At 60.4% G+C, this 223,569-nt stretch carries 222 protein-coding genes, 1 tRNA gene and 1 riboswitch (1 of these 224 cut by a window edge); of the genes, 98 read left to right on the forward strand and 125 right to left on the reverse strand.

Going from position 1 to position 223,569, the window contains the following annotated elements; translation table 11 throughout:
- Positions 1-133 precede the first annotated feature (133 nt).
- Positions 134-490 carry a hypothetical protein gene (locus tag ACXAC3_RS16605; RefSeq protein WP_475162464.1) on the forward strand — a complete coding sequence of 119 codons (357 nt, stop codon included), beginning with the start codon at positions 134-136 and terminating at the stop codon, positions 488-490.
- Here the strand turns inward: ACXAC3_RS16605 and ACXAC3_RS16610 are convergent.
- From ACXAC3_RS16610 to ACXAC3_RS16630, 5 genes are all read right to left on the reverse strand, one after another.
- Positions 484-1,122: an SDR family NAD(P)-dependent oxidoreductase gene (locus ACXAC3_RS16610; protein WP_475162465.1), complete on the reverse strand. Its 639-nt coding sequence runs from the start codon at positions 1,120-1,122 to the stop codon at positions 484-486. The two genes, ACXAC3_RS16605 and ACXAC3_RS16610, sit on opposite strands and share 7 nt — an antisense overlap.
- A gap of 3 nt (positions 1,123-1,125) precedes the next feature.
- On the reverse strand, positions 1,126-1,581 hold the full coding sequence (locus ACXAC3_RS16615) for a DUF1178 family protein (RefSeq protein ID WP_475162466.1): 456 nt from the start codon (positions 1,579-1,581) through the stop codon (positions 1,126-1,128).
- Between the two features lie 71 nt (positions 1,582-1,652).
- Positions 1,653-2,117, reverse strand: coding sequence for an NUDIX hydrolase (locus ACXAC3_RS16620; RefSeq protein WP_475162470.1), 465 nt, complete (start codon positions 2,115-2,117; stop codon positions 1,653-1,655).
- Between the two features lie 122 nt (positions 2,118-2,239).
- The gene (locus ACXAC3_RS16625; RefSeq protein WP_475162474.1) at positions 2,240-2,983 is read right to left on the reverse strand and encodes an EcsC family protein; all 744 of its coding nucleotides are present in this window, start codon (positions 2,981-2,983) and stop codon (positions 2,240-2,242) included.
- 53 nt (positions 2,984-3,036) lie between these two features.
- Positions 3,037-3,531 carry a GNAT family N-acetyltransferase gene (locus ACXAC3_RS16630; protein WP_475162478.1) on the reverse strand — a complete coding sequence of 165 codons (495 nt, stop codon included), beginning with the start codon at positions 3,529-3,531 and terminating at the stop codon, positions 3,037-3,039.
- Positions 3,532-3,602: 71 nt separating this feature from the next.
- Here ACXAC3_RS16630 and ACXAC3_RS16635 point away from each other — a divergent pair, with 71 nt between their 5' ends.
- On the forward strand, positions 3,603-4,208 hold the full coding sequence (locus ACXAC3_RS16635) for a flavin reductase family protein (RefSeq protein ID WP_475162480.1): 606 nt from the start codon (positions 3,603-3,605) through the stop codon (positions 4,206-4,208).
- 137 nt (positions 4,209-4,345) lie between these two features.
- On the opposite strand, the gene ACXAC3_RS16640 is transcribed toward ACXAC3_RS16635, so the two are convergent.
- Positions 4,346-5,980: a SulP family inorganic anion transporter gene (locus ACXAC3_RS16640; RefSeq protein ID WP_475162481.1), complete on the reverse strand. Its 1,635-nt coding sequence runs from the start codon at positions 5,978-5,980 to the stop codon at positions 4,346-4,348.
- Between the two features lie 177 nt (positions 5,981-6,157).
- On the opposite strand from ACXAC3_RS16640, the gene ACXAC3_RS16645 reads away from it, so the two are divergent.
- Positions 6,158-6,703, forward strand: coding sequence for a hypothetical protein (locus ACXAC3_RS16645; protein WP_475162483.1), 546 nt, complete (start codon positions 6,158-6,160; stop codon positions 6,701-6,703).
- A 72-nt stretch (positions 6,704-6,775) separates the two neighbouring features.
- A complete protein-coding gene (locus tag ACXAC3_RS16650; RefSeq protein WP_475162485.1) occupies positions 6,776-7,648 on the forward strand; it encodes an S-methyl-5'-thioadenosine phosphorylase in 873 nt (290 codons plus the stop codon).
- Between the two features lie 12 nt (positions 7,649-7,660).
- Here the strand turns inward: ACXAC3_RS16650 and ACXAC3_RS16655 are convergent, their stop codons facing one another.
- Positions 7,661-8,524: an alpha/beta hydrolase gene (locus ACXAC3_RS16655; protein ID WP_475162487.1), complete on the reverse strand. Its 864-nt coding sequence runs from the start codon at positions 8,522-8,524 to the stop codon at positions 7,661-7,663.
- A gap of 218 nt (positions 8,525-8,742) precedes the next feature.
- Between ACXAC3_RS16655 and ACXAC3_RS16660 the strand changes: the two genes are divergently transcribed.
- Positions 8,743-9,372, forward strand: a complete 630-nt coding sequence (locus tag ACXAC3_RS16660) for a LysE family translocator (RefSeq protein ID WP_475162488.1) — start codon at positions 8,743-8,745, stop codon at positions 9,370-9,372.
- A gap of 4 nt (positions 9,373-9,376) precedes the next feature.
- Here ACXAC3_RS16660 and ACXAC3_RS16665 read toward each other — a convergent pair whose 3' ends face one another.
- Positions 9,377-9,550 (reverse strand): hypothetical protein, encoded by a 174-nt coding sequence (locus tag ACXAC3_RS16665; RefSeq protein ID WP_475162494.1) that lies wholly within the window; start codon positions 9,548-9,550, stop codon positions 9,377-9,379.
- A gap of 321 nt (positions 9,551-9,871) precedes the next feature.
- On the opposite strand from ACXAC3_RS16665, the gene ACXAC3_RS16670 reads away from it, so the two are divergent.
- Positions 9,872-10,411, forward strand: coding sequence for an adenine phosphoribosyltransferase (locus tag ACXAC3_RS16670; RefSeq protein WP_475162496.1), 540 nt, complete (start codon positions 9,872-9,874; stop codon positions 10,409-10,411).
- A gap of 168 nt (positions 10,412-10,579) precedes the next feature.
- A complete protein-coding gene (locus ACXAC3_RS16675; protein ID WP_475162498.1) occupies positions 10,580-11,062 on the forward strand; it encodes a fasciclin domain-containing protein in 483 nt (160 codons plus the stop codon).
- 37 nt (positions 11,063-11,099) lie between these two features.
- On the opposite strand, the gene ACXAC3_RS16680 is transcribed toward ACXAC3_RS16675, so the two are convergent.
- The 11 genes from ACXAC3_RS16680 to coxB all read right to left on the reverse strand — a co-directional run bounded on the left by ACXAC3_RS16680 (position 11,100) and on the right by coxB (position 21,060).
- Positions 11,100-12,512, reverse strand: coding sequence for an FAD-binding oxidoreductase (locus tag ACXAC3_RS16680; protein ID WP_475162501.1), 1,413 nt, complete (start codon positions 12,510-12,512; stop codon positions 11,100-11,102).
- Between the two features lie 38 nt (positions 12,513-12,550).
- The gene (locus tag ACXAC3_RS16685) at positions 12,551-13,369 is read right to left on the reverse strand and encodes an MBL fold metallo-hydrolase (protein WP_475162504.1); all 819 of its coding nucleotides are present in this window, start codon (positions 13,367-13,369) and stop codon (positions 12,551-12,553) included.
- A 114-nt stretch (positions 13,370-13,483) separates the two neighbouring features.
- Positions 13,484-14,068, reverse strand: a complete 585-nt coding sequence (locus ACXAC3_RS16690; RefSeq protein WP_475162505.1) for a GNAT family N-acetyltransferase — start codon at positions 14,066-14,068, stop codon at positions 13,484-13,486.
- Positions 14,068-15,330, reverse strand: a complete 1,263-nt coding sequence (locus tag ACXAC3_RS16695) for a M16 family metallopeptidase (RefSeq protein WP_475162508.1) — start codon at positions 15,328-15,330, stop codon at positions 14,068-14,070. The genes ACXAC3_RS16690 and ACXAC3_RS16695 overlap by 1 nt, the downstream gene beginning before the upstream one ends.
- A complete protein-coding gene (gene thrC / locus ACXAC3_RS16700) occupies positions 15,327-16,715 on the reverse strand; it encodes a threonine synthase (RefSeq protein WP_475162510.1) in 1,389 nt (462 codons plus the stop codon). Before thrC ends, ACXAC3_RS16695 begins: the two co-directional genes overlap by 4 nt.
- Positions 16,712-17,389, reverse strand: a complete 678-nt coding sequence (locus ACXAC3_RS16705) for an SURF1 family protein (protein WP_475162512.1) — start codon at positions 17,387-17,389, stop codon at positions 16,712-16,714. Before ACXAC3_RS16705 ends, thrC begins: the two co-directional genes overlap by 4 nt.
- 156 nt (positions 17,390-17,545) lie before the next feature.
- Positions 17,546-18,361, reverse strand: coding sequence for a cytochrome c oxidase subunit 3 (locus ACXAC3_RS16710; RefSeq protein ID WP_475162514.1), 816 nt, complete (start codon positions 18,359-18,361; stop codon positions 17,546-17,548).
- Between the two features lie 22 nt (positions 18,362-18,383).
- Positions 18,384-18,959: a cytochrome c oxidase assembly protein gene (locus ACXAC3_RS16715; protein WP_475162515.1), complete on the reverse strand. Its 576-nt coding sequence runs from the start codon at positions 18,957-18,959 to the stop codon at positions 18,384-18,386.
- Positions 18,959-19,120 carry a hypothetical protein gene (locus ACXAC3_RS16720; RefSeq protein WP_171131458.1) on the reverse strand — a complete coding sequence of 54 codons (162 nt, stop codon included), beginning with the start codon at positions 19,118-19,120 and terminating at the stop codon, positions 18,959-18,961. The genes ACXAC3_RS16715 and ACXAC3_RS16720 overlap by 1 nt, the downstream gene beginning before the upstream one ends.
- Positions 19,117-20,073 (reverse strand): heme o synthase, encoded by a 957-nt coding sequence (gene cyoE / locus ACXAC3_RS16725; RefSeq protein ID WP_475162517.1) that lies wholly within the window; start codon positions 20,071-20,073, stop codon positions 19,117-19,119. The genes ACXAC3_RS16720 and cyoE overlap by 4 nt, the downstream gene beginning before the upstream one ends.
- Positions 20,074-20,148: 75 nt before the next feature.
- Positions 20,149-21,060, reverse strand: coding sequence for a cytochrome c oxidase subunit II (coxB, locus tag ACXAC3_RS16730; RefSeq protein WP_475162518.1), 912 nt, complete (start codon positions 21,058-21,060; stop codon positions 20,149-20,151).
- A 176-nt stretch (positions 21,061-21,236) separates the two neighbouring features.
- Here coxB and tldD point away from each other — a divergent pair, with 176 nt between their 5' ends.
- The 5 genes from tldD to ACXAC3_RS16755 all read left to right on the forward strand — a co-directional run bounded on the left by tldD (position 21,237) and on the right by ACXAC3_RS16755 (position 28,254).
- Complete coding sequence (gene tldD, locus ACXAC3_RS16735; RefSeq protein ID WP_475162522.1) at positions 21,237-22,658, forward strand: metalloprotease TldD; 1,422 nt, start codon at positions 21,237-21,239, stop codon at positions 22,656-22,658.
- 238 nt (positions 22,659-22,896) lie between these two features.
- Positions 22,897-24,033 carry a DNA-processing protein DprA gene (dprA, locus tag ACXAC3_RS16740; RefSeq protein WP_475162524.1) on the forward strand — a complete coding sequence of 379 codons (1,137 nt, stop codon included), beginning with the start codon at positions 22,897-22,899 and terminating at the stop codon, positions 24,031-24,033.
- A gap of 175 nt (positions 24,034-24,208) precedes the next feature.
- Positions 24,209-26,833, forward strand: a complete 2,625-nt coding sequence (gene topA / locus ACXAC3_RS16745) for a type I DNA topoisomerase (protein WP_475162525.1) — start codon at positions 24,209-24,211, stop codon at positions 26,831-26,833.
- 90 nt (positions 26,834-26,923) lie between these two features.
- On the forward strand, positions 26,924-27,628 hold the full coding sequence (locus ACXAC3_RS16750) for a CoA transferase subunit A (protein WP_475162526.1): 705 nt from the start codon (positions 26,924-26,926) through the stop codon (positions 27,626-27,628).
- Entirely contained in the window at positions 27,628-28,254 is a 627-nt protein-coding gene (locus ACXAC3_RS16755; RefSeq protein WP_475162528.1) for a CoA transferase subunit B, read from the forward strand. The genes ACXAC3_RS16750 and ACXAC3_RS16755 overlap by 1 nt, the downstream gene beginning before the upstream one ends.
- A gap of 41 nt (positions 28,255-28,295) precedes the next feature.
- On the opposite strand, the gene ACXAC3_RS16760 is transcribed toward ACXAC3_RS16755, so the two are convergent.
- Positions 28,296-29,162, reverse strand: coding sequence for a lytic transglycosylase domain-containing protein (locus ACXAC3_RS16760; RefSeq protein ID WP_475162531.1), 867 nt, complete (start codon positions 29,160-29,162; stop codon positions 28,296-28,298).
- Between the two features lie 354 nt (positions 29,163-29,516).
- Between ACXAC3_RS16760 and ACXAC3_RS16765 the strand changes: the two genes are divergently transcribed.
- The 15 genes from ACXAC3_RS16765 (at position 29,517) to pdeM (ending at position 44,786) form a co-directional block, all read left to right on the forward strand.
- Complete coding sequence (locus ACXAC3_RS16765; protein ID WP_475162532.1) at positions 29,517-29,732, forward strand: Flp family type IVb pilin; 216 nt, start codon at positions 29,517-29,519, stop codon at positions 29,730-29,732.
- Between the two features lie 87 nt (positions 29,733-29,819).
- Positions 29,820-30,029 carry a hypothetical protein gene (locus tag ACXAC3_RS16770; protein WP_475162535.1) on the forward strand — a complete coding sequence of 70 codons (210 nt, stop codon included), beginning with the start codon at positions 29,820-29,822 and terminating at the stop codon, positions 30,027-30,029.
- A gap of 153 nt (positions 30,030-30,182) precedes the next feature.
- Complete coding sequence (cpaB, locus tag ACXAC3_RS16775) at positions 30,183-31,058, forward strand: Flp pilus assembly protein CpaB (RefSeq protein WP_475162536.1); 876 nt, start codon at positions 30,183-30,185, stop codon at positions 31,056-31,058.
- A 191-nt stretch (positions 31,059-31,249) separates the two neighbouring features.
- On the forward strand, positions 31,250-32,656 hold the full coding sequence (locus ACXAC3_RS16780; RefSeq protein ID WP_475162537.1) for a type II and III secretion system protein family protein: 1,407 nt from the start codon (positions 31,250-31,252) through the stop codon (positions 32,654-32,656).
- Positions 32,657-32,673: 17 nt separating this feature from the next.
- The gene (locus tag ACXAC3_RS16785) at positions 32,674-33,303 is read left to right on the forward strand and encodes an OmpA family protein (protein WP_475162539.1); all 630 of its coding nucleotides are present in this window, start codon (positions 32,674-32,676) and stop codon (positions 33,301-33,303) included.
- 196 nt (positions 33,304-33,499) lie between these two features.
- On the forward strand, positions 33,500-34,732 hold the full coding sequence (locus tag ACXAC3_RS16790) for a CpaE/TadZ family protein (protein ID WP_475162540.1): 1,233 nt from the start codon (positions 33,500-33,502) through the stop codon (positions 34,730-34,732).
- 24 nt (positions 34,733-34,756) lie between these two features.
- A complete protein-coding gene (locus ACXAC3_RS16795; RefSeq protein WP_475162542.1) occupies positions 34,757-36,208 on the forward strand; it encodes a CpaF family protein in 1,452 nt (483 codons plus the stop codon).
- 11 nt (positions 36,209-36,219) lie between these two features.
- The gene (locus ACXAC3_RS16800) at positions 36,220-37,188 is read left to right on the forward strand and encodes a type II secretion system F family protein (RefSeq protein ID WP_475162544.1); all 969 of its coding nucleotides are present in this window, start codon (positions 36,220-36,222) and stop codon (positions 37,186-37,188) included.
- A gap of 10 nt (positions 37,189-37,198) precedes the next feature.
- A complete protein-coding gene (locus ACXAC3_RS16805; protein WP_475162545.1) occupies positions 37,199-38,185 on the forward strand; it encodes a type II secretion system F family protein in 987 nt (328 codons plus the stop codon).
- 61 nt (positions 38,186-38,246) lie between these two features.
- Positions 38,247-38,774 (forward strand): tetratricopeptide repeat protein, encoded by a 528-nt coding sequence (locus ACXAC3_RS16810; protein ID WP_475162547.1) that lies wholly within the window; start codon positions 38,247-38,249, stop codon positions 38,772-38,774.
- A gap of 27 nt (positions 38,775-38,801) precedes the next feature.
- The gene (locus ACXAC3_RS16815; RefSeq protein ID WP_475162550.1) at positions 38,802-39,653 is read left to right on the forward strand and encodes a tetratricopeptide repeat protein; all 852 of its coding nucleotides are present in this window, start codon (positions 38,802-38,804) and stop codon (positions 39,651-39,653) included.
- 3 nt (positions 39,654-39,656) lie between these two features.
- Positions 39,657-40,202 carry a prepilin peptidase gene (locus ACXAC3_RS16820; RefSeq protein ID WP_475162551.1) on the forward strand — a complete coding sequence of 182 codons (546 nt, stop codon included), beginning with the start codon at positions 39,657-39,659 and terminating at the stop codon, positions 40,200-40,202.
- A gap of 117 nt (positions 40,203-40,319) precedes the next feature.
- Positions 40,320-41,627, forward strand: coding sequence for an ATPase (locus tag ACXAC3_RS16825; RefSeq protein WP_475162553.1), 1,308 nt, complete (start codon positions 40,320-40,322; stop codon positions 41,625-41,627).
- A 40-nt stretch (positions 41,628-41,667) separates the two neighbouring features.
- Positions 41,668-44,079, forward strand: coding sequence for a ligase-associated DNA damage response DEXH box helicase (locus tag ACXAC3_RS16830; RefSeq protein ID WP_475162554.1), 2,412 nt, complete (start codon positions 41,668-41,670; stop codon positions 44,077-44,079).
- 41 nt (positions 44,080-44,120) lie between these two features.
- Complete coding sequence (pdeM, locus tag ACXAC3_RS16835; RefSeq protein WP_475162556.1) at positions 44,121-44,786, forward strand: ligase-associated DNA damage response endonuclease PdeM; 666 nt, start codon at positions 44,121-44,123, stop codon at positions 44,784-44,786.
- 3 nt (positions 44,787-44,789) lie between these two features.
- Here pdeM and ACXAC3_RS16840 read toward each other — a convergent pair whose 3' ends face one another.
- From ACXAC3_RS16840 to ybgC, 14 genes are all read right to left on the reverse strand, one after another.
- Positions 44,790-45,536, reverse strand: coding sequence for a LytTR family DNA-binding domain-containing protein (locus ACXAC3_RS16840; protein ID WP_475162559.1), 747 nt, complete (start codon positions 45,534-45,536; stop codon positions 44,790-44,792).
- Between the two features lie 210 nt (positions 45,537-45,746).
- Positions 45,747-46,637, reverse strand: a complete 891-nt coding sequence (gene folD / locus ACXAC3_RS16845; protein ID WP_475162562.1) for a bifunctional methylenetetrahydrofolate dehydrogenase/methenyltetrahydrofolate cyclohydrolase FolD — start codon at positions 46,635-46,637, stop codon at positions 45,747-45,749.
- Positions 46,638-46,689: 52 nt separating this feature from the next.
- Positions 46,690-46,995 carry a chorismate mutase gene (locus ACXAC3_RS16850; protein ID WP_475162563.1) on the reverse strand — a complete coding sequence of 102 codons (306 nt, stop codon included), beginning with the start codon at positions 46,993-46,995 and terminating at the stop codon, positions 46,690-46,692.
- A gap of 57 nt (positions 46,996-47,052) precedes the next feature.
- Positions 47,053-48,729, reverse strand: a complete 1,677-nt coding sequence (locus tag ACXAC3_RS16855; RefSeq protein ID WP_475162564.1) for a formate--tetrahydrofolate ligase — start codon at positions 48,727-48,729, stop codon at positions 47,053-47,055.
- A gap of 165 nt (positions 48,730-48,894) precedes the next feature.
- Entirely contained in the window at positions 48,895-49,470 is a 576-nt protein-coding gene (locus ACXAC3_RS16860) for an MOSC domain-containing protein (protein ID WP_475162566.1), read from the reverse strand.
- Positions 49,471-49,571: 101 nt separating this feature from the next.
- Entirely contained in the window at positions 49,572-51,488 is a 1,917-nt protein-coding gene (gene ftsH / locus ACXAC3_RS16865; protein ID WP_475162567.1) for an ATP-dependent zinc metalloprotease FtsH, read from the reverse strand.
- A 76-nt stretch (positions 51,489-51,564) separates the two neighbouring features.
- Positions 51,565-52,818 carry a tRNA lysidine(34) synthetase TilS gene (tilS, locus tag ACXAC3_RS16870; protein WP_475162570.1) on the reverse strand — a complete coding sequence of 418 codons (1,254 nt, stop codon included), beginning with the start codon at positions 52,816-52,818 and terminating at the stop codon, positions 51,565-51,567.
- Positions 52,815-53,639 carry a tol-pal system protein YbgF gene (gene ybgF / locus ACXAC3_RS16875; RefSeq protein ID WP_475162571.1) on the reverse strand — a complete coding sequence of 275 codons (825 nt, stop codon included), beginning with the start codon at positions 53,637-53,639 and terminating at the stop codon, positions 52,815-52,817. The genes tilS and ybgF overlap by 4 nt, the downstream gene beginning before the upstream one ends.
- Positions 53,640-53,643: 4 nt before the next feature.
- The gene (pal, locus tag ACXAC3_RS16880) at positions 53,644-54,153 is read right to left on the reverse strand and encodes a peptidoglycan-associated lipoprotein Pal (RefSeq protein ID WP_475162574.1); all 510 of its coding nucleotides are present in this window, start codon (positions 54,151-54,153) and stop codon (positions 53,644-53,646) included.
- An 88-nt stretch (positions 54,154-54,241) separates the two neighbouring features.
- Positions 54,242-55,561 carry a Tol-Pal system beta propeller repeat protein TolB gene (gene tolB / locus ACXAC3_RS16885; protein ID WP_475162576.1) on the reverse strand — a complete coding sequence of 440 codons (1,320 nt, stop codon included), beginning with the start codon at positions 55,559-55,561 and terminating at the stop codon, positions 54,242-54,244.
- Positions 55,558-56,658: an energy transducer TonB gene (locus ACXAC3_RS16890; RefSeq protein ID WP_475162577.1), complete on the reverse strand. Its 1,101-nt coding sequence runs from the start codon at positions 56,656-56,658 to the stop codon at positions 55,558-55,560. The genes tolB and ACXAC3_RS16890 overlap by 4 nt, the downstream gene beginning before the upstream one ends.
- A gap of 15 nt (positions 56,659-56,673) precedes the next feature.
- Entirely contained in the window at positions 56,674-57,144 is a 471-nt protein-coding gene (gene tolR, locus ACXAC3_RS16895) for a protein TolR (RefSeq protein ID WP_475162578.1), read from the reverse strand.
- Position 57,145: 1 nt separating this feature from the next.
- A complete protein-coding gene (gene tolQ / locus ACXAC3_RS16900) occupies positions 57,146-57,841 on the reverse strand; it encodes a protein TolQ (protein WP_475162581.1) in 696 nt (231 codons plus the stop codon).
- 109 nt (positions 57,842-57,950) lie between these two features.
- Entirely contained in the window at positions 57,951-58,376 is a 426-nt protein-coding gene (ybgC, locus tag ACXAC3_RS16905; protein WP_475162584.1) for a tol-pal system-associated acyl-CoA thioesterase, read from the reverse strand.
- Between the two features lie 170 nt (positions 58,377-58,546).
- Between ybgC and ACXAC3_RS16910 the strand changes: the two genes are divergently transcribed.
- On the forward strand, positions 58,547-60,256 hold the full coding sequence (locus tag ACXAC3_RS16910; protein WP_475162585.1) for a SulP family inorganic anion transporter: 1,710 nt from the start codon (positions 58,547-58,549) through the stop codon (positions 60,254-60,256).
- Positions 60,257-60,282: 26 nt separating this feature from the next.
- Here the strand turns inward: ACXAC3_RS16910 and ACXAC3_RS16915 are convergent, their stop codons facing one another.
- The 4 genes from ACXAC3_RS16915 to ruvC all read right to left on the reverse strand — a co-directional run bounded on the left by ACXAC3_RS16915 (position 60,283) and on the right by ruvC (position 63,165).
- Positions 60,283-60,906, reverse strand: a complete 624-nt coding sequence (locus tag ACXAC3_RS16915) for a hypothetical protein (RefSeq protein WP_475162587.1) — start codon at positions 60,904-60,906, stop codon at positions 60,283-60,285.
- A 63-nt stretch (positions 60,907-60,969) separates the two neighbouring features.
- On the reverse strand, positions 60,970-61,989 hold the full coding sequence (gene ruvB, locus ACXAC3_RS16920; protein WP_475162589.1) for a Holliday junction branch migration DNA helicase RuvB: 1,020 nt from the start codon (positions 61,987-61,989) through the stop codon (positions 60,970-60,972).
- A 4-nt stretch (positions 61,990-61,993) separates the two neighbouring features.
- Positions 61,994-62,671, reverse strand: a complete 678-nt coding sequence (gene ruvA, locus ACXAC3_RS16925) for a Holliday junction branch migration protein RuvA (RefSeq protein ID WP_475162590.1) — start codon at positions 62,669-62,671, stop codon at positions 61,994-61,996.
- The gene (ruvC, locus tag ACXAC3_RS16930; RefSeq protein WP_475162592.1) at positions 62,668-63,165 is read right to left on the reverse strand and encodes a crossover junction endodeoxyribonuclease RuvC; all 498 of its coding nucleotides are present in this window, start codon (positions 63,163-63,165) and stop codon (positions 62,668-62,670) included. Before ruvC ends, ruvA begins: the two co-directional genes overlap by 4 nt.
- 334 nt (positions 63,166-63,499) lie before the next feature.
- Between ruvC and ACXAC3_RS16935 the strand changes: the two genes are divergently transcribed.
- Positions 63,500-63,712: a DUF1127 domain-containing protein gene (locus ACXAC3_RS16935; protein WP_475162594.1), complete on the forward strand. Its 213-nt coding sequence runs from the start codon at positions 63,500-63,502 to the stop codon at positions 63,710-63,712.
- A 104-nt stretch (positions 63,713-63,816) separates the two neighbouring features.
- On the opposite strand, the gene ACXAC3_RS16940 is transcribed toward ACXAC3_RS16935, so the two are convergent.
- The 4 genes from ACXAC3_RS16940 to ACXAC3_RS16955 form a co-directional block, all read right to left on the reverse strand.
- Positions 63,817-64,161 (reverse strand): hypothetical protein, encoded by a 345-nt coding sequence (locus ACXAC3_RS16940; protein ID WP_475162596.1) that lies wholly within the window; start codon positions 64,159-64,161, stop codon positions 63,817-63,819.
- A gap of 99 nt (positions 64,162-64,260) precedes the next feature.
- Positions 64,261-65,139 carry a 50S ribosomal protein L11 methyltransferase gene (locus ACXAC3_RS16945; RefSeq protein WP_475162597.1) on the reverse strand — a complete coding sequence of 293 codons (879 nt, stop codon included), beginning with the start codon at positions 65,137-65,139 and terminating at the stop codon, positions 64,261-64,263.
- Positions 65,140-65,205: 66 nt separating this feature from the next.
- Complete coding sequence (locus tag ACXAC3_RS16950) at positions 65,206-66,438, reverse strand: MFS transporter (RefSeq protein ID WP_475162600.1); 1,233 nt, start codon at positions 66,436-66,438, stop codon at positions 65,206-65,208.
- A gap of 80 nt (positions 66,439-66,518) precedes the next feature.
- Positions 66,519-68,714: a primosomal protein N' gene (locus tag ACXAC3_RS16955; protein ID WP_475162602.1), complete on the reverse strand. Its 2,196-nt coding sequence runs from the start codon at positions 68,712-68,714 to the stop codon at positions 66,519-66,521.
- Between the two features lie 91 nt (positions 68,715-68,805).
- Here ACXAC3_RS16955 and fsa point away from each other — a divergent pair, with 91 nt between their 5' ends.
- From fsa to ACXAC3_RS16975, 4 genes are all read left to right on the forward strand, one after another.
- Positions 68,806-69,459 carry a fructose-6-phosphate aldolase gene (fsa, locus tag ACXAC3_RS16960; protein WP_475162604.1) on the forward strand — a complete coding sequence of 218 codons (654 nt, stop codon included), beginning with the start codon at positions 68,806-68,808 and terminating at the stop codon, positions 69,457-69,459.
- Between the two features lie 198 nt (positions 69,460-69,657).
- On the forward strand, positions 69,658-70,365 hold the full coding sequence (locus ACXAC3_RS16965; protein WP_475162607.1) for a DUF484 family protein: 708 nt from the start codon (positions 69,658-69,660) through the stop codon (positions 70,363-70,365).
- Positions 70,362-71,282, forward strand: coding sequence for a tyrosine recombinase XerC (locus ACXAC3_RS16970; protein ID WP_475162610.1), 921 nt, complete (start codon positions 70,362-70,364; stop codon positions 71,280-71,282). The genes ACXAC3_RS16965 and ACXAC3_RS16970 overlap by 4 nt, the downstream gene beginning before the upstream one ends.
- Before the next feature lie 86 nt (positions 71,283-71,368).
- Positions 71,369-72,082, forward strand: a complete 714-nt coding sequence (locus ACXAC3_RS16975; RefSeq protein WP_475162611.1) for a CDP-alcohol phosphatidyltransferase family protein — start codon at positions 71,369-71,371, stop codon at positions 72,080-72,082.
- On the opposite strand, the gene ACXAC3_RS16980 is transcribed toward ACXAC3_RS16975, so the two are convergent.
- The 10 genes from ACXAC3_RS16980 to ACXAC3_RS17025 form a co-directional block, all read right to left on the reverse strand.
- On the reverse strand, positions 72,067-72,534 hold the full coding sequence (locus ACXAC3_RS16980) for a hypothetical protein (RefSeq protein WP_475162612.1): 468 nt from the start codon (positions 72,532-72,534) through the stop codon (positions 72,067-72,069). The genes ACXAC3_RS16975 and ACXAC3_RS16980 overlap by 16 nt on opposite strands.
- 76 nt (positions 72,535-72,610) lie before the next feature.
- Positions 72,611-73,066 carry a methylated-DNA--[protein]-cysteine S-methyltransferase gene (locus ACXAC3_RS16985; RefSeq protein WP_475162616.1) on the reverse strand — a complete coding sequence of 152 codons (456 nt, stop codon included), beginning with the start codon at positions 73,064-73,066 and terminating at the stop codon, positions 72,611-72,613.
- Between the two features lie 81 nt (positions 73,067-73,147).
- A complete protein-coding gene (ileS, locus tag ACXAC3_RS16990; RefSeq protein ID WP_475162618.1) occupies positions 73,148-76,060 on the reverse strand; it encodes an isoleucine--tRNA ligase in 2,913 nt (970 codons plus the stop codon).
- A 164-nt stretch (positions 76,061-76,224) separates the two neighbouring features.
- On the reverse strand, positions 76,225-78,951 hold the full coding sequence (locus tag ACXAC3_RS16995) for a DUF2339 domain-containing protein (protein WP_475162621.1): 2,727 nt from the start codon (positions 78,949-78,951) through the stop codon (positions 76,225-76,227).
- 97 nt (positions 78,952-79,048) lie between these two features.
- Positions 79,049-79,531: a DUF2269 family protein gene (locus ACXAC3_RS17000; RefSeq protein WP_475162624.1), complete on the reverse strand. Its 483-nt coding sequence runs from the start codon at positions 79,529-79,531 to the stop codon at positions 79,049-79,051.
- Positions 79,528-80,835: an SDR family oxidoreductase gene (locus ACXAC3_RS17005; protein ID WP_475162626.1), complete on the reverse strand. Its 1,308-nt coding sequence runs from the start codon at positions 80,833-80,835 to the stop codon at positions 79,528-79,530. Before ACXAC3_RS17005 ends, ACXAC3_RS17000 begins: the two co-directional genes overlap by 4 nt.
- Positions 80,836-80,927: 92 nt before the next feature.
- Positions 80,928-81,638, reverse strand: coding sequence for a VIT1/CCC1 transporter family protein (locus tag ACXAC3_RS17010; protein WP_475162628.1), 711 nt, complete (start codon positions 81,636-81,638; stop codon positions 80,928-80,930).
- A 54-nt stretch (positions 81,639-81,692) separates the two neighbouring features.
- Complete coding sequence (locus tag ACXAC3_RS17015) at positions 81,693-82,682, reverse strand: YcjF family protein (RefSeq protein ID WP_475162632.1); 990 nt, start codon at positions 82,680-82,682, stop codon at positions 81,693-81,695.
- Positions 82,675-83,130, reverse strand: a complete 456-nt coding sequence (locus ACXAC3_RS17020; RefSeq protein ID WP_475162635.1) for an N-acetyltransferase family protein — start codon at positions 83,128-83,130, stop codon at positions 82,675-82,677. Before ACXAC3_RS17020 ends, ACXAC3_RS17015 begins: the two co-directional genes overlap by 8 nt.
- A complete protein-coding gene (locus ACXAC3_RS17025) occupies positions 83,127-84,539 on the reverse strand; it encodes a YcjX family GTP-binding protein (protein ID WP_475162638.1) in 1,413 nt (470 codons plus the stop codon). The genes ACXAC3_RS17020 and ACXAC3_RS17025 overlap by 4 nt, the downstream gene beginning before the upstream one ends.
- Before the next feature lie 107 nt (positions 84,540-84,646).
- On the opposite strand from ACXAC3_RS17025, the gene truA reads away from it, so the two are divergent.
- On the forward strand, positions 84,647-85,414 hold the full coding sequence (truA, locus tag ACXAC3_RS17030; protein WP_475162641.1) for a tRNA pseudouridine(38-40) synthase TruA: 768 nt from the start codon (positions 84,647-84,649) through the stop codon (positions 85,412-85,414).
- On the opposite strand, the gene ACXAC3_RS17035 is transcribed toward truA, so the two are convergent.
- From ACXAC3_RS17035 to ACXAC3_RS17050, 4 genes are all read right to left on the reverse strand, one after another.
- Positions 85,411-86,322 carry a nickel/cobalt transporter gene (locus tag ACXAC3_RS17035; protein WP_475162644.1) on the reverse strand — a complete coding sequence of 304 codons (912 nt, stop codon included), beginning with the start codon at positions 86,320-86,322 and terminating at the stop codon, positions 85,411-85,413. The two genes, truA and ACXAC3_RS17035, sit on opposite strands and share 4 nt — an antisense overlap.
- A complete protein-coding gene (locus ACXAC3_RS17040) occupies positions 86,307-86,942 on the reverse strand; it encodes a DUF1007 family protein (RefSeq protein ID WP_475162646.1) in 636 nt (211 codons plus the stop codon). The genes ACXAC3_RS17035 and ACXAC3_RS17040 overlap by 16 nt, the downstream gene beginning before the upstream one ends.
- Positions 86,943-87,026: 84 nt before the next feature.
- Positions 87,027-87,827 carry a thioesterase family protein gene (locus ACXAC3_RS17045; RefSeq protein WP_475162647.1) on the reverse strand — a complete coding sequence of 267 codons (801 nt, stop codon included), beginning with the start codon at positions 87,825-87,827 and terminating at the stop codon, positions 87,027-87,029.
- 7 nt (positions 87,828-87,834) lie between these two features.
- Positions 87,835-89,070 carry an acyl-CoA dehydrogenase family protein gene (locus ACXAC3_RS17050; protein ID WP_475162649.1) on the reverse strand — a complete coding sequence of 412 codons (1,236 nt, stop codon included), beginning with the start codon at positions 89,068-89,070 and terminating at the stop codon, positions 87,835-87,837.
- 131 nt (positions 89,071-89,201) lie between these two features.
- Here ACXAC3_RS17050 and ACXAC3_RS17055 point away from each other — a divergent pair, with 131 nt between their 5' ends.
- Complete coding sequence (locus ACXAC3_RS17055) at positions 89,202-90,137, forward strand: 2-hydroxyacid dehydrogenase (protein ID WP_475162653.1); 936 nt, start codon at positions 89,202-89,204, stop codon at positions 90,135-90,137.
- Positions 90,138-90,144: 7 nt separating this feature from the next.
- Here the strand turns inward: ACXAC3_RS17055 and ACXAC3_RS17060 are convergent, their stop codons facing one another.
- The gene (locus ACXAC3_RS17060) at positions 90,145-90,501 is read right to left on the reverse strand and encodes a hypothetical protein (RefSeq protein WP_475162656.1); all 357 of its coding nucleotides are present in this window, start codon (positions 90,499-90,501) and stop codon (positions 90,145-90,147) included.
- 175 nt (positions 90,502-90,676) lie between these two features.
- On the opposite strand from ACXAC3_RS17060, the gene ACXAC3_RS17065 reads away from it, so the two are divergent.
- From ACXAC3_RS17065 to ACXAC3_RS17075, 3 genes are all read left to right on the forward strand, one after another.
- Positions 90,677-91,510, forward strand: a complete 834-nt coding sequence (locus ACXAC3_RS17065) for a bifunctional allantoicase/(S)-ureidoglycine aminohydrolase (protein ID WP_475162658.1) — start codon at positions 90,677-90,679, stop codon at positions 91,508-91,510.
- Positions 91,511-91,599: 89 nt separating this feature from the next.
- A complete protein-coding gene (locus tag ACXAC3_RS17070; protein ID WP_475162660.1) occupies positions 91,600-91,923 on the forward strand; it encodes a hypothetical protein in 324 nt (107 codons plus the stop codon).
- Between the two features lie 54 nt (positions 91,924-91,977).
- Positions 91,978-92,964: a type I glyceraldehyde-3-phosphate dehydrogenase gene (locus ACXAC3_RS17075; RefSeq protein ID WP_475162664.1), complete on the forward strand. Its 987-nt coding sequence runs from the start codon at positions 91,978-91,980 to the stop codon at positions 92,962-92,964.
- A gap of 37 nt (positions 92,965-93,001) precedes the next feature.
- Here ACXAC3_RS17075 and ACXAC3_RS17080 read toward each other — a convergent pair whose 3' ends face one another.
- From ACXAC3_RS17080 to puuE, 3 genes are all read right to left on the reverse strand, one after another.
- Positions 93,002-94,429, reverse strand: a complete 1,428-nt coding sequence (locus ACXAC3_RS17080; RefSeq protein ID WP_475162665.1) for a nucleobase:cation symporter-2 family protein — start codon at positions 94,427-94,429, stop codon at positions 93,002-93,004.
- Positions 94,430-94,491: 62 nt separating this feature from the next.
- Positions 94,492-94,977 carry an ureidoglycolate lyase gene (locus ACXAC3_RS17085; RefSeq protein WP_475162670.1) on the reverse strand — a complete coding sequence of 162 codons (486 nt, stop codon included), beginning with the start codon at positions 94,975-94,977 and terminating at the stop codon, positions 94,492-94,494.
- Positions 94,974-96,392, reverse strand: a complete 1,419-nt coding sequence (gene puuE / locus ACXAC3_RS17090) for an allantoinase PuuE (RefSeq protein ID WP_475162672.1) — start codon at positions 96,390-96,392, stop codon at positions 94,974-94,976. Before puuE ends, ACXAC3_RS17085 begins: the two co-directional genes overlap by 4 nt.
- A 166-nt stretch (positions 96,393-96,558) precedes the next feature.
- Between puuE and uraH the strand changes: the two genes are divergently transcribed.
- The gene (gene uraH, locus ACXAC3_RS17095) at positions 96,559-96,915 is read left to right on the forward strand and encodes a hydroxyisourate hydrolase (RefSeq protein ID WP_475162675.1); all 357 of its coding nucleotides are present in this window, start codon (positions 96,559-96,561) and stop codon (positions 96,913-96,915) included.
- Here uraH and ACXAC3_RS17100 read toward each other — a convergent pair.
- A complete protein-coding gene (locus tag ACXAC3_RS17100; RefSeq protein WP_475162677.1) occupies positions 96,912-97,832 on the reverse strand; it encodes a LysR family transcriptional regulator in 921 nt (306 codons plus the stop codon). The two genes, uraH and ACXAC3_RS17100, sit on opposite strands and share 4 nt — an antisense overlap.
- Before the next feature lie 96 nt (positions 97,833-97,928).
- Here ACXAC3_RS17100 and ACXAC3_RS17105 point away from each other — a divergent pair, with 96 nt between their 5' ends.
- The 3 genes from ACXAC3_RS17105 (at position 97,929) to ACXAC3_RS17115 (ending at position 105,187) form a co-directional block, all read left to right on the forward strand.
- A complete protein-coding gene (locus ACXAC3_RS17105) occupies positions 97,929-99,152 on the forward strand; it encodes a urate hydroxylase PuuD (RefSeq protein ID WP_475162679.1) in 1,224 nt (407 codons plus the stop codon).
- Positions 99,153-99,305: 153 nt separating this feature from the next.
- Entirely contained in the window at positions 99,306-101,111 is a 1,806-nt protein-coding gene (locus tag ACXAC3_RS17110; protein WP_475162681.1) for an autotransporter assembly complex protein TamA, read from the forward strand.
- Positions 101,108-105,187 carry a translocation/assembly module TamB domain-containing protein gene (locus ACXAC3_RS17115; protein ID WP_475162682.1) on the forward strand — a complete coding sequence of 1,360 codons (4,080 nt, stop codon included), beginning with the start codon at positions 101,108-101,110 and terminating at the stop codon, positions 105,185-105,187. The genes ACXAC3_RS17110 and ACXAC3_RS17115 overlap by 4 nt, the downstream gene beginning before the upstream one ends.
- A gap of 8 nt (positions 105,188-105,195) precedes the next feature.
- Here ACXAC3_RS17115 and ACXAC3_RS17120 read toward each other — a convergent pair whose 3' ends face one another.
- From ACXAC3_RS17120 to ACXAC3_RS17140, 5 genes are all read right to left on the reverse strand, one after another.
- On the reverse strand, positions 105,196-105,708 hold the full coding sequence (locus ACXAC3_RS17120) for a thioesterase family protein (protein WP_475162685.1): 513 nt from the start codon (positions 105,706-105,708) through the stop codon (positions 105,196-105,198).
- Positions 105,701-106,498, reverse strand: a complete 798-nt coding sequence (locus ACXAC3_RS17125) for a cyclase family protein (RefSeq protein WP_475162690.1) — start codon at positions 106,496-106,498, stop codon at positions 105,701-105,703. The genes ACXAC3_RS17120 and ACXAC3_RS17125 overlap by 8 nt, the downstream gene beginning before the upstream one ends.
- A 111-nt stretch (positions 106,499-106,609) precedes the next feature.
- Positions 106,610-109,393, reverse strand: a complete 2,784-nt coding sequence (gene fdhF, locus ACXAC3_RS17130) for a formate dehydrogenase subunit alpha (protein WP_475162691.1) — start codon at positions 109,391-109,393, stop codon at positions 106,610-106,612.
- A gap of 13 nt (positions 109,394-109,406) precedes the next feature.
- A complete protein-coding gene (locus tag ACXAC3_RS17135; RefSeq protein WP_475162692.1) occupies positions 109,407-111,110 on the reverse strand; it encodes an NAD(P)H-dependent oxidoreductase subunit E in 1,704 nt (567 codons plus the stop codon).
- Positions 111,111-111,195: 85 nt separating this feature from the next.
- Positions 111,196-112,077 (reverse strand): LysR family transcriptional regulator, encoded by an 882-nt coding sequence (locus tag ACXAC3_RS17140; protein WP_475162694.1) that lies wholly within the window; start codon positions 112,075-112,077, stop codon positions 111,196-111,198.
- A gap of 155 nt (positions 112,078-112,232) precedes the next feature.
- Between ACXAC3_RS17140 and ACXAC3_RS17145 the strand changes: the two genes are divergently transcribed.
- A complete protein-coding gene (locus ACXAC3_RS17145; RefSeq protein WP_475162697.1) occupies positions 112,233-112,670 on the forward strand; it encodes a GNAT family N-acetyltransferase in 438 nt (145 codons plus the stop codon).
- 58 nt (positions 112,671-112,728) lie between these two features.
- Here ACXAC3_RS17145 and ychF read toward each other — a convergent pair whose 3' ends face one another.
- On the reverse strand, positions 112,729-113,826 hold the full coding sequence (gene ychF / locus ACXAC3_RS17150; protein ID WP_475162698.1) for a redox-regulated ATPase YchF: 1,098 nt from the start codon (positions 113,824-113,826) through the stop codon (positions 112,729-112,731).
- 195 nt (positions 113,827-114,021) lie between these two features.
- Between ychF and ACXAC3_RS17155 the strand changes: the two genes are divergently transcribed.
- The 7 genes from ACXAC3_RS17155 to ACXAC3_RS17185 all read left to right on the forward strand — a co-directional run bounded on the left by ACXAC3_RS17155 (position 114,022) and on the right by ACXAC3_RS17185 (position 119,918).
- Entirely contained in the window at positions 114,022-114,507 is a 486-nt protein-coding gene (locus ACXAC3_RS17155; RefSeq protein WP_475162700.1) for an acyloxyacyl hydrolase, read from the forward strand.
- A 78-nt stretch (positions 114,508-114,585) separates the two neighbouring features.
- Positions 114,586-115,377 carry a tryptophan synthase subunit alpha gene (gene trpA / locus ACXAC3_RS17160; RefSeq protein WP_475162702.1) on the forward strand — a complete coding sequence of 264 codons (792 nt, stop codon included), beginning with the start codon at positions 114,586-114,588 and terminating at the stop codon, positions 115,375-115,377.
- 140 nt (positions 115,378-115,517) lie between these two features.
- Positions 115,518-116,684 (forward strand): alpha-hydroxy acid oxidase, encoded by a 1,167-nt coding sequence (locus tag ACXAC3_RS17165; protein ID WP_475162706.1) that lies wholly within the window; start codon positions 115,518-115,520, stop codon positions 116,682-116,684.
- A 123-nt stretch (positions 116,685-116,807) separates the two neighbouring features.
- Positions 116,808-117,467: a 50S ribosomal protein L25/general stress protein Ctc gene (locus ACXAC3_RS17170; protein WP_475162710.1), complete on the forward strand. Its 660-nt coding sequence runs from the start codon at positions 116,808-116,810 to the stop codon at positions 117,465-117,467.
- A gap of 140 nt (positions 117,468-117,607) precedes the next feature.
- Positions 117,608-118,288 carry an aminoacyl-tRNA hydrolase gene (pth, locus tag ACXAC3_RS17175; RefSeq protein ID WP_475162712.1) on the forward strand — a complete coding sequence of 227 codons (681 nt, stop codon included), beginning with the start codon at positions 117,608-117,610 and terminating at the stop codon, positions 118,286-118,288.
- An 82-nt stretch (positions 118,289-118,370) separates the two neighbouring features.
- Positions 118,371-119,534 carry a serine hydrolase domain-containing protein gene (locus ACXAC3_RS17180; RefSeq protein WP_475162715.1) on the forward strand — a complete coding sequence of 388 codons (1,164 nt, stop codon included), beginning with the start codon at positions 118,371-118,373 and terminating at the stop codon, positions 119,532-119,534.
- Between the two features lie 9 nt (positions 119,535-119,543).
- The gene (locus ACXAC3_RS17185; protein ID WP_475162717.1) at positions 119,544-119,918 is read left to right on the forward strand and encodes a DUF2237 family protein; all 375 of its coding nucleotides are present in this window, start codon (positions 119,544-119,546) and stop codon (positions 119,916-119,918) included.
- A 42-nt stretch (positions 119,919-119,960) separates the two neighbouring features.
- Here ACXAC3_RS17185 and ACXAC3_RS17190 read toward each other — a convergent pair whose 3' ends face one another.
- The 7 genes from ACXAC3_RS17190 to rpsA form a co-directional block, all read right to left on the reverse strand.
- Positions 119,961-121,106 (reverse strand): slipin family protein, encoded by a 1,146-nt coding sequence (locus ACXAC3_RS17190; protein ID WP_475162718.1) that lies wholly within the window; start codon positions 121,104-121,106, stop codon positions 119,961-119,963.
- A 400-nt stretch (positions 121,107-121,506) separates the two neighbouring features.
- Positions 121,507-121,581 (reverse strand) — tRNA-Arg (locus ACXAC3_RS17195).
- A gap of 363 nt (positions 121,582-121,944) precedes the next feature.
- Positions 121,945-123,192 carry a tryptophan synthase subunit beta gene (gene trpB / locus ACXAC3_RS17200; RefSeq protein WP_475162721.1) on the reverse strand — a complete coding sequence of 416 codons (1,248 nt, stop codon included), beginning with the start codon at positions 123,190-123,192 and terminating at the stop codon, positions 121,945-121,947.
- Positions 123,193-123,271: 79 nt separating this feature from the next.
- On the reverse strand, positions 123,272-123,916 hold the full coding sequence (locus ACXAC3_RS17205) for a phosphoribosylanthranilate isomerase (RefSeq protein ID WP_475162724.1): 645 nt from the start codon (positions 123,914-123,916) through the stop codon (positions 123,272-123,274).
- A gap of 9 nt (positions 123,917-123,925) precedes the next feature.
- Complete coding sequence (locus ACXAC3_RS17210) at positions 123,926-124,276, reverse strand: lipopolysaccharide assembly protein LapA domain-containing protein (RefSeq protein ID WP_475163479.1); 351 nt, start codon at positions 124,274-124,276, stop codon at positions 123,926-123,928.
- A gap of 6 nt (positions 124,277-124,282) precedes the next feature.
- Complete coding sequence (gene ihfB, locus ACXAC3_RS17215; RefSeq protein WP_037310872.1) at positions 124,283-124,567, reverse strand: integration host factor subunit beta; 285 nt, start codon at positions 124,565-124,567, stop codon at positions 124,283-124,285.
- Between the two features lie 272 nt (positions 124,568-124,839).
- Positions 124,840-126,516 (reverse strand): 30S ribosomal protein S1, encoded by a 1,677-nt coding sequence (gene rpsA / locus ACXAC3_RS17220; RefSeq protein ID WP_475162729.1) that lies wholly within the window; start codon positions 126,514-126,516, stop codon positions 124,840-124,842.
- Positions 126,517-126,868: 352 nt separating this feature from the next.
- On the opposite strand from rpsA, the gene ACXAC3_RS17225 reads away from it, so the two are divergent.
- Positions 126,869-127,276, forward strand: a complete 408-nt coding sequence (locus ACXAC3_RS17225; protein WP_475162732.1) for a hypothetical protein — start codon at positions 126,869-126,871, stop codon at positions 127,274-127,276.
- 15 nt (positions 127,277-127,291) lie between these two features.
- Here ACXAC3_RS17225 and ACXAC3_RS17230 read toward each other — a convergent pair whose 3' ends face one another.
- Positions 127,292-127,807: a hypothetical protein gene (locus ACXAC3_RS17230; protein ID WP_475162733.1), complete on the reverse strand. Its 516-nt coding sequence runs from the start codon at positions 127,805-127,807 to the stop codon at positions 127,292-127,294.
- A gap of 218 nt (positions 127,808-128,025) precedes the next feature.
- Between ACXAC3_RS17230 and ACXAC3_RS17235 the strand changes: the two genes are divergently transcribed.
- Positions 128,026-128,505, forward strand: a complete 480-nt coding sequence (locus ACXAC3_RS17235) for a YHS domain-containing (seleno)protein (protein ID WP_475162734.1) — start codon at positions 128,026-128,028, stop codon at positions 128,503-128,505.
- 17 nt (positions 128,506-128,522) lie between these two features.
- Here ACXAC3_RS17235 and ACXAC3_RS17240 read toward each other — a convergent pair whose 3' ends face one another.
- Positions 128,523-129,140: a (d)CMP kinase gene (locus ACXAC3_RS17240; RefSeq protein WP_475162737.1), complete on the reverse strand. Its 618-nt coding sequence runs from the start codon at positions 129,138-129,140 to the stop codon at positions 128,523-128,525.
- Positions 129,137-130,483, reverse strand: a complete 1,347-nt coding sequence (aroA, locus tag ACXAC3_RS17245; RefSeq protein WP_475162739.1) for a 3-phosphoshikimate 1-carboxyvinyltransferase — start codon at positions 130,481-130,483, stop codon at positions 129,137-129,139. The genes ACXAC3_RS17240 and aroA overlap by 4 nt, the downstream gene beginning before the upstream one ends.
- A gap of 195 nt (positions 130,484-130,678) precedes the next feature.
- On the opposite strand from aroA, the gene ACXAC3_RS17250 reads away from it, so the two are divergent.
- Positions 130,679-131,485, forward strand: a complete 807-nt coding sequence (locus ACXAC3_RS17250) for a hypothetical protein (protein WP_475162740.1) — start codon at positions 130,679-130,681, stop codon at positions 131,483-131,485.
- Here ACXAC3_RS17250 and trmB read toward each other — a convergent pair.
- The 8 genes from trmB to miaB all read right to left on the reverse strand — a co-directional run bounded on the left by trmB (position 131,482) and on the right by miaB (position 139,965).
- Positions 131,482-132,192 carry a tRNA (guanine(46)-N(7))-methyltransferase TrmB gene (trmB, locus tag ACXAC3_RS17255; RefSeq protein WP_475162743.1) on the reverse strand — a complete coding sequence of 237 codons (711 nt, stop codon included), beginning with the start codon at positions 132,190-132,192 and terminating at the stop codon, positions 131,482-131,484. The two genes, ACXAC3_RS17250 and trmB, sit on opposite strands and share 4 nt — an antisense overlap.
- A gap of 94 nt (positions 132,193-132,286) precedes the next feature.
- Positions 132,287-133,468, reverse strand: a complete 1,182-nt coding sequence (metK, locus tag ACXAC3_RS17260; RefSeq protein ID WP_475162744.1) for a methionine adenosyltransferase — start codon at positions 133,466-133,468, stop codon at positions 132,287-132,289.
- A 5-nt stretch (positions 133,469-133,473) separates the two neighbouring features.
- Positions 133,474-133,522, reverse strand: a riboswitch (SAM-SAH riboswitch).
- Positions 133,523-133,564: 42 nt separating this feature from the next.
- Positions 133,565-135,061 (reverse strand): apolipoprotein N-acyltransferase, encoded by a 1,497-nt coding sequence (lnt, locus tag ACXAC3_RS17265; protein WP_475162746.1) that lies wholly within the window; start codon positions 135,059-135,061, stop codon positions 133,565-133,567.
- Entirely contained in the window at positions 135,058-135,945 is an 888-nt protein-coding gene (locus ACXAC3_RS17270; RefSeq protein WP_475162748.1) for a hemolysin family protein, read from the reverse strand. The genes lnt and ACXAC3_RS17270 overlap by 4 nt, the downstream gene beginning before the upstream one ends.
- A 36-nt stretch (positions 135,946-135,981) precedes the next feature.
- Positions 135,982-136,476: an rRNA maturation RNase YbeY gene (gene ybeY / locus ACXAC3_RS17275; RefSeq protein WP_475162753.1), complete on the reverse strand. Its 495-nt coding sequence runs from the start codon at positions 136,474-136,476 to the stop codon at positions 135,982-135,984.
- A gap of 38 nt (positions 136,477-136,514) precedes the next feature.
- The gene (locus ACXAC3_RS17280) at positions 136,515-137,537 is read right to left on the reverse strand and encodes a PhoH family protein (RefSeq protein ID WP_475162756.1); all 1,023 of its coding nucleotides are present in this window, start codon (positions 137,535-137,537) and stop codon (positions 136,515-136,517) included.
- A 164-nt stretch (positions 137,538-137,701) separates the two neighbouring features.
- Complete coding sequence (locus tag ACXAC3_RS17285; protein WP_475162758.1) at positions 137,702-138,466, reverse strand: outer membrane protein; 765 nt, start codon at positions 138,464-138,466, stop codon at positions 137,702-137,704.
- Positions 138,467-138,645: 179 nt separating this feature from the next.
- Entirely contained in the window at positions 138,646-139,965 is a 1,320-nt protein-coding gene (miaB, locus tag ACXAC3_RS17290) for a tRNA (N6-isopentenyl adenosine(37)-C2)-methylthiotransferase MiaB (protein ID WP_475162761.1), read from the reverse strand.
- Positions 139,966-140,085: 120 nt separating this feature from the next.
- Between miaB and ACXAC3_RS17295 the strand changes: the two genes are divergently transcribed.
- Positions 140,086-140,949 carry a hypothetical protein gene (locus ACXAC3_RS17295; protein ID WP_475162763.1) on the forward strand — a complete coding sequence of 288 codons (864 nt, stop codon included), beginning with the start codon at positions 140,086-140,088 and terminating at the stop codon, positions 140,947-140,949.
- Positions 140,950-140,960: 11 nt separating this feature from the next.
- Here the strand turns inward: ACXAC3_RS17295 and ACXAC3_RS17300 are convergent, their stop codons facing one another.
- Positions 140,961-141,758, reverse strand: a complete 798-nt coding sequence (locus ACXAC3_RS17300; protein WP_475162767.1) for a phytanoyl-CoA dioxygenase family protein — start codon at positions 141,756-141,758, stop codon at positions 140,961-140,963.
- An 86-nt stretch (positions 141,759-141,844) separates the two neighbouring features.
- Between ACXAC3_RS17300 and ACXAC3_RS17305 the strand changes: the two genes are divergently transcribed.
- Positions 141,845-142,735 carry a LysR family transcriptional regulator gene (locus ACXAC3_RS17305; RefSeq protein ID WP_475162768.1) on the forward strand — a complete coding sequence of 297 codons (891 nt, stop codon included), beginning with the start codon at positions 141,845-141,847 and terminating at the stop codon, positions 142,733-142,735.
- A gap of 2 nt (positions 142,736-142,737) precedes the next feature.
- On the opposite strand, the gene irrA is transcribed toward ACXAC3_RS17305, so the two are convergent.
- Positions 142,738-143,154 carry an iron response transcriptional regulator IrrA gene (gene irrA, locus ACXAC3_RS17310; RefSeq protein ID WP_475162770.1) on the reverse strand — a complete coding sequence of 139 codons (417 nt, stop codon included), beginning with the start codon at positions 143,152-143,154 and terminating at the stop codon, positions 142,738-142,740.
- 188 nt (positions 143,155-143,342) lie between these two features.
- On the opposite strand from irrA, the gene fabA reads away from it, so the two are divergent.
- From fabA to ACXAC3_RS17330, 4 genes are read left to right on the forward strand one after another with little or no spacing between them, the layout of a single operon-like run.
- Positions 143,343-143,852 (forward strand): bifunctional 3-hydroxydecanoyl-ACP dehydratase/trans-2-decenoyl-ACP isomerase, encoded by a 510-nt coding sequence (fabA, locus tag ACXAC3_RS17315; RefSeq protein WP_475162773.1) that lies wholly within the window; start codon positions 143,343-143,345, stop codon positions 143,850-143,852.
- Between the two features lie 31 nt (positions 143,853-143,883).
- A complete protein-coding gene (fabB, locus tag ACXAC3_RS17320; protein WP_475162775.1) occupies positions 143,884-145,113 on the forward strand; it encodes a beta-ketoacyl-ACP synthase I in 1,230 nt (409 codons plus the stop codon).
- A gap of 5 nt (positions 145,114-145,118) precedes the next feature.
- Entirely contained in the window at positions 145,119-145,910 is a 792-nt protein-coding gene (locus ACXAC3_RS17325) for an enoyl-ACP reductase FabI (protein WP_475162778.1), read from the forward strand.
- A gap of 59 nt (positions 145,911-145,969) precedes the next feature.
- Positions 145,970-146,161, forward strand: coding sequence for a hypothetical protein (locus tag ACXAC3_RS17330; protein ID WP_475162779.1), 192 nt, complete (start codon positions 145,970-145,972; stop codon positions 146,159-146,161).
- A gap of 24 nt (positions 146,162-146,185) precedes the next feature.
- Here ACXAC3_RS17330 and ACXAC3_RS17335 read toward each other — a convergent pair whose 3' ends face one another.
- Positions 146,186-146,614: an FKBP-type peptidyl-prolyl cis-trans isomerase gene (locus ACXAC3_RS17335; protein ID WP_475162780.1), complete on the reverse strand. Its 429-nt coding sequence runs from the start codon at positions 146,612-146,614 to the stop codon at positions 146,186-146,188.
- Between the two features lie 127 nt (positions 146,615-146,741).
- Between ACXAC3_RS17335 and ACXAC3_RS17340 the strand changes: the two genes are divergently transcribed.
- The 8 genes from ACXAC3_RS17340 to ACXAC3_RS17375 all read left to right on the forward strand — a co-directional run bounded on the left by ACXAC3_RS17340 (position 146,742) and on the right by ACXAC3_RS17375 (position 154,512).
- Positions 146,742-147,428, forward strand: coding sequence for a haloacid dehalogenase type II (locus ACXAC3_RS17340; RefSeq protein ID WP_475162782.1), 687 nt, complete (start codon positions 146,742-146,744; stop codon positions 147,426-147,428).
- Positions 147,428-148,255 (forward strand): alpha/beta fold hydrolase, encoded by an 828-nt coding sequence (locus ACXAC3_RS17345; protein WP_475162785.1) that lies wholly within the window; start codon positions 147,428-147,430, stop codon positions 148,253-148,255. The genes ACXAC3_RS17340 and ACXAC3_RS17345 overlap by 1 nt, the downstream gene beginning before the upstream one ends.
- Positions 148,252-149,226 carry a threonine ammonia-lyase gene (locus tag ACXAC3_RS17350; RefSeq protein ID WP_475162789.1) on the forward strand — a complete coding sequence of 325 codons (975 nt, stop codon included), beginning with the start codon at positions 148,252-148,254 and terminating at the stop codon, positions 149,224-149,226. The genes ACXAC3_RS17345 and ACXAC3_RS17350 overlap by 4 nt, the downstream gene beginning before the upstream one ends.
- Before the next feature lie 59 nt (positions 149,227-149,285).
- Positions 149,286-150,074, forward strand: a complete 789-nt coding sequence (gene pcaD, locus ACXAC3_RS17355) for a 3-oxoadipate enol-lactonase (protein WP_475162792.1) — start codon at positions 149,286-149,288, stop codon at positions 150,072-150,074.
- Between the two features lie 12 nt (positions 150,075-150,086).
- A complete protein-coding gene (locus tag ACXAC3_RS17360) occupies positions 150,087-150,809 on the forward strand; it encodes an alpha/beta fold hydrolase (protein WP_475162795.1) in 723 nt (240 codons plus the stop codon).
- A gap of 70 nt (positions 150,810-150,879) precedes the next feature.
- Positions 150,880-152,079 (forward strand): TCR/Tet family MFS transporter, encoded by a 1,200-nt coding sequence (locus ACXAC3_RS17365; RefSeq protein ID WP_475162797.1) that lies wholly within the window; start codon positions 150,880-150,882, stop codon positions 152,077-152,079.
- A gap of 81 nt (positions 152,080-152,160) precedes the next feature.
- The gene (locus tag ACXAC3_RS17370; RefSeq protein WP_475162798.1) at positions 152,161-153,255 is read left to right on the forward strand and encodes an alcohol dehydrogenase catalytic domain-containing protein; all 1,095 of its coding nucleotides are present in this window, start codon (positions 152,161-152,163) and stop codon (positions 153,253-153,255) included.
- Between the two features lie 24 nt (positions 153,256-153,279).
- Positions 153,280-154,512 carry a mandelate racemase/muconate lactonizing enzyme family protein gene (locus tag ACXAC3_RS17375; RefSeq protein ID WP_475162801.1) on the forward strand — a complete coding sequence of 411 codons (1,233 nt, stop codon included), beginning with the start codon at positions 153,280-153,282 and terminating at the stop codon, positions 154,510-154,512.
- A 192-nt stretch (positions 154,513-154,704) separates the two neighbouring features.
- Here the strand turns inward: ACXAC3_RS17375 and ACXAC3_RS17380 are convergent, their stop codons facing one another.
- Positions 154,705-157,701 carry an ABC transporter transmembrane domain-containing protein gene (locus ACXAC3_RS17380; protein WP_475163482.1) on the reverse strand — a complete coding sequence of 999 codons (2,997 nt, stop codon included), beginning with the start codon at positions 157,699-157,701 and terminating at the stop codon, positions 154,705-154,707.
- A gap of 244 nt (positions 157,702-157,945) precedes the next feature.
- On the opposite strand from ACXAC3_RS17380, the gene ACXAC3_RS17385 reads away from it, so the two are divergent.
- Complete coding sequence (locus ACXAC3_RS17385; RefSeq protein ID WP_475162804.1) at positions 157,946-158,305, forward strand: DUF3307 domain-containing protein; 360 nt, start codon at positions 157,946-157,948, stop codon at positions 158,303-158,305.
- A gap of 13 nt (positions 158,306-158,318) precedes the next feature.
- Here the strand turns inward: ACXAC3_RS17385 and ACXAC3_RS17390 are convergent, their stop codons facing one another.
- The 7 genes from ACXAC3_RS17390 to ACXAC3_RS17420 all read right to left on the reverse strand — a co-directional run bounded on the left by ACXAC3_RS17390 (position 158,319) and on the right by ACXAC3_RS17420 (position 166,299).
- On the reverse strand, positions 158,319-159,050 hold the full coding sequence (locus tag ACXAC3_RS17390; RefSeq protein ID WP_475162808.1) for a hypothetical protein: 732 nt from the start codon (positions 159,048-159,050) through the stop codon (positions 158,319-158,321).
- Positions 159,051-159,106: 56 nt separating this feature from the next.
- The gene (locus ACXAC3_RS17395) at positions 159,107-160,411 is read right to left on the reverse strand and encodes an NAD(P)/FAD-dependent oxidoreductase (protein WP_475162810.1); all 1,305 of its coding nucleotides are present in this window, start codon (positions 160,409-160,411) and stop codon (positions 159,107-159,109) included.
- A complete protein-coding gene (locus ACXAC3_RS17400; RefSeq protein WP_475162813.1) occupies positions 160,408-161,082 on the reverse strand; it encodes a TetR/AcrR family transcriptional regulator in 675 nt (224 codons plus the stop codon). Before ACXAC3_RS17400 ends, ACXAC3_RS17395 begins: the two co-directional genes overlap by 4 nt.
- A complete protein-coding gene (locus tag ACXAC3_RS17405; protein ID WP_475162815.1) occupies positions 161,083-162,633 on the reverse strand; it encodes a trimethylamine methyltransferase family protein in 1,551 nt (516 codons plus the stop codon).
- A 2-nt stretch (positions 162,634-162,635) separates the two neighbouring features.
- Positions 162,636-165,038 (reverse strand): GcvT family protein, encoded by a 2,403-nt coding sequence (locus tag ACXAC3_RS17410; protein WP_475162817.1) that lies wholly within the window; start codon positions 165,036-165,038, stop codon positions 162,636-162,638.
- Positions 165,039-165,149: 111 nt separating this feature from the next.
- Positions 165,150-165,779: a glutathione S-transferase family protein gene (locus ACXAC3_RS17415; RefSeq protein WP_475162820.1), complete on the reverse strand. Its 630-nt coding sequence runs from the start codon at positions 165,777-165,779 to the stop codon at positions 165,150-165,152.
- Between the two features lie 22 nt (positions 165,780-165,801).
- Entirely contained in the window at positions 165,802-166,299 is a 498-nt protein-coding gene (locus ACXAC3_RS17420; RefSeq protein ID WP_475162823.1) for a class I SAM-dependent methyltransferase, read from the reverse strand.
- Positions 166,300-166,532: 233 nt separating this feature from the next.
- Between ACXAC3_RS17420 and ACXAC3_RS17425 the strand changes: the two genes are divergently transcribed.
- From ACXAC3_RS17425 to ACXAC3_RS17445, 5 genes are read left to right on the forward strand one after another with little or no spacing between them, the layout of a single operon-like run.
- The gene (locus tag ACXAC3_RS17425; RefSeq protein ID WP_475162825.1) at positions 166,533-168,305 is read left to right on the forward strand and encodes an ABC transporter ATP-binding protein; all 1,773 of its coding nucleotides are present in this window, start codon (positions 166,533-166,535) and stop codon (positions 168,303-168,305) included.
- The gene (locus tag ACXAC3_RS17430; protein WP_475162828.1) at positions 168,298-170,208 is read left to right on the forward strand and encodes an ABC transporter substrate-binding protein; all 1,911 of its coding nucleotides are present in this window, start codon (positions 168,298-168,300) and stop codon (positions 170,206-170,208) included. The genes ACXAC3_RS17425 and ACXAC3_RS17430 overlap by 8 nt, the downstream gene beginning before the upstream one ends.
- A gap of 13 nt (positions 170,209-170,221) precedes the next feature.
- Positions 170,222-171,250, forward strand: coding sequence for an ABC transporter permease (locus ACXAC3_RS17435; RefSeq protein WP_475162830.1), 1,029 nt, complete (start codon positions 170,222-170,224; stop codon positions 171,248-171,250).
- Entirely contained in the window at positions 171,247-172,401 is a 1,155-nt protein-coding gene (locus tag ACXAC3_RS17440) for an ABC transporter permease (RefSeq protein WP_475162833.1), read from the forward strand. The genes ACXAC3_RS17435 and ACXAC3_RS17440 overlap by 4 nt, the downstream gene beginning before the upstream one ends.
- A complete protein-coding gene (locus ACXAC3_RS17445) occupies positions 172,398-173,753 on the forward strand; it encodes a CoA transferase (RefSeq protein WP_475162834.1) in 1,356 nt (451 codons plus the stop codon). The genes ACXAC3_RS17440 and ACXAC3_RS17445 overlap by 4 nt, the downstream gene beginning before the upstream one ends.
- An 88-nt stretch (positions 173,754-173,841) precedes the next feature.
- On the opposite strand, the gene ACXAC3_RS17450 is transcribed toward ACXAC3_RS17445, so the two are convergent.
- Entirely contained in the window at positions 173,842-176,226 is a 2,385-nt protein-coding gene (locus tag ACXAC3_RS17450; RefSeq protein WP_475162837.1) for a mechanosensitive ion channel domain-containing protein, read from the reverse strand.
- A gap of 369 nt (positions 176,227-176,595) precedes the next feature.
- Between ACXAC3_RS17450 and ACXAC3_RS17455 the strand changes: the two genes are divergently transcribed.
- From ACXAC3_RS17455 to ACXAC3_RS17485, 7 genes are read left to right on the forward strand one after another with little or no spacing between them, the layout of a single operon-like run.
- A complete protein-coding gene (locus ACXAC3_RS17455) occupies positions 176,596-177,810 on the forward strand; it encodes a glycosyltransferase family protein (RefSeq protein ID WP_475162840.1) in 1,215 nt (404 codons plus the stop codon).
- Positions 177,807-179,054, forward strand: a complete 1,248-nt coding sequence (locus tag ACXAC3_RS17460) for a glycosyltransferase family 4 protein (RefSeq protein WP_475162841.1) — start codon at positions 177,807-177,809, stop codon at positions 179,052-179,054. Before ACXAC3_RS17455 ends, ACXAC3_RS17460 begins: the two co-directional genes overlap by 4 nt.
- Positions 179,054-180,130 (forward strand): glycosyltransferase family 4 protein, encoded by a 1,077-nt coding sequence (locus ACXAC3_RS17465; RefSeq protein ID WP_475162842.1) that lies wholly within the window; start codon positions 179,054-179,056, stop codon positions 180,128-180,130. Before ACXAC3_RS17460 ends, ACXAC3_RS17465 begins: the two co-directional genes overlap by 1 nt.
- Positions 180,127-180,711 carry a histidine phosphatase family protein gene (locus tag ACXAC3_RS17470; protein ID WP_475162844.1) on the forward strand — a complete coding sequence of 195 codons (585 nt, stop codon included), beginning with the start codon at positions 180,127-180,129 and terminating at the stop codon, positions 180,709-180,711. The genes ACXAC3_RS17465 and ACXAC3_RS17470 overlap by 4 nt, the downstream gene beginning before the upstream one ends.
- Entirely contained in the window at positions 180,708-181,847 is a 1,140-nt protein-coding gene (locus ACXAC3_RS17475; protein WP_475162845.1) for a glycosyltransferase family protein, read from the forward strand. Before ACXAC3_RS17470 ends, ACXAC3_RS17475 begins: the two co-directional genes overlap by 4 nt.
- Complete coding sequence (locus ACXAC3_RS17480) at positions 181,844-182,617, forward strand: polysaccharide deacetylase family protein (RefSeq protein WP_475162848.1); 774 nt, start codon at positions 181,844-181,846, stop codon at positions 182,615-182,617. Before ACXAC3_RS17475 ends, ACXAC3_RS17480 begins: the two co-directional genes overlap by 4 nt.
- Positions 182,614-183,090 carry a class I SAM-dependent methyltransferase gene (locus tag ACXAC3_RS17485; protein ID WP_475162851.1) on the forward strand — a complete coding sequence of 159 codons (477 nt, stop codon included), beginning with the start codon at positions 182,614-182,616 and terminating at the stop codon, positions 183,088-183,090. Before ACXAC3_RS17480 ends, ACXAC3_RS17485 begins: the two co-directional genes overlap by 4 nt.
- Here the strand turns inward: ACXAC3_RS17485 and ACXAC3_RS17490 are convergent, their stop codons facing one another.
- A complete protein-coding gene (locus ACXAC3_RS17490) occupies positions 183,091-184,233 on the reverse strand; it encodes an alpha-D-ribose 1-methylphosphonate 5-triphosphate diphosphatase (RefSeq protein WP_475162853.1) in 1,143 nt (380 codons plus the stop codon).
- A gap of 52 nt (positions 184,234-184,285) precedes the next feature.
- On the opposite strand from ACXAC3_RS17490, the gene ACXAC3_RS17495 reads away from it, so the two are divergent.
- Positions 184,286-184,969: a DUF1045 domain-containing protein gene (locus ACXAC3_RS17495; RefSeq protein WP_475162856.1), complete on the forward strand. Its 684-nt coding sequence runs from the start codon at positions 184,286-184,288 to the stop codon at positions 184,967-184,969.
- Here ACXAC3_RS17495 and phnN read toward each other — a convergent pair.
- The 8 genes from phnN to phnG are packed head-to-tail and all read right to left on the reverse strand — an operon-like array spanning position 184,951 to position 190,197.
- Positions 184,951-185,499, reverse strand: a complete 549-nt coding sequence (gene phnN / locus ACXAC3_RS17500; RefSeq protein WP_475162858.1) for a phosphonate metabolism protein/1,5-bisphosphokinase (PRPP-forming) PhnN — start codon at positions 185,497-185,499, stop codon at positions 184,951-184,953. The two genes, ACXAC3_RS17495 and phnN, sit on opposite strands and share 19 nt — an antisense overlap.
- Entirely contained in the window at positions 185,496-186,179 is a 684-nt protein-coding gene (phnL, locus tag ACXAC3_RS17505) for a phosphonate C-P lyase system protein PhnL (RefSeq protein ID WP_475162860.1), read from the reverse strand. The genes phnN and phnL overlap by 4 nt, the downstream gene beginning before the upstream one ends.
- Positions 186,180-186,190: 11 nt before the next feature.
- Positions 186,191-186,961, reverse strand: a complete 771-nt coding sequence (gene phnK, locus ACXAC3_RS17510) for a phosphonate C-P lyase system protein PhnK (RefSeq protein ID WP_475162861.1) — start codon at positions 186,959-186,961, stop codon at positions 186,191-186,193.
- Positions 186,958-187,818: an alpha-D-ribose 1-methylphosphonate 5-phosphate C-P-lyase PhnJ gene (locus ACXAC3_RS17515; RefSeq protein ID WP_475162864.1), complete on the reverse strand. Its 861-nt coding sequence runs from the start codon at positions 187,816-187,818 to the stop codon at positions 186,958-186,960. Before ACXAC3_RS17515 ends, phnK begins: the two co-directional genes overlap by 4 nt.
- Entirely contained in the window at positions 187,811-188,071 is a 261-nt protein-coding gene (locus ACXAC3_RS17520) for a hypothetical protein (protein ID WP_475162867.1), read from the reverse strand. The genes ACXAC3_RS17515 and ACXAC3_RS17520 overlap by 8 nt, the downstream gene beginning before the upstream one ends.
- On the reverse strand, positions 188,068-189,159 hold the full coding sequence (locus ACXAC3_RS17525) for a carbon-phosphorus lyase complex subunit (protein ID WP_475162871.1): 1,092 nt from the start codon (positions 189,157-189,159) through the stop codon (positions 188,068-188,070). Before ACXAC3_RS17525 ends, ACXAC3_RS17520 begins: the two co-directional genes overlap by 4 nt.
- 4 nt (positions 189,160-189,163) lie before the next feature.
- Positions 189,164-189,739 (reverse strand): phosphonate C-P lyase system protein PhnH, encoded by a 576-nt coding sequence (phnH, locus tag ACXAC3_RS17530; protein ID WP_475162872.1) that lies wholly within the window; start codon positions 189,737-189,739, stop codon positions 189,164-189,166.
- The gene (phnG, locus tag ACXAC3_RS17535) at positions 189,739-190,197 is read right to left on the reverse strand and encodes a phosphonate C-P lyase system protein PhnG (RefSeq protein ID WP_475162876.1); all 459 of its coding nucleotides are present in this window, start codon (positions 190,195-190,197) and stop codon (positions 189,739-189,741) included. The genes phnH and phnG overlap by 1 nt, the downstream gene beginning before the upstream one ends.
- A gap of 103 nt (positions 190,198-190,300) precedes the next feature.
- Here phnG and phnF point away from each other — a divergent pair, with 103 nt between their 5' ends.
- A complete protein-coding gene (phnF, locus tag ACXAC3_RS17540; protein WP_475162877.1) occupies positions 190,301-191,011 on the forward strand; it encodes a phosphonate metabolism transcriptional regulator PhnF in 711 nt (236 codons plus the stop codon).
- Positions 191,012-191,035: 24 nt separating this feature from the next.
- Here phnF and ACXAC3_RS17545 read toward each other — a convergent pair whose 3' ends face one another.
- The 5 genes from ACXAC3_RS17545 to phnC all read right to left on the reverse strand — a co-directional run bounded on the left by ACXAC3_RS17545 (position 191,036) and on the right by phnC (position 195,766).
- Positions 191,036-191,650 carry an LbetaH domain-containing protein gene (locus ACXAC3_RS17545; protein WP_475162879.1) on the reverse strand — a complete coding sequence of 205 codons (615 nt, stop codon included), beginning with the start codon at positions 191,648-191,650 and terminating at the stop codon, positions 191,036-191,038.
- A gap of 26 nt (positions 191,651-191,676) precedes the next feature.
- Complete coding sequence (gene phnE / locus ACXAC3_RS17550; RefSeq protein ID WP_475162881.1) at positions 191,677-193,032, reverse strand: phosphonate ABC transporter, permease protein PhnE; 1,356 nt, start codon at positions 193,030-193,032, stop codon at positions 191,677-191,679.
- Positions 193,029-193,910: a phosphonate ABC transporter, permease protein PhnE gene (phnE, locus tag ACXAC3_RS17555; protein ID WP_475162883.1), complete on the reverse strand. Its 882-nt coding sequence runs from the start codon at positions 193,908-193,910 to the stop codon at positions 193,029-193,031. Before phnE (ACXAC3_RS17555) ends, phnE (ACXAC3_RS17550) begins: the two co-directional genes overlap by 4 nt.
- A 67-nt stretch (positions 193,911-193,977) precedes the next feature.
- On the reverse strand, positions 193,978-194,880 hold the full coding sequence (gene phnD / locus ACXAC3_RS17560) for a phosphonate ABC transporter substrate-binding protein (protein ID WP_475162886.1): 903 nt from the start codon (positions 194,878-194,880) through the stop codon (positions 193,978-193,980).
- Between the two features lie 64 nt (positions 194,881-194,944).
- Positions 194,945-195,766, reverse strand: coding sequence for a phosphonate ABC transporter ATP-binding protein (phnC, locus tag ACXAC3_RS17565; RefSeq protein ID WP_475162890.1), 822 nt, complete (start codon positions 195,764-195,766; stop codon positions 194,945-194,947).
- 167 nt (positions 195,767-195,933) lie between these two features.
- On the opposite strand from phnC, the gene rpe reads away from it, so the two are divergent.
- Entirely contained in the window at positions 195,934-196,623 is a 690-nt protein-coding gene (rpe, locus tag ACXAC3_RS17570) for a ribulose-phosphate 3-epimerase (protein ID WP_475162894.1), read from the forward strand.
- A gap of 41 nt (positions 196,624-196,664) precedes the next feature.
- On the opposite strand, the gene ACXAC3_RS17575 is transcribed toward rpe, so the two are convergent.
- A complete protein-coding gene (locus tag ACXAC3_RS17575; RefSeq protein WP_475162897.1) occupies positions 196,665-198,026 on the reverse strand; it encodes a tetratricopeptide repeat protein in 1,362 nt (453 codons plus the stop codon).
- On the opposite strand from ACXAC3_RS17575, the gene ACXAC3_RS17580 reads away from it, so the two are divergent.
- Positions 198,025-198,276, forward strand: a complete 252-nt coding sequence (locus ACXAC3_RS17580; protein WP_475162899.1) for a hypothetical protein — start codon at positions 198,025-198,027, stop codon at positions 198,274-198,276. The two genes, ACXAC3_RS17575 and ACXAC3_RS17580, sit on opposite strands and share 2 nt — an antisense overlap.
- A gap of 17 nt (positions 198,277-198,293) precedes the next feature.
- Here the strand turns inward: ACXAC3_RS17580 and tuf are convergent, their stop codons facing one another.
- From tuf to ACXAC3_RS17595, 3 genes are all read right to left on the reverse strand, one after another.
- A complete protein-coding gene (gene tuf / locus ACXAC3_RS17585; RefSeq protein ID WP_170337277.1) occupies positions 198,294-199,469 on the reverse strand; it encodes an elongation factor Tu in 1,176 nt (391 codons plus the stop codon).
- A gap of 113 nt (positions 199,470-199,582) precedes the next feature.
- Positions 199,583-200,137: a hypothetical protein gene (locus ACXAC3_RS17590; RefSeq protein WP_475163483.1), complete on the reverse strand. Its 555-nt coding sequence runs from the start codon at positions 200,135-200,137 to the stop codon at positions 199,583-199,585.
- Between the two features lie 135 nt (positions 200,138-200,272).
- Complete coding sequence (locus tag ACXAC3_RS17595) at positions 200,273-202,621, reverse strand: DNA topoisomerase IV subunit A (RefSeq protein ID WP_475162902.1); 2,349 nt, start codon at positions 202,619-202,621, stop codon at positions 200,273-200,275.
- Positions 202,622-202,822: 201 nt separating this feature from the next.
- Here ACXAC3_RS17595 and ACXAC3_RS17600 point away from each other — a divergent pair, with 201 nt between their 5' ends.
- The 6 genes from ACXAC3_RS17600 to ACXAC3_RS17625 all read left to right on the forward strand — a co-directional run bounded on the left by ACXAC3_RS17600 (position 202,823) and on the right by ACXAC3_RS17625 (position 207,062).
- Positions 202,823-203,434 carry an SH3 domain-containing protein gene (locus ACXAC3_RS17600; RefSeq protein WP_475162905.1) on the forward strand — a complete coding sequence of 204 codons (612 nt, stop codon included), beginning with the start codon at positions 202,823-202,825 and terminating at the stop codon, positions 203,432-203,434.
- A gap of 70 nt (positions 203,435-203,504) precedes the next feature.
- The gene (locus ACXAC3_RS17605; protein ID WP_475162908.1) at positions 203,505-204,332 is read left to right on the forward strand and encodes an SDR family NAD(P)-dependent oxidoreductase; all 828 of its coding nucleotides are present in this window, start codon (positions 203,505-203,507) and stop codon (positions 204,330-204,332) included.
- Positions 204,333-204,412: 80 nt separating this feature from the next.
- The gene (locus ACXAC3_RS17610; RefSeq protein ID WP_475162910.1) at positions 204,413-204,616 is read left to right on the forward strand and encodes a twin transmembrane helix small protein; all 204 of its coding nucleotides are present in this window, start codon (positions 204,413-204,415) and stop codon (positions 204,614-204,616) included.
- Positions 204,617-205,189, forward strand: a complete 573-nt coding sequence (locus ACXAC3_RS17615) for a cob(I)yrinic acid a,c-diamide adenosyltransferase (RefSeq protein ID WP_475162912.1) — start codon at positions 204,617-204,619, stop codon at positions 205,187-205,189.
- A 185-nt stretch (positions 205,190-205,374) separates the two neighbouring features.
- A complete protein-coding gene (locus ACXAC3_RS17620; protein WP_475162916.1) occupies positions 205,375-206,133 on the forward strand; it encodes an electron transfer flavoprotein subunit beta/FixA family protein in 759 nt (252 codons plus the stop codon).
- The gene (locus tag ACXAC3_RS17625; RefSeq protein WP_475162917.1) at positions 206,133-207,062 is read left to right on the forward strand and encodes an electron transfer flavoprotein subunit alpha/FixB family protein; all 930 of its coding nucleotides are present in this window, start codon (positions 206,133-206,135) and stop codon (positions 207,060-207,062) included. The genes ACXAC3_RS17620 and ACXAC3_RS17625 overlap by 1 nt, the downstream gene beginning before the upstream one ends.
- A 59-nt stretch (positions 207,063-207,121) precedes the next feature.
- Here ACXAC3_RS17625 and ACXAC3_RS17630 read toward each other — a convergent pair whose 3' ends face one another.
- Positions 207,122-207,943 carry a DUF6473 family protein gene (locus ACXAC3_RS17630; protein ID WP_475162921.1) on the reverse strand — a complete coding sequence of 274 codons (822 nt, stop codon included), beginning with the start codon at positions 207,941-207,943 and terminating at the stop codon, positions 207,122-207,124.
- A 162-nt stretch (positions 207,944-208,105) separates the two neighbouring features.
- Here ACXAC3_RS17630 and ACXAC3_RS17635 point away from each other — a divergent pair, with 162 nt between their 5' ends.
- Positions 208,106-208,981, forward strand: coding sequence for a 3-hydroxybutyryl-CoA dehydrogenase (locus ACXAC3_RS17635; RefSeq protein ID WP_475162922.1), 876 nt, complete (start codon positions 208,106-208,108; stop codon positions 208,979-208,981).
- A 79-nt stretch (positions 208,982-209,060) separates the two neighbouring features.
- On the opposite strand, the gene ACXAC3_RS17640 is transcribed toward ACXAC3_RS17635, so the two are convergent.
- Genes ACXAC3_RS17640 through ACXAC3_RS17670 form a run of 7 tightly spaced genes read right to left on the reverse strand, consistent with a single transcriptional unit; the run spans position 209,061 to position 214,483 of the window.
- Complete coding sequence (locus tag ACXAC3_RS17640; RefSeq protein WP_475162925.1) at positions 209,061-209,960, reverse strand: lysophospholipid acyltransferase family protein; 900 nt, start codon at positions 209,958-209,960, stop codon at positions 209,061-209,063.
- A 38-nt stretch (positions 209,961-209,998) separates the two neighbouring features.
- A complete protein-coding gene (locus ACXAC3_RS17645) occupies positions 209,999-210,268 on the reverse strand; it encodes an HPr family phosphocarrier protein (protein WP_170485943.1) in 270 nt (89 codons plus the stop codon).
- 2 nt (positions 210,269-210,270) lie between these two features.
- Positions 210,271-210,678, reverse strand: a complete 408-nt coding sequence (locus ACXAC3_RS17650) for a PTS sugar transporter subunit IIA (RefSeq protein ID WP_475162928.1) — start codon at positions 210,676-210,678, stop codon at positions 210,271-210,273.
- Positions 210,675-211,556 (reverse strand): RNase adapter RapZ, encoded by an 882-nt coding sequence (rapZ, locus tag ACXAC3_RS17655; RefSeq protein ID WP_475162934.1) that lies wholly within the window; start codon positions 211,554-211,556, stop codon positions 210,675-210,677. Before rapZ ends, ACXAC3_RS17650 begins: the two co-directional genes overlap by 4 nt.
- Entirely contained in the window at positions 211,553-212,023 is a 471-nt protein-coding gene (locus tag ACXAC3_RS17660) for an HPr kinase/phosphorylase (protein ID WP_475162937.1), read from the reverse strand. The genes rapZ and ACXAC3_RS17660 overlap by 4 nt, the downstream gene beginning before the upstream one ends.
- A 4-nt stretch (positions 212,024-212,027) precedes the next feature.
- A complete protein-coding gene (locus tag ACXAC3_RS17665) occupies positions 212,028-213,746 on the reverse strand; it encodes an ATP-binding protein (protein ID WP_475162939.1) in 1,719 nt (572 codons plus the stop codon).
- A gap of 32 nt (positions 213,747-213,778) precedes the next feature.
- Complete coding sequence (locus ACXAC3_RS17670; RefSeq protein WP_475162941.1) at positions 213,779-214,483, reverse strand: response regulator transcription factor; 705 nt, start codon at positions 214,481-214,483, stop codon at positions 213,779-213,781.
- A gap of 347 nt (positions 214,484-214,830) precedes the next feature.
- On the opposite strand from ACXAC3_RS17670, the gene ACXAC3_RS17675 reads away from it, so the two are divergent.
- From ACXAC3_RS17675 to ACXAC3_RS17685, 3 genes are all read left to right on the forward strand, one after another.
- A complete protein-coding gene (locus tag ACXAC3_RS17675) occupies positions 214,831-216,429 on the forward strand; it encodes a phosphoenolpyruvate carboxykinase (protein WP_475162943.1) in 1,599 nt (532 codons plus the stop codon).
- A 361-nt stretch (positions 216,430-216,790) separates the two neighbouring features.
- Entirely contained in the window at positions 216,791-217,081 is a 291-nt protein-coding gene (locus ACXAC3_RS17680; RefSeq protein WP_475162946.1) for a hypothetical protein, read from the forward strand.
- Positions 217,082-217,192: 111 nt separating this feature from the next.
- Entirely contained in the window at positions 217,193-217,657 is a 465-nt protein-coding gene (locus ACXAC3_RS17685; RefSeq protein WP_475162948.1) for a hypothetical protein, read from the forward strand.
- On the opposite strand, the gene ACXAC3_RS17690 is transcribed toward ACXAC3_RS17685, so the two are convergent.
- On the reverse strand, positions 217,654-218,418 hold the full coding sequence (locus ACXAC3_RS17690) for a sulfite exporter TauE/SafE family protein (protein ID WP_475162950.1): 765 nt from the start codon (positions 218,416-218,418) through the stop codon (positions 217,654-217,656). The two genes, ACXAC3_RS17685 and ACXAC3_RS17690, sit on opposite strands and share 4 nt — an antisense overlap.
- 144 nt (positions 218,419-218,562) lie before the next feature.
- Here ACXAC3_RS17690 and ACXAC3_RS17695 point away from each other — a divergent pair, with 144 nt between their 5' ends.
- The 3 genes from ACXAC3_RS17695 (at position 218,563) to ACXAC3_RS17705 (ending at position 221,479) form a co-directional block, all read left to right on the forward strand.
- A complete protein-coding gene (locus ACXAC3_RS17695; RefSeq protein ID WP_475162953.1) occupies positions 218,563-220,254 on the forward strand; it encodes an acyl-CoA dehydrogenase family protein in 1,692 nt (563 codons plus the stop codon).
- 227 nt (positions 220,255-220,481) lie between these two features.
- Positions 220,482-221,036, forward strand: coding sequence for a hypothetical protein (locus tag ACXAC3_RS17700; protein WP_475162954.1), 555 nt, complete (start codon positions 220,482-220,484; stop codon positions 221,034-221,036).
- A 50-nt stretch (positions 221,037-221,086) separates the two neighbouring features.
- Positions 221,087-221,479: an META domain-containing protein gene (locus tag ACXAC3_RS17705; protein WP_475162956.1), complete on the forward strand. Its 393-nt coding sequence runs from the start codon at positions 221,087-221,089 to the stop codon at positions 221,477-221,479.
- Here the strand turns inward: ACXAC3_RS17705 and recO are convergent.
- On the reverse strand, positions 221,463-222,188 hold the full coding sequence (gene recO, locus ACXAC3_RS17710) for a DNA repair protein RecO (protein WP_475162959.1): 726 nt from the start codon (positions 222,186-222,188) through the stop codon (positions 221,463-221,465). The genes ACXAC3_RS17705 and recO overlap by 17 nt on opposite strands.
- A 194-nt stretch (positions 222,189-222,382) precedes the next feature.
- On the opposite strand from recO, the gene ACXAC3_RS17715 reads away from it, so the two are divergent.
- Positions 222,383-223,569 carry the 5' portion of a tetratricopeptide repeat protein gene (locus tag ACXAC3_RS17715; RefSeq protein ID WP_475162962.1) on the forward strand. The gene runs 313 nt beyond the window's last position, so 1,187 of the gene's 1,500 nt are visible here — the first part of the coding sequence; its start codon is at positions 222,383-222,385; its stop codon lies beyond the right edge, outside the window.

A 223,569-nucleotide genomic window follows, 5' to 3' on the forward strand; every position in this document is an offset into this window, starting at 1 on the left:
GGTCCCGTGCGTCTTATGCGAGGGGGGGCGTCAGGGCAAGGGTTCAATACCGCCCCGATCACTGTGTCGGGTCGCTTTACATCAGATCGCAGCAGTGTCAGCTTGCAGGCGGCCAATATTCCACGAGGTTTTCATGTTCCGCCCAGCCATCGCATTTACCCTGCTGTCCACATCCGCGTTCGCACAGACGTCCACTTTGGCCGGAACCGACGGCAAGAATTCCCTTGGCACCGTTCCCTGCGCCTCGATAGCCGGTGAGCCACTGCGCAACTGCCACGCGGAATTGCGCCACCATGACGACGGCACCACGACCCTCGCAGTTGGGATCGGGAACGGAGAGGTTCGCAGCATCTATTTCCGCGATGGCGTGCCGAATTCCAGCAGCTCGCCGTCGGCGCTCAGCTATGAAACGCGCGGCGATACTATGGTGATCTTTATCGACCCGGGCGAGGTGTATGAAATCCCGCAGGCGGCGCTGACCGCTCAGTAGGCGTGCGGCCGGCCGTCCCAGGTTTCGAAACAGCCCGAAGATTCCAGCGAAAGCGCCTCAAAGCGGTCGATCAGGCCGTCTGCGGCCTGCTCGGCAGTGATCTCTGCCCGCGCACCGCCCATATCTGTCTGCACCCAGCCGGGGTGATAGATACCTACGGCAATCCCGTCGCCGCGCAAGTCAACAGCCAGATTCCGGCCCAGATTCAAAACCGCAGCCTTGGAGGCGCGATAGATGTAACTGCCCCCCGGCGCCCGTGTGTGAGAGGCCATTTGCGACGAGATGATCGCAATCCTGCCCCTGGCCGCGCGCAAGTTCGGTAAAAGCGACTGAACGGTCAGAAACACGCCCGTTACATTTGCGGCAAAGCTCCGGGCCCACATTTCGGCCGGATAGCCGCTGATGTCCTGCCCTTTGTCCAGATACACTCCGGCATTGCAGATCAACAGATCGACCGGTTTGTCACGCAACTGCGCGGCCATACCGGCCTGCTGGACCGGGTCGGTCACATCCAGAACCACCTGCGCGCTGTCATCCCGCGCCGTGCCGGTCAGGGTGTCGCCCCGTGCGCGATAGCGATCCGCCAGGGTCTTTCCAATCCCGCGATTGGCCCCGGTGATCACCACATGCATGGATCAGTTCGTCTTTCGACTGGGAACAAAAGGCAGGGGCGCAACCGGCACGCCGTCATCAATCAGCGCCTGCGCGTCCTCGGGCTTGGCTTCGCCGTAAATCGAGCGAACCGGCGCGTCGCCCAGATGAATCTTGCGCGCCTCGCTGGCAAAATCCTTGCCCACATAGTCAGAGCTTTCTTCGACCTTGCGGCGCAGTTCAGCCAACACCTTCTCAACATCTGGCGGCGGGGTTGCGACACTGATCTGATCGGGCGCTGCGGCCTGCGGTTCGGCGCGTGTTTCGCTGCCGCGGGCGGGGCGGACGCGTGGCGTCATGATCGCCTTTTCAACCTGCGAACAGCCGCAAACGGCGCATGTCACCATGCCCGCCGATGCCAGTTTGTCGTAAGCGGCAGCCGATTGAAACCAACTGTCAAATGTATGGCCGTCGCTGCATTTCAACGCGTATTGAATCATGTTCCGTCCAAATGTCGGTTGCCAAATAGATACCGAGGGACAAGGCAATATCAAGCCCTGTAAGCGGCCATTTAATGTGGGAAAGGCCCAACCTTGCGTAACAATAAGGCAAGTTCCGGTGAATTGACCCGGGCGGCCGCCTTTTTGGGCGGCAGCCACTTTCTTTGCCGCTGATCGCACTCGGGAAATTTCGAAGCCGTTGAACGTGTTAGAATCGGATAGACATCCACGGCACACAGAACCGAGCCCCGTTTGGGGCGATGTTTGAAATAGGAAAAACACCCTATGGCCTGCCCGGTGCACTCGCCCCGAACACCGGCCTCTTCCCAGGCTTCCTGTCGTGCCGTCTGGGACGGCGTCAGCCCGTCGATCAGCCACCCTTTGGGTATGATCCATCTTCGGGACTTGCGCGTTGTAATCAGCAAAACCTCGGGCCGGCCGCGATCAAGGCGGTAACACAGGGCCGCCGCCTGCCGCAACACCGGCAGGTGTCCGGGGTTTGCCAACGTAAGCTGCGAAAGCCCTGCGTCAATCACGCCGTATCGCCTTTCAGTCGGAATTCGTGCCTGCTGCCGACCCTTTCATTTTCGTCTATTTAGCGGGCTGGCAATTCATGAATACCATATGAGGCGTTCATCTCCAAGCCTTGGAACAGGCGTCACATGCGCGTTGTAAGTTTGCGCACAAGTTCGTCATGGGGAATATCGGCGTCGATCGCCAGACGTCGGAGGCCAAAATGGACGCGGGCAATCTGCTGATAGTACCGGGTGTAGACATAATTCGTGCCACCGCCGGCAAGGGCACCCAGCACGGGAACGGACTGAGCGGCCAGCTTTTGCCCCAGCACAACCGACAATCGTGGCGCCACCGCCGCAATCAGGCGCTGCATGGCCGGGCCGGTCAGTGTCAGGCGCACTGAAAAGAACCCAAGATCAGCGCCGTCATCATTCGATAGCGGCCCCGCAGCCGACAAAACCTGAACGCAATCAAATTTCACGCCTTCTTCGGACGGATCGAACCCTTCACGGGCCGCCGCACCCTGGATGGCGCGCAACAACATGGCCGTGGTTGCGGGCAATTCCATCAAAGCAGTGGTCAGGCCGCCCATCCCCCCTGCTGCGCCCATGGCAGTGGTCAGCGCAGTGTTGACCCAGGGCTGCTGGTCGGGAACGGCGCGCCGGGACCCTTCGGCCGCGTGCATTGCAAACCACAGGGCATGTTCCGTTGCGCCGGTCAGGCCCAGCCGCACAGGTTCTGGCAACTGTTCCAACAGCGATTCAGCCGATCCGCCCAGGCTGTTCAACAACCTGACACCCGGCCCGCCAGCGGACCGGTAGTGCTCTGCCAGCCGGTCCAGTTCGGCCTCGGCATCCAGTTTTTCGACAAGAACCACGTCCTGCATGCACACCCTCCTGCCCGTAAAACATTGGGATTTCAGGCGGCCAATTCAATAGGTCAGCGCGACCAGCGCGTCACCGCCCCGCGGACACCGGCCCAAACTCCGGGGGTCAGTTCCAACCCCAGCACGCGGTCCGGGTTCGTTGGGGGCGGCATTTCCACCCCGCTCAGACGGGCAAATCCAAATCTGGAATAATAGGGCGCATCGCCGACCAGCATGACCCTGTCCCAGCCTTTTTCACGGCCCGCCCCGATCCCTTCGTGGATCAGATAACCGCCCAGCCCCTCGCCCTGATGGGTCGGGTGCACGGCCACCGGCCCCAGCAACAGCGCGTCGTGATCACTGATATGGACCGGCCAGAACCGGATCGCGCCCGCCAGAATGCCCTGACCATCACGCGCCACCAGCGACAGGCCGGAAACCGGGGGGATATCGTCGCGCAGGCGGTATGATGACAGCGCCTCGCGCCCGGGCGCAAAGCACAGGTCATAGAGGGCCTCGACCTCCCACCAATCGTCCGGCTCTTCCGGTCTGATCCCGAACTGCTGCACCCTGCCCTCATTTCCTTGCTGGAATTCGCCCTAGCACTTCGCTAGGCCTTGGGCAAACGCTTGGAGTCCATATGTTCTATCGCCCCGAAGATGGCCACGGCCTGCCGCATAACCCGTTCAACGCCATCATCACACCGCGCCCGATCGGCTGGATTTCGACCCGGGACGCAGACGGGCACAACAATCTGGCCCCCTATTCCTTTTTCAACGGGGTCGCGTACACGCCGCCACAGGTCATGTTCGCATCGACCGGATCTAAACACGATCAGGACGGCGGCAAGGACAGCATCGCCAATATTGAGGCGACAGGCGCGTTCTGCGTCAATGTCGTGGCGCATGCGCATCGGGACGCGATGAATGCCAGTTCTGCGGGTCTGGCGAAACATGTCGACGAATTCGCCCATGCCGGACTTAGACCTGTTGAGTGCGAGACAATCAACTGCGCCCGTGTTCTGGACGCCCCGGCCGCCCTGGAATGCAAACTCACGCAGATCGTCACCCTGCCGGGCGATGCCAATCGCGTCGTATTCGGCGAAGTGACCGGCGTGCACCTTCAGGATGACCACATTCGCGACGGCAAGTTTGACGTTACTTCGTTCAAACCATTGGCAAGGCTGGGATATCGGGATTATTCGGTGGTCACCGAGCTTTTTTCACTCAACCGTCCAGACGATTGACCCCGGGGTGACATGGGGGCCAGCCCCCGCCGCCCTACGGGCGACTCCCCCGAGGTATTTTTGGCCAGATGAAGCAGCGGGTCCTGAGTTCATCCGGCCGGAAATGTTCGGGAGCGCGAGGCCGAGCCTCGCAACCCTCAGTGGCCACCCAGAATGCCGGTGCGAACCGAATAGTCCACTGCCAGTTCGTAATCCGGGTCGTCATCGCTGTCGACCATCAGGTGGCCTGCCTTGTTCAGCAGCTTGTGGCAATCCCGGCTGAGGTGGCGCAGCATAACGCGTTTGCCCGCAACTTCGTATTTGGCGGCCACATTTTCGATGGCTTGCAGAGCAGACTGGTCCACGACACGGCTTTCGGCAAAGTCGACGATGACGGTATCCGGGTCATTCGGTACGTCGAACAGTTCGACAAAGCCTTCAGACGAGCCAAAGAACAACGGGCCCTGGATTTCGTAAACCTTCGCGCCTTTTTCGGTCACAAAATCACGGGTAATTGCATGAATGCGCTTGGCATTGTTCCAGGCATAGGCCAGCGCCGAGACGATGACGCCGACAACCACGGCGACCGCCAGGTCCTCCATCACGGTCACCACAGTCACCAGCACGATCACGAAGGCATCCATCAGCGGCACCTTGCGCATGATCTTGAACGAGTTCCAGGCAAAGGTGCCGATCACCACCATAAACATCACACCTACCAGAGCGGCCAGCGGGATCCGTTCGATCAGGGGTGAGGCAAACAGGATGAAGATCAGCAGGAACAGCGCCGCCGCGATACCGGCGATGCGGGTGCGACCGCCGGATTTCACGTTGATCATCGACTGGCCGATCATCGCACAACCGCCCATGCCACCAAAGAACCCTGTGGCCACGTTGGCAACGCCCTGCGCAATGCATTCCTGCGAGGCACCGCCGCGTTTGCCGGTGATTTCGCCAACAAGGTTCAGGGTCAGCAAGGATTCGATCAGGCCGATGGCGGCCAGAATGACGGCGTAAGGCAAAATGATCTCGAAGGTTTCCCAATTCAGCGGTACCATCGGTATGTGGAACGGCGGCAACCCGCCTTCGATCGAAGCCAGATCGCCGACGCGCGGCACATCCAGGCCAAAGCCGATGACAAGGGCAGCTACGACGACGATCCCGGCCAGCGGCGCCGGGATGATGCGCGTGATCCGCGGCATGATCCAGATCACCGCCATGGTCAGCGCCACCAGACCCAGCATGGTATAGAGCTGCATCCCCGAGAGCCATTCACCTCCACCCACGCCATGGCCGGTGTTTTCCATGGTGCCGGGCACCTTGAACTGGCCCAGCTGCGCCAGAAAAATCACAATCGCCAGACCGTTCACAAAGCCCAGCATCACCGGATGCGGCACCAGCCGGATAAAGCGCCCCCAGTGCATCGCGCCCGCGATCACCTGAAGGATGCCCATCAGCACCACGGTGGCGAACAGGTATTCCACCCCATGTTGGGCCACCAGTGCGACCATGACCACCGCCAGCGCACCGGTTGCGCCCGAGATCATGCCCGGACGACCGCCGATCAGCGCCGTGATCAGCCCCACCATGAAAGCGGCGTACAAACCCACCAGCGGATGAACCCCGGCGACGAAGGCAAACGCCACCGCCTCGGGGACAAGAGCCAGCGCAACGGTCAGACCGGACAACAGTTCGATCCGCAAGCGCGAGGCGGTCAGCCCCTCATCCGGCACCCAGCGGAGATCGGGTTTGACGATACGATTGGCAAAGCTTGCCAGCATGGCTCGGGGCATGGGGCGTCCTGTGGATTGGTGTGTTCGCGCGAAAGGGGTCTTCTACCTGTCATCCCGAGTCGGAGCCACCGCAGTAGGCGGGAGGCTGATATGCAATTACCGCATGGCTGCGGCCTCGCAAATTCGTGAATTGAAGACCCGGGCCGCGATAAGCACCTTTGCGCCATGCGATGGTTCTTGTTCCTTCTTCTCGTCCCCTTCCCGGCACTTGCGCAGGATTTGCAGGGAAATGACACCGCCGGGAACTGGCGCGTGACCCATTACGAGGCGTTCGACATCTGGAACTCAATCTGCGACGAGCGCGAGGAGAACGGATCGCTGCGTCAAAGGTGCTATATCCGCCGGGCCGAGGTATTTTCGTACCGGCCGAAATTTGGCGCGCAATATATCTTCATCACGCCGGCGCCCAACGGCTATCAGATCGAATTTGGTATCGAACCGGGCACCCTGTTTTGGCCGTCAGGGTTCCGCATTGATGGCAGCGACGGCGTTTTGTGGCGCACCCGGCACCCGGGTTGCCTGACCGGGGTAAGCTGCACTTTTGATGGGCCGGGCGCACAGGAAATTCTTACGGCGATGCATGCCGGTGAAGCCTATCGTTTCGTCTTTCGGGACCGCCACGGCCAATCGCAGGACCTGACCTGGTCTCTGCAGCAGTTCGATGCCGCGCTTGACGACTTTCAGGAACAATCAAGGGCACGGGGTCTGCTGCCGCCGCAATAGGTATTGCCTCTTGTCAAATCTCGCAGCGCGCCGCAGAAAACAGGGACCGGACAACATAATTGGAGAGACCCAGTGACCCAGACCAGGATTGCCGTCATCGGCGGATCAGGCATTTATGACATTGACGGGCTGGAAAATGCGGAATGGGTCACGGTTGAAACACCTTGGGGCGACGCCTCGGATCAGATATTGACCGGGTCACTGAACGGTGTGGCCATGGCGTTCCTGCCGCGACATGGGCGCGGTCACGTCCATTCGCCGACCGAAGTGCCCTATCGGGCCAACATCGACGCGCTCAAGCGGCTGGGGGTGACGGATGTCATTTCGGTTTCCGCCTGCGGGTCGTTCCGCGAGCATATGGCACCGGGGGATTTCGTGATCGTCGATCAGTTCATCGACCGGACATTTGCGCGGGAAAAGAGCTTTTTCGGCGCCGGTTGCGTCGCCCATGTCAGCGTGGCGCATCCGACCTGCCCGCGCCTGTCCGATGCCTGTGAGACCGCCGGCAAGGCCGCCGGGATCACCATGCATCGCGGCGGCACCTATCTGGCGATGGAGGGGCCGCAATTCTCGTCGCTGGCGGAATCGAAGATGTATCGCGAACACTGGGGGTGCGACGTGATCGGCATGACCAACATGCCCGAGGCGAAACTCGCCCGCGAGGCCGAGCTTTGCTACGCCTCGATCGCCATGGTCACCGATTACGACAGCTGGCACCCTGATCACGGAGAGGTCGACGTGACCTCTATCATCGCGACCCTGACCGGCAACGCAGAAAAGGGGCGCGCACTGGTGAAAGGACTGCCGGCGCTGCTGGGTGCCGACCGCGCGCCCTGCCCGCATGGCTGCGACCGGGCGTTGGAATACGCGATCCTGACCGCGCCTGAGAAACGCGACCCGGCCTTGCTGGCGAAACTGGACGCGGTCGCCGGACGCATTCTCTGACCATATTCTGCGCTAGTGCGACCAGGTTGCGCGCACCTCATCCCAAAGCCCATGGGCCCAGAGATCGTTATGAGTGCCGCCCGGGATGACGTAGATCCGGGCCGTTTCGCCTGCTAACTCTGCCAGTGCCTCACCATGACGCAGCGGAACAGTCTCATCCTCTGTGCCGTGAAAGATCAGGGTGGGAACCGTGATCCGGTCCATCAGGTCGCGGGTTGCAAACTGGTCTTTCATAAGGGCGGATACCGGAAGCCACGGATAGCGTTCGGCAGCCACATCCACGGTCGCCGTAAAGGGCGCTTCGAGAACCAGCAACTGCGCTTGTGGGCGCTGTTCCGCGACGGCGGCGGCCACGCCTGTGCCAAGACTTTGTCCATGCAGCACGACATCAGCCCCGTCGCCTTGCAGCAGGTCGAACATGTAAACGCCGTCTGATATCAGCGCCGGTTCCGACGGTTCACCTTCGCTGCCCGGAAAGCCCCGATAGCTGGGCGCAAGCAGGCCAAACCCGCTGTTGAGGATTTCACGCAGCCGGTCCGAGCGATCACCCAGATTTCCGCTTTGACCGTGGAAGAACAGAACTGTCGGTGCCCCTTCCGCTGCTGCAGGCGCCGACCACGCCGTCAGCACGGTTCCGTCCGGCATAGTCAGCGACACCACATCGACATCAGCAAGGCCAACCGCCTTGGGGTCAGGCAATTCACCGTCGGGCTTGTAAAGCAGGGATTTCTGATTGACATACATGTACCCCACAGCCGACGCATAAAGCGCGCCGCAGATCAGGACCAACAGGAACATGACGCGCTTGAGACGTCCGGTCCCGGCGCGGTCAGTTTCCGCAAATGCGCTGCTGTCTGGGCTCTGTGTCCGGGCCATCGCTGCCTCCTCCCCCTGTGGTCTCTGCTCTTGAGTTTGGATACGTCGAAAGCCGATTCAAGGCGCGGAGGTCAAGCTTAATGAACTCTTTACGAAGTCTCTGCAGTCGTGACGGGCTTGGGAGGTGACTCGCGCCCGCCCCATTTCCGGGCCACGAAAGGCTTGACCTTCCTGCTGCGCGAAGGCTTGGTGTGGAAAACATCACGACAGGAGTTCCCATGGCCTTTGATCTATGGCTGGCCTTTGTCGCCGCATCGACCGCGTTATTGCTGATCCCCGGCCCAACCGTGCTGCTGGTTCTCAGCTATGCTTTGTCCAAGGGCCGGAGCGTTGCGGTCGCCTCGGCCACCGGAGTCGCCTTGGGGGATCTGGTGGCGATGACGGCGTCTCTGTTGGGTCTGGGGGCATTGGTTCTGGCCTCTGCCACGCTGTTTTCAGTGCTGAAATGGGTGGGTGCGGCTTACCTTGTGTGGCTGGGTATAAAATTGCTGCGCAGCGCACCGTCTGGCGGGTTGGAGACGGTAGAGACGGGGCGGAACGTGACAGCCAATAGTGTGTTTGGCCATACGGCCGCCGTAACCGCGCTGAACCCCAAATCCATCGCTTTTTTCATCGCCTTTGTGCCGCAGTTCCTGCGCCCTGCCGATCCATTGGGAACGCAATTTGCCATCCTGATCGCTACCTTTGTCGGGCTGGCCTGGCTGAACGCGCTGGCTTACGCGGTTCTTGCAGATCGCCTGCGCCGGATGATCGGCCGCTCAGGCGTCATCGCCGCGCTGACACGGTTCGGCGGGTTGACCCTGATCGGTATGGGTGTGGCGACTGCCGTGCTGCGCCGCCCGGCCTGAGACCTCAATCCTCGGCATTTTCCTTCATGAAGCCACGGATAAACCGACGGATTTCGCGCGCGGCCGAAGTATCCAGTTCCTTGCATAATTCCACAAACGCATCGCGTTCGTCCTTGTCCAGACGCAAGACCAACTGACTGTTTTTCTTGGTAGAACCTTTACCGTCTTTCTTTCCCACGCGCCCCGATCCCGTCAAACACTTGATTCTGTAAGCGATGCATTGTATATACATAGCATAGAAATTGTAGTTATCGAGCAACTAACAATAAAAAAGGAATATGGCAATGAACCTTCATGCTGCGCAGGCATTTCTTTTGCGAGATCAGCGCAATTGGCGCAAACCCCATCTGTCGTGGCTACCTGCTCCGCTGTATCGCTATTACGGACTGCCGAACGCAATTCCGGGGCGCCGCAAATAAGCCGCGCCAATCTTTCCTTGCATGACTGCCCCTGATGGGCCAAACACGCCCGCGTGTTTTGACGCCAAAAGGGGTTGGCCATGTCCAGAAACAAAACCGTCAAGGATTACATTCGCACGATCGTTGATTTCCCGCATGAGGGGATCATGTTCCGGGACGTCACCACCCTGTTCGCCGACCCGCGCGGTTTCCGCATTGCGATCGACCAGATGCTGCACCCCTATGCCGGTGAACGCATCGACAAGGTCGTCGGCCTTGAGGCGCGCGGCTTTATTCTGGGCGGTGCCATTGCCCATCAGTTGAGCGTTGGCTTTGTCCCGATCCGTAAAAAAGGCAAGCTGCCCGGCACCACGATCAGCCAGGATTACAAACTGGAATACGGTGAGGCGATCGTCGAAATTCATGATGACGCCATCCTTCCGGGCGAGAAAATCCTGGTGGTCGATGACCTGTTGGCCACCGGCGGTACCGCTGCCGCAGGGATCAAGCTGATCGAGCGGCTGGGCGGTGAAATCGTGTCATGTTCGTTCATCATCGACCTGCCCGAACTGGGCGGGCGCAAGGTGCTGGAAGACATGGGCATGGACGTTCATGTCCTGTGCGAATTCGAAGGCCTCTGAAGCCCCCGGTTTCACAAAAACGTGAGTGGACGTTCCGGACCACGCGGGCTTAGCGCGGGACAAAGTCGGGTCAAGCGGCACATATCGACATGTCCAGTGATCTTGCCGCCCTGACCGCGCGTACCCCTGTTGATGCCACCAAGGCATTCCAGCAAGGGAATTATCGCCATGTTTCGCAAACTCGCATTCGCAGGGTCCGCAACCCTATTGCTCAGCACGACCGCATTCGCAGATGGCCACGCCAAGGACATCGTGGACACTGCGGTCGGCGCCGGTAGCTTCAACACGCTTGTCGCCGCCGTTCAGGCCGCCGAACTGGTGGACACGCTGAAGGGAGAAGGTCCTTTTACCGTTTTCGCCCCTACGGACGAGGCTTTCGCAGCGCTGCCCGAAGGCACGGTCGACACGCTTCTTAAACCGGAAAACAAGGATCAACTGGTGGCGATCCTGACCTACCACGTCGTTCCGGGCAAAGTGATGTCAGGTGACCTGTCGGACGACATGACCGCGGCAACCGTGCAGGGCGGCGATGTCACGATTGATCTGGATAACGGTGTGATGGTCAATGACGCCAACGTCGTTCAGGCCGATATCGAGACCACAAACGGCGTCATCCACGTCATTGACAAGGTGATCATGCCCGGCTCATAGCCGGAACAGGGCATCCCGTGGTTTCACGGGGTGCCTGCTACTTGAGAACAGCACCGGGGTTCATGATCCCTTTCGGATCAAGCGCGGCCTTGATCGCCCGCATCGCCTGCAACTTGGCCGGATCGCCATAGCGTTCCAGATCATCAGTTTTCAGACGGCCTACCCCGTGTTCCGCGCTGACCGAACCATCGAACTCGGCCACCAGATCATGAACCGCTCGTTTAACCGTTTGCCTTTGCCCATCAAAATCGGACCGGTTTTGACCTTGCGGCGGGAACACGTTGTAATGCAGGTTTCCGTCGCCCAGATGCCCAAAGCAATTGATGCGGAACGGCCCCAAACTTGCCACCACCTCAGCCCCGCGCCGAATGAACTCGGGAATGCGCGAGATTGGTACGGAAATATCATGGCTCGAAACCGATCCGATCAGGCGGTTGGCCTCGGGGATACGCTCACGCACCGCCCATAGCTCGGCTCGCTGTGCTTCGCTTTGAGCAATGACGGCATCGCCAACCAGTTGGCGCGCGGTGGCCAGAACGTAAATCTCTTCCAGCACATCTGACGGCGACTGCCCGGCTGACAGCCCAAGTTCAATCAGAACGCACCAGCCTGGTTGCGCATCAAAGGGTTGCCGGACATCCGGCTGAACCTCGGACAGGAATTGCAGACCCTGACGGTGGATCAGTTCAAAGGTGCTGACGCCCTCGCCCACCCGATCCCGTGCCAGGGCCAGCAGATCAATCGCCGCCTCGGGTGAGGTAACCTGAATCATCGCGGTTCCGACGGAAGCAGGGCGTGGAAACAGCTTGAGCGAAGCCGCGGTGATAATGCCCAACGTCCCTTCGGCCCCGACCAGCAGATTGCGCAAGTCGTAGCCGGTATTATCTTTCCGCAATCGGCTGAGCCCGTGCCAGATTTCACCGTTTGGCAACACCGCCTCAAGACCCAGGCACAGATCCCGGGCGTTTCCATAGCGCAGCACGTTGACCCCGCCCGCATTGGTCGCAAGGTTCCCGCCGATCCGGCAGGACCCCTGCGCGGCAAGAGACAGAGGAAACAACCGGTTAGCCCCTTCGGCGGCGGCCCGAACATCGGCCAATATGGCGCCAGCCTCGGCGATCAGGGTGTTTTCGGCGGGATAAACCGCCCGAATGGCCGTCATCCGCTCCAGCGAAATCAGCAAGGGTTCAGGACCGTCGGTCATAACCTGCCCGCCTACCAGACCGGTACCGCCGCCATACGGCACTATGGGAACCAGAGCCTCTGCGGCCAAACGCACAAGGGTCGACACATCCTCGACGCTGCGCGGCACTGCCAAGAGCCCGACATGGCCCGCGAACCTGCAGCGCGGCTCTTCCAGATAGCGTTCGGCGACCGGGCGCAGAATGTCGTCGCCAAGTTCTGCGCGGATGGATGCGGCAAGGGTTTTGTCGGCAGGGTTCAGTTTCATACCCATTCCTTGCCCAAGGCGGGGCGCTGCGACAAGCCCTATTCCAGTTCTATCAGATAGCGGGGCTCCAGCACGACAACGGTGGGCCGGTCAGGCAGTGTGCGCAGCGACACGGTGATTTCCGAAACGCCGTCGCGTTCTACCGGAAAATCGTCCCGGATATCGACCAGAAACCGATCCAGCGAAAAGCCTGAAAACCAGTGCATCGGGATGATGACTGAACTTTTCAGCCGCTTTAGCACCGAAATCATGTCAGGCAGGGGCATGGTCGTTCCCCCATCCACCGCTGCCATGACCACATCCAGCCGACCCAGCGCTGCAAACTGCTCATCCGACGGCACGTGGTGCAGATGTCCCAGATGACCGATACACAGCCCCTCGATCTCGAAAACAAAGATCGAATTGCCGCGTTCTTCGACCCCGCCATAGACCGAGCGGATGTCGGTCGAGACATTGCGCACCAGCATCTCGCCCAGATCCAGATGATGCTCGATCCCCTGCCCGAAGTCGCCCCACCCCGGCAGCACATGCGGAATTGCCGGATCAGGATGCGCGGTCCAATGGGTGCTGTGCGCGTGGTTCATGGTGACAACATCGGGGATCAGATCCGCACCGCCGATAAAGCCGGTGAAATCCGTCACGGCGTTCAATCCGCCCCGCGTCTGGATCAGAAAGGAAGCATGGGCGATATAGCTGATGCGCACCGAAAACTCGGGGACGGGGTCCGTCCAGGCCGCTTTGTGCAGGAATTCGATCCCCGGTGCCGCGTCTGCAATGGCAATACAGTGGCTTGGCCGCCGCTCCTGCGCCGCCGCCCCGCCCGAAATCACCATCAATGCCGCCAAAATCCAGCGCATGCGTAGAGTGTAGCGCAACAGGCTGACAAGTCATGCCCCTTGTTCAACCGGCAAACGACTTCGCAATGACAGCCACAGGTTCAGAAGACCAAAGACGTCGGTCGAGCCTGCTGCCTACCCGGCGTCCGTCTTTCCGCGCCGGTCCGACCGAAGGCTGGCATACAGCACATGCGTCCGCCAGCGCCCGTTGATCTGCAGATACGATTGCGCCACGCCTTCGTATTTGAAGCCAGAGCTTTCCAGCAATCCGCGCGAGGCGGTGTTTTCCGGCAGGCACGCGGCCTCTATCCGGCTCAGGTCCAGGCGGGTAAAGGCGTGATGGACAACGGCGCCGATAGCTTCGCGCATGTATCCGTTTCGCGCAAAGGCCTGCCCGGTCCAATATCCCAGTGTTCCGGCCTGTGCCGGGCCACGACGGACATTGTCCAGCGTGATCGCGCCGACCAGCACGTCATCCGAGCGGCGAAACAGAAACAGCGGAATAGCGGTCCCACCGGCCACGGACCGCTGCGCCCAGTAAACCCGATTGGTAAAGGATTTCCGGCTGAGGTGATCCTTGGCCCAGACCGGCTCCCACGGGGTCAGGTATTCCCGCGAGGCCCGCCGCAGCGCCGCCCAGTCGTTGAAATCGGAATGGACGGGCGGGCGCAGGCTCAGCCGCTCGGTTTCGAGTTTCAGCTTGCGTCTGCCCAACAGCATCACGCCGCGCGCCTCTCCTGCATTTCGGCCAGCGTGGGCGCGTCCGAGACCGGACCATACAAGGCCAGCGCTGCCGGGGCCTGCACCGCCATCTTCTCGGCGAAGGCGCGGACATCCGCCGTGCTGACCGCATCGATCCGGGCGACCGTATCTTCAAGCGAGGGCACCTTGCCCCAGATCTGCACCAGCCGCGCAAGACGTTCGGCCCGGTTCGACGGGCTTTCCAGCCCCATCAGCATTCCGGCCTTCATCTGGGCGCGGGCGCGGGCGACCTCTTCGGGGCTCATGTCTTCGGCGGCACGCTTCATCTCATCCACGGTGATCGTCGCCAACTCGCCGACCTGATCGGCCGAGGTTCCGGCATAGATCGTGGTCGTACCGGTATCCGCATAGGCACCGGTCTGGGCAAATATCGTATAGCAGAGCCCGCGCGTTTCGCGCACTTCCTGAAACAGGCGTGATGACATGCCGCCGCCCAGAGCGGTCGAATAGATCTGTGCAGTGTAGATCGCATCGTCGCGATAACCGGGACTTTCCAGCGCCAGCGCGAAGTGTGCCTGCTCCAGTTCCTTGATCTGCCGGGCCTCACCGCCGGTAAAGCGGGCGGGATCGGCAATCAGACCTTTGCGCGGTTGCAAGTGGCCAAACATCTCTTCGGCCATTTTCATCAGCGCATCATGATCCACAGCCCCAGCGGCAGACAGGATCATCTGCTCGGGGCCGTAGTGTTCAGCCACAAAGCCTGACAAATCCTCACGCGAAAACGCACTGACCCGCTCGGTCGGGCCCAATATGGTGCGGCCCAGAGGCTGATCGTGATAGCTCTGCTCCTGCAGCCAGTCAAAGATTACGTCGTCGGGCGTGTCATAGGCCTGACCGATCTCCTGCAGGATGACGCCGCGTTCAACCTCGATCTCGCGCGGATCAAAAACCGGGTTCAGAACGATGTCGCCGATCACATCCATCGCCAGCGCCACATCGTCTTTCAGCACACGCGCGTAATAGGCCGTCACCTCGCGCGAGGTATAAGCGTTGATATAGCCGCCCACATCCTCAATGGCCTCGGCGATTTGCAACGCTGAACGCCGCTCGGTTCCCTTGAAAGCCATATGCTCAAGGAAATGGGCGATGCCGTTCTGCTCGATCCGTTCATGCCGCCCGCCGGCGGTTACCCAGATGCCGATGGCCGCTGATTGCAGCCCCGGCATATGTTCACTGACGATACGAAAGCCGTTCTTCAGTTGGTCCTGTCTGACAGTCACTCAGCGATATGCCTTCTGATATGATCCTCGAGGGCGCCCAGATCGTTGGCGATGCGGGTCACCCGTTCCGGACGTTCATACAGATCAGACATGCGGGATGGAAGAGGCGGATGCACGTCGCTCGCCTGCTCGACCGCTGCCGGGAACTTCGCCGGATGCGCGGTGGCCAGTGTGATCATCGGCACATCGGCGGCACGGTGTTCTTCGGCGACCTTGATGCCGACGGCGGTGTGCGGGCAGACCAGTTCCGCGCTGTGGGCCAGCGTGGATTTGATCGTGGCAAGCGTTTCCTCTTCTGAGACCCTCCCTGAATCAAAGTTCTCGTGCAGCGCTTCCATCGCACCCTGGCTGACGTTGAAGCCGCCGGTTTTCAGTTCATCCATCAACTGCGCCACGGCGCCGCCATCCTCGCCATAGGCATAATACAACGCCCGTTCAAAGTTCGAGCTGACCTGAATATCCATCGACGGGCTGATCGAGGGGATGGTGTCACCCTTGAAATACCCCTCGCCGGACAGACAGCGGTGCAGGATGTCGTTCTGGTTGGTCGCGACCACCAGCCGGTCGATGGGCAGTCCCATGCGCTTGGCGAGGTAACCTGCAAAGATATCTCCGAAATTGCCGGTCGGAACAGTAAAGCTGACTTTACGGTGCGGAGCCCCGAGGCTTACGGCGGCGGAGAAATAATAAACGATCTGCGCCAGAACGCGGGCGAAGTTGATCGAGTTCACACCGGCCAGTTTCACGCCATCACGGAAGTCGAAATCGTTGAACATGTCCTTCAGTGCGGCCTGACAATCGTCAAAGTCGCCATCGACGGCCAACGCGTGCACGTTGCTGTCGGCGGGTGTCGTCATCTGACGACGCTGTACTTCGGACACACGTCCATGCGGGAACAGGATGAACACGTCGACCGCGTCCAGCCCCCGGAACGCCTCAATGGCTGCCGATCCGGTGTCGCCGCTGGTCGCGCCCACGATGGTCACGCGATCCCCACGCCGTTTCAGCGCCACCTGAAACAACTGGCCGATCAGCTGCATGGCAAAGTCCTTGAAGGCCAGCGTCGGCCCGTGGAACAGCTCCAGCAGGAAGTGGTTTTCGTTCAACTGCTTCAATGGCGCGCGGGCATCGTGGCCGAACCCTTCGTAAGCGCGCGCAATGATCGCCTTGAACTCGTCTTCGGCAAAGGAGCCACTGACATACGGCCACATTACCCGAAAGGCGATTTCTTCATAGGGCAGACCAGCCAGAGCCGCGATCTCTTTCTGCGACATCACCGGGATCTCGGCAGGCAGGTACAGGCCGCCGTCCCGGGCCAGACCGGTCAGCATCGCCTCTTCAAAGGTCAGTTCGGGCGCTTGGCCACGGGTCGAGATGTATTTCATTGCTCATCACTCTCAGAAGGGGCGCGGTTGCGCCACAGGAAATAACCGGTCATCGCGGCCCAGACCAGAGCCAGACCAAACCATGTGACTGCGTATTGCAGGTGATCGTTGGGGATACCCGCCGTATCCACGGGCAAAGGTGTCACGCCCGGATCGGTTTGCGAGCGGGCGATTAGCAGAACCGGTTCCGTCCCCAGCGCCGCAGCCAGGTTGGGCACGTCGCGGGCGAACCAGATGTTGGCGTCGATATCCGGCTCGGGCGTAAAGCCGTCGATCTCATCCGGCCAGTGCAGATTGCCGGTCACCTCCATCGGCCCGGTCTGCCGCACGTCCAGTTTCGCGGTTGTCGGCACAAAGCCCCGGTCCACCAGAAGGGTCCGGTCATCGGTGCTGAACGACTGAATAATACGATACCCTGCCCCAACTTGCTTGATCGAGACCAGAACGTGGATCTCACCCGGCTCCATCTCGCCCGACACAGTGACCGGCAGGTATTTGTCGGCCTCGACCGAGAGGCTCTTGGGCAGGTCAATCGGGTCGGCCTGGATACGGGCGTCGATATCCGCCAGAATACCCTCTTTCCATGCCAGCCGCTGCATCTGCCAGACGCCCAGCGACACCAGCACGCCCAGACCAGCGAGGCCGAAAATCAGCAGGAAGAGAATGCGGCGCATGGTGGTGAAAACCCTCGTTGCAGGAACCGGCGTCTTGTTAAGGGGCGGGTGCCTGAAATTGCAACCACGCAATTGTATCGGGCGCAATCTTGCGCCCCGGATAGTGAAAAAGCCGCCCAAAAGGGCGGCTTTTGCAATTGGATCATCTGACGGGCATTACATCAGCGGGGACTGACCCCAGATGTAAACTGCGAAGAACAGGAACAGCCAGACAACGTCGACGAAGTGCCAGTACCAGGCGGCAGCCTCAAAACCGACGTGTTTTTCCGGAGTGAAATCCCCGCGTAGCGCCCGGATCAGGCAGACCGACAGGAAGATCGTCCCGATGATCACATGCGCGCCGTGGAAACCGGTCGCCATGAAGAAGTTCGAATAGAACTGGTCGCCGCCGAATACCCAGCCTTCATGGGCCAGCAGCTCATAGTATTCAAAGCCCTGCAGGGCGGTAAATGCGATGCCCAGCGCGATACCGATGGCCAGACCCTGCACCAGCGCTTTGCGGTCATTGCCATGCACCAGCGCGTGGTGCGCCCAGGTGATCGCGCAGCCCGACAGCAGCAGGACCAGTGTGTTGATCAGCGGCAGGTGGAACGGATCAACCGCATGAATATCGGGCTGAATGTATTCGGTGCCGGCATAGTCGTACATCGGGTACATGCGATGTTTGAAGAACGACCAGAACCAGGCAAAGAAGAACATCACTTCGGACATCACGAACAGGATGAAACCATAGCGCAGACCGATGCGCACAACCGGCGTATGATCGCCGGCGCGGCTTTCGGCCACAACTTCGGACCACCAGGCGAACATGGTGTACAGAACGGCCACCAGACCGGCCCAGAACATGTACGGCGTGATGCCGTGCATCCAAAGGACGGCTCCGAACAGCATCACGAAGCCGCCGATCGCGCCGATCAGCGGCCAGATCGAGGGGTTCAGAATGTGGTAGTCGTGGTTTTTAGCGTGTGCCATCAGAGTCCCTCACCTAAAGGCGTTAGTTCGTGTTTGTATCAGCCTGCGTCTCAAGGGCGGCATACCCCTCGGGCAGGTCAATTTCGTAGAATGTATACGACAGAGTGATCGTATGCACATACCTGGCTTCCAGATCTTCGACCATTTCCGGGTCGACGAAGAAAGTTACCGGCATCTGAACCCGCTCACCGGGCTCCAGCACCTGTTCTTCAAAGCAGAAACAGGCGATTTTCTGGAAATACCCACCGGCCGAATAGGGTGCGACGTTGTAGGACGCCTGCCCTGCAATGGGGCGGTCGGTGGGGTTGTATGCCTCGTAAAAGGCCAGACCGGTTTCACCGATGCGCACTTCCATCTCGCGTTCGACCGGCTTGAATTCCCACGCCATATCCTTGGCTTTGGACGCGTCAAAGCGGACGGTCACGGTGCGCTCAAGAACATCTTCGGGTGCCTGTGCGGCCACGCCCGTGGTGCCGCCAAATCCGGTGACCCGGCAAAACCAGTCGTAAAACGGCACGGCCGCCCAGGCGAGGCTGCCCATCAGGACAACCACGCCCACCGTTTGCACAACGGTCTTCTGAGGCCCCGACAGCGCCATCAGTTCTGCACCTCTTGCGTCGCCATCCCGAAATCCGTGCCCGAAACCTTCACAACCGTCAGGCCGAAGATGATCACGATGAAGGCCGCCAGCGTCAGGCCGACACCCAGATTGCGGCTGAACCGGCGCTGATGCAGTTCGTGGCTTTTTCGCAGGCTCATGACCAGCCTCCCAATCCGTAGGGCTTCAACAGCGCTTCAACCAGAATCGCGCCGAAGTGCAGGAAAAGATAGAGCAACGACAATTTGAAGAAAGAGCGCTCGACCTTGAAGTTATCCGCCTCCGAATCCTCTTCGGTCCGGCGCGAAATCCGCCAGGCGCCCCGCAGGAACAGGGCGTTCATCACCACAGCAACGGTCAGGTAGACTGGCCCGCCGATACCCGAAAACGCGGTGCCAATGGCCAGCAGGGCCAGCAGGCCGGTATAGACCAGAATGTGCCAGCGCGTCGCGCGGCGACCATGGGTGACGGTCAGCATCGGAACGCCCGCATCGTCGTAATCCGAGCGCATGAACAGCGCCAGCGCCCAGAAATGCGGCGGCGTCCACATGAAGGTCAGGGCAAACATCAGCCACGGCTCGATTGACATCGTCCCCGTGGCGGCGACCCAGCCGATGACCGGCGGAAACGCCCCTGCCGCGCCGCCGATCACGATGTTTTGCGGCGTCGAACGTTTCAGCCACATCGTGTAGACGACGACATAGAAAAAGATCGTGAAGGCCAAGAAGGCTCCGGCGAACCAGTTGGTCGCAAGGCCCAGCATGATCACCGACAAGCCCGACAGCGTCAGACCAATCGCAAGGGCTTCGCCCTCTTCAACCTTGCCGGACGGGATCGGACGGCCCTTGGTGCGTTTCATCACCTTGTCGATATCCGCGTCCCACCACATGTTCAGCGCGCCCGACGCACCGCCACCGATGGCGATGAACAGGATGGCGCAGAAGCCGACAAAGGGGTGCACAGATACCGGTGCCGCCAGCAGACCGACCAGAGCGGTGAAAACGACCAGCGACATCACCCGCGGCTTCAGCAGGGCGAAATAATCGCCAAAGCTGGCCTCGTCCGCGCGGGTCTGCGCGGAAACGGTGCTGGCATTGATGCTTGCGTCGCTCATGTCGGGTCCTTCTGGGGCGAAAGCTGCGCGAATCCCGCGCAGCCTGCATCGTTTTCTGACAGGCCGAAGCCCGGATTAGTTCGCGGCAACCTGATAGGTCGCGGGCTGACCGGCATACTCTTCCAGAGCCCCTTGCAGCCATTCTTCATACGCCTCTTCGCTGACCACTTTGACGGTGATCGGCATATAGGCGTGGTCCTTGCCGCACAGTTCCGAGCACTGACCGAAATAGATGCCTTCCTTGTCAGCTTCGAACCACAGCTCGGCCAGACGACCCGGTACGCCGTCCTGCTTCACCCCAAAGGACGGGATGGTCCAGGAATGGATCACGTCAGAGGCGGTGACCTGCATGACAATGACCTTCCCGACCGGCACAACAACGGCGGTATCGGTGGCCAGCAGCCATTCATCGTCGCTATAACCGGCATCGGCCAGCTTGGCGCGCATTGCGTCGTCCAGAACGAACGGGGTTACGTCCGCATCTGCAGGGCGGGCACCTTCGTCCAGCGTGGCGGGATGGCCCAGCAGATAGCTGTCGAACGCAAAATCGTGGTCCACATATTCATAGGTCCAGTACCACTGGTTGCCGACCACTTTGATGACCACGTCGCCTTCGGGAATTTCCTGCTGTTTGAACAGAACGGGCAGCGAGAAAGCCCCGATGAAAACCAGAATCAGGATGGGACCCAGCGTCCATGCGATTTCAACCGGAGTGTAATGCGAGAATCGCGCCGGTGTCGGATTAACGCGTTTGTTGTAACGCACGATGCAATAGATCAGCAGGCCCGCCACGAACAGGCAGATCGCGGTGATGATCACCAGAATCATACCGTCCAGCCGGTGAATCCCGTCGGCAAGGCTGGTGGCGGAAGGCTGGAAACCCAAACCGCCGGCAACCGGCTTGCCAATAATTTCAAGCTCCTGAGCCATGGCGGGAAGGCTGGAGAGGGCTGTCATAAGCCCCGAAAGCATCAAAGCATTCTTCATGTTCTGTCCTGATCGTTTGATCTTTGCGTCCCTGGCGAAAAGGCGTGAATCGGTCACACCTCACCCGTTGTCTTTGGCCGCGTTAAAAACCATATTCCTGCGGGTAGATAAAGCAAAATGCTTGCGTCAAACAGACGCTATTTTTGATCTGGATCAAACCCGAAAGGTCCCATCCGATGCCGAATGACCCGTTTCGCCCCTTCGAAAGCGCCCTTCCGCAGGACGAAGCACTTGCGGTTCTGCAATCCGCCACCGCCGGGGCCGAAGACGGTGAGCTGTTTGTCGAGCGCCGGAAATCCGAGTCACTGGTCTTTGACGACGGCCGTCTGCGCACCGCGTCCTACGATGCGTCCGAAGGGTTCGGCCTGCGTGCGGTTCAGGGTGAAGTGGCCGGGTACGCGCATTCCACCAATGTTTCGATTCCCGCGCTGAAGCGGGCAGCCGAAACGGCGCGTCTGGCCGTTGGTGATGGTGGCGGCACACTGGCGCAACCACCCCGCGCAACGAATAAACGCCTTTACACAGACGAAGATCCGATCGAATCCGCCAGCTTTCCCGTCAAGATCGAAACCCTGCGTGAGATGGACGCCTTTGCCCGTGATCTGGACCCGCGCGTGGTGCAGGTCAGCGCCTCGATCGCGGCGTCGGTGCAAGAGGTCGAAATCCTGCGCCCCGACGGTGTCCAGGTGCGCGACGTGCGTCCGATGACCCGTCTGAACATCTCGGTCATCGTGGAACAGAACGGACGCCGCGAAAGCGGCTCGTCCGGTGGCGGTGGTCGCGTCGGGCTGGACGGTCTGATCGATCCGGCCGACTGGCAGGACAAAGCGCGCGAAGCGCTGCGGATCGCATTGGTCAATCTGGACGCCGTCCCTGCCCCGGCCGGCGTGATGGAAGTTGCCCTGGGCCCCGGCTGGCCGGGTATCCTGCTGCACGAGGCCATCGGCCACGGGTTGGAGGGGGATTTCAATCGCAAGGGCAGTTCGGCCTTTGCCGGTTTGATGGGCCAGCGGATCGCTTCCAAAGGTGTCACCGTCGTGGATGACGGCACCATCGCCGACCGGCGCGGATCGATCACTGTGGATGACGAAGGCACGCCCAGTTCCCGGACGGTTCTGATCGAAGACGGTATTCTGACCGGCTATATGCAGGACCGACAGAACGCGCGGTTGATGGGTGTTTCACCCACCGGCAACGGGCGAAGGCAGAGCTATGCGCATAAGCCGATGCCACGCATGACCAATACAGTGATGCTGGGCGGAGATTCTGATCCGGCTGAACTAGTGGCTGAGATCAAAGATGGAATATGGGCAGTCGGTTTCGGCGGCGGTCAAGTCGACATCACCAACGGTAAATTCGTGTTTTCCTGTACCGAGGCCTACCGCGTCGAAAATGGTAAGATCGGCGCGCCTGTCAAAGGCGCGACGCTGATCGGTGATGGTCCGTCGGCACTAAAACGCATTCGCGGGTTGGGCAACGACATGGCGCTGGACCCGGGCATGGGCACTTGCGGCAAGGACGGCCAGTGGGTGCCGGTGGGCGTCGGACAGCCAACGGTTCTGATGGATGGGCTGACCGTCGGTGGCTCGGCGGCCTGAGTCGGATAGGGCAGGATTTTGGGGGCACATGGTTAACACAGTGCCCTTCAGCCGTCTTTTTATGGCGCACTAAACACGGTACGCCGAATAAATGCGCGTCGATTTTCCTATTCTTTTTCAAATACATAACCCTCCACCTCAGTGCGCATTCCAAATAAATCGCATATAATTTTCCGCGATTCACAAGCTGTTAACCCCGGCAGCCGTAAACCAGTTCTGCAATCAGGCGGAGCAACGGATGACCGAAGAGCAGCATTCTTCCTATCACCCCACACTCCCACCCACCGCGGAAGAGGATCGGTTTTCCTGGCTTCGTCTGTTGCGCTCGCGCAAAGTTGGTCCGGCGACCTTTCGTCGGCTGCTGCGGGAACATGGCTCGGCGCAGAACGCGCTGGCCGCGCTGCCCGAAGTGGCGCGCGCTGCCGGAATTGAAGGGTATGAAATTTGCCCGCCCGGCGTGATTGAGGCGGAACTCAGGGCCGCAAAAGCCGCCAATGCGCAGCTTTTGTGCCTTGGGTCCGCCGATTTTCCTGATACTTTGAACGATCTGTCGGACGCCCCGCCGATGCTATGGGCGATTGGTGATGTGTCATTGCTGCGCAAACCCTGCATAGCAATGGTCGGGGCGCGCAACTGTTCCTCGCTGGGTGCGCGAATGGCGCGCGGGCTGACCACCGATCTGGGAAAGCAGGGATATGTCGTCGTGTCTGGTTTGGCGCGAGGAATTGACACTTCTGCGCATATGGCCGCGCTGGACACGGGCACCGTGGCAGTCATGGCGGGCGGTGTTGACGTGATTTACCCAGCCGAGAACACGGATCTGGCCGGAAAGATCGCACAATCGGGACTGCGGCTGTCCGAGCAACCGATGGGCGTGACACCGCAGGCGCGGCATTTTCCGCGGCGCAACCGGATCATCTCGGGCCTCGCGCAAGCCGTTGTTGTGGTCGAGGCCGCAGCCAAATCGGGCAGCCTGATCACCGCGCGGGACGCGCTGGATCAGGGGCGCGAGGTTCTGGCCGTGCCCGGCCATCCCTTCGACGCCCGCGCCGCCGGGTGCAACTTGCTGATCCGCGATGGCGCGACCCTGGTGCGGTCCGCCGACGACGTGATCGAAGCGCTGCCTGCGCAACAGACGCAGCTGTTCCAGGACACCACACCACCGCTCGCTGAAGCGCGACCAAAATCCGGCCCGAGCGGCCCGGCGCTGCACGGCGAAATTCTGGCCCGGCTGGGACCGTCCCCGATTGCAGAAGACCAGTTGATCCGCGACATCGCGGCATCGGCCGGAGAGATCGGCCCGGCCCTAGTCGATCTGGAGCTTGACGGACGCATCCAGCGTCAGCCCGGCGGGTTGCTGTCGCTGACTTCCTGACCGAAGGCGATACAAATTCGCGGCGCGGACCGGGGGTGGCGCCAAAGACCGTATCGGCCTGAAATCACCGCGAAATTCCCCTGTTCAAAGGAACGCATTGACAATTCGCTCTTGCCCTCCACATTTTGCACGATCATAGAAGGCGCCCATTCCGTCGAGCGAGGTTTCCCCCTAAATGCCTGTAGTTGTTGTAGAATCCCCGGCCAAAGCCAAAACGATCAACAAATATCTTGGCCCTGACTACACGGTTCTGGCGTCCTACGGCCATGTGCGCGACCTGCCCCCCAAGGACGGATCGGTTGATCCCGAGCATGAATTTTCGATGAAATGGGAGGTCGGCAATGACAGCCGCAAGCATGTCAAAGCCATCGCCGACGCGCTGAAAGAAGACAACGCCCTGATCCTCGCCACCGACCCCGACCGCGAGGGTGAGGCGATCAGCTGGCACCTGCAGGAGGCGCTGACCAAGCGCCGCTCGATCAAGAAAGACACGCCTGTCAGCCGTGTGACGTTCAACGCCATCACCAAAGATGCGGTGACCGAGGCGATGCAGAACCCGCGCGAAGTCGACATGCCTTTGGTCGAGGCCTATCTGGCGCGCCGCGCGCTGGATTATCTGGTCGGCTTTAACCTGTCGCCGGTGCTGTGGCGCAAGCTGCCCGGCGCGAAATCCGCAGGCCGGGTGCAATCCGTCTGCCTGCGCCTGATCGTCGAGCGCGAGATGGAGATCGAGGCGTTCAAGCCGGTGGAATACTGGTCGGTCCGCGCCCTGTTTGAAACGCCGCGTGGTCAGACCTATGAGGCACGCCTGGTCACCCTGGCCGGCAAGAAGCTGGACAAACACGATCTGGCGAATTCCACCCAGGCGGAACTGGCGGTACAGGCCATCACCAGCCGCGCGCTGAGTGTTACCTCGGTCGAGGCCAAGCCCGCGGCCCGCAATCCCAGCGCGCCTTTCATGACCTCGACCTTGCAGCAGGAGGCCAGCCGCAAGTTCGGCATGGGTGCGCGTCATGCGATGCAGGTGGCTCAGCGGCTTTATGAGGCCGGATACATTACATATATGCGGACTGACGGCATTGACATGGCACCCGAGGCCGTCGCCTCGACCCGCGAAGTGATTGCTGACCGATACGGCGCGGAATACGTGCCGGACAGCCCGCGCATGTACAAGAACAAGGCCAAGAACGCGCAGGAAGCGCACGAATGTATCCGCCCCACGGATATGTCGCGCGATGCCAAGGCGCTCAAGGTCACCGATGAGGATCAGCGCAAGCTCTATGACCTGATCTGGAAACGCACCATCGCCTGTCAGATGGCCGCCGCGCGGCTGGAGCGTACCACGGTGGAAATCGGCAGCGAGGATGGACAGGTCGGCCTGCGCGCCACTGGTCAGGTGGTGATGTTCGACGGTTTCATGCGCGTTTACGAAGAAGGTCGCGATGACGTCGCTGACGAGGATGAAAAGCGCCTGCCGCAGATCACGCAGGGCGATCCGGCCCGCTTCGCCAAATCTTCGCTGCGGGACCAGTACAGCAAGGCAACCGGCGACGACAAAGCAGCGATCCTGTCGGACAACGAGTCCGTTCTGGCCCTGCAACACCACACCCAGCCGCCTCCGCGTTATACCGAGGCCACCCTGGTCAAACGGATGGAAGAGCTGGGGATCGGGCGTCCGTCGACCTATGCCTCGATCGTGACCACGATTCAGGACCGGGAATATGTCCGAAAGGACAAGAACCGACTGATCCCCGAGGAGAAGGGTCGGATCGTCACCATCTTCCTGCTTAACTTTTTCCGCCAATATGTGGGCTATGAGTTCACGGCCAATCTGGAAGAACAGCTGGACGATGTCAGCGCCGGTGATCGCGACTACAAGGACCTTCTGGGCAAATTCTGGCGCGATTTCTCGGCTGCGATTGGCGAGACGTCCGAGCTGCGGATATCCGAAGTTCTCTCGAAACTGGACGAGGCGCTGGCCCCCCAGCTTTATCCACGGCGTGAGGATGGTTCCGACCCGCGTATCTGCCCCAAATGTGGCTTGGGGCAACTGCACCTGAAAACCTCGCGCACAGGCGGGTTTGTCGGCTGCGGGAACTACCCCGAATGCACTTATACCCGTCCCATCGCGGGCGAAGGGGCCGAGGGGGATGAACGCCTTCTGGGTGAGGACGCTGGCGATGAGATCTGGCTGAAATCCGGTCGTTTTGGGCCTTACGTTCAGCGCGGCGAGCCAACACCCGAGAACAAGAAGCCCCCACGCGCGTCGCTGCCACGTGGTTGGAGCAAGGACGACATGGATCTGGACAAGGCGCTGACCCTGCTGTCCCTGCCCCGCCAGATCGGTGACCACCCCGATGGCGGCATGATCAGTGCGAATTTCGGCCGGTTCGGGCCTTACCTGATGCACCAATTGCCGGATGAGGCCAAGCCGGTCTACGCCAATCTCAAGGACCCCAACGACGTGTTTGAGATCGGTATGAACCGCGCCGTTGAACTGCTGGCCGAGAAACGCGCCAACCCCGGACGGCGGGGTCAGGCGGCGGCAAAGCCGCTGAAGGAACTGGGCGAACACCCGGATGGCGGCGCAATTCAGGTGCTGGACGGGCGCTATGGTCCCTATGTGAAATGGGAAAAGGTCAACGCGACCTTGCCCAAGGACATCAAGCCCGAGGATGTGACGCTGGAGATGGCGGTCGAGTTGGCCAACGAAAAGGCAGCCAAAAAGGGAACCCGCAAGAAAGCGGCGCCCAAGAAAAAAGCCACGACCAAGAAAGCAACCAGGAACGCCGCGAGCTAGGTAGAAATACCACCACCCTCTTGGTTTCATTGACTTCCCCGTAACGTGGCGGCACAACCTGCCCATCACCATGTCATTGGGGGAGTTTCCATGAAGAAAATCTATTCCAATGCCACCGAAGCGCTCGACGGGGTGCTGACGGATGGCATGCTGATTGCCGCGGGCGGGTTCGGCCTGTGCGGCATTCCCGAACTTTTGCTTGAGGCGATCCGCGTGTCGGGCGCACAGGACCTGACCTTTGCATCGAACAACGCGGGCGTCGACGATTTCGGCATCGGCATCCTGCTACAGACCAAGCAGGTCAAAAAGATGATCAGCTCATATGTCGGTGAAAACGCGGAATTCATGCGCCAGTATCTGGCCGGGGAACTGGAGCTGGAATTCAACCCGCAGGGCACACTGGCCGAGCGTATGCGCGCAGGCGGGGCCGGTATCCCCGGTTTCTACACCAAGACCGGCGTGGGCACAGTTATCGCCGAGGGCAAAGAGCACAAGGACTTCAATGGCGAAACCTACATCATGGAAGAAGGCATCTTCGCCGATCTCTCCATCGTCAAGGCGTGGAAGGCCGACGACACCGGCAACCTGATCTTTCGCAAAACCGCCCGCAATTTCAACGTACCCGCCGCGACATGTGGCAAGATCTGCATTGCCGAGGTCGAGGAAATCGTCCCGCGCGGCTCGTTGGACCCGGACGCCATCCACCTGCCCGGCATCTATGTGCACCGCATCATTCAGGGTGATCACGAAAAGCGCATCGAACAGCGCACCACCCGCCAGAAGGAGGACGCATAATGCCCTGGGACCGCAATCAGATGGCCGCCCGCGCGGCGCAAGAGCTGGAAGACGGCATGTATGTGAACCTCGGCATCGGCATCCCGACGCTGGTGGCGAACTATGTCGGTGACAAGGACATCACCCTGCAATCGGAAAACGGCATGTTGGGCATGGGCCCCTTCCCCTTTGAGGGCGAAGAGGACCCCGACCTGATCAACGCCGGCAAGCAGACGATCACCGAATTGTCCCGCACGGCCTATTTCGACAGCGCGACCTCATTCGCCATGATCCGGGGCGGCAAGATTGCCGCAGCGGTTCTGGGCGCGATGGAGGTTGATGAAGAGGGTGATCTGGCCAACTGGATGATCCCCGGCGTGCTGGTCAAAGGCATGGGCGGCGCGATGGATCTGGTCGCGGGCGTGGGCCGTGTGATCGTGGTGATGGATCACACCAACAAACACGGAAAGTCCAAGCTGCTGAAGAAATGCACTCTGCCACTGACCGGCAAGAAAGTGGTGAACCGCATCATCACCAATCTGGGTGTGATGGATGTCGTCGAGGGTGGCCTGAAGATCATTGAACTGGCAGAAGGCGTGACCGAGGACGAAATCCGCGGAGCCACCGAAGCCAACATCGTCAACTGATTCTTTGAAAAGAAGCGGCCCACCAGATGTGGTGGGCCTTTTCAGTTCAGCGCCTGAAACACGCAGCCGTCCGAAATAAGCTGAGGTGGTGTGGAACACAAAGCGCGGGCAATCTGAAACGCCGCCAGCACTTTTGGCACATAGTCTCGTGTTTCGGCATATGGCGGCACGCCACCATGTTTGCGCACCGCGCCTTCGCCTGCATTATACCCCGCCAGCACCAGAATGGGGTCATTGCCAAATTCTTCCATCAACCAATTCAGGTACTTCACCCCGCCCGAGATGTTCTGAGCCGGTTGCATGCTGTCCTGAACGCCGAATCGTTTGGCGGTGGCTGGCATCAATTGCATCAGGCCCTGCGCACCGGCGGAACTGACCGCGTCCACGCGCCCGGCCGACTTAACCGAGATTACAGCCAGAACCAGCGCGGGCGAAACATTCGTGCCGACTGTGGAACGGAGAATCTCGATCCCTTGCTGCTGGGCGATATTCTGTAGCGTCTGAAGGCGCGGCGAGGCCACGTTGGTCGCGGCCAGGGCATTCATCGCGTCATGCAGCCGCCCCGATCCGGCCTTTGCCAGTTCCGGCGAGATCTTCTCCCAGAAGGCTTTGTATGATCCGGTCGGCTTTTTGCTAGCCCCGGCGCCCGGAATCCCCGGCGGCACGACCCTTGTCCGCGCGACAATTTCGGGGACAGCAATTTCCGCACCGGTGCTTGGGGCAAACGGAGCCGCCGCGTGTTCTTCCGGTGAGATTTGAACGGTCACACGGGGACGGGTTCCGGGCTTTGGTGCCTTTACTCTTTTATATACGCCTCTGGGCTCAACCTCATTTGCAGCAATCGGCAGCGGGCTCGTTGCCATCAGCGCCACAGCGCAGGCGCAAGTTATTGCGTCCCGGAGATTCATATGCCTGCCTCATGCTTTCTTCTTTTGGTTGATTTCAACCTCGAATCCCGTCCTAAGACCAGAAAAACAGAGCGAATTGGGGCAATTTCGCCTCATTTGGCGCAATTTTGCATCGGCAATACTGAGCGACAACTTCGGCGCAAAAGTTTTTTTCTTTTTCTTTCAATATGTTATCGAAAAAACTACCAAAAAGTTAAGCTCCGAGGGAAAAAATCGGCGTTTGGCCCAATTCCTGCCATGCCTACCCGTCAAACATAATGCCATACCGAGACGGTCGGGAGCGGACTGAGAGACGAAGCTCTGTAAGACGCCGAGGTTTAATTGACTTTTTTGATCCTTTAGGAGGGACGTAACATGATCAAGTTCATCAAGAACTTCCGCAAAGACGAAGACGGCGCCGTAACTGTTGACTGGGTCGTTCTGACCGCAGCCATCGTAGGCCTGGCCGCTGTTGCATACACTCAGGTTGGCGACGGCACCAACCAGCTGGCAGACACCGTTCAGGGCGCGCTGTCCGGCACTTCGGTCGCAACTCCGACCACTGCAATTTCGCCGGCAGGCGGCAGCTAATATTAACCGCCGCAAGTTTCCGAGGGGGCCGCACTCTAGGAGTGGTGGCCCCTTCTTTTTACCCGGTAACAAGTCTGTATTCGCATCATGATGTCCAGTTTCAAGAAATTCACCAAGATCGAAGAAGGCGCAGTCACTGTTGACTGGGTGCTGTTGACCGCCGGCCTTGTCGGCTTTGGCGCCATCGTCTTCCTGAACTTCTCTGGCCCCATTCAACATGTGGACACGGAAACCGGAAACGCGCTTTCCAACATGGAAGTTCAGGACGTCGTATTTGACTACGGCACTTATAACTAAGGCGTGCAACGCCACAGCCCGCTGGAAAAACACGGGCAGGAAAAAAAATGGGATTGTCCCCCTTTTCGACACAATTCACATTTAGATAGGGGCCAAACGACGTCGTATTCCCAACGACGACCGAACAGAAAACTTGAGTACGAGGGAACGCGAATGCGTGCAGTATTTGGACTTGTCCTGATTGTCGGGGTGGCATTGGCCGGGGGCGCAGTTTATCTGGCGCGTGACTATATCGCACAGCACCAGGCCCAGCTTGCGCTGGAACGTCAGGCCACGCAGGATGCTCTGGCAAATGTAAAAACCGTTGCAACTGTGGGCGTCGTCGTGGCCAATCGCTCGCTGAAGTACGGGGAACGCCTGGCCAACGAAGACGTCCGAATCGTAAACTGGCCCGAGGAAGCCGTGCCGGAAGGCAGCTTCGTGGATATGGCTGTTGTGTTCCCGGAAAATGCCAAGGGCGACCGGTTCGTCCTGCGCGCCATGGAAAAAGACGAAGCGCTGCTGCAGGTCAAGGTCACCAATCCTGGTGAGGCCGCCGGCCTGACGTCACGCATTGAAAAGGGAAAGCGCGCCTTCGCCATCAGCGTGGACGTGGCGTCCGGCGTTTCGGGCTTTCTACGCCCGGGCGACAACGTGGACGTCTATTGGACCGGCTCGCTGAACAGTGCAATCGACGGTGGCAATGGCGAAATTACCCGCCTGATCCAAACCAATATCGAACTGATCGCGGTGGACCAGACCGCAGGTTCCGATTTGACCGGCGCAACAATCGCGCGCACTGTGACTGTAGCTGCGACGCCCGAGCAGATCGCGGCTTTGGCACAGGCGCAAAATACCGGCCGCCTGTCTTTGGCGCTGGTTGGTGTGCAGGACGACACGGTGGCCAGCGCGGTCGAAGTGGACCAGCGAAAGCTGTTGGGAATCAAAGAAGCCGCCCCTGCGCCGGTGAAAGTCGAGGAAAAAGTCTGCACGGTTAATACCCGACGCGGCGCAGAGATTGTGAAAACGCAAATCCCCTGCACAAACTGACGCTAAATCAGAGCTTTACCTGCCCAAGCCGCGCCTGTTGCGCGGCTTGTTTCATTTTGGATGTTGCGCATTGTCCACATAAGGAAAATTCCAGAAACCATTGATTATTGCAATAAATTCTCAATTCGCGCAGTGTTACTGCACATAAGGCACTAGACCTAAAACGAAGCGTGATCGGAGAGGCAGGTCACATGAAAATACGTTCCTGGATTGGCGCGACCCTTATGGGGTTGGCGCTTGTAGTTAGTCCGGTCGGAAACACGGCCTGGGCTGAAACACTGCGTGTCGTAAAGAATGGTACAGCGGAAACGCTGGACGTTCCGATGAACCGCGCAATTGTGGTTGAAAGCGAACAGCCCTTTGCTGAACTCAGCATCGCAAACGCGGGCATCGCCGATATCTCGTCGCTTTCGGACCGCACGATTTACGTGCTGGGCAAAGCGCCCGGCCTGACCACGCTGACCTTGTTTGACGGTGCCGGCAACCTGCTGGCCAATGTTCGGGTCCGCGTATCTCCGGATGTTTCCGAATTCAAGGAAAGGCTGCGGCAGATTCTGCCGGCCGAACCGATCGAAGTGCGCACAGCCAATGACGGCATCGTGCTTTCCGGTACGGTTTCCAGCGGGGCCAAACTGGCCCGGGCGCTGGAACTGGCCGAACGCTACGCGCCCGAGCGTGTATCGAATCTGATGTCTGTCGGTGGCGTTCAGCAGGTGATGCTGAAAGTTCGATTCGCCGAAATGAACCGTTCGGTGGCGAAAAGCCTGACCGCCTCGCTGGGCTTTTCCGGCAGTGACTCGTCAGGTGGTTTCAACACTCTGAACAACCTCGGCGCGCTGAACAACGCCCTGAACAACAACATCCCCGCGTTGCAGACAAATACAGGTGCGATCCTGTTCGGCTTCGGTGCCGGTTCGACGCAGGTTCGTCTGTTGCTCGAAGCGCTTGAAGCGAAAGGTCTGGCGCGCAGCCTTGCGGAGCCCAACCTGTCCGCCCTGTCGGGTCAGGAAGCGACGTTCCTCGCCGGTGGCGAAGTGCCCATTCCGGTCCCGCAGGAGGATGGCGTAATTGCCATTGAATACAAGGCGTTCGGTGTCGAAATCGACTTCATCCCGCGGGTTGTGGATGGTGATCTGATCAACCTGGAACTGGCCGCGGCCGTTTCCAGCATCGATGGCAGCTCGGATTTCACGATCCAGGGTGACACGGTGCCCAGCTTCATCACGCGTCAAACCAGTACGACCGTTGAGCTGCGCGATGGTGAAAGCTTTGCGATTGCGGGTCTGATTCAGGATGACTTCACGGACCTGAACAGCCAGATCCCATGGATCGGAGATGTACCGGTGCTTGGCGCCCTGTTCCGCAGCGCGGAATTCCAGCGCCAGCAGAGCGAACTGGTCATCATCATCACCGCGCATCTGGTGTCGCCGACACGCGGCGAAGCGCTGGCGTTGCCGACCGATCGCGTCAAGCCGCCCAGTGAATTCGACCTGTTCGTGAACGGCAAGACAGCGCGTACGACACGAGTGGGTGCCGGTGCTGCGTCTGAAGTCGCCAAACAGGATTTCGGTAGCTCCTACGGCTACGTCCTGGATTGATTAGGAGGATAGGACCAATGCAGAAGTGGATCATCACACTGGGTCTTTCGGTCGCTGTCGCCGCTTGCACGCGTGAGGCCGGATACGAGGCCGACCAGGGCGCATTCGGGAATGCCACCCTGAACAATGTGCAGGTCATGAACGGTGAACTGACTTATGCGCAGATCCTGGGCCAGCGGTTTGCGGCCGAGGTTCCGACGCAGATCAACTTTGCCTTCGACAGTGCCCAGCTGGACGAAACGGCGCAGCGGATTCTGTTGCGCCAGGCAGCGTGGATCAAACAGTTCCCCGAGGCACGCTTCCGGGTCTACGGCCATACCGACGCGGTTGGCTCGACTGGCTACAACAAAAGCCTCGGCCAGCGACGCGCCAACGCTGCGGTTGCGTTCCTGACGCAGCAGGGCATCTCGCGCTCGCGACTGGAGGCTGTGGTGTCTTTCGGCAAATCCCGCCCGCTGATCGACACGCCAAACCGTGACCGCCGCAACCGCCGGACGGTGACCGAGGTTTCGGGCTTTGTGGATCGCAATCCGCTGGTGCTGGACGGCAAGTACGCAGAGATTGTCTATCGCGAATATGTGGAAAGCGCCACATATGTAAGCAGGCTGCGCCGTCAGACCGCGCTGGGCGACACATCAGAACAATAAACAGCGATTGGGCGGCATCGTCGCCCAATTCCCTACAATTGGTTCTTTTGCGCCCAAATCTTGCCTAAGTTCCAAGACACATTTTCAACAATTAGGTGACCTGCGGCCAAAATTGGCCGCATCGGGGCAAAAGCGAACCAGGCCGAACCAGTGCGGTTCACTGTGTTTGACAGCCCTGACGACGAGGATTGTGTTAATGACGAGCGCCACGCCAAACGACGACAAAACAGCCATCCTGGCCTGCACGATCAGCCGTGACGTCCAGAATTTCGACCTGCTGATTGAAGACATGGAAGCCGCATTGGGCGAACGTTGGGGGGATCTCGGTTTTGCCGAGGCTCTGGCGTTTTTCAGCCAACCCGATGCCGATTCGCTGCAATTTGTCGCCCTGGCAATCGACGGCGAGGACGAAGACAACCTCACCATGATGGGTGAGATTATCGCCCGGGCGAAAGAAAAGAAGATCAAGATCGTGCTGATTGCCGAGGATGTCACGCCGGCATCGCTGCATCAGTTGCTGCGCAAGGGCGCGGATGAATTCGTCCCCTACCCTCTTCCGGAAGGAGAGTTGCAGGAGGCGATTGACCGGATGAACAAACCCGAACCGGTTGCCGTTACCCCGACAGCGGCGCCGCTGACGCAGGGCGAATTGAAGGAAGGCGCGCTGTTTGTCGTCCACGGGCTGGCCGGCGGTGTCGGATCCACCACTATGGCGGTCAATCTGGCCTGGGAGCTTGCAACCGTATCCAACAAAGAGGCTCCTTCGGTCTGCCTGATTGATCTGGACCTGCAATTCGGCACGGTCTCGACCTATCTGGACCTGCCGCGCCGGGAAACTGTGTTCGAGATGCTGTCGGACACGGCTTCGATGGATGACGAAGTATTTTCCCAGGCTCTCCAGACCTACGAGGAAAAACTGCAGGTCCTGACCGCGCCTTCGGACATGGTTCCGCTGGACCTGATCACCCCGGAAGACATTGAACGCGTGATCGACACCGCACGTAAGCATTTCGACTATGTGATCGTGGACATGCCGTCGACACTGGTTCACTGGTCCGAGACCATTCTTCAGGCCGCACATGTGTATTTCGCCATGATTGAACTGGACATGCGCTCGGCCCAGAACGCGCTGCGCCTCAAACGCGCCTTGCAGGCCGAGGAACTGCCCTTCAACAAGCTGCGCTTTGCGTTGAACCGCGCTCCGAAATTTACCGATCTGAACGGCAAAGGCCGGGTCAAACGCATGGGCGAAAGCCTGGGCATTTCCATCGACCTGCAACTGCCCGACGGCGGCAAGCCGGTCATGCAAGCCGGTGACCACGGGCTGCCGCTGGCGAATTCGGCGGCGAAGAACCCGCTGCGCCGGGAAATCGCGAAACTCGCAAAATCGCTGCACAGCCTTGGCAGCAGCAACGCCGAAGCCGCGTAACACAGCCCCAAAGGGAGAGCCGCCTTGTTTTCAAGATACAAAAAACAACCCGCAGGGCAGCCTGTTCAGACGCCGGCCGCAGCGCCGGCTGCGGCACCTGCGCCTGCGGCTTCTGCCGATCAGGCAGCAACGGCAAACGCGGTAGCGCGCCGTCCGGTTCAGAAAAAGGCGGCCGAACCCGTCGGCAACGACCGTGAACGCAAACGCAAAGAGCGTTTGGGCGAGATCAAAGTCGAACTGCACCGCGAACTGCTGGAAAACCTGAACCTCGCCGCGCTTGAAAACGCGGGCGAGGCCGAGCTGCGGGCTGAAATCAGCGCTATCGCCAGCGAAGTTCTGGAAACCCGGAATATTGTTCTGAACCGCGAAGACCGTTCGCAGTTGAACAAGGAACTGTATGACGAAGTCACCGGTCTGGGGCCCCTAGAAGCGCTGCTTCAGGACGATACGGTCAACGATATTCTGGTCAACGGGCCACAACAGATCTTTGTGGAACGCCACGGCAAGCTGGAAGTCAGCGACATCACATTCAAAGACGAAAAGCACCTGATGCGGATCATCGACAAGATCGTATCCGCCGTGGGTCGCCGCGTTGATGAATCCAACCCCTATGTTGACGCCCGTCTGGCAGACGGCTCGCGTTTCAACGCCATGGTGCCACCGATTGCGGTCGACGGTTCTCTGGTATCCATTCGTAAGTTCAAAAAGGACAAGCTGGGCATTGATGATCTGGTCAACTTCGGCGCTTTCACCGAAGAAATGGCCGCCTATCTGCAGGCCGCGGTGTCCACGCGTTTGAACATCATCGTTTCGGGCGGTACGGGTTCCGGTAAAACGACGACATTGAACGCCCTGTCCAGCTTTATCGACGACGCCGAACGTATCCTGACGATTGAGGATACGGCGGAACTTCAGCTGCAACAGACCCATGTGGGCCGGATGGAAAGCCGCCCGCCCAACGTCGAAGGCAAGGGCGAGGTCAGCCCGCGCGATTGTCTGAAAAACGCCCTGCGTATGCGCCCCGACCGCATCATCGTCGGCGAGACGCGTGGCGCCGAGGTGATCGACATGCTGCAGGCCATGAACACCGGCCACGACGGATCGATGACCACGATCCACGCCAACTCGGCCCGTGACGGGATTTCGCGTCTGGAAAACATGATTGCGATGGCCGGGATTGAGATGCCGATCAAGGCCGTGCGCAGCCAGATTTCTTCGGCTGTGAACCTGATCGTACAGGCCAGCCGTCTGCAGGATGGTTCGCGCCGCATGACCTCGATCACCGAGATCACGGGTATGGAAGGTGATGTGATTTCGATGCAGGAAATCTTTCGTTTCCAACGGGTTGGCCTGACACCCGACAACAAGATCATTGGCCATTTCACGGCGACGGGCGTGCGCAGCCACTATTCCGAGCGCTTCCGCCTGTGGGGCTTTGACTTGCCCGCATCCATCTACGAACCAACGACTGTGTAGGAGATCCTGATATGCAACTGCCTGTTGAGGCAATCATATATGTCGTGATCTTCGTCGCGGTGTTGTTTCTGGTCGAAGGCATCTATCTGGTGGCCTTCGGCAAGTCCATCAGCCTGAACAGCCGGGTCAATCGCCGGCTTGAGATGCTGGATAAGGGTGTCGGCCGCGAACAGGTGCTGGAACAGCTGCGCAAGGAAATGCAGCAGCACATGAAGACGCAGACCATCCCGCTGTATTCGCTGCTGGCGGACAAGGCGCAAAAGGCGGCTATCGCCTTTTCGCCCCGACAACTGATTCTGATCATGATTCTGGTGTCGGGATTTGCCTTTGTCGGGCTGAGCATCGGCACAGCAACCGAAACAATTCTGCGAGTAGCAATCTCGATCGCTATCGGCGTGGGCGGCGTCTATGCTTGGGTCAATCACAAGGCCAAAAAACGGATGGGCATGCTGGAAGAGCAATTGCCCGAGGCGGTGGAACTGATGGTTCGGTCGCTGCGCGTCGGCAACCCCTTTGTCTCGTCCATCCAGATCGTCGCCAACGAAGTACAGGACCCTCTGGCAACCGAGTTCGGTGTGATCGCCGATGAATGCGCCTATGGTCGGGACGTCGGCGAATTGCTCAAGGACCTGGCGGAGCGGCTGGACATGCAGGACCTTCGCTTCTTGTCCGTTGCCGTCGGCATTCAGCAACAATCGGGGGGCAACCTGGCCGAGATTCTGGCCGGTCTGGCACAGGTGATCCGCGCTCGTTTTCGCCTGTTCCGGCGGGTGAAAGCCATCACGGCCGAAGCGCAATGGTCAGGCAAGTTCCTGTCAGGCTTCCCGGTTTTCTGTCTGGTATTCATCCTGGTGAAGGACCCCGGGTATTATGACGAGGTGATTGATCACCCCTATTTTATTCCGGCCTGTTTCTTTGTCGGTATCATGCTGACGCTGAACCTGATCGTCATGCGCATCCTTACCAACATCAAGGTCTGAGGGCACCGATATGGAATTTCTGACCCAAATCAACGACCTTCTGAAACAGCATCTGGGCGAGTTCGGGCCACTAATCGTGGTCGGTGTTCTGGGCCTGTTCATGATCCTTGTCACCATTCCTCTGATGCTGAACCAGCCTGAGGACCCGTTGAAAAAGCTTCAGCGTTCGAACGCTGCGCCGAAGAACGACAAAAAGGCCAAGAAGGACAAGCTTCGCAATTCAAGCCGCAACGAGCAGCTTGAGAAATTCGCCACCTTCCTTGAGCCGCAGAACGAAGAAGAATTGTCGGCCATGCAGCTCAAGCTGCGCCAGGCGGGGTATCACTCGAAAGATTCGGTGCGGTTCTTTCACTTTGCGCAATTTGCGTTGGGTATTGTCGGTATCCTGGTCGGTGTGTTGCTGGTGACGGTCCTGTCCGGCGGACAGGAATTCACCGGCCCGCAGGTTCTGACCCGCGTCCTTATCCCGGCCGCAGCCGGTTATTTCCTGCCGCGCTACTGGATCACACGACGCGTCGCGGAACGGCATGAGGCAATCACGGCAGGCTTTCCCGACACGCTTGACCTGATGCTGGTCTGTGTTGAGGCCGGCCAGTCGCTGGATCAGGCCATTGTCCGGGTCGCAAGCGAGATGAAGGCGTCCTACCCGGACATCGCGCAGGAATTCGAAGTTGTGGCTTACGAGCTTAAGGCCGGCAAGGACAAAGATACGGTTCTGCGTGATTTCGGCACCCGCTGCGGCGTGCAGGATGTAAGCTCTTTCGTCACTGTGATGATCCAGTCGGCAACATTCGGCACTTCGATCGCCGAAGCCCTGCGGGTTTATGCCAGCGAAATGCGTGACAAGCGGGTGATGCGCGCCGAAGAGGCGGCGAACAAGTTGCCAACCAAAATGACCCTTGCCACAATGATGCTGACGGTGCCGCCCCTTCTGGTCATTCTGGTCGGGCCTTCGGCAAAGGGCATCGCAGAGTTTGCAAATCCTGGCGGGGGCTAAAGACCCAATGACAAAACTCAGGTGCATCCCATCCAGGATACGCCGCGCTTTAGGGGCCGCCATGGTTATCGCCACGGTGGCCTCTTGCACGGATACCGGCCTGTCAAACGATCTGGATGCGCCGGGTCTTGATCCCAGCGGACAGGGCGTTGACGAAATTACCGTCGGCAACCGGTTGATGGCCGCTGGTGAATACGAACTGGCGCTGGATTCTTTTGCCCGCGCCGCGCTGCAGCAGGGGATGACGCCTCAGATTCTGACTTCGATGGGCACGGCCAATCTGGGCCTCAAGCGTCTTGGGCAGGCTGAAACCTTGCTGCGCCGCGCGGTCAAGGACGAGCCCGACTGGCCCGCCCCATGGAACAATCTGGGGGTTCTGCTGGTCGAGCTTGGGGAATATCCCGAGGCGGCGCAGGTCTTTCAGCGGGCCTATGCGCTGGACAATGGCGAAAGTGACGCAATCCGCGACAATCTTCGCTTAGCGCTCGCAAAAATGGAAAATCCTGTTAATACTACACCCGAAGAACAAGAATACACGCTGGAGCAGCAAGGCGACGGGCAATTCACGCTGCGCAAGCTCCCGGACTAAAGGCAAGAGCAGTAAGGGACGCAAAAAATGCGCCAACACTTCTTGATTCCGTCATTGTTGCTGTGCGGGCTGATCGTATCCGCCTGCGAGAAAGAAACCGAGGAAGAAAAAGTCGAACGCACCTTTCAGGAGGTGAACGTCATTGACGAGACCAACCTGAACGACGTTTTGCTGACCGCCGCGGACCCGAACGAAGCCGTCACCTATTTCCAGGGCGCCGCAGCGAAAAACCCCGGCCGGATCGACCTGCAGCGGGGGCTTGCGATTTCGCTGTCGCGCGCCAAACGCACGACCGAAGCGGCCGCGGCGTGGAAGAAGGTGACGACCATGAAAGGGGCGGCGAATATCGACAGGGTCGAATATGCCGACTCGCTGGTGCGCGCGGGCAACTGGAGCCAGGCCAGAACAGTGCTGGATTCCATTCCTCCCACCTATGAAACCTTCAAACGTTACAGGCTTGAAGCGGTGGTGGCAGACTCGCGCAAGGAGTGGAAGCGCGCTGACCAGTTCTACGAAACTGCGATTGGGCTGACTACGCGTCCCGGCGGCGTCATGAACAACTGGGGCTACTCCAAGCTGACACGCGGTCAATACGCCGAGGCGGAGCGTCTGTTCACCGAGGCAATCCGCCAGGACAATTCCCTGTTCACCGCCAAGAACAATCTGGTGCTGGCCCGGGCCGCGCAGGGGAATTACAGCATGCCTGTTGTCCCGATGTCGCAGGTGGAACGCGCCATGTTGCTGAACACAATGGGAATTTCCGCGGTCAAGCAAGGTGATGTGACGACTGCGAAGAACCTGTTCCGCGAAGCTATCGCCACCCACCCGCAGCATTATGACGAGGCGGTCCGGTCGCTGCGTGCGCTTGAGGAAGCCTGATCCATGAACGTTCCTGCGGAAGCGGCGGCATGGTTTCTGCCGTTCGTTCTGCCAATCTGTTTCTACGTCGCATTCACCGATATGCGGGACATGCTGATCAAAAACCACGCTGTGGCCGCGCTGGCCGTGGTTTTTGTTGTTCTGGGGCTGTTTCTGCTTCCGCCCTGGTCCACGGAATGGACCGCAGGCCGGATCGGTCCGCTGACAGTTTCTCTGCCGCCCTATTTCTGGCAGTTGCTGCATATCGTGGTCGTTCTGATCCTGGGCATCATTCTCAATGCGGCCGGTGTCATGGGCGCCGGAGATGCCAAGTTTCTGGCCGCGGCCTCGCCCTATATCTGGGCGGGAGATTACATGTTGATGATGATCATATTGATGTCGACCACGCTGGCCGCCTTTGCAACCCACAGGCTGGCCCGGAATACGGCGTTGCGAAGCATTGCGCCGGATTGGGAAAGCTGGACCAGAACCAAGCAGTTTCCTATGGGTTTTTCGCTGGGCGGCAGCCTGGCCATCTACCTGATCTTAGGTACTGTTTACGGCTCGTAAACTATCATTAACCCGCCTTTTCCCTGCCTTGGTGCTGACACAAAGCGGGGCCAGATTTCCCCAAAGTGGCCCTTAAAGGGGCATTTGGCGTGAATACTGGACGGACGGGTAACGCTTATGAATATGCAGACGACCTCGGTTATGGCCCCCCCTGCCCCCAAGGGTCTGGGCGAAATGAAGCTACCCATCGTCATGATGCGGGATATTCTGCTGAAAACGGTGTTTCGAAAGAATGTGGACACCGTGACCGAGATCGCCGAGGCGATTTGCCTGCCCGGCTCCGTCACCCAGGAACTGGTCGATATCTCGCGCGAACAAAAGCTGCTTGAGGCAACCGGTACGCTGAACGCAAACAGCGGCAACGAGATGGGTTATCAGCTGACCGATGCCGGCAAGGCCCGTGCGCTGGACGCGCTGAGCCAGTCGGAGTATTTCGGCGCCATGCCCGTGCCGCTGGACGTCTATCGCGAACAGGTCAAACGCCAGTCGATCCGCAACATCCAGGTCACTCGCGACCAGTTGACCGGCGCAATGGGCCATCTGGTTCTGCCCGACAGCCTTCTGGACCACCTTGGCCCTGCGGTCAGTGCCGGGCGTTCGATCCTGATGTATGGCCCGCCGGGCAACGGAAAATCGTCGATCTCGAACGGCATTCGCGACGCGCTGGGTGACAATGTCTATGTTCCGCGCGCCATCGAATACGCGGGACAGGTGATCACGGTTTACGACCCGATCGTTCACACCGCCATCGAGCAGGAAGCCGACGACCCCAACAGCCTGCGCCGCCGCAAGCGGTTCGACTCGCGCTATGTGCAGTGCGAACGCCCGACAGTTGTGACGGGTGGTGAATTGTCGCTCAGCATGCTGGACCTTGTCTACAACCCTACGGCGCGCACTTATCAGGCGCCTTTGCAGCTGAAATCGACCGGCGGCATCTTCATCGTCGATGACCTTGGCCGTCAGCAGGAACCGCCGCAGGCGCTGATCAACCGCTGGATCGTTCCGCTTGAGGAAAGCAAGGACATCTTGGGCCTGCAATCGGGTGAAAAATTCGAAGTGCCCTTCGATACGCTGGTGATCTTCTCGACCAACTTCCACCCGAACGAAATCTTCGACCAGGCCGCTCTGCGCCGGATCTTCTTCAAGATCAAGATCGGCGGCCCGAACCAGGAAGACTTCCTGAAAATCTTTGCCATGGTGGCCCGCAAACGCGGCATGCCGCTGGACGAGGCCGCGCTGGTGCATCTGTTGAAGGTCAAATACCCGACCATCAACAACATCTACGCCAACTATCAGCCGATCTTCCTGATCGACCAGATGATCTCGATCTGCGAGTTCGAGGGCATCCCCTATCAGATGAGCCCCGATCTGATCGACCGGGCCTGGGCCAACATGTTCGTCAAAGACGAGACGATCGTCAAATAACGCCGTGCCAATTCCGAACGGGGCCGGGTAATCTGCGTGCATGACGCAGATTCCCGCCCGGATCACTGACTGGTTTGCCGCCAGAGGCTGGTCCATCCACCCGCATCAGCAGGATATGTTCAACCGGGCCGCAGACCCGGCGACCTTGCTGATCGCACCAACCGGTGGCGGCAAGACCATGGCGGGTTTTCTGCCGTCGCTGGCTGAACTGGCCGAGCAAACTCATCCCGGCCTTCATACGATCTATGTTTCACCGCTCAAGGCGCTGGCGGCCGACATCCGCCGCAACCTGCGCGGCCCCGCGGACGAGATCGGCCTGCCGATCCGGATCGAAGATCGAACGGGCGACACTTCGGCCACGCTGAAAAAGCGACAACGCGTGGACCCGCCGCATATCCTGCTGACGACCCCCGAAAGCCTGGCCCTGCTGACCTCGTATGAAGACGCGCCACGGATGTTTGAAGGTGTACAACGAGTGATCGTGGACGAAATCCACGCTCTGGGGGAAAGCAAGCGCGGCGATCAGTTGATGCTGGCGCTGGCAAGGTTGCAATCGCTGTGCCCGGACCTGCGCCGCGTGGGGCTGTCCGCAACGGTCGAAGACCCCAACGCCATCGCGCGCTTTCTGGCGCGCCACCCCGATCCCTGCCAGATCGTTCAGGCCGATCCCGGCCCCGACCCGGATATTCGGATGCTGGAAACAAGCGAAATGCCGCCCTGGTCCGGGGGCGGCGCGGCCTATTCGATCCCCGCCGTGCTGGATCAGGTCAGGAAGCACAAAACGACCCTGATCTTTCACAACACGCGGGCGCAGGCCGAAATCTACTTTCACAATCTCTGGCTGGCCAATGACGATGGATTGCCCATCGGCATCCATCACGGCAGCCTGGACCGGCAGCAACGCGAACGGGTCGAGGCTGCGATGGTGCGCGGCGACCTGCGCGCCATTGTCTGTACCGGCAGTCTGGATCTGGGGATCGACTGGGGGGATGTCGATCTGGTGATCCAGATCGGTGCGCCCAAGAACGTCAAGCGGCTGGTGCAACGGATCGGCCGCGCCAACCATCGCTACAATGCGCCCTCCAAGGCCCTGTTGGTCCCGGCGAACCGGTTCGAAGTTGTTGAATGCGTGGCCGCGCTTGAGGCCGCCAAGGCACATGATCTGGATGGCGAGCCGCGCGGGACCGGTCCGCGTGACGTGTTGTGCCAGCACATCCTGATCGCGGCTTCGGCTGGTCCATTCGACGCCGAGGACCTGTTCCGGGAGATGACGGCTGCCGGACCGTATGCAGGCCTCAGCCGCCGCGAATTTGACGACTGTCTGGAGTTCTGCGCGACCGGCGGATATGCCCTGCGCGCCTATGACCGATGGCAACGGTTGCTGAAACGCCCGGACGGGTTGTGGCAATTGCGCGATCCGCGCGCGGCGCGGCGGATACGGATGAACTTGGGCACCATTCAGGATACCGGCACGCTGAAAGTACGCCTGAAGCGCAGTCGCGGCGGCAAGCCGCTGGGCGAGGTGGAGGAGGCGTTCGCGGCGTCCCTGACCCCCGGTGACACCTTTCTGATTGGCGGCCAGATCGTCCGCTATGAGGGGCTGCGCGAGATGGTGGTCGAGGTTAGCCGCCGCGCCGACCGGAAGCCTAAGATCGCCACCTTCTCGGGCACCAAATTCGCAACGTCAACGCAGCTGAGCGAGCGCATCCTGCGGATGTTTGCCCAACCCGATTGGCCGCAGTTGCCGGCGCATACTGCGGAATGGCTGGCCTTGCAGCGCAGCATGTCGCAGCTGCCGCAGCGGGACAGATTGCTGATCGAGAGCTTTCCCAATGACGGGCGCGAACATCTGTGCGTTTACGGCTTCGCCGGGCGAAACGCGCAGCAAACGCTGGGCCTGCTGCTGACAAAGCGGATGGAGGAAACAGGGCTGGCGCCGCTTGGCTTCGTTGCAACCGATTATGCCACGCTGATCTGGGGGCTGGATGCGGTGACCGATCCGCGCCCCTTGTTCGAACTGACAGCATTGCGCGACGGGCTTGAAACCTGGCTGGCCGGGAACGCCGTGATGAAGCGCACGTTTCGCGCATCAGCAACCATTGCGGGCCTGATCGAACGGAACACCGGCGCGCAGCGGAAAAGCGGGCGGCAGGCCACGTTTTCGTCGGACATCCTGTACGACACGCTACTGAAATACGACCCCGACCATCTGCTGATGCAGATCACGCGCGAGGAGGCCATGCGCGGACTGGTGGATTTCGGACGGATCGAGGCGATGATCGCCCGGATCGGCGACCGGATTGACCTGCTGCGGCTGGACCGTGTCTCGCCTCTGGCGGCACCTTTGTTCCTTGAAGTCGGAAAAGTGCCGGTCAAGGGCGCCGCGGAAGAACGGCTTTTGGCCGAGGAAAGCGCCCGCCTGTTGCAGGCCGCAGGGTTAACACCCGACTGATACCGCTTGCGTCACACGGCGAAACACGCAAAGAACGTATCATGAACGGAGTTGCGTTTTCCTTTGCCGGTCAAATCCTGCGCGCACTGGGATCAGGGGCATTGTGGTGGCCGGATCACCACCTGCTGTGCGTGTCCGACCTGCATCTGGGAAAGTCCGAGCGCATGGCGCGGCGCGGCGGTCCGGCGTTGCCGCCCTATGACAGCCGCGACACGCTGACCCGGCTTGCCGCAGATATCGACAGAACCGGAGCAGAGACCATCATCTGTCTGGGCGACAGTTTCGACGATCTGAACGCGCAAGCAGCCTTGGGTACCAATGAAAAGCTGAGCATCACCGCCTTGCAGGCCGGGCGCCGCTGGATCTGGATTGAAGGTAACCACGACCCCGGCCCCATTGACCTCGGGGGGACCCATTTGTCGGATTGCCGGATCGGCGCATTGACCTTCCGCCATATTGCGCAGGTCGGCAACCACGCCGAGGTGTCCGGGCATTATCACCCCAAGGCGCGCCTCAGGCTGCGGGGCCAGATGATTTCGCGCCCGGCCTTTCTGGTGGATAAGGCGCGGCTGATCTTGCCCGCCTTTGGCACCTATACCGGCGGATTGCGCAGTTCGGATCAGGTTCTGGACACGTTGATGGGCGACGATGCTCTGGCCATTCTGACCGGTCCCCAGCCTCAGATCATACCCATGCCAAGGACATGAGGTTCAGATCACGCCGTCTTGTTCCAACAACGGTTTGTATTTCCGGCTGACCGGGACAAGCTCGTCGTTTCTGAGGCGCAGGAATGTTTTACCACCCTTTTTTTCCACGCTCGCAATGGCACCGTCAGCCACCCAATGGGATCGGTGCGTGCAATGGCCGGGCACCGGCTCCATCTCGGCAATCGCGTCGGTCAATCTTGAACGGATGGTAAAAACCCCTTCCGAAGTGACGACATCCACAAAATGGTCGCGCACGGTCAGACGGTAAATCTGGCCATTGAATGTGCGGGGCAAACGTTTGGTCAGCCGCGGCCTCTCTGGCGTGGCGTCGATTGCGGGTGGCTCACTTTCCTTGCGCCCGCGCACCAGCATAAGCCCCGTGGCAAACAGCACCCCGTAGGGCGCCACAGCCATCACACCCGGCACCTGCTGACCACCGAGCGAGAACAATAGACAGGACATCAGCCACAGGGACGGCACAAACAGCATGAGAACCACAAGGACCAATGCAAATTCGCGGGACGACAGACGGGTATCAGCAAAGAACCGTCGCGTCAGCTTTCGGGCAGCCCATGTGGCAAGCAAAGCCAGAACTGTCACACCAACCCAGAATACGAGCCGCTGAGGGAAGGACAGGTCGACATCCGGAAACGGCTGAAACACGTAAGCAAGCAAGGGTAGGAAAACGAGGCCCGCGACCGCACGGCGCAATGTGAACTCGGACAGGATCGGGCTAAGGCTTCTTGTCATAACGGCTCAACAGAGTTGGTCAATTAGGTCCAGCCCTTACCCTTTTGACCTGAACTATCACATCGTAACCGGCTGGAAAAACAGGTTTATCACCGATCCGGGATCATTCAAACCCTGACATTTGAAAATTAATGCATTTGTAACGTAACAATCGGGCCAAGGGGTGCGCCCACCCTTTGGCCCGTCACTTGAGTCATGCTGCGTCGCGGGTCAGGCGGTCAGACCTTCGGGTTCCGGCAGGCCGTTGGCACGGCAACAGGCCGTCAGCGTGTTCGCCAGCAGACAGGCGATGGTCATCGGCCCGACACCCCCGGGAACCGGCGTGATCGCGCCCGCGCGTTCAGCAGCGCTTTCGTAATCCACATCGCCGACCAGCTTGTTCTTGCCGTCCCGTTCGATCCGGTTGATGCCCACGTCGACGACGGTTGCGCCTTCCTTGATCCAGTCACCCGGCACCATTTCCGGGCGGCCTACCGCGGCAACGACGATGTCCGCACGACGAACCACATCCGGCAGGTCCTTGGTGCGGCTATGCGCGATGGTTACGGTGCAGCTGTCGCCCAGCAGCAGCTGCGCCATCGGTTTGCCCACGATGTTCGACCGGCCGATTACAACCGCGTCCATGCCCGACAGCGAGCCATGGTGGTCGCGCAGCATCATCAGGCAACCCAGCGGGGTGCAGGGCACCATCGATTTCTGACCGGTGCCCAGCAGGCCCACGTTCGAGATGTGGAACCCGTCGACATCCTTGGCCGGATCGATCGAGTTGATCACCAGATCCTCGTTCAGGTGCTTCGGCAGCGGCAATTGCACCAGAATGCCATGCACCGCCGGGTCATTGTTCAGCTTGTCGATCAGCGCCAGCAGGTCTTCTTCGGACGTGTCGGCATCCAGCTTGTGCTCGTACGAGTTCATGCCGACCTCGACAGTCATCTTGCCTTTCGAGCGTACATAGACCTGGCTTGCCGGATCCTCTCCGACCAGAACCACGGCCAGCCCCGGTGTGACGCCGTTTTCCTCTATCAGCTTCGCAACCTGATCGGCCACTTGCCCGCGGACCTTGGCCGCAAAGGCCTTGCCGTCAATGACTTGAGCTACCATCCTTTGATCCCTTCCTTCAAAAAACGGATCGGGCGCTTGGGCGCCCGGTCATTCAGTCGGGGCCGAGCACGCGTTCTTCGCGGGCAATCGACCAGTCAATCAATATGCGCCAGAGTTCTTCAGCAAGATCGGGGTCCATTCCCAGTTCGCCGGAACTTGCGCGCACACGCTGCACCACCTCTTCAACACGATCCGGGATGCGGGCAGGCAAGCCCTCGCCCGGTTTCAGCTCGGACGCGCGGTCAATATAGGTCGCGCGCGTCACCAACATTCCGATCAGTTGGCGGTCCAGCTTGTCGATCTGAGCCCGCAACTCCTGCATGGATCGGCAGTCTTGCGGCGGTGTCAGAGTGGGCATGTTCGTCTCCTCATGGCCCGGGGATTCCCCGGACCACGAGATGTCTTATTCAGCGGCTTAGAACAAGCCCTCGATCTCACCTGCGTCATTGAGGCAGATGGTCTCGGCAGCCGGTTTACGCGGCAGACCGGGCATGGTCATGATCTCACCGCAGACCACCACGATGAAGCCGGCACCGGCCGACAGGCGCACTTCACGCACCGGAACCGAGTGACCGGTAGGCGCGCCGCGCAGGGTCGGATCGGTCGAGAACGAGTACTGGGTTTTCGCCATGCAGACCGGCAGGTTGCCATAGCCGGCGGCTTCCCATTCCTTCAACTGGTTGCGGATCTTGTTGTCAGCCAGAACCTCATCGGCGCGGTAAATGCGCTTGGCGATGGTTTCGATCTTCTCGAACAGCGGCATCTCGTCGGGATAGATCGGCGAGAAGTTCGCGGCGCCACCTTCAACGATTTCGACAACTTTCTCGGCCAGCGGCGCGGAGCCATCCGAACCCAGCTCCCAGTGACGCGACAGGATCGCTTCAACGCCATGCTCACCACAGTAGTCCTTGACCGCCTGCACTTCGTCATCGGTGTCGGTGACAAAGTGGTTGATCGCGACGACAACCGGAACACCGAAGGATTTGACGTTCTCGATGTGACGGCCCAGGTTGGCGCAGCCCGATTTCACCGCGTCGACGTTTTCCGCACCCAGATCAGCCTTGGCCACGCCGCCATTCATCTTCATCGCGCGAACCGTGGCGACCAGCACCACAGCCGACGGTGCGATACCCGCCTTGCGGCACTTGATGTTCATGAACTTCTCGGCACCCAGGTCGGCACCGAAGCCGGCTTCGGTCACGACATAGTCAGCCACTTTCAGCGCGGTCTTGGTGGCGATGACCGAGTTGCAGCCATGCGCGATGTTCGCGAAGGGACCGCCATGGACAAAGGCCGGGTTGTTTTCCAGCGTCTGCACCAGGTTCGGCTGCATCGCGTCTTTCAGCAGAACGGTCATTGCACCTTCGGCTTTGATGTCGCGGCAATAGACCGGGGTTTTATCACGGCGGTAAGCGACGATGATATCACCCAGACGCTTTTCCAGATCCTTCAGGTCGTTGGCCAGACACAGGATCGCCATAACTTCGGACGCCACGGTGATGTCAAAGCCAGCTTCCCGCGGGAAACCGTTCGACACGCCACCCAGGCTGGCGGTGATCTGACGCAGAGCGCGGTCGTTCATGTCGACCACACGACGCCACGCAACGCGGCGGGTGTCAATTTCCTGCTCATTACCCCAGTAGATGTGGTTGTCGATCATCGCCGACAGCAGCGAGTGGGCCGATGTGATGGCGTGGAAGTCACCGGTGAAGTGCAGGTTCATTTCCTCCATCGGAACAACCTGCGCGTAACCGCCACCCGCGGCGCCGCCCTTCATGCCGAAGTTCGGGCCCAGCGATGCCTCGCGGATACAGATCATCGCGTTCTTGCCGATGCGGTTCAGGCCATCGCCCAGACCAACGGTCGTGGTGGTTTTGCCCTCACCCGCCGGGGTCGGGTTGATCGCGGTCACCAGGATCAGCTTGCCATCTTCACGGTCCTGCACCGAGTTGATGAAGTCCTGGCTGACCTTCGCCTTATCGTGGCCATAGGGCAGCAGATCGTCGCTGGAGATCCCCAGCTTGGCGCCGATTTCCTGAATCGGCTTCTTGTTCGCTTCGCGGGCGATTTCGATGTCGGATTTATAGCTCATTGGGCAGGGTCCCTGATTGAATGCCGTGCAAAACCGACGCGGTGCGCCGGCGCTGTGCAACCCATACCGTTGTGTACCAATCGGATGGCTATGGATTCCGACATAATTGTGCCGTGAAACGGCGTAGCGTCGCTTCGGCGGTTTCTAATCGGAAACCGCTGGCCCTTATGGTGCCCACGCCCGCTGATCAGGCACGAACAGAGTCAGATGTTCACCAATCTTCAATTCACCGGGCCGTTCGACCCAGGCTGTGACACCGCGCCGCCCATGTGCGGCAGGTTTGAACGCGGCCCCGTGCCCGGGCAGATCGGCCTCAACCTCGCGCCCCGGCAGCACGCAGGGACGGTTTTCCATGTCCACCGTAAGTGTCACACCACCTGTGACCTGCAACCGCGAAGAGGGTGGGATGTGCGTAAAATCCGGAATTCCGCGCAGGACAATGCTGGCCCCCAGATAGGAAGGGTCCAGATGGTCAAGACCCATTTCCTTTGCCGTGGCCTCCATCTCTTCGGCGGACAGCACGGAAAGCTGGCGAACATTCCGAATTTCGGTGCCCTGCGGATACAGGTTCCTTACGCGCACGCACGAGTTTCGGGTCTCGCCCTCGTGCCGGGCACCACGATCCCCGGCGAACCCGAGGTCGAGCTGATCGACGGCTGTTGCCCGGATCGACCCGCCTGACGGGACGTGACCCAGCCAGACCACCTCAGCATTGTATTCGGTTTCGCGCAGTACCGGCATTGTTGCACATTGGAAAGCAGTTGAATTGGCAGCAATAAAAGGCAGCAAGCCCCGAATGAAAAGGCAAAAAAAACCCGGGTCAATGCCCGGGTCTGGAATGTCTAGGCCGAGGGTTCCGGCTCCATCCCGCCTTCAGGCGGGGTTTTCTTGACCTTGGTCTTCGGGATCGCGGTCACGCTGGGCGCGCTGCCCTCATCCGGGCTGTCGCCTTCGTCGTCGCCATCACCGGGCGACTCGCCGTTCATGACGCGTTTGATCTCGTCACCCGTCAGGGTTTCGTATTCCAGAAGACCCTGTGCCAGACGCTCCCATTCCTCGGTTTTTTCGGTCAGGATCTTGTGCGCACGCTCGTATCCCTGCTGGATCAGGCGCTTTACCTCTTCCTCGATCAGCTCTTTGGTATGGGCCGAGACCGAGAAACCGGCGGTATTACCCTGATAGCCTTCATGCGCCTCGGCATAGTCGATATTGCCGACCTTGTCCGACATGCCCCAGCGCATCACCATGGCACGGGCCAACTGGCTGGCCTGCATGATGTCACCGGCGGGGCCGTTAGAGACATGGTCTTCACCGTATTTGATCACCTCGGCGGCCTTGCCCGCCATGGTCATGGCCAGCTTCTGCTCACATTCATCGCGGTGATAGTTCAGACGGTCCATTTCGGGCAGCGAGACAACCATACCCAGCGCACCACCGCGCGGGATGATCGTGGCTTTGTAGACCGGATCGCACAGCGGCAGTTCCAGACCGACAACGGCATGACCGGCCTCGTGATAGGCGGTCTTTTCCTTCTGGTCCTGGGTCAGCACCATCGAGCGGCGCTCGGCCCCCATCATTACCTTGTCCTTGGCATTCTCAAAATCTTCCATGGTGACAAAGCGACGGCCGACCCGAGCCGCCATCAGCGCGGCCTCGTTCACGAGGTTGGCCAGATCGGCACCCGAGAAGCCCGGCGTACCGCGCGCGATGATGCGCAGATCGACATCGGGGCCCAGTGGGGTCTTACGCGCGTGAACGCCCAGAATTTTCTCGCGGCCTTTGATATCGGGATTACCGACGGTAACGTTGCGGTCAAACCGGCCCGGACGCAGCAGCGCGGGGTCCAGAACGTCCTTGCGGTTGGTCGCCGCCAGAATGATCACGCCTTCATTGGCCTCGAACCCGTCCATCTCGACCAGCAACTGGTTGAGGGTCTGTTCGCGTTCGTCGTTACCACCGCCGTAACCGGCACCACGGTGGCGGCCCACGGCGTCGATTTCGTCGATGAATACGATGCACGGCGCGTTCTTTTTCGCCTGTTCGAACATGTCACGGACACGGCTCGCACCGACACCAACGAACATCTCAACGAAGTCAGAGCCTGAGATGGTAAAGAAAGGAACACCCGCTTCACCCGCAATCGCACGAGCCAGCAGCGTCTTACCAGTACCCGGAGGGCCGACCAGAAGAGCACCTTTGGGAATCTTGCCGCCAAGGCGCGAGAATTTCTGCGGGTTGCGCAGGAATTCAACGATCTCTTCCAGCTCTTCCTTGGCCTCGTCGATGCCCGCGACATCATCAAAGGTCACGCGGCCATGTTTCTCGGTCAGCATCTTGGCCTTGGACTTGCCAAAACCCATCGCACCGCCTTTGCCGCCGCCCTGCATCCGGTTCATGAAATAGACCCAGACACCGATCAGCAGAAGGAAGGGCAGCAATGTGATCAGGAAGGACTGGAACCCCGATTGCTGCTGTTTTTCCGCGCGAACGGGGATGTTTTCCTCGATCAGCAGCTTGGTGACCTCGGCATCGCCGGGCTTGATGGTGACGTAGTTCGCGCCGCTTTGCGTGGTATAGCGAATCTGTTCGCCATCCAGCGTCACGTTCTTGACTTCGCCGCCTTCAACAGCGGTGACAAAATCGGAATAGGTTCTTTCATTGCTCTGAAGCGATCCGCCTGGTCCGCTGAACAAATTGAACAGTGCAAGGATCAGCAGAAACAGAACGACCCAGAAGGCGATATTGCGAGCGTTGCCCAAGGAAAATCTCCCAAAAGATTTCGGCAGATGGGGGTCTGCCGGGTTGTTCTATAAAATAGAGATGATTCAAGCAGGTTCAATGCGATAAAAGCGAAGAGTAGAACTCGGGCCTTTCCGGCACCAATTCAACGCTCCACCCATTGGAAAACCCGGCCAGCGGCGCCGCAAGCAGGCGCTGGCCGTCCCAAACCGAAGGTGAGGCCAACATCGCTGCGCGTGGTTTGCCCAGCGCGCGCCAATCCGGCACTTGCGGCAAGCCGTCGTCACCCAGGGCGCGCACCTGCCTTGCCGCCCTTGATGGACCAGTCAGAATCCAACGGTTGTCCCACACCTCATGCGGCGTCACCGTTTCACCGGCGACTGCGTTTAGCTCCCTGCAAAACCACATTTTATCGTCTTGCGGAACCAACAGGCAGCCCGCCAATGTCAGCTGTTGGCCGTCCTGCACAGCGGCCAGAGCCTGATCAACGGCAGACTGACGCGGTGGGTATCCCGGCCCCGAAATCCACGCAATGATACCGACCACCAGCCGTCTTTGGATTTCCCTCGGAAGGGCCTCGAACCCGCTTCGACCAACGCGGATATCGCCGCCGTCAACCACAGTGACTTTGCGGGCGGATTCCTGCGTATAGTGCGCCAGCGCCTCACGCGCTTGTGCGAGGTTCTCGGCCACCCGCGCCAGCGAATTGACGGAAATTCCCAGCGTGTCGAGCTTTGCCAGTGCGTCGCGCGCCTTGATCCGGTCGAACCGCTGATCATGATTCGATGGGTCCTCAATCCAGCTTGCACTGGTCTGAACCAGATAATCCCGCAGATGCTGCCTGCCGATTCCCAGCATGGGGCGCAGGAACGTCACCCCTCCTTGTTCGCGCGCGGCGGGCATTCCCGACAGGCCGGTCACGCCCGCCGCGCGCCCCAGCCGCATTAGTACGGTTTCGGCCTGATCATCCGCAGTGTGGCCCAATGCGATGGCCCCAACCCCATTGCAACGGGCCCAGTCAGCCAGCAAACCATACCGCGCCTGCCGGGCCTGATCCTGCAGGTTTCCTGCACCGTCCCACCCTTGCCACACCAGCGTTTCATGCGGAATGCCGAGACGCGCCGCCTGTGCCGCCACATGGGCGGCTTCGTCCGCGGCCTCGGGGCGCAGGCCGTGATTCACTGTGGCGGCAAGCAGTTCAACTCCGCCACGTTGTGTAATTTCATGCAGCAGAAGCATCAGGGCAACCGAATTGCCGCCCCCGGACACGGCAACACCCAGACGCGGCGGCAACCGATCAGGCAGCCGCGCGCGAAGTTCGGATTGAAGAATTGCGGCGTCAGAGGTCAAGAACAGCCCAGAGACGCCATTTCCTGCGTGGCATCGGCCACCGTGGCCGAGGCAGGAAAGCGCACGCCGACTTCTGACAGGGTGATACAGGCCTGATCGGTTTGCCCCAAACGACCCAGAGCGGCACCGAGTTCGAACAACGCTTCGGGCGCGAACGTGCCTTCGGAATCACCCGTGAAGCTGGCCAGAAAAGCCCTTGCGGCCTCTCGCGTGTCGCCCAACCCCTCCAGAGCCTGCCCGCGTTTCAAATGCGCCTCAGGTGCCAGGGGGCTGCCGGGATAGGAGGTGTCGAATTGAGCAAACTGGTCGGCGGCGACCTGAAAATTCCCATCTGCCAAGGCCTGCGCGGCGGCGTCAAAATCCGCACGTTCACCAACAGCCAGTTCACCTTGTTCAGTTGAATCGGGGGGTGTTGGTGCCGCAGGCGCCGCCGTGGTGATCTCAGTTTCACCACCCAGCGTCGAGGTTTCGCCCAGCGTGCTGAGGTCACCGCCTTCCAGCTCAACCAGCCGGAACTCAAGATCCCCGATCCGGTTGGTGCCATCGGTCACGACGTTCTGCACACGCTGGTTCAGCTGTTCGGTCTGGCGCGTCAGGCGCTGCAATTCGGCTTCGATCGCATCGACGCGTTCGAGGATGGAACTGCCGGACAGGTTCGGGGCCGGAGAGCCAGTGGTCGAAAACTCGCGCTTGAGGCGCTGAATTTCGACGTGCAGCACCGTAAGTTCCTGCCGGATATCCGCCAGGGTTTGCTGATCCTGCGCTTTTGCCACACCGGCGGTCACAACGACCGCGGCCAAAACCCATCCTGCAAGTCTCATCGTCTTACCCCAAGGTTGAACCGGTGAGCACCGTCACCGCGCGGCGGTTCTTGGAATAGCATTCCTCGGTGCTGCAAATCTCGATCGGGCGTTCCTTGCCATAGCTGACGGTCGTCAGACGATTGCCCGCCACCCCGCGCGAGATCAGAAACTCGCGTGCCGCATTAGCCCGGCGCGCGCCCAGAGCAAGGTTGTATTCGCGCGTGCCCTGCTCGTCCGCGTGGCCTTCGATTGTGGCTACAAAGTCTGGATTGGCCATCAGCCAGTCCGCCTGACCCTGCAGGACGGACTGCGCCTGCGGTGTCAGCGTCGACTGGTCCACGGCGAACAACACACGGTCGCCAACGGTTTGCTGAAAATAGGCCGGGGATCGCGGATCGCTTGGTGAACCCGGTGCGATGGCGCCATTTGCGCCGTTGCCGAAACCGCCGCCCAGAGCCGACGGATCATTGTTGGAACATGCGGCCAGTACGCTTAACGTGCCCAAGGCCAGGATTTTGCCCAATACGTTCATTTCAAGTGCCTCGTTGTTTTATCGGTTTATTGCCGTCTCTGTAGCACAGTGCAGTTTTTTTGTGAACTTTTCCAACCGCCTGTCCCGATCAATTCTGCAAGGGCCCCCAGGACGGGTCGCTGCCGCCGTCGGGCGTGCGCACCGGCCGCAGGTTCCGGCCCGAGATATCCACCGAATACAGCGTTGCCCGACCGCTTGCGCCCTGTGATTCACGGGTGAACATGATCACGCGGCCGTTGGGCGACCATGTCGGCCCTTCATCCAGGAAGGATGAGGTCAGCAGCCGTTCTTCGCTGCCGTCCGTGCGCATCACGCCGATATGGAACCGGCCCTTGTTTTGCTTTGTGAACGCGATCAGATCACCGCGCGGCGACCACACCGGAGTGCCGTACCGGCCCTGGCCAAAGCTGATCCGTGTAGCCTCGCCGCCGTTTGCGGGCATGATGTAAAGCTGCGGCGTTCCCGAGCGGTCACTTTCAAACACAATTTGCGTCCCGTCCGGTGAATAGCTGGGCGCGGTTTCGATGGCCGGCGTGTTGGTCAGGCGCACGCTCTGGCCCGAGGCCAGATCCATCTTCCACAGATCGGTATTGCCGCCCTGAATCAGCGAATAGACGATCGACCTGCCATCGGGCGAAAAGCGGGGCGAAAAGCTCATCGTGCCGTCCTGGGTTTTCAGTTCGGTCCGTTTTACGCGGTCAACATCCAGAACATAAATGCGCGGCTGGCCGCTTTCATAGCTGGTATACAGCAGCCGGTCGCCCGAGGGCGAAAAGCGCGGCGCCAGAACAATGGCGGCACTGTCGGTCAGGTACTGCACATTGGCACCATCGTAATCCATGATAGCCAGCCGTTTCAGCCGCTGATCCTTGGGTCCGCTTTCCGACACGAAGGCCACGCGGCTGTCGAAATAGGCACCTTCTCCGGTGATCCGGCTATAGACCTGATCGGCCACCTTATGCGCCATGCGCCGCCAGCCCTCGGTCGTGCCCGCGAATTGCAGGCCATCGCCAAGCTCCCTGTCCGAAAACACGTCCCAGACCCGGAACCGGACCGTCAGCCGATTGCCCGAGACATTCACGGCCCCGGTCACCAGTGCCTCGGCGTTGATGGCTTTCCAATCCGCGAATTGCACCGGGGCCTCGAAACTGCTGACCCGGCTAATGAACGCGTCCGGCGAGATTTCGCGGAACAGCCCGGTTCCGATCAGATCGGCCGCAACGACCCGCGAGATGTCGTTGGCATATTGTGTCGCCGCAGGCCCGTCGGGCACAAAGTTCGGCACCGCAAAAGGCAAGGGTTCGATGATCCCCTGATCCAGTTCCAGACGCAGCGGTCCGTTCTGGGCGTATACTGGCGCTGCCAAAATCGTCAGGCCAAGCAACAGGCTGGTCAGAATTTTCATCATTTGATCCGCATCCTCTCGGGATTGAATGTAATCTCAATATCTTTCCACTGAGCGTATTTGTCAGCAGGCAGATCATATCCTTTCGCCCCACAGCGCAAAATCGCCCGTCTGGCGGCCTCGAACGCCTGATTTTCGGCCCCGGCAGACCCACCGGTGCTGTCCAGCAGGCGCAGGCTGCCGCCGACGACCTTGCCTTCGGGGGTCAGAGAAAAGCCGACGACCACGACCACCTGCAAGGCGTCGGTGGACAGGGAACCGACATTCCAGCACTGCGACACCGCCAGACGCATGGCGTCCTTTTCACCGCTGGTCAGCGGCGGGCCGGATGGCTCGTCGCCCTGCGCCAGCGCTTCGGCCAATGCATCATTGATCGCGGTATCATCGCTGGGTTCGGTGTCGGGTTGGGATGGCTCCTCGGTCTCGGCCACTTCGGGCTGCGCCGGGGGCGCGGGCCGGTTGGGCCGTACCCGCGGTCGCGGAGAGGTGCGCGGCGCGTATTCCTTGGCTTCTTCAGCCTCGGTCACGATCTCATCCGTGGCCTCTTCCGGGGCGGTCTGATCCTGCTGTTCCTGCTGAACTTCTGCCCCCTCATCCAGTGAAACCGCAGGTGTTTCGACATCGTCCGGCTTCGCTTCGGGCGGTGGCGGCGCGACCGGTTCGGGCGCGACCTTGTCAGCCGGGCGCGGTTGCGCCTCGGGGCCCGGAGGCGCCGGCAAGGCCGCAATTTCAGTATCCGGCTGTTCCAGTGTCGGAGGTTCCTCGACCACCTCCGGCTCGGGCGGGGCTTCGACCGGGACGGGCAGCGGGTCCGGATCCGGTTCCGGTGGCGTGGCGATTTCCGCGCGGTTCTGCTCTTCTTCCACCGGCTCCGGCGTGTTGGTCTCTTCTGTCGGGGCTTCGGGCTGCTGCAATGCCGTTGGCGTCGGCACAACGGGGGCTTGTCGCTGTGCGGTCATCGCCTCGAATTGTTCAGCAGAAATCACCGACACGTCCTGTACCGCCATGGGCAAAGGTTCGGACCGGAAAGTGCCGCCCAACAAGGCCCACCCGATCAGGCCCATATGGGCAATCGCCGAGATCTTGGTGCCGGTGTCCACCGCGCGGCCTCACTCTCAACCGTCGTCCAGAGTCGGCCCACCGGTATCGGTCACCAGGCCCACATTGGAAAACCCGCCCGCGTTCAGCGCCCCCATGACCTGCATCACCTGTGCATAGGGAATGGCACCATCGGCGCGCAGGAACACCCGGTCGCTGCTGCGTTCCGCCGCGATGGCGCGCAGTTTGCCGATCAGGTCCTCGCGCAGAACATCCGTGGTCTGGATCTGCACCCGGCCATCGGCGGTCAGCGTCACGGTCAGCGGTTCTTCGTTGTCGCCGGGCAAGGCGCTGGCGGCGGTCTTTGGCAGATCAACCGGTACGCCTACGGTCAGCAGAGGTGCGGCCACCATGAAGATGATCAGCAACACCAGCATGACATCCACAAATGGCGTCACGTTGATCTCGGACATCGGTTGTGCGCGCCCGCGACGGCGACCGCGTCTGCGCCCGTTTCCACCCGAATTTTGCTGAACCGCCGCGCCCATGTCAGCCGTCCAGCTGGCGCGATAGGATGGTCGCGAACTCGTCGGCAAAAGCCTCGTAGCCGCCGACGATCCGGTCACTATCGGCGCTGAGCTTGTTGTAGAAGATCACCGCCGGGATCGCAGCCAAAAGACCCAGCCCAGTGGCCAGCAAAGCCTCGGCAATCCCCGGAGCCACAACGGCCAGGTTGGTATTCTGCTGCTCGGCGATTTCGATAAAGGCGTTCATGATCCCCCAGACGGTGCCGAACAGGCCGATAAACGGGGCGGTCGAGCCGACGGTTGCCAGAATGGGCAGACCCTTCTGCAACGTCTCGGCCTCTTTGGCGATGGCCACATCCATCGACCGGTCAATCCGCGCCGTGGCACCGGCAATCAGACCGCCATCGGTGCGGTGCGACCTGCGCCATTCGATCATTCCGGCGGCGAAAATCTTTTCCGAACTGCCATCCGGCTGCGTTCCGATCTGTTCGAAAAGCTCGTCCAGCGGGTTACCCGACCAGAAGGATTTATCGAAAACCTGCGCTTCGCGCCGGGCAAACCGGTAGTTGATCAGTTTCTGAATGATGATCGCCCATGACCAGATCGATGCGCCCACAAGCATCAGCATCACCAGTTTGACGACAAATGTCGCGCGGGCGTACAGCCCCCACATGGAGAAGTCGATCTCCTGCGCCAGCGCCAGCGTTTCAGCTTCCATGTACCTGCTCTTTGTTTTGCCTGACGGCCGTTTGTTTGGCCTTGTTTTGCCAGACGCTAACGCAGTTGGTCATGAAATGCCAACAGAACCACCCCGGCCCTGCATTTTGTTACAACAATGCGCGAATCTCTGCCGGAAGCCGGACAGGTTTGCCCTGCGCATTCATGCAGACCGCGGTGACCGTCGCCCGGAACAGCTCGGCCTCACCCTTTTTGACGACCTGACCCATCGTCAGCCGTACACCCGACAGGGAAATGACATGCGTTTCCACGGTCAGCTGATCTTCGAACTTTGCCGTCGCAAGATAATCGGCTTCGATCCGGCGCACGACCCAGACGATCCCGGCCTCTCGCATCGCGTTCTGGTCGTTCCCAAGCTGACGCACATAGTCGGACCGCGCCCGTTCGATGAATTTCAGGTAATTCGCATGATAGACGACGCCACCCATATCGGTGTCTTCGTAATAGACCCTGATCGGATAGACATGCTTTTGCTGCGCTGACGTGTTTTCGGCCATGGTTGCGGATCCGGTCATTCAATTGTCTACAGGTCTTTCTGCAGGCGGCAACACCCTGCCCCACACAGATGCATGTCCCCCGGCGATCCCGCAATCCCCTATGACCCATAAATTTTTTGTGACGCTGACGCCGCTATCGAATTTCGGCGGCTTGCCCTCTAGTGTTCCAGATTACGAGGTGATGCTGAATGGGTGACCGAATGGACAAGACCGGACCGAAGAGGGATTGGCCGTCCCTTCCCATCCTTCAGGGCGTCTTGCCATTCGACAAATCCGCGCTGCCGACAGAGGTCCTGGCCGGGCTCACCTTTGCCTGCCTGGCGATCCCCGAGGTCATGGGCTACACCAAAATCGCCGGGACCCCGGTTATTACCGGTCTCTATACCATTCTGATCCCGATGGCCTTGTTCGCCCTGTTCGGATCGTCCCGGCATCTAGTGGTCGGGGCGGATTCGGCCACGGCGGCGATCACCGCCTCGGCACTCGCCGGAATGGCGGTTTCAGGAACCTCCGAATATGTGGCGCTGGCATCGCTGCTGGCTTTGATGGCTGCGGTATTGCTGATTGCCGCGCGCCTTATCGGGCTGGGGTTTCTGGCCGACTTCCTGTCGCGCACCGTGCTTGTCGGCTTTTTGACCGGCGTCGGCATTCAGGTCGCGACAGGTGAGATACCCGGAATGCTGGGGATTGAAGCAACGGGGCACGGCACCGTTGAAAAGCTGCGCGACGTGGTGATGCATGTCCATCGGATGAGCGGTCCGACGCTGGCCGTGTCCCTGACGGTTCTGGCCGTTGTTTTCGGCTGCCGGCGATTATCCGGCAAACTGCCGGGGCCTCTGTTCGCCATTCTGGGTGTTGTCCTTTGCAGCTGGGCGTTCCAGTTCAGCGCGTTCGGTATTGCGGTTCTGGGACCGGTTCCGGGCGGATTGCCATCGCTTTCTGTCCCGGACGTGAACTGGAGCTGGCCCCTGTTAAAACAGTTGTTGCCCACCGCGCTGTCCATCCTTGTGGTCATTCTGGCCCAAAGCGCTGCGACATCGCGCGCCTACGCGGCGCGGTATGACGAGAAATTCAGCGAAAATACCGACCTCACCGGGCTGGGTTTTGCCAATCTCGGCGCGGCACTGACGGGGACCTTCGTTGTCAATGGCAGTCCGACCAAGACGGAAATGGTGGCCAGCGCCGGTGGCCGCAGTCAGGTTGCCCAACTGACGACAGTTGCGATTGTGCTGATCGTTATTCTTTTCCTGACCGGGCCGCTGGCCTATCTGCCGAATGCAGCGCTGTCTGCCGTGGTCTTCCTGATCGGTCTTAAACTGATCGACATGCGCGGACTGGCTGCGATTTACCATCAGGCCCGTTCAGAGTTCTGGATCGCCGTAGCCACGGCTGCTGTCGTCGTTTTCATCGGGGTCGAACAGGGGATCATATTTGCGATGGTGCTTTCGCTGATCGATCACACGCGCCGAGGCTACCGGCCCAAGAATTCTGTTATCGTAAGAAACGCCGATGGCGGCTGGCACGCAAAGACGATCACCGCTCCGAACCAGTTTATGCCCGGCCTGGTGATCTATCGTTTCTCGCACAGCCTGTATTACGCGAATACTCAGCGCCTGGCTGATGAGGTTGCCGCGATTGTGGCAGAATCCGAGACCGGCACAGACTGGTTCTGTATCGAAGCCTCGGCCGTGGACGATGTCGATTTCACTGCGGGCTATATGCTGCGCGCCTTGATCCGGATGCTGCGATCCAAAAACATCAGGCTCGTCTTTTTGCAGGTCGACCCCGACGTACGGTCAGAGTTGGACCGCTACGGTGTCAGCGACATGGTGGGGCCTGACGGCTTTTTTGACACAGGCAATGATCTGGTCACGGCGTACCAAAACCGAAAACCCTAGCGCTGGTGGGCGCGGTCCACCTTTTCCTACTGCGGCGGCTGCAACCGGGCGAAAAGCCGCAACGCATGCGAGGCATCCTGCGCAGCGCCCGGCAAGACAGGGTCATAGGCGGCGCGGATCAATGCGGCGATATCCGGCCGCAGAATGGTTGCGCCGCCAGCCACGGCCAGCGGAGACTGCGTGCGAAATGCCGTATCGGACCACAACAATATGGTCTGCACCACCTGACTGAGCGCCAGCGTCTCGGCCGGAATTTCGGAAAGTTCCTTATCCATTTTCAGGAACACGAACGCCGCGCGGATCGCCCCATCAGGCTCGAACCGGAAAATGCGATATTGGTTGGCATCCGCCGCGACCAGACGCGCGACCAGAGGTGCCAGATCCGGGATCATCCGGTCCAGATCGGGCACATCCAACAGTTCTTGCCACTCTCTGAAAAAGAAAACCATGCAATTTGCGCCAAGTTCGGGATCGGTCTCGGCCATTTTGTGTTCGGCGAGGGTGACGACCGCCTCGAACGCGCCCTTAACGGTAGCCAGCGTTTCGTCTTCGACGCCAAAGACGATGGGGACGATGGGCCGTCCCCAACGTGCGAACAGGAACTCTCCGCTGTCGCGGGTGAACAGAGACTCGATTTCGTCCGGTGTCACGCGCAATCCTTCATCTTTACATCAGTGATCCGGTCGCCGGCATAAATCCTCTGGCGGTTAGCTTCAACCGAACAGATCGCTTTGCCTTTTTGGTGCGGCCATCCCCAGATGAGTCCACGCCTTTTGCGCCAGCATCCGTCCGCGCGGTGTCCGTTGGATCAGGCCCTGCTGCAGCAGAAAGGGCTCGATCACTTCTTCCAGCGAATCCCGGCTTTCCGACAGCGCCGCCGACAGGGTTTCGATCCCGACGGGACCACCGGCATAGTTCTCGGCGATCAGTTTCAGATACCGCCTGTCCGCGCCGTCCAGCCCAAGGTGGTCGACACCCAGCCGTGTCAGCGCGCCGTCGGCCAATTCACGGGTTATCCGCCCGTCGCCTTCGACGATGGCAAAATCCACCACGCGCCGCAACAACCGCCCGGCGATCCGCGGCGTCCCGCGCGAACGGCGCGCAATTTCACGCGCCCCGTCATCATCGGCCGGGGCACCCAGCTTGCGGGCGTTTCGGGTGACAATCTCGTGCAACTCGTCAACGGTGTAGAATTGCAGCCGCGTCGGAATGCCGAACCGGTCGCGCAGCGGCGTGGTGAGCAGTCCCATCCGTGTCGTGGCGCCCACCAGCGTAAAGGGCTGCAACTCGATCCGGACCGTCCGTGCCGCAGGGCCTTCGCCGATTACCAGATCCAGTTCGAAATCCTCCATCGCGGGATAGAGCACCTCTTCCACCGCCGGGTTCAGACGATGGATTTCGTCGATGAACAACACATCGCGGGATTCAAGATTGGTCAGGATCGCGGCCAGATCACCGGCCTTGGCCAGAACGGGGCCCGAGGTCATGCGAAAATTCACCCCCAGCTCGCGCGCCATGATCTGCGCCAGCGTGGTTTTACCCAACCCCGGAGGACCGTGGAACAGCGTGTGATCCATCGCCTCGCCGCGCTGACGAGCGGATTGGATGAAAATCCGCAGGTTCGCCCGCGCCTCGGCCTGACCAATGAATTCATCCAGCCCCTGAGGGCGCAGTGCGCGGTCGTGGTCTTCGGGCAGAGGGTTCGGGCGCAGGGTGGGGTCAGCATCTACCATTCATTCACCCTTTCGGTGCCAGCAGCCTGAGTGCTGCGCGGATCAGATCGGCCTCATCCGCATCCGGCTGGCCCGCCGCCGCTTCGGCCACGGCCGATGCGGCATCAGACGGCCCATACCCCAGATTGGACAGCGCCGACAATGCCCCCGCCGATGCCGCTGCTGCGCCGGATGCCGGTTGCGCCACCCGTCTGGGGGCAGGTGCAGGCTCGGTCAGTTCGACGACCTCCAGTTCCGGGCCGTCCATGGCTTCGGTTACGGTTCCGCCCATGGCCATCACGCCCGGTGCCTTGTCCTTGAGGTCCAGCACAATCCGCTGCGCGGTCTTCAGCCCAACGCCCTTTGCGGCCTTGACCGCGCCCCAGTCCCCCAAAGCGATTGCACGGCTGACGCCATCGGGCCCCAGAGCGCTGAGGATCGCCAGCGAGACCTTGGCCCCGACGCCCTGTACCGAACACAGCAGCCGGTGCCATTCCTTTTCGATCAGCGACAGAAACCCGTAAAGCTGCATCAGGTCCTCGCGCACGACCATATCCGTGTAGATTGAAACCGCTTCACCCACACCCGGCAGCGCCGCCATGGTCCGATCCGAGCAGTAAACGATGTAACCCACACCGCGCACGTCGATCAGCACGTAATCGGCCGCGCGATAATCCAGCCGCCCTGTCAGCTTTCCGATCATGCACGCACCTCTTTCATCCGCGCCTGCGGCACCGCGCCATAATAGGAATGACAGATGGCAATCGCCAGCGCATCCGCCGCGTCCGCCCCTTTGGGCTGACAGCCCGGCAGTTGCAGTTTGACCATGTGAAGAACCTGCTCTTTTTCCGCGTGCCCGACGCCAACAACCGTCTTTTTGACCCTGTTAGGCGCATATTCCCCGACCGGCAGACCGGCCTGCGCCAGCGTCAGCAGCGCCACACCCCGCGCCTGGCCCAGTTTCAGCGTACCCGCCCCGTCCTTGTTGACGAAGGTCTGTTCAATGGCCGCCTGATCGGGCCGGTGTTCGGCGATGACCTCAACAATCTGGTTGTGCAGCGACAACAAACGCTCGCCCAGATCGTCCCCGTCCGATTTGCACAATCCGTTGGCAACATGGCTCAGACGGCTGCCATACAATTCGATGACGCCCCATCCCAGGGTCCTGAGCCCCGGATCAATGCCCAGAATTCGCATGTTGTGCCTCGGCCTGCTCGGGTTTTTCTGATCTTTAACCCGGGTTAGCACGAAACAAGAACATTTTCCAAGCGAATTGACCCGAAGTCTGAAAACGACGCCTTTGTTCCACCACCGACGGGACGGTCGGATTGCGACCGCCAATGGCCGGAATTCGACATGGTTTCCAAAGGCGAAATGGTCAGTATATTAAGGGGTTTTAAGGTTCCGTGAGCTTTGCAGAAATTGCATAGGACACATGCAAATTCCGCACTTGCACCGGCTATTTGACATCACTAGATGCCGCTCAGATCAGATGATCTGGACATGAACTTTAACCAGAAGGAAACAGGATATGGCTGCACTGGATACCACCCGCGCCACCACTGGCTCGTTCGGCCTCGTTGGCCGTATCGGCGCAATTTTCGCATCGGCTGTAAACGCCTTTGTCGAATGGAACGACGCCCGCGTGACACGCAACGCGCTGAGCGGTCTGACAGACCGCGAACTGGAAGATATCGGTCTGTGCCGTGGCGATATTGACGCCGTGGCGGAAGGTCGTCGGTAAGAATTAACTACCACCACTCACACGCCCCTCTCCTCCCTCGGGGGCAAAGCGGAACGCCGCGCGTCGAAAGATGCGCGGCGTTTCTCGTCTGAGAGACGTAAAATTCAGTGAATGAACTGGCTGATCTGGGCCGCCATGAATTCCGACACCGGGTCAATCTGCATAATCCAAGCACCCGCCTTTTCGACAGACGTGCCCTGCGCCAGGCTGTCGACCCGATATTCATAGGCTGACGCCCCGAGGCTGGTCAGCAAGAATGTCTTGAACGCGAACAATCCGCACAGGCACATCAACAGCACCTTGGCCGGAACCGCAGATTTGACCCTTTGCGGCTTCATCACCACAAGGCCATCCTTGCGCATCGTCGCGCGATAACCGCGGCTCAGCTTGGCGTGTTTCTTATTCAGGCGATGAACGCGCTGATCGAACTCCAGTTGTTTTCCCGTCATGGCAGCCTCCAAAAAACCGCCCCCCGTATCCACGTTCTGACGGTAATTAGAGATTGCGACAAAAAAGAGGCGAAACTCCAGAAAACTCCTGCAAATGGCCTAATTTAAGCCCTGATTGCTTAAGACTAGCGTCGTCCATTCACCAATTTCGTCCTTTCGGACCAGATTGAACCCGTTTTGAGAATAAACCGAAACCACATCTTCGGCCTGTTCATTCAGGATTCCCGACAGGATCGCATAGCCGCCAACCCGCAAATTCGCGGCAATTTCAGGGGACAGCGCCACCAGTGGTCCCTTGAGAATATTCGCAAAAATCAGATCATAGGGCGTGCGCGCCTGCAGGTCGGGATGGTCAAAACCGGCGGCCTCGACACAGCGGACCTGACCGGACATTCCGTTTGCCTTCAGATTGGCCTCGGCAACATCTACCGCCACCTGGTCGATATCGCTGGCGATAATATCTCCGTCCCAGACCCGCGCGGCGGCCATGGCCAGAACGGCTGTGCCGCAACCGATGTCCGCCACCCTGTTGGCCGTAAACCTCTCGTTCAGAAGGTGGTCCAGCGCCTTGAGGCAGCCGAGAGTCGTACCATGGTGACCGGTTCCAAAGGCCATTGCGGCCTCGATCAGCAACGGGATGCGGCCGTCGGGCAGTTTGTCGGCATCGTGGCTGCCGTAGACAAAGAACCGACCGGCCTCGACAGGGGCCAGTTCGCGGCGCACATGAGCGACCCAGTCGGTCTCGGGCAGTTCTGACACGACAAAGGGTTTCGCCTCGAATGCGGCGGCCAGAACCGCCAGCGCGGTTTCATCCGGGGTTTCTGTGAAATACCCGCCCACTTCCCAAAGGCCCGAGCCGTCCTCGACCTCGAACACGCCGACACCGGTGGGTTCAGGAACCAGACGTTCCATCGCTTCGCCCAGACCATCGGCGGCCTTCTTGCCGGTCAGAGTTGTAAGCGCGGTGAATGTGGGCATGGGGGCCTCCTGTGTCGATTGACACAGCGCCTAGGGCGCGGGCCCGCCAAGGTCAAGCGCTAGCGCCTACTCTGCCGGTGCGGGCGCGTATTTCGCCAGATTGGTTTCGTTGCCGGGTTCGGGATGGCGCGGGATCAGCAGGGACAGGAAAAGCGAAATCATGGCCATAGCAGCAGCCAGCGCGAAGACGGCACCAGGAGAGACCACCCACAGCAAGCCCAACAGCGCGGGCAGGAACACGGCCGCGATGTGGTTGATGGTGAATGCAACAGCCGCCGTTGGCGCGATATCTGCGGGATCGGCAATTTTCTGGAAATAGGTTTTCAGCGCCAGCGCCAGCGCAAACAGCACATGGTCGATCACATACAGGATCGCTGCCAGAACCACGCCCCAGCCGAACCAGTAGATGCCGCCATAGGCTGCAAAGACAATTGCCAGCCCGGCATATTCGAAGATCAGCGTGCGCCGCTCGCCGAACCGGGCCACTGCCTTGCCCAGCATAGGGGCGGCCAGCATGTTGATCATCAGATTGATCAGATAGAGGCTGGTCAGTTCGTGTACTTCGAACCCGAATTTCTCGACCATCATAAAGCCCGCGAAGACCACGAATATCTGTCGTCGCGCACCCGCCATGAACTGTAGCGCATAATACAGCCAGTACCGCTTGCGCAGGATCAGTTTCTTGGTCTGCGGCGTGGGGGCGTCGAATTGCGGATAGGCAAACAGACAGAACAGCGCGAGCAAGGCTGTCGCCCCGCCAGCGGCCATGAATACGAAATTGTAAGACAGGTCGAACCGATCCCAGGTCAGCACGATCAGGCCATAGACCACCGCCGTGGCCGCTGACCCCATCGCCACCAGCCATCCAAGCACCTGCGGTGCCTTGTCCTTGGGCAACCATTGCAGTTGCAGGGACTGGTTCACCGTCTCGTAATAGTGAAAGCCAATCGAGCTGAAGAGGGTGACGAACAACAACCCGCCGAGGCTGGGAAACCAAGCCGTCACCGCTGTCGCAACGCCCAGCATCATCAACGAGATCATGGCCAGAACCTGTTCGCGGACGAACAGGATCACGGCGATCACGCCAACGGCCAGAAAGCCGGGAATTTCGCGCACGGTATGCAGCAATCCGATATCCGCACCGTCGAAATTCGCCACTTCGATGACGAAATTGTTCAACAGCGCGCTCCATGCGTTGAACGCGATGGGCATGGTCAGCGCCATCACGAACAGAAGCGTCACAGGACGGCGCCAGAACGGCAGGCTCTGCGCCTCGGATAGCGGCATGGGTTTCAGCATGGGACTCCCTCTACGCCCATTTCAGCGGTTTGGCGAGAGGGAAGCGGACCGCGCACAGCCGGTCTGCGTGAATGCAGAGGTCAGTAAAAGCTTTGCGGATCAATATCCACAGTCAGGCGGATATCGCCCTTCAGCCGCAGGGGCGCGATCCAGCGTGCGACGGCATCCTGTATCGGTGCGCCTTTTGGGGCCTTGACCAGCAGCCTTACCCGATGCCGTCCACGGATGCGCGCAATCGGCGCGGGGGCCGGGCCGAAGACCTGCGCCCCGATTTGGCGCAGAGGGGCGTCGTTGCGCGCCATCGCATTGCCGATATCGAATACCGGACCGACCTCCGGGCCGGACAGAACAATGCCCGCCATACGCCCGTAAGGCGGCACCCCGGCGGCCTGTCGCCCCGCCGCCTCGGCTTTCCAGAAACCTTCTTCATCCCCCGACAGAATGGCGCGGATCACCGGATGTTCGGGCTGGAATGTCTGCAACAGCGCCTGCCCCGGCTTGTCGGCACGGCCCGCGCGGCCCGCGACCTGCCGCATCAGTTGAAATGTCCGTTCCGCCGCGCGCAAATCCGCCCCGTGCAGGCTGAGGTCGGCGTCAATCACCCCGACAAGCGTCAGCTTGGGGAAATTGTGCCCCTTGGCCACCAGTTGCGTTCCGATCACGATATCGGCGTCGCCTTCGGCGATCTCTTCGATCTTGGCCTTGAGCGCCCGCGCCGAGCCGAACAAATCGGAACTGAGCATCGCGATATTGGCCTCGGGGAAGGTTGCCTCGGCCTCTTCGGCCAGCCGCTCAATCCCCGGCCCCACCGGCGCCAGCTTGCCTTCGACCCCGCAGGACGGACAGGTCTCGGGCATCGGTTTGGTCTCACCGCATTGGTGGCACATAAGACGCTTTAGGAACCGGTGTTCGACCATCCGCGCATCGCAGTGGTCGCAGGCGATCTGTTCCCCACAGGCCCGGCACAGCGTCACCGGCGCATAACCGCGGCGGTTGATGAACAACAGCGACTGTTCGCCCCGCTCGATCCGTTGCCGCACCGCCTGCCGCAGCGACGGAGATATCCACGTCCCCGGTTGCATCTGCTCAGCCCGCATGTCGATGGGCTTCATCTCGGGCAGCACCGCCGCGCCAAAGCGCGCGGTGAGGTCAAGTCGCTGGTATTTGCCCGCCTCGGCATTGGCCCAGCTTTCCAGCGACGGCGTCGCGCTGGCCAGAACCACCCGCGCCCCGCAAATGGCGGCGCGCAGCACCGCCATATCCCGGGCGCTGTAATGCACGCCGTCCTCTTGTTTATAGGATGTATCGTGTTCCTCATCGACCACGACCAGCCCCAAATTGCGAAACGGAAGGAACAGCGCCGAACGCGCACCGACCACCAGCTGCGCATCGCCCTGCCCCACCATCCGCCAGACCCGGCGACGTTCGGTCATTGTCGCACCCGAGTGCCACTCGGCCGGACGCGCACCAAACCGCGCCTCGACCCGGGTCAGAAACTCGGCTGTCAGAGCAATCTCGGGCAGCAAAACCAATGCCTGCCGCCCCTGCCGCAGCGCTTCGGCCACGGCCTCCAGGTACACCTCGGTCTTGCCCGAGCCCGTCACGCCTTTCAGCAGCGTCGTGCCATAGTCCCCCGTCCGCTGCCCGTCCTGCAAGCGCACCACTGCCGCGGCCTGATCCTCGGTCAGGTCTTTGCCGGGCAGATCGGGATCTAAGTGCGGATAAGGCAGATCCCTTGGGCTGTCCTCTTCGCGCACAGCGCCCTGCTTGACCAAACCCTTGACGACCGACGAGGTCACGCCCGCCTGCTCGGCCAGTTCCTTCAGCGTGAAAGCCAGACCGCCATAATCCCGCAGCACCTCAAGTACCCGGGTCCGCGCGTCGGTCATCCGGTCCGGCTCCCCCGATCCCAGCCGGTAAATCTTGCGCATCGAAGGCGGGTCGCTCAACCCCGGCGCACGCGTTGCAAGCCGCAGCATCGCAGGCATCGGCGTCAGCGTGTAATCGGCCACCCGCCCCAGAAACAGGCGCATCTCTTCGCGCATCAGCGCGACCTCAAGCACCCGGATCACGGACCGGGCCTTGGACAGGTCAAAACCACCCTGCCCCGGCCCCCAGACCACGCCCAGCACCTTACGCGGCCCCAACGGCACCTCGACAAAGGCGCCCAGAAAACACCCGCCCTCTGGCGCCTTGTAATCCAGCGTCCGGTCCAGCGGCTGCGTCGTCAGAACCGCCACCAGCTCGCCTTGATCAAAGTATTCCTGAGCGCTCAAAGCACGTGTTTCCTCAGCAGGGGTTTCAGCACGGGTCTCTTTGAGGTAAAGCCATCCGCGACCAAGGCCAACCCATCAAAGGACTGCCCTCATGAAATTCTTCGTAGACACAGCCGAGATCGACGCCATCGCCGAACTGAACGATCTGGGCATGGTTGACGGCGTAACCACAAACCCGTCGCTGATCCTGAAGTCGGGCCGCGATATTCTGGAAGTGACCAAGGAAATCTGCGATCTGGTCGACGGTCCGGTCTCGGCCGAAGTGGTCGCCACCGAGGCCGACGACATGATCGCCGAAGGCCGCAAGCTGGCAAAGATCGCCCCCAATATTGCCGTCAAAGTGCCGCTGACATGGGCGGGGCTGAAAGCCTGCAAGACGCTGACCGACGAAGGCCAGATGGTCAACGTGACCCTGTGCTTCTCGACCAATCAGGCGCTTCTGGCCGCCAAGGCGGGCGCGACCTTCATTTCGCCTTTCATCGGCCGTCTCGATGATATCAACCTCGACGGCATGGACCTGATCGCGGATATCCGTCAGGTCTATGACAATTTCGGGTTCGAGACCGAGATCCTGGCCGCGTCGATCCGTTCGGTGAACCATGTGACCGACAGCGCGCGCATCGGCGCTGACGTCATCACCGCGCCGCCCGCCGTGATCAAGAAACTGGCCGACCACCCGCTGACCGACAAGGGGCTGGATGCCTTCCTGTCCGATTGGGCCAAAACCGGTCAGAAAATCCTCTGACATCCCTTGCGACCGCGCGGCGCCGGAACGGCGCCGCGCCCGGCCCAACGGCAAAACCTGATCTATTGATCAGGGTGTTGCAGGCGGGAGCCTATCCGACACAATCCCGCTTTAAATCCACTTTTACGTGCATTTTTCCCAAGGCAAATCCGGCGAGCCATGTTATAAGCCGCTCAACAAAAAAAGACCGGACGGGACATGAGCAGCAACATCAAACTCAAGGATAATCTCCGCGCGGCGATTCTGGCCGAACCAGATGCCGTTCTGGACGACAAGGACCTGATGCAGGCGCTGGTCGCAGCCAATGAGCAGGCGCGTGGCAACAACGTGATCGACCTGCGCGGCATCGCGATGCAGCGGCTCGAAGCCCGGCTGGACCGGCTTGAGGACACCCATCGCTCGGTCATTGCAGCGGCCTATGAAAACCTGGCCGGTACCAATCAGGTGCACCGCGCCATCCTGAGGCTGCTGGAACCGGTCGAATTCGAAGATTTCCTGCGCACGCTTGGCAATGACGTGGCCGAGATCCTGCGCGTCGACCACATTACGCTGGTTCTGGAAACCACCGCGATGCAGGACGACCCGGCCATCGACAAGCTCGGCGGCGTTCTGACCGTCGTCGCCCCCGGCACGATTGATGCCTATCTCAGTCAGGACCGCGGCGGCCCGGCCCGCAACGTGGTCCTGCGCAAGATCGGTCACCCGACGCCCGGAATTTTCGGGGCGAATGCCGGCCAGTTGCGGTCCGAGGCCTGCCTCAGGCTGAACCTGGGTGAAGGCCGTTTGCCCGGAATGATTGTCATGGGCGCCAGGGATCCCAACCACTTTACGCCACAACTGGGCACCGATCTTCTGACCTTCTTCGCAGGCGTGTTCGAGCGGTCGATGCGGCACTGGTTGTCGTGAGCCTGATTTCCCCAGCCTGCCGCGATGCTTTGCAGCATTGGCTGGACAGTCTGGGGGCGCTTGCCGGGCGGTCCGAGAATACGCAGAAAGCCTATCGCGGCGACGTCACCGAATTCCTGTCCTTCATGACCCTGCATCACGGGGACCGGCAGGGCTTGGCGGCACTGGCACGGATCACTGTGCCGGACATGCGCGCCTGGATGGCTGATCAGCGCGCATCGGGCGTGGGCGCACGGTCGCTGGCCCGCAAGCTGTCTGCGGTCAAAAGCTTCTACCGCTGGCTGGCCGAGCGTGAGGGCTTTGAACCCACTGCCGTGCTGTCCACCCGCGCCCCGAAATTCACCCGAAAGCTGCCGCGCCCGCTGGCCGAGGACGCCGCACGCGCCATGATCGAAACGGTTGAGGTTCAATCGACCAGGGACTGGGTGTCCGCCCGCGACGTGGCCGTTGTCACGCTGCTTTACGGCTGCGGGCTGCGGATATCCGAATCCCTGTCGCTGACAGGCGCGGACGCACCGTTGCCCGACACGCTGCGCATTGTCGGCAAAGGCGACAAGGAAAGGATCGTCCCGGTCCTGCCCGCTGCCCGGGCCGCCGTCGCGCGCTATCTTCAGCTTTGCCCGCACCCGCAATCCGGTGACCAGGCCCTGTTTCGCGGCGTGCGCGGCGGTCCGCTGAACCCGCGGGCTGTACAGGGCGTGATGGCGCAGGCGCGCATGCAGCTTGGCCTGCCGGCAACAGCCACGCCGCATGCCATGCGCCACAGCTTTGCGACACATCTGTTGTCGGCCGGCGGCGACCTGCGCGCGATTCAGGAATTGTTGGGGCATGCTTCGCTGTCGACCACGCAGGCATATACCGCCGTCGACTCGGCGCGGTTGATGGAGGTCTATAACCGGGCCCACCCGAAAGCCTGACGCCCAAAACCATCCTGACGGAAAGCATTTCAAGGAAGACGGGCTTTTGGTTTGCATCTGGCGCAAGCATCGTCCAAGACACACGGATGACACTTAGATTCAAAGCGCTATTCGTCCATTTGTTTACTGCCACCGGTGCCGTTTTCGCGATGCTCGCCATGCTGGCCGCTGTCGAGGAAAAATGGAGCCTGATGTATCTGTGGCTGGTCGTCTCTTTCATCGTGGACGGCGTCGACGGCCCTCTGGCCCGTCATTACCACGTCAAGAAAAATGCGCCCGAATTTGACGGCGTGCTTCTGGATCTGATCATCGACTATCTGACTTACGTGTTCATTCCGGCCTTTGCCCTGTTCAAATCCGGGTTGATGGACGGCTGGACCGGCTGGTTTGCAATCATCGTCATCACCTTCGCCAGCGCGATGTATTTTGCCGACACGCGGATGAAGACCAAGGACAATTCCTTTTCCGGCTTCCCCGGATGCTGGAACATGTTCGTGATCGTCATATTCGCGCTGGAGCCCAATTTCTGGGTCATTCTGCTGCTGGTGTCGCTGCTGTCAGTTGCGATGTTCCTGCCGCTGAAATTCGTGCATCCGGTGCGCACCGAACGCTGGCGGAGCCTGACCCTGCCGATGGCGTTTGCCTGGACCTTTTTTGCCGGCTGGGCCGCCTGGGTCGATTTCCACCCAGAAAGCTGGGCCCATTGGGGGTTGGTGATAACAAGCCTGTATCTGGTTTCGGCAGGGATTGCGCAGCAGGTAATCCCGCCGCGCAAAAGCCAGGCTCAGAGGACTTCCTGAACCTCGAACTCGGTGCCGTTATGAGTGAAAACGTCGCCTTCCTGCAGACCGACCATAGCCAGATAGATCGGGCTCTGGGTTGAGATGCCCATATAGGTTTTTCCGTCCACCTCGAACCGGGTGGTCGAAACACAGACAACAAAACGGCGATTGTTGAATTTGACCACGGCCCCGGGCTGTACGGTGTCGGTCAGGCTGAAATCGGTGTTTTCGATCACGTCGATCTTGGCGTGGTGGGCATGCACGGGCGCATCGAAGGCCGCCGCCAGATCCGCGTTTTCGCGCGAAGCGGCAATATCGTCCTTGTCATGCCCCTCCCGGTCATCCAACTGAGAGTCCTTCAGAAACGCATCATAATGGGCTTGCGCGGTCGCCAGTTCCTGCGCTTCCAGCGACATCAATCGGTCGATAATTGCCCGCTTCCGGGCAGCCGGGTCAGTTTGGGCAGTCATTCAATGCGGTCCTTTACATTCAGCATCGGATATAAGTTGGGCCTCAACCAACGGGATTGCAACAGTTTTCGGATGATCAGATCAGCAAACCGGCGGCGCGTTCGTGGCGCAACAGGGCAACTTTGGTTTCGATCCCGCCCGCACCCGAAAAACCGCCCAACCCGCTGGCGGCCAGCACCCGGTGGCAGGGAATGATCACGGGAATAGGATTGGCACCACAGGCCTGACCCACCGGTTGCGCGGGCTGACCCAGCTCTTTGGCGATATCCCCATAGGTCCGGGTTTCGCCCAGCGGAATGGCAAACATCAGATTACAAACCTGCCGCTGAAATTCTGAACCCGCAATGTGATAGGGCAAATCGAACCGGTCCAGTCGTCCCTGATCATAAGCGGTCAGCTGTGCGGCGGCCTCTTGCAGCAGCGGCGTGTCCGGCCCGTCATCCTGACCGTTCCAGACAAGGCGTGTTACGGCCCCGTCGGTTTCTTCGACACCAAGGCGACCAAACTGGGTTTCAACGGCGATCATCGGCATGGCCACAGCGTTTCAGATCGCTGGAGGCGGTGCAAGCGGTGAAAGAAAAAACCCCCGACTGATTAGCCGGGGGTTAAATGTTCAGCTCAGCGCCTCGTCGCAGCGCCCACAGACGCCACCATGGGCGTGGCGGCCCACGTCAGGCAGGATTTTCCAGCAACGCTGACACTTGTTGCCATCCGCCTTTTCGAACAGCACCATGACACCTTCGATTTCCGGAACGCGGAACGCTTCGGCCGGGGCCGGGTCGCCGGTGACAGTCAGCCCCGAGGTGATGCACATGTCGTCCACGTCGAAGGTGGCCAGCAGGTCACGGGTTTCGGCATCTTCGACATGCACGATCGGCGCGGCCTCAAGGCTGGAACCGATCACCTTGTCCTGACGCTGTACCTCAAGCGCGGCGGTCACCGCGCGACGGACACGGCGGACCTTGGCCATGTTGGTTTCCAATTCCACGTCGCGCCAGTTGGACGGCGTTTCTGGGAAATCCATCAGATGGACCGAGCTGTCGTCAGACGGGAAGCGTTCCAGCCAGACCTCCTCCATGGTGAAAACCAGAACCGGGGCCAGCCAGGTCGTCAGGCGATGGAACAGGATGTCCAGAACCGTGCGGGCGGAACGACGGCGCAGGGTGTCGCCATCGCAATACAGCGCATCCTTGCGAACGTCGAAATAGAAGGACGACAGGTCGACGGTCGCAAAGGTGAAGACCGCGCTGAACACGCCCTGAAAGTCAAAAGACGCATAGCCCTTGCGAACCTGCTCATCCAGATCGGCCAGACGGCTGAGGACCCAGCGTTCCAGGCGCGGCATGTCTTCGGGCGCGACCCGGTCAGCCTCGGTGAAGTCCGCAAGCGAGCCCAGCATGAACCGCATCGTGTTGCGCAGGCGGCGATAGCTGTCGGCGGTACCTTTCAGGATTTCCGGCCCGATCCGCTGGTCGGCGGTATAGTCGGTCTGTGCCACCCACAGGCGCAGGATGTCCGCACCGTATTGCTTGATCACTTCTTCCGGCACGATGGTATTGCCGATGGATTTCGACATTTTCAGACCTTTTTCATCCAAGGTCATGCCATGTGTGATCACGTTACGGTAGGGCGCGCGGCCCTTGGTGCCACAGGCCTGCAGCATCGAGGAATGGAACCACCCACGGTGCTGGTCGGTGCCCTCCATGTAGACATCAGCAATGCCGTCTTCGGTCCCGTCGTCACGATCACGCAAAACGAAGGCATGGGTCGAGCCGGAATCGAACCACACGTCCAGCACATCGAACACCTGTTCGTAGTCATCCGGGTTGGCGATACCGTCCAGCATCTTTTCTTTGAAGCCGTCGGTGTACCAGATGTCCGCGCCATTTTCCTCGAACGCGGCCTTGATGCGCGCGTTGAGCTCTTCGTCGCGCAGCAGATAGTCGGCGTCGGTGGGCAAAGCGCCCTTCCTGGTAAAGCAGGTCAGCGGCACGCCCCAGGCGCGCTGGCGCGACAGAACCCAGTCCGGGCGCGTTTCGATCATCGAATACAGACGGTTGCGGCCGGTCCGCGGTGTCCATTTCACCAGCTCGTCGATGGACCGCAGGGCACGCTCGCGGATGGTGTCGCCCATCTCGCCCATGCCGTCATCCAGCTTGCGGTCCACGGATGCAAACCATTGCGGCGTGTTGCGATAGATGATCGGTGCTTTCGAGCGCCAGGAATGCGGATAGCTGTGCTTGATCTTGCCACGCGCCAACAGCCCGCCGGCCTCGACCAGCTTGTCGATCACCGCCTTGTTCGCGTCACCCTCCCCGCCCTTGCGGGACAGGATAAATTTGCCACCGAAGAACGGCAGATCGGCGCGGAAGCTGCCGTCGTCCATCACGTTATAAGTGATGACCTGCTCCAGCATGCCCAGATCGCGGTAAAGTTCGAATTCTTCCATTCCGTGCGACGGCGCACAGTGGACGAACCCGGTACCTTCGGTATCGGTCACAAACTCAGCGGCGCGGAAGTCGCGGATGTCGTCCCACTCGCCGTTGCCACCTTCGGCCCCGGCCAGCGGGTGTGTCAGTTGAACACCTTCCAACTCAGCCGTGGTCACGTCGCGCACGCGGGCCCACTGGTCGTCATTCAGACGGGCACGGCCCAGTACGTCAGCGGCCAGATTGTCGGCCAGCAGGAACTTGTCACCTACCGAAGCCCAGCATTCGTCCGGTGTGCCGGTGACTTCGTACAGGCCGTAGGAGATATCCTTGCCATACACGACTGCCTTGTTCGACGGTATCGTCCACGGGGTCGTGGTCCAGATCACAACAAAAGCGTCATCCAGATCACCCGCATTCACAACCTTGAACTTCACCCAGATCGTGAAGCTTTCCTTGTCATGGTACTCGACCTCGGCCTCGGCCAGCGCGGTTTTCTCGATCGGCGACCACATCACGGGCTTGGACCCCTGATAGAGCGTGCCGTTCATCAGGAACTTCATGAACTCATCCGCGATCACGGCTTCGGCGTGGTAGTCCATGGTGATATAGGGATCGACCCAGTTGCCGGTAATGCCAAGGCGCTTGAACTCTTCGCGCTGGATGTCGATCCAGCCTTCGGCGAACTTGCGGCATTCCTGACGGAAATCAACGACGTTCACCTCGTCCTTGTTCTTGCCCTTCTTGCGGTATTGTTCCTCGATCTTCCATTCGATGGGCAGACCGTGGCAGTCCCAGCCCGGCACGTAACGCGAGTCGAACCCCATCATCTGGTGGCTGCGCACGATCATGTCCTTGATGGTCTTGTTCAGCGCGTGACCGATATGCAGATGGCCGTTCGCATACGGAGGGCCATCGTGCAGGGTAAAGGGCGTGCGCCCCTCTTTCTCGCGCAGGCGGTCATAGACGCCGATTTTCTCCCAACGTTCCAGCCAGGCAGGCTCGCGCTTGGGCAAGCCAGCGCGCATCGGGAAGTCGGTTTTGGGCAGGTTCAGCGTGTCTTTGTAATCAGGTGTTTGGGTCGTGTCGGCGCACATTGGGGGCGTCCCTTGGATGATCTGGTCGTCTTATGGATCGAAGCGGTCAGTGCGATATCTCAAGCACCTTTGCCCGGCGTCTCAGGAGGTTAGAGCGCCGGGGATATAATTCGAATAATGATGGCCGAACGGTCATGCATGGCGGGCTTATAGGACGCCCGCGCCTAATGGTCCAGTGGTTCTGACCCCTGTGGCGAATGGCGCAGTTTCGCCCAGCGGTTCAGCCAGGCCAGACCGGCCAGCCCCAGCCCCAGCGCCAGCAGAGAGAACACCCGGATCAGACCGCCCAGACCCGAGATATCGATCAGAAACACCTTGGCGACCGCCAGACCGATCACCGCCAACCCGGCCTTGCGCATAAGATCTGACTGGCGCGCCAGCGACTGATAGAACAATGCAGCGCCGATCCCCAGCAGGACCATGGTATAGGTGTAAAGCTCGGGCTGCGTCACACCGTTCTCTGCGTACATGCCTGCTGCCCCCTGCCAGACATGGCGGATCATCAGGCCCAGCCAAAACACGGCCAGAGCGCAGGCTGCTGCATAACTGCCCCGTCTCAGCCAGGTTGGCGTCGCGCGTATGCGCCAGACCGAGAACGCGATTGCGACCGCAGGCAGCAAATAGGCCACCGCCAGCGTGTTGATCACAGGTGCACCCAGTACCGGTGGTGACAGGGGGTTGAACAGCGGGTTCGCTTCAAACAGCGCCTGCGCCAGTCGCCAGAGCCCGTGGCCGGCAAAGAACGCCGCCAGCAGGTACCGGGCGTAGTTCAGCTTTCCTCCCAATTCGAACCGCTGAACCTGCGCGAAGGCCAGCAGCAACCAGATGATTGCCAGCAGACCCAAGCCCCAATGGCTGTTGGTTGCGTTGCCGTCGCCGAAACTCTGCAGCCAGCGTTCCAGCAGCAATGACAGCAAAATGCCTCCGGTCGCCCAGGCTGCGCTTTCCAGCAACAACGTCGCAACCGGCCGGTAAAGCGGCCTGAGTAACAGCCATCCCGTCAGGAACCCAAGGGTTGCCGCGCCATAAACCAACGTCATCTCGGTCACTGGGGCCAGGCTGGCCCAGACCAGACCCGGATTCAGGACCAGCCGCGCGGTGACGGTGAATACGCCGGTCCAGATAAACCAACTCATCGGAGGCAAGGTGAATTTGCGATCCAGCGCTGCGGCTACAACGACCATCACGACCAAAGCGATGGTCAGCGCCGAGGAACTGAGCACGATGACGCAGGCAAAACTCAGACAGGACAGCGCCGACAGCGTGGCCAGCGCAGGGCGCATCCGGTTGTCGCCATCGACGCGCGCAAACCGCTCGGCAAAGACGACCATCAGAACGCCCAGGGCAACAGCGTGCAGCGCCCAGGGATACGCTCCGATCACCGTGGCGGGGCGCCAGCCAAGCTCCAGCCCGATGGCGAGGGCGGGTGCGAAGATCGCCGCGCCAGCGGCCCAAACCGCCGCGTACCGGGACGCATGCATCGACCGCCACGCCGCCAGTACCGAAACCACGGCCCCAAGCGCCGTCAAGGCGGTGACGGTCCAGGGGTAATCGGCCTCTGGTGTCTCAGCATAGGTTTCTGCGAACTGGCGCAGGACCGCACCGCCATCCAGTCCTTGGATCAGGACGAACCAGATGAGACCAAGGGCCGGTAAAACGGTTGCGTCCTGCAAAGCCACAGCATCCTTGGCCCACAAGATCAAAGCGAGCGTCAGCCCCGACAGCAAAGTAACGCCCAGCCAGAACTCACCTGCGGAATCCGGCCAGTGCAGGGACAGGATCGCCGAACTGACGGCCACCGAACCGAAGGCCAGCCGTGTCGGAAACTCAGGCCAAGGGTCACCTTTCTTTCGTCCAGTGATTTCAGCGATCATTGGTCCCGCGTGATCGGGCCAGATTCTCCGGTCCGGAATGGCGATGGCAATCGCGGCCAGCGCGGTGACACAGGTCAGGTATCCCGGTTCGGTCAGTGGCGACGAAAGCACCAGCAGCAGGCACGCGGTATAGGCCCCGAACAGTGTCAGGACCGATATCCACGCCCAGCGCTGCACCGTGTCGATCCCCAGACCAAGCACGGCGATGACAAAGAAATACGCATAGAGCCAGCTTGGGTTATCCGAAGCTCCGCCAACGGCAAAAGGCGCCGCAAAGGCTCCGATCAGGCCGACCGCGGCCAGCAGGGGACCGTGAAACCACCCCAGGACCAAAGCCAAAAGCGCCACCGCAACCATTGCGGCCAACGCGACCTCTGGCCCGATCAGATCGTAAAGCTGCCGGGCTGCCAGAATTCCGCCGAACAGCGTGACCAGACCGGCCCCGGAAAATACCGACGGCAGGTACGCCGTGGCCGAGCTTTCGTCGTCACCAAATCTGCGCCGGATGATCTCCCCTGCGCAAATCAGCGCCGCGCCAAAAATCAAGGCCGCGGTCACGCGCGCGGACGGGGGCAATAACCCGTTTTCAACGCCATACTGAACAAGGAATATCCCTGCCAGCGCCAGCGACAGGGCCGAGACCGCATAAAACCAGTTTTCGCGCAGCCAGGTGGTCAGGGCGGCAAGGCGATCCTCGCGGAAGACAACCGCAGCGGGTGGGGATTGCGGCGATTCTGACACCGATTGCGTGTCGTCGGGTGTTACATCCGATTGCAGCTCTTTGGCGGTTGACCATGGTGCGGGGGCGGTTTTTTTGGCGGGCAAAACGGTGGGTTTTGGCGGCCCGGACCGCGTTGGTGCCTTTTGCGCCGCCGGAATGTCACCCCCAGCGGACCGGATGTGCTGCTCTAGCTGTTCAACCCTGCGCCGCAGACGGAGATGGCCGACGAGCAGAACTATCACAGCTACTGGAATCGCCAGCACAATCAATCCGACAAGAACAAGCAGAGATTCCAATGTGGCCTCCGGGGCGGTTTTCTCGTCAGGCTACCCGAGGCTTGCAGGTGGTAACAGTCCGGAATCTTGGCAATTTCAGGGCTTTGCCGGGTTGTTGCTAGATCACATCAAACACCGGCCGGGCGATCATCAGCCAGATTATGACCAAAACCGATGCAAAGGCCGGAAATCCACAGGCAAACCAATTACGAAACAATCGGTAGTATGCTGCCGGCAAAGCAGCTTCGCGATCCGCAGCCGCCCGCGCCAGATCCCGTAATCTGATTTGTATCCATACGACCGGCAGCCAGAAAATTCCGGCCAGGGCAAAAAGCGCCAGTGATACCAGTATCCACCCCTCGCCCAGCGACCACCCCAGCCGCCATGCAAGCAACGCCCCGGTAACCGGCTGCAAGATTACTGCCGTCGCCGTGAACACCAGATCGGCCAGAACTACTGTCGCGGCAGTTTGCGCAATAAAGCGCGGATCGCCGGAGCGATGCGCGATCAGCATAAAAAACGCGATCCCCGCGCCAGTGCCGAGCAGAACGCAGGCCCCGATCACATGCAACCAACGCAGGATTAGGTCAGGATCGGTCATCGGCTTTGCAACGTTGGCCAGGCCACAAGCGACAGGGTCAATGCCGGCAGGATTTTGGTGAGTGGACCCAGCGGATCCAGCCAAAGATCCGGCACAGCGACACTTGCGGCGATCAGATAAAACAGAGCAACACCAACCTGTGCCAGACAAGCGCGTGCAGCCCAGGGTCGCCGCAGAATGCAAAGACCCAGCGCAATATCGACGGTCGACCAGAACAGGACGCTTGCGCTGGCAACTCCGGCAGCCCATCCGGCGCTGGTCAGAACCGCTGCGGCCTGTTCAAACCCTGTCAGGCCAAAAAGGCCCGAGAGAACCCAGAAAACGCTCAGCACCGCAACAACCAAAGGCATCAAAAGGGAAATCCGGGCCGTCAGCCTATGCTCTCGCGAGCAGGTCAGGCCGGCATATACCTGTGGCAAGGGTGTGAGCGAGTGACCAGTGGCAGATCGATAGGGTTCGGGGTCTCCGACCACGCCGGATGCCATGACCGTCATCGCAGTGCTGCGCAGGGGCGACCGCCATCCTAGTTGGCCCAACCCATCGGCACACCGGGCGACAGCACCCGTCACCACCGCCGGAACGGTCAGAGTGAACCGCGCAGCCGGGAAACCCATCCATTGGCGCGTCTGCGCCAGAACGCTGGCCAAAGAGGCCGGTTCGTCTTCGACCAGATCATAGGAACCTTGCGGTAGCTCTCCGGCAACTGCCGCGGCAACAGCGCGGCACAGGTCCTGCATTCCGACACATTGGACCGGAGATTGCGGAAATGCGACAGGCTGGACCAGCGGAATTGCTGACAGCATGCGCAACAGCGCGGTCCCGCCATAATCGGATTGCCCGATAACCAATCCGGGCCTGAATATCCAAAGCGGGATTCCACAAGCCTGCAACGCGGCGTCTCCTGCAGCCTTGGTGCGCATGAAATCCGTCGCGGCATTTCCGGTCGCGCCGATCGCCGATATCTGTATGACAGCGACTTGTTTTTGCGCACAGGCGCGGCCCAACGCTGCAATTGCGATGTGGTGAACGGCCTCAAGGTCATCGGACGGACCATCCTGCAACGCACCCGCGCAGTTGACGACAAAGTCGACCCCGGACAAGGTGCCCAGCCAATCTTCGGCTGTCTGGCAGGACCTAAGATCACCCTGCACCGGAATCGCGCCCGGCAGGACCCGCGCCGCCGTGCCGGCATTTCGTACAAAAGCGGAGACATGCGCGCCCTCGGCCTGAAGCGCGCGCGTGACTGCCGCACCGATAAAGCCATAAGCTCCTAGTACCAGTATGTTTTTCCCCGACAGCCTCAATGGTTTTACATTCACCTGTTTCGTTTGCCTCAGCCTAGCCGCTGATACGGCAAGAGCCAGCTTAACGACATGCCCTGCGACAATCTTAGTCGCTAGGGGTGAAACAGAGACCCAACAAGGTACGCAATCAGAGCTGCCGCGCCGCCGATAAGCAGCGTTTCAAGCCCGGATCGCCACCAGGGCGACAACGACCACCTGCTTTTCAGCGCGCCGATGGCAAAGAACACGCCCATGGTCATCCAGGCCGAAACGGCAAAGGCCCGGTCAACCGAGAACAGGAACGGTAACAGCGGGACCAGACCGGCCACGAGAAAGGCAAAAAACGTCGCGGCCGCGGCCCTGATCGGATGGGGATCGACGCTGCCCAGCCCATATTCGCCCTCGATCATCAGGTTGATCCAGTTGTCGTGGTTGGCGGTAATCGCATCGGTGGCTTCTTCCAGAACGCTGCCCGACAGGCCCTTCTGCGTCAGAATTTCGCGAACCTCGCGGCGTTCACCGTCGGGGTAAAGGGATATGTGACGCTCTTCGATGGCGCGAATGCGGCGGATGTTGTCCAGTTCGGCCTTGGTGCCCGAGTAATTTCCCGCCGCCATCGAAAACCCGTCAGCCAGCACATTCGCCAAACCCAGCGCGACAATGACAAACGGAGACAGACCAGCCCCCGCCACGCCGGCAACGATGGCAAAGGTCGTGACCGAGCCGTCGATGCCACCGTAAACCACATCCCGCAGCACGCCCCGACCCGGGGGCGCGTTGATCCGTGCGGCGATTTCCTGCTGGCTGTGTCCGTGATCTGTCATGGCTGGCTCCGACCCCTATATGCCCATCACAGGACCGCAGCGCCTTGCGTCAGGTCAAGACTTCGAAAACAATCCGCCCAGCGCCCGTTTGATCACCCCGCGCGTCGACGGCCTGTGACGTTCGGAAAATGGTATTGGGCGGCATACTTCCATCGCGGCCACACCTACCCGCGCGCTCAGCGCGCCGTTGACCAACCCCTCGCCAAAGCGGCGGGACAGTTTGCTGAGGACCGAGCCGCCCAGTACCGGCTCCAGCAAGTCGTCGCCCACCGCCACGGCACCGGTTGCCACCAGATGGACAAAGACCGCCCGCGTCAGCCGCCAGCCGCCAAGGAAGCCCGCGCGTCCGCCATAGATTTCGGCGATCTTCCGGATCATCCGCAGCGAAGCCGCCAGCGCCGTGGCCACATCCGCCAAGGCCAGCGGCACCAGCGCGGTCACGGTCGCCACCTGGCGCGCGGCCGCTTCGACTTCGCGGCTGGCCGCGGCATCAAGCGGGGCGAGCAGCTCATCCTCGGCCAGAGTCAAAAGACCCGAGGCGTCGAACTGCTCCCCCATCCGTTCAGCCAGCCGATCGCGACCCCAACGGGTTTCCTCGCGCCCTTTGTAGAAGGCGATCAAACGGGTGGTGACCGCGCGCGCCTGCGCCAGATCAGCCTCGGCCAGCGCGGCATCCGCGGCGCGGCGCATCCCGTCCACGCGGGACAGGCGACCGATAGCAGCGAGTTCGCGCAGGGCAATGATCAGCGCGACCAGAACCAGCGCGCCAAGCAATCCGGTCACAATCCAGCCCAGTATCGGCGCCCGCAGCAGCAGCGAAGTGACAAAGTCCCACGCCGCCACAGAAACAACCGCGCCGATAACCGCCAGGGCCAGCCCCCAGAACCAGCGCGCCAGAGCCGAAGGTCTGCGCGCGGCCAAACGGGCCGCGCCCTGCATCGCCTGCCCTTGCGGCTGCGCGATGTCCGGAACAGGCGGCGCCTGCGCCACGTCCGCAGCAGGTTCTTCGGCGTCGAGATCGATCAGTACCGGACCTTTAGCCATCAGCCACCCCTTTCCGGTTCCAGACATATTTTATGTCGGGAAGGTTTTCATCATTGTCCGCACCGTCGCTGCGGGCCACTTCGGAGAAACCGTTGCGTTCGTAGAACCGGCACGCACCCGGGTTGGACTGAAACGCAAACAGTGACAGCTGTTCCCGGCGGGTTTTGGCGGTGTCCAGCAGGCGCTGTCCGATCCCCTGACCGCAGGCCGCCGGCGTCAGGTACAAGGAATGGATTTCGGACCCGTTGAGCGCCAGAAAACCCACAACGCCGCCCTCGGTCTCAGCCACAGTGACCCAGCCCTGATCAATCATCCAGCCGCAGAAAGCGATGGTTTCGGCCCGTGAATGCAATTCGGGCATCCAGTCGTTTTCGCGGGAAAACCCGTGCAGGATTTCTCCGGTCGTGCCGGCGTCGGTGCTGCGGGCGGGGCGAAGCGTCACTGTCACAGGCGGTCTCCGATCAGGAACTGAGTGGCGCGGTCCAGTCGAATATGCGGCGGGCCATCACCCGGGCGCAAGGTCAGATGGGCGGGGGCGAAGGCCATGAACCCGAAGTCCTTGTCCAGCCAGCTTTCCGCCCCGTTGCGCGCAGGCCCCAACAGATGCGCGGGGTCTTCGGGCAGGTCACCGGGATAGAAGGCCGCCTGTTTGCCGTCCAGCAAAGTGCCGCGCACGCAGGGCAGTTCGACACCGTCATGAGTGCGGGTTTCTTCAGTCGTAGCCCGCAAGGCCGCCAGCGACAATGCTGCCGTTTCCGCCCCTGCAAAACTGGCGCGATCGCGGGCGTCGCGGGTCAGGGCCTCCATTATGTGGGTCAGGCGTGGATGTTGCGTGTGGTGCAGGTGATCGGCCTTGGTGGCGGCAAACAGGATACGCTCGACCCGCTTGCCCAGCAGCAACTGGCTGAGCCAGGCGTTGCGCCCGGGGCGGAAGGCCGACAGGATATCGGCCATCGCGCGGCGCATATCCTCGACAGCCTGCGGTCCTTTGTGGATCGCGCCCAGCGCGTCAACCAGAACCACCTGCCGGTCGATCCGGGCAAAGTGATCGCGAAAGAACGGTTTTACAACCTGCGATTTATACGCCTCGTACCGCCGTGCCATCTCGCGGTGCAGGCTGCGCCGGGGCGCGGGGCCATCAACCGGCAAGGGCGCAAAGGTCAGAACTGGCGAACCTGCCAGATCGCCGGGCAGCAAAAATCGCCCCGGTGTGCAGTCGTAGAACCCGGCATCGCGGGCCGTGTTCAGGTACAGGGCAAACGCTTTGGCAAGGTTTTGCGCGGTCGGCTCATCATGTGTGCTGTCTGGTGCGACGGTTTTGACCTGCGCAAGAAATTCTGACGCTTCGCCGCGCCCGCCGATACGCTCCAGCGTTTCGCGGGACCAGACCTCATAGGATTTGTCCAGCAAGGCCAGATCCAGCAGCCACTCGCCCGGATAGTCCACGATATCCAGATGGATGGTCCGCGGTCCCTGCAGACCAGACAGCAGACCCGCAGGACGAACCTTGAAGGACAGGCGCAGTTCCGACACCGCGCGGGTGCTGTCCGGCCAATGGGGGTGTGGTCCGGTCAGCGCCGCCAGATGGTTTTCATAGTCGAAACGCGGCACCGTATCGTCGGGCTGCGGTTGCAGGTAGACGGCGTTGATCCGCCCTTCCTGCTGCGCGACAAGTCCCGGCATCCGCCCGCGATCCAACAGGTTCGCGACCAAAGACGTGATAAACACCGTCTTGCCGGACCGCGCCAATCCGGTGACACCCAGCCGTATGACCGGCTCGAACAGCGCCTCGGACACGCGATCACCGACGGATTCGACACCACGAATAAGACTGTCTGCCAGAGTTGAGATGACCAAACCGCCGCCCCGCTTTTTTCGTTTCGCTCAAGATAGGTAGAGGTCGCCGGACATACCAGCGCTTTCCAACCCTTGCCCACCTTCGCGCGGCGCGCTACCAGCAGCCCATGCCCAGATACGCGCTGAAAGTCGAATACCAAGGGGAGCCGTTTGCCGGTTGGCAGCGGCAAAAGGACCTGCCATCCGTTCAGGGGGCCATCGAACAGGCCCTGTCACGCATTCAACCCGGAGAGCACACGATCGCCGCCGCCGGCCGGACCGATGCCGGCGTTCATGCGCTGGGACAGGTTGCGCATTGCGACATGGATCGGGAATGGGACCCGTTTCGCCTGTCCGAAGCGCTGAATTACCACCTCAAGCCGCAACCGGTGGCCATCGTCAAGGCAGCGCGCGTTGACGACGACTGGCACGCGCGGTTTTCGGCGCTGGAACGGCAATACCTTTTCCGCATCCTGATGCGCCGCGCACCGGCAACCCATGACGCGGGTCAGGTCTGGCGGATCAACCACCGGCTCGACCTAGATGCGATGCAGGCAGGCGCTGATATGCTGGTCGGGCGGCACGACTTCACCACCTTCCGGTCATCCATCTGTCAGGCCGCCAGTCCGGTGAAAACGCTGGACGAGTTGCGGGTTGAGCAGGTCGAGGGTTTTTCCGGCCCCGAAGTGCATTTCCATGTCCGCGCGCGGTCGTTCCTGCACAATCAGGTGCGCAGCTTCGTCGGAACACTGGAACGGGTCGGCGCAGGCGCCTGGACGCCCGATGATGTACGCGTTGCGCTTGAGGCTGCTGACAGGTCGGCCTGCGGGCCGGTTTGTCCGCCGCAGGGGCTGTATCTGGCGCGCGTCGCCTATCCTGATCCGGTCTTCGACTAGAGCGCGCGCAGCAGCAGACCACTGGCGATTACGGCGATCAGCAGACCCGCAACCAGTTCGATCGTCGGCGCAAGAACCGAGGCAAACCGCGTGGCCGAGGCTGAGGCCAGCAGCCCGCCGCGCAACCCGAAAGATGTCCAGCCGACCAGTGTCGTGACGGTCGCCGTACCCAGCGCCATGGCAAACGCGCCGGCGATGCCGACCATCGCAATGCCCATTTGCCATGTCAGGATCAGGACAAACAGCGCTCCGGTGCAGGGACGCGCAGCGATACCAGCGATCAGCAGCGCAGCCTCGCGCAAACTGCCGACCTGCGCCACCTCATCTGCGGTCGGGCCGTGGCGATGACCACATTCAGCGCAGGACTCGTGACCGTGATGATGATCATGATGGTGATGCGCGGCCTGACTGCGATGACGTTTCGCGAAGCTGCGAATGGACCGGAACACCAGCCACAAACCAATCGCGGCAATGGCCCCATAGCTGACGGGGGCCATGACCTGCTCGGTCGTACCCACAAGTCTTTCGCGGGACATCTGGAACACCAGAACACCGGCATAGACCAGCACGACGGCGGTGACCGCCTGCCCCAGACTGGACAGGACGCTGATGGCGGACAGGCGCAGAAACGCGACCTTTCGGCCCAGCCCGTAACCGCCGATCAGAACCTTGCCGTGGCCGGGGCCTATGGCATGGAAAAAGCCATAGGCAAAACAGACCGTTAGCAAAGTTGCGACTGCCTCGGGCTGTTGCGCGCGGGCGGCGCGCAGGGACCGGGCGATCTGGTTCTGAAACTCCCGCTGCTCGCCCGCGGCCCACGCGGCAAGGTGATCAAACCCGCCGCTGCCCCAGAACCACAGCAACAGACCAATGGCGATGGCGACCGGAACAATCAGGTATCTGGACATGAGACTCGGATCTCGGTCGCAAAGTTTTCACCGACCATCGGAATGTCGTTTTCCTCAAGGTCGTAATCGGCATCCAGCGTCAGCAGAAAGGCCTGCATCTGCGCCAGCTGGCCATCGATGTCGGGCTCGATCCGGTTGATCTGACACGTCGAAGACCCCGAGACGGTGACCGGCCGCGTGACTTCGTAAGCGGTGTAATAGCTTTCGTCATAGGCTTTTGCGGTCAGCGCCGAGGCGGGAACCGCCCCGCCTTCGACCGCGCGCAGGTGGCTGGTCACGATCCGCCCGTCCTCGGTGGTCGCCACAGCTTCGGTCGGGCCTGACAGGGGTACAGGCGTGCCATCCGAAAAGACAACCAGATCGCCGTTATAGCCTTCGACCCATTGTGCATCGAAACCGGCCAGAAACTGCTGTTCGCTTTCCGTCAGGATACCGTCAGCGTCCTGATCCAGCTTCATGTCCTCAAGAACCAGAAGCGAGTAAAACTCATCATAGGCCCAGGTCACGCGTACATGGGTCAACCGGCCCGCGTCATCGACAACAAAGTCCAGCCCGGTGTCGATGAAGACATGCGGGTGCGCCACAGCCGGGATCGGCAGGCAACAGGTCAAAAGGGTCAAAAGCCAACGCATGGGCGAAAGATAGGATGCCGGCCTGCCCCCGGCAATGCGTTTCGAGGGGCGCGTGCAGATTCCGGCCAACAATCAGCCCGGCGGAAACAGAACCAATGTCTGCAAGGCTGTTGCGACCGGGCCTTCGGTATCGAATAGTACCGATTGCGACATCCCGATCCCCGAAGGTTGCCAGTGACAGACCGAATCCGAGGCCAGCCACAAAGAAACCGGTTCCCGATGGACCTGCACAGTCAGATCGGTATTCATGAACCCCATCTCGGTGGTCGGGGCGTTCCATGAAATTCCGTTGCCGCAATCGGCCAGCGGGCAAAGCGCCTGAATCGGCGACTGCGCCTCACCCTCAAGCAGCGTCGGTGTTCGCATCCACACCGTTTTGGGACCAGGACCCTGATTGCCGCCTTTCGGGTAAAGCACCTCGGAATGATCCGCGAAGCCCGGCAGGTTGTGACGTGTCTCACCAATCGGGAACGGGCCGGTCACGGTATCCTCGAACCGCGGCGAACGGAGCGAGACGGTTGGAACAGCGCCAAGATCCCGGCGCGCCAGATGCATTGTTGTGGCGACGGCGCACAGCGTGTCGTCCAGATCATGTACAGTGACCCGTGTGGTGGCCAGCGTTTTGGTATGGCGCGTGGTCTCGGCCGCAACGCGCAGGCCGGCCAACGGCAGCGGGCGCAACAGGTCAACCGTCAGCCGGGTCAGCATCTTGTCCGGCCCAACCTCGGTTTCCGCAGCCCGAACGATCAGCCCGCTGACCGGTCCCGCGTGGCAATGGTCGACCGACCATGGCCCCCGCGCAGGGTCGTTGCCGACAAACGCGCCATCCGGGCGCAAGTGGAAATAGGCCATCTGGCCAAGATCGTCGGTCATATTTGGATCAGACCTGTTCCTGCGTGTGTTTCTTCAGCTCTGCCCGTGCGACCTGACGGCGGTGAACCGCGTCCGGGCCATCTGCCAGCCTAAGGGTGCGAACATGCGTCCATGCCGCAGCCAGCGGTGTATCCTGACTGATCCCCTGCCCGCCATACATCTGAACGGCCTCGTCGATCACCTTCAGCGCCACCCGGGGCGCGATAACCTTGATCTGGCTGATCCACGGGGCTGCCGCCCGCGCATCGCCCTGATCCATGTACCAGGCAGCCTTGAGGCACAGCAGGCGGGCCATCTCGATCTCCATCCGGCATTCGGCGATGATGTCGTAGTTGGCCCCAAGCTGCGCCAGCTTCTTGCCGAAGGCTTCGCGCTGCATCGCGCGCTTGCACATCCGCTCCAGCGCGACCTCGGCCTGCCCGATGGCGCGCATGCAGTGATGGATACGGCCCGGCCCAAGACGGCCCTGCGCGATCTCGAATCCGCGCCCTTCGCCCAGAAGGATGTTTTCGGCCGGCACCCGCACATCTGTAAACCGGATATGCATATGCCCGTGCGGCGCGTCGTCGTGGCCATAAACCTCCATCGGGCGCAAAATCTCGATCCCCGGCGTTTCCGCAGGCACAACGATCATCGACTGACGCTTGTGCTTGGGCTGCTCTTCGCCAGCGGTTTTCACCATCACGATATAGACCTTGCAGCGCGGGTCACCGGCGCCGGACGCCCACCATTTCTCGCCGTTCAGAACATAGCTGTCGCCGTCGCGGATGCAGGAGAGCGAAACATTCGTGGCATCCGACGACGCGACATCCGGTTCGGTCATCAGATAGGCCGAGCGGATTTCGCCGTTCAACAGGGGCTTCAGCCACTCTTCCTGCATCTTCGGGGTGCCGTAACGCTCGAACACTTCCATGTTGCCGGTATCCGGAGCAGAGCAGTTGAACACCTCGGCCCCAAGCGGCGTCTTTCCCATTTCCTCTGCGAAATAGGCGTATTCGACAGTGGTCAGGCCCAGACCCCGCTCGCTGTCGGTCAGCCAGAAATTCCACAGACCTGCGGCCTTGGCCCTGGCCTTCAGCCCTTCCAGGATTTCCGCCTGCCGCGCGGTGTATTGCCAGCGGTCGCCCTTTTGCACCTCGGCCTGGTATTCGTCTTCCAGCGGCATGATTTCGTCGCGGATCATATCGACCACACGTTTCAGCGTTTCGCGGTTTTCATCGCGCAGGCCGAATGACATGTTCATGGATTTTCCTCCTCAGACCCGGCGGTCGGGCTTTACCTTTGGCATGAGAATGACTTAGCTGCCATCACGATGTCCAGTTGGGTGACGGGACGTCAATACAATCAAAATGAAATAGCGGGGAGCGCGTGAATATGGCGTTGTTGATTGAAACCGGGCTGTCCGACTGGATCAGTGACGACGACATTGCCCGCGACGTTCGGCGGCTTTACCCCGGCGCAGATGTCCGGACCCCGGAAACGATGGGCGATCCGGCCGAAATCACGATGGTCGCTGTGGTCGGTCTGCGCGACGATCACCCAAAGCGCCTGCCGAACCTGCAACTGGTGCAAAAGCTGGGTGCCGGGGTTGAAACGATTGTCAGCAACCCCAACCTGCCCGCGCATGTGCGCGTGACGCGGCTGAAACCGGACGCCCCGGCGCAGGGAATCGCCGAATGGTTTGTGGCCTATATCCTGCGCCATCAGAGGCATATGGCCTTTCACGAGGCCGCCCAGAGGCGTGCGGAATGGCGGCCCAAAGCGCCGGGGTTTTCGCCGGCTACCGTTGTCGGCGTGCTGGGTCTGGGCCATATCGGTGCACGCAGCGCCGGGATGCTGCGCGCGGTCGGGTTTCAGGTGATGGGCTGGAGCCGGTCGCCCAAACAGATCGAAGGCGTCACCTGTCTGCACGGCGATGCGGCGTTGCCGGAAATGCTGGGCCAGTGCGACCATGTCTGCGCGATCCTGCCATCGACCCCTCAGACAACCGGGTTGTTCGATGCAGGGATGCTGTCGGCGATGAAACCCGGCAGTCAGTTGCTGAACGCCGGTCGCGGTGACCTGATTGACGAGGGCGCCTTGATCAATGCGCTGAACAGCGGCGCGCCGGGGCACGCGGTTCTGGATGTCACATCAAGGGAACCGCTGCCGTCAGACAGCCCCCTCTGGACCCATCCGGGTGTCACGATCACACCGCATGTGTCCGGGTGGCATCTGGGCGAGGCTCTGGCAGATGTGGGCGAGAATTTCCGGCGGCTGAATGCCGGATCGCCCCTACTGCATGAGGTGGACCGCGTTCGCGGCTATTGACCCCCGATCAGGGTGTCAGGATCCAGTTGCCGCTGGCATCACGGCATCTGCGCGTTCTGACCTCACGCGTCTGATCAGATCCTTCGGGCTGAATGAAGTGTTGCAGATGCACGCAATTGTCACGCACATCGCGCACCCGGATCGTACCCTTTGATCCGCTTTCTTCGTTTTCCCACGCCCGTTCCTGTCCCGCCTGCGGCGCACCGCCGGCCAGCATCGCATCGGCGGTCGCATTCACCACTTTGAAATCGTCCGGGCTCAGCCCCATCTCTGCGATGATTCGGGAAATCGGCTTGGCCGGAACGGCTGTCGCTGTGCCCAAAATGGCCACAGCCGTAATTGCGGAAGAAATCCAGGCTTTCATGGTCGCCTCGCCTTGCTGAAATAGATTTGCATTCAAGACTATACTGGCCGCGAACGGTGGCCAAGCCCTGTCAGGCGACCTTCAAATTATCCCGAACAAACCTATTGCGACTCGGGCGCTAGGACCGGTGGATCAATCCCCGCATAGTGCCCAAAAGATCAATCAGAGGCTTTATATGGCACACCCGACCTATTACGCGCCCACCGGCGGACATCCCGGTCAGGACCACCTTTTGACCGACCGTGCGATGTTCACCGATGCCTATGCGGTGATTCCCAAAGGGACGATGCGCGACATCGTCACCAGCTATCTGCCGTTCTGGGAGGGCACCCGCCTTTGGGTGTTGTCCCGGCCGCTCAGCGGATTTGCCGAGACGTTTTCCCAGTACATCATGGAAGTTCAGCCCGGCGGCGGCAGCGACCGCCCCGAAACCGACGCGCAGGCGCAGGGCGTGCTGTTTGTGGTCGAAGGCGCGGTAACGCTGACGCTGGACGGAAACGCCCACGTCCTGGACACCGGCGGATACGCCTATATCCCGCCCGGATCCGACTGGACGCTGCACAACCGCGGTGACACGACAGCCCGGTTCCATTGGGTCCGCAAGGCGTATGAGGCTGTTCCCGGCCTGCCCGCCCCCGATCCGATCATCACCAACGAAACCGACGTTGAACCCATCGAGATGCCGGGAACCCAGGGCCGCTGGTCCACGACCCGCTTCGCCGACCCGCAGGACCTGCGTCACGACATGCATGTCAACATCGTCAATTTCGAACCTGGTGGCGTTATCCCGTTTGCCGAAACTCATGTGATGGAACACGGGCTTTACGTGTTGGAGGGCAAGGCAGTCTACCGGCTCAATCAGGATTGGGTCGAAGTTGAGGCCGGCGATTACATGTGGCTGCGCGCGTTCTGCCCGCAAGCCTGCTATGCTGGCGGGCCGGGGCGGTTCCGCTATCTGCTTTATAAGGATGTGAACAGGCACATGCCCCTGACGTTGGCTAAACGCTGACGAGGATTCAGCTTTTTCCGGTGCAGGGGTTCACAGAAGCGCCTGAATCTGGTGAAATAACACCTGTTTTTAGCACTGGAGATTGTTCAATGGTACGGCGCGGATCACTACTGGCACTGGCAGCGATAATTGGCCTGACGGCGTTTGAGGCAACACCTGTTGGCGCCAGGGAAGAAACCAAATCGGTGTTCGTCATGAGCCGCACATGGGCTGTCACGCAGGTTTCGGACGCCCCGGTCGTGTATCGCGCCACCCGTGACAACAACAACCTGAACCCCTTTGGCCCGCCGCCCCGGCTGCGCACCATTCAGGCCATCGCGGCCATTCAGGCAGCAACCGGGTGCAGGCCCATCGTCGCCAGCATGTATCAGAACATCTCGGGTCAGTTCTTCTCGCAGGTCAGCTGCAACTGACGCGGGGTCGAAACGGGCATTGAGGTCGGCGCATCCCGCTGCCATAGCTAACGCATGAAACTTGCGATCAACGGATTCGGCCGTATCGGCCGCACGATCCTGCGGCAAATTCTGGCCTTGCCGCAGGGTTCGGATATCGAGCTGGTGCTGATCAACGACATCGCACCGCTTGAAACCTGCGCCTATCTTTTCAAATACGACAGCACATTCGGCCCCTATCCCGGAACGGTCGATGCGGGCGAAAACACGATCGTAATCAACGGCCATCCGATTCCCATGACGCACAGCGCAGACCTGACGCGGGTGGATCTGTCTGGCGTCGATGTTCTGATGGATTGCACTGGGGTTGCGCGTACATCGGACGTGGCCAGTCAGGGCCTGACCGCCGGGGCGGGCAAAGTGCTGATCTCGGGCCCCTCGCCGGCAACCGAAGTCACCATCGTGCTGGGTGCCAACGAAGATCAGCTCGGCAACGCGCGGATCGTGTCGAACGCCTCCTGCACGACCAACGGGCTTGCGCCTCTGGTCAAGGTGTTGGACCGGATAGGCGGCATCGCTTCGGCCCATATGACAACCATTCATTGCTACACCAACAGCCAGCCCATGATTGACGCGCCGCGCGGTGATCTGGCCCGGTCGCGGGCCGGGGCGCTGTCCATGGTGCCAACCACCACCAGCGCCACGCATCTGATCGACGAGGTTATGCCCCACCTGGCGGGCCGGATCTCGGGCGCGGCTGTCCGTGTGCCAACGGCCAGTGTCTCGGCCGTGGATCTGGTTGTATCGCTGGAGCGTGGCATGCCCGCTGACAAGTTTGACACGGAACTGCGTTCTGCCGTCCAACAATCCGGCGTACTGGGGTGGACGGATCACCCATTAGTCTCGTCGGACTTGCGCACACGCCCGGAATCTCTGGTGATTGCAGGCCCCGAGACACGCATGGTTGGCGAACATCAGGTCCGCGTCTTTGGCTGGTACGACAATGAATGGGGCTTTTCCGCGCGCATGCTGGATGTTGCCCGCCTGATGGCCAACGGCTGAGCGGACCGCAGCAAACTGCGATCCGCATCCTTGGTCTTTATTCGCCCGGCAGGCTGCCGGACCCGTGCCCGGACATGCCGCCCGAAACTTCCTCGGTCGCTTCACCCGCCAGTTCATGGGGCAGGATCAGGTTCAGCACGATGGCGATCAGGGCCGCAGGCAGCAGGCCGCTTTTCATCAGTATGCCCAGCGTATCCGGCAGGTGCTGTACCGCATCAGGTTCCAGTTGCAGGCCAAATCCGATCGACAGCGAGATTGCAAACACCACCATGTTGCGCCGGTTCCAGTCGACATCGGACAGCATCGACACACCCGCCGCGACCACCATGCCGAACATGACGATCACACCGCCGCCCAGAACCTCGATCGGGACGGTGCGGATGATCGCTCCGACCTTGGGCACCAGCCCACACAGGATCAGGAACAATGCGCCGATGGTTACGACGTTGCGGCTCATGACGCCGGTCATCGCGATCAGGCCGACATTCTGGCTGAACGACGTGTTCGGAAGCCCGCCGAAAATCCCGGCCAGCGCCGAGCCAAAGCCGTCCGCATAGGTCGCGCCGGAAATCTCTTTGTCAGTGGCTTCGCGCCCGGCGCCGCCCTTGGTGACACCAGAGACATCGCCGACGGTTTCAACGGCCGACACAAACGCCATGAGGCAGAAGCCGATGATCGCCGCGAACGAGAACTCGAACCCGTATTTGAAGGGAACCGGAAGCGCGAATGCCGAAGCCCGGCTCCAGCTTGTGCCGATGGCCTCGAATGTGATCATGCCGACCATCAGTGCATAGACATAGCCGACGGCCAGACCGATCAGCACCGCAGAGACCGAGAGCATTCCGCGGGTAAAGAATTTCAGGCCAAGCGTGACGACGATGACCACCAGTGCGGCCGACCAGTTCAGCGCGGACCCGTATTCCGGTGTGCCGATTGCCGGTACTCCGCCGGCGGCGTACTGAATGCCCACCTTGACCAGCGCCAGACCGATCATCGTGACCACAAGGCCCGTGACCAGCGGTGGCAAGGCAAACCGGATTTTGCCGATTACGGTGCCCAGCAGCGCGTGAAACACCCCGCCGAGGATCACGCCGCCGAACAGCGCCGCCAGACCGTCGACGCCTTTGCCCGCAACAAGCGGGATCATGATCGGCAGAAACGCAAAGCTGGTCCCCTGCACAATCGGCAGCGCCGCGCCAACCGGGCCGACCGTCACGGTCTGCAACAGGGTCGCCACGCCCGCGAACAGCATCGACATCTGGATCAGATACAGCAATTCCGGAAAATCGGGCGAGTTCGATCCGAACCCAAAACCCGCCGCGCCAGCAACAATGATCGCCGGCGTCACGTTCGAGACAAACATCGCCAGGACGTGTTGAATGCCCAGCGGAACCGCCTTGTGCAGGGGCGGAGTAAAATTCGGGTCCCGAAGCTGTTCTGGGGTCCCTATGGAAGTGTCAGCCATGAGTTACTGTCCTCTCTGTCAAATTCACGGGGGTCTTGCCGCTTATCCCGCGGCTTCTACGGTCACGACACCACCTGATAGGGCGTGTCGAACCAATATTCTTCAAGATTGGCGCCGTCTCCGATCCGGTCGACGACGGCAAACAGGCCCGGACCGTGCAGAGGTGTCAGAACCCCATGCCAGGTTCCGCGGTGATAATTCACCGCCTGGCCGGGCGCGGTAACAAATGCCACCGGATCGCCCGGCTGCCCGCTGATATCAGGGGCGACGATGACCAGAAAAGGCTGGTGCGTCATCGGAATGAAGGCCTGGCTGCCCGCGGGGTGGCGCTCGACCATCTCCAGTTCGTAGGGCAATGCGCGCGGGTTCGCGTTGAACAGGCTGATCCCGGCGCGTCCGTCCGAGAAATCCAGCTGCGCACGGTCGTGAAAGCGACCGCACTGGCCCTGATTGATGATCCTGTCCGGATCGCCGACACCCTCAATCACGTCGCCAAACGGTGCAAACGCCTGCGCGGTCAGGGGGGAAGTCACGATCCGGCGGGTCATGACGGCAACAGATCCCGCAGGCGGAATTCGGCAATGCGTTCGACCTGACGACAGGCTTCGGCAAATTCCGTCTCGCGGTCCTGCTCTATCCGCCGCTGAAAAGCCTGCAGAATCGAGGCCTTGTCGTGGTCGCGCACGGCGATGATGAACGGAAACCCGAATTTCTCGGTATAGCGCTGGTTCAGCTCGGTGAAGGCCGCTCGCTCGTCATCCGTCAGCGCGTCCAACCCGGCCGAGGCCTGCTCGGACGTGCTTTCCTGCGTCAACCGCCTGGCCTGCGCCAGCTTTCCCGCCAAGTCCGGGTGCGCCGTCAGCACGCCCAGCCGTTCCGCTTGCGAGGCCGAGCGGAACATGCGCGTCAGTGCGTTGTGCAGACCGCCCGCCGTGTCATGTGCCGGACCCAGCTCCAGATCGTAAGCCCGTTCTGCAATCCATGCGGAATGCTCAAAGATGCTGCCATAGGCCGAGACGAAGGCGTCACGCTCCATTCGGGAAGGCTGCGGATGCCGGGCCGGCGGATGCTGGTCCGCCCAGTGTTGCGCAATTTGCAGCCGGGTAGCGAACCACACATCCGAGAAACCGCGTGCGTAATCCAGAAACCGCTTCAGCGCCATCACGCGACCGGGACGCCCGATCAGGCGGCAATGAAGACCGATCGACAACATTTTGGGCACACCTGCCTCGCCTTCTGCATAAAGCGCATCGAAACTGTCTTTGAGGTAGGAATAGAACTGATCGCCGGAGTTGAACCCCTGCGGCGTGGCAAATCGCATGTCGTTGCAATCCAGCGTATAGGGCACGATCAGTTGATCCCGGCCTGCGGTGTTCGTCCAATAAGGCAAATCATCCGCATAGGTGTCGGCCACGTAAGCGAAACCGCCCTCCTCCGCGACCAGCCGCACGGTGTTCTCGGAACAGCGCCCGGTATACCACCCGCGCGGGCGTTCGCCCACGACCTCGCTGTGCAGGCGGATGGCCTCGGCGATCTGCGCGCGCTCTTCGTCTTCGGGCATATCCTTGTGTTCGACCCATTTCAGCCCGTGGCTTGCGATCTCCCAGCCTGCGTCCTTCATCGCCGCAACCTGATCGGGGGACCGGGCCAGCGCGGTTGCCACACCGTAGACGGTAATCGGCAGGTCCTGCATCAACCGATGCAATCGCCAGAACCCGGCGCGCGATCCGTATTCATAAATTGACTCCATGTTCCAATGGCGCTGGCCGGGCCACTGCGCCGCGCCGACGATCTCGGACAGGAACGCCTCGGACGCGGCATCGCCATGCAGCACGCAATTCTCGCCGCCCTCTTCGTAGTTCAGCACGATTTGAACGGCCAGTTTCGCGCCACCGGGCCATTTGGCATCCGGCGGATTGGCTCCGTATCCGATCATGTCGCGGGGGTATCGAGGGGGCTGCATGCTGTCTTCCGTCTTGATCTGGTGCGTATACCTATGCTTTAGCGCAGAAACGGGGGCAGGATTATCAAACTAATCCGAACGCTGTTTCCGGTTCTTTCGGCATTTCCACCGTTCTGAACTTTGCGCCAGACTGGGGCAAACCAAAAACAAATCAAAGGAGAAACCCGTGGCCGGCTATCTGACGACCCATGTATTGGACACAGCCCGCGGCTGCCCGGCCGAAGGGCTGAAGATCGTTTTGTACCGGATCAGCGGGGAAAATCGCCACCAGCTGGCCGAGACGCAGACCAATTCTGACGGCCGCACCAACAGCCCGATTTTGCCGCAGGATGCCTTTGAAACTGGCACATATGAGCTGATTTTCTTTGCCGGAGATTACCTGCGCGCAACCGGCCAGTCCGACAAAGAACCGCTGTTTCTGGATCAGGTGCCGATCCGTTTCGGCATGTCGGATGCCGCGGCGCATTACCACGTGCCGCTTTTGTTGTCGCCATTCGGGTATTCAACCTATCGCGGCAGCTAGGTCTGGTTCTGGGATGTGCGCACCACATCCCCGATCCTTGCAATCATGAAATCCATGAACAGGCGCGCCTTGGGGTCCTGATGACGGCGGTGCGTGTAAAGGCAGGCCATCTGAACCGAAACCGGAGGCGTGTCGACTGCGACAGCCACAAGTCGCCCGGCCTTGAGGTGCTCTGCAACTTCGAACGCGGGCTTCATCGCAATCCCCTGCCCGGACAGGGCCCAATCCGTCAGGACATCGCCATCGTCACATTCGAAGCGCCCCGAAACGGCATATCGTTTGGGACCTTCAGGCGTTTCCAATAGCCACTGAAACTCGGTGGCCCCCGGAAAGCGCAGGTTCAGGCATTCATGCTTGTCGGCGATTAGGTCAGCGCCATTCTGCGGCATGCCCCGGCGTTTTATGTATTCCGGTGCCGCACACAGCACACGCTGGCAATCGGCGATCTTGCGGATGCGCAGCGTGCTGTCCTCGGGCTGACCAATGAAAAACGCCAGATCCAGCCCCTCGGTCGTCAGGTCGACCGACCTGTCTGTCAGGCGCAGGCGCACATCAATCTCGGGGTATTCCGCCAGAAAATCAGGTACATGCGGAGCCAGCAACCGGCGACCGACGCCCAGAGGCGCGGCCACGAACAGCGACCCGCGGGGGGCTTCGGTCAGATGGACGACCTGCGCCTCGGCCTCGTCCACCGCGTCCAGAACCGCAACCGCGCCGGGGTAGAAAGCCCGCCCCTGCTCGGTCGGGCTGAGGTTGCGGGTGGTACGCTGAAACAGGCGGACGCCCAAATGATCCTCAAGCTGAGAAATACGCGCCGAGGTCACCGCAGGCGAAATCCGCAAATCACGCCCGGCGGCGGACATGCTGCCCAGATCGTAAACCCTGACAAAGGTGCGGATATTGTCGAGATAGGACATCTTATCGTTTTTTTTGATACAGTTTGACAATATACGGGAATACCGAAGAAAAGCGCGTTTGCCTAGTGTGGCCGCAACCAATCGGAGAGACCTTTCATGTACGACTTCGCCGTGTTCTGGGACTGGATGGCTTTTGCCGTGCGCTGGCTGCACGTGATCACCGCCATTGCCTGGATCGGATCATCGTTTTATTTCATCGCACTGGACCTTGGCCTGAACCGCGACATCCCCGGCCCTGCGGATGGCGAGGAATGGCAGGTGCATGGCGGCGGCTTTTACCACATTCAGAAATATCTGGTGGCGCCCGAGCGGATGCCGGACCATCTGACCTGGTTCAAGTGGGAAAGTTACGCGACCTGGCTCAGCGGGGCCGCGCTGTTGATGATCGTCTACTGGGTGGGTGGCGAGCTGTACTTGATTGACGCGCAGAAGGCCGATCTGGCGCTGTGGCAAGGGATTCTGATCTCGGCTGCGTCGCTGACGGTGGGCTGGCTGATCTATGACTTCCTGTGCAAATCCGGACTGGGTGAACGTCCCACCCTGCTGATGGTGCTGCTGTTTGTTCTGCTTGTGGTGATGGGCTGGGGGTACAACCAGATCTTCACCGGCCGTGCGATGATGCTGCATCTGGGTGCGTTTACCGCCACCATCATGACGGCGAACGTATTCTTCATCATCATGCCGAACCAGCGCATCGTGGTGGATGACCTGAAAAACGGCCGCACCCCCGACCCGAAATACGGCAAGATCGCCAAGCTGCGTTCGACCCATAACAACTACCTGACGCTGCCGGTGGTCTTCCTGATGTTGTCGAACCACTACCCGCTGGCCTTTGCGACCGAATACAACTGGATTATCGCCGCACTGGTATTCCTGATGGGCGTCACGATCCGCCATTATTTCAACACCCGTCACGCCCGCGCTGGTGACCCGACCTGGACCTGGCTTGTCACGGCGCTGCTGTTCATCGCGATCATGTGGCTGTCCACCGCGCCCATGTACAAACCGCTGGAAGAGGCCGAAGCCCAGCCCCTTACGCCCTACGAGCAGAAATTCGCGTCCGCTGACGGATTTGAAGAGGCGCATGACATCGTGCTTGGGCGTTGTTCGATGTGTCATGCCCGCGAACCAGTGTGGGAAGGTATCCTTTGGGCCCCAAAAGGCGTTCTGCTGGAAACCGAAGGCGACATAGCCCGCAATGCCTCGCAAATCTACCTTCAGGCCGGCGTCAGCCACGCGATGCCCCCGGCCAATGTCACCTATATGGAACCGGAAGACCGCGACGCCATCATCCGGTGGTTCCGCAACGCCGGATCCTGACCCCGATTCCGGGTCCATTCGGGCGGCGAGATCATCGAACCCATCAAAAAATCTTTCCCTGCGCCGGAACTGATGCTCTAGTGAGTGTAATCAGCCGTTGTCACACAAAAGGCGGCGAAATTGATTTCGACTTGAGGCAGTTGGAGCCATTCGATGCAGAGGAACTGGCCGCGCGCTATTGTGAGATACTGCCTGATCGGCGTGATCGCATCCGCTCTGCCAAACCCTCTGGCCGCGCTGGAAACCACCCTGACCGCACCGGGCGCGCCGAAAGCGCTTATAAAACGGCTGGAAGAAACTTCATCGGTGGCAACCGCCGAGTCCCGCGGGCTGGACACGCCGCTGGAGATTCTGTCAGCCGCTTTGTCGGATTACCGCACGATCGTTCAGATCCTCTATGACGAAGGGTATTTCAGCCCCGTTGTCAGCATCAAATTGGACGGCCGCGAGGCGGCGGACCTGAATTCGCTCAATATTCCGGCGCAGATCAACCGGGCTGTCATCACCGTCAACACCGGACCGACCTTCACGTTCGGTACAGCCATCGTTCAACCGGTGGCGCCCGACACCGTTTTGCCGGAAGAATTCGCGCCCGGAAAGCTGGCGACCACCGGGGCCATTCAACAGGCCGCCTCGGCCGGGGTTCAGGGTTGGCGCGACACAGGTCATGCCAAGGCTGAAGTCGAGGATCAGGAAGTCATCGCCCGTCATGCGCAGAAACAGCTGGACGCGCGGATCGACTTGGCCCCCGGCCCCCGGCTGACCTTTGGCAAAATGATCATTTCCGGCGACACTGACGTACGTCACAGGTCGATTGAAAAGATCGCAGGCTTCCCTTCGGGCGAAGTCTATTCGCCGGAAAAAATACAGAAGGTCGGAACCAGACTGCGGCGCACCGGAACGTTCAACGTCGTCTCGATCGAAGAGCGCGATACCCCCAACCCGGACGGGACGCTGGATTTCGACGCTTATTTCGAGGACCTGCCCAAGCGCCGACTGACCTTCGGGTTCGAGGTCGCCTCGCGCGCCGGTATCGACCTGACCGCCACCTGGACCCACCGCAACGTCTTTCGCCGTGCCGAGCGGCTGCGGTTCGAGGCCGCGTTGCGGAATATCGGCGGGTCCGAGGATCTGGACGGGCGGATCGGGCTGCGTCTGGATCAGCCCGACAGGCTGGGTCCAGATGACAACACATTCTGGAGCGCCCTGCTGGAACGTCGCAATACAGACAACTACAACGTCGCGGTTGCATCGTTGGCGTATGGCGCGCGCCGCACCTTCTCGGACCGGCTGTACGCCGAAGCCTCGGCCGGGTTCCAGTGGTCGGACGCGGATGACGCTTATGGCAGCAGGCGCAAGTTCCGGTATTTCATTGTTCCGTTCCGGTCGGAATGGGACGAACGCGACAGCAAGGTCAGTGCCACGCGCGGGTATTACCTGGATTCTCAGGTTATGCCCTTTTTCGGCCTGTCCGAAACAGATACCGGCATTCGGCTGTTTTTCGACGGGCGCGCCTATACCAGTCTGAACACTGGGGGCCGGCTGGTGCTGGCGGGCCGGGTGCAGCTGGGATCGGTTATCGGTCCGCCCCCGGACGACGTGACCCCAGACTTTCTGTTTTTCTCGGGCGGGGCCGGAACTGTCCGCGGGCAGCCCTTCGAAAGCCTCGGCATACCGGTCAATGGCGGCGTGGCCGGGGGCAAGTCATTTCTTGGCCTGTCCGGGGAAATCCGCGGGAAGGTCACGGACACGATATCGCTGGTAGGGTTTTACGACTATGGTGTTGTGGACACCTCGTCCTTCATCGGCAGCGGCGCCGAATACCACTCTGGCGCGGGCCTCGGGGTCAGGTATGATCTGGGCGGCTTTGGTCCCCTTCGCCTTGATCTGGCGGTGCCGGTGCAAGGCGACACCGGCAACGGGCTTCAGTTCTATATCGGGATCGGACAGGCATTTTGATACGGCGCTACGCATATCCTGCCCTGACAGCGACACTGATCCTGACCGCGCCACCTTTGGCCGCGCAGGAGGACAGCGGCGGCAGTATGCTTGAACGGTTTCTGCAGGACACGCTGTCAGGCGACAACCAGAACGTGACGGTCAAGGGGCTGCAAGGGGCGCTGAGTGCGCGTGCGACAATCGAGGAAGTCACCGTTTCCGACGATGAAGGCGTCTGGCTGACCATCAAGGATGCCGAGCTGGACTGGAACCGGCTGGCGCTGATCCGTGGGCGGTTCTCGGTCAACGCACTAACAGCACGCGAGATCGACATCGCCCGCGCGCCCGGGACCACCACAAAAGACACGCCAACGCCATCTGCCGAAACCCAGCCGTTTCAGTTGCCAGAGTTGCCGGTATCCATAGAAATCGGTGAAATCAGAGTGGATGAGCTGTCGCTGGCCAGGCCCTTGATCGGCGTCGCGGCCGATCTGTCCGTCACCGGGAATCTGTCGCTGGCCGACGGGACGCTGGACACCAATCTGGACATAACCCGGCTGGATCGCGCCGGTGATGAAATCACGCTTGCCGCCGGGTTTCAGAATTCCAGCCGCCAGATCAATCTGGACTTGCGGGTGAACGAGGCGTCCGGCGGGCTGATCTCAACTGCGCTGAAAATCCCCGACAGCCCCCCGATCGGCCTGTCAGCCGAGGGTACAGGGCCGTTGACCGACTTCACGGCCGATATTGTCCTGAGCAGCGACAAGCAGCCACGGGTGACAGGGCAGGTCGAACTGCGCGCGGCCGAGACCGGCGCCGCAGACGGGATTGCCTTTACCGCTGACCTTGGCGGCGACCTGACACCATTTCTGGCCGACGACCTTGACCCGTTTTTCGGAGCCAAGACGCGCCTCTTTGTGGATGGTCAAACCCAACCGCAGGGCGCGCTTGACGTTTCGGATCTGGAACTGTCCACGCAGGCGCTGGACCTCAAGGGTGAGCTTCGCCTGGCTACCGGCGGAACCCTGCAACTGGCAGCCCTGCAAGGCAGAATAACCCCGCCTGACGGAAACAGCGTCGTGCTGCCGGTCGCGGGCGGCGATACCTCCATCGAAGCCGCGCAGATATCGGCGCTGTTTGACAGGCAAAACGGCAACCTTTGGGATCTGAGCCTGACGGCGGACGCCTTCCAGTCGCCCCGGGCGCGGCTGGACAGCGCCCGGATTACGGCGCAGGGCACATTGGAACAAGGTGACACCGTCAATGTTCAGGGTGATCTTCAGGCCGCTGTCGACGGGCTGGATCTGAGCGACCCGGCACTGAACCGGGCGGTGGGCGCGCGCATCACGCTGGACGGCCTCTTTGACTACGGCAGTGACCAGTCGCTGAACCTGTCGGGGTTCGAGGTGGTCGGGACGGACTACACGCTCGCTCTGGACGCGCTGATCGACGGGCTGAACAGCGGCTTGTCCGTTGACGGATCGGCCACGCTTAAAGCGTCTGACCTGGCGCGCTTTTCCGATCTTGCGGGGTTGGATCTGGGTGGGCAGGCCACTGCCCGCGTCGATGGCACAGGATCGCCGCTGGAAGGCAGTTTTGACGGCAAGCTGATCGTTGAGGGCAGCGACCTGTCGACCGGGCGTGACGATATCGACCCGGTGGTCAAAGGTGAAACCACGATCACCCTGGACGCCGCCCGCGGCGCAGACGGTATCACCATCCGAGAATTTGACCTGAACAGCCAAGCGGCACAGATACAGGCCAGCGGCGCGGTTACAACGCCCGATGGCAACCTGACCATTGACGGTCAGGCCAACGTGAACGCGCCGGACCTGACCGTGTTTTCCGGTCTGGCCAGGCGGGATCTTGGCGGATCGCTGCAGGCGGAGATGAACGGCACCGGTACGGTTCAGACGCTGGAATTCGACGGCACGGCCAGTGCGACCGGGCAGGATATCAGGACAGGAATGTCTGAAATCGACCCGTTACTGAAAGGCCGCACGACGATCAAATGGGACGGTGCCAGAACGGCTGACCGGATCGAGATACGAAACGCTACCGTGACTGGCAGCGCCCTGACTGCGCAGGTCGCGGCGACAATAGACGATCCGACCGGCGCGTTGTCCGCAGATGGGCAGGCCCGCCTGAATGCGCCCGATCTGTCCCTGTTTTCGGCGCTGGCCGGGCGCGACCTTGCCGGGTCGGTCGAGGCGGATGTGCAGGGCAACGGAAATCTCGCCAGCCGGTTCTTCGACATTCAGGGCGATCTGAACGCCAGTGACATTCAAACCGGCATCGACCTTGTCGATAAGCTGGTTCAGGGCAAAACCACGCTTGTGGTGGATGCCGAGAACGGCGATCAGGGTCTGAATGTGCGGACTTTCCGCCTGAACGGCACCGCGCTGAGTGCCAATGCGTCCGGCAAGGTCGATGGTGAAAACGGGCGGTTGAATTACTCGGTCGATCTTGACGATCTGTCCCGGATCGCCAGCACCCTTTCGGGACCGTTGACACTGGATGGCAGCGTGGCCCCGACGGCGTCCGGGCTGGAGGGCACCGCAAACCTGCGCGGGCCGGACAGTTCCTATGCCAGCCTGACCGGAGAGGTGGACCGCGACGGCGCCGCGGATTTCGACTTCGACGCGAAGCTGAACAGAATTGAACGTTTCGCCCCCGATTTCCCCGGAACAATCGCGGCGACAGGAACCGCGAAACGCGACAACGGCGTCTGGACCATCGACAGCGCGGCCCAGGGACCGGCCCAGATCAGCAGCGATATCTCCGGCACGTTTGACGAAACCAGCGCCGAGGCTGACCTGCGGGCGCAGGGCGGGGTCAATATCGGCATCGCCAATATCTTTATCTCGCCCAATCAGATCAACGGAACCGCGCGATACGATCTCCGTCTGAAGGGCAAGCCTGCCCTGAGTTCGCTCAGCGGTTCGATCACGACCTCAGGAACGTCGCTGGCCATCCCCGAGGCGGGTCAGACCATCACCGGTATCAACGGGACGGTCGATCTGGCGCAAAGCCGGGCCACGATCTCTCTGAACGGGGGCACACGTGCCGGCGGCAACTTTACCGTTGCCGGGCCGGTGGACCTGACCCCGCCGTTCAACGCCCAGATCGTCACCACGCTCAACAGCCTGGTGCTGACGGATCAGCTTTTGTACGAGACGATCCTGAGCGGCCAGATCACCATGGCCGGGGCGCTCGCCGGCAACAGTTCGGTTTCCGGGCAGATCACATTTGAAGAGACCAATATCAACCTGGCAGCCGCTGCAGGCGCCGTGGGTGCCGCTCCGATCCCGGATATCGTGCATATCGGCGAAAGCTCGGCAGTGTATGTCACACGGCAGCGCGCCCGACTAGTGGCCGAAGACGATGCATCCAAAAGCGAATCCCGGATCGCGCTGGACGTCAGCCTGCTGGCCCCGAAGGCAGTCTTTGTGCGCGGCCGGGGCGTGAATGCGGAACTTGGGGGGCGATTGACCATCGGCGGCACGACAACATCGGTTGTGCCCTCGGGTCAGATAGAATTGATCCGGGGAACCTTTGACATTCTGGGGCGCAGGCTGGCCCTGACCAAGGGGCTTGTGACATTGCAGGGCGATTTGACGCCGTATATCGAGTTTGAATCCTCGACCAGCACATCGGACGGGTCCGCGACCATTGAAATCGCCGGCCCGCTGGATGCGCCCGAGGTCGATGTATTCTCGGACCCCGAGCGCCCCGCCGAAGAGGCGTTGGCCATGCTGCTGTTCGGCAACCGTTTTTCGGAACTGTCACCGTTTGTGATCGCACAGATGGCGGCCTCGCTGGCGCAACTCAGCGGTGCGGGCGGTGATACGACCAAGGGGCTACGGGATACCACCGGCGTTGATTCGGTCGATATCGGCGCCTCGGAAGGCGGCGGCGGACGTCTGGGGGCCGGCGCCTATCTGAGCGATAATCTGTACACCGATTTCACCGTGAATACAGAAGGCGATACCGAGGTGAACCTTAACCTCGACGTCACCGACAACTTCACGGTGCGCGGTACTGTCGACGGGCGCGGCGAAACCGGTGTCGGTGTATTTTTCGAGCGCGACTACTGAAAGCGCGCTCAGGCCCGCCGTATGCCGATCGGTTGCCCCACCTGAGGTGCCGGTTCCAGCGCTGCGTGGTCCCGGGCCATCTGCTGCAGGCGTGCGGCCGCCCAATCCGGATAGGGCACCGACCGGCCCGTTTCATGGCTGACATTCATGAACAGCGCCTCTTGCGTGGCGCAGAGGGCATTACCGTCTTCGGCCAACATCTGTGCAAAATAGTGGCCGCGCTTCTGATCGGCATCCAGCATGCGAAATCGGAAATAGAACCGCGCGTCCTGCTGTACTTCGTGTAGGAAATTCATGTGCGATTGCAGGATGTACGGCCCCTGCCCCAGGGCACTGACCTGGACTTCGCCCAGGCCAAGATGGTCAACCATCAGCTTTTCCAGCGCCATGTCAAACGCAACGCCGTAAAACCCCACATTCATGTGGCCGTTATAGTCGATCCATTCGGGCAATACCGAAAACCCGCGAATTTCGACCGGAGCGTCATAAGGGCCGTCATGTCCGCTCAAAGGTCTACTCATCCGCTTCGCCCCCTTCGGTGTCAAAGATCGCGACGGCCCGGACAAAACCCGCCGAGGCCCCTTTGATCTTGAACGGAAAGCAAGAGATTTCGAACCCCGTCGGCGGCAGGTCTTCGAGGTTGGTCAGTTTTTCCATATGGCAATATCCGATGTCGATCGAGGCGCGGTGGCCTTCCCATATGATCGAAGGGTCCTGCGTTTCGGCGTATTCCTGCGCTGTCAGCGCAAAGGGCGCGTCCCAGCTCCAGGCATCCGTTCCGGTCACGCGCACGCCGCGTTCCGTCAGGAACAACGTGGCCTCGCGCCCCATGCCGCAGCCTTTCATCAGGTAGTCAGGCTGCCCGTACTGCGTGCCGGCAGAGGTATTCACGACAACGATGTCCAGCGGTTGCAGGTCGTGACCAATGCGTTTCAGTTCCGCCTCAACGTCGGCGGCGGTTGCGACATACCCATCGTCGAAGTGACGGAAATCCAGTTTCACGCCGGGGTTCATGCACCATTCCAGCGGCACTTCGTCGATGGTAATCGCCAGCTCGCCGTTGTTCATCGTTGAATGGTGGTGGTAGGGCGCGTCCAGGTGGGTGCCGTTATGAGTGGCGATCTGCAGGCGTTCGACGGCCCAGCCCTCGCCGCCCGGAAGGTCGTCTTTCTTCAGTCCCGGAAAGAACGATATGATCTGTTCCGCGGTCTGGTCATGGGTCAGATATTCGATCTGCGGCAACATGATCGGCGGGTCGGAAACGATCCCGGTTTCCAGGGGAACGGATAAATCGACGAACCGGCGGGCCATGTGCACCTCCTCGATCAATGGCGGTGACAGGGTTGGCCGCGAGTAACCCGCTGTCAAGGCAAGAAAAAGGCGACCCGATGGGCCGCCTTTCCAGGTTGATGATGCGTTTTTCTATTCCGCCGCGATGGCGTCTTCGATCTTTTCGACGCGAATGGCCGAGAATTTGAACTCGGGGATCTTGCCATAGGGGTCGATGGCCGAGTTGGTCAGGATGTTGGCCGCCGCCTCGACATAGGCAAACGGGATGAACACCATATCCTCGGCAATGGCCCGATCAGCGCGTACCATGATCTCGATCGAGCCGCGACGGGTGGTCAGGCGGATCATCTCGCCCGGCTCGATGCCCATCAGTTTGAGCGTGCGCGGATTCATCGAACAATTCGCCTCGGGCTCAACCGCATCCAGCACCTTGGCGCGACGGGTCATCGACCCGGTGTGCCAATGCTCCAGCTGGCGGCCGGTGGTGGCGATCATCGGATATTCCTCATCCGGGGCCTCATCCGGCGGGATGACGCTGGCCGGGGTGAATTTCGCCTTGCCGCCCGCACGCGGGAAGCCATCACCGAACACAATCGACTGCCCCGGATCGGTCTCGGACAGCGACGGGTAGGTGATCGTCTCGGTCTCAAGACGCTCCCATGTGATGTTGTCGAGCGACTCCATGGTCAGTTTCATCTCATTGAAGACCTGGCTTACGTCGGTGTAGTCCCAGTTCAACCCGATGCGCTGCGCCAGTTCGACGGTGATCTTCCAATCCTCGCGCGCTTCACCCGGAGGCGATACTGCGGGACGCACCCGCTGTACCTGACGGTTGGTGTTCGACACCGTGCCGTCCTTTTCATACAGCGCCGAGGCCGGCAGGATGATGTCGGCATAATTCGCCGTTTCGGTCAGAAAGATGTCCTGAACGATCATCAGATCCAGCTTGGCCAGCGCGTCCCGCGCGTGGTTTACGTCCGGGTCGGACATGGCCGGGTTTTCGCCCAGAATGTACATGCCCCTGATATTGCGGGCATAGATCTGGTCGATGATCTCGGTCACGGTCAGGCCCTTCTCGTTCGAGAAATCGTCCGAGCGCCAAACCTCGGTAAACTGGGCCCGGATGTTGTCATCGGTGACCGTCTTGTAGTCGGGAAGGAACATCGGGATCAGACCCGCATCCGACGCACCCTGCACATTGTTCTGGCCCCGCAGCGGGTGCAGACCCGCGCCGGGTTTACCGACGTTTCCGGTCATCAAGGCCAACGAGATCAGGCAGCGCGAATTATCGGTGCCGTGGATATGCTGGCTGACGCCCATACCCCAGAAGATCAGACCGGCCTTGGCCTGCGCAAAGGTCCGTGCCACGCGGCGCAGTTGGTCCGGTTCGATGCCGCAGATGGGGGCCATCGCTTCGGGCGTGAACTGGCGCAGATGCTCTTTCTCGGCCTCCCAGTTCTCGGTCCAGCGGTGGATGTACTGGCTGTCATACAGTTCCTCTTCGACGATCACATTCATGATCGCGTTGAGCATCGAGACATCGGCCCCCGGACGGAATTGCAGCATTTCGTCGGCGAATTTGCGCATTCCGACGCCACGCGGGTCCATCACGATCAGCTTGCCGCCACGCTTGGTGAACTGCTTGAAATAAGTCGCAGCCACGGGGTGGTTTTCAATCGGGTTCGCCCCGATGATGATCGCCACATCCGCATTCTCGATCTCATTGAAGGTCGCGGTCACCGCGCCCGAGCCCACGTTCTCGATCAGCGCCGCAACAGACGACGCATGGCACAGACGGGTGCAGTGGTCGACATTGTTGTGCTTGAACCCCTGACGGATGAACTTTTGGAACAGATAGGCTTCTTCGTTGGTGCATTTGGCCGAGCCAAAGCCCGCGACGCTGCGCGGATCTTCGTCGCGCAAGGTCATCAGCCTGGTGGCCGCCAAGTCCATCGCTTCTTCCCAGGTCGCTTCGCGGAAATGGGTCGAGAGGTTGCCCGGATCAACGTTCAGGCCCTTCTCGGGCGCATCCTCACGACGGATCAGCGGCTTGGTCAGGCGGTGCGGGTGGTGGATGTAGTCGAACCCAAAGCGGCCTTTGACGCACAAGCGGCCTTCGTTGGCGGGGCCGTTGATGCCCTCGACATATTTGACCTTGCCGTCCTTGACCTTCAGCGAGACTTTACAGCCCACGCCGCAGAACGGGCAGACGCTTTCGGTCTCGGAATCATAGTCCTTGCTGTCACCCTGTTGCTTGTCGTCCAAAACGGTTGCAGGCATCAGCGCCCCGGTTGGGCAGGCCTGAACGCATTCACCGCAGGCAACACAGGTCGACGCCCCCATCGGGTCGTTCTGGTCGAACACCACCTGCGCGGTGTGGCCACGACCGGCCATGCCGATCACATCGTTGACCTGCACGTCGCGGCAGGCGCGAACGCAGAGGTTGCAGTTGATGCAGGCGTCCAGATTGACGCGCATCGCAACGTGACTGTCATCCAGCAGCGGGATTTTCTGGGCCTCTTTCGCCGGGAAACGGCTGTCGCTGACATCGTTCAGCTTGGCCATGTCCCAGAAGTGGCTGGACACGTCATGCGGCCGCTCGGGCTGGTCGGCCACCAGCAATTCCATCACCATCGCGCGCGACTTCTCGGCGCGGTCGGTGTCGGTCTTGACCACCATCCCATCCGCCGCCGGGCGGATGCACGAGGCTACCAGCGTGCGCTCCCCTTCCACCTCGACCATACAGGCCCGGCAGTTGCCGTCGGGTGTATAGCCGGGCGCGGGCTTGTGGCACAGATGCGGGATTACCAGTCCACGGCCGTTGGCCGCTTCCCAGATCGTAGTGCCCTCAGGCACGGTGACGTCATCGCCGTTCAGGCTGAAGGTGACGGTCTTGTTTGGGCTTGCGTCAAGCATGGCTCTGTCTCCCTCAGATTTCGTCAGCGAAGTGTTTCATGACCAGACGGATCGGGTTCGGGGCCGCCTGCCCCAGACCGCAGATCGAAGCGTCGCCCATGACCTGGCACAGGTCTTCCAGCAGGTCCTGATCCCACTTGTCGGCCTGCATCAGCTTCACGGCCTTTTCGCAGCCCGCCCGGCAGGGGGTGCACTGGCCGCAGCTTTCATCCTCGAAGAACCGCAGCATGTTCAGCGCCGCATCGCGGGCCGCGTCCTGATCGGACAAGACGACTACGGCGGCAGATCCAATGAAGGTGCCCAGCGGTTGCAATGTGTCAAAGTCGAGCGGGACGTCGTCAATGCTGGAGGGGAGAAGACCCGACGACGGCCCGCCCGGTTGATACGCCTTGAACACATGGCCCTCGGCCATGCCGCCGGCGGCATCAATCACGTCAAGAATGGTCGACCCCGCAAGCAGCAGGTAAACGCCCGGCTTCGCAACCCGCCCCGAGACCGAATAGCTGCGCAGGCCCTTGCGGCCATTCTTTTCGGTGCTGTTGAGGCACTCCGGCCCCTCACGACACACTTTTGTGACCCAATACAGCGTCTCAACATTGTGCACCAAGGTCGGGCGGTTAAAGACCCCAACCTGCGCCACGAACGGAGGACGGTGACGCGGAAGGCCCTTTTTGCCCTCAATCGACTCGATCATCGCGGATTCTTCGCCGCAGATATAGGCACCGGCACCCCGGCGCAGGTCGATATAGCCCGGCTCGACAATGCCCGCGGCTTCCAGCGCGGCGATCTCGCGGCGCAGAATTTCCAGCACCGCCGGGTATTCGTCGCGCATGTAGATAAAGCAGGTCTCGGCCTCGACCGCCCATGCGGCGATCAGCATGCCCTCCAGGAAGACATGTGGCGTGCGTTCCAGATAGTAACGGTCCTTGAAGGTGCCGGGTTCGCCTTCGTCGCCATTTACGGCCAAATAACGCGGGCCTTCGTTCATGCGTACGAAACCCCATTTCTTGCCGGATGGGAAGCCCGCGCCACCCAGGCCGCGCAGGCCGGAGGCCAGAATGTCCTCCTGCACCTTTTCCCAATCGCCGCCGTCGCGCAGTTCTTTCAGCTTGGCGTAGCCGCCGTTGGCCTCATAAGTGGCAAAGGTTTCGTAATCGGGCAGATGGGCGTGGGTGTCACCGGCCGCAATCGCCGCCTGCACCTTTTCGGCGGTCGCGTGGTCGATATGGTTGTGGCCGATCTCTAGCACCGGGGCGGTGTCGCAGCGGCCCATACACGGCGCGCGGACTACGCGGACCTCGGACGGGTCCAACCCATCCTCCAGCGCCTTTTGCAGACGTTGGGAACCGGCCATTTCGCAGGACAGGGAATCGCATACACGGATCGTCAGAGCGGGCGGTGGGGTCTCATCCTCTTTCACCACATCGAAATGAGCGTAGAAGGTCGCGGTCTCGTAGATCTCGGCCTGCCCGACCCGCATCTCAACCGCCAGAGCGGCGATGTGGTCAGCGCTGATATGACCGTGAGCGTCCTGAATCAAATGCAGAAATTCGATCAGCAGATCGCGGCGGCGCGGACGGTCGCCCAGCAGACGCGCAATTTCAGCCTGCGCCTCATCCGTGAACTGACGGCCCTTGGGCGTGTGCCGCCCCTTGCCTTTACCTGACTTCCAGACGCCCTTGGGTGCGCCTGATGGCTTGGTGTCTAATGGTGCCATGATGCCCTCCGATTGAGGCTCCGTGTCTCATCAGAATAGCATATCGTCAAATCACATATCGCTATCGCACGATAACGACACCTTATCACCGCAATGAGGTCACCACGCTCCGCAATGCCTCGACCGTTGGCAATTCCGGCGCGCGCGTCAGGGTCGCCAGGCAAATCGGTTTGCTGACCACGGGATCGACCAGCGGCAACACCTTTGTCCCTTTCAGATCGCCCAGCGCCCGCACCAGCACGCGTGGCACGACAGTGGCCGCCAACCCTTCGCGTGCCATGACCATCGAGGCGGTGAAGCCGCTGGTTTCCGCAACCACCTGCGGGTGCAGACCCTGCTCGGCAAAAATCCGGTCAAGGATGCGTCGGTTCTGCATCTGCGGTTCCAGCAGGCTGAGCGGAAATTCGGCAACTTTCGCCCAGGGGATCGGTCCGGCCTGATCCGTCATATGAGACGGGATCAGCAGCACATAGGTTTCTTCGTACAGGGGCTGAACCTGCCGCAGGTCCGTGCCAATGCTGTCGCCATAAGTGATACCTGCATCCAGGCTGCCTTCATCCAGACGATGTTGAATGGCGGTCGCCGACATGGTTTCGATCCGCGTAACGATCCGCGGATGCGCCTGCCGCAAACGCTTGGTCAACCTCCCGGTAAAAGCTATCGCCGTTGGGATTACGCCCAGGATCAGGGTTCCGGTTATCTCGCCCCGCGCGGCCAGAACCTGCTGTTCCAGCGCCTTGGTGTCGTCGAGAATACGCCGCGCGCGCTGGACGATCATCTCGCCCTCCTCGGTCAGGCCCTGAAACCGGTTGGCGCGGCGCACGATTGAGACGCCCAGCCGATCTTCCAGGTTGCGGATACGCATGGAAAAGGCCGGCTGCGAAATCCCGCATTCCTCGGCCGCCTTGGCAAAGTGGCGATGCCGCGCAAGGGCGCTGAGAAGTTGCAGGTCACGGATTTCGATCATTAGGAATTATCTCAAACGAACAGATAACGGCCAAATTAAGGGGGTTTGCACGGAATAGGAAACCAGTTTTGAGCCTGCGCAACAGAGTCGGTCTTGCCGAAACTTTTTTCGCCCTCTTTGTTCAGGTGATCAAAAAACCGAGTTGGCAGAACGTCATGGCACACATCGTCATTTCTATTGAACCCCATTCCCAGCACGCAACCCTGTCGCGGGAAATTGAGGAAAACCTGCTCAGGGCGCTAGCCGAAGAGAGCGCCCAATCGACCAACAGCAGAATCGTATTGTCCGCAAGGAATCCCGAGGGGAAATTGATCGGCGGCGTAACAGGCGCGACGTCCTATGGCTGGCTTTTGGTGAAAACACTGTGGGTTGACGAAGCGCTCAAGCGAACCGGGATCGGAACGCGTCTGATGCTGGCGGCTGAAGAACAGGCCAGAGCGTTAGGGTGCCACCATTCCTGGCTGGACACGTCCAGCCCAAGCGCCAGGGCATTTTACGCAAGGCTTGGATACTCCGAATTCGGAGTGCTCAGCAACGCGGCCGGAAACGAACCTATCGGACATTCAAGATGGTTCATGAAGAAACCTCTGTGATCCGGCGCAGAAGCGTTTGTCTAGAACCGGGTTGTGGAAAACTGGTTCGGTGTACGCCCTAGGTATTGAACAGGAAGTGCATAACATCGCCATCCTTGACGATGTAGCCCTTGCCCTCAGCCCGCATCTTGCCTGCTTCTTTCGCGCCCTGCTCGCCATTGGCGGCGATATAGTCGTCATAGGCGATGGTTTCGGCGCGGATGAAACCCTTTTCGAAATCGCCGTGGATCACGCCTGCGGCCTGCGGCGCGGCGGTGCCGGTGCGGATGGTCCAGGCGCGGGCCTCTTTCGGGCCGACGGTGAAATAGGTTTCCAGTTTCAACAGGTCGTAACCGGCGCGGATCAGACGGTCGAGGCCGGGTTCTTCCAGACCCATCTCTTCCAGGAACATCTGCGCTTCGTCCGCGGCCAGCAGGCTGATCTCTTCTTCGATCTTGGCGCTGATGATGACGTGGGCGTTGCCCTGCGCGGCGGCCATCTCGGCCACACGGGTGGAGTATTCGTTGCCCTCGGCGGCTTCTTCCTCGGAGACGTTGCAGACGTAGAGAACCGGTTTGGTGGTCAGGAGTTGCAGCATCTTCCAGGCCTTGAAGTCCTCGTCCGACACCTCGACCAGACGCGCGGGCTTGCCGCTTTCCAGCATCCGCTGCGCGGCGGCCAGCAGGCGGTCCTGCTGCTGCGCCTCTTTGTCATTGCCTTTCAGCTTGCGCACAAGGTTGGCGCGGCGCTTTTCGATGCTTTCCAGATCGGCCAGCATCAGCTCGGTCTCAATGGTGTCGGCATCGGCCACCGGGTCGACCCGGCCATCCACATGGGTCACGTCGCCATCTTCGAAACACCGCAGCACATGGGCGATGGCGTCGGTTTCGCGGATGTTGGCCAGAAACTGGTTGCCCAGCCCTTCGCCTTTTGAGGCACCTTTGACCAGACCGGCGATATCCACGAAGGTCATGCGCGTCGGGATGATCTGTTTCGATGACGCAATCGCGGCCAGCTTGTCCAGCCGGTCGTCAGGCACAGCGACATCGCCCACATTGGGTTCGATCGTACAGAACGGGAAATTCGCCGCCTGAGCGGCCGCGGTCTTGGTCAACGCATTGAACAGGGTCGACTTGCCAACATTCGGCAAACCCACAATTCCCATTTTAAAGCCCATGATGGCCTCCTGAAGATACGACGGCGTCTTCTATTCAGGTCGGGGGAAATGCGCAACCCGGATGCCGGAAATCGGCCGAGTCCGAATTGCAACATCACATATCTGTTAAGTTCTTTTGTTTTCACAACTCTTGATTTTGGTGGCACAGCATCACCAACTGAACCTGATCGTATCATGAACCGACGAAGTATGCGTATGAAATCACTAGTTGTTTCCGCCGTTCTGCTGATAGCCGCAACTGCAGTTCAGGCACAGTCCGTCATCTTTGGCGCAGGGTATGCGGATTACTCGGACAGTTCAGCGGACGACGAGGCGCTGGTCTCACTGGAATACCAGCACCGACCGTTTCACGAGGCGACACGGTTCAGCGCAACCTGGGGTGCGGCCCTGTCCGTGGATGCGGCCGGGAATTCGCATATCGGTGCCGGCCTGATCGGGATCTATTCCTTCTCTGACCGCTGGTTCGCCGAGTTCAGCGTCATGCCGGGCTATTTCAATGCCTCGGATGACGATAACGACCTGGGTGGCGACTTTCAGATCAGAAGCCTGCTGGGCGTCGGCTATTCCCTGAACAGCGGCAACAAGGTTTCACTGGCCCTGACGCATAAATCGAACGCCAGCACGGACAGTCCCAACCCCGGCGTCAATGCGCTTTTGCTGCGGTATCATTACGGGTTTTGACGCAATCTGACCCGGCGGGATTGATTTCCGCGGAAAGTTTCTGCACATCAGGTTCAACTCTGAATGCAAGGACTGCAGATGACCCGTATTGATGCCAAGTTCGCCGCCTTGAACGCCCAAGGGAAAAAGGCCTTTGTTGCCTATATCATGGCAGGCGACCCTGATTTCGACACATCGCTGGAGGTCGTGAAAGGTTTGCCTGGTGCGGGGGTCGATGTCATCGAACTGGGCCTGCCATTCACCGATCCGATGGCGGATGGTCCGACCATCCAGGCCGCAGGTCAACGGGCACTGGACGGCGGCATGACGCTGCAGCGAACGCTGGATCTGGCCCGTGCATTCCGCGAAACCGACGAAACGACCCCGATTGTCCTCATGGGGTATTACAATCCGATCTACAACCGCGGCGTCGATGCCTTTCTTGCAGATGCAAAGGACGCAGGCATCGACGGTCTGATCGTCGTGGACCTGCCACCGGAAGAGGACGAAGAACTTTGTCTGCCGGCGCAGGCGGCGGGCCTGAACTTTATCCGTCTGGCGACACCGACAACAGACGACAAGCGCCTGCCTCGCGTGCTGCAAAACACTTCGGGCTTCGTCTATTATGTTTCGATTACCGGCATTACCGGCGCGGCCGAAGCACAGGCCACAAATGTCGGCCCCGAGGTCGCCCGGATCAAGTCGGCAACAGACCTGCCCGTGATCGTTGGCTTTGGCATCAATACCCCGGAAAAATCCCGGGCAATTGCAAGTGTCGCCGATGGCGCGGTCGTGGGGTCCGCCATTGTCAGCCAGATTGCTGCCGGCAAACCTGTGGCCGAAGTTCTGGACTTTGTGAAGACTCTGGCCGACGGGGCGCACTCGGTCTGAACGACGAACGAGTTAGGATTGATGTCTGTCAACCGCAGCAGGTCGCGCGCCTGCTGCGGTTTTTGCTGTCTGGACCTGATGGCGCGACGTGATAGTAAATTGGCTTGAAAACCCAACCAGATCGACGAAAGCGCCGGAATATGCCCGTAATCACAACCATCGAAGACCTGCGCCGCATTTACGAACGTCGCGTGCCGCGCATGTTTTACGATTATGCCGAAAGCGGCAGCTGGACCGAGCAGACCTTTCGCGACAACAGTTCGGATTTTGAAGATATCCGGCTGCGCCAGCGGGTTGCCGTTGATATGGCCGGGCGCTCAACAGCGTCACAGATGATCGGGCAGGATGTCACCATGCCGGTTGCGCTGGCGCCGGTCGGTCTGACCGGGATGCAGCATGCCGACGGCGAGATGAAAGCCGCCAAAGCGGCCGAAGAGTTCGGCGTTCCTTTCACCCTGTCCACCATGTCGATCAATTCGATCGAGGACGTGGCCGAACACACCTCGAAACCTTTCTGGTTTCAGCTTTATACGATGAAGGATCAGGACTATGTCAGCCGTCTGATCCAGCGGGCGAAAGACGCGAAATGCGCAGCGCTGGTGATAACTCTGGACCTGCAAATTCTCGGACAGCGACACAAGGATTTGAAAAACGGCCTGTCTGCCCCGCCGAAACTGACAGCGAAGACCATCGCAAATCTGATAACCAAATGGTCCTGGGGGATTGAGATGATGCGCGCCAAGCGGCGCGAGTTCGGAAATATCGTCGGCCATGTCGAAGGCATTTCAGACGCCTCTTCGCTGGGCGCGTGGACGGCCGAGCAGTTCGACCCCAGCCTCGACTGGAAGAAGGTCGGAAAGCTGATGGAGCAATGGGGCGGCAAAGTGATCCTGAAGGGTATTCTGGATGCCGAGGATGCCAAAATGGCGGCAAAGCTTGGCGCGGATGCCATCGTCGTGTCCAACCACGGCGGACGGCAACTGGACGGGGCGCTCAGTTCCATCCGCATGCTGCCGGAAATCATGGATGCGGTCGGGGACGATGTCGAGGTTCATCTGGACAGCGGCATCCGGTCGGGTCAGGACGTTCTCAAGGCGCTGGCCCTGGGGGCCAAGGGAACCTATATCGGGCGCGCTTTCGTGTATGGGCTGGGCGCAATGGGACAAAAGGGCGTGACAACGGCTCTGGATGTCATTCACAAGGAACTGGACACCACGATGGCCCTGTGCGGCGAACGGAATGTGGGCGATCTGGGCCGACATAACCTGCTGATCCCCGAAGACTTTGGCGGCCGCTGGCAGGGCTGATCCACGTTTGTCCAGACGGGTGATAAAAATCCCTTTCCAATTCCGGTGAATCAAGCTAAGGACGCGGCTTCACGCGGGCATACAGCCTTGGAGGATGCCCGCCCTAACATTGGAGAATATATCATGGCTGGTGAGATTCCTGATCTCGTAGCTCTGGAACGGACGGGGACAGGCAAGGGCGCCGCTCGTCAGGCACGCCGCGACGGCATGGTTCCGGGCATTGTTTTTGGTGGCGACAAAGAACCGCTGCCGATTCAGATTCCGTTCAACGTCCTGTTCAAGCGCCTGAAAGCAGGCCGGTTCAAGTCGACCCTGTGGAACCTGAAGGTTGAAGGCCACGACGACGTCCGCGTAATCTGCCGCGACGTTCAGCGTGACGTTGTCAAAGACCTGCCGACCCACCTGGACCTGATGCGCCTGCGCCGGACCACCAAGATCGCGCTGTACATCCCGGTTGAGTTCATCAACGAAGAAGAGGCACCCGGCATCAAGAAGGGCGGCGTTCTGACCGTTGTCCGCCCTGAGGTCGAACTGATGTGCACCGCCGGTGACATCCCCGAGAAGATCACCGTTGATCTGACCGGGATGGAGATCAACGACGTTGTGACCATTTCGTCGGTTGAACTGCCTGCAGGCACCAAGCCGACCATTGACCGTGACTTCGTGATCGCGAACGTCTCGGCACCGACCGGCCTGTCGTCCGGCGACGACGAAGAAGGCGAAGAGGTCGAAGTGGCCGCAGACGAGGTTGAAGTCGTCGGTCAGGAAGAAGCAGAAGAATAAATCCGGACCAGACTGTTCGGAAGATGGAACGGGGCCCTTTTCGGGGCCCCGTTTTTCTTTGCGCGTGCGGGCTGGAAAACGGATGGCATTCCGTGCAATCAACCATTTGTGCGTTTCGCGCCATACACAAGGACGAGGCTATGAAACTGTTTGTCGGATTGGGGAATCCGGGGGCCAAATACGCCCGCAACCGGCACAATATCGGCTTTATGGCCGTGGATCGGATTGCAGAGGACCATGGCTTCGGTCCGTGGAAATCCAAGTTTCAGGCGGACATTGCCGAGGGTCGGCTGGGATCGGAAAAGGTTTTGCTGATCAAACCACAAACCTTCATGAATCGCTCTGGCCAGTCGGTCGGTGAGGCGATGCGGTTCTACAAGCTCGATTCGACCGATGTGATCGTTTTTCATGACGAACTGGATCTTGCCCCCGGCAAGGTCCGCGTCAAGGCAGGCGGCGGGCATGCCGGTCACAACGGGCTGCGTTCGGTTCACGAACATATCAGCCCGACCTACGACAGGGTGCGCCTGGGGATCGGGCATCCCGGGCGGAAAGAATTGGTGTCGCCTTACGTGCTGGGAGATTTCGCCAAAGCCGATGCCGACTGGCTGGATGACGTATTGCGCGGGGTGTCGGATGGCGCCGCGTATCTTGCCCAGGACGAGGGCGGCAAATTCATGAATGCCGTCGCCTTGCGTACCGCGCCGCCCCGGTCATCGAAAACGCCCGCCAAAGCCCCCGCACCCGCGGCAAACCCCGCGCCTGAGCCCGAGCCGGACAACCGCTCTGCCATGCAGAAGTTGCTGGACAAGTTCAAATAGGGTCGCTGACGTTGCCGCCACGTCCCAATTGCGGAACGCAACCGGGCAGGTTCCAATACGACACGCAAATGGGAGGCGTCATATGAGAACCGTGTTGAAGTGGGTGCTGCGCATCGTGCTGATGCTGGTGCTGGCCGCAGCAGTCGTGGGGTTCTGGAAACGCGAAGAGATTCAGCGCCTGATGGCCGTGAACTCTTTGTTTTCCGAAGAAAAGATCGTTCACAACTTCTCGAACATGGATCAGGCATTCCTGTCTGTCGACCTGCCGCGTGGCGACGGCCCGACCTGGGACCTGCCCTACGGGGCCGGGTTCGACCTGCCGGAAGGCACCGACACCTGGATCGAAGACCGGGCGGTCACGTCCCTTTTGGTGATGCAGGACGGTCAGATCCGATTCGAAGAATACTATCTGGGCACCACACCAGACGACCGGCGAATTTCGTGGTCGGTGGCTAAAAGCTATCTGTCCGCCCTGTTTGGCATTCTTCTGGACGAAGGGGCTATCACATCGCTGGACGATCCGGTTGTGAAATACGCGCCGAAACTGACCGGGACGGCCTATGACGGCGCGACCATTCGAAATGTCCTGAATATGGCCAGCGGCGTGACCTTTGACGAGGATTACCTGGACTATAACTCGGACATCAACCGCATGGGTCGCGTCGTTGCCCTGGGCGGCGAGTTGGACGATTTTACCGCTTCATTGCAGGACAGTTTCGCCACGCCGGGCGACACCTGGCAATATGTTTCAATCGACACGCATGTCATCGGCATGGTCATCCGTGGCGCAACCGGACGGAGCGTTGCGGATCTGTTGACCGAACGGATCGTACAGCCTTTGGGTCTGGAACAGGACGGCTATTACATCACCGACGGTGTCGGGGTGGCCTTTGTTCTGGGCGGGCTGAACTTTACCACTCGGGATTTTGCCCGATTTGGTCAGATGATCCTGCAGAGCGGGTCCCACAATGGTCAGCAGCTTGTGCCCGCCAACTGGCTTGCCGAATCCGTTCTGCCCAACGCGCCCACGGGCCCCGGAAAGATCGGTTATGGATATCAATGGTGGATCCCCGTGGGCGCGCATGAGGGTGAGTTTCTGGCGCGTGGCATCTATGGGCAGTACATCTATTTCGATCAGCCGCGCGGTGTGCTGATCGTCACGACCGGGGCGGATCGCAGGTTTCGCGATCCGGGCGTCCACGAGGCAAACATAGAAATGTTCCGCAGCATCGCCCAAAGCCTGTAAGGTGGGATCATGCAAAAGCAGGACAGCATAAACGTGTTGGGCGGCGTCCTTGCCCCATGCTCGCGCGACCCGTTGACCGGGTTTTTTCGGGACGGGGCCTGCAACACCTGCCCCGAGGATCAGGGCAGCCACACAGTCTGTGCCGTGATGACGGCCGAGTTTCTGGCCTTTTCCAAATATGTCGGCAATGACCTGAGCACCCCGCGCCTCGAGTTCAACTTTCCGGGTCTGAAACCCGGTGACAGCTGGTGCCTGTGCGCTGCGCGTTTTCTTCAGGCCCATGACGAAGGCTGCGCACCCAGGGTGCATCTGGAGGCAACCCATCAAAGGGCGCTGGATGTGGTTCCGCTGCGCCTTTTGAAAGATAACGCCACTCACGGCTAAGCAGACCGGCCCGGGATCACCCGGACCGGTCCTTATTCGGGATCACTCCCGCAGTTTGACAAGGTCGGACATCAGACCTTCGGTCCCGTTGTGGACCGTCAGCCGCTCGACCTTGCCGGCGATGGTTTCCAGAGCTTCAAGCTCTTTCAGCCGCAGCATCACCGGGTTTTCCGCCATCACCTTCGCGGTGTTCAGCAGGGACCGCGTGGCGTTGGTTTCTTCCCGCCGCCGGATGACGTTGGCCTCGGCCTGTTTCTCGGCGGCGACCACAGCAGTCAGGATCTCCCGCATCTCGCCGGGCAGGATAACGTCTTTCAACGCGATCTCGCGCACTTCGATGCCGATCCCGGCCATCTGTGTCCGCACCCGATCGGCGGCCTCGGTGTCGACGGTCACTTTCTCGGCCAGCAGCCGGTCAAGCGTCATCGCGCCCAGGGTCTTCCGGAACGCCAGTTGCAGCGCCCGGTGCAGGGCCTGATCGAAGTCCCTGACCGTCCCCACCGCCTTGACCGGATCAACGACCCGGTAGTCGGCGCTGAGGTTGACCCGGATAGTCACCCGGTCCCTGGTCAGGATCTCCTGCCCGGTCACCTCATGGGTCCGTTGCCGCAGGTCGATCTGCTTGACCTCGACGTTCCGGCCCGCCTTCCAGAAGGCATGCGCGCCCGGGTTCAGCTGATCCGCCAGCACACCGTCAACCGTCAGCAGCCCGGTATGGCCCTCGGCGATCTCAACCTGTGTCAGGTTGATCCGCAGCCCGGCCCGAACCAGCCGTTGCGCCACCGGTTTGGGGGCGATCATGGTCCCGGTCAGGCTGTGCGGCTCTGCTTCCCACGGGCCTGCATCTTTCCAGACCAGCGCCCGTGCTTCGGGGTTCAGGACCCGAACAGGGACCCCATCCCGCAGCAGAACCAGAACTTCGTCAGGCCCGGCTCGGAACTCGGTCAGATGCTTGGCGGCTAGTTCAGGCCGGTTCTGCATCAGCGCCCGTTCGTAGGGCGACACGAAAAAGAGAGATTCCAGATCGTGCAGTTCGGTCAGCACATCCTTGCGCGGCAGCCGGTGTTTACCGGGGCCGAGGATTGCATCGAACACCCCGTTGCGCAGGACCAGCATCCGCTGGGTCTCAGTCAGGGTCAGCCGCCGGTGGCCGGTCAGCCGGTCAATCAGATCTTGGAAAAGTGTCATGTCATCTCTCCTTTTCGTCTCGCTCTATCGTCGTCGCAAATGCGAACTCCTTTTCATGTTTTCAGTGGGTTGCACCCCGAACGGGTGACAGGTGTGAAGCCTTCGGACGAAGGCGGGAAAGATCCGGACATCCCCCGCGCCATGCCCCTGCGCGGAAGGGTCAGAGAGAGGGGCGCGGGACCCATGCGCCGCCTTGCCCAAGGGGCTAAGCGGGGCACCGATCCGGCGGCACCGTCATCTACCCTCCGGCCCAAGGCCAGAGCAGCGAAGACCCCTGCCCCGCCGGGCCAAAGCCTGACGTTGCGCGGTGCCGCCCCTGCTGGGAAACACCCGGACCCAAATGTTTTGGACCGTTTTCACGGGCCGGCGTTGAAGGCCGGTGCTGACCTAACAGCGTTTGTTCAAATGACGGGATTCGAACCCGCTACCCATCGATTCGCAGTCGATTGCTCTAACCAGAATGAGCTACATTTGGTGCTTTGGAAGGAGTCGAACCTTCGCCTACAGAGTTGGATCTGCCGCTCTATCCACCCGAGCTTCAAAGCTTACCAATCCCCGGTTTCGGCCCTGGCATACGGTTTCGGCAGCGCCGTCCGCACCGGGAGAGTGATCACCTCTGCCCGCTAGGGTCCGGCCCGTTGTGACCGGTAGCGGCGGGTTTAGGTGAAGGCACTGGATTCGCTCAATGTTTTTTTGTGCCCCTAAAGGCACCTGTGACGATCACGCAACAAAATTACCCGGCCGCGCAATATTTGAAAAGGTTTTGCCACAAAACCATAGCGGCGCGCCGTTCATAGGCGCGCCGCTCTTTTCGAAAATTTCAAATTTTACCACATGGTCAATCGGCGGTTCGGCCCTCGGTATCCGACATGTCGAAGCCAAGGTATTTGGCCACGGTCTGCACATCCTTGTCGCCACGTCCGCACATGTTCATGCAGATCAGGTGATCTTCAGGCAATTCCGGTGCGATCTTCATCACATGGGCCAGCGCGTGGCAGGGTTCCAGCGCGGGGATGATGCCTTCGGTCGCGCAACACAGCTGGAACGCCTCAAGCGCCTCTTTGTCGGTGATCGAGACATATTGCGCGCGACCGACGTCGTTCAGCCAGGAATGTTCCGGGCCGATACCGGGGTAATCGAGACCCGCGGAGATCGAATACCCTTCGAGGATTTGTCCGTCGTCATCCTGCAACAAATAGGTCCGGTTGCCGTGCAGCACGCCCGGGCGACCACCGGTCAGCGAGGCGCAATGCTCCATCTTCTCGTTCACACCTTTCCCGCCGGCTTCGACGCCGATGATGTTCACGGATTTATCGTCGAGGAACGGGTAGAACAGGCCCATTGCGTTCGATCCACCACCGATGGCGGCGATGATCGTGTCGGGCAGACGGCCCTCGGCCTTATGCATCTGCTCCTTGGCTTCCTTGCCGATGATCGACTGAAAATCACGGACCATCGCAGGGTACGGGTGCGGACCCGCCACGGTTCCGATGCAGTAGAACGTGTCGCGCACATTGGTCACCCAATCGCGCAGCGCGTCGTTCATCGCGTCTTTCAGCGTGCCTCTGCCGCTGGTCACCGGGATCACCTCGGCCCCCAGCAGGCGCATACGGAACACGTTCGGGGCCTGACGCTGTACGTCATGCGCGCCCATGTAGACCACGCATTTCAGGCCGAACTTGGCACAGACGGTGGCAGTGGCCACACCATGCTGCCCTGCCCCGGTTTCAGCGATGATCCGGGTTTTGCCCATCCGCCGCGCCAGAATGATCTGACCCAGCACGTTGTTGATCTTGTGCGCGCCGGTATGGTTCAGCTCATCGCGCTTCAGATAAATTTTCGCACCGCCCAGATGTTCGGTCAGGCGCTCCGCGTAGTAGAGCGGAGAGGGGCGGCCCACATAGTTCGCCCAGAGATCATCCATCTCGGCCCAGAAGGTCGGATCGTCCTTGGCCTTCTCATATTCCTCTTCCAGCGACAGGATCAGGGGCATCAGCGTTTCGCTGACGAACCGTCCGCCGAAAATGCCGAAACGGCCCTGTTCGTCGGGGCCGGACATGAAGGAATTGAAAAGATCGTTGGCCATGGGTGTCTCCCTCGTCGTACCTGATGTTCATAGGAGGTAGGCGCAGAATTTGCCATGGCAAAACGTGTTCGCCCGACGATCAATTGGACGCTTCAATAAACGCCCTGATCAGCCCCGCATCCTTGATGCCGGGCGCGCTTTCCACACCTGATGAGACATCGACCTGCCGCGCGCCTGTCATGCGCACCGCCTCGGCCACATTGTCCGGTGTCAGCCCGCCCGCCAGCATCCATGGCCGCCGCCAGTATTTGCGCCCGGCCAGCAGCCGCCAATCAAACGCCAGCCCGTTTCCACCCGGAAGTTCCGAACTGCGCGGCGGCTTGGCGTCGATCAGCAACTGGTCAGCCACCTCGGAATATCGGTCAATCCCGGAAAGGTCTTCGGGTTCCGCAATGCCGATTGCCTTCATGACCGGCAGCCCAAACCGGCTGCGGATTTCGGTCACACGGTCCGGGGTCTCTTTTCCGTGCAACTGTAACATGTCCAGAGGAACGGCTGAAACGATCCGGTCCAGCTCTTCATCTGTGGCATTCACCGTCAGGGCGACCTTGGCAATTCCGACCGGCACCAGATGGGCCAGTTCGGTCGCGGCCGGAACCTCAAGATGTCTGGGCGATTTGGGAAAAAAGACAAAGCCTACATAGCGCGCGCCTGCATCGGCAGCCGCGCGCACGTGATCAGGTGCGGTAAGCCCGCAGATCTTTACGTTTACATCTTGGGGCATTGTCGCGCCTCAGCTGGCCTCATCCAGAAGAGCCAGAACCTCGTCCTGCCCTTCGTTCTGCTTTTTCTTGAGCTTCTTGACCTCGCGCTCAAGCTTGCGCACTTCGCTTTTCTTGGCGGTCGCGTCGCGGCGGTGTTTGTGCTCGCGCAGCCATTCCCAGAGAAAACCGATGATCAGCCCCGCAACCACGCCGCCCAGCACAACAAGGAACAGCGGCAATGTCGTGTTGAAGTTAAAGCCCAGCAGCTCGGCAATCGCGTCTGGCATAAGCTTCAGCTCTACCAACTCGCGGTTGGCAAGCGAGATGGAGATGAGGGCGATTCCGAGGATCGCCAGAAAAGCATATCGAAGGTAGCGCATCATGGCTTAGGCTTTACCGTTCAAACGATCCCTTAGCAACTTGCCAGTCTTGAAAAACGGAACGCATTTTTCTTCGACCTGAACGGTCTCGCCGGTTCTGGGATTGCGGCCGACGCGGGCGTCGCGCTGTTTTACCGAAAAGGCGCCAAATCCGCGCAGCTCAACCCGGTCTCCCCGGGCCATCGCATCCGTTACTTCTTCGAACACGGTATTCACGATCCGTTCGACGTCACGCTGATAAAGATGCGGGTTCTCGTCGGCAATTTTCTGAATCAGTTCTGAACGGATCATGTGCGTTACCCTCCCAGGCGACCGGTTAACCATGTCTATTATTCTGAACAGTATAGAAAAAAACTCGGTTCGGGGGAACGTAAACTCTGTGTGCGAAGCCTTCATTTTCCTGCAAAGTCGCGCGATTTTTTGCTTGTTGGCGTAATTTCCGCGCCTAATGCGCAGGCCTGTGCCGCAATAACCCCAAAAATCGGAACATATTGATTCGCAACAAAAACGGCCCCGCGCTGATGCGCGGGGCCGTAATTCCGGCTTGAACTGAAGCCCGGGACTTAGTCGCCCGATTTCAGCGCAGCACCCAGGATATCGCCCAGCGATGCGCCCGAGTCGGACGAGCCGTACTGCTCGACGGCTTCTTTCTCTTCGGCGATCTCGCGTGCCTTGATCGACAGGCCCAGACGGCGGGTCTTGCTGTCGACGTTGGTGACGCGGACGTCGACCTTGTCACCGACCGAGAAACGCTCGGGGCGCTGTTCGGCACGGTCACGGCTCAGGTCCGAACGGCGGATGAAGGACTTCATGCCTTCATACTCGACCTCGATGCCGCCATCCTCGATCGCAGTCACTTCGACGGTGATGACCGAGCCACGCTTCACGCCGCCTACGGCTTCGGCGAACTTGTCGCCGCCCAGGGCTTTGATCGACAGCGAGATACGCTCTTTTTCCACGTCAACTTCCGAAACGACGGCCGAAACCATATCGCCTTTGCGGTAGTTCTGGATGGCATCCTCGCCACGCTCGTCCCATGACAGGTCCGACAGGTGAACCATGCCGTCGATGTCGCCGTCGAGGCCAATGAACAGACCGAATTCGGTGATGTTCTTGACTTCGCCTTCGACCTGCGTGCCCTCGGGGTGCGTTTCTGCAAACACTTCCCACGGGTTGCGCTGAGTCTGCTTCAGGCCCAGAGACACGCGACGCTTGGCGCCGTCGATTTCCAGAACCATGACGTCGACTTCCTGGCTGGTCGAAACGATCTTGCCGGGGTGGACGTTTTTCTTGGTCCAGGACATCTCGGACACGTGCACCAGACCTTCGACACCCGCTTCCAGCTCGACGAACGCGCCGTAGTCGGTGATGTTGGTGACGCGACCCTGATGGACCGAGCCCAGCGGGTATTTCGCAGCAACCAGATCCCACGGATCTTCCTGCAACTGCTTCATGCCCAGGCTGATGCGGTGGGTCTCCTTGTTGATCTTGATGACCTGAACCTTGATGGTTTCGCCAATCGTCAGGATCTCGGACGGGTGGTTCACACGGCGCCATGCCATGTCGGTGACGTGCAGCAGGCCGTCAACGCCGCCCAGGTCAACAAATGCACCGTATTCAGTGATGTTCTTGACAACACCCTCGACGGTCTGACCTTCGGACAGGTTGCCGATGACTTCGGCACGCTGCTCGGCGCGCGATTCTTCCAGGATTGCGCGACGCGACACAACGATGTTGCCACGGCGGCGGTCCATTTTCAGAATCTGGAACGGCTGTTTCAGACCCATCAGCGGGCCAGCGTCGCGCACGGGGCGAACGTCAACCTGCGAACCGGGCAGGAACGCAACTGCGCCACCCAGATCGACGGTGAAGCCACCTTTGACGCGGCCAAAGATTGCACCTTCGACGCGCTGGTCGTCGGCATATGCTTTTTCCAGACGGTCCCATGCCTCTTCACGGCGGGCCATCTCGCGCGAGATGACGGCTTCGCCACGGGCGTTTTCTGCGGCGCGCAGGTAAACTTCGACCTCGTCGCCTACAGCGATTTCAGGGGCTTCGCCGGGATTTGCGAATTCTTTCAGATCAACGCGGCCTTCCATTTTGTAGCCTACGTCGATGATGGCTTGGCCGGCTTCGATCGCCAGAACTTTGCCTTTGACAACAGAACCCTCTTCGGGCGTGTCCATTTCGAAGCTTTCATTCAGGAGGGCTTCGAATTCCTCCATGGATGTGTTAGCCATGTGGCGTTGTTTTCCTTTACATACGTTTTTGCTGGCCGAGCGGTTGTCTCCGCCGGTCTTGTTTCATGATGTCTGACTGCGTGACCCGGGGCGCATCCGATTACACAAACACAAAGGGCCGAGGTGACCCGGCCCTGCTCAGATACGTCATCCGGACGTTAACCGCCCTTGTTCAGACGCGTGCTCTATAACGGGTTGGTCGTTGCCCCGCAAGTCGAAAGCAGTTTTTACATCCAATGCCGCCGATCCTGCCCGCTTCACGTTGGCTTGATCCTGCGCCGGACATGTTGCGCCCGTACAGGTGACACGGCACATCTGTTACAATCCAATAGCGAACCGGAGCGATTTGGCCATGGAAGATTTCAATCTCATAGTCGCGCAGCAGCCTCAATGGCTTCAGATCTGGTTGAATATCCTTGGGTTCGGCGCGTTCCTGTTGCCGATCGCATTGCTGATCTGGCGGCAAACCCGCCTGGTCGCCGTTGCGACCGTTGCAAGCAGTGTTTTGGCGGGGGCAGGTGTGATGCTGATCTTCAGCCAACTCGGCTATGTGCGCCTCATGGGCCTTGGGCATATCGTTTTCTGGACCCCGCTGGCCTTCTATCTTTGGAAACAACAGGCGCGCTCTGAGATATTGACGGCACCCAGTTGGATTATCCGGGTTATCCTTTTGGTCATCGCGATCTCGCTGGCGTTCGACTATGTGGACGTCGTCCGGTACTTGCTGGGTGATCGAAGGCCGGTCGCTGTCCCGTCCTGACAGTCGCGCTGCCCGCTAGATTTCCTCGCCCTTTTTCAACAGTTCCTCGATCAGCTCGCGCTGAAGGTTGCCACTGTCACCACCGTCGAATTGCTGACCGCCGCTGGAGTAGAGCGAGCCATAGGTCTTGGCAATGTTAACCGTTTGAGCCAGCCCCGAGATCAGCTGATCCTTTTTCAACGGCGAAAGCGGATGAATGAACGCAGCCCATACCGTCCCGTTGGCAATCGCATAGCGCGCATCCAATGTGGTGTCGAAATTGGCCTGCATCATCCGTTGCATGTCTTCGTCGGTCAGGCCCTCGGCGCTGCGGATCGGGACCATGGCGCGCATCCGGTCGGCGCTGGAGTCCGTAATGATCAGGACCCGAACATCCGAAACTGTCAGTTGAAAACCCGGGCCGCTTGGCTGCGCGTCGGGATCAAGGGCAAAGAGGATCTTGCCCAGACGTTCATAGTTCATCGGCGGCTCGGATTCCTGGGCGGCCAGCCCTCCGGCCAGAAATATCAGTATCAGGGCTAGTCGGATCATGGCATCACTCCTGCACGGTACGGGTTCACAATAGGAACCCTTCTGTCCCCTGACCAAACAAAGCTTGGTGAGGACTACCTCCTGCACCTCCGCATCTTTGTACGATCTGCAAGGTTTACCGGCCTTCCTGCGATAGCTCGTTCAGACATTGGCCCCTAACTTTGTGTCAGCGGTTGGCAGTGCGGCCAACCCGAACCTGAACATGGAAGGAATTAACAATGAAATCCCTGGTCCTGACCACCCTGATCGCGACCCTGCCCCTGATCGCGGCCCCGGCATTTGCCGCGGACGAGATCAATGTCTCGAACGGCATTTCAGCGGCGGGTGCTCCGCTGGCGGCGCATGGCGTCGATCTGGTTGCGCTGGTCAATGACGGCAACCCGGTCGAAGGGTTTGCCACGCATTCCGCCACTTATGACGGCGCGTCCTACTACTTCACCAGTGCTACAAACCGCGAGGCGTTCGAGGCCAATCCCGCAGCTTATCTGCCGCAACATGGCGGGTTCTGCTCGTTCGGGGTGTCGGTGGGCAAAAAGTTTGACGGCGACCCGGATCAGTATCTGGTTTCCGACGGCAAACTGTATCTGTTCCTGAACGCCGAAACCCGCGCTGCGTTTTTGAAGGACGTGGCGGCCACGTCGCAAACGGCCGACGATCAGTGGGCAAAAATCAAGACCATCGCCGTTGGCGAGCTGTAATCTCTGGTCCCGCGGCGCTATGGCGTCGCGGGTGCCTTCCCTTCGATAACCTCAATGGCCTGCGCTAGGGCTGCTGCGATGCTCAACTCCGACGTATCCAGCAACACCGCATCAACCGCAGGTATCATGGGCGCAGTACTGCGCGCGGCATCCCGTTCGTCACGCTCACGCACATCGGCCAGAACCTGTTCGCGCGTCACGTCAGCACCTTTGCCCGTCAGTTCAAGAAACCGACGCTCGGCCCGTACCTCGGCGCTGGCCGTGACAAACAGTTTCACCTCTGCGTCCGGGCAAATCACCGTACCGATATCGCGCCCGTCCAGCACGGCACCTGCCGCACGGCGGGCAAAGGCGCGCTGGAAATCCACCAGCGCCGCGCGAACCTCGGGGATCACCGCGACCTTGGACGCCACCTGCGCAATCTCAGCCGTTCGCAGATCGCCCTGCTCCAACTCCTCGGCCGTCAGTGCCTGTGCCGCCTGCACAGGCTGCATCCCGTCCAATGTGCGCCGGCCAACGGCACGATACAAAAGCCCAGTGTCCAGATGCGCAAATCCGAAATGCGCCGCGACCGCTTTCGAGATCGTGCCCTTGCCCGCGGCCGCAGGACCGTCGATGGCAACCGTAAAACTCATGTACGTTCGACACGGGCACCCAGCCCGGCCATCAGCGGTTCAAAGATCGGGAAGGATGTCGCGATCGGACCGCCGTCATCCACCGCGACAGGAGATTTCGCGCCCATGCCCATCACCATGAACGACATCGCAATGCGGTGATCCAGAAAGCTTTCGCAGGTGCCGCCACCGGGGACATTGCCGATGCCCAGCCCTTCGACCGACCACCATTCTTCGCCATCTTCGACCGCCACGCCGTTGGCGCGCAGCCCGCGCGCCATGGCATCGATCCGGTCGCTTTCTTTGACGCGCAACTCCTTCACGCCGCCCATCATCGTGGTGCCGGTGGCGTTTGCCGCGACCACAGACAAAACCGGGTATTCGTCGATCATCGAGGCGGCGCGCTCGGGCGGGACATTGATCCCCTTCATGTTGGGCGAGTATTTCGCGCGCAAGTCGGCAACCGGCTCTCCACCCTCTTCGCGTTCGTTTTCATACGTCAGATCCGCGCCCATCTCGCGCAGCGTGGTGAACAGCCCCGCACGCGTCGGGTTCAGGCCGATACCCGGCACCAGCACATCCGAACCGGGCGTGATCAACGCGGCACAGACCGGGAAAGCCGCGCTGGATGGATCGCGCGGTACGGCGATGACCTGCGGTTTCAGTTCGGGGCGACCTGTCAGGGTGATCACCCGGCCCTCATCCGTATCCTCGACCGTGATCTCCGCACCGAACCCGGCCAGCATCCGTTCCGAGTGGTCGCGCGTTGCTTCCTTCTCGATCACCACGGTCTTGCCGGGGGCATTGAGACCGGCCAGCAGCACAGCGGATTTCACCTGTGCCGAAGGAACCGGCACCTCGTAACGCACCGACACTGGTTCAGCAGCGCCAACGATGGTCATCGGCAAGCGCCCGCCCGAACGGCCGACCGATTGCGTGCCGAACAGTGCCAGCGGATCCGTGACCCGCGCCATCGGGCGTTTGTTCAGGCTGGCGTCACCTGTAAACGTCGCCGAAATCGGAGAAGTCGCCATCGCGCCCATGATCAGCCGCACGCCGGTGCCGGAGTTTCCGCAGTCAATCACCTGATCCGGCTCGGCAAACCCGCCGACGCCAACGCCATGCACGGTCCATTCGCCGTTGCCGTGATCGGTGACCTCGGCCCCAAAGGCGCGCATGGCCTTGGCGGTATCCAGAACGTCTTCGCCCTCCAGCAGGCCCGAGATCCTTGTCTCACCCACTGCCATCGCGCCGAGGATCAGCGACCGGTGCGAGATCGACTTGTCACCAGGCACCTCGGCCGTGCCGGTCAGCGGGCCGCAGGGATGCGAGGTCATCGGGATGGGCGTGCCGTGTCCGGACATGGGGGCTCCTTTTGCGCTATCAGTGCTCAAGCCGATTAGCGAATTGGCGCCGGTTGGTCCAGCGGCAAAGGGTTGGCAACATGCCGCTTTGGAAAAACTATCGGGTTATTCTGTGCGCAACTTCGATGCTGCGGTATGATGGTACCAATTGTTTTGAATGTTTCAGTCCAAGAACAAAATTCGAAGGAACACGTCATGACGGATGTCTGGTCCCTGATGGCCCAAGGGCCCCGAGAGCTTTTTCACCCCAAGGACCCGTTTCGCCCCGAAAGCAAGATCGAACAAAGACTGGCATTTCTTGTGGGGCTGGTCGCCTTCGGTCTGCCGGTCATACTGGCCGCCGGCGCGGTGTTCGGCGGAAGCTGCTTTCGCGACAGCATCAGCCATTTCTACTATGCGCAGTTCCTGGGGGCGGTCTTTGTTGGCCTGCTGTGTTTCGTGGGCGGGTTTCTGATTGCCTATACCGGTGAGACCTTTTTCGAAGACACGCTCAGCAGCGTCGCCGGTGTCGGGGCCTTCACCGTGGCTTCCGTCCCAACATTGGGTACCGGATGTGAAAACCCCGCCACGTTTCTGTCCCGCGTCTTTGTCCAAGTGACCAATGGCGACCCGATCACCGTGGCCGAGGCCCCGCATCAGGGGTTCTTCAACCTGTTCAGCACCGCCAGCAACTGGCACATGGTGGCCGCGGGCATTCTGTTCATCTACCTCGGCCTCTACTGCCTGATTGTCCTGCGGCGGGTGGTTCCGGAACGGCATGAGAAAAACGGCGTGCTGATTGAAAGCAAACGCCAGCGCAATCAGCTATACAGCATCTGCGGGCTGGTCATTCTGGCCTGCGTTGCGTTGCTGTTTCTCAAAAGCAGGATCGGCGGACCGGGTTTCCTTGACTGGTGGAACAGCCTGAACCTGACATTCTTTTTCGAAGCTGTCGCGCTGTGGGCCTTTGGAATTGCCTGGTTTGCCAAGGGGCGCATGTTCCCCTCGCTCAACGACGGTTAACCAAGGCGCCGGAACGTCAGATAATGCGGGGTCCGCCCTTCGCGCAGGGCTTTTTGTTCATAACGAGTTGAAATCCAGTCATCCCACGGCTCGCGCCAGTCTGCCGGGCGCTCGGCCAACCATTCGAATCCGGCGCGGGGCACTTCTTCAAGAGTCTGACGGACATAATCGGGGATGTCGGTCGCAACGCGGAAGATCGCCCCCGGTTTCAGAATACGGGCCAGCGGTTCCAGATGCTCGGGCGTCACGAACCGGCGGCGGTGGTGCCGCGTCTTCGGCCAGGGGTCAGGATACAGCAGAAATGCGCGCGAGATGCTGGCCCTAGGCAACACATCAAACAGGTCGCGTGCGTCCCCGGGATGCACGGCCAGGTTTTCCACCGCGGCCTTGCGGATCTTGCCCAGCAGCATGGCCACACCATTGATATAGGGTTCGGCCCCGATGATGCCGATATCGGGGTTGCTGGCGGCCTGATGCACAAGATGTTCACCGCCGCCAAAACCGACCTCAAGCCAGACGTCCTTGCCGCCGAACAGCGTCTGCAGGTCCAGCGGGTGACGTTCGGGATTGGTGTCCCAGTCCACCGCTCCGGGTGACAGCGCGTCGAGGTCTTCGTTCAGATACGTCTTTTGACTCTGCTTCAGGGCTTTGCCCTTAAAGCGGCCATAGAAGTTTCTGCGGGGGCGTTGTGGTGTCTGGGTGCTCATGGCGGAGCCCATACTGCGCAGGGTGCAACGTTGCAACCCCGGCGCAGGATCGAAAAAAGCGCGCCGGTTTCGGCGCGCCCGGTTTTCGTTCAGATCAGACCGCCGCTTTCAGCGCGTCGGCCAGATCGGTGCGTTCCCAGCTGAACCCGCCATCGGCCTCTGGCTGGCGGCCGAAATGGCCATATGCTGCCGTGCGCTGATAGATTGGCTTGTTCAGTTCCAGATGCTGACGAATACCGCGCGGTGTCAGATCCATCACCTGGCCAACGGCTTTTTCAATCGCCGCGTCCGCAACCTGACCGGTGCCATAGGTATCGGCATAGATCGACAGCGGTTTGGAAACGCCAATCGCATAGCTCAGCTGAATGGTGCAGCGTTCGGCCATGCCCGAGGCAACCACGTTCTTTGCCAGATAGCGCGCCGCATAAGCCGCCGAACGGTCAACTTTGGTCGGGTCTTTGCCCGAGAAGGCACCGCCGCCATGAGGTGCCGCGCCGCCATAGGTGTCCACGATGATCTTTCGCCCGGTCAGGCCCGCATCTCCGTCCGGGCCGCCGATGACGAATTTACCGGTGGGGTTCACATGCCATTCGGTGTTGGCGGACAGCCAACCGTCAGGCAGCGTTTCACGAATATAAGGCTCGACGATGTCGCGGATGTCGTCCGAGGTCAGCGCCTCGTCCAGATGCTGGGTCGACAGCACGATCGAGCTGACACCGACGGGCTTGCCGTCCTGATAGATCACCGAGAGCTGAGATTTCGCATCCGGGCCAAGCGCGGGCTCGGATCCGTCTTTGCGCACTTCGGCCAGACGGCGCAGGATCGCATGTGAATACTGGATCGGTGCCGGCATCAGAGTGGGCGTTTCGGTGGTCGCGTAGCCGAACATGATGCCCTGATCCCCGGCTCCTTCGTCCTTGTTGTCCGCGGCATCAACGCCCTGCGCGATATGGGCGGATTGCTCGTGCAGCAGGTTCGTCACCTCGACCGTTTCGTGGTGGAACTTGTCCTGCTCGTACCCGATATCCTTGATACAGGCGCGCGCGATCTCGTCGATACGGCCCATGTAATCATGCAGTTTGTCCTGATCCGACAGACCCACCTCACCACCAATCACAACACGGTTGGTTGTTGCAAAGGTTTCGCAGGCCACGCGTGCTTCGGGTTCTTCGTTCAGAAAGGCGTCAAGGACGGCATCGGAAATCCGGTCGCAAACCTTATCCGGGTGCCCTTCGGAAACGGACTCCGAAGTGAAAATGTAGTTCTGTCGGGACATGAATGTGCTCCATTAAGATTTTCCCATCACGCCAGGAAGCCGTTGTGACAGGCATCCGAGGGGATACGCGCGCAGTTAGACGGGGTCAATCGGTAATTAAACACGTCGTTGCCGGGCGTTGCGCCAAAGCAGCGCAAACAGGGTCAGAAGCACGGCAAAGACCGGCAAATCACCAATCCGCGCGTAGAAGGTTGGGGCCAGTGGGGCCGGCAGTTTCGCGTCGATGAACCCGGTCTGCCCCAAGGCCAGTTTCTTTGTGACGCGCCCCAACGGGTCGATCATGGCCGACACCCCGGTATTGGCCGAACGCATCATCGGCAGCCCCTGCTCGATCGCGCGCATCCGGGCCTGCGCCAGATGCTGATACGGGCCCGACCGGGTGCCGAACCACGCGTCATTGGTGATTTGCAGCAGGAAATCCGCCCGCTCCGGGGCCGACAGCACGTCCTGTGTAAAGACGGCCTCATAACAGATCAGCGGCAGCGCCTTGCCCAACTTGCCCGCATCCATCAGGGCTGCGCCCGGTCCCGCGCTGAACCCGTTGCCCGTGGTCGCTGCCATCCCGTAGATGCCAAACCGTGCCATCACCTCACCAAAGGGGACATATTCGCCGAAAGGCGCCAGGTGGTGCTTGTCGTATAGCCCCTGTTGCCGGCCCTCTTCGTTCAGATAGATCATCGAGTTGTAGATGCGCGGCCCGTCGCCACGTTGAATGCCAAGGATAACAGGCGTTCCCTGTGCAGCTTCCGCCACCACGTCCAGATACGGCTGCGCACTGCCCAGCCACGCAGGAACCGAGGTTTCGGGCCACACGATCAGGTCGGGACTGGGTAGAGCGGCGGTATACTCAATCTGGCGGGCAAAGAACAACGGGGCATAGTCCGGGTCCCATTTCTGGTGCTGCGGCGCGTTGGGCTGGATCAGGCGAACAACGTGGTCCGTCTCGGAAACGGCCGGACGCGTGGCCGCATAGCCCAGCGCCAGACCGACGAACCCCGCAGTCATCCCAACGGGCAGAGCCCACCCGCAGCGCTGCGCCAGTGCGGCCCCCAAGGGCAGGATTGCCAAAAGCGTCAGCGCTGCCAGACCATACGGTCCGAATAGGGACAGCAGCTGCACAACCGGGCTGTCCACCCAAACCTGTGCCAGTCCGGCCCAGGGAAATCCCGTCAGAACATAGCCCCGCGCAAATTCCGCCAGCGCAATCGCCATCGACAGAAACACAGCCTGCGGCACCGCGCGACCGGCCGGTCGCCGGGCGACCCAGAACGCCAGCGCCCAGAACAGCGCCAGCCCGCCTGCCATAAAGATCAACGCAAACGGCGCCATCCAGGCGTGCCGTTCCGCATCGACCAGAAACGGCTCGATAATCCAGCTCAGAGCGTGAGCGAAATACCCGGTTGCAAAAGCCCACCCCAACCAGGCCGCCTGACCCCGTGTTTCAGTCGACAGAAACAGCGGCGACAGCAGCACCAAAGCCACCAGCGAGGCGGCCCAAATGCCGTAGGGTGCCAGACCAAACGCCGCCAGTGCACCCAGCAGCACCGCCAGTGCCAACTTCAGCCACAAGGGCCAACCCTGAGCAGGGTTCATGCAACGAGATCCGGTAGCATCACACGCAGCCGTTTGATCCGGCGCGGATCGGCATCCATCACCTCAAATTCCGGGCCTTCAGGATGCAATACAACCTCGCCCCGCGCGGGAACGCGGCCGGATAACATGAAAACCAGTCCGCCCAGCGTGTCGATCTCTTCTTCGTCGACATCCTCGTGGCTGGTCAGCGAGCGCCCGATCTCTGCCTCGAACTCTTCCAGCGGGATGCGCGCCTGAACGACGTAGCAGCCGGGCTTTTCCTGAACCCAAAGCTGGCTTTCATCGGCGTCATGCTCATCCGCGATTTCCCCGACAACCTGTTCGATCAGGTCCTCGATCGTCAGCAAGCCATCAACGCCGCCATATTCGTCGATCACCAGCGCCATATGGCGACGCTCGGTCTGCATCTTGGTCAGCAGAACGCCGATCGGCATCGACGGCGGCACGAACAGCAGCGTGCGTAGCATCGATACCAGATCAAACTCTGATGACTTTCCGTTGAACCCATGGGTCAGCGCAAAATCCTTGAGGTGCACGAACCCCAAAGGCGTATCAAGCGTCCCCTCATAGACCGGTATTCGGGAAAGGCCGCTGTCCCGAAACACCTGCGCCAGCTCATCCTTTGTGATGGTCGAGGGCACGGAAACGATCTCGGCCGTGGGAATGGCCACGTCCTCGACCCGCATCCGTCTGAGATTGATCATGCCCCGTGGTTGCGCCATATCGACTTCATGCCCGTTTGCCGCGCCGACCTCCTCGTCGTCATGCGACGAGAATGCGTCCATGAGCCGAGAAAAAAAGCCGGCCTTCTCTTTACCGTGTTCACCGCTGTCCTTTGGTTGCGCGCCATGCGCCGCCATAGAACTGCCGTCTGATTCGCCCATAATCCTGTTCCAAATAACTGGCCTCAAAGGCCCGTGTTAACCATTATATGGGTCATCAATACCCAATTTGCCAAGTATATCGACTTCGACGCTCTCCATCAAAGTGGCGTCGGGGTCACGAATGTGATCATATCCCAGCAAATGCAACAGTCCGTGAACGATCAGATGCGTCACATGATCGTCCATGGGTTTGCCTGCCTCAGCCGCTTCCCGTGCGCATGTCTGGTACGAGATCGCGATGTCACCCAATGCGATTTCGCCGGTAAAGTCCGGCTCGGGCAATGCCGGGGGCTGGCCCGCAACCTCAGTCGCCAGGTCTTCGGCAGGCCAGCTGAGAACATTTGTGGGCGCAGGCTTTTCGCGAAACTCGGCATTCAGTTCAGCGATCCGGGCATCATCACAGGCCAGCAGGCTGATCTCGCACAGATCGAGGTCCAGACCGCAATGCGCCAGCACAGCGCGGACCGCACGCTCGGCCAAAGGCTCCAGCCCCTGCCAGCGCGGCTCTTCGATCGTTATTTCAAGGTTCATGCCAACATGTCCAAAGTTCCGGTACCGGAACCCTAATGCTATCCCGTCTCACGGCCCGAGTCGGCCTCATACGCTTCGATGATGGCGGCGACAAGCGGGTGACGCACGACATCCTTCGACGTGAAATAGTTGAAACTGATATTCGGGATCGTTTTCAACAGCCGTTCCGCGTCTGCAAGGCCCGACTGCACGCCGCGCGGCAGATCGACCTGCGAGCGGTCGCCGGTGATGACCATGCGGCTGCCCTCGCCCAGACGGGTCAGGAACATCTTCATCTGCATGGTGGTGGCGTTCTGTGCCTCATCCAGCACGACAAAGGCATTCGCCAGCGTGCGCCCCCGCATAAAAGCCAGCGGCGCAATTTCGATTCGTTTCTCTTCGATCAGCTTGGCCAGTTGTTTGCCGGGCAGAAAATCGTTCAGCGCGTCATATAGCGGCTGCATATAGGGATCGACCTTGTCCTTCATGTCGCCCGGCAGATAACCCAGTTTTTCACCCGCTTCTACGGCGGGGCGGCTGAGAATGATCCTGTCCACATGCCCACCGATGAACATCGACACCCCAACGGCCACGGCCAGATAGGTTTTACCGGTGCCCGCCGGCCCGATCCCGAAGGCCAATTCATTGTTGAACAGCGATTGAACATACGCCTTCTGCGCATCAGTGCGCGGTTCAACCAACTTTTTGCGGGTCTTGATTTCGACCGTGCCGCCCTTGAACATCTCAAGCTGGTCGCCGTCGCGGCTGCCGGTTCCTTTCTCGGAACCACCCATGCGCAGCTCACGATCCACATCCGCAGCTTCAACGTCGCGGCCACCTTCCAGACGGGTATAAAGCGCCTGAAGCACCTCGATCGCCTGTTTCTGGGCGTCTTCATCCCCCATCACCACCAGCTGGTTGCCGCGGCGCACGATCTGAACGGACAGCTTGTGTTCGATATCGGTCAGGTTGCGGTCATATTCACCGCAAAGATCAATCAACAACCGGTTGTCAGGGAATTCTACAAACGCCTCGCGCTGGGGCATTTCATCTTGCGGTGGGGTCAGGGCACCGATGGCCAATCCGTTCTCCTGTCTTGGCGTTTCATCCCGAGCGTAGACAACAATTCTTGGTGGGCGCAAGCCACAGTTTCAAAATTTCCGCGACGGATGGCAAAACCGCCAGCCCCCGAAAGCGGACCGGTGAAAAATCCCGTTCCGGCACGGAACCTTGCCTGTGTTTCTTGTCAGAATTTGTAGTTCAGGCCAAATCGCAGGCCGCGATAGCGTGGCGTCGACTTGGTCGAAAACCCGTTGTCGAACACAACGTCCTTCGAGTCGAATTGCGCGTATTCATATTCACCCGTGATCGACCAATTCTCACTCAGGCTGTGTTCCGCCCCGATACTTGCCGAAAAGCCCGCCCGTTGATCACTGTCTTCAAACGGCTGAACCGTCGACCCGCTGGACAGGCTGCTTGTCGTCGTGATGTCGCCACGTACATATCCAACCGAAACGAAATATAGAACCGTGCCGCTTTTGTTCGTCAGCCCGTTGCGGAATCGCAGCGACAGCACGTCCGAGATTTCCGATCCGCCATTGACGGTGACACTGCCAATCTGTGTCGAAACATCATCGTCAAGCGATCCGAAATCATACCCGAGTTCGAACCCGTAGACATAGCTGCGCCCGCCCATGGCCGGAAGAACACCGCGCCAGCCACCCCGGATGCCGCCGTAGGAACCGTTCAGATCCAGTTCGCCGATTTCAAAGAGGCCAGTAGAGGTTCTGAGGCCAAACCTGTCGGTACCGCCAGTTGCGTATCCGCCGGACAATCCAAGGTAAAACGCGCTTACATCGCTGCCAAAGCGTTTCGGGCTGGCGACGGGTGGGTCTGAAACGCCCTGATCCAGATTGCCGGCCGCCGTAGCAGTTGAAAGAACCGACGTTGCCGTCACAACGGACAAGGCAAATTTCAAGGTTGATCCAAAGTACCGTTTAAGGATTTTCACTCGCACCCTCCATCGTCCCGACCCGACAGCCGGATCAGCACAGATCTGGATTTCGGGAATGAAAACCTGTCCCCGAAAAAATCTGGTCTTTCTCGGAACATAGTTCCAAGTAATAAATCAAGGGTTAATTTTGGAAACAAACACCAACTATGGTATCCAAACAGCACATGAATGCAGGATCAGACCATCGCACCCGCGAGTGAATTCGCGCCCGATCCGGTGATCAGAACATCCTTCAGCTCGCCAATTGCGACATCGGCATCGGATACGTGAACCGAGTGCAGATACTCAGATTTTCCAACCATTTGACCGGGCAGACGGCCGGTTTTTTCAAACAGAACGCGCACCTTGCGGCCAACCATGGCGTCCTGAATTTCGCGCTGATGTCGGGTGATCAGCGCTTGCAGGCGCTGTAGGCGGTCATCCGCCGCCTCGGGATCAACCTGAGACCTCTCGGCTGCAGGTGTTCCGGGCCTGGTCGAATATTTGAACGAATAGGCATAGCCGTATCTGACCTCTTCCACCAGATCCAGCGTGGCCTGGAAATCGGCTTCGGTTTCTTCGGGGAAGCCAACAATGAAGTCTCCGGACATCATGATATCCGGACGCGCCGCCCGGATCCGTTCGATCAGTCGCAGGTAGCTTTCCGCCGTGTGGCTGCGGTTCATGCGCTTGAGAATTCTGTCGGAACCGGACTGCACCGGCAGATGCAGGTAAGGCATCAGCTTGTCGCAGGTTCCGTGCGCCTCGATCAGGTCCTCGCCCATGTCATTCGGGTGCGACGTGGTAAAGCGGATGCGCTCCAGCCCGTCGACCTTGTTGAGCTCCCAGATCAGTCCGGCCAGCGTCATGTCACCGTTCGGGCCGGCCCCGTGATAGGCATTCACGTTCTGACCCAGCAGAGTGATCTCGCGTACGCCACGCTCGACCAGATCACGCGCCTCGCGCAGAATGCGATCGGCAGGACGGCTGACTTCGGCCCCGCGGGTATAGGGCACCACGCAGAACGCGCAGAATTTGTCACAGCCTTCCTGTACGGTCAGAAATGCCTTCGGGCCGCGCTTGGCCTTGGGGCGGTTCTTGAGCTTCTCGAACTTATCCTCTTCGGGGAAATCCGTATCCAGCGCCTTGGCGCCTTCGCGCGTCTTTGCCTCCATCTCGGGCAGGCGGTGATAGCTTTGCGGCCCCACGACCAGATCGACCAATGGCTGGCGACGCATGATTTCCTCGCCTTCGGCCTGCGCAACACACCCGGCGACACCGATCTTGAGATCAGGCTTTTCAACCTTCAGACCCTTGAACCGGCCAAGTTCGGAATACACCTTTTCGGCCGCTTTTTCTCGAATGTGGCAGGTGTTCAGCAGAATCATATCTGCATCGTCGGCACTTTGGGTTTCGACATAGCCCTGACCACCCAGCGTTTCGGCCATCCGCTCGCTGTCATAGACATTCATCTGACAACCATAGGTTTTGATGTACAGCTTTTTGGGTTCCGACATGGATGGTGCCTTTGCGTTCGCGGGATCGGCGTCCTCTATACCCAACGAACGCCGCTTGCAATGGCGAGGCGATTACCCGATTTTGACCGAAGATTCCAGCAAAGTGGAACCAGACAGGCCATGCAATACGACTCTCTCGATGAATTCCTCTCTTCTGGCGTTCCTACTCTTGCCAGAGGTCCGGTGGCCCTGGTCTTCGCCGAAGATGACGTCGAGGTCGACAGCACCATCCGCCATCATCTGAACCTTGGCTTTGCCGCTCTGGTCGCCTTCATGCCGCAGGATTTCGAACTGGATTCCGATCTGACGGACAGAATTCATCGGGTCACACTGACCTGCGCACCCCGCACGGTCGTGTTCGACGCAATCAACAAGGTTATACAGGCCGCACCCGGCTTGTGGATGTATTATTGCTACAATGCCGAGTTTTTGTTCTTCCCGTTCTGCGAAACCCGGACCATCGGTGAACTGCTGGCCTTTCACACAGAGGAGCGTCGGGACGCAATGCTCAGCCATGTTGTCGACCTTTATGCCGACGATCTGGACGTCTTTCCCAACGGCGTTGCTCCGGATCGCGCGATGCTGGACAGCACAGGCTATTACGCCCACACCCGCCACGACGCCGAAGGTCACCCGCTGGAGCGGCAGCTGGATATGTCCGGCGGTCTGCGCTGGCGGTTTGAGGATCATATCCCGTACGAGCGTCGCCGGATCGACCGGATCGCTTTGTTCAGATCCCGCAAGGGTCTGCAATTACTGCCGGATCACACGTTCAATGAACCGGAATACAACACGTATTCCTGCCCATGGCATCACAACGTGACCGCAGGCATCTGTTCGTTCCGCGCCGCCAAGGCCCTGAAAAGCAACGCCGGGTCGACGTTCGACATCCCAACCTTTCTCTGGCGCAATTCGGTTCCGTTCGAATGGACGTCGCGGCAGCTGCTTGACCTCGGGCTGATCGAATTGGGCCAGTGGTTCTGACGCGCGCCGGTTCAGCGTCGCAGCAGCACCGGAAACCAATCCTCGCGCAGTCGCTGGCCGGGTGTCATGTCATGCCCCGGAAACGGCGGTGAGGTCCGGCCCGGCCGGTTTACATAGCGCGCATCATCCCCGACCAGACGCAGCGAAAACGCCCGGCGGCGGCTGTCGGAATGGTTGCCGCGCGCACCATGCAGGGTTCGGTAATTGAAGGCCACCGCATCGCCCGGCTCCATTTCGAACTCCACGATTGTCATGCCCTCGGCGTCCGGGTCCGGCACAGGGATGTACTGACCCTCATCGGGGAAGAACCCCTCCTCCGAGACCCAGCGCGTCGGCAGGACCTCTTTGTCCCAGCGATGCGATCCGGCCACGCAACGCAGCGTTGCCTGTTTCACCGGGTCGAGAGGTGACCAGAAGCTGATCGTCTGCTGCCCTTCGACAAAATAATACGGCCCGTCCTGATGCCATGGGGTCGCCATCGAGGTTCCCGGTTCCTTGACCAGAACGTGATCATGAAACATCTGCACGGTCTGCGACTGCATCAGATCTGCCGCGACCTCAGCCACCGGAGAGGTCTCGATCACCTGACGGAACTGATCGATACGCGACCAGTTGCAGTAATCGTCAAAGAATAACCCGGTCTCGCCCTGCTTTTTGTTTTCCGAGGCATAAGGACCCGGCTCCGCCATGTTCGCGGCGACGCCTTCGCGCAGGGTCTCGACATGGTCGGCGAACAGCCTTCTGATCAGGACAACGCCATCTTCCTGATAGGTGTCGATCATCTCTTGCGTGACCAGCGAGTGCGTCATTTCCGTCTCCGTTCCTGCGATTGGATCATCTGCACATGGAAAGGACGTCTGTTCAAATCATATCTTTCAAATATAGACTTAACTTCATGTTATATATTTCCCTGCGCCAATACGAATATGTCTGCGCCATCGGGCGCCATGGCAGCCTGTCCGCCGCGGCACAGCATCTGAACGTCTCGCAACCGGCGCTGTCAAACGCGCTGACGCGGGTGGAAGAGAAATTGGGCCATCCCCTGTTTGCCCGCAAACGCGGCGCGGCCTTGTCGCTGACACCGCAGGGCCGCAGGTTCATCGAAGATGCCGAGGCATTACTGGCCAGTGCCGCACGGCTTGAGAATGCTTCCGCGCCCAGCGCAGGCACTGCGCGGCTGCGGCTCGGGTGTTTTGAGGATCTGGCGCCGTTCCTGCTTGCGCGGGCCTTGCGGGAACTGCAGGGGGCCCTGCCGGATGTCGCCTTGTCTTACAGGGTGGCCGGGTTTCAGGGCCTGATCACCGACCTGATTGAAGGGCGCATCGATCTTGCGCTAACCTATGCCTTGAGCATGGATGCGACCTTTACCCGTCACAGGCTGTTCACGAATACGCCCAAGGCACTAATGGCACCATCCCACCCTCTGGCCACGCGAGAAGGTGTATCGCTGCGCGATCTGGCCGCCCATCCGCTGATCCTTTCGACCGAGGGGCTTTCGGCGCAGCATATTCTGGGGCTGTTTCGGCAGATCGGCGAAGAACCGACCGTCGCACATCGCGCGGCATCGCTGGAAATTCAGCGCAGCCTGGCCGCAAATCACGAAGGCGTCGCAATAAGTTACGCCGGCACGCCTGCCGATTTCAGCTATGACGGAATGCCACTGATCAGCCTACCCGTCTCTGATCCGTTCGCGGCCGAACCGGTGATCCTGGCGCGACACGGCACAGGCCCCGCCGATACGCAAACGGTGGCGGCAGAACGTGTTTTGATCCGATTGATGACGTAGGACTATTTCTTCCGCAGGCGGATCACCACGTCAACCGACGCGATTTCGACGCCTTCGGGCGCTTTGGGCAGGCGTTGTATCACCAGCTCGTCAGAGGGCGCATCGCTAAGCCGGCCCTCATCTTCCCAGAAGAAATGGGGATGGTCGTGGGTGTTGGTGTCGAAATAGCTTTTCGACCCGTCCACAGTGATTTCCTGCAGGACACCGGCATCGCAGAAGGCGCGCAGCGTGTTGTAGACCGTCGCCAGCGACACAGCATCACCATTCTTTTTTGCGGCCTCGAACAGGCTTTCGGCCGTTACGTGGCGATGACGGCCATCGCCAACCAACAACTCGGCAAGCGCCACCCGCTGGCGCGTCGGACGCAATCCGGCGTCCACCAACCAATTCGTGGCAATGTTCTGGCTCTGAGGCGTCATGAATCCGAAACCTGTTTGTTGCTGAGCTATATATAAGTGCGCTGGTCAGGTAATTTCAAATGAAATTCATTCGCAAAGAATGGTCTGAACACAACATGATGTGGGCCAGTGCTCTTGCAGGACCTTGCATACGGGTGCTAGGTGAGGCCAGATATAACGAACGGACCCCTGGCAGGAGAGGCGGCAGAATGGCCCAATTCCCGAGCAGCTTTGACAAGGACGATCTGCTGAAATGCGCCCGTGGCGAATTATTCGGCCCCGGAAACGCGCAGTTGCCCGCCCCGCCGATGCTGATGATGGACCGGATCACCGACATTTCGGCTGATGGCGGCGCGCACGGCAAGGGTCATGTGCTGGCGGAATTCGATATTGTTCCGGACCTGTGGTTCTTTGACTGCCACTTCCCCGGCAACCCGATCATGCCGGGCTGTCTGGGGCTGGACGGGCTGTGGCAACTGACCGGGTTCAACCTGGGCTGGCGCGGCTGGCAGGGGCGCGGCATGGCTGTGGGCGTTGGCGAGGTCAAGCTGACCGGAATGGTGCGCCCGGACCGCAAGATGCTGACTTACAAAATCGACTTTAAGAAGGCGATCCAGACCCGCCGACTGACCATGGGTGTGGCGGATGGTATCGTCGAAGCCGACGGTGAATTGATTTACGACGTTAAGGACATGAAAGTCGTTCTGTCCGAAGCCTGAGCCTGACCGGCCCGAAATAAGGAGCACGCACATGCGTCGAGTAGTTGTCACCGGTTTGGGGGTCGTCTCCTCCATCGGGAACAATGCCGAAGAGGTTCTGGCCTCTCTCAAAGCCGGCAAGTCCGGAATCGAGGCCAATGACCAGATGGTCGAACATGGCTTTCGCAGCCAGATTGCGGGGTCGCTCAAGATCGACGTGGCCGAGCATGTGGACAAGCGCACCCTGCGCTTTATGGGTCCCGGCGCAGCTTACGCGCACATCGCCATGAACCAGGCTATTGCCGATGCCGGTCTGACCGAAGATCAGGTCGTGAATCCGCGCACCGGACTGGTCGCAGGCTCTGGCGGGCCATCCACCAGCGCGATGCTGACCGCGCATCAGACTGTCCTGAAGAACGGTGCAACCAAGCGGATCGGGCCTTTCGCGGTGCCGAAATGCATGTGTTCGACGATTTCCGCCAATCTTGCGACCGCTTTCAAGATCAAAGGCATCAACTACTCGATCACATCGGCCTGCTCGACCTCGCTGCACTGCATCGGTAACGCGGCGGAACAGATCATGATGGGCAAGCAGGATGTCATGTTCGCGGGTGGCGGTGAAGAACTCGACTGGACCCTGTCCTGCCTGTTCGACGCGATGGGTGCGATGTCCTCTAAATACAATGACACGCCGGAAAAAGCCTCGCGCGCATTCGATCAGGACCGCGACGGGTTCGTGATTTCGGGCGGCGGCGGCATCGTCGTGCTTGAAGACCTGGACCACGCCCTGGCCCGTGGTGCCAAGATTTACGCGGAGGTCACCGGCTTTGCGGCCACTTCGGACGGTCACGACATGGTGGCCCCGTCCGGTGAAGGCGGCGAGCGTGCGATGCGCCTGGCTCTGGCGACGCTGCCCGAGGGGCGCAAGGTGGATTACATCAACGCCCACGGCACTTCGACCCCGGTCGGAGATGTCGGCGAGGTCGAAGCGGTGCGCCGCATATTCGGTGAAGGCAGCGTGCCCCCGATCTCGTCAACAAAATCGATGACGGGTCACGCGCAAGGCGCGGCTGGTGCGCTTGAGGCGATTTTCTGCCTGCTGATGTTGCACCATGATTTCATTACGCCGTCGATCAATGTCGACACACTTGCCGAAGGCATCCTGCCCGGTGAAATTGCTACTCAAGTAGTTGAAAATGCAGGCTTGGACAGTGTCATGACCAACAGCTTCGGCTTTGGTGGCACGAACGGGTCCATGGTTCTGTCAAAGTATAACGGGTGAACATGATGTCGGATCTTCTAAAGGGCAAACGCGGCCTGATTATGGGCGTGGCCAATGACCGCTCGATTGCGTGGGGTATTGCCAAGGCCATGCATGAGGCCGGTGCCGAGCTGGCATTCACCTATCAGGGCGAGGCGTTTGGCAAGCGGCTGGAACCGCTGGCCCAAAGCCTTGGCAGCGATTTCATGGTCGATGCGGATGTCACCGACGACGTCTCGCTGGACCGCGCGTTCGAGGAGCTGGGCGCCCGCTGGCCAACGATCGATTTCGTGGTTCACGCGATTGCCTATTCGGACAAATCGGAACTGACCGGTCGGTTCCTGAACACCACACGCGCGAACTTCAAACACTCGATGGACGTATCCGCCTATTCCTTTATCGAGGTCGCCCGCCGCGCCTACCCTCTGATGAAAGACAATGGCGGCAGTCTGCTGACGCTGACCTATCAGGGTTCAAACCGGGTTGTGCCGAACTACAACGTGATGGGCGTAGCAAAGGCCGCGCTGGAATCGGCAACGCGTTACCTGGCCAATGATCTTGGCCCCGAAGGTATCCGCGTGAACGCCATCTCACCCGGCCCGATGAAAACGCTGGCCGGTGCGGCCATCGGTGGCGCGCGCAAGACCTATAAGTTCTGCGACCAGAACGCCCCAATGCGTTCCAATGCGACGCTGGAAGCGGTCGGCGGGACCGCGGTTTACCTGACATCGGATGCCGGGGCCTGCACCTCGGGCGAGATCATCCGAGTGGACGGCGGGTTCCATGTTCTCGGAATGCCACAGCCCGATTTCATGTGACCCGATCTTTCCCTGCCCGCGCCCAGATTTGACCATCTTTCGCTGGCAGGGATAGCGGCATGAGCAAAGCAGACCAAATTCTCGCTACCGCCGCGCGCGGTTCCCGATCCCGGCGCAAGCCCGGATTTCTGGGCCAGCACGGCCGAATCGCGTTGCTGACCCTGACCACCTTGCTGATTCTGTTTGTGTTTTTCACACAGCCCGAGGTCCGCACGGCCTTCAAATCCTGGGCCAGCCTGATAACGGGCTGACCCGACACCCTGATCTCAGGGCTGTCAGTTGACCGAGACGACCTCAATCTCGAAAATCAGATCCTGCCCCGCCAATGGGTGGTTTGCGTCCAGTGTCACTGTCGCGTCATTCGCCTCGACAACGATCACCGGCAAAGCCTGCCCGTCCGGGGTTTGCATTTGCAACTGAGTGCCGGGTTCCAAAGGGATGTCATCCGGAATGCCTTCGCGGGGAATATCCTGACGCATTGCGGGGTTGATCGGGCCATAGGCGTCAACACAGGCAATCTCGACACGCTTTTTCTCACCAACGGTAAGGCCGGGAATGGCCGAATCCAGCCCGGGAATGATTTGGCCCGACCCGACCACGAATTCCAGCGGATCGCGTCCCTCGGAGCTGTCGAACACTTTTCCGTCCAGCAGCGTTCCGGTGTAATGGATGCGAACTGTGTCGCCTTGTTTTATTGCGGTCATGCGTGGCCTCCGGCCTCAAAGGGGTTGAGCGGCCAAGCCTAGGGTGTGACACGGTATTGTAAACCCTTGCCTCTTTTGCCCTCTCAACTCTTGTGCCAACCTGCGCGCAACCGAGGGAGGGGAATGGATGCCAATCAAAACCTGCGTTTTTGACGCCTATGGAACATTGTTCGATGTCGCCGCCGCCGCGCGCCAGGCCGCGGCTGAGCCCGGCTTTGAGCATTTGCAGGAAAAGTGGCCTGAACTGGCCAATCACTGGCGCCTGAAGCAACTCCAATATACCTGGCTGCGCGCGGTTGCGGATGCCCATGCCGACTTTTGGGATGTGACACAGGACGGGCTGGACTGGGCGCTTGAGGCGACAGGTCTGGACGGCGACCCGATCCTGCGCCAGCGCCTGCTTGACCTGTACTGGCAATTGCAGGCTTATCCGGAAGTTCCCGCGATGCTGGCCGCGCTGAAAAAGGGTGGCCTGCAAACGGCGATCCTGTCCAACGGATCGCCGCCGATGCTGGACGGGGCGGTGCAATCGGCAGGCATTGGCGCAGTGTTGGATGACGTTCTGTCCGTGGAAAGCGTCGGCGTCTTCAAGCCCCACGCGCGGGTCTACGATCTGGTGCAGCAGAGGTTTGGCGGCACCCGGGACGAAGTTCTGTTCGTCAGTTCAAACGGTTGGGATGCAGCGGGGGCCAGCGGGTACGGGTTCGTCACCGCCTGGGTCAATCGTGCAGGCGAGCCTATGGACCGCTTGCCTTGGAACCCCGCCCATGTTCTGTCCGACCTGACGACCATTCCCAAGTTGGCAGGACTTTGATGCCTTTCTTCACAACGTCTGACGGCCGGCGCATTTTCTTTGAGGACAAGGGCTCTGGCCTGCCTCTGCTATGCCTGGCCGGGTTGACCCGCAACAGCCGCGATTTCTCGTTCCTGGCGCCGCATGTGGCCGATCTTCGGATGATCGCAATGGACTATCGCGGGCGCGGCAACTCCGATTACGACCCGGATTACGCGAATTACAATGTTGTCCGTGAAGCCGATGATGTGATCGAGTTGCTGGACCATCTGGAACTGGACCGGGCGGTTCTTCTGGGCACCTCCCGGGGTGGGCTGATTGCCATGGTTCTTGCAACCAGCCACCCGGATCGATTGGCCGGCGTGATCCTGAATGACGTCGGTCCGGTGCTGGAACCAGCGGGGATCGCGAAGATCATGGACTATGTCGGCAAACCACCGGTTTCGAAAACCTATGATGAGGCCGCAAATGCCCTGCAGCACACGATGGAACCGCATTTTCACGGTGTTACGCCCGACCATTGGCGGCGGCAGGTGGAAAACCAGTACGAACAGACCCAAGACGGACTTGCTCTGCGCTACGATCCGGCGCTGAGATCGGCGCTGCTGGAACAGGCCGCTGCCGGTGCCGCCCCCGACTTGTGGCCAATATTCGACGCCTTGCGCAATATCCCGACCGGGGTCCTTCGTGGTGCAAATTCGGATGTCCTCGGCAAGGAAACGCTGATCGAAATGCAAAAACGTCATCCCGGTCTTATGTCTGCGGAAGTGCCGGATCGGGGACATGTTCCCTTTTTGAACGAGCCGCAGTCGCTGGACCTCATTCGCAAGGTATTGGACACCGTATGAGCACTTTGGAACTGATAGAAGCCGCCGCCGGGCGGTTGAAGGGCCACGTGCGGGAAACCCCGCTGCTGAACTCGCCGTTTCTGGATGAAATGGCGGGACGGCGGGTATTGGTAAAACCCGAATGCCTGCAGCATACCGGCAGTTTCAAATTCCGCGGTGCATGGTCGGCGATCTCTGCGCTCAGCGATGCGGATCGACAGCGCGGGGTCATCGCGTATTCATCCGGCAACCACGCGCAGGGCGTCGCCTATGCCGCGGCGAAACACGGGGTTTCGTCGGTCATCGTCATGCCATCGGATGCCCCGGTGCTGAAGATCAACAACACACGCGCATTGGGCGGAGAGGTCGTTCTGTACGACCGCGCCAATGAAAGCCGGGAAGACATCGGCGAGGCTTTGGCCGCAGAACGCGGCCTGACCCTGATCCGCCCCTATGACGAACCGCAGGTAATCGCAGGTCAGGGCACAACCGGTCTGGAAATCGCCCGGCAAGCGGCCGCTGCGGGGGTCGATCAGGCAGATGTGCTTGTATGTTGCGGCGGCGGAGGGCTGACATCGGGCATCGCCTTGGCACTTGAAGCCCACGCGCCCGGTCTGCGCCCGCGCCCTTGCGAACCGGAAGGGTTTGACGACGTCAAACGGTCTCTGGCGACCGGACAGATACAGAACAACAATGCGTCTTCGGGCAATATTTGCGACGCGATCCTGACGCCCCAGCCGGGGCAGATCACCTTTCCAATCCTGCGCCGCCTTTGTGGGCCTGGTCTTTCGGTCACCGAAGACGAGGCGCTGCGGGCCATGGCCCAAGCCTTTCTGCGATTGAAAATCGTGCTGGAACCGGGCGGGGCCGTATCGCTTGCCTCGGCACTGTTCCGCCGCGACGAAATTGAGGGCGATACAGTGATCGTTGTGGCATCGGGGGGAAACACCGACCCCGAAGTCTTTGGAAAAGCGCTGGAATTCCTGACCTGACAATGGTTTACCTTTGGGTCAGTTTGCAATGGTTGGGTGTGACGACAGGGGATTAAGTCATGCAGATCGCGGACCTTGGGGACGTGCAGCTTCACTATAGGATCGATGGTGATCCGAATGGCGCACCGGTTGTCTTTGCCAATTCGTTGGGCACCGATCTGCGCCTTTGGGATGCGGTGTTGCCCCATCTTCCGGCCGGGTTGCGGTTGATCCGATACGACAAAAGGGGGCATGGGCTGTCCTCGCTGCCCCCTGCGCCCTATTCGATGGGCGCACTGGTCCGCGATGCCGAGGCATTGCTGGACCATCTTGAAGTGCAGGACTGCGTTTTTGTCGGCCTCTCCATCGGCGGGCTGATCGCGCAGGGGCTGGCCGTAAAGCGCATGGATCAGGTGCGGGCGCTGGTTCTGTCCAATACGGCGGCCAAGATCGGCACCCCGTCGATGTGGCAGGACCGGATGCAGGCCGTTCGCAAGGGCGGAATCGAAGCCCTGGCGGACGCGACGATGGAGCGCTGGTTTTCCAAACGCTTTCGCGCAACACCGGGCTATCTGCCCTGGCGCAACATGATGGTCCGGCAACCCGTTGACGGGTTTCTGGGGTGCTGTGCCGCGATATCCGGAACGGATTTCTACACACCAACCAGCGGTCTGCGGCTGCCAACGCTGGGCATCGCCGGCAGCGAGGACGGCTCGACCCCGCCGGATCTGGTGCGTGAAACCATCGACCTGATCCCGGGTGCGCGGTTCGAGTTGATGCGCCGGGCCGGACACTTGCCCTGTGTCGAGCAGCCGACGGAATACGCGGCGCTGCTGCGGCGTTTTCTGACCGATGTCGGACATGTGTGAAGGAGTGCGAATTTGGCGGATTTTCTGATGGTCCACGGGTCCTGTCACGGCGCCTGGTGCTGGCGTGACCTGATCCCCGCGCTTGAAGCTTATGGCCACACGGTACGCGCCATTGACATGCCCAGCCACGGCTCGGACCCGACGCCTGTCGCTGATGTCACGCTGGACAGCTGTCGCGATGCGGTCCTGTCCGCCACGACGCCCGGTTCCATAATCGTGGGTCATTCCTGGGGCGGCTATCCCATCAGCGCCGCCGCCGAGGCGAACCCGGACGCCATGCGGGCGCTGGTTTTCCTGTGCGCCTATGTCCCGCAGGAAGGGTTGTCGATGGTCGACATGCGCAAGAGGTCGCCGCGCCAGACAATCCGTGACGCTGTTGAAAAATCCACGGATGGCCTGTCCTACACGGTCCGGCCCGACAAGGTGCATGACCTGTTCTACCACGACTGCCCACCGGAAACCGTGCCATATGCGCTGGCCCGCCTGAGCCCGCAACCCATTGCGCCGCAGGAAACGCCGCTGCCGCTGACCGATCACTTTGGGCGCGTGCCCAAGGCCTATATCCGCGCGACGGATGACAGGACGATCCCCACCGAATACGAAGAACAAATGAGCCATATCGCCCCTGAAAATCTGAGATACACGATCGACAGCTCTCATTCCCCGTTCTTTTCGCAACCCCGGCATCTGGCTGAGATTCTGAACGATCTGGAACAAAAGCTGCCGCGTGCGTAAATACCCTACAGGGTTCTTCACAGTTCCGACGACCGTGATAATGTCCCGGCGAATTACTTGAATGGATGCCATGCGTCTGCCTTTTCTATTTGTGCTCGGCACGGTCATGATCGACGCAATGGGCATCGGTCTTGTGTTGCCCATCATGCCCCAACTGATCGTCGAGGTTCAGGGCGGAACGCTGGCCAACGCGGCGATCTGGGGCGGCGTGCTGAGCACGGCCTTTGCCGCCATGCAGTTCATCTTTGGGCCCATTCTGGGAAACCTGTCCGACGCGTATGGGCGGCGCACGGTTCTGCTGGTGTCGTTATTCGTCATGTCTCTGGATTATGTGGTGATGGCGGTCGCCGGAAGCATCTGGCTGCTGCTGGCCGGGCGCATCGTGGGCGGCGTCACGGCCGCGACCCACGCAACCGCGGCGGCGTTTATGGCGGATGTCTCGAAACCCCATGAGAAAGCTGCCAATTTCGGGCTGCTCGGAGCTGCCTTTGGGGTCGGATTCGTGCTTGGACCCGTCATCGGAGGTTTGCTGAGCGAATACGGCACGCGCGCGCCCTTCTGGGCGGCGGCGGCATTGTCCGCACTTACGTTCCTGGCCGGGCTGTTGGTGATGCCCGAAACGGTGACCGACAAAACACGCAGAGCCTTCAACCTGCGACGCGCCAACCCCGTGAATTCACTGCGCGCAATCGCGGCCCTGCCCGGCATTCGGCCGATGCTTTGGGTGTATTTCCTCTACTCGGTGTCAATCTACGTCTATCCCGCGATCTGGGCGTATTTCACAACCGAACGGTTTGGCTGGTCACCACAGATGATCGGCCTGTCGCTGGGTGTCTACGGCATTGGCATGGCCGCCGTGCAAGGCGGTTTGATCCGTCCCGCCACCCGGTATCTGGGCGAGCGGGTCACGATCATCTACGGCATGACATTCGAGATTGTCAGTTTTCTGCTGCTGGCTTTTCTGACCAATGGTTTCATCGCCCTGATGCTGATCCCTATCACCGCACTGGGCGCTGTCGTCACCCCCGCGCTTCAGGCCCTGATGTCACGTGTGACGCCCAACTCGCAACAGGGCGAGCTACAGGGTGTCCTGACCTCGCTGCACGCCCTTTCGATGATAATCTCGCCGCTGGTGATGACCGGTGTCTTTGCGCAGTTCGCAAGACCCGAAGCGCCGATCTATCTTCCTGGGGCACCATTCCTGCTGGCCATGCTGCTGATGTTCCTCGGATTTGGTCTGTTTTTGCGTTCACGCCCCGCCGTGGCGTAACAACGACGCAATCATGACGGTTTCCGTCTTGCAGCGCGCATCTTCCCGCGTCACCGTGACAAAAACGGAATGAGGGAAACCATGCAATCCATCAAAGCGGCTGTTTGCCGGGCATTCGCCGAACCTCTGGTCATCGAAGACGTTCTGCTTGCCCCACCGGGGATGGGTGAGGTCGAAGTCACTCTGGACGCCGTTGCGATCTGCCATTCGGATATCTCTTACGCCAGCGGCGCGTGGGGTGGTTTTTTGCCCGCCGTTTACGGGCATGAAGCCGCAGGGGTAATCACCGCAACCGGTGAGGCCGCCGGCGGGTTTCAGGTGGGCGACCCGGTTGTGGTGACGCTGATCCGCGCCTGCGGGTCATGCCCCACCTGCGCCGGTGGCCAGCCCACGCAATGCGAAACGCCGTTCGACACAACCAAGGGCCCTTTGCAGACCGCCGACGGCGCGCCGCTGGATCAAGCCATGGCTTGCGGCGCATTTGCGGAAAAAGTGGTGGTCAGCCACAGACAGGTCGTGAAAATCCCCGAAACCATGCCAAAAGATGTCGCCAGCTTGCTGTCCTGCGGTGTGATCACCGGCGTTGGGGCCGCCGTGAACGCGGCAGGTCTGCGGGCCGGGCAGGACGTTGTCGTCATCGGCGCAGGGGGTGTTGGTCTGAACGCTATTCAGGGCGCGCGAATTGCCGGGGCACGCCGGATTGTGGCCGTCGACATGACCGAAGAAAAGCTTGAAGTCGCCCGGGAATTTGGTGCCACAGACGGCATTCTGGGCAGCCTGAAAGAGCCGTGGAAGGCCGCGTTCCGTGCGTTGGGTGGCCGAGGGGCCGATGCGGTTCTGGTCACCGTCGGGGCGATCCCGGCCTACGACCAGGCACCGCGCTATCTGGGCAGGGGCGGCAAGGCCATCATGATCGGGATGCCACATTCAGGCGATATGGCCAGCTATGAACCGGTTGTACTGGCGGCGCTGGGTCAGGGGCTTGTAGGCTCCAAGATGGGGGACGTTGTCATTCAGCGCGATATTCCCTGGATGATCGATCTTTACGAACAGGGGCGGCTCAAGCTGGATGAACTGATCTCGGGCCGGTGGGCATTGTCGCAGATCAACGAAGCAATTGCCGACACCAAGACAGGTTCGGCAAAGCGCAACGTTATCGTGTTCAATCAGGGCTGAGAACGCTCGGCGGGAGAAAACCGGATGAAACTGCAGGACCTCGATATCATCGTCACCGCGCCGCCTGCTCCGGGCTGGGGTGGTCGCTACTGGATCTTGGTGAAAGTCACCACCGATACCGGGATCACCGGCTGGGGCGAATGCTATGCCTCCTCCGTCGGCCCCGAGGCCATGCGCCACGTCATCCGGGACGTGTTCGAACGGCACATGCAGAGCGAAAACCCCGAGAATATCGAACTGATGTTCCGCCGCGCCTATTCCAGCGGCTTCACTCAGCGCCCGGACCTGACGGTCATGGGCGCGTTTTCCGGCCTGGAAATCGCCTGCTGGGATATTCTGGGCAAGGACCGCGACCGCCCGGTATATGCTCTGCTGGGCGGCCTGATGAACGAACGCATCCGCGCTTATACCTACCTTTACCCCCTGCCCCAGCATAACCTGACCGATTTCTGGACCTCGCCCGAACAAGCCGGAGAATGCGCGGCGGAAATGGTCCGGCGGGGCTTCACGGCAGTGAAATTCGACCCCGCAGGCCCCTACACCATTCGTGGCGGGCATATGCCCGCAATGTCCGACATCTCGATGTCGGTGGCCTTCTGCAAGGCCATCCGCGAGGCGGTGGGCGACCAAGCCGATCTGTTGTTCGGAACCCACGGGCAGTTCAATACCGCAGGCGCGATCCGTCTGGGGCAGGCGCTGGAACCTTACGCTCCGCTGTGGTTCGAGGAACCCACACCTCCGGATATGATCGAGGATATGGCCCGCGTCGCCCGCAATGTCCGCATCCCCGTCGCAACAGGTGAGCGGATGACCACCAAGGCCGAATTCGGTGCCGTGCTGCGCGCGGGTGCGGCTGAAATCCTGCAACCGGCCCTGGGGCGCGCGGGTGGTATCTGGGAAATGAAGAAAGTCGCCGCGATGGCCGAGATATTCAACGCCCAGATGGCCCCACATCTTTACGCCGGGCCGGTCGAATGGGCAGCCAATGTCCATCTGGCCGCGTCGATCCCCAACCTGTTGCTGCTGGAAACCATCGAAACACCGTTTCACGATCAGCTGATCAAAGGCAAGTTGCGCGTTGAAAACGGGTTCGTGACCGCCCCGACCGCGCCTGGTCTCGGGATCGAAATAGACGAAGACCTGGCGCGCGCGCACCCTTACACCGGCGATGGGTTGCATCTGCAAATGCAGGAAGAGCCGTGTGACTATGTAAACGGCAATGCGTTTCAGGGCGGCGCGCCGGCGACCGAGGGGTAACAACCCGATCTGGATCAGGGCCTGTGCCGCCACACTCTAGTTACAGCACAAGGCGAAGCGTTGCGGACGGCACGGCGCGCCCATACTAAGGTCATCCGCTATGGTCCAAAGGGACGATATGCATCACGCGCCGGTCTCAGAACGCGTCGCAGTTCATGGGTTACATTTTGAACCGTTTGGCAATCCCAAGCTCTAGTTCGAGACGTATCCCGCAATTACCTGCAGCAGTTTGAACGCCGTCGCCGCGTCGTTTTCGACCACGGCCAAGAATTCCTCCTCACCGATCCGCAGACAGGACAGGTCCGTCTCGGCAATCATGCTGAGTGCACGCGGCTCCTTGCGGATCAGCCCAAGTTCACCGACCAGTGCCCCCGGCCCCACCTTGGCGATCAACTGATCCGGCCCCGTCAGTTGCGGAAGGTAAAGCCCGGCTTCGCCTTCCAGCACGACATAGGCACCATCGGTGGGCTGATCGTCTTTCAGAAAGACGATTTCGCCAGGCTTGGCATCGAACCAGCGCGCGCCGAACGCCAGCAGGCGCAGCTGTCTGCGGTCGAGACCGGAAAACAGCGGCGTCTGTTCCAGCGCACGCAGTTTGCGCGCAAGATCCGCCGATGCTGCGCTGTCTTCTTCCACTTCGGTTGGCCCTTCATCCGACACCACCCGACCCTGCCGGATTTCGACGTACATGTCGAATACTTCCGGATTCTCGAACTGATCGTTCAGATAGATGACCGTTGTGTCCGGCAACAGTGAACGCAGGTTTTTGTAAACCGCCACTTGCGTCGCCATGTCATAGCTTGCCAGCGCGTTTTCCAGGATCAGGATATCCGGCTTCTTGATCGTTGCGCGGGTAAAGGCCAGCGGTTCTGCAAACAGCGCCGGCAGGTTCTGACCGCCGATCGCCACCGGAACGTCATAGATCAGTTCGACCACCAGCGGCCGCGCGCTGTTTTCATCCAGCACGTCGACAATCAGCTTGCGCACCTCGTCCGAGCGCGCGCCGCCGATCTGGCTGACCTTGCCGAAAAGCGCATTTTCCATGACGGTCAGGCCCGGCGCGAATTCGTCCTTGTGCAGCGGTACAAAAACGTCGTGCAGACGCTCCAGCAATTTCTCGGAATGGCTGTGACGCAGTTCGAGAATCCTGTTCTTCAACTCGTCGGTGAACGCGGGGCCGATCTGTTCGGCCGAGATCACGAAGGGAACCGCCAGCAGGCTGGCAAGCTGGTCGTCGTTCAGCCCGGACACGCCCTCGTTGCGGGTCCGTTCAATCAGCTCTACCGCGGCTTCGTAGGTCTGCGCTTCCAGCCCAAGCTTGCGGAACAACGGGTGATCGGTGCCGTCCAGGCCAAAGATCTGACGCAGCATTTCGATCACGTCTCGGGTCAGGCTGACCAGTGTTTCATCCAGCCCCAGTTCGCGCAACTGGCCCAGAAAGACGGTCTGGCCCGCCAATAGCTCTTGCGTGACCGGCACGCGAGGCGTGGCGAACAACAGGTTTTCAACAACCGGCAGGGCCGCGTTGTAACAGGACCGATCAAAGATCAGCGCGTGTTGACCCAATCCGGCCTTCTGCACGGCCTGCTGTACCAGCGGGCGCAGCTCGATCAGCTTTTGCGCAAGCTCCGGATAGTCCTGTGCGTCAAATACCTGTTCGGCACCGCGTTGGAACAGGGCGGCGCCCGATCCCATCCCGTCGATTAGGTGCAGCCACCAGTCCCGCAACGCGTCCGGGCTGTTCAACCCGGCCAGGGTCGGATCCAGCCAGTCCACCCGGAACGGATCAGCGCTGTTGCCCGCCCGCTGGGTTTCGGCAAAGTCCGGGTCGTCCGATCCCGTCGACAACGGCCGAAACCGCATCGGCATCATGACGTTGTCACCCAGCGTCCCCTGAAACATGACCGGACGGGAAGAAGCGTATCCGATGCGCGCGGCCACGACACTTTGATGCAGGTCCGACATGTTTTTGCCTGCAACCTCAACCCGACCCGAACTTGGCAGAATCTCTCGGGTCAGCAGTTCCGCGACCGCGCGCCTGTCTTCTTCGCTGGGTGCGGCAATACCGATTGTCTTGCCGCCCGGGAAGGTCAGGTTCAGGTCGTCCAGCACCTGATTGCCATCCATATCCCGGACCGAAACCTGATCCAGAACAATGTCGCCGTCCAGACGGGGTTGCGTTTCGGGCTCGCCCTCAAACAGTTTTTCGTCCTGCATGCCCGGAGGGGCAAACCGCTCGATCACGACGTCCCAGCGCAACCCCATGTCCTGCGTCTGGTTGTAATAAGTCAGCAGTTCCTTCCATGGAGAACTGAGGTCCTTATAGGCGGCCAGCGCCGCAACCAGAGCGCCCAGAGACACCGATCCCTGCAGCACCAGAAGACCACCGATCAGATAGAACATGAAGGGCGTCAGCTGCGAAATGAAGTTGTTGATGAACTTCATAAAGAACTTCTTCTGGTAAATCTCGAACCGGATACCGAACAGCCGCCCCAGCTGGTCCGAGATCATTGCCCGACGGTACCGCCAGCCGCCATTGGCCCGCAGGGTCGAGGCTCCGGCGGCGTTCTCGCCGATCTGCGCGGCCAGAACGCGCACTTCCTGAATGCGTTTCTTGTTCAACAGGTTGATCTGGCGCTGCAATTTGGGGATCAGCCAGGCCTGCAGCGGGATCAGTGCGACCGCGGCCAGACCAAACCAGACGCTTTGCAGAAACAGGAAGGACAGGATCGTGATCATCTGCCCGGCCTGCAGAACCGGCTGACTGATCGCATCGCCCATCAGACCGCCCATCGGTTCGCTTTCGGCGGTGATCATCGACACCATCTCGCCCTGACTGACCCGCTCAAAATAGGGCTGGGGAAAGCGCAGCGCGCGGCTGATCAACTGATACCGGAACCGGCGCAGCATCCGCTCGCTCAACACGCCTTTCATGGTGTTGATCCGCATCTTCATCAGACCATGGGCAAGAACGGCCATCAGGAAGGCGAAACAGAGAACGACAAGGAACGTCGTCTGCGGCAGGCTGAAGCCCCAGACATCCACGACGGGACTGGCAGCACCGATTGCGTCGTTGATGATGCGTTTGGGCAGTTCCAGCGTCAGGTACAGCAGCGGAAACAGCGTCGATGTCACGGCCAGCAGGATCAGCTGGTCGCGTTTCGAGTACTTCCAGATAAAGCGGAAAATCGTACGTTCTATGGAACCTGCCCCTGTTACGGATCGCCTGTCCGATCTTGACGAAAGTGTCGCAAATCCAACAGCCTGAATTTACCGCAATCGCGGCCAGAGACGCAAATAGTTTCCAATTTGATCAGATAATCGCCGAGTGTGAACAAGTTCATTTGCGCAACCACAAATTAGCCCCTAGAGTTCGCAACAGGACGTTATCGGGAGGAGCAATTTGACTGCCAGTTTAGGCGCAGTGTTACTGATGCTCTGCTTATTGCAGATCAAACATATGTTTGCGGATTATTACCTCCAGACACCTAAAATGCTGTCGGGCCGTGGTGAGTATTTTCACTGGGGCCGGGCGCAGCATGCGGGCGTGCACGTTGTCGGCTCAGTTATCGTGTTTCTAATATTCGGCGCGCCGTGGTCCTTCATTCTGATTATTGCCGCGCTGGAATGGATCGTTCATTTCAACATCGACTTCGCCAAGGCCAGCTATTCGGACAAGAAGCAACTGATGCCAACACAGGCCGCGTTCTGGCGCGCTGCCGGGTTGGACCAATGCTTGCACAACCTGACCTATATTGCGATGGTCTGGGCCTGGGTCGAGTTCGCCACCTAGGATTTAAGGTTTCTCAAGCCACTTTGCCCAGTAATTGAGAGCGGTAAGCGGACAGCCATCGCCGGTCCAAAGCGTCGATTTTGGCCGCATCAAACGTGTGTTCGACTTCCCAATAGCGACCGGACGGAACCACATAGCCCAGCTCCTCTTCAGCTTTCAAAATGTGCGCCATCTCTTTGGTCGAAGGTAAGCTGCCATCTGACAGACTGTCCGGGTTCGCTGAGGGGAACAGCAACCGGCTTTCGCCACTTGAAAGCCGGACGACCCTGCACCCTTGCGCCGCGCCGAACAATGCAAGTCGCGCCGACTTGGCCTCAAGCGACCGAAGGCTCACATCTGCGCGCAAAGGATCCGCTGCGCCGTTGCCATAGAAATGCGTCTTGCCGGACCCGGGGTAAATCATGTCACAGCCGAAATACGCCAAAACACAGGGCCTCAGCACCGCGAGCGCCCAGTAACCGGCAGTGAAAGCCATTGTGCCGCCGGCATAGACAAACCCGCCGAACTTGTTTTGAACCGGCACATATTCGTCTGCGGTGACAATCCTCTGGTGGCTTCCGACGTTGCTGGGCCGGTTCCACGCCGGAAAGTCCTCGGGATGAATCAGCACATCCCAATCCGGTCGTATCCGCCACGCGTTGTTGATGGCGACGATGTGAGTGAACGGCGCACGCGCCCATGCCTGTGCCGCAAGCGCGCTTGGGGCGCTTCCAAGTATCAGAACGCGATTGTGCGGCTCGGTCATCCTGGGCCCCGCCTGATTGCAACTCCCAGGAAGGTTAGAGCGTTTTGGACGGTCGGCTAGCCCAGAACCGAAAAACTGCTTTCTTCATTGATCTGGCGTTTACGCGAATAGAATCCGACGTCGATCCTGCGCCCGATATAAGGCAGCTCGAACTGCAGCGGTTGGGCGTCGTGATCCGCCCCACCCTCGCAATAGCCGATCAGGGCCGTCATCATCTTGCCTGCGATCGGCGCGTTCTTGTACTGGTTCCCGCTGGTGCCACAGGCCATATAGAACCCGGGCAGGCTGGACTTGTCATAGATCGGGATCCAGTCGGTCGAGGCGTCGTACAGGTCAACCACACCGCGGGTTTTGGACGGGATGCCAAGGCTGGGCACGCGCTGGGCATAACGCATTGCCTGCGTGGTCCATTGGTCGGTGAAGTCATGATTGTAATGCACGTCGTCCTCACACCATTGATGCGGATCACATTCGGGATCTTCCGAGCCGACCAGAATGTGGTTGCCGTGTTCGGGCCGGCAATAGCAGGCGATGTCGCTGTCCGACACAATCGTGCCCTGGTTTTCAAAGTCGAAGCCCTCGGGCGCCGGGACATGGACCACCTCTTGCCGCAAGGGGCGGGTTTCGATGGTCATGTCATCCAGCACACCAGCCATTCCATTGATGATCGCCGAGCCCGGACCCGCGACGTTCACCACAACCTTCGCGTGGATTTCCTCACCAGAGGCCAGCTTCACACCCGAAACGCGCCCTTCGCTGGTCAGGATTTCCACAACCTCGGCAGCGGTGCGCACCGCTGCCCCGTTTTGCTTGGCGGCATCCATCAGGTTCTGCGCCGACAAGGCCGGATCAGTGACATAGCCGGCCTTCGGCCAGAAAACGCCGCCCTGCATCCTGCGCCCGTTCGGATGCCCGAATTCCGGGTCGTCCATACGCCGCGCCGGGGCAAAACTGTCCAAAGAATAGACCGGCAGGCGCTCGGTAATCTTTTCGGGCGACCATTCTTCGAACGGGCAATCCAGTTCGGCGCTGTTGTGCATATGCTTTTCCAGCATTCCGTTGGCATCGGTTTTCATAACCAGACAGCCGGTTTCGCGGAATTGCGCAAGATTGGCATCTTCGGGCAGGCCCAGATAATCCGCCCAGTCGCGCCAATAATGATAGCCTTCCCAGGCAAAGGCCGTTCCGTCAAAGGTCGAATAATGCATCCGGATGATCGCGCAGGACCCAGCGGTAGACCCGTGGCCGACCTGACTGTTGCGGTCCAGCGAGAGCGTTTTCCAGCCCGCCTTGGCCATCTCAAACGCGATGGCCGCGCCGATCACGCCGGTTCCGATAATGATTGCGTCAGGGTGGCTCATGATGGGTCTCCTTTCCAACAGCGCCTTGAGTAAGTGCTGAATTCCTCGACTTCCTCCGGTTTCGGTTCGACCCCGGTGAAGACATACAGGTAATGCGGAACCATGGATATCCGCGTGGATATGGGTTCGTTGAGTTGCGCCAGATCATAGCCGATCTGCATGTAATACAGCACCCGCGCGCGCGTTTCGGCCTCGATCTCGGAATAGCCGTAGCGAGCGAACATGGCGTGCAGGGCCTGAAGGCGGCGGGCATCCGATTGATCCAGCGCGCGCCGGACCTTGCCCGATTTGCGGGCCCAGTCGCGGACCGCAAAGTCCAGTGCGGTATCGAACAGATCAGTGTTCACCACGCATCTATGCACATTGCAGACCGCACCGGTGATGGTCTCTGCCGGAGCTTCGGCCTGCGCAACCAGCGCCGCGGTATTGGTGGCCTGCCATCGGGCCAGCAGCGCATCCAGCAATTCCTGACGCGACTTAAAATACCAATAGAACGAGGATCGCGACACTGCCATCCTCTCGGCCAGGTTCAGCACCTTGATCTGGTCTACCCCGTCCGAGATCAGGACATCCATCGCCACGTTCAGCCAGTCGTCCCGTGTGACCTTGACGTTGCCGACCAGCGGTTCGGCCTCGGGGTCGTCACGATGAAGGATAGGTTTGGTCGTCATTCAGCTCTCCGGCGGCGCGCCGCCCTCCTCGGTACGTCGGGCGATGAAGTCCTTCAGCGCACCCAGCCGGTCAACGTCCTGCGCTGGGGGATGGAAATTGGCCAGGATGTCCTTCCAGACGCCCGTCGCCCGGTGACTGGCATCCACCGAGCCGCGCTCCTTCCAGGTGCCGAAATTGGCATAGTCATGCACATGCGGTTCATAAAACGCCGTGTTATAGCGTTCCATGGTCTGACTGGTGGCGAAGAAATGACCGCTGGGTTCAACCTCGGCCAGCGCGGTATCGAACCCGATCTCGGCACGGCCCGCCTGAGCCCCGGCGCAAAGCTCGGCCACCATATTCAGCACCTCGGCGTCACAGATCAGCTTTTCGAAGGAAACGGTAAGGCCGCCCTCAAGCCAGCCCGCCGAATGGATGATCACCGTCGCCCCGGCCATCAGACAGCCCCACAGGCCGAACTGATTTTCATTAGCGGCCTGCACATCGTTGATGTTCGATGCGGACCCGGCCGCGGAACGCCATGGCAGTCCCAGATGCCGCGCCAGCTGTCCCGCCGCCAGCGACGCTTGAAAATGCGCGGGCGTGCCGAACGCAGGCGCGCCTGATTTCATGTCGACATTGCTGGTGAAGGTGCCATAGCAGGCCGGCGCGCCGGGTCTGGTCAGTTGAGTCAGCGTCAGCGCAGCCAGCACTTCGGCATGAGACAACGTGATTGCCCCCGCCACGGTGATCGGCGCCATCGCCCCCATCAGGGTGAACGGGGTGATGATTGACATCTGACCATGCCGGGCAAAGTCGATCAGACCCTGCGCCATCGGAATATCCAGTGTACGCGGGCTGTTGGTGTTTATGATCGTATAGCAATGAGCGTTGGCCCGAAAATGGTCATCGGACAACCCGCGGGCCGTGGACAGCATCTCAAAGCAATCCATCACCTGCGGCGTCCCGCGCGAAAAGAAGAACGGGAACTTGTCCGTCAGTTCCATCTGCGCCTGCGTCGTGAAGTAGTGCCGCAGGTGTGTCGGCACATCCTGCGGTTCGACCTGAGGCGAGATCATCTGGAACACGTCGAAATGATGGGTGAGCTTCAGGAACTCCAGATAATCCTGACCGGTCGCCGGGCGGCGCCCACGCTCCAGATCGGTCGCGTTGGGGGCCCCGGCGCCGGGCTGAAACACGAGACTGCCCAGTTCGAGCGTAAAGTCCCGATGACGAGACCCCGCGCGGCATGCAACCGATTTCGGGGCTGACGCCACCGCAGCCTCGACCATGTCACGTCCGACAAAGACCATCTCACTGGCTTCGTCGACGCGTGCCCCGCCTTCGGCAAAAATCCGGCGCGCCTCGGGCAGCAGAACTTTCACCCCAAGGTCTTCCAGCGTGCGCAGGGCGGTTTCATGCATATCGGCGATCTGGTCCGGCGGGAACACCTCCATCACAGGGAACGGGTTCCTGAGCTGACGGTAATTCACGTCGCGACCGGCAGCCGGGGCGGCTTCTGCGCCCCGGCCGCGGCGTCTTCGCCCGCGTTCCCTGCTCTGGGTGATCATCGTCAGGCCCTCATCACCTTGCCCTGCGGGTCGTAGGGCGAAGGCGCTATCACGCGGGCAGGCCGTTCGACGCCCACGACATGAACCGACAATTCGGTCCCCGGCGCGGCCATGTCCGGATTCACCAAGGCCATCGCCAGAGATTTGCCCGTATAATGGCCATAGCCTCCGGACGTGACAAATCCCACGCGTTGCGAACCCGACCAAACCGGTTCATAGCCGCTGGCATCCGCATCCAAAGCGTCCACTTCCAAAGTGACTTGAACCTGTGACGGGCCATTTCCGTCACGCTCGGCGATTGCGGCCGTCTTCCCGACAAATTCCTTGTCCCAGTCGATCCAGCGGTCCATGCCGGTCATGCCCGGCGTGTAAAGCTGCGTGAACTCCGCTGACCAGATGCCAAAGCTCTTTTCCAGACGCGCCGACAGCATGGCGTTGAAGCCGCATTCGCGGATGCCCTCATCTGCTCCGGCCTCAAGCAGCATCCGGCGCAGTTTGACGTGATCGCCATAGCGGCAGTTGATCTCGTATCCCTTTTCGCCTGTCACCGACATGCGGGCAACGCGCGCGCGGACAAGGCCGATATCGAAATCGCCGCAGCCCATGAATTTCAGGCCTGAGATATCCTGTTCGGCCAGCTTCTCGACCACCGCCTGCGATTTCGGGCCCACGACGGCAAAGCCGCAATATTCTTCGCCCAGATCGCGAATATCGACACCGTCCATCATGTGGTCGTCGAACCAGCGCATGTGCCAGGCGCGCAGGTAATAGCTGCCCATGATCCACCATGTGCCGTCGCCCCAGTTCAGCACGGTCAGGTCACCCTTGAGTCGGCCGTTCTCTCCCAACATCGGCGCGAGCTTTGCGCGGCCCGGCGCGGGCAGTTTTGAGGCCATGACCTTGTCCAGCCAATTCTCCGCGTTCGGTCCACTGACCTCAAACCTTGAAAAGCCTGAGATATCCAGCAGACCTACACCTTCGCGGATGGCCTTGCACTCCTCGGCCACGATGTCATGTGCGTTCGAACGCTTGAGTGTCGGCGTTTCCTCAAACCCTTTCGGCGCAAAGTAAAGCGGAACCTCCAGATCCCAGCTTACACCCCATTTGCACCCGGCCTCGGTCATCGCGTCATGCGCCGGAGCCATTTTCAGCGGGCGGCCTGCGGGCAATTGCTCGTTCGGATAGGTCATCACGAACCGGCGGGAATAGAACTGCCCTGTGGTTTCCCGGATATAACGCTTGTTCTGCGCAAAATCGCCATACCGGGCCACGTCCATCGGCCATGCGTCGGCCTCGGGTTCGCCATGGATCATCCATTCGGCCAATGTCTTGCCGACGCCGCCGCCCTGCAGGAAGCCCGCCATCACCGCACAGGCCGACCAGTAGCCGCGCTTGCCCGGCACTGGCCCGACCAGAGGGTTGCCGTCGGGTGAGAAGGTAAAGGCACCGTTCACCCATGTCTTGATGCCCACGTTCTGGATCGAGGGATAGCGTTCAAAGCCCAGCGTCAGTTCGTTTTCGATCCGGTCGAGCTGTTCCTGAAACAGCTCTTCGCCGTAATTCCATGGTGCGCCATCCATGGCCCAGTGCTCGTGATCGACCTCGTAGATGCCAACCAGAACACCCTTCTGGTCCTGCCGCATATAGGTAAAGCCTTCCAAGTCTACCGTCATCGGCATCTCAAAATCGGCCTCGGCCACCTCGGGCACGGTATCGGTGATCAGGTAATGGTGTTTCAAAGGTGACACCGGCAATTCGATGCCTGCCATGCGACCCACCTGTTTGGCCCAGAGACCCGCCGCATTCACCACATGCTCACAAGTGATCGTGCCCTTGTCGGTCACAACCTGCCATCCGTCGGCGGTCTGGATCAGTTCTTCGACTTTTGTCTCTTCATAGTATTCCGCGCCACGCTTCTTGGCAGCCGTCGCGTAAGCCTGCACCGTACCGGTCGTGTCGATATAGCCTTCGCGATCCGCCCACATCGCGCCCAGCACACCGTCGGTGGACATGATCGGGCAGCGGCGTTGCGCCTCTTCCGGCGACAGCAATTCGCAATCGTCAATGCCAATGGACTGGAAGATGCGATAGTTCGCCTGCAACCATTCCCAGCGTTCCGGCGTGCCTGCCAGCGTCAGACCGCCGGTCATATGCAGGCCGATATTCTGACCGGATTCCTTTTCGATCTCGCTCAGCAGATCGATGGTGTAAGCCTGCAGCGACGCCATGTTCGGATCGGCATTCAGCGCATGGATGCCACCGGCCGCGTGCCAGGACGAGCCAGAGGCGAGCCGCCGCCGCTCCAGCATGACGACATCCGACCAGCCGAACTTGGCCAGATGATACAGAACCGAGGCGCCCACAACGCCGCCCCCGATGACCACAACGCGATACTGAGATTTCATCCTGCGCTCTCCTGCATGACTCGCACAGGACGCTAGACCTACTGTTCACTTCTGTCTAGACATTTCTGTACAGTCCCAGTCGCTGCGGAACGGCGGGCGTGTGTAGCGGGCTCAGGACCGGGCGCTGGGGCGTGTGCCGATATTACCGAACCAGGCCAATGTCGCTGCATTTTCCTGTGGAATCCGCATCTTGATCACGCGCGCGAAGTCTACAAAAACAAAGGCCGAAATATCCGCCAGAGTGAACTCCGGACCGGCAAGAAAGGAACTTTTGGCCAGGCGTTCTTCCAAGACGTCAAAAAACCGGGTGACCCGTTCCGACCCGCGCTTTGCAAGTTCCGGAATCTGGGCATGGTTCGCCGGCCCCGGAATTGCCCGGTCTGCAAAGGCCGGGTGCGTGTTGCGCAGGGTCTCGGCGATGGGGGCACCGCCCTGTTGTTCGACAATACTGTTCCACATCAGGACCAGCCCCTTTTCGTCCGGGCTGCGCCCCATCAGCGGCGGTTCCGGGAACCGGGCCTCAAGATAAGCGGCGATACCGAGATTTTCGGTCAGCGCAGCGCCCTCATCAGTGACCAGCACCGGAACCGTCGCATTCGGGTTGACCGCCTTGAACGCGTCGCTCAGTTGTTCGCCCTTGGCAATCGAAACTTCGCGGGTTTCGATGTCCAGACCCTTTTCGGCAATGAACATGCGGGCCCGACGCGGGCTGGGCGCAGTAGAGCAGTCGTAAAACAGCATGTGTTATTCTCTCCTGCCAACTTCAGCGGCGATAGATAAAGCAGCGCCCTTCAACAGCACCCGGCGGCAAGGGAAGTTCGGTCAGCGCATCGAAATACATCCGGTCGCTTGAAACCATCAGCCCACCTTCGGCCAACAGCGGTTCGATCAGCGGCGACACGAACCTGGCGAACGCATCATTCTTTTCCCGGTTATGCCCCCCGAGATCCGCGTGGATCAGGCTGGCCGTGGCCCCAAACCGAACCAGCGAGGCCGGCAGGGTTTCCCGAACATCGCCCAAGATCACCAGATCATCCGGTGGTGTTGAATCCGGATGGGACGCCACCGCGCGCTCAAACACGTAAACCGTTCGGCCCTTTATGTAGCGCGCCATGTGGTGGTAAGTGCGCCCGTTGCCCAAACCCAGTTCAAAGACCGGACCCGGCATGTCGCTGGTCTGCGCAATGGCGAAATCCAGGCAGGCGCGCTGAGACACCATGCGGTCAATGAACAGGTCCAGTCGGCTTTGGTCGTCTGACACGGGGAAATCTCTCCTTGATATTTGCCGACGAACGGGATGCGGCCGACTTGGCATTTGATGACAAATCCTCAAGGCTTTGTGTAGGCAAATTGGCGTCAGTTTCACATTTTCGCGACATTTCAGCCCAAGAACGGGTTTGACTAGTCAGGCCCAACCGCGCGAAACTGCATCAAAAAACACGGGGAGTTGATCAAGCCGATGCCGAACCACGGCCTTACGGGTGGAAGACCCGCATGACTGCGTTGTTGTCCGTCAGAGACCTCAGCATCGGTTTTGGTGCGGGCAAATCCGTGGTCAAGGGTGTCAGTTTCGACGTGGAGGCCGGTCAGACACTTGCCCTGGTCGGCGAGTCCGGTTCAGGCAAAACCATCTCGTGCCGGGCAGCGCTGCGCATTTTGCCACGCACGGCTCAGATTCGCAGTGGCACAATTACCCTGAATGATTCCAAGGGCATGGAGGACCTGACGCGGATCAGCGAACGCCAGATGCGCGATATTCGCGGCAACCGCGTTTCGATGATTTTTCAGGAGCCGATGCGGTCACTTTCGCCGCTGCATAAGATCGGCAATCAGGTCAGCGAGGTTCTGTGGCTGCATCGCGGCGCGTCCGAGTCTCAGGCCCGCAAAGAGGTGCTGAACCAGTTCGAACGCGTCGGCTTTCCCGACCCGCAGCGCGCCTATGATTCTTACCCGTTTGAGTTGTCCGGCGGCATGCGTCAGCGCGCCATGATCGCGATGGCGATGGTGTCCAAGCCGGAATTGCTGATTGCAGACGAACCAACCACCGCGCTGGACGTAACGACACAAGCGCAGGTTCTGGGTCTGATCAAGGAACTCCAGCGCGAAACCGGGATGGCGCTGATCCTGGTGACGCATGATCTGGGCGTTGTGGCCAACATGGCTGAACAGGTCGTCGTCATGCACAAGGGCCGCGTGATGGAGGCCGGTTCCGCGGCGCCGATCCTGACCGCCCCGGCGCATCCCTATACGCAGCAGCTATTCAACGCCGCCCCCGCGATCCCGGACGAGGAATCCGTCGGGCTGCCGATGCCGCACGAGGATCTGATCCTTCAGATGAAGGACGTCTCAAAGACCTATATGATGCGATCCAGCAGGGGCTGGCAGGGGGACAGGCTGATTCACGCCTGCCGCGGCATCGAATTGAACCTTGCACGCGGCAAAACGCTGGCGGTCGTCGGCGAAAGTGGCTCGGGCAAGACAACGGCCGCCCGCATCGCGCTTGGTGCCGAACCACCCGATCCCGGTGGTCAGGTGCTGTTCCGGACGTCCCCGGACGAAGATCCGATTACCGTGCACCACATGACCCGCGCCCAGCGCACCGCCTTTCAGCGCAAGGCGCAGATGGTGTTTCAGGATCCCTACAGTTCGCTCAGCCCGCGCATGCGCATTCAGGACGCAATGACCGAGCCGCTGGAGATACACGCCATCGGATCGGTTGCGGAACAAAGGGACAAGGCCGCCGAGATGTTACAGCGTGTCGGGCTGAACGCCGATATGCTGAAACGTTACCCGCACGCGTTTTCCGGCGGGCAAAGGCAGCGCCTGTCCATCGCGCGGGCCATGATGCTGGACCCGCAGCTTATTGTCTGTGACGAGCCGACCTCGGCGCTGGACGTATCCGTGCAGGAACAGATCCTGACATTGCTTGAACATCTGCAGGACAGTCTGAACCTGTCCTATTTCTTTATCTCTCACGATCTGGCCGTTGTGGCGCGCATTGCTGACGAGGTGGCCGTCATGCGCCGGGGCCTGGTCGTCGAACAAGCCCCGCCCGAAACCCTTTTCTACAACCCCCGCCACCCCTACACCAAGGCGCTGATTGCCGCTCAGCCGGAACCCGATATCAACCGGCCCATCGACCTGAAACTGGTTGCTTTGGGTGCTGGTTCGCCAGACAGTTGGGAAGACGCCTTCCGATTTACCGACTCCGTGATACCTTCACTGGTAGAGATGGAGCCCGGCCATAAGGTACGATGCCATGTTTAAAATCACTCGCCCTCTGATGCTGGCCACCGCGCTGGCCGCCACCTGGACCTTGCCCGCCAGGGCCGAAACGCCCACCCCGCAGGAAAGCGCATTCTGGGCGACCGAAGTGAATGCCGGCAACCTTCCCCCCGTGCAGGAACGCTTGCCGACCGAGCCGCTGGTCGTGGATCTGGCCGCAAAAGGACGGGAATTCGGAACGCCCGGCGGCACGTTGCGCACCATGGTTACGCGGTCCAAGGATATCCGCCAGATGGTAGTCTACGGCTACGCGCGGCTGGTGGGGTTCAACGAGAGTTACGAAATCGTACCCGACCTGCTGGAATCCTTTGAGAACGAAGACAATCGCAAATTCACCCTGCACCTGCGCGAAGGGCATAAATGGTCAGACGGTTCGCCGTTTACATCCGAAGATTTCCGATATTGGTGGGAGGACGTGGCCAATAACGAGCTTCTCAGCCCGTCCGGTCCACCTGATTTTCTGATCGTCGAAGGCAAAACGCCCACCGTGTCCTTCCCCGACGAAACAACCATCGTATTCGAATGGGAGAGCCCGAACCCCGATTTCCTGCAATCGCTGGCGCAGGCGCGACCGCCGTTCATCTACAGGCCATCCGAATTTCTCAAGCAATATCACGAACAATATGCGGACGCGGATGAACTGGCCTTTCAGGTCGAGGATGCCCGCGTCAAAAGCTGGGCGGCGCTGCATAACAAGCTGGACAACCTCTATAAGTTCGACAATCACGAATTGCCGACCCTGCAGCCGTGGCTGAATGCCAGTTCGGGCAAGAAAATCCGGCATAACTTCGTTCGCAACCCATATTACCACCGCATCGACAGCAAGGGTGTGCAACTACCCTATATCGACGTTGTCGAGATGGAGATCGTCGCCCCCGGTCTGGTGGCCGCGAAGACCAATGCCGGGGAAAGCGACCTGCAAGGGCGCGGTCTGGCGTTTCGTGACGCATCGATCCTGAAAAAAGGCGAGGCCGGCGGGAATTACAAGACGTTGCTCTGGAAAACTGGTGTGGCGTCACAGATCGCGATCTACCCCAACCTCAATTTTGCCGATGACGCCTGGCGCGACGTTTTGCGCGACGTCCGCGTGCGCCGCGCGCTGTCACTGGCCATTGACCGCCAGACAATCAATCAGGCGCTGTATTTCAAACTGGCGAAACCCGGCGCAATGTCGGTTCTGCCCGCCTCGCCCTTCTACAGCGAAGAAAACGCTCAAGCCTGGGCAGGGTACGACATCAACATGGCCAACAGCCTGCTGGATGAGGCCGGTCTGACCGAACGTGACAAGAACGGCATTCGCATGCTGCCCGACGGCCGGCCGATGGAGCTGGTGATTGAAACCGCCGGAGAACGGCAGGAGGTCGAGAATGCGTTGCAGATCGTGACCGACACCTGGCGCGAGATCGGTGTCGATCTCGTCATGCGGCCGCTGGATCGGGATATCCTGCGTAACCGCGTGTTTGCGGGCAATACCATGGCGTCGGTCTGGTTCGGCTGGGATGACGGCATCCCGCAGGCCCATACGTCTCCGGCTTATCTTGCGCCCACCGACCAGGTGTTCCTGGCCTGGCCGAAATGGGGACAATTCTATCAGACCGGAGGCGAAGTCGGGGAAGCGCCGGACATGCCCGAGGCCGAGCGGCTGATGCAACTGGCCCATGACTGGGAAGTCGCGACGACAGACGAGGAACGCGAGGTGGTCTGGACCGAAATGCTGAAAATCCACGCCGACCAGCTTTATGCCATCGGGATCCTGAACGGCGCGCCGCAGCCGGTTGTGGTTTCCAACCGCCTGCGCAATGTACCCGAACAAGCCATGTGGGCGTGGGAGCCCGGCGCGCATTTCGGCATCCACCGCCCGGACGAATTCTTCTTCGCCGACTGACAGGAGCAGCCACATGGTCATGCTGCGCTATGCAGTGTATCGCTTTTTCACGATGCTGCTGACGCTGTTGGTGGTGTCGGTCCTGATTTTCGTGATCATCAACCTTCCGCCCGGAGATTACCTGAGCAACCAGATCGCCGAACTTCAGGCTTCGGGTCAGTCTGCCGGCGTCGCCAAGGCCGAGTTTCTGCGAACGGAATATGCGCTGGATCGCCCCATGTGGGAGCAATATCTGATCTGGATGGGCTTCTGGCCCGGCCCGCACGGGTTCGAAGGTCTGCTGCAGGGCAACTACGGCTGGTCCTTCGAGTTTGATCGCCCCGTCGCTGAAATCGTCGGCGACACCCTGTGGCTGACCGTAGTGGTCAATCTTGCGGCCATCCTGTTTGTCTATGCCGTTGCGCTGCCTCTGGGTGTCATCGCCGCTGCCCGGTCGCGGACGTGGATCGACTATACGTCGGCCTTTGTCGGGTATCTCGGTCTGGCCACACCGAACTTTCTGCTGGCGCTGATCCTGTTCTATTACGGCCATCGCTATTTCAACCTGCCCATTGGCGGCCTGATGGACCCGTCCTTCGAAGGCTTGCCCATGAGCTGGGAAAAAATGAAATCCATACTGATCCACCTGATCGTTCCGACATTTGTGATCGGCACATCCGGGGCTTCGGCTATGATGCAGCGGCTGCGCGCCAATATGCTGGACGAACTGGGTAAGCCTTATGTCGAAACGGCAATTGCCAAGGGTATGGCCCCGTCGCGCATGCTGACCAAGTATCCGTTGCGCGTGGCCTTCAACCCCTTTGTGGCGGATATCGGCAATCTGCTGCCCTCGATGGTGTCGGGATCGGTTCTGGTGTCGGTCGTGCTGGGCCTGCAAACCATCGGTCCGACCTTGTTGACGGCGCTGAAAACGCAGGATCAGTTCCTGTCGGCCTTTATTCTGATGTTCGTGGCGCTGCTAACCCTGATCGGTACCATGATTTCCGACATTCTGCTGGTCATGCTCGACCCGCGCATCCGGTATGAGGGGCGCGAGGCATGACCAAACACCCCGACGGCCGTTATGTCGACGATGCCCCATTTGACCCCGAAGCCGCGCTGCAACAGCTTGAACGCGCGGATCTGGACGCACCCAACTGGGTTCTGGTCTGGCGCAAGTTCAAAACCCACAAACTGGGGCTGATTTCGGGCATTTTCCTACTGCTGTGCTACCTGATGCTGCCCTTTGCAGGCTTCATCGCACCCTACGGGCCAAACGAACGCAACGGCGAGCACCTGTACGCTCCGCCGCAAAGCATAAACTGGTTCTTCGAGGGCGAATTTATCGGACCGCATGTGTTTCCCATTGTAGCCGAAGCCGACCTTGAGACCTTCCAGTGGAAATTTGTGCCCGACACCGATGATCCGCGCCCTGTCCGCTTTTTCTGCGAGGGTTCTGAATACAAGCTGGCGGGTTTCATCAGGTCCGACACCCATCTGTTCTGCGCGCCCGAGGGGGCAACCCTGTTCCTGTGGGGCTCCGACCGTCTGGGACGCGACGTGTTCAGCCGCATTCTCTATGGCGCACAACTGTCGCTAACGGTGGGTCTGATTGGCATTTCGGTGTCTTTCTTCCTGGGCATCCTGTTCGGGTCCATAGCGGGATATTTCGGCGGCAGGATCGACTGGGTCATCAACCGCGTGATCGAAATTCTGCGCTCATTGCCCGAACTTCCGCTCTGGCTGGCGCTGTCGGCCGCGGTGCCCTCGAACTGGAGCCCGGTAGCGGTGTTCTTCATCATCTCGATCATTCTCGGGATACTCGACTGGCCCGGTCTGGCCCGATCTGTGCGCGCCAAGTTCCTATCGCTGCGCGAAGAAGAATACGTGCGCGCGGCCGAGATGATGGGCGCAAGTTCTGGCCGCGTGATCCGTAAGCACCTGCTGCCCAACTTCATGTCGCACCTGATCGCTTCGGCCACTTTGTCGATCCCGGCGATGATCCTTGGGGAAACGGCGCTCAGCTTCCTTGGCCTCGGCCTGCGTGCGCCTGCGGTCAGCTGGGGCGTGATGCTGAATGACGCGCAGAATCTGGCTTCGATCGAAATCTACCCGTGGACCGCCATTCCGATGTTGCCGATCATCGTCGTCGTGCTGGCCTTCAATTTTCTGGGCGACGGGTTGCGCGACAGCCTCGACCCGTATCAGCAATGAGCCTGATCTCAGCCCTTCCCGCCACGGGCAGTTACAAAACAACCGGATCGGGTGCGCGTCCCAGCGCATTTGCGGTGTCCGAACTTGCCACCGCCAGCTTTGCCGCCGTAGGTCAGGAGCTGGCCCGGCTGATGTCGGCACTGAATCTGGCGTCGAAACCGCCCGAAGTTCAGGTCGATCACCGTTTAGCCTCATTGTGGTTTGGATATTCATTCAAACCGGACGAATGGACCATGCCCAATCTCTGGGACGCCGTGGCCGGCGATTATCAGGCGTCGGACGGGTGGATCAGACTGCATACCAACCTGCCCCATCACAGGGCCGCCGCGCTGAGTGTGCTTGACGTACCCGGTGACCGGACAGCCGTTGCGCAAGCGCTCAGGGATTGGTCCATTGCGGATCTGGAAACCGCAATTGTGGCGGCGGGTGGGGTTGCGGCGGCAATGCGCAGCCGGGCGGACTGGCTTGATCATCCACAGGGGCGGGCGGTGTCGCGCGATCCGCTGATCGGCTGGCACAGCCCGCGTAAGATCGCGTTGCGGGGCCGCCCCGCGGCGACACCGGAACGCCCGCTTGCCGGTCTGCGTGTGCTGGACCTGACCCGTGTGTTGGCGGGCCCGGTTTCGACCCGTACTCTGGCCGGGTTCGGGGCCGACGTTCTGCGCATCGACCCGCCCGGCTGGGATGAGCCCGGGGTCATTCCGGACATCTCACTGGGCAAACATTGTGCCTATCTCGATCTGAAATCGTCCGCGGGGCTGGCGCAGCTGAAGGAGTTGCTGTCAGAGGCCGATGTTTTCGTGCATGGCTACCGCCCCGGCGCGCTGGATGCGCTGGGTCTGAACAAACTCGTGCGGGATGAAATCGCGCCCAACCGGATCGAAGTGACGCTGAACGCCTATGGGTGGCAGGGGCCGTGGTCCTCCCGACGCGGCTTTGACAGTCTGGTTCAGATGAGTGCGGGCATCGCGGAGGCTGGCCGCGCATGGGCAAAAGCCGACAAACCCACCCCGCTGCCGGTTCAGGCGCTGGATCACGCCACAGGATATCTGATGGCGGCCGCGGTGCTATCGGCAATGGCCGAAGCCGCATCCGGAAACTCGATCATGCATGCGCAGCTGTCTCTGGCCCGCACGGCCGAATTGCTGGCGGCGCTAGGGAAGACGGAAACAAGCGGAAATATTACGGATACCAAACAGGCCGATTTCGACCAGAACCTCGAAATCTCCGGTTGGGGTCAGGGCCACCGGCTCAGGCCCGCGCTCACCGTGGGGTCCGCCCGGATGTCCTGGCCCTTGCCTGCGTCAAAGCTGGGTACTTCGCCCCCCAAGTGGCCGACACTGTCCCTCTGAGCCAACCGCCGCGCGGACCGCGCGGCGGGGCCCAACGCTTTGGGTTGCGTCTCGTCAGAGACGCTGCCGAAAGTGGCGGGAGCACACCCTAGCGGTCATCGCCTCCGGGGCCGATATCGTCCAGATAATCCTCGTCAATCGCTGCCTGAACCGCACCGGTTACCGCCTCGCGCTGTTTCGGCGTCAGGTCCTCGGGGCTTTTGTCATCGGCCAGCCGTACGGTAACTTCGCGGTGGGCAAAGCGGATGCCCTCTCGTGCGAACAATTCGCGGATTTCCTGATAGACCTTTTTGCGCACCAACCACTGGTCGCCGGGCTTGGTCATGAACTTGACCCGGATGATCATCGCCGAATCCTGCATCTCGATCACGCCCTGAGATTTCAGCGGCTGGATGAAATTCTCACCGATCACTGGATCGTCCAGCAACTGAACGCCCAGTTTCTTGATCAGCTTGCGCACCTTTTCGACGTCGGTGTCATAGGTCACCCGCAACGGCAGTTTCATGATCACCCAGTCGCGGGAATAGTTCGTCAGCACCTTGATCTCGCCAAACGGAATGGTGTTCAGCGCGCCCAGATGGTGGCGCAGCTGGAACGACCGGACCGAGATTTTTTCAACGGTCCCTTTCACATCCCCAATGTCGATATATTCGCCCTTTCGAAACGCGTCATCCATCAGGAAGAACGCGCCCGAGAAGATATCCCGCACCAGTGTCTGCGACCCAAAGCCCACGGCCAGTCCGACAACGCCCGCACCGGCAAACAACGGGCTGACATTGATGCCCAACTCCATCAGGACGATCAGGACGATGGTAACGACGACAACGGCAAGTATAGCGCCACGGAACAGTGGCAGCAGCGTGGCCAGACGGCTTTGGCCGCCTTCGCCGCCTTCATCGCCCAGTTCGGCCTCGGCGCCGCCTTCGTCGGCCTCTTCGGCGATTTTCGAGTCGATCCAGATGCGGAAGAAGTGGAACAGAATATACCCGATGAACAGGATGACCATCACATCCAGCGCCCGTTCGATCGGCAGGTCTTCGCTCCAGCTTGCATCCGGGTTCCAGATGACGACAAGCGCATAGAGGCCAACGACAAAGGCCAGTATACCCGCCACCCGCCGCGCCAGGTCTTCGTAGGTCAGGATGGAGTGTTTCCGCTTTTCCGCCTCGGGCGTTTCGATCGGAGCTTCGGTCTCGCCTTCATCGTCATCTTCGGTCTCGGCATTCAGTTCTTCGATCTGCCGGTTGCGGTCAAAATAGCGTTCCAGCAGATAGTTCATCGCGCCATAGGCAATCACAACCGACATGAAGATCGCATAGCTGCTGGCGACGATCGGAACCGAGTTTTCATTTTCAAGCACCAGATCGACAGCCAGCTTGAACCAGCTGAACACGATATAGACAACCAGCACCGGCGCCCATGCAAGCGAGATCGCGCGCAATATCCACGATACCTGGTCCGCTGCCCGCCCCCCACGGATCGCGTTCGAAATGGGGCGCGCATTGAACAGGATCATCAACACGTTGCCCAGTGCGCCGAACATGGTCAAACCGCCGTAAACCAACGCGTAGACGTTGTAGTTCAGTCCGAAATCCGCGACCCATGTGGCGAACAGCACGACCGAGATGTCGTAGGTCGCAAGCGCCGAAGCCCAGATATACAACCGCTTGGCGTCGCGGTCGGAAAAGGGCGGCAGGCGGTATTGGCTCAGATATGGCGACAAAACCATCCGCCACAGATCGGATACGGTTCTGGACAGGAAGAAGGCCGTGAAAATCGCCGTCACAGTGAACTGGATCGAAATGTCCTCGGCCTCGCCGAAAATCACATACCCGACAATCAGCGCCATCAGCATGGCAAAGATCGTGGCTCCGATCCCCATGAGAAAACGGAACACCAGAAACGGCATCTTTTCGCGATAGCCCTGCGGGTTTTCCTTGGATCGCGCCACCACAATCCGGCGGGCAATGCGTTTGCCATAGATTTCTATCGACAGCCAACGCCCCAACAGAAGGAACAGGATGTTCCAGACCAGAACTTCGACATAGGTCTGTATCCGGCCATCCGGGCTGGTCTGGCGCAAGACATACTGCACTTCGAAGATCGAATACGGCAGGGCCTCAAGGCGGGACTGCATCGACTCGCGAAATTTTGAGAACCGCTCCTGCGCCTTCATGAGCTGCGAGCCGTCACCCATCGGGTCATGCGGTCCGGCGGCGGCATTGGCTGTGTCCTGCTGTTCACCCGAAGCAACGATCTGCCCGGCGCTGTCGATGACAATAACGCTTGCCCCGGCTTCGGTCGCAGAGCGGATCGCAGCGGCCAGATCGCCTTCTTCGCTGCTGTCGGTGGCGGTGTCGGAACCCGAACCATAACCGGGGATAAGAGACGTCTGCGCGGACGCTTCGCTGACGAAGGCCGCCGCAAACACCCACATTATCAGGGCAATTCCAGCTAACTGTCTGAGTTTCATCGGGTCTTCTATCCAATTCGCAGTTTGCAAGGCAGGTTACAGAAGCACATGGCCGGGCACAAACGTTCAACTTTCGGCGTCGCGACATCTTGTCAGGCCGTGTTCCTGTTGCAATGCCCCTGACAAGAGTGTTTGCAAGCCGAAGAAAACTGAATATGACCCGCCCAACGGATGACCGATCATGCAGATGTGACCGGTGGATACGGGCCGCCGGGTATACCAGAAGGCCAACGAGGACAGGATGTTGCCAATTCGCAATGCTTTTGAAATTGCAAAATACCAGCCACCCCTTTGGCAAGCGGCGACAAAGAATATACGGTAACTGGTGGGAACGCGCGGAATTGCATCGAGTCAACAGCAGGCGAAGGCATGAGCCTAGGAATTCATAACGACATAAACGGCCGTGCGCCACGCATCCTGTTCTACAGCCACGACACGTTCGGACTGGGCCATTTGCGCAGGTCCCGGGCGCTTGCCGGGGCAATCACCGAGGCCGATCCGCAGGCTTCGGCCCTGATCCTGACCGGTTCTCCTGTGGCGGGGCGATTTACCTTTCCGCGCCGGGTCGACCATGTGCGCCTGCCGGGCGTGACCAAACGCGCCGATGGCTCTTACGCCGCGCGCACGATTGGCATGGGGATCGAAGAGGTGACCGAGCTGCGCTCTGGCCTCATTCAGACCGCTGTGCAGCAATTCGACCCGGACGTGCTGATCGTGGACAAGGAACCCACGGGGTTTCGCGGCGAATTGCGGCCGACATTGGAATACCTGTCTCGATCACAACGCACCAAGCTGGTTCTGGGGTTGCGCGACGTGCTGGACCAACCGGAAGTTCTGGCCGCCGAGTGGGACCGCAAAGAAGCCGTTACGGCGACCGAGACCTATTACGACGAAATCTGGGTCTATGGGTTGCGCTCGATCTATGACCCGACGCAAGGCCTGCCGCTCAGCACCGCCACGCAGGCGCGTATTCACTGGACGGGGTATCTGCGCCGCGATCTCGGCCCGGTCGGCGAACCGCCCGAACAGCCCTACATCCTGATTACACCCGGTGGCGGGGGCGACGGCAAGGCGATGGTGAACCTTGTCCTGTCAGCCTATGAAAAAGACCCTGACCTGTCGCCGCGCGCGGTACTGGTTTACGGGCCCTTCCTGTCCGGCGAACTGCGCGAGGAGTTTGAGACCCGCGTAGCCGCGCTGAACGGACGGGTGACGGCTGTTGGCTTTGAATCCCAGATCGAGACCCTGTTTGCAGGCGCCGCCGGTGTGGTTTGCATGGGCGGCTACAATACCTTCTGCGAGGTTCTGTCTTTCGACAAACGCGCGGTCATCGTGCCGCGCACGACACCGAGGCTGGAACAATGGATACGCGCGTCGCGTGCCGAAGGTCTGGGCCTTGTCCGGATGCTGGACGAACGTCGCGACGGGCTGACCTCGGATGCCATGATCGAGGCGATCCGCAACCTGCCACGCCAGCCGCTGCCGTCTGAGGCGATACAGGATGGAGTTCTGGACGGGCTGGATTACGTGACCGACCGTATCGATGCGCTGCTGAGCCGGGAACAGGAACGAGCCACCGGATGACAGCATCACAGCCGAAACTGGCGGTGCTGGTCAAAGGATGGCCGCGCCTGTCCGAGACGTTCATCGCGCAGGAACTGGTCGCCTTGCAGGAGGCCGGCCATCGCTTTGACATCTGGTCGCTGCGGCACCCGACGGACAAGAAACGCCACCCGCTGCATGATCGGTTCAGGGGTCAGGTGCATTACCTGCCCGAATACCTGCATCAGGAGCCTCAGCGTGTGTGGGCCGCGCGTGACATTGCACAAACCCTTCCCGGCTATGCGGAGGCCTATAATGTCTGGCGCGCCGATCTGCGCCGCGACCCGACCCATAACCGGATTCGCCGGTTTGGTCAGGCCTGTGTGCTGGCAGCCGAGTTGCCCGGCGCAGCGCGGGCGCTATATGCGCATTTCCTGCACACCCCCTCGTCCGTGGCGCGCTATGCGGCAATCATGCGCGGATTACCGTGGAGCTTTTCCGCCCATGCCAAGGATATCTGGACCTCGCCCGACTGGGAGAAGGCCGAAAAGCTGCAGGCCAACACCTATGGCGCGGCATTTGGCGCAACCTGTACCGCCATCGGGGCGGACCATCTGCGCAGCCTGGCGGACGATCCGGCGCGGATCGAACTGATCTATCACGGGCTTGACCTGACCCGCTTTCCCGACCCGCCCAACCGAGCAGTACGCGCGCCCGACGCGCCGTTTCACATGCTGTCCGTTGGCCGCCTGGTCGAGAAGAAGGGCTTTGACCGCCTGATCGATGCCTTTACCGGGCTGCCGGACTCCCTGGATTGGCACTGGACCCATATCGGCGGCGGCACCCTGGGTGGTGAATTGCGCGACCGGGCGGCAGCCGCCGGCCTGTCGCAGCGGATCACGTGGCAAGGGGCCTGCGACCAGCCCGAAGTGATTGCTGCAATGCGAACCGCCGACCTGTTCGTGTTGCCCAGCCGGATCGCGGCGGATGGCGACCGCGACGGGTTGCCCAATGTGCTGATGGAAGCCGCGTCCCAGCTTTTGCCGATCCTGTCGACACCCGTATCTGCGATACCGGAATTCATAGAGACCGGAAAACACGGCATGCTGACAGAGGACGACCCGGCCTCGCTGGCGACAGCCATTGCCCGTCTGGCCTCCGAACCGGTCAAAACAGCAGCCATGGCAGCCGCCGCATATGACCGGCTGATTGCCGAGTTTCGAATGGATCCCGGCATTGCCCTTCTGTCCCGACGGTTAAGCGCGTTGGGCGCGGAAAAAGACTGATGGCCCGGATTGCCTTTTACTCTCCGATGAAGTCACCGGACAGCCCGGTGCCGTCGGGTGACCGTGAAATGGCCCGCAACCTGATGCAGGCCGTTGCCGCCCAGGGGGATACCGTCGAACTTGCATCGTGCCTGCGCATCTATGACAAGGCGGGCGATGTCCGGGTGCAGGACACGTTGCGCGCGCAGGCCGAGGCCGAGGCGGAACGCCTGATCGCCGATCTGCCCGCCGACACCGCGCTCTGGGTGACATACCACAACTATTACAAAGCTCCGGATCTGCTGGGGCCGCATATTTGTGCGGCCCGAAACATCCCTTACCTGCAACTGGAAAGCACCCGCGCGACCAGCCGGTTGCAGGGGCCCTGGGCGGGGTTTGCCAAATCGGCGCATGACGCCAGTGATGCAGCGCAGGTGATCTTTTACCACACCGCCAATGATCTGATCACACTTGAACGTGAAAGGTTCAGGGATCAGGATCTGGTCGAATTGCCACCCTTTCTGCCCGTCTCGCAACTGCCGCAGGCGTCGGGCTGCGATGGTCCGATGCTGACTGTCGGTATGATGCGGCACGGCGACAAACTGGCCTCGTACGAGATCCTCGCGCAGACGCTGAAACATCTCGGCGGCGACTGGTCACTGAACATCGCTGGGGACGGCCCCGCGCGGTCCGCAGTTGAGGCACTGATGGCGCCCTTTGGCGCCAAAGTCCACTTTCTGGGCCAGCTTGACCGCAACGGGTTGCAGCAGGAATATGCGCGAGCGTCGCTTCTGGTCTGGCCCGGCGTCAACGAGGCCTATGGCATGATCTACCTGGAGGCACAGGCCCATGGCGTACCGGTTGTCGCGCAGGACAGACCGGGGGTGAGGGACGTTCTGGCACCATCCAACTACCCGCCTGTCGAAACCGGAGCCGAGGGCCTGACGGCGCGGCTTAAGGATTTGCTGAACGATCTGCCTCTGCGTCGCTCACTGGGGCAGCAGGCGCGCACCTACGTCTCTGATCGCCACCTGATGCCTGCTGCAACAGACAGGTTCTGGCAAGCGGCACGACCCCTGTTGGAGGCCCGGTCATGAACCGTCTGGCCTTGCTTCGCCACGGGCATACGCATTGGAATCGTGCGGGCCGCATCCAGGGGCGCAGCGACATTCCGCTGGATGACGCCGCGCGGGACGACCTTTCGGCTTTGCAACTGCCTGCGCCCTGGGACTCAGCAACCTTATGGTCCAGCCCTTTGATCCGGGCCAGTGAAACGGCGCGGCTGGTCTCGGGCCGGAACCCGCTGGTCGCGGACGCGCTGACGGAAATGCACTGGGGCGACTGGGAGGGTCAGCGCGGCGCGGACCTGATCGCCGACCCGGACAGCGGGTATCGCCATATCGAGGACTGGGGTTGGGATTTCCGGCCACCAAACGGCGAAAGCCCGGCAGAGGTCTGGGACCGCCTGCAACCGTGGCTGCGTGATCTTGAGGGCGACACGGTTGCGGTCTGCCACATCGGCATCATGCGGGTCATTCTGGCCCGGGCCTGGGGGTGGCAATTCAACGGACCCGCCCCCTTTAAAATCAAACGCAACCGCCTGTATATCATTGACATGACGACACTGAACGCCCTGCCGGACCCTGTCCGCCTGATCAGGCCGGAGACACCGCAATGAAGGTGATGATCGTCGTCACACATTTGCTTGGAACCGGACATCTGAGCCGTGCGCTGACACTGGGTCGGGCGTTTGCGCAGAAGGGGCATGAAACCTTTGTCCTGTCCGGCGGAATGCCTGCGCCGCAACTGGACAGCACCGGCATGACCCTGATGGGCCTGCCGCCGTTGCGATCGGACGGCACGGATTTCACGCGACTTCTGACCCAATCCGGCGAAATTGCCGACGCATCCTATCTGAACGCGCGTGAAACCGCTGTGACTGCAGCCATTCGCAGTTTTCAGCCCGATGTATTGATCACCGAGCTTTATCCCTTTGGCCGCCGCTCTCTGACCGCCGAGTTCAATGCGCTTCTGGGTGCGGCGCGCGCTCTGCCGCGCGCGTCTGTGATCCTGAGTTCTGTCCGGGATATTCTCGCGCCGCCATCCAAGCCGTCAAAGGCCGAGCGTACGGATGCGATCATCCATGACTTCTACGATGGCGTCCTTGTCCATTCCGACCAGAGCGTGATCCCACTGGACATCAGCTGGCCGGTATCAGAGCGGCTGGGAAAACGCTTGTTCTATACCGGGTTTGTCGCCCCGGCTGCGCCAAAGGCGCATGCGGATGACGAGGGCAAGGGAGAGGTGCTTGTAAGTGCAGGCGGCGGATCGGTGGGCCAGCCGATCTTTCGCGCGGCCATCGAGGCCGCCCGCAAGATGCCCAACAGGCGCTGGCGCCTGTTGGTGGGCGGTCAGGACGCAGCTGCGCGCATCAGCCAATTGGCCCGCTCCGTTGGCGACGCGCCGGTGGTTTTGGAACCGGTGCGGCCGGATTTCAGACAGATGCTGCCCCTCGCGGCGGCGTCCGTCAGCATGTGCGGCTACAACACCGCGCTGGATATCCTTCAGTCCGGAACGCCGGCGGTTTTCGTCCCGTTCGACGACGGAAAGGAAGTTGAACAGGGGCTGCGCGCACAGAGCCTTGCAGCGCAACCGGCCATCGAAGTGCTGCGCAGCCGGGACCTGAATTGCGACACTCTGGCGCAGGCCGTGGCGGATGCCATTTCCGACGGTCCGCGCAAGGTATCTACCCATGGCTTTGACGGGGCCGCGAAATCGGTCGCGATTGTCGAAAAGCTGGTGGAGCGCGCATGACTGCGGACTGGCGCCCATTGGAAGCAGAGCTTGCGACATGGCAGGCCATGGGGCTGGCCCTGCCCCTGTGGTGGCGTGATGACGACGCTGTTTCGTCGACGCCACAACTGGAAAGGTTGACGGACCTGTCCCGCGCCCTTGGCTTTCCTGTCCATCTGGCGGTCATTCCATGCAACGCCGACGCGCAGTTGGCGGATTTTGTTGGGCGGCACCCGGAACTGGTTCCGGTGGTGCATGGCTGGGCGCACCTGAATCACGCCCCGGCAGGCGAAAAAAAATCCGAATTCCGGCTGCACCGCCCCGTTGAGGATATCCGCGCGGACGCACACTCTGGGCTAGTGCGCCTGCGGGCGATGTTTGGCGACAAGCTGTGTCCGATGTTTGTACCGCCCTGGAACCGCATTGCGCCCGAGATTGTTCGTGAGCTTCCCGGCATCGGGTATCAGTTTGTCTCGACAGCCACGCCGCGCGGGGCAGCCATGCCCGCGCCCGGGCTGGTCCAGATCAACACCCATCTCGATCCGATCGACTGGCGCGGAACCCGGGGGCTGATGACACCGGACAACCTGATCAGCAAGGCCACAGAGCTGTTGCGCGACCGCCGCGAAGGGCGCGCCGACAACGCGGAACCCTTTGGCGTGCTGACCCACCATCTGGTTCATGATGAGGATATCTGGACCTTTACCGAAGATTTGCTGCGCAGGCTGCTGGCCGGACCGGGCTTTGCCTGGGCCGCGCCTGTGACTGAACCAACCGGGAGATCCGAATGAGCCGACTGGATTCCATGCTACGCCGCCTCACCGCCCAGCGCGATGGGCTGAACTGGGCTGTGGACCAGATCTCTGATCTGGCCGGGGACGTTCTGGACATGGGCCTTGGCAATGGCCGCACCTATGACCACCTGCGCGAAATCATGCCGGACCGGCGTATCTGGGTCATGGACCGGGTGTTGCAATGCCACCCCTCCAGCACCCCACCGGCCGAAGATTTCCTGCAGGGTGAGGCGGAGCCGATGCTGAAAAAACTGGCCGCTGGCGGACCAAAGATCGCCATGGCCCATTACGATTTCGGACGTGGCATCAAGGACGAAGACGTGGCCGAAGCGGCGCGTCTCAGCCCGCTGATCGCGCGGGTCATGCTGCCAGGAGGGTTTCTGATCTCGGGCCAGCCCTTGCAGGGATTCAAGCAGATCAGCGGCCCCGACACGATCGCGCCGGACAGGTATCTGTTCTACAGGGCGTAATCAGGCGACGCGCCGCCCGCGGGACCACACCCCGTTCAGTGCCGGCGCGCCCCCGCGCATCCGAAAGCGGATGACGTCGGCGCGCTTGCCGACGCGCAACTGGCCCCGGTCACTCAGCCCGACCGCCTGCGCCGGCGACAATGTCACGGTCCTCAGACCCCGCGCCATGTCGCCCCATAACTCACCCAGCCGCGCCGCGGACAGCAACAGCGCCGAGGGAACATAGTCCGAGGAAAGAATATCGAGATGCCCCAGATCAGCCAGTTCCCGCGCCGCGACATTGCCGGAATGCGACCCGCCCCGGATCACGTTCGGGGCCCCCATCATCACCTTGATGCCATGTTGGTGGCAGGCGCGCGCAGCCTCGACCGTTGTGGGAAATTCGGCCAGTCGTATGCCGTGGCCGGCTGACACGCGCACCTGTTCGTCCGTTGAATTGTCATGACTGGCCAGCATCGCGCCAAACCGTTGGGCTGCCTTCACCGTTTCTGCTTCGTGCCGGTCGCCGTTCCGGTCACGCAGCGCCCTGAGTTGCGCGACATGCTGCATGAACATGTCGTCGTCAAACCCGTGTTTGCCTTTCAGATAGGCCTCAAGTTTTGAGATATCGCGGAACTGCCGCTGCCCGGGCGTGTGATCCATCAGCGAGACCAGACCGACGCGATCTTCGGGTCCGAATTCGTCCAGCTCATCAACAAGCGTTTCGGAACAGACTTCGGCCCGTAAATGCAGAAAGTGGCTGATCTTCAGGGCGTCCTGTTCCCGCAACTCCCATAGTTCGCGGGACAAACCGCGCGCGTATTTCAGGTATCGCGCCTGTCCGGTCGGAATCGACCCCACGCGCATGGCATCGAAGACGGTGGTGATCCCGGTGCTGGCCAGTTCGGCGTCATGGGCCAGAATGGCCGCCGCATGGGGCCAGTCGACCCTGGGTCTTGGCTGAATGTGACGTTCCAGATTGTCGGTGTGCAGTTCGACCAGACCCGGGCAGACGTAATCCCCCTGACAGTCCACTGCGCCCGCCGGAACCGCCGCGCCGGTCGAAACGTCTGCGATGACGTCGCCGACAACCCGGATGTTGCCCGTGACCGTCTCATCCGGAAGGACAAGAGTGGCATTGGCAAGGATCATTTCTTCTGTCATCTGAATTTCACACGGTTTGAGCTATTGGGAAGGCCACGCATAGGAGGCCATTGTGACATTCACGCGATACGCGATCTACTATGCACCGCCCGCGCATGCCGGGTGGACAAAGTTTGCCACCAGCTGGCTGGGCTGGGACATGGAAGCCGGTCAGGAAACCACGCATCCGGTGATTGACGGGGTGGATGTCGCCGCAATCACTGATGTTCCGCGAAAATATGGGCTGCACGCGACGATGAAGCCGCCCTTTCGAATGCAGCAGGGCCAATCGCTGACGGCCCTGAAAGATGCCTGCGCCCGGCTTGCGGAATCCCGCACTCCCGTCACGCTTGACGGGCTGGAAATCACCCGGTTGGGCCGCTTTCTGGCCCTGCGCCCGGTAGGTAGCGAAATGGCGCTGAACGCACTGGCTGCCGCCTGCGTGTGCGATCTGGACAGCTTTCGCGCCCCGGCGTCCGAGGCTGAACTGAACCGGCGAAGGGCTGCTGGCCTGACCGGGATGCAGGAGGCCAATCTTGAACAATGGGGTTACCCTTATGTGCTGGACTCCTTCCGCTTTCACATCACCCTCAGCGGCAAGCTGGACAAGGCCACTCTGGCGACGGTTCAATCCGTCTTGCAGGAACGCCTTGCCCCCATGATGCCGAACCCGTTTCGGATCGGTGATCTGGCCCTGATGGGCGAGGTCGCGGATGGGCGGTTTCACCTGATCCATCGCTATGCCCTTTCCGGCTGAAGCCGTGCGAGGATGGCGGCGATTGTCATCTCCAGCGGGCCTGAATTGTCGACCTCGAACACCCGGTCCAGCCCCTGGGGCAAAGGCACGTTGGCGCGGGCCAGCCGGCGCGCCTGTTCACTTGCACCTTCGCGCGCACGCACGGTCAGGCGCTGTTCCAGAACCTCGGGATCGGCCGTCAGGGATATCACGATCAGGTCGCCGAACGCCTCTTGAGCCTGCATCAATACGGATCGCGACAGATTCACCAAAACCGCATCGGACGTCTTTCTGAGGTCTTCGATACCGCCCGGTACACCATAAAGCAGGCCATGCGCAGACCAGTGCAGAGCAAATGCGCCATCCTCTGCCATCTGCCGGAAGTTTTCGACAGTCACGCGGTCGAAATCTTCCCCCTCTTCACCTTCGGGGCGTGTGATCACGCGACGCATCTGCTGAATTCCGGGCACACGCGCTGCCAGCGCCTCCATCACGCTGTCCTTGCCGACGCCCGATGGCCCAACCACTGCAATGACCGGCGCAAGGCTCATGCCGCGACCCCCGGGGTGAAATCCGACACGTTGACCTCTCGGTCGCAAACCCGAGCACGCGCGCCGACATCGTGGAAAATGCCGACAATCGCGGCACCGCGCGCCTTGGCCTCTTCGATCAGCGTCAGAACCGTTTCCCGGTTCTGTGCATCCAAAGAGGCGGTAGGTTCGTCCAGCAACATCGCCGGATAGTCATGCGCAAATCCGCGTGCGATGTTCACCCTCTGCTGTTCACCGCCTGAAAACGTGGTCGGGCTGAGGCGCCACAGACGTTCCGGGATGTTCAGCCGGGCCAGCAGGGCCGCGGCCTTTTCCAATGCTGCGGACCGGTCGCATCCAATGTTCAGCAGCGGCTCGGCAACCACTTCCAGCGTCGGGACGCGCGGAACGACGCGCAGGAACTGGCTGACATAGCCCAGGGTTTCGCGCCGCAGCGCCAGAATCTCGCGCGGTTCTGCTTTTGCCACGTCCAGCCCACGGACCAGAACCTGCCCCGACGCAGCCAGATAATTCCCATAGATCACCCGCATAAGGGTCGACTTCCCGGCCCCCGACGCTCCTGTCAGCGCGACGCATTCACCGGCTGAAACCTTCAGCGTTGCGCCTTCCATCACCGGGATCACCGCGCCGCCCTGATTGTGCAGGGTAAAACTTTTGCTGACGTCCCTGAGTTCTATCATCGTCTTCACCTTCAAACCTGCAATACGCTGGAGACCAGCAGTTGCGTATACGCGTGCTGCGGGTCGTCCAGCACCTGATCGGTCAGCCCGGACTCGACCACATGGCCGTCCTTCTTCACCATCAACCGATCCGCCAACAGACGCACCACCGCCAGATCATGGGTGACGATGATGGCGCTCAGCCCCATTTCGCGCACCAGTCCCCGCAGCAGGTCCAAAAGACGCGCCTGAACCGAGACATCCAGCCCGCCGGTCGGTTCATCCATGAAGACAAGTCTAGGACCCGTCACCAGATTGCGCGCGATCTGCAGACGCTGCTGCATTCCACCGGAAAAGGCCGTTGGCCGGTCATCCACGCGGCTTGCGTCGATCTCGACCCGGCCCAGCCAGTCGATGGCCCGGTCACGGATTGCGCCATAATGCCGGTCACCGACGGCCATCAGGCGTTCACCGATATTGCCCCCGGCACTGACGGACATGCGCAATCCGTCCCGCGCATGCTGGTGCACAAAGGCCCAGTCGGTGCGGCCCAGCATCCGGCGTGCGGGTTCGGACATCGTCACCGTATCCACCGGACCGTCCGTGCGCGTGTCAAAGATCACCCGTCCCGCATCCGGCGTCAGATGCCCGGCCAGACAGTTCAGCAGCGTCGACTTGCCCGAGCCGCTTTCGCCGACAATCCCCATCACCTCGCCGGGATAGAGGTCAAAGCTGACATCGGCACAGCCAATCCGCGCGCCATAATGCTTTTCGATACCTTCGACTTGTAACAGCGGGGTCATGCCGCATCCTCCCCGGCCAGACGCCCCCGGTGGCCTTCGGCGCGGCGCGACCGACAGTAATCCGTGTCGGAACAGACAAACATCCGGGTGCCGGCATCATCCATGATCACTTCGTCCAGATAGCTGTCCTCGGCCCCGCACAGATCACAGGGATGATCGGCCTTGGTGGCTTCGAACGGATAGTCCTCGAAATCGAGGCTCTCGACCCTGGTATGCGGTGGCACCGCGTAAATCCGCTGCTCGCGCCCGGCTCCGAACAATTGAATGGCATCCATTTCCAGCTTGGGGTTGTCAAATTTCGGGATCGGCGACGGATCCATCACATAGCGCCCCGATACCTTCACCGGATAGGCATATGCGGTCGAGATCGCGCCATGCTGGCTGATGTCCTCGTACAGCTTCACATGCATCAGCCCGTATTCCTCAAGGCTGTGCATCTTGCGGGTTTCGGTCTCGCGCGGTTCCAGAAAACGCAGCGGTTCGGGGATCGGCACCTGATAGACGATGATCTGATCCTGCCGCAGCTTCGCCTCGGGGATGCGATGGCGGGTCTGGATGACCGTGGCCTTTTCGGTTTCCTCGGTCGTTTCCACGCCCGCCGTGTTCTCAAAGAACTTGCGGATCGAGACCGCGTTTGTGGTGTCGTCCGCACCCTGATCAATCACCTTGAACGTGTCCTCCGGTGTCAGTGTCGCGGCCGAGACCTGCACCCCGCCCGTGCCCCAGCCATAGGGCATCGGCATCTCGCGGCTGGCAAACGGCACCTGATAGCCGGGCACAGCAAGCCCCTTCAGGATGGCGCGACGGATCATCCGCTTGGTCTGCTCGTCCAGGTATGCAAAGTTGTATTCAGACATAGAGATACCCGTTATTGACGGAAGATTTGGACAGGGCTTCAAAGTGAGCACAGAGAACTGGATCGGCGCGGCCGCAATGCTCGTCCTTCTGGTGCTTGCGGCTACTCTGGTCAGAACGCTTATCAAATTGCGTCTCGGTGATTACGACGTTCCCCGACCGCGTGCCCGAGGCGTTGGCGGAATTGCCTCGCCAATAGACGAGGCGCGCTCGGGGGACAGCGCGGATTTTGGGGACGGCGGCGATTAACCTCATTCCGCAGCCTCCTGTGGCGTGATCCGAGCCTCGGCCTCACGCCGAAGTTTGCGCACCAGTTCCAGCTCAGACTGGAAATCGACGTAATGCGGCAGCTTGATATGTTCGAGGAACCCGGTGGCCTGAATGTTATCTGCATGGCTCAGGACAAATTCCTCATCCTGCGCGGGGGCACCCAGATTGTCTTCGCCCAACTCCTCCCAGCGCAGTGCCCGGTCGACCAGCGCCATGGCAATGGACTTGCGCTCTGACTGACCGAAGACCAGCCCATAGCCACGGGTAAATTGCGGTGGTTCGGTCTTGGAGCCCTTGAACTGGTTGACCGTCTCACATTCGGTCAGTTCGACCTCGCCGATCTCGATGGCAAAGCCCAGTTCGGGAATGTCCATCTCGACCGCCACTTTGCCGATCCTCAATTCTCCGACAAAGGCGTGGTTGCGGGCGTACCCGCGCTGAGTGGAATAGGCCATGCCCAGTACAAAACCTTCATCACCTCGCGCCAGTGATTGCAGGCGCAGCGGGCGGTCTGCGGGGAATTCCATCGGCTCGCGGGTCAGATCGCCTGGTGCGGCGTCGCTGGCGGGCTCGTCCTGAATGATGTCCTCGCCCTTCAGGAATTCCGTAATATGTGGCGTCTGTCCTTCGCGGGGCGGGCACTCCGGCGCGCCCGGCACCTCGCCATCCGCGGCCAGTTTGAAATCCAGCAGCCGGTGCGTGTAGTCGAAGGTCGGTCCCAGAACCTGCCCGCCCGGCGCATCTTTGAAGGTTGCTGAAATTCGGCGGTCGCAGGACATCTGGCTTGTTTCCACCGGGTTTGAATACCCGAACCGGGGCAAGGTGGTGCGATAAGCGCGGATCAGGAAGATCGCCTCGATCAGATCGCCGCGCGCCTGCTTGATCGCCAGCGCCGCAAGGTCGGGGTCGTATAGCGACCCCTCGGCCATTACCCGGTTCACCGCGAGGCTGAGCTGTTCCCGGATCTGTTCGATGCTCAGCGCGGCAACATCCTTTGCGCCGCGGCGCTCCTCTGCCAGCCAGGCATGGGCGTTTTCGATGGCCTTTTCACCACCCTTGACGGCAACATACATTTTTTCAGCCCTCCGTCGCGATTTGAGTGCTGCGGGGCAAGGCGGCAACCCTGTTGCGGCAGGTAAAGAAGAAATCACACCCCAACGGGTACTGAGCAGCGTTAGCGCGAAGCGCCGGGACATCCGGCAGCGACAGGTTCGCCGCAGTTCTGATCCCCGGCCCTGTCAGCCTGGCACCCGCCTGTAGCAAGTCGTCACGCTCAACAATCAGCGTCGCGGACCGGTCAGGATATTCCGCCGTCCCGATGCGATATTGACCCAATGGTCCAAGCGCCTGCCACGTGCCTACGGCAAAATCAGCCTGATCCGCAGTTGTGATAGGCGCGCCGGTATGGAAGGTCAGCCATTGTCGTATGGCTTCCGTATCCAATGCCCCAGCCAGATACACTCCTGTATCCGGATCGCACAGTGTCAGCAGCAAGGTCCCCGCAGCCGCCGACAGGGGTTCTGGTGGCCGAGCGCCCGACAAAGTGCGGATTTCACCGGGGCGCGCCATAACGGTCATTGCCGCGCGAAAGGCATATGCCGCCTCGATCGGGGCATTTTGGAAACCGCCAGCGAATTGCGTCTGCGCTTTCATCAATCCTCTCCCCGGACCATCGTGAAGAATTCCACCTTAGTTGCGGCCGCCTTGGCGGCTCGGGCCGTTTTCGCGGCCTGCATCTGCTGACTGAGCGGCCCTGTCACTCGGGCATGAAGATCCCCGGCGGTTTCAGTCTGCATCAGCGCGTCGATCAGCGCGGCGACCTCGGCCTTTGGTTTCGAGCGGCCCTGCACGTAGCCATGCCCAACCGTGCCGTCCTCAAGCACCAGGGAACAGCGCGTGACCGTCATTTCCCCAAGGTTGAACGGCGCGCCTGTCGCCCCGGTTCGCCCGCGTACCATGACGCCGCCGATTTCGGGGCGTCGCAGCCAGTCAAAGGCCGGCCGAACCCCAAACTGCTCCCACAGCGCCAGCAATGCCTCCTCTGGCGCGCGCGCCAAAAGGCCCATCCATTCCTGACGCGCGGCGTTCGGTTTTCTTGAGCGATCTTCCATCAAAGCCTCTTGGCGGGGTTGTCTACATGAACTATACAACTAGACAAATATTACACCTCCGCGCGGCGACTCGCAATCCGCAACACTGTGAAAGTTTGGTGACATGAGCAAAACGCCGGTCTGGAAAAGCATCGCCCTGAGCCTGACTTCGGACATTGCCGAGCGGAGATACGACACCGGTGACCGCCTGCCGACCGAGGCGCAGCTTTCGGCGCAATACGGGGTCAATCGGCACACGGTTCGCCGTGCGCTGTCCGAAATGGCCGCGCAAGGGCTGGTTCATGCAAGGCGCGGCGCCGGCGTCTTTGTCGCGGCCCGCCCGACCGACTATCCGATTGGCAAGCGCGTCAGGTACCACAAGAGCATTTCGGCCAGCGGCAAAATACCCGGCAAAAAGATCCTGTCCCTGACCACGCGCGCAGCGGATGAGACCGAGGCCGAGGCTCTGCGGCTGACACCCGGGGACGCGGTACACGTATATGACGGGCTTTCGCTGGCCGACGGACAGCCCATCGGCCTGTTTCAAAGCGTCTTCCCGGCGGATCGTCTGCCAGAGATATTAACGGCCCTGTCGGAAACCCAGTCCGTGACACGCGCCCTGCAGCGATGCGGGATCGAGGATTACACCCGAATCTCGACCCGCCTGACGGCGCGCGCGGCCACAGCAACGCAGGCGCTGCATCTTCATCTCAGCGAAGGCGCGCCGGTTCTGTTTTCGGTGGGCGTGAATGCTGATCCTGAAGGCAACCCGGTGGAATACGGTCGCACGGTTTTTGCCGGTGAACGGGTCACCCTAACGCTGAACGAGGATTAGATCGCTCAGGCGATCCGCCCGCGGCTACTCGTATTTTTCCAGAAACTCTTCCGCCGCCATGGTGCGAAAATCGGGCAGAGCCACACGAAGCCGTGCATGATCCCAATCCCACCAGGCCAAATTCATCATTCGCTCTGCCACCGCCTCGGGATACCGGCGGCGTATTGGTTCCGCGGTGACCCCTCCAACGATCTGATACGGTGCCACATCCCGGGTCACAATCGCCCCCGAAGCGATGACGGCCCCGTGGCCGATTGTCACCTCGGGTTTGATGATGGCGGCATGGCCAATCCATGTGTCGTGACCGATCCTTGTCAGGCGGCTCGCGCGATGCGCGAAAAAATCCGCATCGTCTTCGGCATCGTCCCAATAATCCGCCGAGCGGTAGAGGAAGTGATGCAGGGATGCCTTCTCCATCGGATGATCGGTTGCGCCGACCCGCGTAAAGCTGGCGATATTGGCGAATTTTCCGACCTCGGCATTGGCAATGTCACAGGTCCGGTCGCAATAGGAATAATCGCCGAACACCGAATTCGTCACGCGGGTCCCGGCGCCGATTTCGACATACGCACCGAAACTGCTGTTGGAAATCGCGCAATCGGGGTGGATGAACGGCTGATCCGAACGAAGACGTGTCATGAAAATACCCTTGTGTCCCCGATGGATCAGGCCGCCTTCGCGGCCTTAGATATTTTTCGTTTCGGCGCAGTCTCACCCTGAATCAACCGTCTGCGCAACCAGCCCGAGAACCAGTCCATCAGCATCACCATCAGGATGATCAGAACGATGTAATAGGCGACCTCTTCCCAGTCTTTCTGCGTAATGATCGCCTGCGTCAGCAACAGGCCAATACCGCCGCCCGTGATTGCCCCGATCACCGTCGCGCTGCGGGTGTTGGATTCAAGAAAATACAAAAGCTGGCTCAGCAGAACCGGCGTCACCTGTGGGATCACACCAAAGCGATAGCGTTGCGGCGCGTTGGCACCTGTGGACTGCACGCCTTCGATCTGCTTTTGATCGACATTTTCCAGCGCCTCCGAGAAGATCTTGCCGAAAGTGCCGGTATCCGTCACCAGAATGGCCAGCGCACCAGTCAGCGGGCCGGGACCAAACGCACGCGCCAGCACCACCGTCCAGATCAGGGCGTCCACGCCACGGACAAAGTCGAATACACGGCGCGTCATAAAGCGGATGGATTTCAGAGGGTTGAAATTCCGGGTCGCCAGAAACGCCAGCGGCAACGCCACCATTCCGGCCCCAAGGGTGCCGAGAAACGCCATCAGGATCGTTTCGAAGATGGCCCAGGCCACATCCTGATGCCGCCACATCTTGTTGGTCCAGAAATCGTTCAGGATCTCTGGCGCTTCGCCCTTTGCCGCCAGACCGACCAGGTCCGAGAACGACTTGCCATAATAAGGGCTGTCCAGCGTGAACCAGAACAGCTCCCATCCCGTGAAATAGCGGAACACTTCGGACCGGTTGCGCGTTACGGTCAGACGGCCGGCATCCGTTGTGATCGACATCCGGTTCTTGGACACATTGATCCAGTCCGGTACCTGTTTGGTGGGCAGTTCAGCCTGAACGCCGGCCGCACGCGTCGGCGTCGCGCGCACGGTACCGAAACCCGGAATGTCATATTCCACAGTCTCGGGGCCGAAACGCACGACGTGGCCATCTTCCAGATTGATTACCGTCGTTTCACCCAATACCACCCAGTCCGGCGCCGCGCCGTCGGGGTAGGCGCCCTTGCGCTCGCCTTCGATAGCAACAGACACTTCACCGTTGCGGTTGTCGCGTTCGACATGGGTTTTGTAGCTGTAGCTGTCGGCGACCAGGGTTTTGCCGTTTTCCCAGTTCGCGCGGCCAGCCAGCCCAGGTACGTCAAAAGCAAAGAAGACATAGGCGAGATAGACCAACACCAGCGCAGGCAGACCGAAATTCACCAGCCGTTTGCGATTGAACAGGCGATCAGCTTCGGCCTTGAGTTCAGCCAGAGAAAGATCGGTTGCGAAGGTACTCATGCCTGCGCTCCTTTTCCGAATCCGTGGGTCAGGCGCTCGCGCAGCAAGCCGGAAACCTGATCGACAACGACGATTGTGACAAACAGCAGAAGGAATATGGCCGCGGCTTCGTCATACCGCCCCTGCCCCCACGACATGGAATTGCGCAACTCGTACCCCAGCCCGCCCGCGCCGACAAAGCCCAGAATGGCCGAAGCGCGGATATTGATTTCGAACCGCAGCAGCGCATAGCTGACATAGTTCGGACCAACCTGCGGGATCACACCCAGATACATCCGCTGCGACCAGTTTGCGCCGACCGAGTGCAGCCCCTCGACCGGCTTTAACGACGCGTTCTCGTTCACTTCGGAAAACAACTTGCCCAAGGCACCGGCTGTGTGGATGGCAATCGCGATCATCGCGGGCACTGGCCCGCCACCCAATACGAAAATCAGAACCAGGGCGATCACGATCTCGGGGATTGCCCGGCATATGTCGGCGATGCGCCGGAACAGCGGAATCAGCGATGGCGACAGCGCCATGCCGCGTGTCGACATCAGGGCCAGAAACGTACCCACAATGGTCCCGATCAGGGTCGACGCCGCGGCAATGTTGATCGTTTCGATCAGAGCCGGAAAAAACCGCGCCAGATTTTCGGGCATTGCGCCGATCTTGTCCCAGGCTTCGGACAGAACCTCGGCCGGGTAATCGAAGATGCGATGCCACCCATCCGCGAAGCTGCCCGCGTTGCGATTGTCAGCGGTGCGAAACCCGGCGGCCATCAGCGCCACGAAAAGGATCAGGAGAATACCGCCATAGACCCGTTTGCGGCGTGTCATCGCGGAATAATCTGCGCGGATCTGGTCGATACCAGAGGACCCTGCGGTCAGGTCTGTCATGGAATGCTCCTGAGGGGAAAACGGGGTCCGGTTTTGCACCGGACCCCGACCATTGGGATGTTTCGTCTTAGTTCGACTTCAACTGGCGCGCTTCGATGATGATTTCGTAGGCGTCGTGGGTGATCGGCTCGAATGCCTTGGCCTCACCCGCCGCAACCCCGTAGAAGCATTCACGGTCTTTCTCAGCCAGACCCGCCATCAGGTCGGTCATCTTTGCCTTGACCTCTGCCGGCAGTGCCTTGCGCAGCACGACAGGGCCTTCCGGGATCGGCTGCGACTGCCAGATCATGACCATGTCGTTCATGTCGATCAGACCCGCGTCAACCGCACGGCGCAGAGCGCCTGAGTTGAAGCCATCTTCCCAGTCGCCCAGACCGTCGGCCCATGTTACACCGCCATCGACGTCACCGTTGTTCACCGCAACGATGGTCTGCTCGTGACCACCGGTGAACTTCACCTCACCAAAATAGTCGCCCGAGTCCATGGTCGCGCCGGTCGCGGCAGGGATTTCGATCGAGGGGATCAGGTAGCCCGAGGTCGAATTCGGATCGCCGAACCCGAAGGTTTTGCCCTTCATGTCTTCCAGCGACGCAATGCCACTGTCCTTGCGGGCAAAACCGATCGAGTAATAGCCGTAGCCGCCATCCAGATTCACCTTTACCAGAACGGGTTCAACCGCTTCAGGGTCGCTCAGATAGGTTTTTGCATAGCCCGACGCGCCCAGCCACGCCATGTCGATGGTGCCGCCCAGCAGGCCCTGGATCACGCCGTCATAGTCGGCCGGGGCGAACAGCTTGGTTTCCACGCCCAGCGTCTCTTCGGTGTATTCGCGCAGGCATTCGTTGTTGTTCAGACGGTCCTGAGCGTTTTCGCCGCCCAGAATGCCGATGCGGAATTCGCTGATTTCTTCGGCCATGGCAGGTGCCGCCATTGCAGTTGTTGCCACAAGGGCAGCCATCAGTTTTTTCATCTGTCTCTCTCCGGTTTGTTGTGCCGGCCTTTCACCGGCCGGTCGATGAAAGGGGTGGGTCGGCTCAGATGGTCGCTTCGGCTTCCATCAATGCCTTTTGGGTCGCGTCGAGCGTGTCGATCTCGGTCGAGGTCGCCTCCTCCGAGAAGCTGGCATCGGCGCCGTAGATCTCACGTGCGACACCGGTGGTCAGTTGCTCGGGCAGACCGTCGAACACGATGCGGCCGTCACGCATGCCGACGACGCGGTCGCAATAGCGGCGCGCGGTGTCCAGCGTGTGCAGGTTGGCAATGACGGTGCGGCCATCCTCTTCGTGGATGCGGCGCAGCGCCTGCATCACCACCTGCGCGTTCATCGGGTCCAGCGAGGCGATCGGTTCATCCGCCAGAATGATGCTGGGGTCCTGCATGAGGGCGCGCGCGATGGCGACGCGCTGCTGCTGACCGCCCGAAAGCGCCTCGGCACGTTTGGGCGCGTGTTCGGCAATGCCCAGCCGATCCAGAATGTCGATGGCGCGGTGTATCTCGTCCATCGGGAACAGGTTGAACATCGTGGCCAGTGTCGAGTGGCGGTTCAGCGTTCCGTGCAACACGTTCGACACCACGTCCATGCGCGGCACCAGATTGAATTGCTGAAAGATCATGGCGCAATCCGCCTGCCAGGCGCGCTTCTCGCGACCCTTCAGGCTGGTAACGTCCCGACCTTCGAACAGAATCTGGCCGTCGGAGGCATCGGTCAGCCGGTTGATCATCCGCAGAAGCGTCGATTTTCCGGCCCCCGACCGGCCAATGATGCCGATCATGCACGGCTTGTCGACATCCAGCGTGGCCGCATCCACGGCGACATTTTCGCCAAAGCGTTTCGTCAGGTTTTCAATTCGCAGCACGTGCCACCCCCAGTAGTGTTGGCGGTCAGCTAAATGCGATCTCCAACGGAGATGTGTCGGTTGCGTGAAAGTTTTGTAAACCCATATTTGGGTCCCTTGGCCCTACCCACGGCTGCATATCGCGGATATATGCGGAACGAACACCGTATCTCCTTATGAGGACACACATGAGCTTTGACCGCACCATCAAGATCGCACCGTCAATCCTGTCCGCCGATTTCGCCAATTTCGGCGCCGAAATTCAGGCGATCGAGGCGCAGGGCGCCGATTGGGTCCATGTGGACGTAATGGATGGCCATTTCGTTCCGAACCTGACCTTTGGCCCGCCGGCCGTCAAAGCGTTTCGCCCGCATGTCAAAACGGTGATGGATGTTCACCTGATGATCACCCCGGTCGACCCCTATATTCAGGCCTACGCCGATGCGGGGGCGGATATCCTGACCGCCCATGTCGAGGCCGGGCCCCATACCCATCGCACCCTGCAGGCCATTCGCGCGGCAGGAATGAAGGCGGGTGTTGCACTGAACCCCGGCACCCCGGCCGAGGCGGTCGAGCATCTGCTGGACCTCACCGATCTGGTCTGCGTGATGACGGTGAACCCGGGTTTCGGCGGGCAGAAATTCATCGACATGACCAACAAGATCCGCCGCCTGCGGCAGATGATCGGCGACCGGCCAGTCCACATCGAAATCGACGGCGGTGTCGACCCTGGAACCGCCCCTCTGGTCGCGGCCGCCGGCGCGGATGTGCTGGTGGCAGGCTCCGCGGTTTTCCGAGGCGGATCGGTTGAGAATCCCGGCGTTTACGGTGACAATATCAAAGCCGTGCGCAACGCGGCAAACAGCGCAATCGCGTAGCGTGTGGCCCGCTGGCCGCGGCAGAAAATCCTGACGGATACCTAGTTCGACTGGGCCGCGTCATTGTTTGCCGCGGCCTTTTCGTTGCGGTAGCGCACGCGCATCTTGATTGCCTGCATAAAGCGGCCTTCGGCAACAAGCTCCGCGAGAAAGTCGCTGAGGTAATCCTCGGACAACCCACCCGCCGTGGCGGTGTCAAACATACCCTCGGCGGCCTCGAACTCGCCCTCACCCAGCATCACCAGCGCGTTGATATACTGCACATAAGACTTATCAGGTTGCAGCGACAGCGCCCGATCAATGGCGACGCGGGCCTCTTGGATATTCCCAAGGTCCAGGGCGATTTCAGCATGAAGGCGATGGTCGAAATGGTCTGCGCTTTCCAGCGCGACACTGCGGCGTATCTGCACCAGCGCGGCGTCGTTGTCGTAATCATCAAACAGCAACCTTGCCCGCCAGAACAGCAGATAACTGCTGGCGCCAGCCTCGGCTTCAGCCATCGCCAGAACGCTGTGCGCCTCGGATCTGCGGCCCAATTCGGACAAAGCCCGCGCCTTGCGCACATACCCATCCGCCTTGTCGGGTGTGGCAGCAATAACCGCGTCGGCATCCTTGAGCGATTGTTTCGGCCGGTCCAGCATCAGAAGGATCAGCGAACGGCGCGATCTGGCGGCAACGAATTCCGGATGCAGTTCCAGAGTGCGCGTCACATGTTCAAAGGCTTCTTCCCACTTGCCTTGATCTGACAAGACAAAAGCCATGCCGTATTCCGCATAGGGATCGGAAGGATTGACACCAATGGCCGACCTGAACCATTCCAGCGCATCTTCGGACCGGCCGTACTCGCTCAGCGTCCAGGCCAGTTCGCGCATGGCCCAGGTATAGTCCGGGTTCAGGGCCAGCGCCGCATGCATTCGGCGTTCGAATTCTTCCAGATCGATTTGACCGCTGCTATGCGCGCTTGCGGCAAGCCCAGCCATATTGTTGGCGGTGGGTTTTCGCGAAATGGCTTTGCGGAACCATTCGGCAGCCGGGGCATACTCGTCCCGATAATACAGGATCCACGCGAATCCCTGCAGGCCCGGTTCGGCACCGGGGTCCAGTTCCAGAATTTCCGAAAACGTCTGTTCCGACTTCTTAAGGTCATCCAGATCAAAATAGGCCCAGGCCAGACGATCCAGCATCTCGATCCGTTGCCGGTCGGATGCACCGGTCGCCCCCAGCCCGCGCTGGCAGATTTCCACCAGCCGTTCCGGCGTTTCATCCTGCTCCAGACAGGCCGAGACATAAGTCAGCTGCGAATTTGTGAGAAGCGGTTTGGAATAAGCCGCCCCGCTTGTCGAATGGATGGCAAGCAATGCCAAAACGGTTATGGGGTTCAGTTTGTTAAATGGAACGAACATGTTGCCTGAAATCGAAAGAATGCGTTTCCCAAAGAATACTCAAAAATGTGATAAGAAAATGGCCGCCCCGGTTCGGGACGGCCTTCTTTGGTTCAACGTTGTGGGCTCTCATTGCTCTTTCAGGGCAACCGCCGCCCATCAGTCGGCAAAGCCGACTTACGCGATGATTTTCGACACACCATATTTGGTTCGTCTCGGGATCATTGATTTCAAACAAAAAGGGCGCCCGAGGGACGCCCTTTCCGTCTGATCATTCGCTTGCGCGACTTACTCGATGATTTTCGACACAACACCAGCGCCGACGGTGCGGCCGCCTTCGCGGATGGCGAAGCGCAGGCCGTCTTCCATCGCGATGGGTGCGATCAGCTCGACGGTGAAGCCGACGTTGTCGCCGGGCATGACCATCTCGGTGCCAGCCGCCAGGGTCACGGTGCCGGTCACGTCCGTGGTCCGGAAGTAGAACTGCGGACGGTAGTTCGCGAAGAACGGGGTGTGACGACCGCCTTCTTCCTTGGTCAGGATGTAGGCTTCGGCTTCGAACTTGGTGTGCGGTGTCACCGAACCCGGCTTACACAGAACCTGGCCACGCTCAACGCCGTCACGGTCGATACCGCGCAGCAGGGCGCCGATGTTGTCGCCCGCTTCACCGCGATCCAGCAGCTTGCGGAACATCTCAACACCGGTGCAGGTGGTTTTCTGAGTGTCGCGGATGCCGACGATTTCGATCTCGTCGCCAACATTGATCACGCCACGCTCGACACGACCGGTCACAACGGTACCACGGCCCGAGATCGAGAACACGTCTTCGACCGGCATCAGGAACGGCTTGTCAACTTCACGCTCAGGGGTGTCGATGTAGTCATCAACCGCCGCCATCAGTTCCTTGATCTTCTCTTCGCCGATTTCCGGGTTGTTGCCTTCCATCGCCGCCAGAGCCGACCCTGCGATGATCGGAACATCGTCGCCGGGATAGTCGTAGCTGGACAGCAGCTCGCGCACTTCCATCTCAACCAGTTCCAGCAGCTCTTCGTCGTCAACCTGGTCCACTTTGTTCATGAACACGACCATCTTCGGGATGCCAACCTGGCGGCCCAGCAGGATGTGCTCGCGGGTCTGCGGCATCGGGCCGTCAGCGGCGTTCACAACCAGGATCGCGCCGTCCATCTGCGCGGCACCGGTGATCATGTTCTTGACGTAGTCGGCGTGACCGGGGCAGTCGACATGCGCATAGTGGCGGTTGTCGGTCTCGTATTCCACGTGGGCGGTCGAGATGGTGATGCCGCGGGCCTTCTCTTCAGGCGCGCCGTCAATCTGGTCATACGCTTTGAAGTCACCGAAATACTTGGTGATTGCTGCGGTCAGCGTGGTCTTGCCGTGGTCAACGTGGCCAATCGTGCCGATGTTGACGTGCGGTTTTGTACGCTCAAACTTTTCCTTTGCCATTCCTCAGGCGCCCTTTTGCGATTTGGGGGACCCTTGGTCCCGTGGTTACATCTGCGCGCGCGAGATATTTGGTTCAAAGGGGAAAATCAAGCACATCCTGCGGGAAAAGCAGGTTACGACGCCGGATTTTGTGTAACTTCGCCGGAATCGAGCGGTTGGATCAGGTCGGGTCGCTTGTCGAACCAGCCGTTCTCTTCATGTTCTTCGGCCAGCCATTCTTCGACGCGGTCCGCCACCTTCAGCGCCAGACCGTTCATTTGTTCTTCCCTTGTCCGGGCATTACCGGATCCGGCAAAAGCACTTTCTCCGGTCGTGTCTTCAAGCACCTGGAACTGCTTGGCTTTTGCCAAAAACTCTTTGTTGCGAACGTCATAGACATTCACCAACACAATCGCCGTGCTTTTGGGATTGTAGATCACCGGAACGCCCGGAGGAGCAAGCATGTAGCCTTCCAGGCTAATACCTATGTCGTATTCCTGCGCGCCTGTGTATCGGCCCAGACGAATATCCACCGCATTTTGAATGGCCTCTTCCCATTCTTTGGGCGTCGCATCCCGTGAAACCGGACCCTGCTTGGCTTTCTCGGCAAATGCATAATTGACGCGCAGTTTGAATTCACCCAGCGATTCAGGTTCTTCATAAACCTGCGTCTGCGTACAAGCGCCCATCAGGGCCAATCCGGTGATCAGGGTCAGAATGCGCAACATGTCTCGTCTCGATAGGCCTGTTTTCTTTGATCTAGCGCACCGATACGGCCTGTGCCAAGCCGTATCGGCAGAATTCCACCCGCAAGTGTTGCGCGATCACGAGAATTTATAGTCGCGCGGGAAGCCATAAGGCGGCTTTTTCCCGACGCTGGCGCGCTTGGCAAGCCATTGGGACATATCGGCCTCGTGCCGGGTCTTGTCGCCACCCATGGACCATTTCAGGCCGTCATCCCAGTTAAAGGTGGTGACATCCGACAGACCACCGTCCAGTTCCAGCGTCCCCTGGCGCCCGCGGGCCATATTGTATTTCTGCAGGCGCACGCCTTTGCCCCGCGTCATCTCAGGCAATTCCTCGGTCGGGAACACAAGAAACTTACCGTTCTGGGACACCACTGCCACGTGATCCCCATCCACAAGTTTGCAGATCACCGCCGCCTCATCCCCTTTGACGTTCAGCACCTGTTTGCCGTTGCGGGTCTGGGCCAGCACGTCATCCTCGGGCACCATGAACCCGTTGCCCGCGTCCGAGGCCACCAACAGCTTGCGCCCCGGCTTGTGGATCAGAATATCGACGATCTGCGCCTCGTTCGGCAAGTCGACCATCAGGCGCAAAGGCTCGCCCATGCCGCGCCCGCCGGGCAGGTTGGCAGCGCTGACCGTGTAGAAACGCCCGTTCGAGGCAAAAACAAGCAGCCGGTCGGTGGTTTCCGCGTGGAAAATGAAACGCGGGCCGTCGCCATCCTTGAATTTCAGCTCGCGGTTCAGGTCGATATGGCCCGTCATCGCCCGAATCCAGCCCATCTGAGAGCAGACCACTGTGATCGGCTCGCGGTCGATCATTGCCTCCAGCGGCACTTCTTCGACATTGCCAGCCTCGGCAAATTGCGTCCGGCGCGCACCGCCTTCGTAGTCTTTGCCGAAGGTCTTTTTGGTCTCTTTCAACTGCTCGGCGATTTTGGCCCATTGCAGGGCCGGGTCAGCCAGAAGGTCTTCGAGATTGGCGCGTTCCAGCATCAACTCGTCGCGCTCGCGCACCAACTCCATCTCTTCCAGACGGCGCAGGCTGCGCAGGCGCATGTTCAGGATCGCGTCGACCTGAACCTCGGACAGTTCGCCCTCACCCGGCTTGGGCGAGACATAGTCGGCCTCGCTGGTGGCGCGGACATGGTCGATACCCCAATCCTCGCGCATCAGGGCGGCTTTGGGGTCGTCGTCATAACGGATGATGTCGATCACACGGTCGAGGTTCAGGAAAGCAACGATAAAGCCCTCCAAGACCTCCAGCCGATGGTCGATCTTCGCCATACGGTGACGCGAGCGGCGCAGCAGAACCTCTTGCCTGTGATCGAGGAACGCACGCAGCACTTCCTTCATCGAACAGACTTTGGGCGTCACCCCGTCGATCAGCACGTTCATGTTCAGGCTGAACCGCACCTCAAGGTCCGAGTTGCGGTAGAGCATGCCCATCAGCACCTCGGGGTCCACATTCTTGGAACGCGGTTCGAGGATCAGGCGGATGTCATCAGCCGATTCATCGCGCACATCTGCAAGGATCGGGATCTTCTTGGTCTGGATCAGTTCCGCGATCTTTTCGATCAGCTTGGACTTCTGAACCTGATACGGGATCTCCGTGACCACGATCTGCCATTGGCCGCGACCCAGATCTTCGACCTCGAACTTACAGCGCAGACGGAAGGAGCCGCGCCCGGTGCGATAAGCCTGCGCGATGTTCTCAGGCGGCTCGACGATGACGCCGCCGGTCGGGAAATCCGGACCGGGGACATAGTTCAGCAGTGTATCGTCGCGCGCATCCGGCGTTTTGATCAGATGCAGACAGGCATCACACAGCTCAGCGATATTATGCGGCGGAATGTTCGTCGCCATGCCGACCGCGATGCCGCTGGACCCGTTGGCCAGCAGGTTCGGAAACTGCGCGGGCAGCACGACCGGCTCGGTCAGCGTACCGTCATAGTTGTCGCGGAAATCGACGGCGTCCTCGTTCAGACCCTCAAGCAGCGCTTCGGCCACAATGGTCATCCGCGCCTCGGTGTATCGCGAGGCCGCCGGGTTGTCGCCGTCGATATTGCCGAAATTCCCCTGCCCGTCGACCAGCGGGTAGCGCACGTTGAAGTCCTGCGCCAGACGCGCCATCGCGTCGTAGATCGCGGCATCACCGTGCGGGTGATAGTTACCCATCACGTCGCCCGAAATCTTGGCCGACTTGCGGAATCCACCGGTCGCGCTGAGTCGCAATTCCCGCATGGCGTACAGGATTCGCCGGTGCACCGGCTTCAACCCGTCCCGCGCATCGGGCAAAGCCCGGTGCATGATAGTGGACAGCGCATAGGTCAGGTAGCGTTCGCCAATCGCGCGGCGCAGCGGTTCGGCCACCTCGCCCCCATTGTCAGGGGCCTCCATGTTGGGGTCGTCGATCGTATCGTTCATACATGATGTGATACGCCGCAAGCGCGCCGTGGTAAAGCAATCAGCGCGTATTTTGCTGGGGACAAGTAGCGCTTTTTGCAACAGGGGGAGACAACCCCCCGATTTCCCCCGGTTTTCGACTCGGGGTGCGAAATATGGTAGGCTGACTGCATTAACTGCTGCCTATTTCTTGTTTCTTGCGATTGACCTGGGGGATGCGCCATGACGCGCCTTATTGTTATTACCTTCGCCGCACTCGGCTGGTGCTTTTACGTAATAAGCGGAGGACCGGATTTCGAACCGCGCGGCCTGCGCGCCGATCAACCTGAACGTGTCGCCTCAGCCCCTAAATCGTCAACCGTCGCGCCTGCTCAGGTCAGTGAGCTTGTCACCAGCGTCGCCGCACGTGCACCGACCGTGCGCGCCCAACCGGATCTGGCAGTGGAAGAGGTTGTCGTGTTCGTCACAGAGGATGCGAGCCTCGGATCTTTCTCAGGTCTAACAGTTTTCGAAGATCAGGACGCCAATATCACGCTCGCCTCGCTGGAAGACGGGGTGGCCGGGTTGCGTCAGATCACCGAGGATACGCCGCAGGAAGCCTTGGAATCGCCGGCACTTCCCGAACCTGAAAAGGACATCCGCGAAATCTCGGGCACACGGGTGAATATGCGCGACGGGCCGGGCACGATCTACCCCATCATCGGCAAGGCGACCATCGGCCAGAAGGTCGAAGTGCTGAGCGAATCCGGAACCGGCTGGTTGCGCCTGCGCGTGTTGCCCCAGCAACAGGTCGGATGGATTTCGTCGTCACTGGTCCGAAAAATCGCGAACTGACGCGAAGGTGTCATTGTCCTGAGCCGACCCGCGCCATAGCTTTGGCGCAAGGTTCAGCTTTGGGTAGATAATGCAGAAAACCATTCTTATCACCGGCTGCTCATCCGGCATCGGCCTGGATGCGGCCCATGGCATGCGCGCCCGCGGCTGGCGCGTTTTTGCGTCCTGCCGCCAACAGCGTGATTGCGATCGCCTGCGGGCGCAGGGCTTTGAAAGCCCGCAGATCGACTATACGGATGCCGACAGTATCTCTGCCGGGCTGAACGAAGTGCTTGAAGCCACAGGCGGCACGCTGGATGCGTTGTTCAACAACGGCGCGCACGGCCTGCCCGGCGCGGTCGAGGATCTGCCGACCGAGGGTCTGCGCCAGATTTTCGAAGCAAACTTCTTTGGCTGGCACGAACTGACACGGCAGGTGATTCCGGTCATGCGGGCGCAGGGGCATGGGCGAATCGTTCAGAATTCGTCGGTCCTGGGCTTCGTCGCCTTTCCCTGGCGGGGCGCGTATGTGGCGACCAAGTATGCGGTCGAAGGTCTGACGGACACTTTGCGTCTGGAGTTGAAAGATACAGGCATCAAGGTCGTCTTGATCGAACCCGGCCCGATCACCTCAAAAATCCGCGAGAATTCGATCCCGTTTTTCGAACGGTTCATCAATTGGCAGAACTCGGCCCTGCGGGCGAAATATGAAGCAACACTGCTGAAAAGACTTTATGAATCCTCGGGGCCCGACCGGTTCGAACTGCCTGCATCCGCGGTGACCGACAAGCTGGCCCACGCGGTCGAATCGAAACGGCCGCGCGCGCGCTATTACGTCACAACCCCCACCTATATCGCCGGCTACCTGCGCCGTATCCTGCCGACCCGAACCATCGACCGCATCCTGTCGGACGTCTGAGGCGAAATTACCCGTTCGCTTTTCAGGCCCGTGGGGCTAGATGATACGTCAACGAAACAATAAACCCGGACGGTGTACCCATGGACCTTTTGATGGTCGTGTTGTTGCTGGCCATGGCGGCGGTTGTCGTCGTGCTGGCAATCGGCATCTCCAATTTCGGCAAAAGCGGCAAAAGCGCCGCGATGAAAAGCAACCGGATGATGCAGCTGCGCATCCTGTTTCAGTTCATTGCCGTCGTGCTGATCGTGCTCTACGTCTATTTGCGTGGACAGGGAGTGCAGTAGATGGTCGTTCTCAACAAGATTTACACGCGCACCGGTGATGACGGGAAAACCGCGCTGGGAAACGGCGAACGTGTTGCCAAATATTCGGGGCGCGTCACCGCTTATGGCACTGTTGACGAACTGAATGCCTTTGTCGGCGTCGCCCGGACCGAGGCCGAAGGCGAAGTCGAAGCGGCCCTGTCGCGCATCCAGAACGACCTGTTCGATCTGGGCGCCGATTTCTGCCGCCCGGACATGGATAAGGACGCCGAGGCCGACTTTCCGCCGCTGCGCATCGTTCCGGCCCAGATCGACCGGCTGGAAGCCGAGATTGACGCCATGAACGAAACCCTTGAACCGCTGCGCAGCTTTATCCTGCCGGGCGGCTCACGTCTGGCGGCCCATCTTCATGTCTGCCGTACGGTGTCCCGTCGGGCGGAACGGCTGGCCGTCGAGCTGACCAATATGGAACCGGTGAACGAGGTCGCCGTGAAATACCTCAACCGCCTCAGCGACTGGTTCTTTGTCGCAGCCCGCTGCGCCAATGAAAACGGCACCGCGGATGTGTTGTGGGTTCCGGGCGCAAACCGCTAAGGCGCTGACCTTCTGGCAATATTATTTCGCGCCGTTGCGTCAAAAATTGCGAAACGCGACGTCTCAAGATCATGACGTGACGATTTTGCCCTGTTGCCGCGCGAATTGAGACGCTATTCAGTCGTCCGAGAGCATTGGTGGAGTCGCGACGCGGCTTACCGTTTTTTGTGAGGAGCAAGCGCAAAATGAAGGTACTCGTGCCTGTCAAACGCGTGATTGACTATAATGTGAAGGTCCGCGTGAAAGCGGACGGTAGCGGTGTCGATCTCGCCAATGTCAAAATGTCGATGAACCCGTTCGACGAGATCGCTGTTGAAGAAGCGATCCGCCTGAAAGAAGCCGGCAAAGCAGAAGAAGTGGTCGCCGTTTCGATCGGCGTCAAGCAGGCGCAGGAAACGCTGCGCACCGCGCTGGCCATGGGTGCAGACCGCGCCATTCTGGTTGTGGCCGCAGATGACGTGCACACCGATATCGAACCGCTGGCAGTTGCCAAGATTCTGGCCAAAGTGGTCGAGGAAGAGCAGCCGGGCATCGTTCTGGCGGGCAAGCAGGCGATCGACAACGACATGAACGCCACCGGCCAGATGCTGTCGGCCCTGCTGGGCTGGAGCCAGGGCACATTCGCGTCCGAAGTGGACATCGAAGGCGACAGCGCCAAGATCACCCGCGAGGTGGATGGCGGCCTGCAGACCATCAGCGTCAAGATGCCGACCATCGTGACCGTCGACCTGCGTCTGAACGAGCCGCGCTATGCGTCGCTGCCCAACATCATGAAGGCGAAGAAAAAGCCGCTGGACGAGAAGACCGCCGCCGATTACGGCGTCGACGTCACCCCGCGTCTGGAAGTCGTCAAAACCGAAGAGCCGCCGGCGCGTGCCGCAGGCATCATCGTGGGCTCGGTGGACGAGCTGGTCGGGAAACTCAAAGAAGCGGGGGCTGTGTAATGGCTGTTCTTCTTCTCGCCGAAGTCAACAATGGTGAGCTGTCGCTGGACGCAACCGCCAAGGCTGTCAACGCCGCAAAGGCTCTGGGTGACGTGACCGTTCTGGCCGCAGGTGGGTCCGCCGCCGCTGCTGGTGAGGCTGCTGCCAAGATCGACGGTGTGTCCAAGGTTCTGGTTGCCGAAGATGCGTCGCTGGGCCACCGCCTGGCGGAATCGACCGCCGCGCTGATCGTGGGTCTGGCCGATGGGTACGAGCACATCGTTGCCCCCGCCACCACCGACGCCAAGAACGTGATGCCGCGCGTTGCAGCGCTGCTTGACGTGATGGTGATCTCGGATGCTTCCGGCGTGGTCGACGGTTCGACTTTCGAGCGTCCGATCTATGCGGGCAACGCGATCCAGACCGTGAAATCGAACGATGCCAAGAAGGTCGTCACCCTGCGGACCGCGAGTTTTGACGCGGCGGGCGAAGGTGGCTCGGCCCCGGTCGAGACCATCTCGGTAGGTGACAACCCGGGTCTGTCTTCGTGGGTCGAGGACAAGGTTGCCGAAAGCGACCGTCCGGAACTGACCTCGGCTGGCGTTGTTGTCTCGGGCGGCCGTGGTGTTGGCTCGGAAGAGGACTTCAAACTGATCGAAGGTCTGGCCGACAAGCTGGGTGCCGCCGTTGGTGCCTCACGTGCCGCGGTCGACTCAGGCTATGCGCCGAACGACTGGCAGGTGGGTCAGACCGGCAAGGTAGTTGCCCCCGATCTGTACGTCGCCGTCGGCATCTCGGGCGCGATCCAGCACCTTGCGGGCATGAAGGACTCGAAGGTCATTGTTGCGATCAACAAAGACGAAGAAGCGCCGATTTTCCAGGTCGCCGATTTCGGTCTGGTTGCGGACCTGTTCCAGGCCGTGCCGGAACTGACCGAGAAGCTCGGCTGATTTTCGGCAACGATTTTTCCTTGAAACTTCTGAAAGGCCCGCCAAATGGCGGGCCTTTTTCAATTCAGGCTCCGGATCGGCGCGACCAGAGCGTTTGCGATGGATTTATGCCCTGCAGGCCCGATCATGTGTTCCGCCATGGGCTGCTGCAGGGTCCCGAACAACATATCCTCAAGCTCGTCAGAATGTCCGGCCACGGGGACCGAGACTTCGATACAGTCCGTGCACAGCGAACATACGGCACCAAGCATCTGCGCCGTGACCGGCACAGGCACCTGTTCGCAGAGACACCCGTTTGCCCCGTCGCGCAGAACGCGCAGTGACAGCAAGATGACCGGAGTATTCAGCCTGTTGAGCAGATCGCTGATCTGCCTGACCCAGTTTCGGCGCAATTCCTCAGCTACGACTTCGAACCGAGCGTCCGGATGGGTCTGCAGAAGGGTCATCAGGTGGCACACGAAATGGACATCGGTAAAATCGACCTCGGGATACAGGTCCAACAGGGCCTGTGTCGGGGCCAGCACGCGGTCATTGCGCCGGGGATGGACGCGGTAATAGCGATTTGACTGACCCAGCACTCCGGGCGATTGCAGAATGCACAGCCCGGCCCCGTTTAGCAGGTCGAACAATCCGCGATCTGAACACAACGCGTCCAGACCGCAGAACAGACTGCCCAAGTTCAGGCAGCGCCTGTCCAGACGTTCCTCCAGAATTGCGGCAAAAGGCCGGTCGACAAACCGCCCATATGTTTCATCGCCACCGACACATGCCATGTACGGCGTGTGCCGGGAACGCTGTGGGCCGCGAAACCACAGGCGCGATCCTTCGTATTGACAAACGGCATCCCCGGGTCCCCCCGAGCCTGTTTGATGATAGCTCATAACACTCACCCAATTTTCACCCGGTTGCCATGTTGCGGCCGCAGGTCTTGAGAAAAACCTAATGTGCGCATTTGAAGCAAATTCGACCGGGCGGAGCCCCTTGCCGCCCATACCGATCTGCCGATACTGTCGCCATATCCCGTGACACAGAGGCACCTGAATATGGATGTGAAATCAGTCGGAGTGATCGGCGCAGGCCAGATGGGCAACGGTATCGCCCACGTCCTTGCCCTGGCAGAGTATGACGTTCTGCTGAACGATGTGAATCAGGATGCCCTGAATGCCGCCCTGGCGACGATTGAAAGCAACATGGCCCGTCAGGCGTCTCGCGGAAAGATCTCAGATGACGAGATGCAGGCGGCGCTGAAACGGATCACAACCACCCTGGAACTGCCGCAACTGGGCCAGACCGATCTGGTGATCGAGGCCGCGACGGAACGCGAGACAATCAAACAGGCAATATTCGAAGACCTGCAGCCGCATTTGCTGCCGCATACGATATTGACCTCCAATACGTCGTCAATATCGATCACCAGACTGGCCAGCCGCACGGATCGGCCAGAGCGTTTCATGGGGTTCCACTTCATGAACCCGGTTCCGGTGATGCAACTGGTTGAGCTGATCCGGGGCATTGCGACCGACGAAGACACCTTTAGCGCCTGCAAGTCCGTCGTGGATCGTCTGGGCAAAACCGCCGCCAGCGCCGAGGATTTCCCGGCCTTTATCGTCAACCGTATCCTGATGCCGATGATCAACGAGGCGGTTTACACGCTCTATGAGGGGGTCGGCAGCGTGAAATCCATCGATCAGTCGATGAAACTGGGCGCGAACCATCCGATGGGGCCGCTGGAACTGGCCGACTTTATCGGGTTGGACACGTGCCTTGCCATCATGAACGTGCTGCATGACGGGTTGGCGGATACCAAGTACCGCCCTTGCCCCTTGCTGACCAAATATGTCGAGGCCGGGTGGCTGGGCCGCAAGACCGAGCGTGGATTCTATGACTATCGCGGTGAGGTTCCGGTTCCGACGCGGTAAAGTAAGGGGGCCAGCCCCCTCGCCCGGATATCATCCGGGCTCACCCCCGAGGTATTTATTAGCCAGATGAAGATGCGGATCAGGGTTTGAGCGACTGGCCCAGCGCCATCGTGTGATTTCTGAGCCAGGCCATGAAGCCGCGCGGGTCGCGTTCCAGCAGTTGCATATCCTCGTCGGAAACAGGGTCGCCGATCACTGGTGACTGCGGTTTGTTGCAGGAGCGTACGATTTCATGCAGCAGCAGACCCTGCCGCAGGATCGGCGAGAGCTTGTTGGCGATCTGATAGGCGCGCGAATTCCTTCCGGGGAAGAAAATCGGCACCACCTGCGCGCCGGACCGGCGGATCATCTTGGCCGTGAAGACGTTCCATTCACGCTCCTGCGCCGGGCCGAACCAGTCATCCGAAGACATCACCACCCCTGACGGAAACAGGGCAACCACACCGCCGTCTTTCAGGTGCTCCATCGCCTTGCCGCGCATTTCCAGCATTTTGGTCTGTGCTTCGGGGTCATGCGGAAACGGGACCGGGATCATGAAAGAGGTCGCGGCCTCGTCCAGTCCGGTCAGGACCGAGCGGGTCAGGATGCGGTAGTCATTGCGCACCCGGCCGATCAATTCGGCCAGGATCATGCCGTCGACCATACCGTGGGGGTGGTTAGCCACGACAACCACCGGGCCTTTTTTGGGGATGCGCGCGATCTGTTCCGCGGGCGTGGTCAGGTCGATGCCCATAACTTGCAAGGCGCCGCCCCAGAACCGCTGGCCCCGATAGTATTCGTTCTTCTTTTCGAACTTGTTGACCATGCGCAGAATGGTCAGCTTGCCGGTGCACCATTCGATGGCGCGGATGGCTGTCGCAGTCCAGGCATCGTCGAAGGAATTCGCGTAGGTCAGGGTTCTACGATCGTAGATTTCACCCTGATCCGTGGTCCCATCCACCACTGGGCCTGTCTTGGTCTCGTGCGTTGTTTCCGCCAATTCCTGGTCTTCCCGTTCTTCGTATGCGACCGGAGCGATCAGAACCCTTCGCCAAACTTGTCGTTCACCAGGGTTTCCAAAGCATCCGCCAACGCCTCAGCATCCGGTCCGGACGTCTCGACGTCAATAGTCGTTCCGCGCGAGGCTGCCAACATCAAAAGGCCCATGATGCTGTCTCCGGATGCAGAAAGCCCGTCCTTCGACACCTCTGCCTGGGCATCAAACCCTTCGACCACTTCGACCAGCTTTGCCGAGGCGCGCGCGTGCAAGCCTTTTTCATTGATGATTTTCAAGCTTCGGGTGGTCATTCTTAATCAATCCGGTCTTCGTCCAATGTCACATTTTGCGCATTGATGTATTTGCGTCCAGCCTCCATCGCCTGCCGCACGGCATCGCCCACGGGCAGGTGGCGACTTTTAGCCAATTTAATCAACATGGGCAGATTCGCACCGTAAAGGATGCGCCGGTCCTGGGGTGCGCAGGCGCGCAGGCTCAGATTCGAGGGGCTGCCACCGAACAGGTCGGTCACGACGACAACGCCGTCTCCGACATCGACATTGTCGGCGGCCGCGCAGATTTCGGCCTGTTTCGCCTCGCGATCATGGTCCGCCTCGATCGAGATCGCGGCCAGGCCAGGTTGCTTTCCGACCACATGCTGCATGGCGCCCAGATACTCCTGAGCCAGCCCGCCATGTGCTACGAGTACGATCCCGATCAATCCGGCCTCACATTCAACGATCGTCGTTCCATTTCGCGGTGCCTAATTGCCACTTGCTGCCCCTCCTCTGCAAGGGCCTTTGCGACCGCCTCGGCCATGGCTACCGATCTGTGTTGCCCGCCCGTACAGCCAAAAGCGACGGACAGGTGGGCCTTGCCTTCGGCACGAAAGGCCGGCAGCAACTGTTTCAGCAGATCAACCACGCGGTCAAAAAACGGCGCATAGTTCATATCGGACTGAACATAGTGCGCCACATCAGGGTTTCGACCATCTTCTGCCCGCAACTCTGGGCGCCAGTAGGGATTGGCCAGAAACCGGCAGTCGAACACCATATCCAGCCCCCGTGGCAGGCCGCGTTTATACGAGAAGGATTCGATCGAAACCGCCAGATGCCGCCCATCCCTGGGGGCGAACCAGCGTTCGACCTCTTCGCGCAGTTGGTGAACGTTCAGGGGCGTGGTGTCGATCAGCGTATCAGCAATCTCGCGGATCGGGGCCAGCAACTCTTTTTCCTGCCGGACGCCGGTTTCGGGGCTGGCATCAGTGGCGACGGGGTGTCGGCGGCGCGTTTCCGAGAACCGGCGCAGCAGCACTTCGTCACTGCAATCCAGATACAGGGTCGTCAGGTCGACCTGCGCCATGCGCCGCAGCCTGACCGCCAGTTCGATGAAGCCGATGGTCGAGAAATCCCGGTTGCGCGTGTCGATCCCAAGGGCCATGGGTCGGTCGGTCTCGGGCCCGTCGAGCAGTCGCATCAACAGGCCCATGGGCAGGTTGTCGATGGCTTCGAACCCCAGATCCTCCAGAACACGGATTGCCGTTGAACGCCCCGCCCCCGAGGGGCCGGTCACCAGTACGATGCGCCGTTGTGTAGTCATGTGACGGGCCATTCCGGGTTCTCGCGCCCCATTTTCAGTAATTGCATCAGCGCTGCGGGCAAATTGGGGACATCAGCTGCCCGAAGCAAGGGAACAGTTTGCCTCAGGACCGCAACCGTGACCGGTTCCGGCAGGCGCGCATGTTCGGACTGGTCCAGATCTGCGACATAGGTAACGGGTACAGGACCTGCAGGCTCCGCCCGCAATAGCCCGACGCCCCGCGCCTCGATCATGCCCCGGATACTTGGCGGTGTATCGGCTACGACCACGCCGTCGCCCATGTGCAATATCACGCGGTCATCGGCCACCAACTTAGCGCCAAGCGCCATCATTTGCAGGGCCAGCGCCGATTTGCCCGTGCCGGAGGCTCCGACGATCAGAACCGCCTGCCCCCCAACGGCGACGCAGGTGGCGTGGATGACTGCGGTGTCCTGACCCTGAATGTCCGAGAGTGTCTGCCCCCTCATGCGCTTACACAGGTAAGCCCACTACAAAACGCGCGCCCAGGGGATCCGATGTGATGTCGGCTTCGGTCGGGCGGATATTCTCGGCCCAGATCACGCCGCCATGGGCTTCGACGATTTGCTTGGATATCGCCAGACCAAGGCCCGAATTGTTGCCGAAATGCTCGGCCGGGCGCTGTGAATAGAACCGCTTGAACACTTTGGTCAGCGCCTGTTCGGGAATGCCCGGGCCGGTATCTTCGACTACGACAAGAACGCGGTTTTCGCGCCGCCGCACCCAGACACGAATGGCGTCGCTTTCCTCGCAAAAGGAAATCGCGTTGGTGATCAGGTTGACAAAAACCTGCGCCAGTCGCGCCTCAAGCCCGTTCACAACAATCGGCTTGGACGGCAGGTCGATGATGTAATCTATGCCTTTGGCGCGGGCTTCCTCGCCAAGATACTGGCCGATATTGTCGATCAGCTTCAGCAGATCGAAGGGCTGTTCTTCTTCCTTGACCAGTTCAGCATCCAGCCGCGAGGCGTTCGAGATATCGCTGACCAGACGATCCAGCCGCCGCACGTCATGCTCGATCACACCCAGCAACTTGTCGCGCTGATCGTCGCGCTTGACCATGCGCAGGGTGCCGACGGCGGATTGCAGGCTGGCCAGCGGGTTCTTGATCTCGTGCGCGACATCGGCAGCAAACTGTTCGTTCGCGTCGATGCGGTTATAGAGCGCCGTTACCATACCCCGCAGCGCGCGGCTGAGACGCCCGATCTCATCCGGGCGGGCGGTAAGGTCGGGGATGCGAATGCGACCCGGATTGACGCCGGTGCCGCGATCCCTGCCCATTTCCGCCGCCGCGGCCAGATCGGCCAAAGGGTTGGCGATGGTCGAGGCCAGAACAAGGCTCAGGCCGATGGACACAAGCAGGGCGACAACGAACATTTGCAGGATGCGCTCCTGCTCGCGACGGGCCAGCGCATCAATCTCACCGGCCGGGCCGGCCATTGCCACAGCACCAACCGGCACCCCGGCCTGCTGCACCGGCGCTGCGGCCACGATGACGGTCTGACCCGTTTCATCCTTGACCGCCTGAACCTGCATCTGGCCCTGCAGGGCCTGTGGGATGATTTCCTGAACACGCTGCGCCAGCGTCGGCGCCTCGTCCGGGTCCGCGCGCGTGAATACCCTGGACAATCCGGTCCAGACAGCATTCAGGGCGTCGCTGATCAGCGTGCTGCCTGTCTGCACCTCGGCATCGGATCTGAGCAGCACCGGCAGCTGCCCCGAACTGGACGCGCCACGCGTCCAGCCGATCAGCGTCCCGTCTGCGTCATAGACGAACACCTCGCCCCCGTCCGGAAGGCTGAGGCCCGCCAGCGTCTGTTTGACGTCAAGCGCGGCGGCATCCTGCGAGGGAGCCGACGCGTTCTGGCGCAGCTGGGCCTCGAACACGTTGCTGACCAGCTGCGCATCCCCGATCAGGTTCCGTGCCGTCTGCTGAACCTGTTCCTCACGGGAATCGTCCAGATACAGCAGCCCTGTAACAAGGATCACAAGCGCTATCAGGTTCAGGGTGATGATTTTGCGCGCAAGGGGCGAGCCGCGCATGGAAAACAGGTTGCGCCGGGGGCGCGCGGCCCGAAGCTCGGCCAACTCGGGGTCCTGCGGGATGACCCAATCATCCCCCAGAACGACATCACCGTCCCGCAATTCGCTGGCTTGTTCCGTATCGCGCACGAGACCCGGTTACCCCTTTTGAGCGGCCACGCCTATTCTTCGTTATACCTGTATCCGATTCCGTACAGGGTTTCGATGGCCGAAAATTCGGGGTCTGCTGCGCGCATTTTCTTGCGCAGGCGCTTGATGTGGCTGTCGATGGTGCGGTCGTCCACATAGACCTGATCGTCATAGGCGACGTCCATCAACTGATCCCGGCTTTTGACAAAGCCCGGACGCTGCGCCAGCGCCTGCAACAAAAGAAATTCAGTAACGGTCAGTGAGACATCGGTGCCTTTCCAGCTGACCGCGTGGCGCAGCGGATCCATCCGCAGCTCGCCCCGTTCCATCACCTTGGTGTCGCCCGACGCCGCGTTGGTCACGTCGCCTGCGGTCGCCTCCTGCCGGCGCAGCAGCGCCCGGATGCGTTCCACCAGCAACCGTTGCGAGAACGGCTTTTTGACATAATCATCCGCGCCCATGCGCAGGCCCAGAACCTCGTCGATTTCATCGTCCTTCGAGGTCAGGAAGATCACCGGCATCTGGGTTTTCTGCCGCAATCGCTGCAGCAAATCCATGCCGTCCATGCGGGGCATCTTGATATCCAGCACGGCCATATCCGGCAATTTTTTGTTGAATGCATCCAGGGCGGCCTGCCCATCATTGTAAGTTTCGACCTCGAAACCTTCGGCTTCTAGAGTCATGGACACGGACGTCAGAATGTTTCTGTCGTCGTCCACCAGTGCAATCTTTGACATCGGGGTTACCCCTATTCCTGCTCACTCATGCAATATTTCGCTTATTTGTAGGGCATTTTTGTCGTTTTTATGGCCGCGAATCAATCCGTATCTGCGAATCGTGCGATTGTTGTCACACTGATGCGGCAAAAAAGCCGTTAATTCGGGCGGATAAGCGCCTTGTTTTCCGGCAGGAAATCGGTGGTGGCGCTAAACTTGAACTTGGTTGCGCTAACTGCGCCAAACCGTCCTGTTCATGCCCCAAATGACCATGATAAGACCCGCCTGTCCGCCGGAGCGTTCCGGCAAAATGCCCCAAGAGCGCACCCGGCCCAACCGCCGCCGCGCCGCCACAGGAGAAGAAACACATGACATCTGGACGGGTTAACCCGCAATTCCGCCTCGAAGATCAGGGCATCGAGGGTCTGGGCAATGTCTATTACAACTTCATGGAACCGGCGCTGATCGAAGAAGCTCTGAAACGGGGCGAAGGTACGCTGGGCAATGGCGGGGCGTTTCTGGTCACCACCGGCAAGTTCACGGGCCGTTCGCCAAAGGACAAACATGTCGTCAGGACCGACAGCGTCGCTGACAGCATCTGGTGGGAAAACAATGCCGAGATGAGCCCGGAAGGGTTCGACGCGCTGTACGACGATATGCTGGCCCATATGAAGGGTCGCGATTATTTCGTTCAGGATCTGGTTGGCGGGGCCGATCCCGCCCATGCGATCAATGTGCGCATGGTGACCGAACTGGCCTGGCACAACCTGTTCATCCGCCATCTTCTGCGCCGTCCGGATCGGGAGGATCTGGACGAATTCACGGCAGATTTCACCATCATCAACTGCCCCAGCTTCAAGGCCGACCCCGCGAAGCACGGCTGCCGCAGCGAAACGGTGATCGCGCTGAACTTTGACCGCAAGCTGATCCTGATCGGCGGCACCGAATATGCAGGTGAAAACAAGAAATCCGTCTTCACCTTGTTGAACTACATGTTGCCGGAAAAAGGCGTGATGCCGATGCACTGCTCGGCAAACCATGCCGTCGGCAACCCGGTCGACACCGCCGTGTTCTTCGGCTTGTCCGGCACCGGCAAGACAACCCTGTCCGCCGATCCGTCTCGCACCCTGATCGGGGATGACGAACATGGCTGGTCGGATCGCGGCACCTTCAACTTCGAAGGCGGCTGCTATGCCAAGACCATCAACCTGAACGCCGAGGCCGAACCGGAAATCTATGCGACCACCAGCAAGTTCGGCACGGTGATCGAGAATATGGTTTTCGATCCCGAAACCAAGGAACTGGATTTCGACGACGACTCGCTGACGGCAAATATGCGCTGTGCCTACCCGCTGGAATACATCTCGAACGCGTCCAAAAGCGCGTTGGGCGGGCACCCGAAGAACATCATCATGCTGACCTGCGACGCGTTCGGCGTGCTGCCTCCGATCGCCCGGCTGACTCCGGCGCAGGCGATGTATCACTTCCTGTCCGGCTTCACCTCCAAGGTCGCGGGTACCGAACGTGGGATCACCGAACCGCAGCCGACCTTCTCGACCTGCTTTGGCGCGCCTTTCATGCCCCGCCGTCCCGAGGAATACGGTAACCTGTTGCGCGAAAAGATCGCCCAGCACGGCGCGACCTGCTGGCTGGTCAACACCGGCTGGACCGGCGGCGCCTATGGCGTGGGAAGCCGGATGCCGATCCGCGCCACCCGTGCGTTGCTGACTGCGGCGCTGGAAGGCTCGCTGCGCGATGCCGAGTTCCGCAAAGACGCGAATTTCGGCTTTGACGTGCCGGTCTCCGTACCCGGCGTGGCCGAGGTTCTGCTGGACCCCCGCCGCACTTGGGACGATCAGGCCGCGTTCGACAAGCAGGCCGAAAAACTGGTGCGGATGTTTGCCGAGAACTTCGAACAGTACCTGCCCTTTATCGACGAAGACATCAAAGCCGTCGCTATCGGATAAACGCATATGGGGGGCCTTGCCCCCTTTCTCATTTGAAGAGTCTCGCCGCAGATTGATCATCTTAAAGTTGTATTACGCAACGTGCGCATACAAATGCGTTGCCCGATTTGCCCGTTTGGGGTATTCCACCGTGTCATTATGACGTAAATGCCCGGCGCTTGCGCACCGGGCGAAAAGTAAAAAGACCTTTGGGTGGCTCAAGCAAACTCTCACATCAGCGAATTGAGCAACCTAATCAGATAACTAGTGTATTCTAAAGGGGATGAGTGTCAAGATGAGACGTGCTGAAAAACACTCGAAACAGCATGTCGCAGTTTGTCGCGGGACGGCGGCAGTTGGCACGGAAAACGATGGGTAAAAAATGACCGAAATCTCAAAACTGACCGAACTGCGTAAACTGATGCAGAGCATGGAGCGGACTCTGGGGCTTGAACAACTCTCTCCGGTTGAGCGCGATATTTACTACGCCGCCGAGGAATTGTCGAAATCCGACCAGGAAGTGCGCACCTTCGGTCTGATCGAACATACGCTTGTCCAGAGCGTGTCGCGTCCGACGTTTTTCCGTGCACTCAAATCTCTGGTGCAAAAAGGGTACCTGTCACAAAGTGGCAGCGCGAACCGGGGACGGTATATCGTTCATGCCCCCAGGTGACGCCTTTGACCTGCGCAACGGTGGCTGAACATCGTGCGCAGATGGGCCTCTGACACATTTTTTGCCTCATTGGCTTACGTGGTTGCATCGTTCCTCACATTCGAGGTTCTGATGCCGCTGCAGAATGTGTTCTTTCCCGAATATCCCAGCCGGGCCAGCCTGCTGTTTCTTCCGCATGGGGTGCGGGTTCTGTCAGCGTGGCTGCTGGGCTGGCGGGCGATCTTCGCCCTGCTGCCCGGGGTGTTTTTGGTCTTCGCCTTTCTCGGCGGCAGCGATGTCTTTCTGCCCAGCCGCCTGCTGGCCATAGTCATTGCCGTCACCACGGTTCCGGCAGTGTTCTATCTGTGCAAATGGGCGGGCTGGGATCTGTTTCCGCGACCGGATCGCAAACCCTGCTGGTCTTGCGTCATGGGCGTGGGAATCGTCACGTCATTTCTTGTTTCCGGCCTGACCAACATGGCCTTTGGCAGCGCGCGCGTGGAATATGTCGCCTTTCTGATCGGTGACATCTCGGGGCTGTTTTTCCTGATGCTTGGCCTGTACTTCACGCTTCGGTTCGTGGACAGCCGCAGCTAGCCCATCAGCCCGCGCCGCAACAGGTTGATCCCGGCCACCAGCAGCACAAGCAAGGTTACCTTGCGAAAGAGCCCCTGATCGATCCTGGATTGCAATCGCAACCCGGCCCACATTCCGGCCAGCGCAGGCGCGATCAGCGCCGCCGAAAACGGTGCCGTCTCGGCGCGAAAAATGCCGGACCCAAGATGGGCTACCAGCAGGGCAACGGCACCCAATCCATAAATCACCCCCTGCACCCGCATCTGCACGGCCTTTGGCGTGTTCAGTGCGGTCAGATATGCGACCGTCGGCGGCCCCCAGATGCCTGACATCCCGCCGACGAAACCGGCAATTGCGCCAATGACGGCCTCAATCCGCGCAGACGGGTTGTGAAGCGTAAGCCGCGCGCCCAGTACCTGGATCAGCGCAAAGAAGGTGACGGGTATCCCGATCATCAGCAGAAAGGTTGTCGGCGGCACCAGGCTGACCACCTGCGCGCCAGCCAGAAGGAACAGCAATCCGACGATCAGAAAAGTTCGGAATTGCCTGATCGACGAGACGGCGGCCGGAACGCCTTCGCGCAGGGCCTGAACGCCATTTGTGACCAGCGTCGGCAGAATCAACCCGGCAATGGCCAGGTCAGGTGGCAGGAACATGCTGAGCCCCGAGACCAGCACCATGGGCATGGCGAAACCGACAATCCCCTTGACCCACCCCGCCAGAAAGGCGACGGCCAGAGCCAGCAACAAATCCTGCGGAGTCAGCATTGGAAACAACGTCATGGGCCTGTGATATCACTCCTGACGCGCGCTGCACTGCAAAAACGCCCAAGCAATAATCGAACTATTTCGCTGCGTAACTCGCATTTTTGTTGCGCTGCACGTGCAGCATGATATGACCAGACGACCAAAGGAGAGACCTGATTCATGGCCCATGACGGACAGGATATGACCCCGATGACAACATCCGCGATTTTGCCCGATCTTCTGACGCTGACCCGCATGGCAGTGCCGGCGGTGGGGGCTGTGTTTGACCACGCACGCGAGTCCGTTCGGGCGATGGTCACTGCGGACGGCCGGGTCTCAGGCGCGTTGATCGAAGCCAACCAGACGGCAGCCCATGGCCTGGCCTGGCTGGCAACCTACCACCAATCTCTTCAGCAGATGCAACGCTGGGCCGAGGCGTTGGAAGCTGACGGCAAGTTCGGCGAGGTCGAGCAGCTTTTGCATCAGATTGCTTTCGGCGAATACCTGCACCAGGTCGCGGGCGGCATTCCGATGAATCAGGGCGAGGTCGTGCGCCTGCAGGACATGGGCCTTGGCTGGGACGCGCTGTCCGGGTTTCAGGCCGCAGAAGTACAGACACTGATGGCTCAGGCCAATTCCCAGGCCGCGCGCAGCCGTCTGGTCGCGTTGATGGAGGACCAGTCCGGCGCCACCATGTTCGGCGCCTCGGGTCTGGACGACGAGCTTGAGATGATCCGCGACCAATTCCGCCGCTACGCGCAGGAAAAGGTCGAACCAAACGCCCATGACTGGCATCTGAATGACGAGTTGATCCCGATGGAAATCATCGAGGAACTGGCCGAGATGGGCGTCTTTGGTCTGACGATCCCCGAAGAATTCGGCGGGTTCGGGCTGTCCAAAGCCTCGATGTGCGTTGTGTCCGAGGAACTGTCGCGCGGTTACATCGGCGTCGGCTCGCTGGGCACCCGCTCCGAGATTGCGGCCGAGCTGATCATTGCAGGTGGCACGGACGAACAGAAAGCCAACTGGCTGCCGAAACTGGCCAGCGCGGAAATCCTGCCAACCGCCGTTTTCACCGAGCCCAATACAGGATCTGATCTCGGCAGTCTGCGCACCCGTGCGGTGAAGGATGAGAACGGCGACTACCAGATCACCGGCAACAAGACTTGGATCACCCACGCCGCGCGGACCCATGTGATGACTCTGCTGGCGCGTACCAACCCCGACAGCACAGACCACCGCGGCCTGTCCATGTTCCTGGCGGAAAAAACACCGGGCACGGACGAGAACCCCTTTCCTACCCCCGGCATGACCGGCGGCGAGATTGAGGTTCTGGGCTATCGCGGTATGAAGGAATACGAACTGGGCTTTGACGGCTTCAAGGTCAAGGGCGAGAACCTGCTGGGCGGTGAAGAAGGCAAGGGTTTCAAACAGCTGATGGAAACCTTTGAATCCGCCCGTATCCAGACCGCTGCCCGCGCCATCGGCGTTGCGCAAAGCGCACTGGATATCGCCATGCAATACGCGCAGGACCGCAAGCAATTCGGTAAGTCGCTGATCAATTTCCCGCGCGTCTCTGGCAAGCTGGCGATGATGGCGGTCGAGATCATGATCGCGCGTCAGCTGACCTATTTCTCGGCCTGGGAAAAGGACCACGGCCAGCGCTGCGACCTTGAGGCCGGGATGGCCAAGCTGCTGGGTGCGCGCGTTGCGTGGGCGGCGGCGGACAATGGGCTGCAAATCCATGGCGGCAATGGCTTTGCGCTGGAATACAAGATCAGCCGCGTGCTGTGTGACGCGCGCATTCTGAACATTTTCGAAGGGGCGGCCGAAATTCAGGCACAGGTCATCGCACGACGTCTGCTCGGGTGACCGGTTTCGGCTTTCCTGTTTCCCCAACTGGACCCGGCCTTGCGCCGGGTCTTTTTCGTTGTGGCGCTGGCGTCCTATCGGCCTTCGGATAGGTTCGAACGCGCCGTGCGACACAGCAACAACTCAGCCCTGATCCGCCGAAACCAAAACTTCCCCTTTGATCCGGCAAGGAACCCGGTTAGAGCACCCGGCGACACAGACCAATTATCCAACAGTTGGCCCATCACATGACCCGACGAATTCTGGCCCTTTGGGCAACTCTCGCGGCACTTGCCCTTGGCGGCTGCGCCACCAGCCAGCCGACTGCCGGCGCAAGCGACATCGATGATCTGACGCAGGCCATCCAAAGCCTCGGCCCAGAGGTTGACCCCGTGGAGGCCCGGCAGGCCGCGACCCTTGCCTATACCCATTCCCAGCAGCTGAAACAGGAGTGGAATGTCACCGATCCGGCCATCATCCACAACGCCAAGGTCATCAACGGGTTTCGCGAACGGGGCCTGTGCAACGACTGGGCGCAGGCAATGACAACACGGATGCGTCAGGAGAAATTCCGGACGCTGGACCTGCATTGGGTGACGTCGCCCCCGACGCCGTTCCGGATCATTCACCATTCCGCCCTGATCAGCGCCAAGGGCGATCCGATGAATGACGGGATCATTCTGGATCCGTGGCGAAACAGCGGCGCACTGTTCTGGGCACCGGTTGGCGAAGACACCCGTTACAACTGGAAACCCCGGCTGGAAGTGCGTGCGGCCCTGCTGAACGGCGAGTTGGCATATTGATGAACGATGCGCCGGTTCCTTCGTTGCGCCCCATAAGGTAAACCCGCCTGATGATGCGCCTGACCGTGATACTGCCGCTACTGGCCCTGTTTCAATGCAACAAGGACGAGACAGTCGCGGCCTATGGCGCGGCTGATCAGGTCTGGACCCTGCAGGAGATTGACGGACAGACCTATCCGGCCAGCGCCCTGCTGCGATTTCCTGAGCCCGGTAAGATCGCCGGAAACGCCCCCTGCAACCGCTACAGCGGCACCATGGGCGCGCCCTATCCGTGGTTCGAAGTCACAGACCTGACCGCCACCCGTGCGGCCTGTGCCGGGCTTGAGGCCGAGGGTCTCTTTTTTGCCGCCCTGCTGGCCATGACACAATCCGAAGTGTCCGGCGACATTCTGATCCTGCGCAATGAGGACGGGCACGAGATGGTGTTCAAATCCGCCGAGTGAACTGATCCACAAACCGCGCCCGGGCCTCGGGCAATGGATTGTGCCCCAGTGACGGCGCCAGCCGATGATTCAGAAAGTAGCCGGTGGTTTGTAGCCCCGCACCGATTTCCGCGTCCGGCGCGGCCCCTTCCCCCCGCAGACATGGCGGCAAAGGCAACAGCTTGTCCGCCCACTCTCCGGCGCCCTGTGCGCTGACCGCGCGCCCGGTTTTGGGCGAAACATAGACCAGCCCTTCGGTGGCCCCCGTCACCGCGCAAACGGACAGGTCGAGACCAAAGCCAAGTTCTTCGAGCAGCGCCAGTTCCCAGCGCAGATAGGCCAGTGACCAGATCTCATCCTGCCCCAGCAGATCCATCAGTTGTTCGGTCTGCTTGTAAATCGCGGGATGGGGTTCGCGCTCGGGCAGGCAGAAAGACAACAGCGCCACCACCGCGTTCAGCCCGGACAGCGCCAGCCGCCCCGAAAACGCCGCTGCCGCGCGCGATCGCATCGGCTCGACCTGAAAAGTTCCGATATGTTCCTCAAGCCGTGCTCGCCACAGCACATCCAACTGCGCGCCGGGTTGCAGGATTGGCGCGACCTTGCGGCTGGTCCCTCCGCGCACGACACCCGCATGGCGGCCATGGCCTTCGGTAAAGACCTCGATGATCGCCGCCGTTTCGCCATGACGGCGAGAGGTCAGAAGGATGCCGTGATCGCGCCAGTCCATCACCGTTTCCCGGAAGTTTCAGCCTGTTGAGCCGCCAAAAGACCGCAATCCGAACCGGTTCGCAAGGGCCGCGTCAAGGCCATGCCGGGTTCGAACCCCGGCAGTTTCCAACCCGCCGGCCACATTCTGGCCGCTTTGCCTCGGCATAGCTGATGGGACAGGTAGAAAACATATTGACGGCCCGAGCCCCTGACATGATTGCATTGACGAAAACTCGCGTTCTGGCGCTGGTGATTGCAGCCCTGACGGTTTTCCTTGTGTTTATCCCATCCAGAAACCCGCTTCAGGCGACAACCCTTGCGGCGTATAAACGGGCCGTTTTTCTTGTCGATAAACAAGGAAACTATCAGGCGGCCCTGCCCGAGTTAAACGGGATAATCGAGCGTTCAAAACCCACAAGCAGATATCACAAACACGCCCTGTCATACCGGGCGCGGGTGTTTCGAAATCTGGAAGACACCCAACGCGCCCTGGCAGACGCCGACGCCGCACTTGAGGTGGACCCAACCCACGACGTCGCCCTGTTTGAAAAGGCCCGTATCCTTGACGACATGAAGGAGTACGACAAAGCCCTGACAGTTCTGAACACCGCGGTTTCGGCGCATTCCGAACATGCGTTTTTCGACCTGTTCCTGATGGATCGGGCATGGATCAGGTTCCGTCTCGACGACACTGACGGGGCAATGACCGACGCAAACAAGGCCATGGCCATCAGGGAAGTGACGCCCGAGCGGCTGTACTTGCCTGGCTGGATTCACATGGAATCAGACAACTGGCCCGCTGCACTGCTCGACTTTCAGAAGTCCCTGGAACTGAAGCCCGATTATTGTCGCGCGTTGAAGCGGCAGGGGAAATTGCTGACGGCCTTGCGTCAGCAGGCCCGCTCGCATCCTCAAAAGATCGCGTCTGCGGCCGACGAAGTGCTCAGGGACGACCCTGACAATTCCGATTTCCTGGAACTCCGGCTATTCGCCCGCTGGGCCGACCGGAACTTTGAGGGTGCCATCGAGGATGCCAACCGTCTTATGGAGATATCAGACATTCCGTTATTTGCGCAGCGATACCGCGCAAGTCTGTATCAATACACCGGACAAAAAGAACTGGCGCTGGCGGATTACAAGGCGATTACAGAACACTGGGCAAAGAACATCGACCGCATTCCAACATTTGGTGGATGTGCTTCAGCATACCATGATGCAATGGTCAGCAATCTTGTTGCAATGTTCCCGCTGACCTTGGAGGCACAAATCGCGCTGCAAATGGAACTTCAGGATTGGGAAGGGGCGCTTGCATCCCTGTACGAATTCATCTCGTTCGACGCTGACGACAACCGCCATTGGATCAAGCGCGGGGCGGTGTTTGAAGCGCTCGGACGCCAGGC

The sequence above is a fragment of the Ruegeria sp. ABV4_181 genome (genome assembly GCF_056158465.1).

Excerpts from the sequence above, each read along its gene's own strand:
- ACXAC3_RS17400 (WP_475162813.1), bottom strand. The coding sequence starts at position 161,082 with ATGACGACCAAACCTATCCTTCATCGTGACGACCCCGAGGCCGAACCG.
- tuf (WP_170337277.1), bottom strand. The coding sequence starts at position 199,469 with ATGGCAAAGGAAAAGTTTGAGCGTACAAAACCGCACGTCAACATCGGC.
- ACXAC3_RS17385 (WP_475162804.1), top strand. The coding sequence starts at position 157,946 with ATGCTCTGCTTATTGCAGATCAAACATATGTTTGCGGATTATTACCTC.
- ACXAC3_RS16860 (WP_475162566.1), bottom strand. The coding sequence starts at position 49,470 with ATGCCGGTACTGCGCGAAACCGAATACAATGCTGAGGTGGTCTGGCTG.
- ACXAC3_RS17070 (WP_475162660.1), top strand. The coding sequence starts at position 91,600 with ATGGTACGGCGCGGATCACTACTGGCACTGGCAGCGATAATTGGCCTG.
- pdeM (WP_475162556.1), top strand. The coding sequence starts at position 44,121 with ATGAACGGAGTTGCGTTTTCCTTTGCCGGTCAAATCCTGCGCGCACTG.
- phnE (WP_475162883.1), bottom strand. The coding sequence starts at position 193,910 with ATGACAGACCTGACCGCAGGGTCCTCTGGTATCGACCAGATCCGCGCA.
- pcaD (WP_475162792.1), top strand. The coding sequence starts at position 149,286 with ATGCAGATCGCGGACCTTGGGGACGTGCAGCTTCACTATAGGATCGAT.
- ACXAC3_RS16625 (WP_475162474.1), bottom strand. The coding sequence starts at position 2,983 with ATGCAGGACGTGGTTCTTGTCGAAAAACTGGATGCCGAGGCCGAACTG.
- ACXAC3_RS17440 (WP_475162833.1), top strand. The coding sequence starts at position 171,247 with ATGACCAAACACCCCGACGGCCGTTATGTCGACGATGCCCCATTTGAC.
- ACXAC3_RS16855 (WP_475162564.1), bottom strand. The coding sequence starts at position 48,729 with ATGAGCTATAAATCCGACATCGAAATCGCCCGCGAAGCGAACAAGAAG.
- ihfB (WP_037310872.1), bottom strand. The coding sequence starts at position 124,567 with ATGATCCGTTCAGAACTGATTCAGAAAATTGCCGACGAGAACCCGCAT.
- ACXAC3_RS17660 (WP_475162937.1), bottom strand. The coding sequence starts at position 212,023 with ATGAGGGGGCAGACACTCTCGGACATTCAGGGTCAGGACACCGCAGTC.
- ACXAC3_RS17055 (WP_475162653.1), top strand. The coding sequence starts at position 89,202 with ATGGCGTTGTTGATTGAAACCGGGCTGTCCGACTGGATCAGTGACGAC.
- ACXAC3_RS17365 (WP_475162797.1), top strand. The coding sequence starts at position 150,880 with ATGCGTCTGCCTTTTCTATTTGTGCTCGGCACGGTCATGATCGACGCA.
- ACXAC3_RS17485 (WP_475162851.1), top strand. The coding sequence starts at position 182,614 with ATGAGCCGACTGGATTCCATGCTACGCCGCCTCACCGCCCAGCGCGAT.
- tolB (WP_475162576.1), bottom strand. The coding sequence starts at position 55,561 with ATGATGAAAATTCTGACCAGCCTGTTGCTTGGCCTGACGATTTTGGCA.
- ACXAC3_RS17390 (WP_475162808.1), bottom strand. The coding sequence starts at position 159,050 with ATGACCGAGCCGCACAATCGCGTTCTGATACTTGGAAGCGCCCCAAGC.
- ACXAC3_RS16675 (WP_475162498.1), top strand. The coding sequence starts at position 10,580 with ATGTTTCGCAAACTCGCATTCGCAGGGTCCGCAACCCTATTGCTCAGC.
- phnD (WP_475162886.1), bottom strand. The coding sequence starts at position 194,880 with ATGAAAAAACTGATGGCTGCCCTTGTGGCAACAACTGCAATGGCGGCA.
- recO (WP_475162959.1), bottom strand. The coding sequence starts at position 222,188 with ATGGACTGGCGCGATCACGGCATCCTTCTGACCTCTCGCCGTCATGGC.
- ACXAC3_RS17075 (WP_475162664.1), top strand. The coding sequence starts at position 91,978 with ATGAAACTTGCGATCAACGGATTCGGCCGTATCGGCCGCACGATCCTG.
- truA (WP_475162641.1), top strand. The coding sequence starts at position 84,647 with ATGCCCAGATACGCGCTGAAAGTCGAATACCAAGGGGAGCCGTTTGCC.
- ACXAC3_RS17350 (WP_475162789.1), top strand. The coding sequence starts at position 148,252 with ATGAGCACTTTGGAACTGATAGAAGCCGCCGCCGGGCGGTTGAAGGGC.
- ybgF (WP_475162571.1), bottom strand. The coding sequence starts at position 53,639 with ATGAGACTTGCAGGATGGGTTTTGGCCGCGGTCGTTGTGACCGCCGGT.
- ACXAC3_RS17700 (WP_475162954.1), top strand. The coding sequence starts at position 220,482 with ATGACCCGACGAATTCTGGCCCTTTGGGCAACTCTCGCGGCACTTGCC.
- ACXAC3_RS17140 (WP_475162694.1), bottom strand. The coding sequence starts at position 112,077 with ATGATCGAAATCCGTGACCTGCAACTTCTCAGCGCCCTTGCGCGGCAT.
- pal (WP_475162574.1), bottom strand. The coding sequence starts at position 54,153 with ATGAACGTATTGGGCAAAATCCTGGCCTTGGGCACGTTAAGCGTACTG.
- ACXAC3_RS17155 (WP_475162700.1), top strand. The coding sequence starts at position 114,022 with ATGAAATCACTAGTTGTTTCCGCCGTTCTGCTGATAGCCGCAACTGCA.
- ACXAC3_RS16660 (WP_475162488.1), top strand. The coding sequence starts at position 8,743 with ATGGCCTTTGATCTATGGCTGGCCTTTGTCGCCGCATCGACCGCGTTA.
- ACXAC3_RS17575 (WP_475162897.1), bottom strand. The coding sequence starts at position 198,026 with ATGTTCGTTCCATTTAACAAACTGAACCCCATAACCGTTTTGGCATTG.
- ACXAC3_RS17045 (WP_475162647.1), bottom strand. The coding sequence starts at position 87,827 with ATGACCGACGATCTTGGCCAGATGGCCTATTTCCACTTGCGCCCGGAT.
- ACXAC3_RS16690 (WP_475162505.1), bottom strand. The coding sequence starts at position 14,068 with ATGCTGTTGGGCAGACGCAAGCTGAAACTCGAAACCGAGCGGCTGAGC.
- ACXAC3_RS16755 (WP_475162528.1), top strand. The coding sequence starts at position 27,628 with ATGCCCTGGGACCGCAATCAGATGGCCGCCCGCGCGGCGCAAGAGCTG.
- ACXAC3_RS17170 (WP_475162710.1), top strand. The coding sequence starts at position 116,808 with ATGGCTGGTGAGATTCCTGATCTCGTAGCTCTGGAACGGACGGGGACA.
- phnN (WP_475162858.1), bottom strand. The coding sequence starts at position 185,499 with ATGAGCCTTGCGCCGGTCATTGCAGTGGTTGGGCCATCGGGCGTCGGC.
- trmB (WP_475162743.1), bottom strand. The coding sequence starts at position 132,192 with ATGAGCACCCAGACACCACAACGCCCCCGCAGAAACTTCTATGGCCGC.
- ruvB (WP_475162589.1), bottom strand. The coding sequence starts at position 61,989 with ATGGTAGATGCTGACCCCACCCTGCGCCCGAACCCTCTGCCCGAAGAC.
- ACXAC3_RS16980 (WP_475162612.1), bottom strand. The coding sequence starts at position 72,534 with ATGACTGCCCAAACTGACCCGGCTGCCCGGAAGCGGGCAATTATCGAC.
- ACXAC3_RS17430 (WP_475162828.1), top strand. The coding sequence starts at position 168,298 with ATGTTTAAAATCACTCGCCCTCTGATGCTGGCCACCGCGCTGGCCGCC.
- ACXAC3_RS16940 (WP_475162596.1), bottom strand. The coding sequence starts at position 64,161 with ATGACGGGAAAACAACTGGAGTTCGATCAGCGCGTTCATCGCCTGAAT.
- ACXAC3_RS17625 (WP_475162917.1), top strand. The coding sequence starts at position 206,133 with ATGGCTGTTCTTCTTCTCGCCGAAGTCAACAATGGTGAGCTGTCGCTG.
- ACXAC3_RS17455 (WP_475162840.1), top strand. The coding sequence starts at position 176,596 with ATGAGCCTAGGAATTCATAACGACATAAACGGCCGTGCGCCACGCATC.
- cpaB (WP_475162536.1), top strand. The coding sequence starts at position 30,183 with ATGCGTGCAGTATTTGGACTTGTCCTGATTGTCGGGGTGGCATTGGCC.
- ACXAC3_RS17305 (WP_475162768.1), top strand. The coding sequence starts at position 141,845 with ATGTTATATATTTCCCTGCGCCAATACGAATATGTCTGCGCCATCGGG.
- ACXAC3_RS17460 (WP_475162841.1), top strand. The coding sequence starts at position 177,807 with ATGACAGCATCACAGCCGAAACTGGCGGTGCTGGTCAAAGGATGGCCG.
- trpB (WP_475162721.1), bottom strand. The coding sequence starts at position 123,192 with ATGGCCAACGATCTTTTCAATTCCTTCATGTCCGGCCCCGACGAACAG.
- ACXAC3_RS16985 (WP_475162616.1), bottom strand. The coding sequence starts at position 73,066 with ATGCCGATGATCGCCGTTGAAACCCAGTTTGGTCGCCTTGGTGTCGAA.
- ACXAC3_RS17250 (WP_475162740.1), top strand. The coding sequence starts at position 130,679 with ATGACGGATGTCTGGTCCCTGATGGCCCAAGGGCCCCGAGAGCTTTTT.
- irrA (WP_475162770.1), bottom strand. The coding sequence starts at position 143,154 with ATGACGCCTCAGAGCCAGAACATTGCCACGAATTGGTTGGTGGACGCC.
- phnE (WP_475162881.1), bottom strand. The coding sequence starts at position 193,032 with ATGAGTACCTTCGCAACCGATCTTTCTCTGGCTGAACTCAAGGCCGAA.
- metK (WP_475162744.1), bottom strand. The coding sequence starts at position 133,468 with ATGTCCCGACAGAACTACATTTTCACTTCGGAGTCCGTTTCCGAAGGG.
- ybgC (WP_475162584.1), bottom strand. The coding sequence starts at position 58,376 with ATGACCGGATCCGCAACCATGGCCGAAAACACGTCAGCGCAGCAAAAG.
- ACXAC3_RS16850 (WP_475162563.1), bottom strand. The coding sequence starts at position 46,995 with ATGCCCACTCTGACACCGCCGCAAGACTGCCGATCCATGCAGGAGTTG.
- ACXAC3_RS17190 (WP_475162718.1), bottom strand. The coding sequence starts at position 121,106 with ATGACACTTTTCCAAGATCTGATTGACCGGCTGACCGGCCACCGGCGG.
- ACXAC3_RS17635 (WP_475162922.1), top strand. The coding sequence starts at position 208,106 with ATGGATGTGAAATCAGTCGGAGTGATCGGCGCAGGCCAGATGGGCAAC.
- ACXAC3_RS17445 (WP_475162834.1), top strand. The coding sequence starts at position 172,398 with ATGAGCCTGATCTCAGCCCTTCCCGCCACGGGCAGTTACAAAACAACC.
- ACXAC3_RS16820 (WP_475162551.1), top strand. The coding sequence starts at position 39,657 with ATGAACGTTCCTGCGGAAGCGGCGGCATGGTTTCTGCCGTTCGTTCTG.
- aroA (WP_475162739.1), bottom strand. The coding sequence starts at position 130,483 with ATGTCCGGACACGGCACGCCCATCCCGATGACCTCGCATCCCTGCGGC.
- topA (WP_475162525.1), top strand. The coding sequence starts at position 24,209 with ATGCCTGTAGTTGTTGTAGAATCCCCGGCCAAAGCCAAAACGATCAAC.
- ACXAC3_RS17050 (WP_475162649.1), bottom strand. The coding sequence starts at position 89,070 with ATGAACATGTCATTCGGCCTGCGCGATGAAAACCGCGAAACGCTGAAA.
- ACXAC3_RS16770 (WP_475162535.1), top strand. The coding sequence starts at position 29,820 with ATGATGTCCAGTTTCAAGAAATTCACCAAGATCGAAGAAGGCGCAGTC.
- ACXAC3_RS16935 (WP_475162594.1), top strand. The coding sequence starts at position 63,500 with ATGGCTGCACTGGATACCACCCGCGCCACCACTGGCTCGTTCGGCCTC.
- ACXAC3_RS17230 (WP_475162733.1), bottom strand. The coding sequence starts at position 127,807 with ATGATCCGACTAGCCCTGATACTGATATTTCTGGCCGGAGGGCTGGCC.
- tolR (WP_475162578.1), bottom strand. The coding sequence starts at position 57,144 with ATGGGCGCGGCGGTTCAGCAAAATTCGGGTGGAAACGGGCGCAGACGC.
- pth (WP_475162712.1), top strand. The coding sequence starts at position 117,608 with ATGAAACTGTTTGTCGGATTGGGGAATCCGGGGGCCAAATACGCCCGC.
- ACXAC3_RS17545 (WP_475162879.1), bottom strand. The coding sequence starts at position 191,650 with ATGACACGTCTTCGTTCGGATCAGCCGTTCATCCACCCCGATTGCGCG.
- ACXAC3_RS17630 (WP_475162921.1), bottom strand. The coding sequence starts at position 207,943 with ATGAGCTATCATCAAACAGGCTCGGGGGGACCCGGGGATGCCGTTTGT.
- ACXAC3_RS16605 (WP_475162464.1), top strand. The coding sequence starts at position 134 with ATGTTCCGCCCAGCCATCGCATTTACCCTGCTGTCCACATCCGCGTTC.
- ACXAC3_RS17375 (WP_475162801.1), top strand. The coding sequence starts at position 153,280 with ATGAAACTGCAGGACCTCGATATCATCGTCACCGCGCCGCCTGCTCCG.
- ACXAC3_RS17580 (WP_475162899.1), top strand. The coding sequence starts at position 198,025 with ATGTTGCCTGAAATCGAAAGAATGCGTTTCCCAAAGAATACTCAAAAA.
- ACXAC3_RS17525 (WP_475162871.1), bottom strand. The coding sequence starts at position 189,159 with ATGTATGTTGCCGTCAAGGGTGGTGAAAAGGCCATCGAAAACGCCCAT.
- ACXAC3_RS17100 (WP_475162677.1), bottom strand. The coding sequence starts at position 97,832 with ATGTCCTATCTCGACAATATCCGCACCTTTGTCAGGGTTTACGATCTG.
- ACXAC3_RS17180 (WP_475162715.1), top strand. The coding sequence starts at position 118,371 with ATGAGAACCGTGTTGAAGTGGGTGCTGCGCATCGTGCTGATGCTGGTG.
- tldD (WP_475162522.1), top strand. The coding sequence starts at position 21,237 with ATGCCGAATGACCCGTTTCGCCCCTTCGAAAGCGCCCTTCCGCAGGAC.
- ACXAC3_RS17645 (WP_170485943.1), bottom strand. The coding sequence starts at position 210,268 with ATGACCACCCGAAGCTTGAAAATCATCAATGAAAAAGGCTTGCACGCG.
- ACXAC3_RS17600 (WP_475162905.1), top strand. The coding sequence starts at position 202,823 with ATGACGCGCCTTATTGTTATTACCTTCGCCGCACTCGGCTGGTGCTTT.
- ACXAC3_RS17475 (WP_475162845.1), top strand. The coding sequence starts at position 180,708 with ATGAAGGTGATGATCGTCGTCACACATTTGCTTGGAACCGGACATCTG.
- ACXAC3_RS16950 (WP_475162600.1), bottom strand. The coding sequence starts at position 66,438 with ATGCTGAAACCCATGCCGCTATCCGAGGCGCAGAGCCTGCCGTTCTGG.
- ACXAC3_RS17035 (WP_475162644.1), bottom strand. The coding sequence starts at position 86,322 with ATGTCCAGATACCTGATTGTTCCGGTCGCCATCGCCATTGGTCTGTTG.
- ACXAC3_RS17595 (WP_475162902.1), bottom strand. The coding sequence starts at position 202,621 with ATGAACGATACGATCGACGACCCCAACATGGAGGCCCCTGACAATGGG.
- ACXAC3_RS16910 (WP_475162585.1), top strand. The coding sequence starts at position 58,547 with ATGGGTGACCGAATGGACAAGACCGGACCGAAGAGGGATTGGCCGTCC.
- phnK (WP_475162861.1), bottom strand. The coding sequence starts at position 186,961 with ATGACCCCGCTGTTACAAGTCGAAGGTATCGAAAAGCATTATGGCGCG.
- rpsA (WP_475162729.1), bottom strand. The coding sequence starts at position 126,516 with ATGGCTAACACATCCATGGAGGAATTCGAAGCCCTCCTGAATGAAAGC.
- ACXAC3_RS16810 (WP_475162547.1), top strand. The coding sequence starts at position 38,247 with ATGGTTATCGCCACGGTGGCCTCTTGCACGGATACCGGCCTGTCAAAC.
- ACXAC3_RS16780 (WP_475162537.1), top strand. The coding sequence starts at position 31,250 with ATGAAAATACGTTCCTGGATTGGCGCGACCCTTATGGGGTTGGCGCTT.
- ACXAC3_RS16785 (WP_475162539.1), top strand. The coding sequence starts at position 32,674 with ATGCAGAAGTGGATCATCACACTGGGTCTTTCGGTCGCTGTCGCCGCT.
- ruvA (WP_475162590.1), bottom strand. The coding sequence starts at position 62,671 with ATGATCGGAAAGCTGACAGGGCGGCTGGATTATCGCGCGGCCGATTAC.
- ACXAC3_RS17270 (WP_475162748.1), bottom strand. The coding sequence starts at position 135,945 with ATGGGCGAATCAGACGGCAGTTCTATGGCGGCGCATGGCGCGCAACCA.
- ACXAC3_RS16800 (WP_475162544.1), top strand. The coding sequence starts at position 36,220 with ATGCAACTGCCTGTTGAGGCAATCATATATGTCGTGATCTTCGTCGCG.
- ACXAC3_RS17615 (WP_475162912.1), top strand. The coding sequence starts at position 204,617 with ATGGTCGTTCTCAACAAGATTTACACGCGCACCGGTGATGACGGGAAA.
- ACXAC3_RS17235 (WP_475162734.1), top strand. The coding sequence starts at position 128,026 with ATGAAATCCCTGGTCCTGACCACCCTGATCGCGACCCTGCCCCTGATC.
- ACXAC3_RS17370 (WP_475162798.1), top strand. The coding sequence starts at position 152,161 with ATGCAATCCATCAAAGCGGCTGTTTGCCGGGCATTCGCCGAACCTCTG.
- ACXAC3_RS16790 (WP_475162540.1), top strand. The coding sequence starts at position 33,500 with ATGACGAGCGCCACGCCAAACGACGACAAAACAGCCATCCTGGCCTGC.
- ACXAC3_RS16610 (WP_475162465.1), bottom strand. The coding sequence starts at position 1,122 with ATGCATGTGGTGATCACCGGGGCCAATCGCGGGATTGGAAAGACCCTG.
- ACXAC3_RS17000 (WP_475162624.1), bottom strand. The coding sequence starts at position 79,531 with ATGACCGATCCTGACCTAATCCTGCGTTGGTTGCATGTGATCGGGGCC.
- ACXAC3_RS17680 (WP_475162946.1), top strand. The coding sequence starts at position 216,791 with ATGACCGAAATCTCAAAACTGACCGAACTGCGTAAACTGATGCAGAGC.
- ACXAC3_RS16640 (WP_475162481.1), bottom strand. The coding sequence starts at position 5,980 with ATGCCCCGAGCCATGCTGGCAAGCTTTGCCAATCGTATCGTCAAACCC.
- ACXAC3_RS17515 (WP_475162864.1), bottom strand. The coding sequence starts at position 187,818 with ATGTCTGAATACAACTTTGCATACCTGGACGAGCAGACCAAGCGGATG.
- thrC (WP_475162510.1), bottom strand. The coding sequence starts at position 16,715 with ATGAAATACATCTCGACCCGTGGCCAAGCGCCCGAACTGACCTTTGAA.
- lnt (WP_475162746.1), bottom strand. The coding sequence starts at position 135,061 with ATGAACCCTGCTCAGGGTTGGCCCTTGTGGCTGAAGTTGGCACTGGCG.
- ACXAC3_RS17610 (WP_475162910.1), top strand. The coding sequence starts at position 204,413 with ATGGACCTTTTGATGGTCGTGTTGTTGCTGGCCATGGCGGCGGTTGTC.
- ybeY (WP_475162753.1), bottom strand. The coding sequence starts at position 136,476 with ATGAACCTTGAAATAACGATCGAAGAGCCGCGCTGGCAGGGGCTGGAG.
- ACXAC3_RS16750 (WP_475162526.1), top strand. The coding sequence starts at position 26,924 with ATGAAGAAAATCTATTCCAATGCCACCGAAGCGCTCGACGGGGTGCTG.
- ACXAC3_RS17060 (WP_475162656.1), bottom strand. The coding sequence starts at position 90,501 with ATGAAAGCCTGGATTTCTTCCGCAATTACGGCTGTGGCCATTTTGGGC.
- ACXAC3_RS16805 (WP_475162545.1), top strand. The coding sequence starts at position 37,199 with ATGGAATTTCTGACCCAAATCAACGACCTTCTGAAACAGCATCTGGGC.
- ACXAC3_RS17120 (WP_475162685.1), bottom strand. The coding sequence starts at position 105,708 with ATGAGTAGACCTTTGAGCGGACATGACGGCCCTTATGACGCTCCGGTC.
- ileS (WP_475162618.1), bottom strand. The coding sequence starts at position 76,060 with ATGTGCGCCGACACGACCCAAACACCTGATTACAAAGACACGCTGAAC.
- ACXAC3_RS16840 (WP_475162559.1), bottom strand. The coding sequence starts at position 45,536 with ATGACAAGAAGCCTTAGCCCGATCCTGTCCGAGTTCACATTGCGCCGT.
- ACXAC3_RS16830 (WP_475162554.1), top strand. The coding sequence starts at position 41,668 with ATGACGCAGATTCCCGCCCGGATCACTGACTGGTTTGCCGCCAGAGGC.
- ACXAC3_RS16965 (WP_475162607.1), top strand. The coding sequence starts at position 69,658 with ATGAGCAGCAACATCAAACTCAAGGATAATCTCCGCGCGGCGATTCTG.
- ACXAC3_RS16765 (WP_475162532.1), top strand. The coding sequence starts at position 29,517 with ATGATCAAGTTCATCAAGAACTTCCGCAAAGACGAAGACGGCGCCGTA.
- ACXAC3_RS17135 (WP_475162692.1), bottom strand. The coding sequence starts at position 111,110 with ATGGCACCATTAGACACCAAGCCATCAGGCGCACCCAAGGGCGTCTGG.
- ACXAC3_RS16825 (WP_475162553.1), top strand. The coding sequence starts at position 40,320 with ATGAATATGCAGACGACCTCGGTTATGGCCCCCCCTGCCCCCAAGGGT.
- ACXAC3_RS17240 (WP_475162737.1), bottom strand. The coding sequence starts at position 129,140 with ATGAGTTTTACGGTTGCCATCGACGGTCCTGCGGCCGCGGGCAAGGGC.
- ACXAC3_RS17450 (WP_475162837.1), bottom strand. The coding sequence starts at position 176,226 with ATGAAACTCAGACAGTTAGCTGGAATTGCCCTGATAATGTGGGTGTTT.
- ACXAC3_RS17330 (WP_475162779.1), top strand. The coding sequence starts at position 145,970 with ATGAGCAAAGCAGACCAAATTCTCGCTACCGCCGCGCGCGGTTCCCGA.
- ACXAC3_RS17165 (WP_475162706.1), top strand. The coding sequence starts at position 115,518 with ATGCCCGTAATCACAACCATCGAAGACCTGCGCCGCATTTACGAACGT.
- phnL (WP_475162860.1), bottom strand. The coding sequence starts at position 186,179 with ATGATAGAACTCAGGGACGTCAGCAAAAGTTTTACCCTGCACAATCAG.
- ACXAC3_RS16685 (WP_475162504.1), bottom strand. The coding sequence starts at position 13,369 with ATGCGCTGGATTTTGGCGGCATTGATGGTGATTTCGGGCGGGGCGGCG.
- ACXAC3_RS17405 (WP_475162815.1), bottom strand. The coding sequence starts at position 162,633 with ATGATCACCCAGAGCAGGGAACGCGGGCGAAGACGCCGCGGCCGGGGC.
- cyoE (WP_475162517.1), bottom strand. The coding sequence starts at position 20,073 with ATGAGCGACGCAAGCATCAATGCCAGCACCGTTTCCGCGCAGACCCGC.
- ACXAC3_RS16715 (WP_475162515.1), bottom strand. The coding sequence starts at position 18,959 with ATGGCGCTGTCGGGGCCTCAGAAGACCGTTGTGCAAACGGTGGGCGTG.
- ACXAC3_RS17295 (WP_475162763.1), top strand. The coding sequence starts at position 140,086 with ATGCAATACGACTCTCTCGATGAATTCCTCTCTTCTGGCGTTCCTACT.
- ACXAC3_RS17435 (WP_475162830.1), top strand. The coding sequence starts at position 170,222 with ATGGTCATGCTGCGCTATGCAGTGTATCGCTTTTTCACGATGCTGCTG.
- ACXAC3_RS17300 (WP_475162767.1), bottom strand. The coding sequence starts at position 141,758 with ATGACGCACTCGCTGGTCACGCAAGAGATGATCGACACCTATCAGGAA.
- ACXAC3_RS17145 (WP_475162697.1), top strand. The coding sequence starts at position 112,233 with ATGGCACACATCGTCATTTCTATTGAACCCCATTCCCAGCACGCAACC.
- ACXAC3_RS17490 (WP_475162853.1), bottom strand. The coding sequence starts at position 184,233 with ATGACAGAAGAAATGATCCTTGCCAATGCCACTCTTGTCCTTCCGGAT.
- ACXAC3_RS17340 (WP_475162782.1), top strand. The coding sequence starts at position 146,742 with ATGCCAATCAAAACCTGCGTTTTTGACGCCTATGGAACATTGTTCGAT.
- ACXAC3_RS17480 (WP_475162848.1), top strand. The coding sequence starts at position 181,844 with ATGACTGCGGACTGGCGCCCATTGGAAGCAGAGCTTGCGACATGGCAG.
- ACXAC3_RS17705 (WP_475162956.1), top strand. The coding sequence starts at position 221,087 with ATGATGCGCCTGACCGTGATACTGCCGCTACTGGCCCTGTTTCAATGC.
- ACXAC3_RS17410 (WP_475162817.1), bottom strand. The coding sequence starts at position 165,038 with ATGAAATCTCAGTATCGCGTTGTGGTCATCGGGGGCGGCGTTGTGGGC.
- ychF (WP_475162698.1), bottom strand. The coding sequence starts at position 113,826 with ATGGGCTTTAAAATGGGAATTGTGGGTTTGCCGAATGTTGGCAAGTCG.
- ACXAC3_RS17695 (WP_475162953.1), top strand. The coding sequence starts at position 218,563 with ATGGCCCATGACGGACAGGATATGACCCCGATGACAACATCCGCGATT.
- ACXAC3_RS17335 (WP_475162780.1), bottom strand. The coding sequence starts at position 146,614 with ATGACCGCAATAAAACAAGGCGACACAGTTCGCATCCATTACACCGGA.
- ACXAC3_RS17670 (WP_475162941.1), bottom strand. The coding sequence starts at position 214,483 with ATGTCAAAGATTGCACTGGTGGACGACGACAGAAACATTCTGACGTCC.
- ACXAC3_RS16945 (WP_475162597.1), bottom strand. The coding sequence starts at position 65,139 with ATGCCCACATTCACCGCGCTTACAACTCTGACCGGCAAGAAGGCCGCC.
- ACXAC3_RS16680 (WP_475162501.1), bottom strand. The coding sequence starts at position 12,512 with ATGAAACTGAACCCTGCCGACAAAACCCTTGCCGCATCCATCCGCGCA.
- ACXAC3_RS16670 (WP_475162496.1), top strand. The coding sequence starts at position 9,872 with ATGTCCAGAAACAAAACCGTCAAGGATTACATTCGCACGATCGTTGAT.
- fabB (WP_475162775.1), top strand. The coding sequence starts at position 143,884 with ATGCGTCGAGTAGTTGTCACCGGTTTGGGGGTCGTCTCCTCCATCGGG.
- ACXAC3_RS16815 (WP_475162550.1), top strand. The coding sequence starts at position 38,802 with ATGCGCCAACACTTCTTGATTCCGTCATTGTTGCTGTGCGGGCTGATC.
- rapZ (WP_475162934.1), bottom strand. The coding sequence starts at position 211,556 with ATGACTACACAACGGCGCATCGTACTGGTGACCGGCCCCTCGGGGGCG.
- ACXAC3_RS16975 (WP_475162611.1), top strand. The coding sequence starts at position 71,369 with ATGACACTTAGATTCAAAGCGCTATTCGTCCATTTGTTTACTGCCACC.
- ACXAC3_RS17205 (WP_475162724.1), bottom strand. The coding sequence starts at position 123,916 with ATGCCCCAAGATGTAAACGTAAAGATCTGCGGGCTTACCGCACCTGAT.
- ACXAC3_RS17110 (WP_475162681.1), top strand. The coding sequence starts at position 99,306 with ATGCAGAGGAACTGGCCGCGCGCTATTGTGAGATACTGCCTGATCGGC.
- ACXAC3_RS16615 (WP_475162466.1), bottom strand. The coding sequence starts at position 1,581 with ATGATTCAATACGCGTTGAAATGCAGCGACGGCCATACATTTGACAGT.
- ACXAC3_RS17395 (WP_475162810.1), bottom strand. The coding sequence starts at position 160,411 with ATGAGCCACCCTGACGCAATCATTATCGGAACCGGCGTGATCGGCGCG.
- miaB (WP_475162761.1), bottom strand. The coding sequence starts at position 139,965 with ATGTCGGAACCCAAAAAGCTGTACATCAAAACCTATGGTTGTCAGATG.
- ACXAC3_RS17590 (WP_475163483.1), bottom strand. The coding sequence starts at position 200,137 with ATGGGCGCTTGTACGCAGACGCAGGTTTATGAAGAACCTGAATCGCTG.
- ACXAC3_RS16760 (WP_475162531.1), bottom strand. The coding sequence starts at position 29,162 with ATGAATCTCCGGGACGCAATAACTTGCGCCTGCGCTGTGGCGCTGATG.
- fdhF (WP_475162691.1), bottom strand. The coding sequence starts at position 109,393 with ATGCTTGACGCAAGCCCAAACAAGACCGTCACCTTCAGCCTGAACGGC.
- ACXAC3_RS17620 (WP_475162916.1), top strand. The coding sequence starts at position 205,375 with ATGAAGGTACTCGTGCCTGTCAAACGCGTGATTGACTATAATGTGAAG.
- ACXAC3_RS17345 (WP_475162785.1), top strand. The coding sequence starts at position 147,428 with ATGCCTTTCTTCACAACGTCTGACGGCCGGCGCATTTTCTTTGAGGAC.
- ACXAC3_RS17065 (WP_475162658.1), top strand. The coding sequence starts at position 90,677 with ATGGCACACCCGACCTATTACGCGCCCACCGGCGGACATCCCGGTCAG.
- ACXAC3_RS16635 (WP_475162480.1), top strand. The coding sequence starts at position 3,603 with ATGTTCTATCGCCCCGAAGATGGCCACGGCCTGCCGCATAACCCGTTC.
- ruvC (WP_475162592.1), bottom strand. The coding sequence starts at position 63,165 with ATGCGAATTCTGGGCATTGATCCGGGGCTCAGGACCCTGGGATGGGGC.
- ACXAC3_RS17080 (WP_475162665.1), bottom strand. The coding sequence starts at position 94,429 with ATGGCTGACACTTCCATAGGGACCCCAGAACAGCTTCGGGACCCGAAT.
- ACXAC3_RS16710 (WP_475162514.1), bottom strand. The coding sequence starts at position 18,361 with ATGGCACACGCTAAAAACCACGACTACCACATTCTGAACCCCTCGATC.
- ACXAC3_RS17605 (WP_475162908.1), top strand. The coding sequence starts at position 203,505 with ATGCAGAAAACCATTCTTATCACCGGCTGCTCATCCGGCATCGGCCTG.
- fsa (WP_475162604.1), top strand. The coding sequence starts at position 68,806 with ATGAAATTCTTCGTAGACACAGCCGAGATCGACGCCATCGCCGAACTG.
- puuE (WP_475162672.1), bottom strand. The coding sequence starts at position 96,392 with ATGCAGCCCCCTCGATACCCCCGCGACATGATCGGATACGGAGCCAAT.
- trpA (WP_475162702.1), top strand. The coding sequence starts at position 114,586 with ATGACCCGTATTGATGCCAAGTTCGCCGCCTTGAACGCCCAAGGGAAA.
- phnH (WP_475162872.1), bottom strand. The coding sequence starts at position 189,739 with ATGAAAGCGCAGACGCAATTCGCTGGCGGTTTCCAAAATGCCCCGATC.
- ACXAC3_RS17470 (WP_475162844.1), top strand. The coding sequence starts at position 180,127 with ATGAACCGTCTGGCCTTGCTTCGCCACGGGCATACGCATTGGAATCGT.
- ACXAC3_RS17015 (WP_475162632.1), bottom strand. The coding sequence starts at position 82,682 with ATGGCTAAAGGTCCGGTACTGATCGATCTCGACGCCGAAGAACCTGCT.
- ACXAC3_RS17685 (WP_475162948.1), top strand. The coding sequence starts at position 217,193 with ATGCCGCTGCAGAATGTGTTCTTTCCCGAATATCCCAGCCGGGCCAGC.
- ACXAC3_RS16720 (WP_171131458.1), bottom strand. The coding sequence starts at position 19,120 with ATGAGCCTGCGAAAAAGCCACGAACTGCATCAGCGCCGGTTCAGCCGC.
- ACXAC3_RS17690 (WP_475162950.1), bottom strand. The coding sequence starts at position 218,418 with ATGACGTTGTTTCCAATGCTGACTCCGCAGGATTTGTTGCTGGCTCTG.
- ACXAC3_RS17465 (WP_475162842.1), top strand. The coding sequence starts at position 179,054 with ATGGCCCGGATTGCCTTTTACTCTCCGATGAAGTCACCGGACAGCCCG.
- ACXAC3_RS17085 (WP_475162670.1), bottom strand. The coding sequence starts at position 94,977 with ATGACCCGCCGGATCGTGACTTCCCCCCTGACCGCGCAGGCGTTTGCA.
- tolQ (WP_475162581.1), bottom strand. The coding sequence starts at position 57,841 with ATGGAAGCTGAAACGCTGGCGCTGGCGCAGGAGATCGACTTCTCCATG.
- ACXAC3_RS17425 (WP_475162825.1), top strand. The coding sequence starts at position 166,533 with ATGACTGCGTTGTTGTCCGTCAGAGACCTCAGCATCGGTTTTGGTGCG.
- phnG (WP_475162876.1), bottom strand. The coding sequence starts at position 190,197 with ATGGAAGATCGCTCAAGAAAACCGAACGCCGCGCGTCAGGAATGGATG.
- folD (WP_475162562.1), bottom strand. The coding sequence starts at position 46,637 with ATGGTAGCTCAAGTCATTGACGGCAAGGCCTTTGCGGCCAAGGTCCGC.
- ACXAC3_RS17125 (WP_475162690.1), bottom strand. The coding sequence starts at position 106,498 with ATGGCCCGCCGGTTCGTCGATTTATCCGTTCCCCTGGAAACCGGGATC.
- ACXAC3_RS17325 (WP_475162778.1), top strand. The coding sequence starts at position 145,119 with ATGTCGGATCTTCTAAAGGGCAAACGCGGCCTGATTATGGGCGTGGCC.
- ACXAC3_RS17210 (WP_475163479.1), bottom strand. The coding sequence starts at position 124,276 with ATGCGCTACCTTCGATATGCTTTTCTGGCGATCCTCGGAATCGCCCTC.
- ACXAC3_RS17010 (WP_475162628.1), bottom strand. The coding sequence starts at position 81,638 with ATGACAGATCACGGACACAGCCAGCAGGAAATCGCCGCACGGATCAAC.
- ACXAC3_RS17415 (WP_475162820.1), bottom strand. The coding sequence starts at position 165,779 with ATGCTGTTTTACGACTGCTCTACTGCGCCCAGCCCGCGTCGGGCCCGC.
- ACXAC3_RS17520 (WP_475162867.1), bottom strand. The coding sequence starts at position 188,071 with ATGAGGTTAATCGCCGCCGTCCCCAAAATCCGCGCTGTCCCCCGAGCG.
- phnF (WP_475162877.1), top strand. The coding sequence starts at position 190,301 with ATGAGCAAAACGCCGGTCTGGAAAAGCATCGCCCTGAGCCTGACTTCG.
- rpe (WP_475162894.1), top strand. The coding sequence starts at position 195,934 with ATGAGCTTTGACCGCACCATCAAGATCGCACCGTCAATCCTGTCCGCC.
- fabA (WP_475162773.1), top strand. The coding sequence starts at position 143,343 with ATGGCCCAATTCCCGAGCAGCTTTGACAAGGACGATCTGCTGAAATGC.
- dprA (WP_475162524.1), top strand. The coding sequence starts at position 22,897 with ATGACCGAAGAGCAGCATTCTTCCTATCACCCCACACTCCCACCCACC.
- ACXAC3_RS17185 (WP_475162717.1), top strand. The coding sequence starts at position 119,544 with ATGCAAAAGCAGGACAGCATAAACGTGTTGGGCGGCGTCCTTGCCCCA.
- ACXAC3_RS16705 (WP_475162512.1), bottom strand. The coding sequence starts at position 17,389 with ATGCGCCGCATTCTCTTCCTGCTGATTTTCGGCCTCGCTGGTCTGGGC.
- coxB (WP_475162518.1), bottom strand. The coding sequence starts at position 21,060 with ATGAAGAATGCTTTGATGCTTTCGGGGCTTATGACAGCCCTCTCCAGC.
- ACXAC3_RS17675 (WP_475162943.1), top strand. The coding sequence starts at position 214,831 with ATGACATCTGGACGGGTTAACCCGCAATTCCGCCTCGAAGATCAGGGC.
- ACXAC3_RS17225 (WP_475162732.1), top strand. The coding sequence starts at position 126,869 with ATGGAAGATTTCAATCTCATAGTCGCGCAGCAGCCTCAATGGCTTCAG.
- ACXAC3_RS16655 (WP_475162487.1), bottom strand. The coding sequence starts at position 8,524 with ATGGCCCGGACACAGAGCCCAGACAGCAGCGCATTTGCGGAAACTGAC.
- ACXAC3_RS17105 (WP_475162679.1), top strand. The coding sequence starts at position 97,929 with ATGTACGACTTCGCCGTGTTCTGGGACTGGATGGCTTTTGCCGTGCGC.